This is a genomic window from Kitasatospora sp. NPDC092948 (genome assembly GCF_044754805.1).
Classification (GTDB): domain Bacteria; phylum Actinomycetota; class Actinomycetes; order Streptomycetales; family Streptomycetaceae; genus Kitasatospora.
This window is the reverse complement of sequence record NZ_JBIVPU010000006.1, coordinates 1-220,986: the sequence shown is the minus strand read 5'-3', so window position 1 is coordinate 220,986 and position 220,986 is coordinate 1. Positions and strand designations below refer to the sequence as shown.

Sequence of the window (220,986 nt, the reverse complement as noted above, 5' to 3'; positions counted from 1 at the left end):
GGTCAGTGCCGACGAGCTGATGACGACGCCGAGGAGGAGAAACAGCAGCACGACGGCCACGGCCGGGGACGGCGGCGGTGGGTTGGCGCCTCCGATGACGCCTGTGGCCCGGAGGTGTCCGACCGCGCCGATCATGGCGCCGAGGAAGCAGCTGGACACCCCGCCCATCAGCAGGGAACGCGCGAAATCGGGTGCGGCGAGTATCCGCACCCCGGGCGTGGAGGAGGCCTGGCCTCGCCAGATCCGGACCGCATGCCGGACGAGCACCGCTCCCATTGCCAGGGCGAACAGGGCGAACAGGGCGACCGGCGTTGTGAGGATCATCTTTCGGTACCGCCGGTCGAAGGGATGCCGACCTCGGTTCCGCATCCGCATCCGCACCGGCGGGCGTCGGTCGGCGTCAGTTGATCTTCGTTCGTGAGCATGCCGCCAAGGTAGGGCTTCTTGGACGGGGTGGTGAAGAAGGGTTCTTCCGGGGTCGGATCCAGGGAATTCCGACGTCTCCGGGCGGCTGTTTTGGTGTCGGATACGGCTTGAAGCCGCCCTTGTGACGGTCTGTCATGTGCGGACATGCCAGGGTGCGCGAGGTTTGCGGGACGGGTGGAGCGCGTCCGGTGCGCTCGGCCGTCCGGGTGAGGTCGGGTGGGATGTGCGGCTGTCCGCGTGCTGGGGCGGGTTGACTGCAAGTGCCATGGTGGCGCGCGTCGTTGGACGGCCGGCGAGAGGTGTGGTCCGTGTATCGGTCGGGTGGATGGTGGCGTCGGGCGGGGCGGCCGCGCTGGCGGTGTGCGCGGCGGCCGGGGTGTCGGTGGGCGGTGGTCAGGCCCGGGCGGCGGAGGCGGTGCCGACGGTGTTCATAGGCGATTCGTACACCGGCAATTACGGCATCGCGCCCTCGGCGGACACCGCGCCGCCCGGCCTGTACTGCTTCCGGTCGCAGCAGAACTACCCGGCGGTGGCGGCCCGCCGCCTCGCCGAACGGGGCGTCCCGCTCCAAGTCCGGGCCGACCGCTCCTGCGCGTCCGCCACCGTCGAGAACTTCTGGACGAGCCAGCAGGTGGTGCCGGGCACCGACCTGACGGTGCCGCCGCAGCAGGACGCACTCGGCGCGGACACCCGCCTGGTGGTCGGCAGCACGGGCGGGAACACGCTCGGCTTCGTCCGCATCCTCAAGCAGTGCTCCGAGCGGCTGCGCGGTCCGGAGGGCGCGCTGGTGCCGGCCGTGCCGGTGGACGCGGACTCCCCGGCCGGCGAGTGCCGCCGGTTCTTCGCGTCCGGCCGGGGCAGGGAGTGGCTGGACGACGGGATGGAACGGGTAGATCTCGCGCTGGAGGAGATGTTCGACCGCATCGCGTACGTCACCGAGGAGAAGGCCGCGACGGTCCTGGTCGGCTACCCGCGACTGGTGCCCCGCGACGTGTCGCTGTGCGGCGCCGTCGTCCCCGGCACCGAGGAACTGCCGTTCGCCGACATCCCACCGGACGCGCTCCGCCTCATCGACCAGGTCGAGGCCCGGCTGAACGCCGTGATGGCCCACGCCGCGAGGAAGGCCGGGGCCCAGTTCGTCGACCTGTACGCCGTGACCGGGAACAACACCGCCTGCGACGGCGGTGCCCGGGGCATCGGTGGCCTGCTCGAACCCTCCGAACTCCAGCTCGGCGCCACCACCCTGCCCTGGTACGCCCACCCGAACGCCCTCGGCCGGGACGTCCAGGCCGAGTACGTCGCCGACCGGATCGCCGCAGTGGTGTCCAACTTCGCTTCGCGGTAAGGCAATTGATTTTCGGCGAGAGGCTTTTGAGGGTCGGATCGGGGTGAACGCCCGGCGAATCAGGGGCAGTTCAGTGTTCGGCCCGTGGTCGGGGCAGGGGAGGGCGGCGGAGCGTCGCGGCGGCTGTCAGCGCGGCGGCGAGGAGGAGCGCGGCCGGTACCGAGTGGGTGGCGATCGGGCCGGCCAGGGCGGCGCCGAGGGCGAAGGCGGTGATCTTGAGGCTGGCGCCGGTGGTGAAGACCTGGGCCCGCAGGCGGGCGGGCGCTTCGCGGTGACGGACGGCGAACAGGCCGCTCAGCTGCGGGCCTTCGCCGAGGCCCGCCAGGGCGGCCGCCGCGACCAGGGCGAACGGCCGGCCGGTGGCGGCCAGGGCCAGGGCGGCGGCCTGGAGCAGCGCGCCGAGACAGACCGCGGCATCCGGCGGGAGCAGGTGGGGGCGGCGGGCGAGAGCCGCGTTCGCGGAGAGCGCCGCCACCGCCGTCAGCGCCAGCAGCAGCGGACCGCGGCTCGCGCCGCCCAGTGCGCGTTCGCCGAGCAGCGGCAGGCAGGCCGCCAGCATGCCCTGGCCCGCGCTGGCACCGACCGAGACGGCCGTCGCCCGGGCCAGGGTCGGGCTGGACGTCAACGCGCGCAGTCCGGAGGCGAGTTCGGAGCGCACTGAGCCGGTGGCCCGGCCGGGGGAGGCGTTTTCGGGATCGGTGGGCGGGGGGTGCTGGTCCCGGGGTGGTCGGGTTCGGGTGGGGTGGGGGGTGAACGGCCTTTGGGTGGTGGTGGGTTGGGGCCGGGTGGTTGTGGGGTCCGGGCTGGGTCGGTGTTCGGCCGGCGCTGGTGGTGCGGGGGCGAGTTCGGGGCGGCCGGGATCGGTGGGCAACCCTCTTGGAGAAGTGGTGGGTTGGGGCCGGGTGGTCGTGGGGTCCGGGCTGGGTCGATGTGTGGTCGGTGCTGGTGGTGCGGCGGTGGGTTCGGGGCGGTCGGGATCGAGGGGCAACTCCACAGGGGTGGTGATGAGTTCGGGGCGCGTGGTCGTGGTGTCGCGGTCTGCTGCGGCTGGTGGGGGAAACGAGGGTGTGGCGGTGGGGTGTTCGGGGGCGGGGTTGGGCGGGAGGGTCCAGGCGGCGGGCAGGGCTGCGGTGATCAGGCCGGCGGCGAGCAGAACTGCCGTGGCCGGGCCGAGGGTTGCTGCGGTGGCGGCGGCCAGGGCCGGGCCGGTCAGGGCGGCTGCGTCGTACGTCATGGCGTCGAGGGTGTTGGCCCGGGGGAGGTGGCGGGCGACGCGGGGGAGTTGGGCCGTCCAGCCGCCGGAGAGGGCGGGGCCGAGCAGGCCGGTCGTGGCGGCGAGGAGCAGGACGGTGGGCAGCGGCGCGTGGTCCAGGGTGGTGAGGACGGCGAGCAGGCCCGTCGCGTACAGGGCCAGGGCGACGGCGAGGAGGCGGCCGGGGTGGCGGGCGCGGTCCAGGTGGATGCCGAGGAGCGGGCCGCCGAGCGCGGAGGCGGCCGTCAGGGCGGCGAGGACCGCGGACGCGTCGCCCGTCGGGCCCAGCGCCGCGAAGGCGGCGAGCAGCAGCACGGGTCCGGACATCTCGTCGCCGGTCCGGGCCGTCGTGGCCCCGGCCAGGGGCACCTCGCCAGGGGAGTGCACCTGATCATGCGCCGGACGCTACTTCGGTAACGGAAAACTCGGCAAGGTGCGTTACATTGCCGGCGTGCCCATCGACCAGCCGCCGCTGCGCCCGTCCGTGCCGACCTCGGCCGCCCGCGCCGTCGCGGTGATCAACGCCTACGCCGCAGACCCCGCGCCCGCCCCCGCCGAGCTGGCCGCGATCCTGCGGGCGCACGGCGAACCCGAGCCCGTCGACGTCACCGCGGACGACGTGGACGCGCTGCGCACGGCCGCAGGCCGGTTGCGGGAGGTGTTCGACGCGCCCGACACCGACCGGGCGGCCGCCGCCCTCAACCGGCTGCTGCGCGAACACACCGGCCCGCTCAGGCTCACCACCCACGGCGGCGCGACCGGCTGGCACCCCCACCTGGACCACGACGACGACGCGCCGTGGGACGAGTGGCTGATCGCCGCGTCCTGCCTGGCCCTCGCCGTCCTGCTGTGGGAGCGGGGCCGCCCGCCCGGCGGAAGCTGCGCCGCGCCCCGCTGCCGGAACGTCTACCTCACCACCGGCAGCGGACCCGAGCGCCGCTACTGCTCCCGCCGCTGCGCCACCCGCGAACGGGTGGCCGCCCACCGCCGCGCCCGGATCGCCGCGCCCGGATCGCCGGAACCTCGGACCACCGGGACCTCGGATCGCCGGGGCGAGGATGATCGGCTGAACTGACCGGGGAGCGAGGAGGCGGCGACGGTGCGATGTCTGGTGACCGGGGCGACCGGGTATCTCGGCGGGCGGTTGGTGCCGCAGCTGCTGGCCGACGGGCATCAGGTGCGGTGCCTGGTGCGCGAACCGGCGCGGCTGCGCGACCACCCGTGGCGCGCTGCGGTGGAGGCGGTGGCCGGGGACGTCACGCGGCCGGAGACGCTCGACGGGGCGTTCGACGGGGTCGACGTCGCCTACTACCTGGTGCACTCGCTCGGCAGCGGACCGGACTTCGAGGCCGTGGACCGGGCGGCGGCCCGCGCGTTCGGCCGGGCCGCCGCCCGGGCCGGTGTCCGGCGGATCATCTACCTGGGCGGGCTGGTGCCCCGGGACGTCCCCGAGGGGCAGCTCTCGCCGCACCTGCGCTCCCGGGTCGCCACCGGGCGGGCGCTGCGCGAGGGCGGAGCGGCCGTCACCGAGCTGCGGGCCGCCGTGGTGATCGGCTCCGGGTCCGCCTCGTTCGAAATGCTGCGGCACCTCACCGAACGGCTGCCCGTGATGGTCACCCCGCGCTGGGTGGACACCCGGATCCAGCCCATCGCGGTGCGCGACGTACTGCGGTACCTGGTCGGCGCGGCCGGCCTGCCCGACGGCCCCGACACCGACCGGGTCTTCGACATCGGCGGACCGGAGGTGCTCACCTACCGCGCGATGATGCAGCGCTACGCCCTGCTGGCGGGCCTGCGCCGACGGCTGATCGTGACGGCGCCGGTGCTCAGCCCCGGCCTGTCCTCGCACTGGGTCGGCCTGGTGACGCCCGTCCCCGGCGCGCTGGCCCGGCCGCTGGTCGAGTCGCTGCGGTACGAGGTGGTGTGCGCCGAGCACGACCTGGCCCGGTGGATCCCCGACCCGCCCGGCGGCCCGATCGGCTTCGACCGGGCCGTCACGCTGGCGCTGCGCCGGATCCGGGACGACGAGGTCGACACCCGCTGGTCCTCCGCCGCACTGCCGGGCGCGCCCAGCGACCCGCTGCCCACCGACCCCGACTGGGCCGGCGGCAGCCTCTACCAGGACGTCCGGGAGCGGCACGTGGACGCCGACCCGCAGGCGCTCTGGCAGGTGGTGGAGGGCATCGGCGGCGAGCACGGCTGGTACTCGTTCCCGCTGGCCTGGTGGGTGCGCGGGGCGCTCGACCGGCTGGCCGGCGGCGTCGGGCTGGGCCGCGGCCGGCGCTCGCCCGGGCGGCTTCGGGTCGGCGACTCGCTGGACTTCTGGCGGGTCGAGGAGATCGAACCCGGCCGGCTGCTGCGGCTGCGCGCCGAGATGCGGCTGCCCGGCCTGGCCTGGCTGGAGCTCACCGTCACCCCCGAGGGCGACGGCGCACACTACCGCCAGCGCGCCCTGTTCCACCCGCACGGCCTGGCCGGCCAGGCCTACTGGTGGTCGGTCGCCCCGTTCCACGCCGTCGTCTTCGGCGGAATGGCCCGCAACATCGGGGCCCGGGCGGAGCGGCGGTGAGGGGCGTGCGAGAGGTGCCGGTGAAGCCCGTCGGGGGACCCGTACGGGGGGTTGGTTGCGGAGATGCCCCCGAGTCGAGATATCTTGACGTCAAGACGTTGCAGACGTGGAAGCTGGAGCTACGGTGACTGACTCGACCATCATCTACACCCACACGGACGAGGCCCCCGCCCTCGCCACGTACTCCTTCCTGCCGGTTGTCCAGGCCTACGCCGCCACCGCAGGTGTGAGCGTGGAGACCCGTGACATCTCGCTGGCCGGTCGGATCATCGCCGTCTTCCCGGAGTACCTCCAGGAGGACCAGCGCATCGCGGACGCCCTCGCCGAGCTGGGCGAGCTGGCCAAGACCCCCGGCGCGAACATCATCAAGCTGCCGAACATCTCGGCCTCCATCCCGCAGCTGAAGGCCGCCATCGCCGAGCTGCAGGCCCAGGGCTACGCCCTGCCGGAGTACCCGGACGAGCCGAAGACCGACGAGGAGCGCGACATCCGCGCCCGCTACGACAAGGTCAAGGGCTCCGCCGTCAACCCGGTGCTGCGCGAGGGCAACTCGGACCGCCGCGCCCCGCTGTCGGTGAAGAACTACGCCAAGACCCACCCGCACCGGATGGGCGCCTGGTCGGCCGACTCCAAGACCAACGTCGCCACCATGGGCGTCGACGACTTCCGCTCCACCGAGAAGTCCGCCGTGATCGGCGAGGCCGGTGCGCTGCGCATCGAGCTGGTCACCGAGGACGGCGCCGTCACCGTGCTGCGCGAGAAGGTCCCGGTGCTGGCCGGCGAGGTCGTCGACGCCTCCGTGATGCGCGCCGCCGCGCTGAACGAGTTCCTGGCCGCGCAGGTCGCCCGCGCCAAGGCCGAGGGCGTGCTGTTCTCGGTGCACCTCAAGGCCACCATGATGAAGGTCTCCGACCCGATCCTGTTCGGCCACGTGGTCCGCGCCTTCTTCCCGAAGACCTTCGCCGCGTTCGGCCCCGAGCTGGTCGCCGCCGGTCTGAACCCGAACAACGGCCTCGGCGGCATCCTGGCCGGCCTGGACAAGCTGCCCAACGGCGCCGAGATCAAGGCCTCCTTCGACGCCGAGATCGCCGAGGGCCCGGCCCTCGCCATGGTCGACTCCGACAAGGGCATCACCAACCTGCACGTCCCCAGCGACGTCATCGTCGACGCCTCGATGCCGGCCATGATCCGCACCTCCGGCCACATGTGGGGCCCGGACGGCAAGGAGGCCGACACCCTGGCCGTCCTCCCGGACAGCTCCTACGCGGGCGTCTACCAGGCCGTCCTCGACGACTGCCGCGCCCACGGCGCGCTCGACCCGGCCACCATCGGCTCGGTCCCGAACGTCGGCCTGATGGCCCAGGCCGCCGAGGAGTACGGCAGCCACGACAAGACCTTCGAGATCGGCGCCGCCGGCACCGTCCGCCTGGTCGACCTGAACGGCGAGACCGTCCTGGAGCAGGCCGTCCAGCCGGGCGACATCTTCCGCGCCTGCCAGACCAAGGACCTGCCGATCCAGGACTGGGTCAAGCTGGCCGTCACCCGCGCCCGCGCCACCGGCGACCCGGCCGTGTTCTGGCTGGACGAGGGCCGCGCCCACGACGCCGTGCTGATCGAGAAGGTCAAGACCTACCTCCCCGAGCACGACACCGAGGGCCTGGACATCCAGATCCTCTCCCCGGTCGAGGCCACCAAGCTCTCCCTGGAGCGCATCCGCCGCGGCGAGAACACCATCTCGGTCACCGGCAACGTGCTGCGCGACTACCTGACCGACCTGTTCCCGATCCTGGAGCTGGGCACCAGCGCCAAGATGCTGTCGGTCGTCCCGCTGATGGCGGGCGGCGGCCTGTTCGAGACCGGCGCCGGCGGCTCCGCCCCGAAGCACGTCCAGCAGCTGGTCAAGGAGAACTACCTGCGCTGGGACTCGCTCGGCGAGTTCTTCGCGCTGGCCGCCTCCTTCGAGCACCTGGCCTCCACCACCGGCAACGCCAGCGCCAAGGTCCTGGCCGACACCCTGGACCGCGCCACCGGCACCTTCCTCAACGAGGACAAGTCGCCGTCGCGTCGCCTCGGCGGCATCGACAACCGCGGCAGCCACTTCTTCCTCGCCCTGTACTGGGCCCAGGAGCTGGCCGCCCAGACCGAGGACGCCGCGCTCGCCGCCGCGTTCGCCCCGCTCGCGCAGGCCCTCGGCGAGCAGCAGCAGACCATCGTCGACGAGCTGATCGCCGTCCAGGGCCAGCCCGCCGAGCTCGGCGGCTACTACCAGCCCGACCCGGCCAAGGCCGCCGCCGTGATGCGCCCGTCGAAGACCTTCAACGACGCGATCGCCACGCTGGCCTGACGCGACGTCGGTTCCGCGCCGGTCTCTGACGGCGCTCTTTGACCGCGGTCTCTGACGCCGGTGCGCCGCCGTCGGCCCCTTCGGGGGTCGGCGGCGGCGTTCCGCGTTTCCGGCCCGCTCGCTCTCCCGGGTTCTGCACCGCGTTCCGGCCCGCGCTCTGTCCCGGGTTCCGGTCCGCCTCCCGCCTCGGGTTCCGGTCCGTGGTCCGTCGACACGGGACAGCGGTGGTTGATCGGCCGCGCGGTCACTGCCTAGGGTGCAGGTATGGCCACCCCGAAGTTCATCCTCGACCTGCGCGAGCACATCGGCCACGCCCCGCTGTGGCTGTCCGGGGTCACCGCGGTGCTTGTGGAGGACGGCCGGATCCTGCTCAACCGCCGCTCCGACAGCGGCCGTTGGGCGCTGCTGCACGGCATCATGGAACCCGGCGAGCAGCCCGCCGACGCGGTGGTGCGGGAAGTCCTGGAGGAGACCGGCGTCACCGTCCGCCCCGAGCGGATCACCAGCGTGCACACCCTCCCCGCATCCGTCTGCGCCAACGGCGACCAGGTGCAGTTCCTCAACGTCGCGTTCCGCTGCCGTCTCCTCGCCGGCACCGCCCACGTCAACGACGACGAGTCGCTCGCCGTGGAGTGGTTCCCGCTGGACGCCCTGCCGCCGCTCTCCGTCAACGACACCCTGCTGCTCGGCAAGGCGCTGGAGGACGCCCCGTCCCCCTGGTTCGCCCTCGGCTGAGCCTCCGGAGGAACTCCCTGTCCGCGCAGAGCCGTTGAGCGCACGGAGCCGTTGACCGTGCGGAGGTGGACGATGGGCGGACGGACGCGAGGACCGGGCTGGTACCGGGGAGACTGCCACCTGCACACGGTGCACTCGGACGGGGAGCTCACCCCCGCCGAACTGGCCGCGGCGGCCCGCGCCGCCGGGCTGGACTTCCTGGTCGCCACCGAGCACAACTGCGCTGCCCCGCCCGGTGCTTGGGACGGCCTCGACGGCGACGACCTGCTGATCCTGCTCGGCCAGGAAGTCACCACCCGAACCGGCCACTGGCTGGCGCTCGGCCTGCGCCCGGGCCAACTCGTCGACTGGCAGCACCGGGTGGGCTCGGCGGCATTCGACCGGGCGCTGCGCGAGGTGCGGGCGGCCGGCGGCATGTGCGTCGCCGCGCACCCCCACGCGCCGTACCCCGGTGGGGACTTGATGTTCCCGCTGGAGGCGTTCGACGCGGTCGAGGTGTGGAACGGCGCCTGGGCCTCCGACCGGCCGTGGAACGCCGACAACCATGCCGCGCACGCCGAATGGGGCCGCCGCCTGGCCGCCGGAGTGCGCGCCGGACACTGGCAGCCCGCCCTCGGCAACAGCGACACCCACCTGCGCGGCCAGCTCGGCACCCCGCAGACCGTGGTGTTCGCCGAGGAACTCAGCCCCCCGGCGATCCTCGCCGCGCTGCGCGCCGGACGCAGCTGGATCGCCGAATCTTCCGCCGTCCAACTGGAGTTCACCGCCGAGGCGGACGGCCGCCGGGCCGGCATCGGCGAGCGCCTGGACACCGCAGGCCGCCCCGCCGGGCTGTACCTGCGGCTGTCCGGCGTCCGCGATCCGCAGGTGCGCGTCCACACCGAACGCGGCAAGGCGCCGTGGGAGCCGGGGATGCGGGTCGAGGCCGCCGAGACGTCCTTCGTCCGGGTGGAGGTCCGGCACCCGGACGGGCGGCCGGCGGCGCTGACCAACCCGATCCTGCTCACCTGACCCGGGACAGGCTCCCGCCGCTCGGGCGCGGTCGAGGCGCGGTCGAGACGCGGTCGATCAGCCGGTGGCCGGGGGCACCCAGCTGCATGCCGGTTGCTGCGGACGCCTCCTGGGCCGTGCCGGCGGCAGCCGGTCGGCCGGCGGCGAGCGGGCTGCCGCCATGGCAGGAAATCGGCGCACGTCGGCCCGCGGCCCCGGGCCCGGTGTGCGTGCCCCGGTGACGGTGCGCTTCGCGTCGCCTACTGTACGGGGCATGAGTCCTGCGGGGAGGGCGGTCGGGGACCGCGGTACGGCGGTGGTGATCGGCGGCGGACTGGCCGGGTGCCTGGCCGCATGGGCGCTGCGCGACGTCGCGAGCCGGGTGGTGGTGGTCGAACGCGACCGCTACCCCGACGGCGTGGACTTCCGGCCCGGCGTGCCGCAGGGCCGGCACGGGCACCTGCTGCTGGAGGCCGGGCACCGCACCATCGACGAGCTGATGCCCGGCGCGCTCGCCGAACTGCTCGCCGCCGGAGCCCGGTTGGTGTCCATCCCGACCGGCCTGCCGGTGCTCACGGCGGTGGGACACCTCGCGCCCTACGACAGCGAGGTGACGATCCTCAGCTGTAGCCGGCCACTACTCGACCGCACCGTGCTGGACCGCGTCCGCAACGAGCCGTCGATCGAGATCCTGGAGGGCACCGAGGTGGTCGGCCTGCTCGGCGGCCGGCACGGCGTCAGCGGCGTGCAGCTGCGCGAACGCGGCCACGAGGGCGCTCCCGTCACCGAACTCTCCGCCGAGCTGGTGATCGACGCCTCCGGGCGCGGCACCCGCTCGGGGCGGTGGCTGATCGGCCTCGGTTTCCCCACCACGCCCGTCCAACGGATCGACGCCGGCGTCGCCTACGCCAGCCGGTTCTACCACCGCCCGCCCGGACGCGAGGACCACCTCGCCCTCGACGTGCAGACCCGCGCCCCCGAACACGGCCGGTTCGCCGTCCTGCTGCCCGTCGAGGGCGACCGTTGGCTGGTCAGCCTCGGCGGCATGCGCGGCTTCGAACCGTCCATCCAGCCCCAGGAGTTCGAGAAGCAGCTCGGCGAACTCCGCGACCCCGTCATCGCCGAGGCCATCGCCGGCGCCGAACCCGTCGGCCCCGCCCGGGGGTTCGTGCCCGGCCCGAGCATCTGGCGGCGCCACGAGCGGACCGACCCGCCCGGCTTCCTCGCCCTCGGCGACGCAGCGTGCACCTTCAACCCGGTCTACGGGCAGGGCATCAGCGTCGCCGCGCTCGGCGCCCGCGCGCTGCGCGAAGCCGCCCGCCGGCACGGCGGACTCGGGACCGCCACCGTCCGCGAGGCCCGCCGGGCGATCTGCGGCGTCACCCGGCACCCCTGGGTGATCGCCGGCAACGAGGACGTCCGCTTCGCCGGCACCATCGGCGGCGAGCGCGGCCCCGTCGTCCGCCTCCAGCACCGCTACCTCGACCGCGTCCTCACCCGCGCCACCACCGACGCTACCGTCTCCGCCGCGTTCCACCGCGTCGTGTCGATGGTGGAACCGCCGAGCGCGCTGTTCCGTCCCTCCGTGCTGGGACCCGTCCTGTTCGGCCGCTGACGCACCGTCACCGGGCCGCAGCGCAGACGGGCTCCAGTTCCGGCTCCGCACCCATGTGTGGCAGCCTGTGCGACGAAACTGTGATCAGTGTGGGAGTAGGGCGGCGGACATGAGTGAGATCTACTTCAGCAACAACTACCGCGACCTGAGCGAACAGCACGGCACCGGCGCGGGATTCCAATTCGAGTTCTCCTGCTCGCGCTGCTACGACACGTGGCGCTCGCCGTTCGAACCGTTCCGCAGCGGACAGGCCGCGGGCTGGATCAACAAGGGCGTCAACGCCGCCTGGAGCCTGCTCGGCGGCAGCGCCTCCAGCGGCCTGACCAACGCCGCCGACGGCCTGGCCGGCGCCAACTGGGGCAGCGGCCGCGACGCCGCCTTCGAACGCGCCATAGGCAACGCCCAGCAGCACTTCAACCGCTGCGCCCGCTGCACCCACTACGTCTGCGAACGCTGCTGGAACGCCGCCCAGGGCCTCTGCCTGGACTGCGCCCCCGACACCGCCGCCGAGGCCGTCGCCGCCCAGCAGCGCGGCCTCAACGACGCCGTCACCCAGAACGCGTACGAGCACGGCCAGTCCCAGGCCCGGAACTTCGACGTCACCGCCCCACGCCAACTCGTCTGCCCCCAGTGCAGCACCGAGACCCACGGCACCCCCTTCTGCCCGTCCTGCGGCTTCCGCCTCGCCCAACCCCCGCAGTGCACCTCCTGCCACGCGGACGTCCCCGCCGGCTCCGCGTTCTGCCCCAGCTGCGGCACCCGCCGCTGACCTCCCGACCGTCCCGGGCCCGACCGCGGCTCCTGCGGCCGGGCCCGATCGGGCTGGCCAGGTCGGGTCGGCCGGGTCGGCCGGGACGGGACGAGGGCGCCGTTGTCGGACCCGGATGTCAGCCTGGTGCGATGGAGGAGCGCGACGAACAGCTGTTTCGGGGCCGGGTATACGGTGCGGACCACGACGACCCAGGGCCCCGGGCCGGCCACGTGTACCGCGAGCTGTGCGGCGGCCCGCTCGACGGACTGCTGCTGGACGTCACCGACTGGGACGCCGCCCAACTCGCCGACGGAGCCGCCCTCCTGACGCACCTGGGCCGCTACGGCGACGCGGGCCGCTCCCGCTACCGCCCGCGCCCGGGCGACCCGCGGCACTGGGACCACGCCGGGGACGCCCCCGGAGTCTCGTGACGCGACCGCGCGGGCCGACCGCGAGGGCCGACCGCGAGGCGCCGCAGACCCCTGGCTGCTCAGGGTGGTTGTCGGCGTGTGCTACACAGCGCTGTGACCTATTTCCGTGATCTGAGCAGGTACAGCTACCTCCGCGAGGAAACCGTGGCGGCCGAGACCGTGGCGGCCGAGGGGGCCTACTTCGCGGAGTTCGAGCCCGCCTACCATCGGGTCAACGTGGGTTGGCTGAGCGGAAAGCACGAGTACACGTCCGGGCCGAGTCCCGTGGAGTTCCTCGCGCGGCTGCTCGACATCCTCAGCCGGCAGAAGATCAACCTCACCCGGGGCTTCCACTGCTGCGAGCTGTGCCCGTACCAGGAGAGGCAGGCGGGCCTGCTGGCCGTCGAGCACAAGGGCGCCATGGTCCGGCTGGGCAACGGCGAGATCCGCGTGCCCGGCGCCCCCAAGGAGGTCTTCGCAGCCCCGACGCTCATAGCCCACTACGTGGAGCGCCACCACTACCTGCCGCCCACCTCGTTCGTCGAGGCGGTGCTGCGCTGCCCCGAGGGATGGATGTCCGGCCCGGACGCGCCCGGCGTGCCGAAGAGCGCGACGAGGTGCGACTACCGGAACCGTCGGAGGCGGGCGTGACGGTGTCCGAAGCGGTGCTCGCTGCACCGGGGAGCCGGCGCAGCCGGGTTCGACAGCTCGTCAGATCCCGACCGTGGGCAGCAGCAGGATCCGCTCCGGGTCGTACGGGCACCACGTCGGGTCCGCGCCGATGAGGCGCAGGCGGCACCAGGTCGTTCCGTCCGGGGCGTGCCACCAGGCGTTGATGCGGCCCAGGGTCCAGGATTCGGGGTCCGTTTCGGTGCGGTCGAGGCGGACTTCGACGGGCTGGTAGGCGGGGCGGACTTCGGGTTCCGGCGGGGACCAGGTGGGGTCGGTCTGCAGCTGCGGAGGGAGCACTGCGGGCCTCCTTCGAGTCCGATCGGTCAGGGTCACTCTACAGAGGTGTAGATACTGGCGGCGGGGAATCCGGCGAGCATGGCGCAACGTCGCCCCTGCGGGCAGCGGATTCGCGCCATCGGCCTCTTTCGGGTACGACCGTTGGTCATAGACTCGCCGGATGACTGCTGAGGACGACGACTCGTACGCGGTTCTGGGTGCGCTGGCGGACCCGGTGCGGCGGCGGCTGTACCGGCACGTGGCGGGGGCGCCCGAGGAGGTGGGGCGGGACGCGGCGGCGGAGGCGGCTGGGGTGTCCCGGTCGCTGGCGGCGTTCCACCTGGACAAGTTGGTGGAGGCCGGGCTGCTGGCGGTGTCGTACCGGCGGCTGTCGGGGCGGACCGGGCCGGGCGCGGGACGGCCGGCGAAGCTGTACCGGCGGGCGGAGGGCGAGTTCGCGGTGTCGGTGCCGCCGCGGTCCTACGACACGGCCGGCCGGCTGCTCGCGGAGACGGTGGAACAGGCCGGGCTGGACCTCGAGTTGCAGGCCGCGGCCAGGACCGCGGGCGCGGCGGACCCGGAGGCCGCAGGGTCGGGGGCGGACCTGGAGGAGGTGCTGCGGGCCCGCGGATACGCACCGTTCCGGGACGGCGAGGTGCTGCGACTGAGGAACTGTCCGTTCCACGCGCTGGCGGCGGAGTTCCCGGGCCTGGTGTGCGGAATGAACCTGGCGCTGCTGGACGGCCTGGCGGGGGAGGAGTGGTCGCCGACGATGGACGCATGCGCGGGCGGCTGCTGCGTCTCGCTCTCCCGGAACGCCCGCCCGTAGACAGCGCCGACGAGCCGACGAGCCGACGACCCGAGTACGGGGGCGGGCGACGCGCACGGCCTGTCGCACGCACTCGAACGCGCCGCGCTCCGGCGGGTCGCCGACTGCCGCCTGCGGCCCGGCCGTTCGGAACACTTCCTGAAGGTCCAGCGCACCGTATGGTCACCGGGCATGGCGGCGGCCGGGGGCATGCTGACCGGTGCCGTCACGCGGCCCGAAGAGCGGCGGACGGTAGGCCCGGGCGTGATACGGGGCGGTCGGAGGGTGGTGGCGGTACGTCCGACAAGGCGGGGTCGTTGAACGGAAGGCTCATGGACGGCAGACAGGCTCGGAGGACTGGGGCAGGTACGCCGCCCTCTCCTTTGGGGTGAGGTCGCGCGCGGCGGCCGCGCAGATCGTACGGATCGCATCGCCCGGAGCGGTGTAGTACCAGAGCCGCGCGGTGGCGTCGTCGTTCCCGGCGGCGAGGGTGTGGCCGTCCGGGCTGAACGCCACCGACGTCACGGGACCGCGGCCGGTGAAGGTGGCGAGGTTCGCGCCGGTGTCGGTGTCCCACAGTCGGACGCTGCCGTCGCTGCCGGCGGTGGCGAGGATGAGCCCGTCCGGGCCGCCGAAGACCACCGAATCCACGGCATCCGTGAAGTCGGCGAGCTCGGTGGTCTTGCGGGTGTCGGTGTGCCACAGTCGGACGCTGCCGTCGCTGCCGGCGGTGGCGAGGATGCGCCCGCCCGGGCTCAATGCCACCGACCGCACCGAACTGGTCTGGTCGGTGGGGTCGACGAGGTCGGTGGTCCTATTGGCAGCTGGGTCCCACAGCCGGACGCTGCCGTCGATGCCGGCGATGGTGAGGGTGTGTCCGTCCGGGTTGAACGCCACCGACTTCGCCGAGTCGACGTTGTCGGTGACGGAGGAGAGGGTGGCGAGGTTCGCGCCGGTGTCGGTGTCCCACAGTCGGACGCTGCCGTCGCTGCCGGCGGTGGCGAGGAGGCGCCCGCCCGGGCCGCCGAACACCACCGACCGCACCGAACTGATGTGGCCGGTGGGGTCGATGAGGTCGGTGGTCCTATTGGTGGCTGGGTCCCACAGTCGGACGCTGCCGTCAATGCTGGCGATGGCGAGGATCCGCCCGTCCGGGCTGAACACCGCCGACTCCACCGACTCGATGTTGTCGGTGACGGGGGTGAGGACGAGGGTGGCGGTGGTTTTGCCGGTGGTCGCATCCCACAGTCGGACGCTGCCGTCGCTGCTGGCGGTGGCGAGGGTGTGCCCGCCCGGGCCGAACGCCACCGACCGCACCGAACTGATGTGGCCGGTGAAGGTGGTGACAGCTTTGATGGCGTCGGTGTCCCACAGCCGCGCGCTGCCGTCCTCGCCGCCGGTGGCGAGGGTGTGGTCGTCGTCGCTGAACGCCACCGACCGCACGGCGCCGGTGTGGCTGGCAACGGTGGCCGTGGCCGCGGCGGTCGTGCCGACGGTGGTGTCCCAGAACCGCACGATGCCGTCGTCGCAGCCGATGGCGAGGGTGCGGCCGTCGTGGCTGAACGCCACCGACCGTTCGATACCGGTGTAGCCGGTGAAGGTGGCGAGGCCGGCGCCCGTAGCGGTGTCCCACAACCGCACGAAGCCATTTTCGCCGCTGGTGGCGAGGGTGCGTCCGTCCGGGCTGAACGCCACCGACCACACGCGACCTCTCTGGCCGGTGAAAGTGGTCTTGCCTGTGACCATGTCCCACAACTGCACGGGGCCGCTTTCGCCGCCGGTGGCGAGGGTGTGCCCGTTCGGGCTGAACACCACCGACCACACCACATCAGTGTGGCGAGGGGGAGTGGCGGTGGCCTTGCCGGTGGCCGTGTCCCACAACTGAACCTGGCCGTCCTTGCCGCCGGTGGCGAGGGTGCGTCCGTCCGGGCTGAAGACCACTGCACTCGTGGTACCTGCGTCGTGGGTGAGGGTCTCGGTTCTGCCGGTGGTCGTGTCCCACAACTGGACAGCGCCGTGCGCGCTGGCGGTGCCGACGGTGTGCCCGTCCGGGCTGAATGCCGCCGACGTCGCGCTGCGACTGCCCGGGTCGCCGGGGAGGCTGCCGGTGGCCTTGCCGGTGGTCACGTCCCACAGTTGCACGGTGTTGCCGCTGCTGCCGGTAACGAGGTGCCCGTCCCGGCTGAACTCCACCGAATCCACGCCACCAGTACTGCTGACACTGAGGCGGCGACGCAGGGGAAAGTGCGCGCCGGCACTGAGGGCGGCGGCGGCCTCTGCGGTGGGACTGGTGTTGTAGGCGGCGACCGCGAGGAGGGCCGCGAGTTCGGGCTTGCTGACAGTCAGGGCGGCGGACTGGGCGGCGAGTTGCCGGGACTGTGCGGTCAGCCGTTGCGCGTTCGCGACCTGTTGGGCGGCGACTGCGATCTGTCGGGCGGCGACTGCGGACTGTTGTTGCCAGAACGCCACGCCTGAGGCGATCAGGGCGAGGGCGAGAGCGGTGGCGAGGACCGTGTTGAGGCGTTGGCTGCGTCGGGCGGCGGCCTGTTGGCGGTGGCGTCCGGCTGCCAGGAAGTCGTCCAGGCCGCCGGGAAGTCGGCGGTGGTTCGACCAGTCGGTGCCTTCGGCGAGGAGGGTTCCGGTGGGCAGGTCCTGGGGGTTGCGGTGTTCCTGCCAGCGGGTGTGCTGTTGGCGGGCGCGGTGGAGCCAGTCGTGGAAGCGGAGGTCCTGCTCGACCCATCTGCGCAGGGTGTCCCAGTCGCGGATGAGCGCGTCGTGGACCAGCTCGGCCACCGCCGTCCCCTCCACGCCGTCCGGCCGTCCGCTGTCGTGGACGCGGTCGGTGGTGACGATGCGGTGGCGGGAGAGCACTGCCAGGACCTCGTCCACGGCCCGTAGTGCGTCGGGGGTGGCGTTGTCGGTGGCCAGTTCGCGTAGTTCGCCGAGGGGGAGTTGCTGGCGTGCCGCGGGAATGTTCAGGGACGCGTCGGCGGGTCGGACCAGGGCGGTGAGGATTCTGCGGGCGATCTGCCGTTGTGGGGTGGTGAGTTCGCGCAGGGCGGTGTCGCACCAGTCGGTGAGGGCGCCGGTGACGGCGCCGATGCGGCGGTAGGCGTCGTGGGTGAGGCGGCCGTCGTGGTCGAGGCGGCGTTCCCACAGGCGGGTGAGGGCGACTTCGAGGAGGGGCAGGACGGTGACGGGCGCGTCGGGGGTGCCGGCGGTGCGGGGGTTGAGGGCCAGGACGTCGGCGATGATCTGCTCGGCGAGGCCCGGGTCGAAGGATGTGTCCAGGTCGCGGGCGGGGCCGGTGACGATCGCGTCCAGGTCCGAAGTGCTGAGGGTGGCAGGGACGTTGAGGACGCCTCTTGCCTGGAGTGCGGCCTCCAGCAGGTCCGGGGCGAGCGCGGACAGGCGGGGGTAGAAGTCGTCGCGCATCACCAGGATCACGCTCAGGGTCGCGTTGGAGCGGATCGCGGCGGTGATCCAGGCGAGCGCATGGAGGGCCTGGGGGCCGGCGGAGGGAGCGAGGATTTCCTCGAACTGGTCGACGACCAGCACAACACGGGATTCACGGACCCCATCGGCAGTCCCGCCCGGGGTGTTTGCCCCGGTTCCCCCGGCCTCGGCCGGGGGCCGGCCCGCCCGGGCGAGGGCGGCCGGCAGGTCCGGGCCCGGACGGGTGAGCACCTGGCGCCAGCGGTCGCTGCCCGGCAGTCGCCCCGCGGCCAGCGCGGGCAGCACCCCCGCCTGGACCAGAGAGGACTTCCCCGAACCCGACGGGCCGAGGAGCAGCACCACCCGTCGCCCGCCGGCGAGTCCCGCGAGGACTTGGCGCACCGCGTCCTCGCGGCCGCGGAACCAGTGGGCGTGTTCGGCGGTGAACGGCTCCAGCGCGCGGTAGGGCGACACGTCGCGTGCCTGGAGTGCGGGCCATGCCTCGCGCAGGACGGAGGTCGGGGTGACATAGGCGATGCCCAGGCCCCGGTCGTGGCTGTCGGGGGCGGTGATCGCGGTGAGCATCCCCACCACCAGGCCGGTCGCCTCGTCCAGGACCGGTCCGCCACTGAAGCCCTGTGTCAGGTCGTTGGCGTCGGTCAGCTGCAGCAGTTCGCCCACCGTGTCGGCGGCCGGCAGCAGGCCGCCGGCGGTGGCGAACCCGAAGTGCCCGCCCGGCGGCGCCTGCACGGGGAACCCGAACGAACGCACCCGGTGCCCCCGAGCGCCCGCCGCCGACCCCAGCGACAACGGCGCCACCCCCGCCGTCCGCTCCAACTGCACCAGCGCGACGTCCTGTTCGTGCGGCTCGCGCCACGCGTCCTCCAGCACCCGGCCGGTGACCGTCGGAGCGCCCGGCGCGTGCGGGAAGACCAGCGTCACCGTCGCACCGGGCCCGTAGCCGCCGTCCACCAGGACGTGCGCGCACGTCACCACCAGACCGTCGGCGACCAGGAAGCCCGCCCCCACCACCAGCCCGGCCCCGTCGCAGACTTGCGCGACGGCCGCGGGCAGGCCGTCCACCGCCCCGGCCCGCGCCGTCCCCCGTTCGACCAGCATCCGATCAGGCCGCCGGTTCGCCGCCGGCCCCGGGACCGTCGACCGAAGGAGCGCCGGCCTCGCTCCCTCGCCACACCACACGCACCGTCAGATGACAGTTGGCCGCGGTCTTCGTGATCACCACGCCGGCCTCCGTGGAGAGATCGACCCCGAACTCGACCTCCACCTCGTCCGGTCCTGCGTCCCGCAACCGCCGCAGCACCGTGCGCGCCATGTCGGTCACCGGATCGAGCGCCGATCCCAGACTCGTCGGAAGATCCCGGACCGCGTCACCGATTCGGCCCGCTTTTACCGGTCCGGCCGCACTCTCCACCGCCTCGACGAGAATCGAGCCCCCGTCCTCCAACGGCACCCGCGCCAACTGCTGCCCCACGTCGTCCCTCCCTCGACGGCGCCCCACGGCGCCCGCATCCACACCGTACTGGCACCGCCGCGAAACGAGGCGACGAACTGCCGAACGGGCTTATCCGATCGAAGAGTTCGCCGATCGGCAGCCCGCACAGCTGCACGAACACCACACCGTGGTGCCGTGGGGAACTGAAAGCTCGAAACCCGTCACGGAGCCCAAAGCATCGACTTCGGTCGGTGGGCGCCGCGGCGAGAGGCTCGGGGGGCAGGGCCGTCAATTCGTGGCGACTGGGCCCGGGCGCGTTCCGGGGGTGCCGTGGACTGCGGCTGCGCCGTGCTCGCCGATGGCGGCGACCAGGCTGCGGGCGTGTTTCGCGGCTTGCGCCCGGGAGTGGAAGGAGAGGGTGAGACTGCGCGGTTCCGGTCCGCCGATTTCGACGGTCAGCCGATAGCCCGGCTTCTTGCGGAGCCGGCGCACGAGGGCCGACACCAGGGTCCCGAGGCCGATGAGCACGGCAGCGACGAGCCCGATCAGGATGCCGTCCGGCAGGGCCATGGCGCCCCAGTTCAGGTTCACCCCGTTGGGGCCCCTCAGCCGGACCGCCACCGGGACGCCGTCCGGCCCGACGACCGGGTCTCCGAACAGCTTCCCGTTCTTCTGCTCCGGGTCCCCCGGTACGACGGTCAGGCCGACGGAGTCCTCGCGGGGGAGGGCGGCGCTCCGCAGGGCGAGGAGCCGGCGGCCGACGTCCTCCACGTTCTTCCGGTCACTGCTCGCCGTCGACTGCACGCGCAGTTCCCGGTCGTCGCGCAGCCGCAGCGCGATCAGCCAGAAGTCGGTTCCGTCGCTCGACCGTCCGTCGTGGATCGCGACTTCCTCGACGTCCTGCCAGGGGGTGCGGCGGGGGCGTCCTATCGATCGTTCGGTGATGCCGTTCTGATCGATGACCAGCCCCATTCGGGCTGCCTGGAAGCACCACGCCGCGGACGCCGCCACGAGAACGGCCCCGAACACCTGCGCCCCGACCCCTGGGGTGAACATGCTGCTGACCGCGGTCAGCAGAAACACCAGGCCTGCGGCCACGAGGACCAGCCGCACGGGCTCAAGACTCTTTACCGGCTTCATCGGACCCCCCGTGACCGTGACCGTGACCGTGCCCGGCTGACCGGCTGACCGGCTGACCGGCTGACCGGCTGACCGGCTGACCGGCCGGTGATCTCGGTGCACCGCCTGTCGGCCATTGCACCGAATCTTCACCGGTGACGCTCCGTCATATTAGCGGAGTAGTTGGTTGTTTCGGTGTGGGCGAGCCCAGGCCGGCTCCGTGCACGTGGAGCAGCAGCGATCGGTCAGTGGTTTGAGCAGCAGGCGGGGATCTCCAGTGCTGCGGACGTTCACCGGAAACGGCGTCGAGCGGCGGTGCTGGGCACCGGGATCCGGGCGGACTGTCGATCTCGCTGAGGCCGGCGTCTGGTGCGGCATCCTGGTGCGACGAATGATGTCGAGGCGACATGGCAGTCGTGGTTGTCCTGGCTCACCCCGTCGAAGCGAGCCGCGAGCCGCGGCGCAGTCGCTTCGACGGCAGTTCGAGGCCCTCGGTGCAGGTGACGCGCCGGATTGGGTGCGGTCCGAGATCGACGAGAACCGGCCGCAGCTGGCGCGGTTTGTGCTGCTCCGAGCGTTGTGGCGGGAGGCGATCGACGGCTGGGCCGCCCTGGGGGCGGTGGAACAGGTGCCGGCCGCTCGACGCCTGTTGGATGCGGGGGCAGACCGGGACGACCTGGTGCTGCTGGCTCGGGCCATCGCCTACGAAGCCGTATTCGCCACGGTGGAGGGGTTCGACTACGGCGGGGACGTGAATGTGTCCGGCGTCGAGGCCGGTCAGGCCGCCGGCTCGCCCTGGGCTCCGGGGCCGTCGACCGAAGGAGCGCCGGTCTCGTCCTTGCGCCACACCACACGCACCGTCAGGTGGCAGTTGGCCGCGGTCTTTGTGATCACCACCCCGGCCTCGGTGGAGAGATCGACCCCGAACTCGACCTCCACCTCGTCCGGTCCCGCGTCCCGCAGCCGCCGCAGCACTGTGCGCGCCATGTCGGTCACCGGATCCAGTGCCGATCCCAGACTCGTCGGAAGATCCCGGACCGCGTCACCGACCCGCCCCGCCTTCACCGGCCCCGCCGCACTCTCCGCCGCCTCGACGAGAATCGAGCCCCCGTCCTCCAATGGCACCCGCGCCAACTGCTGCCCCACGTCGTCCCTCCCTCGACGGCGCCCCACGGCGACCACGTCGCTCACCGTACTGGCCACCGCGCGCAGCGAGTCGGGGAACTGTCGAACAGGCTTGACCAATGGGGTAGTTCGTGGATCGGATGCCGGCCCGGCCGCACGAACACCACGTCGCGCGGCGAGTGCGTACGTCGGGCTCTGCGGCTACCGCCGGTGCCGAGGAGCGGAGCCGGTCTCGTCGACGTCGTCCGGCAGCAGCGGCAGGGGCCAGGACGGGTCCGGCGCCCAGGTCTGCCAGCCGGCGGCGAACGGCTCCGCCCGGTTGTCGAGCATCGAGATCGCGCGGCCCTGGGCCTGTTGGACCTGGTGGTGGAGGTGGTCGTCGATCACGTCGAGCTGGCGCAGGCGGTCGTACTCCTGGCGGTCCTTCCAGTGGTGTCCGGTCAGGTCGGGGGTGACGACCAGGTCGAGGGCGAGGTCCATGGTGTCGATTCCGCCGTGGTGGCGGCGGTAAGGGAGTTCGAAGTTGACGTACCAGCTGATCGGCCGGCCGGTGGCGGCGTCCTGGAAGCAGTGGACGGAGAACCATTCTCCCGCCAGGTAGTGGGACAGGACCGCGGTGCGCTCCCAACGGTGAGGGCCGAGTGCCCAGGTGCCGGCGGCGAGGTCGTCCAGGCCCTGTTGGCGGGCGTCGTCGTCGCCGGTGCGCTGGCAGTCGATCCAGGTCGTCGGGGCGAGGCCCTCGATCCCGGGCCAGCAGGCCAGGGTCAGGACGTGCCCGGTGTCGGCGATCACCCGCTGGGGCTTCGCCGTCCACACCCGCCCCGCGTGGACGTCGCGGCGCACCACGGTGGTGCCGGGCTGGAACCGGATGCTCCGGTCGGTGTTCGTCACGTCCGGGATGTTCCCGCCCGGCGGGGACGGGATTCCGCTCGAAGGTGTGACGCAGGGCCGGGTCGCGGTGTTCGCAGGGCCGGGGCCGCACGGTTCTCCCCGGATCCAGGATTCCGGATCGGGAGTCTGGCTCCCGGCTCCCGAGCCCTGGATCTGTCCACCTTCGCGCGCCCAACCGCGGGTCCACTGCTGCCGGAGCGCTCCGACTGCCGGGCGCCCGGGGCGAGGTTCCCCGGCGGGTTTCTAAAAACAAAAGTCGTTGACGTTAGATCTCCGGTCGGGCCATGCTTGGCCCATGACGGGTTTTCATCTCGCACAGATCAACGTCGGCCGCCTCGTCGCGCCGCAGGGCGACCCGCGGGTCGCCGAGTTCGTCGCCCAGCTCGGGGGGATGAACGCGCTGGCCGAGCGCAGCCCCGGGTTCGTGTGGCGGATGGTGGACGATGCGGACGACGAGGCGAAGGCTGCGTTCCCGGAGGTGGTCGATCCGCGGTTCCAGATCAACTGTTCGGTGTGGGAGTCGGTCGAGGCGCTGTGGGAATACGCTTTCCGCAGCGACCACTTGCGGGTGCTGAGCCGTCGTCGGGAGTGGTTCGAGCGCCCGGACGGGCCGCACCAGGCCCTGTGGTGGGTGCCGGCCGGTCACCGTCCGAGCCTGACCGATGCGATGGGGCGGATCGCGCGGATTCGTGACCACGGCTCGGGGCCGGACGCGTTCACCTTCCGCGACCGCCATTCGGTGCCCGCTGTCGTCTGAGCCGCCGGGCGCGGTGGATCGGGGTGGATCGGAGTGGATCGGGGTGGGCCGCCGTCTGGTCAGGTGACTGAGCGCTTGCTTAGACTCGGGGCGGGCCGCCGGCCGTCGGCGGTGTCGCGTCAGTAGTCGTGATCGTCGTCCCGCAGGAGCGTGTTGTGCCGGCCATGAACCGTCAGATCCGTCTCGCCCGCCGCCCCGTGGGTTCCGCCCGGCCCGAGGACTGGGCCTCGGTCGAGGAGCCGGTGCAGTCGCCGCAGGAGGGGTGGTTCCTGGGGCGGACGCGGTTCCTGTCGGTGGATCCGGCGATGCGGGGGTGGCTGGACGACCGGCCGTCCTACCTGCCGCCGGTCGGGATCGGCGAGGTGATGCGGGCCGGGTCGGTGGTGGAGGTCGTGGAGTCGGCCCATCCGGACTTCCGGGTCGGCGAGTTCGTGACGGGGACGTTCGGCGTCCAGGAGTACGCGCTCTCCGACGGGCGTGGCGCGCACCGGGTCGACGCCGGCCTTGCTCCGCTGCCGACGTACCTGGGCGCGCTCGGCATGCCCGGCATGACGGCGTACTTCGGCCTGCTGGAGGTCGGGGCGCTGCGCGAGGGCGAGACGGTGGTGGTCTCCGGGGCGGCCGGCGCGGTCGGGAGCCTGGTCGGCCAGATCGCCAAGGTGAAGGGCTGCCGGGTGGTGGGCATCGCCGGCGGTGCGGACAAGTGCGCCTGGCTGACCGGGGAGTTGGGGTTCGACGCGGCCGTCGACCACCGGGCCGGGGACGTCCGCCGGGCGCTGCGGGACCACACGCCCGACGGCATCGACGTGTACTTCGACAACGTCGGCGGGCCGATCCTGGACGCCGCGCTCGCCCGGCTGGCGCTGAACGCCCGGGTGGTGATCTGCGGCGCGATCAGCCAGTACAACAACGAGAACGCGGTGCAGGGCCCGTCCAACTACCTTGCGCTGCTGGTGCGTCGGGCCAGGATGGAGGGCTTCGTGGTGTTCGACTACGCGGCCCGCTACCGGGAGGCCGCCCGCGAGCTGGCCGGCTGGCTGGCCGACGGCCGGCTCACCGCCCGCGAACACCTGGTCAAGGGCGGCATCGACGATTTCCCGGAGACCCTGCAGATGCTGTTCCGCGGCGCGAACACCGGAAAGCTGATCCTCGAACTGGCGTGAGGGGAAGGCCGGTTCGGCACGCCAGGGCCGCCCCGCCGGGAGGGATCTCCGGACGGGGCGGCGAGGGGTTCAGCCGCGGGTGCCGGCGACCCGGGGGCTCAGTCGGACGATGGTCAGGTCGACCTGGCCGAAGCCGTCCTCCCAGCCCATGACGGGCTCGCAGCCGTGCTCGTCGAGGCCCCGGGCGGGGGCGTCGCCGACCATCGGCATCAGGCCCTCCTCGCCGTCGGTGAGGAAGTAGGCGAGGTGGGCGCGGAGTTCGGGGTGCTCGATGGTGGCGAGGCCGTCCTCCCAGCCCTCCTCGGGCACGGCCTCGAAGGGCGCCAGCTCCTCGGGGGTGCGGCCGGTGTCGAGCGCCGCGCGGAACGCGTCCAGCAGGGTGCCGTCGGAGCGCAGCCGGGCGAAGAACACCACCCAGCTGCCCGGGTGGTCGGCGAGGTCGACGCCGTGCTCGACCAGCAGCGCGGCGAGGTCCGCGCCCCGGATCAGGCCGTCGGCGAAACAGGCGGCGGCGACGGCGGAGGCGAACGGCTCCGGCAGGGCCGGCGAGTCCCGGTCGGCCGGTATCCCGAAGATCGAACCGGCCGCGTCGAACACCGGCGTGCGGTCGCTGCCGTCGAACAACGAGCAGTCCCAGACCACCGGTTCGGCACCGCTCAGCGCCTGCGGCCGCACCCAGGCGGAGTCCCGGTCGAACTCGACCTCGCGGATCAGGTTGCCGCTGACGCCGACGGCGTACACCGCGTCCGGGTCGTACTCGTGCAGCGGCCGGCCGAGCATCACCGCGAAGGCATCGGCGAGTTGACGGTCCCAGTCGATTGCGACCGGGGTGTGGTGAGTGGTCATGGGCGGCACCGTAGCGCCGCCGTCCGACAGTCGGAGATTCGAAAATTGGCGGAGTGTCAAATTGTCGAAGCGCGGCCGGTGTTCTGGCCCTGCGTCATTGCCGACGCTCTCGGGCTGCTCGCCGAGGCAGGGCTCACCACCTGCACTCTGTGGCTGCCCATTGCGGCCGAGCATCCGGAGAGGAACCTTGGGCTCACCTCGCTGGCCAGGGCGAACACCCTTCCCGGAACGGCATGGAGTGGTGCCTCCAAGGCGGTTCCTCCTAATCGGCGAGGCTGGACGGATCGGTGTTGGCTCCGCACAGCACCACGCACACCCGCTCGCCCTCGGCGGGCCGGTATGCGCCGCCGGTGATTGCGGCGAGTGCGGTGGAGGCCGCGTGCTCGACCGCCAGGCGGTGGCCGTCCCAGAGGAGTTGGCGGGCGCGGACGATCTCGGAGTCGGGGACCAGGGCGGTCTGCACGCCGTTCTGGCGGGCGGCCCACAGGGCGGTCGCGGAGGCGCGGCGGGCGCCGAGGGAGTCGGCGGCGACCGAGTCGACGGGAACGTCCACCGGCCGGCCCGCCGCCACGGCGGCGTGCAGGGCCCGGGAGCCATCCGGCTCGACGGCGACGGTGCGGACCCCGTGCTCGCGGGCTGCCGTGGCCACGCCCGCGAACAGGCCGCCGCCGCCGACCGACACCACCATGGTGTCCATGGAAGGGAGTTGGCGCAGGATCTCGTCCAGCAGGGTGCCCGCGCCGGCCGCGATCAGCGGGTGGTCGTAGGCGTGCGAGGCCAGCGCCCCCGAGGCCGCCGCGAACTCCTCGCAGGCCGCCAGCGCCTCCGCGTACTCGCGGCCCGCCAGTCGCACCTCGGCCCCGTACCCGCGCAGCCGGGCCACCTTCACCGCCGGCGCGTTCTCCGGCAGGAACACGGTCGCCCGGACGCCGTGCTGCTGCGCCGCCCAGGCGCACGCCAGGCCCGCGTTGCCGCCGGAGGCGATGGTGATGCCCGCGTCGGGGAGCGTGCCGGCGTCCCGGTGCGCCTGGACGAAGTTCTGCGCGCCCCGGGCTTTGAACGAGCCCGTGTGCTGAAGGAGTTCGAGCGCCGCCCAGATTTCCGCACCGGAAGCGCCGGCACCGGAGAAGCCGTCGGGGACATCGCCGCCGAAGCCGAGCGGGGCAACCGCGACGGGCCGGATCCGTCCGGCGATCCGGTCGCCGGCCGCCTTGATGTCGCCGTACGTGAGCTGGTGCATGCTGTCGCTCCTGCCGCATCGAGGATGTGTGGGCCGGTCGGGGCCCGGGCCGTTCGACCCCGACGGTACTGCGAACGACACCCGGGCCCGCCGGGGGTACGGGCCCGCCGGAGGCTCGGGCGCTCCGGGGGGGGGGGGGCGGGCCGCCGGGGCGTCGAGGTCCGGGCGGGTCCGGCCGTGCGTCGGTGTGCCGAGGCTACGGGTTGCGGCTCGTCGCGGAGGCGAAGCCCAGCCAGGTGTGCCGGTTGCCCGCCCAGCACCAGCCGACTTTCGGGGCGTTGCGGCGCTCGCGGCCGTCGCGCCCGGTACCGTTGCTGATCCAGATCGCCGGGGTGCGGGCGTCGAGTGTGCCGTTGGGCTTGCGCAGGCGGGAGCCGATGGTCATGAAGCAGTGGTTGCGTTCCAGAACCTCGGGCTGTTGTAGCACCCAGTGGATGCCCTCGGTGAGTAGCAGCGGCGTCCGGTCCTCGGCCGCGAGGGCCGGCAGCGCCTCGTCCGGGCTCCAGTTGGCCATCCGGTCGCCGCGGTCGAGGCCGGAGAGCAGGTAGAGCGGGGCGTCGGGCAACTCGACCGTGTCCAGCGGGGCGAAGTCGTCGACGTCCGCCATGTCGACGACGACGAAGCCGGGCAGTCCCTCGCGGCGCAGCAGTGGCGCGAGCGCGGAGGCGGGAACGCGGTCCGGGTGAACGGCGAGCAGGGCGCCGTCGGCAGGTGCAGTGGTCTCGGCGGCTGCGGCGAAGGCGCGAAGCTCGGCCGCGGACAGGCCGACGAGCTCGTGCACCCCCAGCTCGACCAGGCGTTCGGCCTGGGCGCGGAGCGGCGCAAGGCGGGCGGGCGCGGCGGGCGCGGCAGCGGGCACGGCGGGTGCAGCGGGCACGGTGGGTGCGGCGGACACGGTGGACGTGGTTTCGGGCATGGTGCTCCCAGGGCAGCGAGGCGACGGGACCTTCGGAGAACGAGACGGCCCGGCGGGACGTTCCCGGTGCGGGGCGGCACGCGTGGGGCAGTTGGCGTCCGGTGCTCATCCAGCGGCGCGTTCGCACCGATGAACGGAGGGAGAGGGGGACGGGCAACCGTTCCCCGCCCGCCCGCCCGCCCGCTTGTCCGTCCGCTTGTCCGTCCGCCCGACCGACGCCCGCTCGGCGTCGGACCGAAGCCCGTTCAGCACCCGACCGATGCCCGCCCGTTCAGTGCGGCCGTCGGGCCCGACCCTGGAAGCCGCGCACCGAAATGACTCTCGCCGTCGTCCTGTTCACCCAGGACCTGCGCCTGCACGACAACCCCGCCCTGCACGCCGCCTGCGCTGCGGCCGACCAGGTGGTGCCGCTGTTCGTCACCGACCCGGCGATCGCCGCCGCCGGGTTCGATGCGCCCAACCGCCGTGCGTTCCTGGCCGGTTGCCTCGCCGACCTGGACGCCTCGCTGCGCCGCATCGGCGGCCGGCTGCTGGTGCGTGAGGGCGACTCCGCCCAGCGGACCGCCCAACTGGCCGCCGAACTCGGCGCGGTGAGCGTGCACGTCGCCGCCGGGGTCAGCGGCTACGCGCGGCGGCGCGAGGAGCGGCTGCGCGCCGCGCTCGGCGATCGCCTGCGGGTGCACGACGGGTCGCTGACGGCCGTGCCGCCCGGCGCGGTGACACCTGCCGGGCGTGACCACTACGCGGTGTTCACGCCGTACCACCGGGCCTGGCAGCGGGCCGGCCGCCGCTCCCCGCTGCCTGCGCCGCGCGCCGTCAACACACCAACGGGTCTGCTGGGAGCGGAAGTTGTCGCCGTCGAGCCAACTGCCCGCAGTCTGCCCGAGCCCGGTGAGGGCGCTGCCCGCCGGGCCTGGCGGCGCTGGCACAGCGCGCAGTACGCGCAGTTGCACGACGACCTGGCCGCCGACGGCACCTCGCACCTGTCGCCGTACCTGCACTTCGGCTGCCTGTCCGCGAACGAGCTCGTCCACCTCGCCGAACGGCGTGGCGGGCCCGGCGCGGAGGCGTTCGTCCGGCAGCTGGTGTGGCGCGACTTCCACCATCAGGTGCTGTCCGCCCGCCCGGCCGCCGCACACGCCGACTACCGGACCAGGAACGATAGTTGGCGCACCGACGAGGCCGAACTCGCGGCCTGGCAGCAGGGCCGCACCGGGTTCCCGATCATCGACGCCGGGATGCGGCAGCTCGTCGAGACGGGCTGGATGCACAACCGGGCCCGGCTGCTCACCGCGAGCTTCCTGGCCAAGTCGCTGTACCTGGACTGGCGGCTCGGCGCCCGGCACTTCCTCGCCCACCTGGTGGACGGCGACCTGGCGAACAATCAGCTGAACTGGCAGTGGGTGGCCGGCACCGGCACCGACACCCGCCCCAACCGGGTCCTCAACCCGCTTGTCCAGGCCGACCGTTACGACCCGGACGGCGCGTACGTCCGCCGCTGGGTGCCCGAGCTCGCCGCGCTGCCCGGCAGGGAGATCCACCGCCCGTGGCGGTCCCACGACCGTCCGGCCGACTACCCCGACCCGCTGATCGCCCCCGAGAGCACGGGAGTTCGCTTTCGCGCAGCGCGCGGGATCGCAAAGGATGGAAACTGACGGCGCGTCAGGAGGGCCGTTCCGCCGGGGTCATCAGCACGAAGTCCGCGCCCGCGCCGTCCACGCACACCGCCATCCGTCCGATGCCGGGCGCGTCCGACGGGCCCATCAGCACCTCGCCGCCCTTGGCGCGCACCGTCGTGGCGGCGGCGTCGCAGTCGGCGACCGTGAACACCGGGTGCCAGGACGGCTTGCCCAGGGAGAGTGCCAGCTGCTCGGCCGGCACCTCGAGGACGCCGCCGTGCATCCGCTCCTTGGGCTGGCCGGCCGGGGTGACGATGGTGTAGGTCTCGCCGTCGCCGCCCGGCATCGGCATGTCCTCGCGCTGCCAGCCGAACACCGTCTCGTAGAACGCCAGCGAGGCCGACGCGTCCGAGGTGTACAGCTCCGTCCAGCACAGCGCGCCCGGGTCGTCCGTCGCCTCCAGGCCGCGGGCCCGGCCCGGCGTCCACGCCGCGAACTGGCCGCCCAGCGGATCGCTGAACTGGGCGACCGACGCCCAGCCGTCCGCGTCCTGCGGCTCCACCCGCACCGTTCCGCCCGCCCGCAGGACGGACGCGGCTGTCTCGTGGACGTCCGGGGTGAAGAAGTACACCATCCACGCCGACCGGGCGCCCCGCTCGGTGAGCAGGCCGATCCCGGCGGCCGTGCGACCGTTCGAGGTGGCCAGCCCGAACGCGCCGCCGGACTCCTCCATCGGCTTGAACTCCCAGCCCAGCACCGCCCCGTAGAAGTCTCCGGCGGCGGTCACGTCCGGTGCGCCCAGGTCCAGCCAGCACGGTGAACCGGGTACGAAGTCGGTGGTGATCATGGCGCTCTCCCTTCGCCGGACACTCCCCCTTCCCAGCCTGTCACCGGCCCCCGCCCGGCGCGTCCGGGCGCGCCCCCGCCCGGTGCGTCCCGGTCGGAACCGGCCCGGACCGGTGGGGACCCACCCCGATCGGCCCAGGACCGGGGGCGGTGCGCTCCGGTACCGCCAAGCGGACGAAATCCTGTGCAGATCGGAGGGTGGAGCATGGAATTCGACCGTCGAACGGATCCTGGCCATGACATTTCGCGGAAATTACTCCCTCCGACCGCGAAATCATCACCCGCAACAGGGTTCGGGCCGCCGTAATCGGGCAGAGGCCGCATACCCCCAGCGATCCCACGAGAAAGGCATCAGAGTGGCACTGAGCGTGAGCTACGGGGAGCGGTACGGCTGGACGGTCGTCCAGGTCGCCGGAGAGGTGGACATCAGCGGAGTCTCCGCACTTCGCGAGCGCCTCCAGCGACTGGTCACCGAAGGCTGCCTGCGGATGGTGGTGGACATCAGCCGGGTCGACTTCTGCGACTCCACCGGTTTCGCCGTCCTGGTCGCCACCCGCCGCATGCTGGCCTCCCGCGGCGGCCGGCTCCGACTGGTCCTCCCCGGCCCCGAGACCCACACCCGCAAGATCCTCCAACTCTTCGGCATCCAACGGATCTTCGACGTCCACGATTCGATCGACGACGCGCTCGCCGACCTGCGCGAGGCGTTCATGAACGAGGGCAAGGCGAATGCGGACGGCACCGAGGCCGTCCCGCGCCCGCGCGAGGGCAGCCGCGCCGTCGCCGACTGACCTGCACCACCCGCCCGGCGGGCGGACGGCCGTCAACGGCGACGGCCGCACACCCGCAGCGACCCCGCTTCGCAGCGGCAGCCGGCCGCAGCGACCGGACCGGCCGCAGCGACTACATCGGCCGCAGCGACCGCATGGACCGCATGGACCGCGTCAACGGCGACGGCTGCGGCTGTGGCACCTGCGGCCCCGGGCCGATCAGCCCGGAGTGCCGAAATCCTGCGTCCACCAGGGCCCACCCGTGCCCTGGTGCACCCCCACGCCCAGTTCGGTGAAGGCGCAGTTCAGGATGTTCGCCCGGTGACCCGGGCTGTTCATCCAGCTGTTCATCACCGCGGCGGCGTCCTTCTGGCCGCGCGCGATGTTCTCGCCCCAGCCGCTCCACTCGTACCCGGCGGCGTCGATCCGTTGTTCCGGGCCTTCGCCGTCCGGGTTGGTGTGGTCGAAGAACGAGCGTGCCGCCATGTCGTCGGACTGCTCCTGCGCCGCCGTCGCCAGCTGATCGTTCGCCCGCAGCGCCGAACAACCAGCCTGCGCCCGTTGGGTGTTGACCAGGTCCAGCACCTGCTGCCCGAGATCCCCGCCGCGCCTCGCGGCCACCGTCGAGGCGGACCGCCCGGCGACCGTCGAGGACGGCGCGGGCGCGTTGCCGGACGCCGACGGCTTCGCACTCGGCGAGGCGGAGGCAGAAGCGGAGGCAGCGGCGGACGGGGACGGCGACGTGGAGGCGGACGGGGAGGCCGCGGCGGACGGCGCGGTGCCGCCCGCCGGGTCGACCAGCGCCTCCGCCGGCTCCGGACCGGCCGCGACCTGCGCCCGGCGTGCATCGGGCCCGCCCGGCGTCGGGGAGGAGTCCGACAGGCCGACCGCCACCAGCAGCCCCACCGCGACCGTCACCACCCCGCCGCCCACCAGCACCCGGCGCCGACCCCGACGCGGCGCCGCCCGCCGACCGTGCCGGGACCCGGCCCGGTGCGCGCCGCCGTCTCGCGCGCCGCCGTCCCGTGCGCCACTGTCTCGCGAGCCGCGCCGGTGCGAGCCGCCGTCCTGCGACCCGCGCCGGTGGGAGGGCACGCCCTGCGCCGCACCCGTCGGCTCCATCGGCAGCGCGGCGAGGCTGTCCGGCAGCGGCACCATCGCCAGGCCCGCCAGCAGCCCCTCGGCCGGGACCAGGCCGCGCCGGTGCTCGCCGCAGCCCGCGCACTCGCGCACGTGGCGGCCGATCCGCTTGCGCCACAGCGCGCTCGGCACGCCGTCCCAACCCGCCGTCAACTCCGCCAGCCAGCCGCACATCGGCACCGCGGCCAGCGCCCGCACCGCCACCCGGGCCGCCTCCAGCTGACCCTTCATCCGCTGCACCCGCACCGCCGCGTGCTGCGGAGTCACCTCCAGCGCCGCCGCCAGCTCGGTCCGGGACAGCTCGCCCGCCGCCTCCAGCCACCACAGCGCCAGCAGCTCCCGATCTCCGTCGTCCAGCCAGCGGGTAGCCTCCGCGACCTCCCGCCGCTGCTCCGAAAGCCCCAGCCGGACGATGGTCAGACCGACGAAGTCCGCCGCCGGGTCGGCGACGGCCGTCGGGTCCGGCACCGCGAGGCTGTCGCTCTCGTCCCGGAACCGGCGGCGCACCTGGTTCAGCGCGATGGCCACCAGCCAGCTGCGGAACCCGGCCGGATCCCGCAGCCCGGACAGGCCGTCCACCGCCCGCAGCATGGTCTCCTGCACCACGTCGTCGGTGTCCGGATGCCCGGACAGTGCCCGGCCCACCACGTTGTACACCAGCGGCAGGTGACCACCCACCAGCTCCGCCACCGCCTGCCGGTCGCCGTGCTGCGCCTGACCGACCAGCGTCGCCACCTGCCCACTGTCCACAGCCCGGACCGTCCTCGTGTTCTCGCGTCGTGCCCTCACACCCATCGGAGATCCACCGGCGGCCGGCGGATAACGGAAAAGTGCGCGGCAATCTCTCCGACCTGGGGAAATCTCCCCGATCAAGGGCCGGAAGCGACCTTATGGCCTGTCGACGGAGCCGTGCCACGAGGGGCGGGTGGGGCCGGTGGGTTTCATCCGGCCCGCGTGGGTTGTTCGGCTGTTCGGCAGCGTGGCCGTTCGGCCGGTCGGCGGAGCGGTGTCCGGGCCGGGCTGCCTCGACCCGGGGGGTGGTGTTGAACGCGTTCAAATCCATGGAATGATGTCGTCCACGAACCATTGGAGCCGGGGGCGCGATGAAGAGCTGGGCGGAACGGCAGCGGGACCGGGAGCGCAGGCGCCGGGCGGTGGGTCGGTGGGGGTTGGCGATCGGCTGGGTGGCGCTGTGCGGCGTGGCGCCGATCCTCGGGCTGTTCCTGCTCCTCTACCTCGGGCTGCTGGTGGGGCCGATCCTCTTCGGCACGGTTCCGGGCGTCTGCCTGGGCCTCTCGCTCGGACGGGACCGCGCCTGGGCGGCGCTGGCGGCGGCGGCCCTCGCCGGGTGTGCCGTGCTCCCGGCGGTCGCCGCCGGGCTCCGCATCTGGACGTCCGAGCGGGACCTGGAATGGCTGTGGGCCCTGGTGGCGGCCGGTGCGGTGCTGTACACGCTGCCGCTGCTGATCGCCGGCGGCACGGGGGCGTGGCTCACGGCCCGGCAGCGACGCCGCGACGGGTAGCCCGTCGGCGATGCCGGTCGGGCAGTCGGGTCGGGTGGTCGGGCGGCCGGCCCGGTGGGGCGTTCGTGGGTGGGTTCAGCTGCCGAGCAGGCGGAGCGAGAGTCAGAGGGCCAGCACGGCGGTGGCCGGGGTGGTGAGTGTGGCCAGGGTGGGTGAAGGTGCCTGAGCCGGGTGGCCCGGCGGCGACGCACGGCCGGGAGACTCGCCGGCGATGCTGGGCGGAGTGGCCGGGCGGCGATGTCGAACCGGGTAGCCCGTCGGCGATGCGGGTTGGGTTGTCGGGCCGGGTGGTCGGGCGGCCGGCCCGGTGGGGCGTTCGTGGGTGGGTTCAGCTGCCGAGCAGGCGGAGCGAGAGCCAGAGGGCCAGCACGGCGGTGGCGAGGGTGGCCGGGGTGGTGAGTGCGCCGAGGCGGGTGAAGGTGCGAAGACCGCCGTCGTCGATCGCGCGGGTCTGCACGATGCGGCGCCACAGCAGGGTGGCGAGCGACCCGGCGTACGTCAGGTTCGGGCCGATGTTGACGCCCAGCAGGACGGCCAGCACCGCGCCCGGGCCGGACGGTGCGGCGAGCGGCACGAGCAGCAGGGTGGCGGGCAGGTTGTTCACCAGGTTGGCGAGCAGCGCGGCCAGGCCCGCCAGGGCGAACAGCGTCGGCAGCGAGTCGCCGGACGGCACCAGCCCGGCCAGCCACCCGGCCAGGCCGTTGTCCACCACCGCCTTCACCACCACGCCCAGCGCCAGCACGAACGCCAGGAACGGCAGCGCCGCCGCGCCCACGATCCGGCGGGCGTCGGTGCGGCCCGCCGCCAGCGCCCGGACCGCCAGCACCGTCGCGCCGAGCGCCGCCGCCCATGCGGGGGAGACGCCGAACGCCGAGGCGACCACGAAACCGGCCAGCGTGCCGGCCACCGTCAGCAGCGCGAACCGTGGCAGTCGCGGGCGTTCGGCGGGCGCGGGGAGGGCGGCCGGGACGGCAAGGTCGGCGGCGAAGAAACGGCGCAGCAGCAGGTACTCGACGCCGACGGCGGCCAGCCACGGCAGCGCCATCAGTGCGGTGAACCGCCCGAAGGTCAGGCCGCTGGCGGTGAACGCGAGCAGATTGGTCAGGTTCGACACCGGCAGCAGCAGTGACGCGGTGTTGGCCAGATGCCCGCACGCGTACACGTGCGGCCGGGCCCGGACGGCGAGCACACCCGCCGTCGCCGCCACCACCGGCGTCAGCAGCACCACGGTGGCGTCCAGGCTGAGCACCGCCGTCACCACCGCCGCCACCGCGAACACCTGCCCCAGCAGTCGCGTCGGCCGACCGTTCGACGCGCTCGCCATCCATCGGCCGCACGACTCGAACAGCCCCTCGTCGTCGCAGAGTTGGGCCAACACCAGGACGGCGGCGAGGAAGCCCACCACCGGCCCGAGCCGTCCCAGCTCGGCCCAGGCCGCAGCCGGCGACACCGCGCCGACCGCCACCAGCAGGGCCGCCGCCGGAACCGCCACCGCCGCCTCCGGCCACCCGAAGGGCCGCCGCACCGCACTCACCAGCACGACGCCCAGCAACCCCAGCGACAGCACCTCGGCGCCCACCGCGCCCATCCCTGCTCCCTTCCGACCTTCGGCCTGCGAGGTTCCGGCCCGTGACGTTCCGGCCTGCGAAGTTCCGACCTGTGACGTTCCGACCTGCGACGTTCCGTCCACTGCGCCCATCGGGCGAGCGGTGACCCATCCAAGCAGGCGGGGCGGGTGACGCCGACGCCGGATGCCGGTCCTGCGGTCCCGATCGGAGGGGCGGATCAGGTATGACTGGCTGACTGTCGGATATGTGCGGACGGCTCGGAGGAGGCACCGCGATGGACTGTCGGGACGGGTGGCGCAGGGCGCTGGCGGCGGGATTCTCGATCGGCTCGGCGGGGTCGTTCCTGTCGATCGGGTCGGTGGGCTCCGTGCTGTCGATCGGCTCGGTCGGGTCGGCGCTGTCGCTCGGCAGCGTCGGCTCGGCGTTCTCGGTGCTGTCGGTGGGCTCCTGGCGCAGCGCCGCGTCGGTGCTGTCGGCGGACTCGGCGCTCGCCCTGCTGTCCTACCGCTCGGTGCTGGCCGTGCGGGCCGCGCACCGGCGGCGCGGAGGCCGGTGCGCGGCCCGGGAGGCGTCGACGCCCTGAGCGCCGCCTCCGGGTGGTGCCGGGCGTGAAAATGCTTTGCGGGCAGCCGCGTCGGGCCGCCATCGTGGAGCGATGGCGACGGGCGCAGCGGTCGAAGGTGTGGTGGCAGGGCTCGGAGTGGCGGTGCCGCTCGGTGCGATCGGGGTCCTGCTGTTGCAGGAGGGCCGCCGAGGCTGGGCCCCCGCTGCCGGCGGTGCCACGGCGGTCGCGGCGGTGGACGGCGCATACGCGGCGGTCGCCGTCCTGGCCGGCCCCCGGGTCGCCCAGCTGCTCGCCGGGCACGAGAGCGCGGTGCGCGCCGTCTCCGCCCTGCTGCTCGGCGCGATCGCCGTCCACGGCCTGCTGGGCCTGCGCCGCACCGCCGAACCCGCCGACGCCCCGTCACCCGGCAGCGCCGCCCGGGCCTTCGTCCGCTTCGCCCTTCTCACCCTGGTCAACCCGACCACCGCCGTCTACTTCACCGCCCTGATCGCCGCCCGTGGCGCCGGCACCCGCACCGGTGCCACCGCCTTCGTCACCGGCGCTTTCCTCGCCTCCCTCGTCTGGCAGCACATGCTGGCCGCCGCAGGCGCCTTGGCGGGCGCGAAACTCGGCCCCCGACTTCGCCGTTCCACCTACGCGGCCGGCTACGGCCTGGTCGCGGTGCTGGCCCTGCGGCTGGCGTTCAGCGGCTGAACGGACCCAGGCCGCCGGGATCGTGGGCCGGGCGTCACCGGCCCGAGGCGTCGATCCGGCAGGCTGTTGTGGGGCGATCGGGCGCCCGGCCCGGTCCGCCTCGGCCGCCGGCAGCGCCCAGTTCCGGCGGCGGGCGACGAGCCGCGCCCGGGGCAGGCGGCGGTCGATGCCCGGGCCGTGGGCGCGCACCTCCCGTCCGGTCGGCGTCGTGGGCCGGAGGTCATTCCTCGACCAGGCCGGTGGCGAACGGGAACGACGTCAGGAACTCGCGCCGGTGCGGGGAGGGTTCGGCCTCGGTCAGGTCGGCGACGACCTTCAGGAAGCGGTCGCGCTGGTCCTGGGGCAGGCGGGTCAGGGCCCAACTCGTGCTCTCCAGCAACTTCACCGCGTAGTCGGGGTCGACCAGGTCGTCGTCGCTCTCGTCGAGGGACTGGACGAGGTCGAGGAGGAGCCCGGCCAGGACGGGCACCAGCGGGTCGGATTCAGTCATCCCGGCAGAGTATTCGGGCCCTGTGACAGCGCGGAGGGCGCAGGCGTGATCGGGGGCCGGTGGACTTCGCGCGGATCGTCGCGGGTCGTCGCGGACCGGCAGGGCGGACGTGGACGGACGTGGGCGGACGTGGACGGACGTGGGCGGCCGGGCTGCCCGTGCTGGTCGAGGCCCTGGCGGTGCGGTGGGGGTGCCGGCCGGACGGAGCGCTGGGGCACGGGCAGGTCGCAATCGTGCTGCCGGTACGGCGAGTCGGCGCCGGCCGGCGATCTACGCGGAGTCCGCCGACCTTGGCCACGAGCGGGTACACAGACCTCGACCACGAGCGGGTCCGCCGATGGGCCCGGGTCCGCGCCGTGCGGGCCGCCCACTGGGAGGGGCGGGAACACGGCGATCCCGACTGGCTGGTCGAAGTCGCCGACCGGATCGCGGAGTTGCCGGGCCGGGCGGCAACGAGGCGTTCTTGAACCGGGCTGGGCGGTGCGCGATGCTCACTGTGCGGAGAATCGACCTGCGGGGGGAGGAACAGAGTTGGACTGGGCTCACGCGGCCGGCTACGGCGGCGTCGGGGGAGCACTGGTGGAACTGGTCATCGCCAACGGGCGGTTGCTGGCCTGGCAGGCGGCGCGGCACCGGGCACGAGAGACCAGGCATCGGCGGATGCCGCCGCTGCGCCACTACATCGACCTCGGCGCGGACCTGGCGGCCGGGCTGAGCCGGGTCGCGCTCGGGGTGGCCACCGGCTGGCTGCTGCACTCCCAGCTCACCGGGCTGTACGCGGCCGGCGCCTCCGCGCCCGCGCTGCTGCGGCAGATCGGGTCGTTCACCACCGTGCAGGCCCTCGTCCGGGGCGAGGCACCGGAGGCCGTAGCACCGGATTCGGGCGAGCAGACGCTGCGCGCAGGAACGGGGGAGGCCGGGCCGTGAGCTTCGCACGCCGGTACCTGAACTCGCTCACCGCCGAGGCGCGGCCGGCGACGCCCTTCCGCCCCCGGCTGGGGCCCGAAGTGTCGTGGTGGCGACGGTACTTGGCCTCGTTCGTCGGAATCGTGCCCGCCGACGGAACGGAGCGTGCGGCCGTCGCGCCGGCACGGGAGTCCCGGCCTTCGACGGCGCGGCGCCGGCCGGCCCTCGCGACGGGGCTCGACGCGCCGACCGCGACGCGTCGGCGTGTCCGGTGGGCTCCGGGGCTGGTCGTCGCCGCAGTGGCGTCCGTGTTCGCCGGGCTGGTGCTGTCCCGCCCGTCCGTCGACGGCGACCCGAGCGGATCGGCGCCCCCGGATCCGCCTCCCGGGCAGTCCGCTTCGCCGACTCCGTCCCGTGCGCTGCCGGCGGGCTGCGACGAGGCGCTGCGCGCACTGCGCACCTACCGCGCGGCGGCGGGCACAGCAGGCGGGAGCCGGTCCGTCGCGGCCCGGCAGGCGGCGGTCTCCCTGCTGGTCGTGAGCGAGCAGGCGGACCCGGCGATCCGGTCGACGATCACCGAACTGTCCCGGAACTTCGAAGCCTTGAGCCTCCTCCCGGACGATGCGACGGACGCCGGAGCCGAGCAGCTGGAAGCGGCCGTCACGGCCGGCTCCGCGCAGCTAGCCCACCAGTGCGGAGTCGACCCGTCCGCCGCGCCCTGACCGGGTGCCGTTCGGGCCTGACCTGGTTGTCGTGGGCGGGAGTTGACTCGCCTGGCCGTGGTCTGGCCGGGTGCTGTTCGGGCCTGACCTGGTTGTCGTGGGCGGGAGTTGACTCGCCTGGCCATGGTCTGGCCGGGTGTCGTTCGAGCCCGACTTGGCTGTCTTGGGTGGCAGTTGATCCGTTGGCCAAGGCTCGACCGGGTGCCGTTCGAGCCCGACGGCATTGTCGTGGGCGGGGGTTGACTCGTCGGCCGTGTCCTGGCCGGGTGTCGTCCGAGCCCGAAAGGGCTGCCGCAGGGGGGAGTTGACCGGCCGCGGAGGTGTCAGTGCCCGGTGCGAGAGTGCTCGGATGGACCCTCGCCTGCATGCCATCGCCGGATACTGGAACGACGCCGCTCCCGCCTTCGACCAGGAGCCCGATCACGGTCTGGGGGCCGAGGGCACCCGGCGGGCCTGGGAGCGGAGGTTGGCGGTGTGGGTGCCGGGCGGGCCGTTGGACGTGCTGGACGCGGGGTGCGGGACGGGGTCGTTGTCGCGGCTGCTGGCGGAGGCCGGGCACCGGGTGACGGGCGTGGATCTGGCGGCCGGGATGGTCGAGTTGGCCCGGGCGAAGGTGGCCGCTGCGGGGCTCGCGGCGCGGTTCGTGGTGGGGGACGCCGCGCAGCCGCCCGTCGGCGCGGAGCAGTTCGACGCGGTGCTCTGCCGCCACCTGCTGTGGACGCTGCCCGATCCGCAGGCGGCGCTCCGCCGCTGGACGTCCCTGCTGCGTCCGGGCGGCCGGCTGGTGCTGATCGAGGGCCGGTGGGGTGAGGCGGGTGCGGAGTGGGAGCCGTACGTGGACGGTGCGGGCGAGCTGCCCTGGGCGGGCGGGGTCTGTGCGGACGAACTGGTCGCTGCGGTAGGGGCGTTGGTGCGCGAGGTGCGGGTGGAGCCGTTGTCCGCGGACGCCGAGCTGTGGGGTGGCCCGGTGGCGGACGAGCGGTACGCGGTGCTGGCGACGGTCTGAGGTGCTCGGTCAGCCGGCGGCGCGGCGGCCGTCGGCGACCACGCCCAGCCAGACCTGGGCGGCGTCGTCCAGCGGGACGTCGAGCGCCGCGCAGAGGCCGACCACGGTGCCGAAGCCGGGGCTGGGGAGCCGGCCCATCTCGATCTTGCGGAGGGTCTCGGGGGAGATGCCGGCGCTCTGCGCGACGGCGACCGGGTCGCGGCCGGCCCTGGTTTCGCGGAACAGCGCGCCCAGGCGCCGGCCGGCCTCGATCTGTTCGGGGGTGAGGGGGACTCGCACCATGCCGCCACGCTACTGAACGCGGCGGCCCCGCGTCGCCCCGCCCCGAGGAGCTGCCGGTCTCAGCGCACCGGCAGGTCCGGCTCGCCGTCCTGCCGGGGGCCGAGGATGCGGCGGTCGGCGGCGTCGATCCGTACGTCGTCGATGCTGGCCTCGCGCCGCCGCATCAGCCCGTGGGCGTCGAACTCCCACAGCTCGTTGCCGTGGCTGCGCCACCACTGGCCTTCGTCGTCGTGCCACTCGTACTGGAAGCGGACGGCGATCCGGTCGCCGTCGAACGCCCACAGGTTCTTGCGCAGCGCGTACTCGTGCTCGCGGGCCCACTTGGCGGTGAGGAAGTCGACGATTCCGGCGCGGCCGGTGACGAAGGTGTCCCGGTTGCGCCACACCGAGTCGGGTGTGTAGGCGAGGGCGACGCGTTGCGGGTCGCGGCTGTTCCAGGCGTCCTCGGCGGCCTGCACCTTGGCGAGCGCGCTGTCGCGGGTGAAGGGCGGGTAGGGCGGGCGGTCCTCGGCCATGACGGCCTCCTCGGGGATGGCGGCGGAACTGGCGGCACGTGGAGAACGGGCGTTCTCCACGTGCCGGAACGCTAGGCTAGGGAACGACCGTTCTCCACGTCAATCGGAGCCGAACCCCGCGTCGGCGACCCGTCAACTGCCCCGCAGGAGTACCCGGATGCCAGCCCCGCTCAGCGAAGAGCAGACCCGGCAGGACCACGAGAAGCTGCTCGACGCCGCCGAGGCCCTGTTCTACGAGAAGGGCATCCGGGCCGTCGGCATGGACGAGGTGCGGGCCGCCTCCGGGCTGCCGCTCAAGCGGATCTACCGCCTGCACCCCACCAAGGACGACCTGGTGGTGGCCGTGCTGCGCCGCCGGGACGCGCGCTGGCGCGGCCGACTGGTCGCCGCCGTCGAGGCGCACGCCGACCCGCGGGACCGGCTGCTGGCCGCGTTCGACTGGCTGGCCGGGTGGTGCGCCGAGCCGGGCTTCCGGGGCTGCGCCTGGATCAACGCCTTCGGCGAGCTGGGCCCGGCCTCGCCGGGCGTGCTGGCCGAGGTCCGCTCGCACAAGGGCGCCTTCCACCGGCACCTGGCCGACTGGTCCGCCGCCGCCGGCCTGGCCGATCCCGCGCCCGTCCAACTGCTGGCCGAGGGCGCCATCGTCACGGCCGCGATCGCCGACAGCCCCGACCCGGCCCACCGGGCGCGGGCCGCCGTGAAGGCGCTGCTGGCGGGCGAGCCCCCGAGTGGCGGTATTTAAATACCGTCCGGCTGCTAGGGTGTCCCCGTCCGGCCGGTATTCAAATACCGGCAGTCCCATCGAGCGGGCGGCTCGCGCCGCTGTGCAGGGAGTCGTGTCGTGATCGAGTACAAGAGCCCGCAGGCGATCGACAAGATGGCCGTCACCGGCCGGTTCGTCGCCGAGACGCTGGCCGAGCTGTCGGCCCTGGTCGAGCCCGGCCGTGAGGTGATGGACCTGGAGCACCGGGCCCGGAAGCTGATCGAGAAGCGCGGCGCGGAGTCCTGCTACTGGGACTACGCGCCGTCGTTCGGCCGCGGGCCGTTCCGCAACGTGATCTGCCTGTCCGTGAACGACGCCGTGCTGCACGGGCAGCCGCACCCCTATGTGCTGCGCGACGGGGACGTGATCAGCCTGGACTTCGCGGTGTCGATCGACGGCTGGGTCGCCGACTCCGCCGTCACCGTCGTCGCGGGCACCGCCGCCGAGCAGGACGTCCGGCTGATCGACTCCACCCGGGCGGCGCTGGACGCGGCGATCGCCGCCGCGGTGCCCGGCAACCGGATCGGCGACCTCTCGGCCGCCATCGCCGAGGTCGGCCACGGCGCCGGCTACCGGATCAACACCGACTTCGGCGGCCACGGCCTGGGCCGCACCATGCACGAGGACCCGCACGTCGCCAACGTCGGCCGCCCCCGCCGCGGCCTGGAGCTGCGCCCCGGGCTGACGCTGGCGCTGGAGCCGTGGTGGTGCGCGGGGACGGCGGAGCTGCGGGTGGACCCGGACGGCTGGACGCTCCGCTCGGCGGACGGCTCGCGCGGCGCGCACTCCGAGCACACCGTGGCGATCACCGAGGACGGGCCTCGGGTGCTGACCGCCCTCTCCTGAGGCGGCATTTTCGCCACAGCGGGTGACCGCCCGGTGGGCGGGCCGTGAGCGTTGTGGCCCGGCCCATAGCCGGTGGGCCGGGTGGTCGGCGGTCGGTCCCCGCCCGGTCGCGCAGCGTGCGCGGTTCCCCGGCGGAAGGGGGCGAAAGCCGGTGAGGCCGGTCACAGGGCGCGCGGGCCGGGCCCGAGAATTCGCGGGAAATCCTGCCGCAGAACCCCGATATACCGCCGGTAACGCCGCTCTGACCTGCACAGACCTTCGAATGCTTGGACATCGGCCGAAACGCCCGTAGCTTCGTAACCAGTGCAGGGCGCACTACCCGGGATCACCCGACACCAACGCCCCGGAGCGGCCACCGAGCCGCACCGAACGGGCAGGGTGACCGCGACGGAGAGCACGTCGGCAAGCGACGGCACCGTCCGATCCACAAGCGCGAAACAGCAGGCCCGCCAGGGCCCTGGTTCCGCCTTGCCTGCCCGGGGCAGCCGAAAGGAATCGCATGATCTTCCGTAACGAGAACGCCGCCGCCGCCACGACCACCACCACCGCCAAGAAGGGCAGCCGCCGCAACCGTGTCCGCGCCGCCATCGTGGCCGGTTCCGCGGTGGCCGTTCTGCCGGTGGCCGGACTCCTTACGGCGACCTCCGCCCACGCTGCCGACGCGTCCACCTGGGACAAGGTCGCGCAGTGCGAGTCGACCGGCAACTGGTCGATCAACTCCGGCAACGGCTTCTACGGTGGCCTGCAGTTCACCTCCTCCACCTGGGCCGCGTTCGGTGGCACCGCGTTCGCCCCGCAGGCCAACCAGGCCACCAAGGCGCAGCAGATCCAGGTCGCCGAGAAGGTGCTCGCCTCCCAGGGCCCCGGCGCCTGGCCGGTGTGCTCCGTCGTCGCCGGTCTGAGCAAGTAATTCCGCGACACACCGCGTGCGAGGCACACCCCCGCCTCACCGGTCCGCCCCGCCGGACCACCCGCACCCGCCGACGGCCGCTCCCTCCCACCCGGAGGGAGCGGCCGTCGGCGTTCGCGCGTCCGGCCGGGCCCGTCCGGGCCCGGACCCGCGGATCAGTCGAACCAGTCGGGATCGGCGGCGTCGATCAGCTCGCGCAGCGTCGGCCGGTCGGCGAACGCGCCGGACAGCAGCGCGCCGAGCTCGCGCAGCGCCGCCGGGTCCTCGCCGTACGCGATGAACATGCCGGCCTCCGGGTCGTAGCGGAACCGGCCCTCCAACTGCGGCGCCCGGGAACGCACCGCGGAGCGCGCCACCGCCTCCCAGCCGTAGCCGCCGTTCGGCTGGCCGGCCGCCTCGAACACCTCGTCCACTGCGACCATCCGGTCGTCCGTCAGCATCAGGCCGTACGAGCCGGGCCGGTGGTCGTACTCGAAGAACACCAGCGGGGCGTACGTCTCACGATCAGTCATGGCCCGGACGCTACCGGCGGCCACCGACACCCGGCCGGGCCTACCGCGGCCCGCCGGGCTCCCCCTTCGGGCCCTCTTCTGCCGGGCCCTCCTCTGCCGGGCCGGGTTCGTCCGGCTCGGGTTCGGAGGTGTCGAACTCGACGTCCACGCGCTGCTCGGGCCGGCGTTCCTCCTGGCGGGCCAGCAGGGCCAGCACCTCCCGGTCGGGGCCGGTCAGCGGCGGCTGGAGCAGCGAGCGCGGCCAGAGCCTGCGGGCCAGCACCACGTTCGTCTCGGCCGCGTACATGGTGATCTGGGACGCCAGGTACAGCCAGGACAGCAGGCCGATGACGGTGGCGAAGAAGCCGTACACGGCGGTGGCGTGCCGCAGTTGATGCGCCACCAGGGCCGCGCCGAACGCCTGGAGGGCGGTGAAGAGCGGGCCCGCGACCAGGCTGCCCGGCAGCAGGCGGCGGGTCCGGATCTCCTTCGGGGTGAGGATCCGCAGGCAGGCGACGAACAGCGCGGTGTTCAGCACCGCCGACAGGATCAGCCCGCCGACCCGGGCGAGGGTGCCGCCCACCGTGGCGCCGACCAGCGCCGCGGCGGCCGTGGAGATCACCAGGCCGACGCCGAGCGCACCGAACAGCGCCAGGCTGCGGGCCAGCCGCGGCCAGTAGCCGGGCCGGCGCACGCCGGGCACGTTCCACACCTCGGCCATCGCGTGCTGGAGCACCTGCGCGATGCCCAGCGCACCGTACAGCAGGCCGAGGATGCCAATCACCAGCGCCAGCCCGCTGCCCTGCACCGAGTGCACGTTCGCCCGCAACTGGTCGCCGATGATCGGAAAATCGGCCAGTGCGGAGTTGAGCACCGACTGCTGCGCCTCCGGATGGCCGTGCAGGACGAACCCCAGCACGGTGGAGAGCAGGAGCAGCAGCGGGATCAGCGACACGAACCCGTAGTAGGTGATCAGCGCGGCCAGCAGGCCGCCCCGGTCGTCGCCGTACTTCTTGATCACGCCGAACACCGCGGCCAGCGGACGGTGCTGCTGCTGGGTGCGGTCGACGGCGCGCAGTGCGCGTTCGATCGGATTCACGGGCCCGTCCCTCCTCGCTGATCGGCCCCCCGCGTATGCCCGGCGGCGCCGTACACCTCGCCTGCCGCTCCGACTTCGTCGCTCCCCGGGCCCGGCGCCGGCCGACGTGCCGTCAGGAGATGCCCGTCCGGCATCGGCCGACGTGCCGTCAGGAACTGCCCGTCCGGGGGCGGCCGACGTGCCGTCAGAGGTAATCCTCCAGGCGGCCGAGGGCGAAGCCCTCCGCGGTGGCGGTGTCGACGACCCGGCGCAGCATGTCCGCCATGGTGCCGTTCCAGCCGGGGGAGCGGGCGCGGAAGTGGGTGAGGATGATGTCGCCGGCGTGGAGCTTCTCGTCGGAGTAGCGGTACTCGATGCGGTCGGGGAAGGCTTCCTCCGTCCACAGGACGGCGGCGGTGACGCCGCAGGAGCCGGCGGTGCTCAGCGCGGCGGCCGTGTACTCGCCGTAGGGCGGGCGGAACAGCCACGGGCGGGTGCCGATCTTCTGCTCCAGTCGGTCCTGCTGGTCGCAGATCTCGCGGTGCAGCGCGTCGGAGCCGAGGCGGCGCAGGTCGGGGTGGTTGATGGTGTGGTTGTTGATGGACACGCCGCGGTCGTTCATGGCGCGGAAGTAGTCGTAGTCGTCGCGCACCAGGTAGTCGGAGAGGAACACCGACAGCGGAAGGCCCAGGTCGGCGGCCATCGCGGCGAAATCGCGGTCCTTCACGTCGCCGTCGTCGACGGTCAGGAACACCACGTTGTCCTCGGTGGGGATGCGGCGGACCACCGGTGGCTGGCCGTCGGCGAGCAGGATGTTCGGGCCGGCGGTGAGCTCCGGTTTCTCGGCGGGGGCGGCGGGCGCTTTCAGTGGGAGTGCGTCCAGGCCCCAGTGCCGGGCGGCGGCCAGTTCGGCCTGCTGCTTCCTCGTCTCCTGTTCGGCGGCGCCGAGTCGGCCGTTCATCTCCTGCCCGGCCGCGCCCTGCGGGGCGGCGACGGCCGGCCGGGCCGCGGCGGGCGGCGCGGCGAGGCTGGAGGGGTGGGCGGCGGAGTCGACCTCGGCGTGTTGCAGGGAGGAGCAGCCGACGGCGAGCGCGGCGAGGGTGGTGAGGGCGGCGAGGTGACGGCGGCGCGGAGTCACGCGGTCACGGTTCTTCATCGGCATACCGGCCGATGATCCCCTTGTCACACCGGAGGCAATCCGTTGATCACCCGGCCGGACCACCACCGTCCCCCGTCCGGCACGCCACCGCCGCGGGAGCGCCCGCGCGGACGGCGAGGGGCGAGCACGAGAGGCCCGTGCCGGACTCGGGCGGGGGAACGGTGCGAACCCGCCGCCGGGCGACCGCGTCCGTCGGGACGTCCGTTCGGACGGCTAGGGTCGGAGGGTGATACGGACGTGGGTGGACCGGGCGGTCCCGGGGCCTTGGTCGTGGCGGCTGGTGGTCCGCGAGGTGCTGGGCGGGCTCGTGGTGTGCGGGCTCGCGGCGCTGTTCCAACTGGGGGACAGCGGCGGGTGGCCGTCGGCGCTGGTGGTGGGTGCCAGCGGGGTGCTGTTCGTGCTGCGGCGCGGGCTGCCGGGGACGGTGCTGGTGCTGGCGTCGGCGGGTGTCGGCGGGCCCAGCGGGTTCCTGCCGCTGCTGGTCGCGGCGGGGTACTCGGCGGGCCGCCGGATCACCAGGCCGTGGTACGCGCCGGCCGTGTTCGCCGTCGGGTTCGTGCTGAACTTCGCCGCGAGCGTGGTGCAGAACCGCCGCGACCACTTCCCGGTGCCCGCGCTGCTCGGCATCTGCGTGGTCGGGTTCCTGCTGCTGGGCGTGCTGCCCGCGCTGCTCGGCCGGTACCGGGCGCAGCGCAGCGCACTGCTGGACACCCTGCGCGAGCGCAACGCGCAACTGGTCCGCGAGCGGGTGATGATCGCCCGTCAGGCCCGGCTGCGCGAACGCCACCGGATCGCCCAGGACATGCACGACAGCCTCGGCCACCAGCTGGCGCTGATCGCCGTGCACACCGGTGCGCTGGAGGTGGACCGTACGCTCGGCGAGCAGCAGCGCGAGGCGGTCGGGGTGTTGCGGCAGGCGGCGACCGGCGCGATGCGGGAACTGCGCGAGGTGGTCGGCCTGCTGCGGGACGACTCGGTGCCGGCGGCGGGCGGCGTCGACGCGATAGACCGGCTCGCGGAGAGCTCGCAGGCGGCGGGCGCGCTGGTGGAGCTGCGGCACGAGGGCACGCCGCGCGAACTCGCCGCCGCGACCGGCCACGCCGCGTACCGGATCGCCCAGGAGGGCCTGACGAACGTGCACAAGCACGCGCCGGGCGCGCAGATCGTGCTGACGGTGCGGTACGAGCGGGACGCCGTGATGGTGGACGTGCTGAACGGGCCCGGCGGGGACGGCAGCACGGCGGTCTCCGGCGGCCAGGGCCTGACCGGCCTGCGGGAGCGGGCCCGCCTGCTGGGCGGGGTGATACGGGCCGGCGGGCAGCCGGACGGCGGGTTCCGGCTGAGCGGCCGCCTCCCGTACACCTCGGACGGGGCGCTGGACGCCATCCCCGAGGACGAGGAACTGCGGGAACTGGCCGGGCAGTTGATCGGTCCCGAGAAGCGCCGCCGGAGCCCCGCGATGGGCTGCGCGCTGGGCGCGCTCGCCGTGCTGGGCGTGGTCGCCCTGGTCGCCGTGGTCGGCGCGCTGATGTTCATCAGGTCGATGCGGGACGCCACCGTGCCGACCAAGCTGTACGACTCGATCGAGGTCGGCCAGCCCGAGGGGGCGGTGGACCTGCGACTCCCGGTCGGCAGCGACTTCCTGACCGGCGACTTCAAGAAGATCGGCCCGCCGCTGCCGGACGGCGCGCACTGCCGCTGGTTCGCGGGCGACGCCGAGACCGGCTCCGACGGGGGCCAGGACGTGGTGCGGTTCTGCTTCAAGGACGGCGTGCTGGTGGAGAAGCAGCACTTCCAGGGCCGGGTGTAGGCGCAGCCGCCTCCGGCATCCCGTCCGAAGGCACCGGGGTGCGCATCGCCACCGCCGCCAACCGGGCCTCGATCTCGTCGAGTTCGGCGGATGCCCGGGCGCGCAGCGCGGGCAGCAGGGTGAGGGCGGCGCGGGCCGCGTCCGGGTCGGGCTCCGGGTCCCGGTGGACGGCGGCGACGGCGGCGCCCAGCGGCAGCGGGGCGAGCGCGGTCTCCCAGGCGGTGCGGTGCACACCCGTCGCGTAGCGGGACGTCAGGTACTCCAGCGGGCTCAGCGCGAGGGCGTCGGGGCCGGCCGGCCCGCCGAGCCGGCGCTCCGGCAGCAGGCGGGCGATGCCGTCGCGGGCCACCAGGTCGAACGCGCGGGCCAGGTCCGGCGCCGCGTTGCCGTGGGCGCCGGTCGTCGAGGCGTCCGCCAACAGCCGTTCCAGCATGGCCGCTTCGCGCGGATCGGCGGTCCGGTCCGGGTGCTCCTGCTCGGCGAGCAGCTGCTCCAGGTGGTAGCGCTGGCCCCAACTGCCCACCGAGCGGTGCATCGCGCCCGCCCGGGTCTCCCGGATCGCGGCCAGCACCAGCGCCCGGGTGGTCAGGTCGCGCCGCACCACCAGCCGCTGCTCGTCCGGGAACAGCCGCTCCAGCGCGCTGCGCACCGCGGCGACGGTCGGCCCGTCGTACCAGCGCAGCGTCCAGCGGCGCCCGGCCTGGTCGTACTGCGGCTCGATCGGGACGCGGAACTGCACGGACAGCCGGTCGGCGATCCGCCGCACCTGCGGGCCGCGCTGCGGCCGGGAGGAGGGGGCGGCGTCCCGCGCGGCGGCGTCCGGGGTGCGGTCGGGGGTGCGCATGGCCGGACCCTAACCGGCGCGCGGCCGGGCGCCGGGCGACGCGCGGACCGGCTCAGCCGTTCGCCGCAGCGCCCGCCGCCGACCCGGCCGAGGGCCGTCCCGGCGGGCCCGGGCGGGCGGCCGTTCCCGCCGTCCGGACCGCCCTCGCCACCCCGGCCGCCGCACCCGGCTGACGTGCACATGCGGCCGTCGGGGGTCCGTTTCCGGCCGTGATCTGCCCCTTACCTTCCCCTTTGTGACGCTTCCGGCCACCCCGTCGCTCCACCCCCGCCGCCCCGTCTGCGAGAATCGGGCGGCGAGCTGGGCCCACGGACGAGGAGGAACGCAGTGCGCGAGGAGGAGTCGCGGTCGCGGCTGCCCCAGCTTCGGCTGGACGAACTGCTGGCCGAACTGCAGGCCCGGATCGACGTGGCACGCGGCACCCGGGACCGGGTGCACAGCCTGCTGGAGGCGGTGCTCTCGGTCGGCCGGGAGCTGGAGCTGACCCAGGTGCTGCGCCGGATCGTCGAGGCGGCGGCCGTCCTCGCCGACGCCAAGTACGCGGCGCTCGGCATCATCGGCCCCGACGGCGACACCCTCTCGCAGTTCCTCACCGTCGGCCTCGACGACGAGGAGATCGCGCGGATCGGCCCCTACCCGACCGGCAAGGGCCTGCTCGGCGAGCTCATCCGCCACCCGGAGCCGCTGCGCCTGGACGACCTGACGAAGCATCCGGCGTCCACCGGCTGCCCCGCCCACCACCCCGAGATGCGCACCTTCCTGGGCCTGCCGGTGCGGGTCCGGGACGAGGTGTTCGGCAACATCTACCTGACCGACAAGCGCGGCGCCGCCGGGTTCGACGACGACGACGAGTCGGTGATCGCCACCCTCGCCGTGGCGGCCGGCGTGGCCATCGACAACGCCCGCCTGTACGAGGAGGCGCAGCGCCGGCAGCGCTGGCTGACCGCCACCGCCGAGATCAACCGCCGTCTGCTGTCCGGGAGTTCCCGCACCCAGGTGGTCGAGCTGATCGCCCAGCGGGCGTGCGACATCAGCGGCGCCCGGCAGGCCGACGTACTCACCGTGCTGCCCGACGGCGGCCTGCACATGGAGCTCTCGCTCGGCGGCGACCTGACCGGCCGGGTCGGCGCGAACGTCCCGCTGGAGGGCACCATCTCGGGCGCGGCGTGCGCCGAGGGCGCGCCGGTGACCTCGCACGACCTGGCCGAGGACCCGCGCTTCCCGGCCCGGGCGGCCCGGTACGCGGGTCTCGGCCCGGCCGTCGCGGTGCCGCTGGGGCGCGCCGAGGGCCACACCGAGGGCGTGCTGCTGCTGGTGCGCGGCGCGGGCGAGCCGGAGTTCACCGAGCGCGAGATCGATCCGCTGCTGGCCTTCGCCGACCAGGCCGCGCTCGCCCTGGAGCTCGCCGAACGGCGGCGCGACGCCGAGCAGTTGGCCGTCCTGGAGGACCGCGACCGGATCGCCCGCGACCTGCACGACCTGGCCATCCAGCGGCTGTTCGCGACCGGCATGACGCTGCAGAGCGCCTCCCGGTTCATCGACCACCCCGGGGCGTCGGACCGGGTGCTGCGGGCGGTCGGCGACCTGGACGAGACCATCAAGATCATCCGGTCGACGATCTTCGGACTGCGGGTCCGCGAGGCGGGCACCGGACAGGGCCTGCGGGCCCGGGCCGTCCACGTGGTCGAAGAGGCCCACTCCGCGCTCGGCTTCGCCCCGCGCCTGAGCATGGAGGGCCTGCTCGACACCGACGTCCCGCCCGCCGTCGCCGACCACCTGGTCGCCGTCCTCGGCGAAGCCCTCAGCAACGCCGCCCGCCACGCCAAGGCCGGGCGCGTCGAGGTCGTCCTCCAGGCCACCGGCAGCCAGGTCGTCCTCACCGTCCAGGACGACGGCGTCGGCATCCCCGCCCAGGGCCGCCGCAGCGGCCTGCGCAACCTGGAGGAACGCGCCCAGTCCCTCGGCGGCACCTTCACCCTCACCGCCCCGCCCACCGGCGGCACCACCCTCAACTGGACGGCCCCGCTGGGGCACTGACGTCCGCTCGGACACCGGCCGTCATCCGGTCGTCCCGCCCGGCCTTCGCGCGCCGCCGACAACCCGGCGGGGCGCGGGGGCCGGTCGTCGTCTCACGGGCCCTCCGGCGCCTCCTCGTGCAGGTCGAGCGCCGTCAGGACGTGGATCGCGGCGTCGGCCCAGCGGGCGGGGGCCGGGTCGGCGGCGAGCGCGTCCAGGAGGGCCGCGGCGGTGCGCAGGCCGGCGCGGCGCAGGGTCGTCGCGGCGGGGGCGAGCTGGGCCGGGGAGGCCGTGTCGAGGCCGATGCGGGCGAGGTCGGCGAGGGCGGTACGGGCCTCGACCAGGGCGGCGGCCAGCGGGTCCGCCGGGGCCGGCGCGAGCAGGTCGAAGGGGCGCGGCGGGCCGGCGGGCGCCAGGTCGAGCGAGGTGAGGCCGCCGGCGTGACGGACGGTCAGCGGGTCCAGCACCGGCCGGCCCGCGACCTGGCGCAGCAGGCCGCTCACATGGGTGACCGGGCCGCGGGCCAGCGCGTCGGCGAGCGCGTCCAACCGGCCCGGGCAGTGCACGTCGTGCTCGGCGGACAGCAGCACCGCGTTGCCCGCCGGGTCGTACAGCACGACCTCCAGCCGCTGCCGGGCCGGGTCGTAGCCGACCGGGCCGACCTCCGCGACGGCCAGCACGTGCGCGTCCTCCGCCTCGATCCGGGGACGGATCAGCCTCGGCGGACGCCCCCGCAGCGAACGCAGATGGGCCGCCGCGTCGTCCAGCAGCAACGGGGCGGGCAGCGACGTCCAGGCGCCTCCGACGTCGGTGACGGTGGTCGTGCCGACCCGGCCGCGCCCGATGGCAACGGCCCGCCCGGCGCTGCGCGTGATCGACTCGCTGACCAGGTTCGCGGCCGCCAGCGCCCGCACCGGCTGGCCGAGCACCCGCCGCCCCGCCAGGTCCGCGCCCGTCCCCGCCCCACCGTCCGTCAGCCGCCAGTGCTTGCGCAGCACCAGGACGATCCCGGCGTCCGGCTGGGCGAGATAGATCGCCGCCGTGCGCTCCTGCTCGCCGCGGCCGGTGATCCGGCAGCCCAACGAGACCAGCCGGGAGCGGCGCAGCGGAGTCACCGCGCTCTCGCCCACCCCCGTGGCAGTCGCCCGGTCGGCGGCCCGGTCGCGGGCGCACAGCTCCGCCAGCAACTCGGCCACCCGGTCCGGGTCGTAGTGCGCGGCGCGGTCCGCGTACGCCGCCAACCGGTCGCGCAGCTCGCCCAGCGCCGCAGCCGGCCAGTGCGCCGACCGGGCCGCCGACTCGGCCTCCGCCCGGGCGAGTTGCGCCACCAGCACCGGCCCCGCGGCCGCCGTGCCGGCCCGCAGCAGCTCCGCCACCAGGGCCGTCGCCGCCACCGCCGGTTCGGCGGCCTCCCGCGCCGGACCGCCGCCCACCGTGCGCGGCACCCCGGACGGCGTGCCGTCGGCGTCCGCCGCCCGGAACGCCCACACCGCGAGCGCCACCTGCTCGCCGTGCCGGTCCGAAGTCGCGCCGCTCAGCGCGAAGTTCAGACTGTGCGGGACGGGGAACCGGACCGTGGAACCGGCCAGCTCCACCGCCGGCGCCGACTGTCCGCCACCCCCGTCGCCCATCCGGAGCACCGTCGCCCGGAACCCGCGCTCCCACACCCGGCGCGCCGCCGCCACCGCCGACCGGCCCACCGCGGCCAGCACCGCCGCATCGTCGAACTCACCCGGAGACCACGGAAGTTGCACCTCCGGCCCGGCCGCCGACGGGACGTGGTCGGCCTGATACGCCAGCACCAGACCCACCAGGTGCCGACACACCCCGGGCGCGGCACAACTGCACTGGCCCGCCTCCAGCATCGCGCCCGCCGGCAGCCGGGCCGCGACACCGTCCGGGAACGCCCCCGAGACCGCGCCGTCGGCCGCCACCTCCACCACCGGCCCGTCACCGGCGGCGAGTTCACGCGCCGCCCGCTTCACCAGCCCGCGGTTGGCCAGCGTCGCGAGCGTGTCGGCGTCCAGCGCCAACAGGTCGGAACGCACCGCGCCGACGCCCGTCACCGCCCCACCTTCTCCGCCACGAACTCCGCCAGCCGCCCGGGCGTCATCGCCCCCACATGTGCCCCCAACGCCGCCAACCGGCCCGCGAGTTCGCGGTCATACACCGGATCGGCCTCCTCGTCCAACGCGGCCAGCCCGAGGACCGTGCTGCCCTGCTCGACCAACATCCGCACACCGCGCGCCAGTCGGGCCGGATCACCGCCCTCGTAGAAGTCGGTGACCAGCACCACGATGCTGCGCCGCGGGTTGTCCAACAGACCCGCCGCGTAGTCCACCGCCTTCGCGATGTCAGTGCCGCCGCCCAGTTGGACCCGCATCAGCAGCTCCACCGGATCCGCCACGTCCGCCGTCAGATCGACCACCGCCGTGTCGAACGCCACCAGGTGGGTGCGCAGCCCCGGCAGGTTCCACAGACAGGCCGCCGTCACCGCCGAATGGATCACCGACCCGGCCATCGACCCCGACTGGTCGACCAGCAGCACCAGTTGCCACTGCTCCAGGGTGCGGCGCGAACGGGTGTGGAAGTACGGCCGCTCGATCAGCAGCCGCCGCCGCTCAGGCTGGTAGTGCGCCAGATTGGCGCGCACCGTCGAACGGAAGTCGAAGTTCCGGGCCAACGGCACCCGGCTGCGCCCCGGCGCGCGGGCGCCGGTGAACGCCCGGCGCAGCTCCGGCCGCAGGCGAGCCAGCAGGTCACGGACCACCGCTTCCACCAACTTCCGGGCCAGCGACAGCAGTTCCGGGTTCATCAGGTGCTTGGTGCGCAGCACCGCGCGGAGCAGGGCCGGGCTCGGCTCGACCCGCGACAGCACCTCCGGGTCGGTCACGATCTCGTCGATGCCGTACCGCTCCACCGCGTCCCGCTCCAGGCGCTCCACGGTCTCCTTCGGGAACAGCCGGTGGATGTCCTCCAGCCAGTCCACCGCGGTCGGTCGGGACGGCCCGTTCCCGCCCTCGCGCGATGCGGGCACGCCCTGCCGCACCCCGCGCCGACCCGCCTCCGGGTCGCGGCCGTACAGCCACTCCAGCGCGCCGTCCTGCTCGGCGGCCCGCCCGGACAGCGCACCGGCCCACCGCTCGGCGGGCGAGCCGAGGATCAGCCGCCAGCGCTCCAGGCCCTCGTCGGGCAGCGCGGGCGCCGCCACCGGGGCGGCAGCAGAAGCAAGTTCGGCCACCACGACCGCGGCCGCGGCCGGAGTCGAGGACGAGGGGGCGAGGCCGTGCCGTCCGAGCAGGTCGGAGACGGACTGTTCCAGCGCGGCGGCGCGCGCCAGCTGCAACGGCGCGGCGCCGGTACGCAGCAGCGCGCGTGCCGAACCGCCGCGACCGCGACGGGCCAGCAGACGGACGGCGATCCGTTCGCGTTCGCGCGGCGGGAAGAACGCGAACGCCTGCCGCAGGGCGGGCAGTCCGCGCAGGAACTCGTCCGCCGCCAGCCCGGTGACGATCACGTCCAGGGCGTCGAACAGCGACGGCCGGTCGGCGGTGCCCAGCTCCGGGCCGGCCAGCTGCTCCCGCGTCAGCGCGAACAGCCCGGCCAGCCAGTCGCCGAGGCGGGCCGGATCGGACGCCAACGCCGTTGCCCGGCGGGAGATTTCGTCAATGTCGGGCGGTTGGTGGGCGGTTTCGTCGATGTTGCGCGGTTGGTGGGTGATCTCGTCGATGTTGCGCGGTGGGTGGGCGGATTCGTTGACGTCGAGCCGTCGGTCGGTCGACGGGAGTGACCAGCGCAGGCCGAGGGCCGCGCCGCGCAGATCGGGAGGGGCGGCGGGGTCGGCGGCGATTCGGTCGGCGGCGGTGGACACGGCCGACCAGGGGACGGGGAGCATCCGGGCGGCGTGCCGCAGGGCGTCGCGGGCGGCGACCATCGCGCGCAGCCGGCCCGGATCGACGCCCGCTCCGCCGTGCAGCCCCTCCGCCAGCCAGAGCACCCGCCGGAACGCCGCACCCAGCACCGCGCCGAGCCGCTCGTCCGCAGCCACCCCGTACACCCGGTCGTGCCGCCACAGGTCCAGCGACGTCGCCAACACCTCGCCCACCGCGCCGAGTTCGGCCACCACGCCGACCCGTGCGGCGAGCGTGTCCAGCAGCTCGGCCGTGAGCGCACCCGCCCCGCACAGCACCGCGTCGAACAGCAGCCCGGCGAGGGCGTCCGGCCCCGCATCCGCGTCCGCCGCCCGCTCGGCCAGCGCCACCGCCGCCGCATCGGGCAGCCGCGCCCCGTACGCCCCCGCCTCCACCAGCGCGGCATCCCGGCGGTGCGCCCAGCCGCCCGGCGCGGGCTCCCAGCGCTCGACGAACACCGGATCGCCGCCACCCGTCGGACCGCTCTCCCGGACATGGCCCGGAACGCCCAACACCCGCAGCTGGTGCAGGAATCGGCTCCGCGCCAGCTGCGCCGGATCGGTCAGATCGACGTCGACGGCCCGACCGAGGACGATCCCGCAGCTCTCCTGCCGGGCGGCGACATCGTGCACCAGCGGCGGCGCGGGCGTGCCCGGGTGCAGCCGGCCCCGCCGCTCGCCCGTGCCGGCCGCGACCATCGCCCGCACCAGCGGATCGGGCCCCGCGCCCGGGCGCAGCCGCCCCTGCCACGGCAGCGGCTGCTCCAGTGCCTCGCCGATCAGCGTCCCGGCCAGCCCGTCCAGCACGTCAGCCCGGGACCGCACCCGGTGGCCGCGCATCATCGCCAGACCGTCGGCCAGCGTCCGGGCCGCGATCAGGTCCGCCGTCGACACCACCTGCCGTGCCCCGCGCAGCCGCTGCACCACCTGCCCGGTCAGCGCGTCCGCCGCGCCCTCCGCGCCGCGCTCCCAGAGCAGTTGGTAGTAGCCGGGGGACGGCATGCCGGACTGGTAGCCGCCGAACGCGTCCAACTGGGCGAACGAGTACGGCACCAGGTAGCTCCCGCCGACCGCGCCGTCCGGCGGCTGCGGAACCTCCGGCCAGCCGTCTGTGGGCTGCGGAGCCTCCGCTCGGCTGTTCGTGGGCTGCGGAGTCTCCGGTCGGTCGTCCGCCGGCTGCGGGACCTCCGGTCGGTCGTCCGCCGGCTGCCCCTGTGCGACCAGGGCGCGCAGCGCAGGCGTGTGGAAGCCGCCGGTGACCACCAGCACCGGGCGGCCGTCGGAGTGGGCGAGCGCGGCGCGGACCCAGGACGCCATGTACGCCTCGCGGGCCGCGTCGCCCGGATCGGCCGCCGCATCGCCGCGCACCAGCGCGAAGTAGGCGTCCAGGCGGTCGGCCAGGCCGTCCGGGTCCGGCAGCTCCACCAGGCCGTCCCACAGGGTGTCCACGGAATCCGCGTGGAAGGCCCGGCACAGCCGCTCGGTGGCCTCCGCGTACCGGGCCTCCGCGTCGGCGAAACGGTTCGTCAGCGGCAGCTCCCGGGCGGTGAACGCCCGGTGCCAGGCCGGCAGGTCGATGAACCGGACCTGCGCCCCCGCCGCCCGGCCCGCCGTCAGGGCCACCCACTCCGGCGAGTAGTCGCACAGCGGCGCCCAGGACGTGGCGGTGCGCTCCTCGTCCCGGTAGTGCGAGAACACCGCGACCGGCAGCCGGTGGCCGAGCAGCAGCTCGTCCAGCCGGGTGTTGAAGTCCGCCGGGCCCTCGATCAGCACCTGACCGGGCCGCAGCTCCGCGATCGTCCGCTCCACCAGCGCGGCGCACGCGGGGGAGTGGTGCCGCACCCCGAGGAACACCGCCCTGGCGTCCGGCAGTTCCTTCACCGGTCGGCCAACAGGTGCCGGGCGTCGTACAGTTCACGCCATCGGCCACCGCTGCGGCGGCCCGCCTGCTGCTCCAGGAAGCGGCGCAGCCGGGCCAGGTCGTCGGGGCTGTCCTTGGCGGCGGTGCCGGCCAGGCACGTCACCAGGTCCTCCGCGCTGCCGCTCTCACCGCGCAGGAACCAGCCGCGCACCCCGACGGCGTGCGCCACCGACACCGCCTCGGCGGTGCTCAGCACCGCCGAACCACGGCCGCCGCCACCGCTCTCCGCGCCGGACCGCAGTTCGCGGAAGGTCGAGACCAGCACCTCCAGCAGGTCCCGGTCCGGGGGCGGTTCGACGCCGGAGCGGCGCAGCAGCGCGGCCGACTCGGCCTCCACCAGGGCGACTTCGGTGCTCAGGTCGGCGATCGGGAACACCGTCTCGAAGTTGAAACGGCGCTTGAGCGCGGCGCTCATCTCGTTGACGCCCCGGTCGCGGGTGTTCGCGGTGGCGATCACGTTGAACCCGGCGCGGGCGAACACCATCCCGTCCGGCCCGTCCAACTCCGGTATCGCCAACACCCGTTCGGACAGCAGCGAGAGCAGGCAGTCCTGCACCTCCAGCGGACAGCGGGTGATCTCCTCGAACCGGACGACCCGCCCCTCCGCCATCCCCTTCAGCATCGGCGCGGGCACCAGCGACCGCGGCGACGGGCCCTCCGACACCAGCAGGGCGTAGTTCCAGCCGTACTTGATCTGGTCCTCGGTGGTGGCCGCGCCGCCCTGCACCGTCAGGGTGGACGTGCCGCTGACCGCCGCCGCGATCAGCTCCGACAGCAGCGACTTCGCGGTGCCCGGCTCGCCCACCAGCATCAGCCCGCGGTTTGTCGCCAGCGTCACCAGCGCCCGCTCGACCAGCGCGCTGTTCCCCACGAACTTCCGGCTGATGCCCGCCGATTCGTCGCCCACCACGAACCGGCGGGCCGCCCGCAGGCTCAACTCCCAGCCCGGCGGCCGCGGATCGCGGTCCGAGGCCCGCAGCGCCGCCAACTCCTCGGCGTACCGCACCTCGGCGGGCGGTCGCTGAAGCCCCGGCCGCCCGGCCTCGGCCGGACGCTCGCCGACGCCACGACTCTTCCCGACAGCCGCCACTGCTCTGCACCTCTTTCCCGTCGCCGTGATCGAACCGGTGATCGTTTCGACTCGGTCGACGGTACCCGGTCGGGCCGACAGGCCCCGCGAGAGGCGCAAGGGGCGCAAGGGGCGGCGCAACGAGTGCAGGGGTGCAGGGGGTGCTCGACGACCCGGCGGGTCAGGGGCGCTGCGCGCGGCGGGCGGGTCAGCGGGTGGCGCGCAGGCGGGCGAGGCCACTGTCGAGGGCGGCCTCCAGGTGGTCGGAGTCGCCGGTGGTCATCAGGATCAGCACGCCGCCCTGGAGCCCCGCCAGCAGCGCCGCGGCCTCCCGATCGGCGTCCAGGTCCGGTGCGATCGCCCCGTCCGCCTGCATCTGCCGGATGCCGACGGCGAGTTGGCGCTGCCACCGGGTCAGTAGCTCGCGGGCCACCGTCCGGGTGGCGTCCGTGACTCCGCCCAGCTGGGCGAGCGCCGTGTGGAGCGGGCAGTCGCTGCCCTGGGTGCGGTACCGGGTCAGCACCTTGTCGCGCCACCGCTGCCAGGCGTCCCAGGAGGTGAGCGACCCGAGTTCGGGCTGCTGGTCCTCGATCACCCGGTCCGCCTCGTGCCGGGCCACGGCCAGCAGCAGGTCGTCCTTGCCACCGGGGAAGTAGTGGAAGAGCTGACTCTTGCTGGTCGCGGTGCGCGCCATCACGTCCTCCAGGCGCACCGCGAACACCCCGAACTCGCGGATCTGCTCCGCCGCGCCGGCGACGATGCGCTGCCTGGTCGCGACGCCCTTGCGGGTCAACGACATGGATCCCTCCCGGTGCGTCCTCGGGGCAGTCTCTCAGGGAACGAGGATCAACTTGCCGGTGGTACGCCGCGATTCGATGTCGGCGTGCGCCCGGGCGGCCTCGGCGAGCGGGTACCGGCCGGTGATCCGCAGCGTCAACTGCCCACCGCGCACCAGGTCGAACACCTCGCCGGTCCGCCGCACCAGCGCCTCGCGGTTGGCGACGTGGTGGTGCACGACCGGGTACGTCAGCAGGATGCTGTTCGGCAGGTCGGTGGGCCGCAGCATCGGCACACCCATGAACGGGCCGTAGTACGCGTGCACGCCGTGCGGCCGCAGTGCCAGCTGGGAGGAGCGGAAGGTCTCCGTGCCGCCGCCGTCGTAGACCACGTCCGCGCCCCGGCCGCCGGTGAGCTCCCGCACCCGGTCCTCGAACCCGGCCCCGGAGTGCACCAGCACGTGATCGGCGCCGACCTCCTTCGCGATCGCGGCCTTGTCCTCGCGGGAGACCAGTCCGATCACCGAACCGCCGCGCGCCTTTACCAGCTGGGTCAGCAACTGGCCCACCCCGCCGGCCGCCGCGTGGACCACCGCCGTGTCACCCGGGCCGATCGGATACGTCTCGGTGCTCAGGTGGTTCGCTGTCAGGCCCTGCATCAGCAGACCGCCGGCCACCTCGTCCGACACCCCGTCCGGCACCTTCACCAGCGATGCCGCCGGAACGGCCAGCAACTCGGCGTAGCTGCCCGGGTGGTAGAACCACGCCACCCGGTCGCCGACCGCGAACTCCGCGACGCCCGCACCGAGCGCCGTCACGTAACCCATCCCCTCGGCCCCCAGCACCACCGGCGCCGCCCAACCCGGCCCGCCCAGCGCCCGCGCTCCGGTGTCCAGGTAGTTGACGCCGGCCGCACCCAGCCGCACCAGCACTTCGCCGGGGCCCGGCACCGGGTCCGGCAGCTCGGTCCACCGCATGACCTCGGGGCCGCCGTGCTCCTCGATACGGATCGCATGCATGGGGTGACACCTTCCTGTGGGGCCCGCCGTCCGGGCACAACCAGCACGTTAGGGAGACGAAAATGGACCAACAAGTCCAGAAGTCCCCGCGTACTGCGGGCCGTTGCGCGCGGCGGGCCGGCGACGGCCACGCCCGGTGGGTCGGCGACGGCTGCGCCCCGTGGATCGGTGACGGGTGCGCCCCCGTGGGTCGGCGACGGCTACGCCCGGCGGGCCTGCCGCTCGCGCGCCCAGTCCGCCAGCGGTCGGAGCGCGTCGTTGAGCCGCCGGCCGTCCTCGGTCAGCGAGTACTCGACCCGGGGCGGCACCTCCTCGTACGAGACCCGGCGCACCACGCCGTCCGCCTCCAGTTCGCGCAGATGGGAGGCCAGCACCTTCTCGGTGACCCCCGGCAGCAGCCGGCGCAACTCGCCGAAACGGCAGCACGGTTGCTCGTGCAGCGCCCACAGGATCAGCACCTTCCACCGGCCGCCGATCACCTCCATCGCGGAGTCGATCCCGCAGACGTGTCCCTCCGGCGTGCCCGGCCGGTTCAGCGTCGTCATGCCCCACCCCTTCCGACGTGCTCACTCACCCCGGGGTAACCACCCACCTCGAAGTGCGTACTTGATCACCTCCGGGCCCTGGACCAGCCTAAACGGCATGGCACAGAACACCGTTGACACCGTCCCCTCGAACACCCCCGTCACCCTGCTCGGCCTCGGCACCATGGGCACCGCACTGGCCCGCGCCTGGCTCGCCGCCGGCCACCCCGTCACCGTCTGGAACCGCACCCCGGCCCGCGCCGCCGCCCTCGCCCCGGAAGGTGCGACCGTCGCCGGCACCGCCGCCGAGGCGGTCGCCGCGAACACCCTGGTCGTGGTCTGCCTGCTCGACGACACCTCGGTCGGCGACGTCCTGGCCGGGACCGACCTGACCGGCCGCGACGTCGTCAACCTGACCACCAGCACCCCCGCCCAGGCCCGGGCCCGCGCCGAGTGGGTCCGCGCGCGCGGCGCCCGCTACCTGGACGGCGGCATCATGGCCGTCCCCCCGATGGTCGGCATCCCGCAGGCCGGCGGCTACGTCTTCTACAGCGGCCCGCGCGACGTGTTCGACCGTCACCGCACGGCCCTCGCCGTCCCGCTCGCCACCACCTACGTCGGCGAGGACCCGGGCTTCGCCGCCCTGCACGACGTCGCCCTGCTCAGCGCCATGTACGGGATGCTGGCCGGCGCCGCGCACGCCTTCGCCCTGATCCGCAAGGAGAACATCGACCCCGCCACTCTCGCGCCGCTCCTCGCCGACTGGCTCACCGCGATGGCCCCCTCCGTCCACCAGAGCGCCGAACACCTGCGCACCGGCGACTACACCACCGACGTCGTCTCCACCCTCGCCATGCAGGTCGCCGGAACCCCGACCTTCCTCGCCACCGCCGAAGAACAGGGCGTCAGTCCCGAACTGCTCACCCCCTACTTCGACTTGATGCGCCGCCGCCTCGCCGAGGGCAGCGGAGAGGAGGACCTCACGGGCGTGATCGACCTGCTGCTGCGCTGACCGGGCGAGGGCGGGCCGCTCCGCCCGGTCGCGGACCGCTCCGCGTCGGTCAGGTGTTCCGTGGTCCGGAGGTGCGCCCGCGAGGCCGATAATCGGGCGAGCGCATCGACGGAGGGTGAACGCATGAAGAAGGTCGCCGTGAAGCTGTGGCGGATCATCCGGGGGCCGATGCAGTGGCGCGTGCTGTGGCTCTGGCACTCGAAGTTCATGGTCGGGGTCACCGGCATCGTCCGCGACGGCGAAGGCCGAGTGCTGCTGCTGAAGCACCGGATGTGGCCGGAGGGCCGGCAGTGGGGCCTGCCCAGCGGCTACGCGAACAAGGGCGAGAGCTTCGAGGACACGGTCGTGCGGGAGGTCCGGGAGGAGACCGGGCTTGCGGTGAAGGTCGGCGAACTGGCCTACCTGAAGAGCGGGTTCAAGCTGCGCATCGAGGTCGCCTACGAGGCGCTGTTCGTCGGCGGGGAGCTCGAGGTCGAGTCGTTCGAGATCCTGGATGCCCGATGGTTCTCCCCGGACGACCTCCCCGAAGGCCTTCAGGAGCTGCACCGGAAGCTGATCCTCCGCCAACGTCCCTGACCCGGGGCGCGCACACTCCCGTACGAGGGCGTCGGTCGACCCCGGGGCTTCGGCTCGGGAGGCGGAGGTGGTCCGCCTGTGGGCGGAGCGCGGGTCCGCCCGGGAGCGGACGTTTCGGTCCGCTTCGGGGCAGACGTCAAGTGCCTTATCCGCAGCCTAAGTTCAGCGGCATGACCAGTATTCGCCGGGCGGCCCTGACCGCCGCACTCGCCCTCGTTCTGCCGCTGCCGATCGTCGCCGCGGCCCCCGCTTTCGCCTCCGCTCCGACGTCGTCCGCCGCGGCCCCCGCGTCGGTCGGGGCGGCGGTCTCGCTGCCGCGCCCGACCGGACCGTACGCGGTCGGGCGGCAGGTGCTGCACCTCGTCGACCGGAACCGGCAGGACCCGTGGGTGCCGTCCGCGGGAGCCCGGCAGCTGATGGTGTCGATGTACTACCCGGCCCGGGCCGGCAGCGGGACGCCCGCGCCCTACATGACCACCGAGGAGGCCCGGCTGTTCCTGGAGGCGAAGGCCCCGAACGCGGGCCTCTCGCCCGAGGCGCTGGCCTCCGTCGCCACCTGGGCGCGGACGGACGCCCGCCCGGCGGAGGGCCGGTTCCCGCTGGTGCTGCTCTCGCCCGGCTTCACCTTCCCGCGGGCCGTGTTCACCGGCATCGCCGAGGACCTGAGCAGCCGCGGGTACGTCGTGGCGCTGATCGACCACCCCTACGAGTCCTCGGGCGTCACCCTCCCGGACGGCAGGACGCTCCCCTGCGCCATCTGCGACCAGCCGCCGGAGGGCGGCCCGGCGGCCATCGCCGAGAGCCGGGCGAAGGACGCCTCGTTCCTCATCGACCGGCTGACCTCGGACGATTCGCCGTGGAAGTACGCCCGCCTGATCGACCGCCGGCGGATCGGCATGGCCGGACACTCCATCGGGGGCGACGCCGCCGCCACGACCATGGCCGCCGACAGCCGGGTGCGCGCCGGGGTCAACATGGACGGCACGTTCTTCGCGCCGGTCCCGGCCACCGGCCTGGGCGGGCGGCCCTTCCTGCTGCTCGGCGCCGGGTTCGACGAGGCACCGGGCATGGACCCCAGCTGGGACAAGGCCTGGTCCCGCCTGGACGGGTGGAAGCGCCGGCTCACCGTGGCCGGGGCCCAGCACGGCACCTTCAGCGACCTGATGCTGATCGCCCGGGCCGTCGGCCTGCCCGACAAGCCCGGAGCGATCGACCCGGAGCGCGGAGTGGCGATCACCCGGACGTACCTCGGCGCCTTCTTCGACCTCCAGTTGAAGGGTAAGCCGCAGCCGCTGCTGGACGGGCCGTCCCCGGACCAGCCGGAGGTCACCGTCCAACTGCCGTAGCGGAACCGGCCGGTGTCCCCGTTCGGGAGTGTTCATCCGCCCGGGGACACCAGGCCCGCGTCGTACGCGGCGATGACCAGATGGACGCGGTCACGGGCATCCAACTTGGCCAGCAGCCGGGCGACATGGGTCTTCGCGGTGGCGGGGGCGATGAACAGCTCCTCGGCGATCTCGGCATTGGACAGGCCCCGCCCGACCAGCGTCAGGACTTCGAGCTCGCGCCCGGTGATCCCCGGCAGGCTGCGCTTCGGCGCGGCCGGTGCGGGCCGGTCGGTGAGATCGGCGATCAGCCGACGGGTGACGCTCGGCGCGATCAGCGCGTCGCCCGCGGCGACCACCCGGATCGCGGCGAGGATGTCCACCAGCGCCATGTCCTTGACCAGGAAGCCGCTCGCGCCGGCCCGCAGCGCGGCGTAGACGTTCTCGTCGTCGTCGAACGTGGTCAGCATCAGCACCCGCGGCACCGGGTCGGCAGCGCCGGAGGTGAGCAGCCGGGTCGCCTCGATCCCGTCCATACCGGGCATCCGAATGTCCATCACCACCACGTCGGCACGCACCTCCGCCGCCCGCCGGACGGCCTCGGCGCCGGTGGACGCCTCGCCCGCGAGCTCCAGGCCGGGGACGTGGGCGATGGCCATGCCCAGCCCCGCGCGCACCAGTTCCTGGTCGTCGGCGAGCAGCACCCGGATCACCGGCTCGACGCCCTCGACGCCCTCGGTGGAGGTGGTGGAGGTGGAGTCGGTGGAGGTGGAAGAGGCCTTCATACGGGCAACCTGGCGGCGACCCGGAAGCCGCCCTCGGGACGGGAGTTGGCGGTGAACCGGCCGTTCAGCAGGGCGACCCGCTCGCGCATCCCGGGGATCCCGTAGCCGGTTCCGTCGGTGCGGTGACCGGCCGCCCGGTCGGTTGCTCCGCCGGCTGCCCGGTCAGCTGCCCGGTCGGGCGTCTGGCCGGGCGTCTGGTCGGACGTCCGTTCGGGTGTGCGACGGCAGCCGTCGTCGAGTACCTCGATGGTCAACTCCTGCTCCTCGTAGGCGATGTGCACTTCGCAGCGGTCGGCGCCGGCGTGCCGCAGCACGTTGGTGACCGACTCCTGGACGATCCGGAAGGCGGCCAGGTCGATCTCGGGCGGCAGCGGGCGGGGCTGTCCCTGCCACTGCACGTCCACCTCGACACCGGCCTGGGCCATGCTCGCCGTCAGCCGGTCGACGGCCTCAAGTCCGGCGAGCGGCACGGCGATCGACTGGTCGCCGTCGGTTTCGGCGTGCCGCAGCGAGACGAGCATCCGGCGCAGGCCGGACAGCGTCTCCCGGCTGGTGGCTTCGATGGTGTTCAGGGCCCGGCGCGCCCCGGCCGGCTCCGCGTCCAGCACCAGGCTCGCCGCGCCGGCCTGGATCGCGATCACGCCGATGCTGTGCGCCACCACGTCGTGCAACTCCCGGGCGATTCGCAGTCGTTCGACGGTGATCGCCTGGCGGGCGGCGTGGGCCCGCAGCTCCTTGGTGTAACGGCGTTGCTGGCGTATCGAGTTGCCGATCGCCCACGGGATCGCGAGGCCGGCCGCGAACGCCGCGGCGCTGCTCGCGAGGTCGCCGAGATCCGCCGTGCCGAGCCCGAACGCCATCTCCCGGCCGAACCAGAAGGCGAATTCGGCGAGCCCGGCGAGCACCGAGACCCGGCCGGGACGGACCGCCGCGAGGTAGCCGAGCAGGGCGTCCATCGCGATGAACAGCGGCCACGTCCGCTCACCGAGCAGCAGGGCGACCGCCGATTCGGCCAGCAGCACCCCGAAGACCTGGGTCGGCCACCGCCGGGCCCAGCAGACCGGCAGCGCCAGTGCCACTGCCAGGGCCGCCCGCAACCCGAGCTCCAACACGAAGGGCGGGCGCCGGAGCCCGAAGGGCGGGGCCATGTCGAAGGTCGTCGACATGAACAGCAACAGGGCGAACTGCCCGGCGGCGCACCAGGTCAGCACCGTCCAGACGCCCGACGGCAGTCGCCTCAGCCATGGTGCGCGCGGCACGTCCCGATCCATGCGGCGATGGTAGCCAGTCGTCCGCAGCCGGTCGTCCGCCTACGGCATACACCCGCCGTCCGCCTGCGGGTGTATGCCGTAGGCGGACGGCGGACGACTGGCAGGCACCCGTAGACGGACGGCGGGGTTGGCGCGGTCAGCGGCCGAACAGCTTCGCGGCGTTGTGGTGGCAGACCGCGCGCAGCCAGTCGGATCCGAGCTCCAGGCTTTCCAGTGCGCGGAGTTGATGCAGGTACGGGTAGGGGATGTTCGGGAAGTCCGTGCCGAGCAGGATCCGGTCGCCGAGGTCGGCGAGCCGCGGCAGCGAGGCCCGGGGGAACGGCATGAAGCTCTCGGTGAAGTCGGTGAACGCCATGGTGGTGTCCAGGTGCACCTGTGGGTACCGCTCGGCGAGGTCGAGGAACGCGTCGTACTCGGGCATGCCCAAGTGGGCGACGATCAGCCGCAGTTGCGGGTGCCGGGCGAGCACCCGGGCGGCGGACTCCGGTCCGGTGAACCGGCCGGGCGCCGGCCCGGAGCCGCAGTGCATCACCACCGGGACGCCCGCCTCCGCCAACATGCCCCACGCCGCCCGCAGTTGCTCGTCCGCCGGGTCGTAGTCGCCGACTTGGACGTGCGCCTTGAACACCCGGGCCCCGGCGTCCAGGGCCTCACGGACATACGCGCCGGTGTCGGGTTCGGGGTACAGGGTGGCCGTGTGCAGGCAGTCCGGGGTGCGGCGGGCGAAGTCGACGGCCCAGTCGTTCAGCCACCGGGCCATGCCCGGCTTGTGCGGGTAGAGCATCGAGGTGAACGCCAGGACACCGAACTCCCTTAGCATGGCCGTGCGTTCGGTCTCCTCGGTGCGGTAGGTGATCGGCCAGGCCAGTCCGCCGACCAGCGGGCCGTTGGCGTCGAAGTACTCCCACACCTTGCGCAGCACCCGTTCCGGCATGAAGTGGGTGTGCACGTCGATCAGCCCGGGCAGCCCGAGCCCGCCCCAGAACCGGCGCACCTCGGCCGCCTCGGTGCGGAACTCCTCGCCCAGCGGCTCGACACTGTGCGGCTCGTGGCGTGAACTCACCTGAACTGCCCCTCTCGTGAACGTGCGGAACATCCGAAGCACGCGAAACCGGATCAGCGTATGCCGCGCCCGGCTCCGGCCCGCGCCCGCCCTCGGCTCCGGCTCCGTCGACCACCCGCGCCCGCCTTCGGCCCGCGCCCGGTTCCGGCCCGCGTCCGCCCTCGGGCCGCGTTCCGCCGACCACCCGCGGGCCCGGGACGGGTGCTACGGCCGGACGGGGACCCGGGCGTTCCTCCGTCCGGCTGCGCCCTGTGCGGACCAGCCTGCCTGGCCGGCGGCCGCGGGCCCTCCGAGCATGGACTCTGTGCGTCGATCGCGCAGCCACCTCCGCGAGTGCTCGGCCACCCGGAGCGGCTGATGCGACCGCCCGGACGGCTGCACCGCGCAGCCCGTACCGTCACTCCCGTTCGGAGCCCAGCGGAGGAAGCATGGCCACGACCCCAGGAAGCCCGACCACCGATCAAGTCGTCGCAGCGCCCACCTATCTGGCGGACATCCGCTTCTTCTTCCGGCCCGAGGACGTCGACCACATGGCCGCCAAGGGGATCGAGCTCGGAACCTACGACGGGGTGAAGAAGAACGCGCTCGCCATTCTCGCGCAGACCTCGCCGCCGAACGCCCAGATGCCCCCGGACCAGGCCGGGAAGTGGAGCACCGACCGCGTCCAGACGTTCAAGAACTGGATCGTCAACGGCTACCCCCTGGGTACGGCGACCGGCGGCGGGCCCCCGGCGGGCGGACCGGCCCCGACCAGACTGCGCAAGGACGTCACCACGCTGACCGACGCCGAGTTCACGCTGCTGAAGACCGCGTTCAGCGGCCTGATGGCCCGCGACCCCGCGGCGGCGGACAGCTACTTCGCGCTGGCCGGGCAGCACGGGCTCCCGCAGAGCTGGTGCCTGCACCACGAAGACCGGTTCAACCCCTGGCACCGTCAGTACCTGATCGAGTTCGAGGACGCGCTGCGTTCCGTCCCGGGCTGCGAGACGGTGACGCTTCCCTACTGGGACATCACGACCGACCTGCCGGACCGGCTCCAGCACCCGCCGCTCGACCAGTACGTCCTGCCGGCCGATCCCGGCGCCAACGCGACGCCGCAGCCCGTCACCGGGTACTTCCCGTACACGACGCAGCGGTTCTCCGTCGCGACCATCACCCAGAACGTGAAGGACTTCGGGGTGCTGACCGACATCGCCACCTCGTTGACCCAGTCGCTGTGGGGCTCGTACAACGTCAACGGGTACCAGGACTTCTCGATCCAGGCCCACGACGGCGGCCACGGATCCATCGGGCCGACCATGGCCGACCAGAACGTCTCGTCGTTCGACCCGGTGTTCTGGTTCTTCCACTGCAACATCGACCGCCTCTGGCTGAGCTGGCAGACCCGCGCCCAGGCGACCACCCTGACCGGCTTCCGGTCCACCCTGGGCACCGACACCGGCTGGCTCACCGCGCCGTTCAACGCCCTGCCGCCGTTCACCACGACCGCCGACCAGACGATCGGGACGACGGTCTCGTACGACCGGTTGGACGTACCCGGGCCCGCGGAGAGCGCCATGGAGAACCTGACCGGAAGCACCGACGCCGCCAGCCCCTTCGCGTTCCGCAGTGCCGACCCGGTGTCGGTGCGGGTGAAGGGCATCGACCGGCTGAACATCCCGGGGTCGTTCGTCGTGACGCTGCTCGCCGACGGCGAGCCGGTCGCGAAGCGCTACTTCTTCCAGCCGAAGACCCCGCGGAAGTGCCCGACGTGTGTGAAGCACGGCATCATCAACCTCGACTTCCGCTTGCCGCAGGAACAACTCCAGGACCGGACGCTGTCCGTCCGCATCGACGTGCCCGGCCACTCCGAGGAGATCGGCACCGCGTTCCCGCTCGCACAGGCCGGCAACCCCACCGTCAACGCCCGGCTGCTGGTGCAGGACGCGTAGCCGCCGGCGGAGTCGCCTTCGTCCTGCTGCCCCTGCCTGCCTGCCTGCCTGCCTGCATGCCTGCCCGGCCCTGCCTGCCCGGCCCTGACCGGTCGGCCCGGCCCCGTCCGGCACGGCACGGCGCGCGGACCGAATCGGACCGAATCGGACCGAATCGGACCGGGCGGGCGGGCTTGTCGCGGCCCCCGGAGGGGTGCTCAGTCGGCGGTCAGTTCCTCCAGGTCGGCGAGGAGTTCGGAGGCGGTCACGGCGTCCAGGTCGGCGAACCGTTCCAGGTACTGGCCGCTCGGCCGGTAGTCGTACGCCCGGGTGTCCACCCACACTGCGCGGAAGGTCTGCTCGGCGGCTTCGGCCACTGCGCCGACGTAGATGCCCGGTTCCAGGTCGATCACCAGGTGCCGGCCGTTCGGCAGCGGCTTGTGGAACCAGCACTCCACGCCCGCGTCCTGCGGCTCGCCGCGCTGCCAGCCGCGCTTGGTCAGGCCCAGCAGGCGACCCACGGGGACCTTCGCCCCCTCGAAGCGGTGCAGCCGGTGCCCCGCCTCCTCCTCCGCCGTCAGCGCGACCACCGGACGGGCCAGCTGACGGAACGGCTGCAGCAGCTCGTAGTCGGCGAACAGCTCGGACCAGGCAGCCAGGTCGTCGCCCAGGTGCAGCGGGTGGGCGAGCCGGACGTCGGCGTCCTCGGGAAGGGTGAACGCCTCGTCGTGGACGTCGGCGAAGGTGCGGTCCTCGGCGACCCGGAAAGCGGTTTCCGCAGTCGTCCAGACGAACCGCCGGACCAGGTGCCAGAGCAGCGGATGGCCGACCAGCAGGGTGCGGAACTCGGCCGCCGTCCAGCTCCGCCCGGCGAGCATCGCGGCCTCCAGCCGGTGCAGCTGATCGCCCGCCAGCGTCCGGACGTCCTTCTTCAGCGCGGCGAAACGCTTGCGCTCGGCCGGGGCGAGCGCCGGATCGTCCGACGCGCCCGGCGCGGGCAGATCCTTGCGCCGCTTGCCGGCCGCGTCCACCACGAACGGGCGCAGCTGCTCGTCGAAGCCGACCGTGAACGTCCGGGCGCCGTAGTCGATGACCGTCGTGCCGTCCGCGTCCAGCCCCAGGTCCGGCACCAGCCGGTCGCCGAGCTGCTCACCCGACAGGCCCAGCGTCTCCGCGATTTCGGCGATCTTCTCCTGGGCCCGCGACTTCAGCGCCTTGAACTTCACCCGCTGCGCGATGCCGTGCAACTGCATCAGCGCGACGTCGCTGCCGATCGCCGCCAGCACGTCCAGGCCCTCCACCGCCCGGTGGTGCGCGCCCGCGCCCGGCCACTCGCGCAGCACCGGCGCCAGCCGGCGCGCGGCCTCGTCGTCGCCCCACTCGCCCAGCACGTACAGTGCCCAACTGTCCGCCGCGGGCATCCCCGCCTGCCGCCACTGCTCGAACAGCGCCCAGGCGAACGCGGCCGCCGACTCCGGCCGCAGCAGTTCCGTCACCAGCGGCAGGCCCGGGTACGGGTCGCGCAGCTTCGACAGCGCCATCATGGTCACCACCTGACGCACCGCCGACCGCGGCAGCGCCTTGCCCGAGGACAGCACCAGCTGCGGCAGCGCACCGAGCAGCAGCCAGTCCGGGAACTCCGGCATCCGCGCGGGCAGCGCGTTGACCAGCGGGTCCGCGCTCAACGCCTCCGCCACCACGGCCGCCACCGCCTCGCCGTAACGTTCCTGCACCGCCGCGATCAGCACGTCCGCGCCCTGGTCCGCCGCGACCGTCCGCAGCGCGCTCTCCGCCGCCGACCGGGCCCGGCCCGCCTTGCCGACCGCATTCGGCACCACCAGCAGCGCACCCGGGAGACCGTGCCGGACGAACCACGAACGCGCCGTCGCCCGGTGCGACTTGAGCCGGACCAGGGCATCCGCCATCACCCCCGCCACGGTGACGTCGCGGAACGGCAGCAGCAGCGGCACCACGTGCCCCGGCTGGGCCTTCGCCGCGTCGTGCAGCAACGGCAGCGCGGCCAGCCCGAACCGGGCCACCACCGGGCGCAGGCTCTCCGCCGCGTTCCAGTACTCGCCGGGACGCCAGTCGGCCACGTACCGGTCCACCACCTCGGCCGGGCCGTGGGCCAGCAGCTGCGCGCCGTACCAGAGACCACCGGACATGGTCAGGTACGCCTCCGCCTCCTTGGCCCAGTCGAACGCCGCGCCGAAGGTCCACGGGGACGGCCGGCCGACGCTCCACTGCTCCGACTCGCCCGCCTTCCAGAGCAGTTGGGCGGTGTCGTCGGCGGCGACCCCGGTCAGCACCTTCGGCTTGCGGGTGGGGCGCGGACGCGTCCACGGCGGCGAGGTCAGCAGCTCGGGCAGCTCGGCCGTCGCCGCCTCCGGCAATTGCTGCTCCGGGGAGACCAGCGAGGCGGCGAACCCGGCGGTGTCGGCGTCGAGTCGGGCCAGCACCTCGGGCAGCTGCGCACCGAGCGAGCCGAGATGACTGACCAGCAACTGCCGGGCGCTCGCGGCCTCCTGGCCCGTGTGCTGCCGCGCGAACTCCGCCAACAGCCGCACCGCGCGCACCGGGAAACGGCGCATCGCGTGCAGCATGGCCGGCCGGACGTGCCGGTCGGCGATCCGGCCGAGCAGCACCCGGAACACCTCGTCACCCGGGAAGTCGGCCATCTGGAGCGTCAGTTCGCGCACCCGGTCGCCCTCGTACTGGTTCCCCAGCGCGACCTCGAACAGCGGTACGCAGGCGGAGCCCACCGCGTCGGCCAGGGTGGGCAGTTGGCTGGGCGGCCAGTCGACCCACCGGCGGAACGGATACTGCGCGAACCGTGCGACCTGCTCCGGCGTGCCGAACGAATGCAGCAGCAGGGTGTGCGCAACGTTGCCCAGCCGGTCGCGCGTCGACAGCTGGTCCAGGCACTTGTCCACCCAGCCCGGCACCTCCGGTGCCAGGTAGGCGATCACCGTCCGGCGCGGCCAGGTGGTCCGGAGCATCGCCAACTCGGCCAGCACGGAACGGTATTCGGACTCCTCGGCGGCTGCCAGCGCCTGCCGTACCCCCCGGGCCAGCGTGAACGCGAACTCCGACTCCGGCAGGCTTCGGTAGGCCGGTCCGCCTGCGGAAAGCGCGGTCCGGTGGCTGTTCGGGCGGGTGCCGTCCGCGTCGAAATCAAAGGACTCGACTGCGGCGCGGGCCGCGAAACCCAGCCCGAACCGGGCGATCCAGGAGTCCACCACCTCCTGGAAGCCGCCCCGCTGCCAGGTCTCGCGCAGCAGCGCCGCGACCACGGCCGCCCCGGCCGGGTCCGGCAACCCCCGCAGGTGGGCGCGGGCGGCCCGCACCAACTGCCGGTCGGACTTCGGGTCTTCGAGTACCTGCTCGATCCGGGACTCGTTCCTGGCGACCCGCAGCGACTCCCGCTCCTCGGCCGCCGCCGCGTCCACCGGCGGCCGTGCAGGCCCGACCGGCACACCGCCACCGCGGCGCGGAACCACCAGCGGACGCCAGGACTGCGGCAGCACGAACGGGCCGTCCTCGTCCGGCAGTTCGGCGAACTCGGCGTCGTCGAGGCCCGCCAGGTCCTCGGCGTCCCGGGCATCCGCGACGGCGCCCGCGTCCGCGCCCGCGACGGCGTCCGCGCCCGCGAGGGACTGCTCGGCGGTCGGAGCGGTTGCGGTCGCGGGGGCCGGCGGCGGAGCGTCGGCGGCCCCGGTCTCCAGGTAGCCCTTGCGCTCCTTCTCCGCTACCAGCTTCGCCAGGTGCGCCTCGGCGGCGGCCGGGTCCGCAAACTCCTTGACCTGGACGCGTCCCGCGGTGCCGATCCGCCCGTAGCGGACCTGCACGGACGCGCCGTCGGCCGCCGCCTCCCAGAACTTCGCCGAACCGTTCCCGACCAGCTCCCAGCGCCGCACTGTTCCTCCAGACCCGATGGCTTCGGCCGGCCGCCACGGTCGGCCGGCCACCCGGAGGGAACCCTAGCGAGCGCCCCCGACACCACCGCCCGCCGAGCGGGGACGTCCGGGGATCAGGCGCGGTCGGACGCGTGCGCGCCCAGCGTCTGGGTGGCGATCACCGCGGCCTGCACCCGGCGCTCCACGCCGAGCTTGGCCAGCAACCGGGAGATGTGGTTCTTGACGGTCTTCTCGGCGAGGAACACCCGCTCGCCGATCTGCCGGTTGGTCAGTCCCTCCCCGATCAGCGCCAGGATCTCCCGCTCCCGCTCGGTCAGGTTGGGGAAGTCGGGGGCGGGCGCCGGGGCCTCGCCGCGCAGGCGGGCCATCAGTCGGGTCGCCGCGCCCGGGTCGAGCATGGACTGGCCGGAGGCGACCGTGCGGATCGCGGTCACCAGGTCGGTGCCGCTGATCTGCTTGAGCACGTAGCCGGCCGCGCCCGCCATGATCGAGTCGAGCAGCGCCTCCTCGTCGTCGAACGAGGTGAGCATCAGGCAGGCGAGTTGCGGCATCCGTGAACGCAACTCCCGGCAGACCGAGACACCGTCGCCGTCGGGCAGCCGCATGTCGAGCACCGCGACGTCCGGACGCAGCGCCGGCACCCGGGCGAGCGCCTGTTCGACGGTGCCGGCCTCGCCGACCACGTCCAGGTCGGGCTCGGAGTCCAGCAGGTCGTGCACCCCGCGGCGGACCACCTCGTGGTCGTCCAGCAGGAACACCCTGATCGGTGCCGAACCCTCGGACATGGCAGTAACTCTCCTCGCGCAAATCGCGGACGCCCGGACCGGCGTCCGGACGCAGACACCCCGCAGTCTGCCCAACCGTACCCGGCGGCCGACACCGGCAGCCGCCTCCGACCGGCCCCCGTCGAGGGCCGGTCGGCCCTTGACAGGCAACGTCCGGACGTGCTCGAACCGTCCGGGCCGCCGGGGCGTGGAACGGCCGGGAAACCGCGGCGTCCGACCCGGCGCACCCCCGGTGGCCTGGGCAAACGGCTCGCCAAGACCGCCCCAACAGGATGTCAAGCAGCGTGGACCGGTGCCGGGCTGGGCAGATGGGGGACGTTACGCTCCAGCCTGCCCTGGACGGTGGCGGAGGTGACCTACATTGACGTGGGAGTCCGCCCGGTGGGCCGGAGCATCCGGCGGCCCGGGGCTCCCGACCTCGCGACAGGAGCAACACTGTGGTCGATTCCGCCCCCGCGGACGCCGGCTCAGCGCGGCAGCGCCTGCGCGCCTGGCTGCTGGAAGGCCTGTCGGACATGGCCAAGCAGCACCCCGGCCCGCACGCCCAGGCCACCGACCAGCAGCACGGACAGCGCTGGTGGCGGGTGATGTGCCTGACCGGCCTGGACTACTTCTCCACCCTCGGCTACCAGCCCGGCATCGCGGCCCTCGCCGCCGGCCTGCTCTCCCCGATCGCCACCATCGTGCTGGTCGCCGTCACCCTGCTCGGCGCCCTGCCCGTCTACCGGAGGGTCGCCCAGGAGAGCCCGCACGGCGAAGGCTCGATCGCGATGCTGGAACGGCTGCTGTCGTTCTGGAAGGGCAAGCTCTTCGTCCTCGCCCTGCTGGGCTTCGCCGCCACCGACTTCCTGATCACCATCACCCTGTCCGCCGCCGACGCCACCGCCCACCTGGTGGAGAACCCGCACCTGAACAGCGTGCTCAGCGGCCACCAGGTGGTGATCACCCTGCTGCTGGTCGCACTGCTCGGCGGCGTCTTCCTGAAGGGCTTCAGCGAGGCGATCGGCATGGCGGTCGTCCTGGTCGCGGTGTACCTCGCACTGAACGTCGTGGTGGTCGCGGTCGGCCTGTGGCACGTGATCACCGCCCCGTCGGTGATCACCGACTGGACGCACGCCCTCAGCGTCGAGCACGGCAACCCGATCGTGATGATCGGCGTCGCCCTGGTGGTCTTCCCCAAGCTCGCGCTCGGCCTGTCCGGCTTCGAGACCGGCGTCGCCGTGATGCCGCACATCGAGGGCGACCCCGACGACACCGAGGCCCGGCCCACCGGACGCATCCGCGGCGCCCGGAAGCTGCTCACCACCGCCGCCGTGATCATGAGCTGCTTCCTGATCACCACCAGCTTCATCACCACGCTGCTCATCCCCGCCGACGACTTCAAGGCCGGCGGCCCCGCGAACGGCCGCGCCCTTGCGTACCTGGCCCACCACTACCTGGGCAACGCCTTCGGCTCGGTCTACGACCTGTCCACCATCGCCATCCTGTGGTTCGCCGGCGCGTCCGCGATGGCCGGACTGCTCAACCTGATGCCCCGCTACCTGCCGCGCTACGGCATGGCCCCGCACTGGGCCCGCGCGGTGCGCCCGATGGTGCTGGTGCTCACCGCGATCGCCTTCCTGGTCACCTGGCTGTTCGACGCCAACGTCGACAAGCAGGGCGGCGCGTACGCGACCGGCGTGCTGGTGCTGATCACCTCCGCGGCCATCGCCGTCACCATCGCCGCCCGGAAGGCCCGGCAGCATCGGTGGACCGTCGGCTTCGCGATCATCGCCGCGGTGTTCGTCTACACCACCATCGTCAACATCGCCGAACGCCCCGACGGCGTGAAGATCGGCGCCTGCTTCATCGCCGGCATCGTGCTGGTCTCGCTCGCCTCCCGGCTCGCCCGCTCCTTCGAACTGCGCGTCACCGACGTGCAGTTGGACGAGGTCGCGGAACGCTTCGTGCGGGACACCGCACACCGGACGATCCGCCTGATCGCCACCAAGCCGGCCACCCGCAGCCTCGCCGAGTACCGCGACAAGGTGCACCGGATTCGCGCCGACTACGACATCCCGGTCGAGGACGACCTGGTGTTCGTCGAGGTCACGGTGCTCGACCCGTCCGACTTCGAAGTCGAACTGAAGGTCCGCGGCGAGGTGCTGCACGACCGCTACCGGGCGCTGACGCTGGAACACTCCAGCGTGCCGAACGCGCTCGCCGCGATACTGCTGCACGTGCGCGACACCACCGGCGAACTCCCGCACATCTACTTCGAGTGGACCGAGGGCAGCCCGTTCGCCCAGTTCCTGCGGTTCTTCCTGTTCGGTCAGGGCGAGGTCGCCCCCGTCACCCGCGAGGTGCTCCGCGAGGCCGAGCCCGACCGCAGCCGGCGCCCGCGCGTGCACGTCGGCTAGCACGGGCAGGGCGACCGACGCGGGCGGGTCGGGCGGCACACGCAGGTCGGGGGGCACGGACAGGTCGGCCGGCACACGCAGACCGGCCGGCACGGGCAGGTCGGCCGACGTCGGCAGACCGGCCGGCACGCCGACGGCGCCTGTCGGGACGAGGCCGAAGCCCTGTCCCGGCAGGCGCCGTTTGCCGTCCCGGTTACGGCCTGGGCGTACGGTCGCGGCCGGCGCGGCGGGAGCGTCGCAGTGCGGCGGCGGTGATCAGCAGGAGCGCGCCGGCGCCGGACAGCACCGACATCAGCGGCACCAGCGAGCCGGCGGGCGTTCCGGTCTCCGGCAGCTCGGGGCCGGGCGGCCGGGGGCTGTGGGACGGTTTGGGGCTCTCGGTGGGCTGGGTGGGGGAGGGCGACGGCGACGGGCTCGGGGCGACGGTGTAGAGCACCCGGACCACGTCGTCGGCCGGGTCGATCCCGCCCGGCGGGAAGGTGACGACCCCGTCCGAGTAACCGGCGGGCCGGCGGGCGTCGATCCACCCCACGCCCAGGTCCTGGTCCACGACCGCCTCGGTGATGGGGGCGTTGGAGAGGAAGGTGACGCCCTTGACGGGGGTACCGATCTCGTTCCCGGGGGCGATGCTGTCCTTGTAGTACTCGACCGTGTAGGTCTCCGGGACGTAGTCGACGTAGTGGGCGCCGTCGACCGTGTACTGCGGCTGGGCGTAGATGTACGGCGTGTTGACGAATCCCGTGCCGGTGGGCTCGTTCGGGGTCAGGTTGTCCGGCTCGGTGCCCAGGTACTGGTGGACGGCGACCAGGTCGGCGGCGCCGGGCACGATGTCGGTGAAGGTGTTGCCGGTGATGCGGTTGATCTGGGTGTCGTAGACGTAGATCGGATACAGCTTCGAGTGGGAGAACTCGTTGTCCGTGACGACGACGTTGCCCCAGTCGACCGGCCAGCCGCCCTGGTAGAGCAGGATGGAGTAGTCGGAGACGCCGTCGAACCTGTTCCCGGTCACGACCACGTTGCCGTTCTGGCCGGAGAACAGCGAGCCCGCGACGTAGGTGCCGGTGACGGTGTTGTTCTGGACGGTCGTGTTCGCCGTGCCGGCGTTGATGACGAGCGGCCGGGCGGCGCCGGTCCCGGGGTCGAGCGGCTCGATGGTGTTGCCCTCGACCGTGAGGTCGGTGATCAGCGCGGTGGAGAGGTACTGGGTCAGCACCGCGTACCCGTTGTCCGCGGACGCGTCGGCGAAGTAGCCGGGCTGCAGGTCGTTGTTCCGGATGGTGACGTTGCTGATCGGGGCGCCGCCAGGCCCGCTCTGCACGTAGACGCAGACCGCGTCGATCGAGGGCTGGCCGGCCGGCGCGTCGTAGCTCTTGATGGTCAGGCCCTCGATCGTCACGTTCGAGGACTGCACCGCGACCGAGGTGAGGATCTGACTGGCCTGGTTGGTGGTCTGGATGACGGCGTTCTTGCTGGTGCCGATCAGGTCGATCGGCTTGCTGATCAGGAAGCTGCCCGTGTAGACGCCGTCGTCCACGTAGACGGTCCGGCCGCCGACCCCGTCGGCCTCGTTGGCGTGGACCGCGTCGATGACGGTGGTGAAGCACTGCGCGGGCGGAATTCCGGACGGGCAGGTTCCCACGGCGCTGACGTAGAGGGCGTTCGGGTCGACGACCGGGAACGCGGCGAACGCCTGCGGTGGAGGTGCGGCCAGGCCCAGTAGCAGGCCGCACAGTACGCCGATCCAGCGGGACCGGCCCCGCCCTCTGGATACCCCGCTGGTCATTCGCACGTCCTGCTCCCTGTCGGTCTGCCGTCGATTCCGGGCATGCGGACGTGAGCCGGGTCGTGAGGGACGGTCGTGAGGGACGGATCGCCGAGCGGCTGCCTCGTCCCGAGCCGGTTCTCCGACCGGTTCTGCCGGGATGCCTGTCGGATTGATGCGGGTCGATCTTCCAGACGCATCGGCCGGTCCGTGTGCAGACTTGACGGCGAGGCGCGGAACGCCATCCACCCGGCCTACTCCGACGTGGCGACGGCCGCCGAGCGGCCCCCCGCGGACGACCGCCGGTGCGGTTCGTAGGTGTCGGTGGTGCGCGCTCGGCGAGGTCCGGCCGACCGGTGCGGGAAAGCGTTTTCCGGTTGGTCGGCGGGCATGCTCAGGACCGGGGGCCGCCCTCCCGGGCCCACGCGCCGACGCCGATCCGGCCGGTGGTGCCGAGGTCCAGCTCCGGGGTCACCATCACCGGGGCCGCGTCCGGCGTCGCCCGCACCCGCAGGTACGGGGCGTTCACCGGAGCGGCGGCGACGTCGTCGTTGGTGTTGCGCCACACCACCGTGGACCGCACCCCCTCGCCCGTCGCCAGCACGATCTGCTGCGGCGGGGTGTCCGCGCCGGTGTTCGCCGCGATCGCCGCACCGCCCTTCAGCACCTGCAACGCGTCCACCGGCCGGTGCTTCTCGTCCAGCGCCTGCACCTGCGGGTAGCCGTCCACCGTCACCGGCGACGTCCCGCAGTTCACCAGGTGCAGGCCCACCACCCGCAGACCCATCGCCGCATCGCCCTGATCCGCGTACAGCCGCACCCCCGACGCCGGACACGGCCCGTCCTGCGCGGGCGCCTCGGCCGTCGGGACACTGCGCACCTGGCTGATCTTGACGTCCGGGACGAGCGGCGGTCGGGACGCGGCGGAGCGCGCCGGGTCGGGGTGGCCGACCTCGACCCGGCCGCGGACGGTCGCGCCCGGCGGCACCGCCGTCACCGTGCCCGTCGGGTTGGTGTCCAGCCGTTGGCCGGCGCCCGTCCACCCGAACAGCACCGAGAAGTCCGCGGCTTCGCTGCCCCCGTTGGTCACCTCGAACTCCGCGCAGACGTCGTTCACCGCGACGATCCGCACCCCGTCCCGCTTCCACCCCGTCGGCGGTGCCGTCGGCGCCGCCCCGCACGGCCCGGAGACCACCACCGGCGCCGACGACGAGCAGCCCACGAGCAGCGCGGCGGCGGTGACGGCGAGGGCGGTGACGACGAGAGCGGGGCGCACGGCGGAAGCAGACATCCGAGGAGTCGATCACGCCACGGCGGGCCCGGTCCGTGATCCGGCTCACAGCGCAGGCAACAGCCCTGCAACGGTTGCCGGTTCACGGCGCAGGCGACAGCCGGCCACGGTCGCCGACTCGCGGTGCGGTCAACAGCCCGGCAATGGTTGCCGGTTGACGGTCGGTCGCTCACCGCTTGGAGCTGTCGACCTCGCTGCGGCGGGCGAACAGGAGCGCCCCCGGGACGTCCGCATCGGGGTCGGTCAGCAGGTGGGCCTCCACCGTGAACCCGGCGTCGCGCAGCCAGGCCGCCACCTGCTCGGGCCGGCGGCGGTGCACGTGGACCCGCATCGGGTGACCGCCGTAACCCTGCGTCTTCAGCCGCGCCCCGGTGCCGACGTGAAAGCCGATCAGCAGCGGCCCGCCGGGACGCAGCACCCGCCGGAACTCGCCGAAGACCGCGGGGACCACCTCGTCGGGCAGGTGGACCAGTGACCAGAACGCGAGCAGCCCGGCGACCGACCCGCCGGCGAGCCGGAGATCCGTCATCGAACCGACCTCGAACCGCAGGCCCGGATGGTCGCGCCGGGCCACCTCGATCATCGCGGGCGACAGATCGACGCCGAACGCGTCGAGGCCCAACTCGCCCAGGTGGGCGGTGACATGCCCGGGGCCGCAGCCCACGTCCGCCACCGGCCCGCCCCCGGCGGTGCGCACCAGCTCGGCGAACAGGGACAGCGCCGCCCGGAGGTACGGCGCCCCGGTCAGCGCCTCGCGCAGCTGGTCGGCATAGCTGACCGCGACGGTGTCGTAGGAGTCCCGAATGTCCGTCAGCCAGTCGTCCCCAGTCATGCCCGTCACCGTAGACCAGGGGTCAAGTCCCCTGCACTGTCGCCGGGTTGGCCCAGGAGCGTCACATCGGCAGCGAGTGCAGCCGGACCGGGCCGTCGGGCCAGCCGGCCTCGGGCGTCAGCGGCGTCCACATCGCGCCGAGCGGGACGGGGGCCGGGCCGTCGGGCTGATCGGCCACCACAGGCTCGGGGAGGGCGTACCAGCCGAGGTGGGCGTAGAGCGGAGCCCGGTCGGGGAGGCAGAACAGCAGGGCCCGCTCCAGACCCTCGGCGCGGGCCGCGGCCAGCGCGCCGGCGACGACGAGCCGGGCCAGGCCGTGGCCGCGCAGGCTCGCGTCGACGATGACGCCGCCGATGCCTGCCACGTCGAAGCGCTGCCCGCCGACCTCGACCGGCGCCACCACGAACCCGGCGTGCGCGACCACCCGGCCCTCGTGCCACACACCGAAGTGCCGGTCCTTGGGCCGCCACGTTCCGCCGAGCGACGCGGTCTCGAACGGGTCGGCCGAGCCGCCGCCGAGGGCCTGGATATCCGGCCAGCCCCAGTCGGCGAGTTCGGTCGGCTCCGCGAACTGCCGGGTGTCGCTCATCAGTTGCTCTCCTCCGTGCGAGTCGTGCGAGGCGTGTCGGTCGTTCGGGTCGTGTCGGTCGTGTCGGTCGTGCGAGGCGTTCGGGACACGGCGGGCCTACGAGCAGTCGCACGCGCTACAGCAGTCGCAACATTCGCAGCAGTCACAGCAGTCACAACAGTCGGCGCAGTTGGAGTGGCGGTCGCAGAAACTGTCGCGGCGCTCCCGGGTGAACGGGTCGTCGTGCGTGCAGCACAGCAACTGGCACGTGCAGGCCATCGCCAGCCAGACCGCGCACCCGGCGACCGCGCCCCGGGGAGGCTTGGGCTTCGGCGGAATCGGCGGCAGCTCGGGGCCCGACGGGGCGTCAGGGTCCGCCTCGGACGGCGCGGTGCTCGCGCACACGTGGCCCGCCCGGCCGAAGACCCGGTCCACCGCCGCGCCGGTCTCGTGCGCCAGCAGCCGGTGCACCAGCGCCCGGTCGGTGAACTCCACCTCCGCCAGGGCGAGTTTGATGCCGTGCACGGCGTCCCGGCACAGCCGCTGCGCCTCCTGCTGCGAGGTGTCCGACACGGCCAGCGGGTTCCACAGGCCCTGCGCCTCGTCCTGCTGCCGGTCCTCGGCGGCGTCCAGCAGGTGCGCCAGCCGGCCGAACAGCCGGCCGGCCTCGGCGAGCGCCGCCGCGTTGTCCGGACGGCCCGCCAGCACCGCGGTGTGCGCGAACGCCGCCGCGGTCGCCTCCTCGGTCGGCGCGGTCGCCAGCAGCAGCGGACCGCCCGCCGTCACCAGCCGCTCCGCCTCCTCCTGCCGCCCGGCGGCCGCCAGCAGCACCCCGGTGTCGAACCCGACCGCCGCCGCACTGCCCGTGCTCTGCCGCTCCCAGCGTCGGGTTATTCGCCGTGCCCCCGCCGCGACCGGCCGGCGCGCGAACACCCCGTCCCCGTCCAGCACATGGTCACGGACCTTCACCGACGCCAGCGCCAGCGAGACCGCGGCCGCCAGCCGCGCCCCCTCGCCGTGCGCGACCGGCGCCGTCCGCATCCCGCGCAACGGGCACGGGCCCGCCGTCCGGCGGTCGGCGGCGCGCGGCGACTGCGCCTCCACCAGCACCGAGATCACCAGACCGTCGTAGTTGGTCGCCGTCCGCGCCAACTGCCCGTGGTCGTCCCGCAGCGCCAGGCACAACCCGCACAGGTGTGCCAGCCACGACGCGTGCAGCCGCTCCGACAACCGGTGCCGACACGGTCTGATGATTCCGAACAACGCCCCGCCCCCTCCATCCACGCCGAGCCGTCCCGACCGGCCGCCATCCTAGTGACGCACCCTGACCGGCGGGAGTTCCGGCTCCTGCCGGTCCCACCCGGTGGTGCCGCGCCTCAGCCGGCCGCGGCCAGCCGCAGGATCTCGGCGGCGACGGCCTCCGGGTGCGGGGCGACGGTCGTCGTGGCGACGCCGTCGAGGGCGGGGTGGGCGCCGACCCGCACGGCGTGCCGGGCGTGCTGGAGCAGCGTGAGGTCGTTGATGTCGTTGCCGAAGGCGTTGTAGTGGTCGATGCCCTGCGAGAGCAGGGCCTCGCGCTTGTCGGTGGTGCCGGGGGCGAAGTCGACGATCGCCTCCTCGACGTGGTGGTTGACGGACAGTCCGAGGGCGCGACAGGACGCGGCGAAGGCCGGCAGGTCGGCCGCGGAGACCACCAGGAGCTTCACCACGGCGGGGAGTTCGGTGAGATCGACGCGCCGGGCCACCCGGTTCTGGTCGACCCGGTCGAGGATCGGGTGGTCGGCGGGGCCGGTGTAGGCGTAGTCCCACGGGCCGTCGGCGAGGTAGCCGGCCTTGAACCGTTCGATCTCGGCCAGCAGCTTGGCGAGGTTCGCGGTCGAGAACGCGGCCCGCATCCGGACCCGCCCGCCGACCGAGACCAGACTCCCGTTGCCGCCGATCAGCGTCGAGCCGGGGAACGCCCCCTCCAGCACGGGGAGCAGGTCGCGGATCGGCCGGGCGGAGGCGAAGACCAACTCGTGGCCGGCCCGCTCGCAGGCATCGAGGGCGGCGAGAATGCGGGGGTCGATCGTCCTTCCGTCGAAGCAGAGGGTGCCGTCGATGTCGAAGACCGTGGTGCGGGCGGGCGAGATGATCATCGTTGGAGCGTAACGAGTCCGACGCCGGATCCCATCTCCGCCCCCGCGACCTGGCGCGCTCTCACTTCGCCGGCCCGCTCACGCAGCAGGCCCGCCGCCCGGCCCGCCGGTGAACAGGACGCCCGCGGGGGAGGCGAGCTGCCAGGGGTGGACGGGGCCGCCGGGGGCCGGGTCGGGGGCGACGGCGAGCGTGTGGCCGGTGTCGAACGCGAGGTGCAGACCCCCGGCGGGGGTGACGGTGGCCCGGGTGACGGTGGCGTCCGTCAGCGTGCCGAGGGTGCCGGACGCGGTGACGCCGAGCGCCGGGTAGAAGTGGTCGACCGTCGCGCCGCACCGCAGCCGGAAGTCGTTGCGCACCGTCAGCAGCAGCCCGCCGTCGAGGCGCAGCACCAGCCGGTCGCCGCCGCCCAGCGACCGCACCCCGCACCCGTCCAGGCCCAGCTCCGGCCCCGCCGATCGTTCCATCCGTACCTCCGTGCCACTGATCCTTCCGGTGATCCTTCCCGCTGCGAGGCCCCGGCTACCCGTGCGACCCGTCCGGACGGGCGACGTGCGGCGAGCCGGTCGCGGGCGCGCCGTTCAGCAGCTCCGCCGGGCCCGCGCCGGGCGGGAGGTCGCGGACGGCCAGGCACGCGGCCAGGCGCTGCGCGGCGGGCGGCAGCAGCAGGCGCTTCGCCTCTTCGGGGGTGAACAGGCCCCACTCGGCGATCTCCTCCTCCTGGAGGCGGATCGTCGACAGCTGCTCGCCCGTCACCGTCCCGCCGTCGAACACCAGGACGGTGCGCGGGAGTTCACCGCCCGAGCCGGGCACCAGGACGGTGTGCGGGAGTTCACCGCCGACGTCGGGCACCCAGTCGATCGCCAGCAGCCGGCCCGGCTCGCGGTGCCAGCCGAGCTCCTCCAGGGTCTCCCGCCGGGCGGCGTCCCGGGGCAGCTCGCGGTCCGCCTCGATCGAGCCGCCGGGCAGCACCCACGCGGTCTGGCCGTTCCACGGCGTCAACCGCACCAGCAGCACCCGGCCCCGGTCGTCCGTGAACAGCATCCGCGCCTTCGCCCGGATCCGCGGCCGGCTCGCGAAGTACGTCTCCCGGTCCATCGGCGGCGGCGGAGCGGGGCGGTCGCCGGCGGGCGGCAGCAGCGCCGCGATCCCGGCGGGGCCGGTGTACGCGGGAGCGGGCCACGCGCGCAGGTGCAGCGCGGTGTGACCGGCGGGCAGGCCGTCCGCGAGTTCCAGCGGCGCGGCCGAACGCGGCGCCAGCGCGCACGAGCCGACCCGCCGGGAGAGCAGCGGCGGCAGCGCCGACAGCAGCTGTTCCGGCGTCAGGTACACCAGCGAATCCAACTCCTCGGCCTCCAGTCGGATCGTCGCCCGCTGCGCCTCGGTGAGTGGATCGGCCCAGTACAGGAACGCTGCGATCGGCGGCCGGTGGCGGTCCCGGGACCAGTCCAGGCAGGCGAGTTCGCGCAGCACCGGGGTGATGCCCAGCTCCTCCTGGATCTCCCGGACGGCGGTGTACCGGGGCGACGGGTCGGACGCGTCCCAGCCGCCGCCCGGCACCTCGATCGGGTGTTTCGTCCGGTACGACACCCGGGCCACCAGCACCCGGCCCTGCTCGTCCGGGAACAGCACCCCCGATGCCGCCAGCAGTTCACGCCCCGTCATCGCCAACCCCCTCGCCCGGTCCGCTTCACCCTCCTCAGCATGCCGCAGGACCCGGCCGGGGAACCGTCATGACGACGAGCCCGTGACAACCCGTCGGGTCGGTCACAGGCTCGTCATTGCGGGCCCGCGCGGGGGCCCGGTGTGCTGCCGCGCGTGTCGGGCGGCGACGTCTCGTGGTCCGGGTCAGGCGTTCGCGCCGCTCTCCTGGAGCTGCGCGTACGGCGCGAGCTTCCGGATCGACTCGATGCTCTTCAGGCACTGCTCGCGGGAGTCCTCCGGCTCTCCGGTCACCACGATCGCGCCGTTCGGCGCCTTCAGGCGGAAGCGGTGGTTGCCCGTCTCGTCCACATACAGTTCGAACTTGCCAGCCATGCCAGTGCGTACCTCTCGCTCGGGTGGGTCCCCCGCAACGGCACCGTACGGACTGCCCGGGAGGGTCGCCCGTCGGCTCGGCCATCCGGTGCAGCGGGGCGCGGGCGTCAGGCCGGGCGCTCGCGGACCACCTCGGCGGCCGGACGGTCGGTGCGGACGCCCTGGTAGCGGGGTGCGCGGAGGCGGCCGTCGCGGGTCCACTCGGTGAAGCCGACCTGCACCACGAGTTCGGGCCGCACCCAGTGCGAGGTGTGCGGCGGAACGTCGTCGGCGGGGTCGAACGGGCTGACGGGGGAGCCGAGTTGGAGCAGTGTGCGGTGCAGGGCGTGCAGTGTGCGGGTGTCGAAGCCGGTGCCGACCTTGCCCGCGTAGCGCAACCGGCCGTGCGGCAGCTCGGGTTCGTGGTAGCCGATCAGCAGCGCGCCGAACGCCTCCCGGCTGCCCGCCGGGTCGGTCCAGCCGCCGACCACGAACTCCTGCCCGGTCTCGCACTTGAGTTTGAGCCAGTCCCCGGACCGCGCGGCCACGTACCGGCCGGCGGCGCGCTTGGCGATCAGGCCCTCCCAGCCGTGCGCGCACGCCTCGGCGAGCGGCACGGGGACGCCCGGCTCGGCCCCGGTGTGCTCGGACAGCCGCAGCGGTGCGTCGAACTCGACCGCCTCGGACAGGAGTTGCTTGCGGTCGAGGAGCGGGAGGCCGGTGGTGTCGTGCCCCTGCAGGGCCAGCAGGTCGAACAGCACGTAGTCGACGGCGACGCCGCTGGCCAGCGCCCGGACCGGATCGTGCAGCCCCATCCGCTGCTGGAGCCGGGCGAAGCTGGTCCGGCCGCCCTCGAACGCGACGATCTCGCCGTCCACCGCGAACCTGGGCACCGGCTGCGCGGCGAGGGCCGCCACCAGCTCCGGGTAAGCGCTTTCCAGTTGCTGTCCGGTCCGCGACCGCAACGTCACCCGAGCCCCGTCCCGCACCGCCAGCGCCCGGATCCCGTCCCACTTCCGCTCCAGCACCCACCCCTCGTCGAACACCCGCCGGGTGCTCGACACCGCCAGCATCACTCCACCACCACCGCTCACCCCGCCACCCGTTCCCCACGCCCGCCCCCCGCGAACCGCCCCTCACCCACCCGGCGGCCCGCGCTACGCTGACGCACCGACAGCCGCCCCGTCCCCGCGCCGAACAGAGGGAGCGCCCGCCATGGCCCGCTGGATCGTCACCGGCGCGCCCGGTGCCGGAAAGACCACCGTGCTGCGCGAGCTCGCCGCCCGCGGCCACGACGTGGTGCCCGAGGCCGCGACCGACGTCATCGCCCGGGAACAGGCCGCGGGCAACCCGGAGCCGTGGACCGCGGACGCCTTCGTGGACCGGGTACTGGCCCTGCAACAGGCCCGCCAGCAGCCCGACCCGCCACCCGGCCACAACCGGCTCTTCGACCGCTCGCCGGTGTGCACCCACGCCCTGGCCGTCTACCTCGGCCGACCACTGCCGCCTGCGCTCACCGCCGAACTGGAACGGATCGTCGACACCCGCACCTACCGCCGCGAGGTTTTCCTGATCCGCCCGATCGGATTCGTCACCCGCACCGCCGCCCGCCGAATCGACTACCGCGCCTCATTGGACTTCGAACGCGTCCACCGCGACAGCTACCGCCACTTCGGCTTCCACCTGATCGACGTCCCACCCGCACCGGCCCCCACCCGGGCCGATCTGATCGCCGGCGCCCTGGCCCGCGCCGCCCGCTGACGGGATCGCCGCCGTCCGGGTCTCATTCCTTCAGTGCGCGCTCCAGCAGTGGGCGTTGGTCGGACAGCCAGGACTGCAGCCGGTCCCAGCGGGACCAGCCGCCGGAGGAGTCGAAGTAGCTGACGAAGGCCGGTTGCCCGGCGGCGATCCGGCGGGCGACGAAGGCGCGGCAGACGGCGGTGGCCTGTTCCAGGACAGAGGGGAGGGCGGTGCGGTCGGCGGGGGAGAGGCCGTATGCGTCGGCGAACAGGCGGAGGCGGTGCGGGACTTCGAGGTGGGCGCGGTCGGTCTCGGCGGCCGTGGTCGGGTCGAGGGCCGGGGCCCAGTAGCGGGCCGCCATGGCCACGTCCCACACCGGGCGGCCGGGGGCGGCCAGGTCGAAGTCGATCAGCGCGGCTGCCGCGCCGGAGCGGAAGACCACGTTCTCCACGCACACGTCGTTGTGGCAGATCAGCGAACCGCCCTCCGGGTCCGCGAACTCCCGCGACCAGTCGGCGTCCTGGTCGAACGGCGTGCGGGCGGACGCGTCGTGCCAGCGGCGCAGCAGGCGGGCCACCGACACCAGCGCGTCCTCGCCGAGCGCCCACGCCGGGTAAGGCGACACCGCGACCTCGCCCGGCACGAACTCCAACTGCTCACGCCCGCCCACCGGTTCACCCACCGGCAGCGGCGCGTCCGGGAATCCGCCGGCCCGGAGCGCCCGCAGAAACCCGTGCAGGGCAAGGGCGTTCGGCCCGGCGGGGCGTTCCACCAGCGTTCCGCGCCGCAGCACCGCACCGGCGTTGGCCATGCCGCCGGTCAGCAGTTCGTCGTCCATTCCTCGCACCTCTCGTGAGGACCGTGCCGTTCTCGTTCCGTTCTCGTGCCGTGCTCAGCCCGCCGGGTCCGTCCAGCCGTCAGACCAGCCGGGCCGTCACCGTCTTGGGCCGCTGGTATTCGCGCAGGGCGAGGGTGGACAGGTCGGTGCCCGCGCCGCTGGAGCGGCGGCCGCTGTGGGGGAGTTCGGCGGATTGGGCGAGGTGGCAGTTGAGCCAGACTTCGCCGGCGGAGAGGCGGTCGGTGAGGGCGAGTCCGGTGGTGAGGTCGGTGGTCCAGACGGAGGCGGCGAGGGCCTGGGGGACGGATTCGGCGAGGGCGACGGCCTCGTCGAGGGTGGCGGCGCGCTGGACGGTGAGGAGCGGGCCGAACACCTCCTCGACCACGGCCGGGTCGTCGGCGGGCAGGTCGGCGAGGACGGTCGCGGGCCGCCACAGGCCGTCGGTGCGGCCGGGTGCGGTGCGGACGGTCCTGGCGGCGCTGGTGGCGACGATCCGGTCGTAACGGGCCGCCTGGTCGGGGTTGTTGAGCGGGCCGAAGTCGCGTCCGGCGTGGCGTTCGGCCATCGCCGCGGCGAGCGCGGGGACGGCGTCGTCGTACGCCTCGTCCAGCACGATGACCCGGGCGGGGGCGGCGCAGCTCTGGCCGGCGTTGTAGGTGCAGGCGGCGGCGAGCTGCTGCCAGGTGTCGGCGGGCGCGTCGGGCAGCACCAACACGGGGCTGTTGCCGCCGAGTTCGAGGCTGACGGGGGTGAGGCCGGCGCGGGCGGCGATGTCGGCGCCCGCGGCGGGGCTGCCGGTGAAGGCGATCAGGTCGCAGCCGGCCCGGACCAGCAGCCGGCCGGTCTCCCGGTCGCCCGGCAGGGCGGTCAACACGCCGGGCCCGAGCGCCTGTTCGGCGTGCTCGGCGAGCAGCAGGGCGCTGTCGGGGGTGGTCTCGGCCGGCTTGAGGACCACCGTGTTGCCGGCCGCGAGGGCGGGGGCGCAGCGCCAACCGGCCATCAGCAGCGGGTAGTTCCACGGGACGACGGCCGCGACCGTGCCGACCGGCTCCCAGCGGACCCAACTCTGGTGCCCGGCCAGGTAGTCGCCCGCGGCGGGCGAAGTCCCGGCGCGGGCCGCGCCGCCGTAGAACCGGAGCAGGTCGGCGACCTCGGCGATCTCGCCGGCCGCCTCGGCGACGGGCTTTCCGGTGCCGGCGCACTCGGCGTCCGCGTACGCGGAGGCGTGCTGCTCGATCAGGTCGGCGAGCGCGTCGAGCCTGCGGTGCCGCTCGCGCGGGGTGAGCGCCGACCAGCCGGGCCGGGCGGCGCGGGCGACGGCGACGGCGTCGGACACCTCGGCGGCGCGGCCGGGGGCGAGGGTGCGTCGGGCGGTGCCGGTGCGCGGGTCGATCAGGTCCATCAGTGCTACTCCTGTCACAAGTCGTAGGCGCGCAGCCACAGTTCGAGGGTGAGCAGCAGCCACAGCTTGCCGCCCTGGCGGGGCAGCAGCAGCCCGCCGCCGCGCATCCAGGTCTCCACCGTGTCCGCACGGAACAGGCCGCGGGCGCGGGCGCCGGAGCCGAGCAGCAGGTCGCCGGCGAGTTCGCTGAGCGGGCCGCGCAGCCACTGCTGCACCGGTACCCGCATGCCGCTCTTGGGTCGGTAGGTGACGGTGTCGGGCAGCAGGTCGCGGACCGCCTCCTTGAGGATCCACTTCTCCTCGGTGGCGCGGAGCTTGAGCGCCGGCGGGGTGGCGAACGCATGCTCCACCACCTGCCGGTCGAACAGCGGCGAGCGGCCCTGGATGCCCTGCGAGGCGGTCAGCCGCTCCACCTTGGTGAGGATGTGGTGGGCGCCCTTGGTGCGCAGGTTGCAGTGCAGCAACTGGTCGAGCAGCGACGGCATTCGGTGGCCCGTCAGGTACGGCGCGACGTGCCGGCGCGGGTGCGCGGCCGGGCCGAGCGCGTCCAGTTCGGCCAGTGCCTCGCCGGTGAGCAGCACCGGCAGGTCTTCCCAGCACTTGCGGTAGGTGTGCAAGTAGGCGTCGGCGCGGGCCTGTTCGGACGGGTCGTCGCGGAGCAGCTCGAACACCAGCATCGGCAGGTTCTTCGGCCCGCCGAACACCGGGTCGCCGCCCTCGCCGTTCAGCGACACGCTCAGCCCGTCGCCGGCGACCGCCTCGGCGAGCATCAGGTTCGGCACCGTCAACGGGTCGCCGACGGGGCTGTCCAGCAGTGCGACGGTGTCGGCGAGGCGCGCCGCGACCTGCTCGCCCGGCACGGTCAGCACCCGGTGCCGGGTGCCGCAGTGGGCGGCGACCAGGCCCGAATAGCCCAGTTCGTTGGGCAGTTCGTTGCCGAAGCTGATCGAGTAGGTGTGCACCGGCCGGTCGTGCAGCCGGGCGGCCAGCGCCGTCACCAGCGAACTGTCCACCCCGCCGGACAGCAGCACCGCCACGTCCTGCCCGTCCGGCAGCCGCCGGGCCACCGCGCGCTCGAGCAACTCCCGCAGTCCGGGCGCATATTGATCGTCGGGCAGGCCGAGCGCACGCGCCTGTGGTTCCCAGTACTCCTCGACGCGCACCGAGCCGTCCGCACCCAGGCGGGTGACCTTGCCGGGCAGCAGCTCGGACACCCCGCGCAGCAGCGTCTCGGCGCCCGGAAGGTAGGCGAAGGTGAGGAACGATCGGACGGCGGCGAGGTCCAACCCGGTGTCCACGTCCGGGCGTTGGCGCAGGGCGCGGAGTGAACTGGACACCGCCCAGCCGCCGTCCCGGGTCCGGCAGTGGAACGCCGTCCGGGCGCCGGCGTGGTCGCGGATCAGCACCAGGTCCGGGCCGTCCAGCACCGCCAGGGTGAACATGCCGTCGGCCGCCCGCAGCCCGTTCGGGCCGAGCGCCAGCCAGCAGCGCAGCAGCAACTCCCCGTCCGGCGTGCCGGGTTCGGCGGGACGGCCGACGGCGGCCAGGGCGGCGTGCAGCTCGTCCCCGTTGTGCAGGGTGACTTCACCGACGGCGGTCCGGCCGTCCACGGTGAACGGGCCGTCCGCGAAGCCGGGGACACCGGTCAGCAGCGCCGCCGAGACGACCCGGCCGCCGGTCTCGAACGGGCCTGCCACCAGGCCGGGTTCGGGCGTTCGTCGGCCGCCTGTGGGCAGCGACAGCACGGTGTAGCGGGCCGGGCGGTGCGCGGGCCGGACCCCGACAGGCCCGGGCGCGGCCGGGCGGTGCGGCTCAGCCAAAGTCGTCCCCGTCCCAGGCGTCGCCGTTCCCCGGGTGGTCGTCGCCGCCGTCCCCGGCCGTGCCGAAGCCGTCGTCGCTGTCGAACCCGTCGTCGAAGCCGTCGTCGGACCCGTCGCCGTCGCCGTCGCCCCCGTCGTCACCGCCGCCGTCCCCGCCGTCGCCGCGTGCGCGGGCGCGCTCGGCCGCGCGGCGCAGTTCCTCCTCCTCGTCGAATGACAGCAGTTCGGGCGCGTACTGGGCGGCCGCGATGCCCGCGCCCAGGCCGAGTGCGCCCAGCACCACGCCGAGGCGGCCCGGGAAGGAGCTGCGGTTGACCAGGACGTAGCGGCCCTGGCCCCAGACGGTGCGGCCGTAGCCGATGTCGCGCCCGTAGCCGGTCCGGCCGTCGGTGTGGGAGCGCTTGACCAGGTCGCGGCCGAGGCGCTCGTCGGTGCCGGAGTCGCCCCGGTCGTCGCGCCAGTGGATCCGGCCGTCGGGGTTGCGGCTGCGCCATTCGTTGCGGCCGTCGGAGTATCGGCGGTGCACCGTTCCGTCGGCCAACAGCGAGTCGCTGTAGGTGATTTCGGGTGGCTGGGTCATTTTCCGCAGTCCTCGGGGGTCAGGGCGTCGGCCAGGTCAGGAAGCCGGTGTCGCGGGCCCGGGTGGGCGCGGCCGGACGTGCGGGCGGGGCGAAGCCGCCGCCGCGGACGGTGCGCAGCACGGTCCGCAGCAGCCGGGCCGGACGGACGGCCGCGAGCTCGGCGACCCGCCCCCGGGCCAGCCAGGCGCGCTCCGCGGCCGGCAGCTCCGACGGCAACTCGGCCGCGTCGCAGCGGGGTTGCCCGGCTGCTGCGGCCAGGTGCAGTGCGGCGGCGTGGCGCGGCAGCAGGCCCATGGTGCGCACCCGGAGCCGCGGCCCCGCGTGCTCGCGCACCCGCCGGAACAGCTCGAGCCCGGCGGGCGAGGCGTCGTGCAGCACATGCACCACCGCTCCGTCGGCGCGCGCCAGGGCGGCAAGCAACCGGGGGTCCAGCGGCAGCCGTTCCGGGGTGAGGATCGGACAAGCCCCCTCCAGATGCAGGCGGTTGGCGAGCAGCATCGCGGCGATCGCCGGATCCTGACAGACCAGCAGCCGGGGGAACGCGTAGTCGTACAGGTCGCCCTCCGGCCCCGGCCGGTGCGGGCGGGGTGCCACCACATCGGGCAGCACGGGAAGTTGGGGCTGCCGGGCGAGCGCCGCCGCGAAGCGCTCCGCCGACAGCAGCGGCCGGGTGGTGTAGCGCAGGCGGTGCGGGCCGCGGTGCAGCGGCAGCAGCGTCCGGTCCGTCTCGTAGTACAACTGCCGCGCGGTGAAGGCGAGATGGCCCGGGTGCGCGCAGCGCTCGGCGGCCCGCCGGACGGCCCGGTCGAGCAGGCGGTCGGGTATCGGGGCCGGTCCGCGTCCGGTGGTCATCGGGAACCGTCCTCGAAGTCGGCCGACGGGGCGTCGGCGGTCGGAGCCTGGGCCGGGTCGGCGGTGGGGCCCGCCACTGCCTGTGGCCAGGTGAGGAAGCCGATCCGTTCGGCGCGCCGCCGGGTCCGCTCGGGTGTCTCGACCGGAGGGGTGGCGGGAGGGGTGGGAGCGGTGACGGCGCGTTGGACGGCTTTCTCCGCCAGGGCGTACAGCTTCGGCGGCGGCATGGTGAGCAGCGGCGAGTATTGGCCGGCTGCCAGCCAGTCCCGTTCCCGGTCGGTCAGCCGCCGCCAGCCCGTCGAGGCCGCCAGTGCCGCCGGCACCTGCGGCTTTCCCGGGTCGCGCAGGCGCACTGCCTTCGCGGGGGCGAACACCGAGCGGGGCGTGAGCCCGCCGTCCACCACCCGCCGCCCGGGCAGCGCGGCGCGGACCGCCACCGTGCGGGCCAGCGCCGACAGCGACAGGTCGCGCAGCACCACCACCGGCAGATCGGCCGGGATCTGCTTCAACTCCTCGACCAGCAGCACCTGGTGGCGCTCCGCGAAGCCGTTGATGCGCAGGAAGGCCGCCACGGCCGGGAGTTCGCACAGCACCACGGCCCGCGCCTTGACCAGGCCTGGCTTCGCGCCGATCGGCGGGCGCTCCACCAGCCCGGGCGGCAGCTCGTGGTAGACCTCCCGCCAGCGGTTGATCACCTGGAACTCGAACCTGGTCGGCGACAGTCGCGGACGCAGGTGCGCCCCGTCCCGTATCCGCCGCACCGCGAGGAAGTCCTTCAGCGCGCGCCCGGTCGCGAACACCGCACTCCCGGCCAGCGGGAGAACCCAGACGTGCTTGTCGACACTGAGCGCCAGGACACCGAGCGCCAGCGCGACCAGCGCCGCCACGATGCCCGTCGTGAGGTGCGAACGCCGCTCCTTGGAGCCCGGAAACCCGTACAGGCGGCGCTCGTTGATCCAGTACAGCTGATCCACGGTGATCCACAGGCGGCCGCCGGTGCCCTTCTGCACCAGCTCCATGAACTTGAGGTCGTGCAGGCGGCCGGGCTCCGACTTCGGGTCCAGCGCGAACGTCCGGCCGCAGCGCGAGCAGCGGTGTCCGGTGCGTTCGCGCCGGTTCACGCTCTGCCGGCAGTGCGGACAGATCACCGGGCACCGCCCGCGGGCCGGGCCGACGGGGCGTCGGCGGTCGGAGCCTGGGCCGGGTCGGCGGTGGGGTCCGCCACTGCCTGTGGCCAGGTGAGGAAGCCGATCCGTTCGGCGCGCCGTCGGGTCCGCTCGGGTGTCTCGACCGGAGGGATGGCGGGAGGGGTGGGAGCGGTGGGAGCGGTGACGGCGCGTTGGACGGCTTTCTCCGCCAGGGCGTACAGCTTCGGCGGCGGCATGGTGAGCAGCGGCGAGTACCAGCCCGTCGTCAGCCAGTCCCGCTCCTGCTCGGTCAGCCGCCGCCAGCCCGTCGAGGCCGCCAGCGCCGCCGGTACCTGCCGCTGCGGGCCCGCGCTGTCGCGCAGCCGCACTGCCTTCGCGGGGGCGAACACCGCGCGGGGTGTCAGCCCGCCGTCCACCACCCGCCGCCCGGGCAGCGCGGTGCGGACCGTCACCGTGCGGGCCAGCGCCGACAGTGACAGGTCGCGCAGCACCACCACCGGCAGCTCGGCCGGGATCTGCGTCAACTCCTCGACCAGCAGCACCTGGTGGCGCTCCGCGAAGCCGTTGATGCGGAGGAAGGATGCCACGGAAGGGAGTTCGCACAGCACCACGGCCCGCGCCTCGACAGTCATCGGTCCCGAATCGTTCGGCGGATGCTCCACCAGCCCGGCCGGCAGCTCGTGGTAGACCTCCCGCCAGCGGCCGATCACCCGGCGCTCGAAGTCACGGAAGGCCACCTGCGGCCGCAGCGGGACATCGGCCCGGAGTCGCCTCGCACGCACGAACTGCTGCACGGCCAGGAGCGCCGCGATCACCGTGGGCGGGCCGAACAGGAACCAGGCGAACGTGCCGATCCCGACCGCCAGTGAGCAGGTGATCACCGCGACCAGCACCAGCACGGCACCCCCCAGGTCGCTGCCGGCCCGCTCCTCCCGGCTCGGAAACCGGTGCAGGCGGCGCTCGTTGATCCAGTACAGCTGCTTCACGGTGATCCGCAGGCCGTCGGGCGTCGACTTGGCCACCAGCGCACGGAACTTGAGGTCGTGCAGCCGTCCCGGCTCCACCTTCGGGTCCAGCGCGAACGTCCTGCGGCAGCTCCCGCAGGTGTGGCTGGCACGGTTGCGCTGCAGCAGATCGACCTGGCAGTGCGGGCAGATCATCGGGCGTCCTCCCGGGTCATCGGGCGTGCTCGATCGGCGAGGTCGGCGGAATCGGTGGAATCGGCGGGGCAGGCCGTGGAGGCCGGCAGGCTCGGTGGGGCCGATGGAACCGGAACAGGGCGCGAGGTCGGAGAGGCCGGCGAGGTCGACGGCGCCGAAACAGTGTGCGGGGTCGGCAGTGTCGGCAGGTTCGGTGGTGCCGGAGCGGGATGTGAGGTCGACGGGGGAGGCAGCGGCAACGGGACAGGCGCCGGGACAGACAGCGGGACAGGCACCGGGCCCGGCGTCACCGGGAGTCCTCCAGGGCCGCAGCGATCCGGCGCAGTCGGTGCGCCAGGCGCTCCCGTACGGTCACCGTACCTACGTGCTGATGTGCCGTCACCTCTTGCAACGCCGCCGCGAGTTCGTGCTCGCCGCGCTGCTCGGCGACATCCGCGGTGATCGCGTAGTCCTCGTGGTCGATGCCGTAGCCGGTGTTCGCGGCCAGGATCGCCAGCCGGTCGGCGCCGCGGTTGCCGAACGAGTGCGGCATCAGCTCGGGGATCCGGATCAGCGTTCCCGGCGCCAGGTCGACGGCGACCACCCGGCGGCGGTGCGCGTCGTACAGCCCGCAGGACGCCGGGCCGAGTGCCAGCACCAGGTGTTCGCCGCCGTGCGCGTGCGGGGTGAACGCGGTGTGCGGCGCGACCAGGCCCAACTTGTAGGTGGCGTTGGACGGGCGCTCCGGCGAGGTCGCCGCGTCGCCGATGAAGTAGTGCGCGTACTGCTGCTCGTCGATGAAGCGCAGCAGCCCGCTGTCCGGGTCGTGCGGTCCGAGTTCCCTGGCCCCCGCGCGGTCGGCGCGCAGTACGCGCCCGTCCGGGCGCAGCCGGAACAGTTCGGCGCCGTCCGGCAGTGCGGACGCCTGTCGTTCCAGGCTGTGCAGCCCCCCGCGTATCGACACTCGCGAGCCCCTTCGTCCGTGCTTGCGGCGATGGTATCGGGCTGCCGTGGCCACGAACCGGCGGGATACTCGAACAAATGCCGAACTCTGCGGAGGTGAGAGCCATGCCCGCGACTGCTGCCGGAGCCTCGGGTCCCCGTCCGGTGCGGGGCACGTACGCCTGGCTGACCGAGAAGCACAACTCCTCGTTGGTGTTCCTGCTGGCCCTCTCGCTGGGCCTGGCCCTGGTCGCCCCGCAGGTGACCGAACTGTGGCTGCTGATCGTGTTCGCGGTGGTGTGGGGCGTGACCGTGGTGGCCATCGTCTCGCAGTTCTGGGGACGTCACGAACACGCCCACCCGCATCAGCCCCGGCACGCCTGACCAGCGCCGGAGCACCTTTTCGAGACATCTCGGGGCTCGTGCGGAAAACGCTTTCCGAAGACGTTTTCCGCACGGGCCCCGCGATGTGCGACGGCCCGGAGATGCGCGACCCGACCCGGCCCGGGCTGGGCGCCGGCGGGTCGGGTGGTGCGCCGCAGGCACTCAGCTGCTGGACCACACGGTGGTGATGTTGCAGAACTCGCGGATGCCGTGACCGGACAACTCCCGCCCGTAGCCGGAGCGCTTGATCCCGCCGAACGGGAACGCCGGGTGGGAGGCGGTCATCCCGTTGAAGAACACCCCGCCCGCGCGCAGGTCGCGCACGCACCGCTCCCGGTCGTTCCCGTCGCGGGTCCAGACGTTGGAACTCAGGCCGAACGGCGAGTCGTTGGCGATCGCCAACGCTTCGTCCAGGTCGTCGGCCCGGTACACGGTGGCGACCGGTCCGAACGCCTCCTCCAGGTGGATCCGCATCCGCGGCGTCACGTCGGTGAGCACCGTCGGCAGGTAGTACCAGCCGTTCGTCAGCGCCGGGTCGTCCGGCCGCGCGCCGCCGCAGGCCAGGCCCGCACCGAGCCGGACGGCGTCGGTGACCAGCTCCTCGATGTCGGTGCGGCCCTGTTCGGTGGCCAGCGGGCCGACCTCGGTGGACTCCGCCATCGGGTCGCCGACCGTCAACGCCCGCATCCGGTCGGTGAAGCCGGCCAGGAACTCGTCGTACACGTCGGTGTGCACGATGAAACGCTTCGCCGCGATGCAGGACTGGCCGTTGTTCTGCACCCGGGCCGTCACCGCCTTCGCGATCGCGGCCGGCAGGTCCGCCGAGGGCAGCACCAGGAACGGGTCGCTGCCGCCCAGTTCGAGGACGGTCTTCTTCACCTCGTCGCCGGCCACCCGGGCCACCGCGCGGCCCGCGCCCTCGCTGCCGGTCAGCGTCACCGCCGTCACCCGCTCGTCGCGGATCACCGCCTCCACCGCGCGCGAGGGGATCAGCAGCGTCTGGAAGCACCCCTGCGGGAATCCGGCGCGGGCGAACAGGTCCTCCAGCGCGAGCGCGGTCCGCGGCACGTTCGACGCGTGCTTCAGCAGCCCGACGTTGCCCGCCATCAGCGCGGGCGCGGCGAACCGGACCACCTGCCAGAACGGGAAGTTCCACGGCATCACCGCCAGCACCGGGCCCAGCGGGCGGTAGCGGACGAACGCCGACCCGCCGCCGGAGTCCACCACGTCCTCCGCCGCCGGGTGCTCGTCGCCGAGCAGCTCCTCCGCGCGGTCCGCGTACCAGTGCATGGCCTTCGCGCACTTGGCGGCCTCCGCCCGTGCCTGGGCCAGCGGCTTGCCCATCTCCAGGGTCATGGTGCGGGCGACCTGCTCGTTGGTCTGCTCCAGCAACTCGGCTGCCCGGTGCATCAGTTCGGCGCGCTGTGCGAACGTGGTCAGCCGCCAGGACTCGTACGCGGACTGGGCGCGGGCCAGCCGGGCCTCCACGGCGGCCTCGTCCAACGGGTCGAAGACCTCGACGGTACGGCCGTCGGCCGGATTGACGGTGGCGATGGGCATCGGAAAACCACTCCCTCCTCGGACGCCGCCCGGCCTTGTTCCGGGCGGGGGGCGGACCTCGAGGGGAGCGAGGAGGTGGAGACAGGAATCGAACCCATGTACACGGCCCTGCAAGCCGCTGCCTCGCCTCTCGGCCACTCCACCGGGCTCCCTCGCGTGACTCAGAACCTAGCAGCGGACGCCGCGCGATCAACATCACGACGCGCCGGAGTGTCGCCCTGACCACGGGTTTTGACGCCCACTCAGGTCGTGGCGATGTGATCACCGGGTGATCGACAAGGGGTCGGCCGGTGGGTACTAGCCTGGGTGGTGTGCAGATCGACGACCTGAAGCGGCTCCGCAAGGCCCGCGACACCATGGACCGCGACTACGCCGAACCACTGGACGTCGCGGCGCTGGCCAAGGTCGCGCTGATGTCGGTCGGCCACTTCCAGCGCAGCTTCCGCGCCGCGTACGGGGAGACGCCGTACAGCTACCTGATGACCCGCCGGATCGAGCGGGCGAAGGCGCTGCTGCGGCGCGGCGACCTGTCCGTCACCGAGGTCTGCATGGCCGTCGGCTGTACCTCGCTCGGGTCGTTCAGCAGCCGCTTCACCGAACTCGTCGGCGAGAGCCCGAGCGTCTACCGGGCCCGCGACCACAGCGCCGCCGAGCACATCACCGCATGCGTCGCGATGTACCTGACCCGCCCGATCCGCGGCACCGACACCGGACGGCCGAATGCCGCCGCGGCCAAGGAGATCAGGAACGGAGAAGCGGGACCGGACGCCGATCAGTAGCGTCGGGGGCATGGACATCAAGCTTTCGCAGTGCTTCATTGCCGTCGACGACCACGACGCCGCGCTCGGCTTCTACCGGGACGCGCTCGGACTGGAGGTGCGCAACGACGTCGGCTTCGAGGGGATGCGCTGGGTGACCCTCGGCTCGCCCGCCCAGCCCGACGTGGAGGTCGTGCTGGAACCCCCGGTCGCCGACCCGGGCGCCACCGCCGCCGACCGGCAGGCCGCCGCCGAACTGCTCGCCAAGGGCCTGCTGCGCGCCGTCAACTTCCGCACCGCCGACTGCGACGCGACGTTCGAGCAGATCCGGGCCACCGGCGCGGACGTGCTCCAGGAACCGATGGACCAGCCGTACGGGGTGCGCGACTGCGCGTTCCGCGACCCGGCGGGCAACATGGTCCGGTTCGCCCAGCCGCGCCGCTGACCAACTCCGCTGACCCGCGCCGCTGACCCGCGCCGTCGACCCGCCCAGACCGACGGGGTCGCCCGCCTGCCCAGCCGAGGGCCGCCCGGGCGGCCCTCGGCTGGGCAGGCCTCAGCCGGCGATCAGCGGGTAGTGGTCGGACAGGTCGGTGTAGGTGTACGAGGTGCCCCAGCTGCTGACCGTCCACGGCGCGCTGTGGAAGCGGTGCACGGTGTTGGTGTACTGCTGGGGGCGGGCGTGGTCGGCCCGGTAGAGGACGTAGTCGAGGTCCTCCTTGGGGTCGCCGGGGTAGCGGTAGGAGGCGATCGAGTTGTCGACCGTGTCGAAGGAGTTCGCCCAGCCGTCGCGGGTGGTGGCCGGGGCCAGGTTGCCGTTGGCGAGCAGGGCCGGGTACTCGCTGCCGTGCGAGTCGATGTTGAGGTCGCCGGCCAGCACGATCGGCTCGCTCGCCGGGATCTGCTTGGCGTCCAGGAAGGCCTTCATGGCGCGCAGCTGCTTGCCCCGGATGTCGGCGGCCTGGCCGCCGGAGCAGCCCGAGTCGGTGGACTGCAGGTGGGTGCCGACCACGTGGGTGCGCTGGCCGTTCACGTTGATCTGGGCGTAGACGAAGCCCTTGTTGGACCACCAGTCCGAGCCGCAGGCGTCCTTGAAGACGTACTGCTCCTTGCGCAGGATCGGCCACTTGCTGAGCAGCACCACCCCGCCGTCCTCCGGCGTGGCGCCGCTGTAGCTGCCGGAGGTGGCGTCCCAACCGCTGGTGGAGCGGCCGACCACCGGCGTGTGGTACGGGTACGCGGCGGAGGCCTTCGCCACCAGCGCGTCGGAGGTGGTGTTGTCGAACGCCTCCTCCAGCACCACCACGTCGTGGCCCTGGAAGAAGTCCGCGCCCGCGATGGCCTGTGCCCGGTAGGCCTGGCCCCAGTTGGGGTACAGGTTGGTGCTCATCAGGAAGGTGTTGTACGTGAGCACGTCCAGTGGCGCGACGGTGAGCGGGGCGGTCTCGGCGTGCGCGGCGGTGATGACCTGAGGGACCGTCAACAGGGTTCCTGCGGCGGTGAGTACGGCGGCGAGGCGGGCGGCGCGGGACGCGGGCATGGGGGCTCCGAGGGTGTCGGGCGGTCGATGTTGTGCAGTCAACTCGGGCGTTCGTGACGTGGACAAGACGTCGGGCGGCGGGTGGGTGAACTCGACCGAAACACCCCCTACTGACGGGTAGAAATCGGTCGGCGCGGCGAGTGTCAACCGATGGTTGACACCCTTGGACTGTCAACCTAAGGTTGCCTCATGGCTGACACCGCAGGAGTGAAGACCTCGATCCGGCTCGACGACCTGATCGAGGGCATCAAGAAGTCCTACCCCGAGGCGCTCGACCAGCTGTCGAACGCCGTCCTGGTCGCCGACCACCTCGGCGACATCGCCGACCACCTGATCGGCCACTTCGTCGACCAGGCCCGCCGCTCCGGCGCGTCCTGGACCGACATCGGCCGCAGCATGGGCGTCACCCGCCAGGCCGCCCAGAAGCGCTTCGTCCCCAAGGACCCCGGCGAGGTCACCGAGATCGACACCGCCCAGGGCTTCAACCGCTTCACCCCCCGCGCCCGCAACGTCGTGGTCACCTCCCACCAGGCCGCCAAGGACACCGGCAGCCCCGAGATCCGCACCGAACACCTGGTGCTCGGCCTGCTCGCCGAACCCGAGGGCCTCGGCACCGCGTACATCACCGGGCTGGGCATCACCCTGGACGCCGTCCGCGAGGCCGCCCTCGCCGCCCTCCCGCCCGCCGCCGAGGACGTCCCCGCCCTCATCCCCTACGACGCCGGCGCGAAGAAGGTCCTCGAACTCTCCATGCGCGAGGCGCTGCGCCTCGGCCACAACTACGTCGGCACCGAACACCTCCTGCTCGCCCTCCTCGAGCACGAGGCCGGCTCCGGCGTCCTCACCGACCTCGGCCTCGACAAGTCCGCCGCCGAGACCGCCCTCCTCGCCACCCTCGCCCAACTCGCCCCCGACGCCTGACCGTTCACACCCCGGCGGGCCCGCCCGGCACACGGGGCGGGCCCACCGTCGCGTGCCGAAATCCGACTGACGGGGGCGGGAGGACGGGTCCGCCGGCGGGCAGGACGGTGGGTGGGCGGAGGGGGAGCGGGATGGCGTACCGACTCGAAGGACCGGTGCTGAAAGGCGGCTTGATGCGGTGCTCCTCCTCGGGGTCCGGGGGCGGCCCGGCGGTCGTGAGCGTTCGTCAGGAGGTGGCTGCCCACTGGTGGGCGGTGCCCTGGTGGAGGGCGGCGTAGATGCGGTCGCGCAGGGTGTTGGCGTCGGTGTCGGTGAGGGTGTGGTGCAGGTGGCGCAGGACTACCTTGACGAGCAGGTTGTGCTGGTCGGGGCGGGTGCCGAGGCGGGTCAGGGCCTGTGGGGGGAGGTTGCGGCAGGGGGTGCTGGAGAGGATCTCGACGGTCTCCACGCAGTCCGCGTCGGCGCCGAGCGCGTCGCGGACGCGGTCGCCGAGATCCTCCGCCAGTTCGGTGCGGTCCACGGCGATCGACAGGTCACGGCGGACCGCCGGCAGCGCGGAGACCGGGCGGTAGGGGGCGAGGTCGGTGAGCTGGGCGGCCACCGCGGGGTCGGCGGAGCGCAGGAGGCGGATGTCCGGGATGCCCTTGAGCAGCATCAGCACCCGGTCCAGCCCCATCCCGAGCGCCAGCCCGCTCCACTCCGGCCCCAGCCCGGCCCCCGCCAGCACCTCCGGGTGGGCCAGCCCGCACTCGGCGACCTCCACCCACTCCTCGCCGACCCGCACGTCCAGTTGACGGCCCGCCAGGGTGTACGGGTGGACGCGCTCCTCGGTGCGGTACTCCGCGCCGGGCAGCAGGGTGTCGGCCAGGACGGCGATCATCTCCGTCAAGTCGGCGGGGGAGGCGGGGGAGGTCAGCGGTCGGCGGCGGGTCAGGTACCAGAGGTCGAGCTGGTGCGGGGTGCCGGTGTGCAGGCGGTCGATGCTGTCGCGGCGGTACACCAGGCCGGGGCAGACCAACAGGACCGAGTCGGCGGCCGGGTCTGCGGCGAGGGCTCGCAGCGCGCCGGGGACCAGGGCGGAGGAGTGGCTGCGCAGCATCCGTCGGCCGTCCACGTAGCGGGTGTAGCGGGTGTCCCGAGTGACGTCGTCGGCACGGTAGTTGAGGTGGTCGTAGTTGTCGGCGACGGTGACGATCCGCTCGCCGCGATGCACCAGCACCGGGCAGGACCAGTGCCGGGCGAGGGCGTCGGCGGCCCGCTCCACCAGCAGCTGTACGGCGTGCGGGCCGGCGGCGGGATCGGTCAGGTCGCGGACGGCGAGATCGTGGGCGAGCTGCTCGGCGGAGAGCGGACGGGGAGCGGGAACGGACATGGCGGGGCCTTTCGGAGGCTCGGCGGGAAGGGTGGGAACTGCACACCCCCCGGCCCCTGGGCGCGATCCGCCGACCGGGACCGACCCGCTCAGCCGTACTGCGTCACCGGCGTGGCGAAACCCGACCCCTGCGGCACCCATCGGGAGCCGGGGGGCCACTAAATCGGCGAGAGATCGCTACGACGGCCACGGGCAGAGCCTAGACGCCCCACCCCCGGAATCCGCAACCGGATTTTCCCGCTAGGCTCGGCGCTCTCGCGGACGCAGGAGGCAGCGCGGATGACGGACAACCAGTCCGGTGTGGGGCAGGCGTACGACGCGGTGGCGGAGCTGTACGCCACCCTGTTCACTGGCGAACTCGCCAGCCGGGACGACGAGTTGGCGTTGATCGGGGAACTGGTGGCGGCGCCGCCGGTGGTCGGTGGGCGGCCCGTCGGAGACCTCGGGTGCGGCCCGGGCGAGGCGACGGCACTGCTCGGCGGGCTCGGCATCCCGGCCGTCGGGCTGGACCTGTCGGCCGGGATGCTGGCCCAGGCCCGCCGCCACCGCCCCGACGAGAGCTTCGTGCGCGGCTGCCTGCTGGCCCTGCCGTTCGCCGACGCGAGCCTGGGCGCGGTGCTCGCCCGCTACTCGCTGATCCACCTCCAGCCCGCCGAACTCCCGGCCGCGCTGGCCGAGTTGCGCCGCGTCCTGGCCCCCGGCGGCCGGCTGCTGCTGGGCTTCTTCGCCGCCGACCCCGCCCTCGGCGACTCCGACCGCCCCGTCCCGTTCGACCACAAGGTCGCCACCGCCCACCGCTGGCCGGTCGACACCCTCGCCGCCCTGCTGCCCGCCGCCGGGTTCACCGAGACCGCCCGCACCGTCCGGCAGCCCGGCCCGGGCGAGCGCCACCCGCAGGCGACACTGCTGGCCGAAGCCGCATCCTGACGGGCCGTCGGTCACGGATGGTCGCCATGGCGGCGGGTGTGCCGGTCCGGCCGGTGTCCGTTCCCCGGGAGTGAGCGTGCCGTCCGCCCGGCAACCGTTCGCCGGCAGTGGGCGCGCTGTCCGGCCCGGCGGCCGTTCGCCGGGAGCTCCCGCGACCGGTCCGTCCGGGGCGGAGGGTACGCCCGACGGCATGACGTCCCGGGCCCGGACGCATCGTCGGACGTTCCCGGCGGAACCCAGAGGGACACGACCTCCCCATTCGGTGAGGCGAGCCGTTCCCGGGGAGCACGCATGTCGACGGAGCAGGGCGCACCGACCATGTCGCAGGTGGCCATGACGCTGGCCGCGATCGCGGCGACCGCGGCCACCCCGCGTCCATCGGGCGAGACGTCGGCCGAGCAGCGGGACCGGATCTTCCAGGGCGTCAGTGCGCAGCTGGCCGAGCCCTCCCTCGCGACCCGGAACGACTGGTTCCCGGTCTGGCTGGCGCTGAGCCCGGACAACGCGAACATGGCGTACCTGGCCGCGAGCCGTTCCTCCAACGCGTTCGCCGTGGTCCTGCGCGGCACGGTCGGCAACGTCACCGACCTGCTGGAGGACCTCGACGTGGGAACGGTGGTGCCGTTCACCGCCGTCGGCTCGCCGTCCGCCCCGGTGGCCGTCTCCAAGGGGGCGATGGAGGCGTTCACCCAGGTCGTCACCATGAGCGCGGCGGGCACCACCCTGGTGCAGGCACTCGCCGGCGCCCTGGTGGGGACGGCGCCGAACCCCACCGTTCACGTGATCGGCCACAGCCTGGGCGGCTGCCTCGCCACTATGGTCGCGCCCTACCTCCAGGCACAGACCTGGCACGGCGTCACCCCGCGGTTCGCTCTCCGCACGTTCGCCGCTCCCACCGCCGGAGGCCGGGAGTTCGTGAGGTACGTCGACTCCCTGAACTGGGTCGCCCACGAGCGTCACTACAATCGCTGGGACTTGGTGCCGCAGGCCTGGACCGGTCTCGACGACGCGAAGAAGTGGTATCCGGATCCGCCCGGCCCGGCGGCGAACGAGGACGTCAGAGCGGTGATCACGGCGATCGCTTCGCTGCCCGGCCCGCACGTCTACGCCCAGCCGGGCAGGGCCGTGCCGTTGCACCCGGACTACGAGAGCGACTACGACCGGGTCATGGTCAAGAAGACGCTCCAGGACTTCATGGGCCAGGTCGCCTTCCAGCACGCCAACGCCACCTACCTGGGTCTGCTCGGCGCCCGCGACGTGCTGCCCGGCCCGGTGGTGCGGTCCATCACCGGCAACGCCGGCAAGGCCGGCAGCGCGGTGGTCATCGCCGGCAGCGGCTTCGGCGCGGGTGCGGCGGTCGACTTCGGCACGGTCCCGTGCCCGGACCCGGTCGTCAGCAGCGACGGCGACGCGATCAGCGTCTTCGTTCCCCCCGGCGTCGGCGTGGTCGACGTCCGCGTCACCACCGACCTGGGCACGTCGCCGGCCGTCCCGTTCGGCCGGTTCGCCTACGGCGGCCCCGCCCCGGTGATGCTCACGGGCCTTGCCCCGGACAGCGGCCGGACGGGCCACCGCGTCACCATCACCGGCGTCGACTTCGGCTCCGACGCCCAGGTCTACTTCGGCGACAACCCTTCGCCCTCCGTCGAGGTCAAGCGCACCGGCGCCCCCGGCGAGATCGTCGCCACCGTACCCGCCCCGACCAGCGGCGCCGGCAAGCCGCGCACCGTCGACGTCACCGTGCTGTCGAACGGCTACTCGTCCCCGACCGGTCCGGCGGCCGAGTTCACCTACAAGGAACTGTGACGCCGGGCCGCCGGGAGGTCAGTCGACCCAGCCCCGGCGGTGGGCCTGCCAGCCGAGCTGGATGCGGGTGTCGGCGCGGGCCAGGGACATCAGGCGGCTGATGCGGCGCTGGACGGTGCGCAGGCCCAGGCTGAGCTGTTTGGCCACGGCGGGGTCGGTGGCGCCGGACAGCAGCAGGGCGAGGATGCGGCGGTCGGTCTCGTCGGGGTCGCCGGCGGGGGCGGCGCCGACGGTCGGGGCGGTGCCGGTGCGGCCCAGGGGGTGCGCCCACTCCCAGGTCTGTTCGAACAGCACGGTGAAGACGGTGACCAGGGCGGGCGCGCGGACCACCAGGGCGACCGGGTCGGCGGTGGAGTCGGTGAGCGGGACCAGCGCGAGGGCGCGGTCCGCGACGATCAGCTTGGTCGGGACCTGGTCGACCACCCGGATCTGCTGCTGACGGTCCATCGCCTCGAACAGCGGAGCCGCGGCGCCCGGTTCGTCCAGCGAGCGGCGCTCCAGCACCACCCGGTAGCTGACGCCGCGCTCCACGGCCGCCGACTCGGCCCCGGTCTCGTCGGCGGCCACCACCTGGTGACGGCCCGTCACCAGTGCCAGCAGCTCGTGCTCGGCGCCGGCCTGCAACTGCGTGACGCGGTGGCTGATCGCGGCCCGGCCCGCCACCACCTCGATCAGGTCGCGGTGCGCCTGGTCCTGCCGGGCAGTCGCCGAACGGTAGACCTCGGTGAGCGTGGACGCCGTCAACTCGGCCTCCCGCAGGGCGTGTCGCTGGCCGGTGAGCAGCGCCTCCAGGGCGACCGCCGGGGGAGCGGCGGTGTAGCGGCGGCCGGCGCCCGGGGCCACCAGCCCGCTGGCCTGGAGCAGTTCGAGCGCGCCGGTCGCCACCGGGCCGCAGCGGGCGGCCAGTTCGGTGCGGGTCGCCGGGCCGTGGGCCACCAGGTGGGTGTAGACCCGCTCGGCGTGCTCGTCCAGACCTATCGCCGCCAGCATCCGTGCTCCGTTCCGCCGTACTCAGGACCACCGCCCGTGCCCCGCACACCGCCGCACGGGCGGTGGCGGTTTGCCGCCGGGCGGTGACCCGCCAGGGCCCATCATGACCGGTCAGCTCGGTTTTCTGCCAGGCTCACCGGCCATAACCCGACACCTGGAGGCGTTCATGACATGGTCGGCGCGCATACGCGGCGCGATGACACTGGCCGCGGCGGGCATCCTCGCCACCGGCACGCTCACCACGACCGGACAGGCATTCGCGGCAACGCCGACGGGAGACGGCGGCTCGACCCTGACGGGACGTCAGAGCGCCGCCCCGCGCACCGTCACCCTGATCACCGGCGACCGGGTGCAGGTCAGCACCGGCACCGACGGCCGCACCGCCGTCACCGTGCTGCCCGACGAGCACGGCAACGTCCCGCTGACGTTCACCCAGCAGGAGAACGGCGACCAGTACGTCATCCCGCAGCACGCCTCGGCCGCGCTCGCCGCCGGCACCGTCGACCGCGGCCTGTTCAACGTCAGCTCGCTGCTCCGCCAGGGCTACGACGACCAGAGCGTGAAAACGCTTTCCCTGATCGCCACCTACCGCGACGCGCAGGCCGCCGAGGCCAGCCCGCAGGCCCGCTCCCGCGCGGCCGGCACCAAGGAGCTCAAAGCCGTCGACGGCGTGGCGTTCACCCCCGCCAAGGACGACGCCGCCAAGACCTGGAACCAGCTCGTCGGCCCGGACGGCAAGGGCCGCGACGGCCTGACCAAGCTCTGGCTGGACCGCAAGGTCCGCACCACCAACGACGCCGAGACCAAGCAGATCGGCGCCCCCGCCGCCTGGGCCGCCGGGCTCGGCGGACAGGGCGTCAAGGTCGCCGTCCTCGACACCGGCATCGACGACCAGCACCCCGACCTGGCCGGACAGGTCGACGCCCGCCGCAACTTCACCGCGGACACCGTGAACGAGGACGTCCACGACGCGGTCGGCCACGGCACCTTCGTCGCCTCCGAGATCGCCGGCACCGGCAAGGCGTCCGGCGGCGCCGAACGCGGCGTCGCCGACCAGGCCCGCCTGCTGATCGGCAAGGTCCTCGACGACGGCGGCTCCGGCACCGAGGCCCAGATCATCGCCGGCATGCAGTGGGCCGCCGACTCCGGCGCCGACGTGGTCTCGATGTCCCTCGGCAGCCCCGAACCCACCGACTGCACCGACCCCATGTCGGTCGCCGCGCAGCGCATCGCCGAACAGTCCAAGGCGCTGTTCGTGGTCGCCGCCGGCAACCTCGGCCAGTACCAGTCCGTCAGCTCGCCCGGCTGCGCCCCCGCCGTCCTCACCGTCGGCGCCGTCGACGGCAAGGACAACACCGCGAGCTTCTCCTCGCACGGCTCCGTCACCGGCAGCCACACCCTGAAGCCGGAGATCGCCGCGCCCGGCGTCGACGTCAAGGGCGCCGCCACCGGCGGACGCGGCGTCTACGCCTACACCAGGATGTCCGGCACCTCGATGGCCACCCCGCTGGTGGCCGGCAGCGCCGCCCTGGTCAAGCAGGCCCACCCCGAGTGGAGCGCCGCACAGCTCAAGGCCGCCCTGGTCTCCTCCGCGCTGGCCACCGTCCCCGGCGACGTCCAGCAGACCGGCGCCGGCCGGCTTCGGGTCGACGCCGCCGCCCGCCAGAGCGTCCTCGGCGCGCCCTCCGTCGGCTTCGGCGACTTCGCGTACCCGCAGCAGAAGTCCGACACCCGCACCGTCCAACTCCCCTACACCAACACCTCCGACCGGCCCGTCACGCTCAAGCTGAGCGTGCAGCGCACCGACGGCGACGACGAGAGCGCGATCAAGTCGAAGGTCGTCAAGCTCGGCACCGACAAGATCACCGTCGCCGCCGGCGCCACCGTGCAGGTCCCGCTCACCTTCGACGCGAACGCGAAGCTGACGGGCGGTCAGTACGGCGACGTCACCGGCCGGGTGCTCGCCACCGCCGACAACGGGACCACCGTCTCCACCCCGTTCAACGCCTACGTGGAGCCCGAGACCCTCGCCGTCCGGGTCAAGCTGATCGACCGCGACGGCAAGCCCGCCGCGTCCGACGCCGGCAGCAGCATCACCATGGTCGACCTCGGCCAGGCCACCGGCAGCCGGCAGGCCCCGAACGCCAACGGCGAGATCGTCTACCGGCTGCGCCCCGGCAGCTACTCGCTGAGCGGCTACGTGGTCACCCCCGAGCGGGGCGACACCAGCGGCGAGGCCGCCCCGAAGGCCGTCACCGCGCTCGCCATGCCCGAGATCCAGCTGACCAAGGACACCGTCCTCACCCTCGACGCCCGCCAGGCCACCCCGATCGAGGTGCAGGCCGACCGCGACCTCCAGGTGCGCGGCGCCTCGCTCGAACTCGGCCGCTGGTGGGGCGACAAGTGGGTCGACTCCACCGGGGTGCGCACCGGCGTGCTGCCCGTCGAACTCTCCGCCTGGGGCTCCGGCAAGGCCCGCACCGGCGGCTTCGAATTCGGCAGCTACCTGCGGATGGCCGCCCCGGAGGTGGTGCTCAAGGGCGCCGGCCTCACCCTCCAGCCGCACTACGCCCAGTTCGCCGCCGAGGCCCAACTGCCGGCCACTGGAAGCGCGTTGCTCACCACCGCCGCCAGCGCGGACCCGGCCGACCTGGCCGCCGCGAACGTCAAGGGCAAGCTGGTCCTCGTCCCCGACGACGGCACCTCGCAGCGCATCGTCTCCACCAACGCCAAGAACGCCGGCGCCGTCGGCGTGCTGACCTACCGTCAGAGCCCGGGCGTGTTCGGCAAGAACGACGTCAGCCTGGACGCCCCCGTGCTGCCGATCACCGCCGACCAGGCCGCCGCGCTGAAGGCCGCCCTCGGCAAGGGCGCCGTCACCCTGGCCTGGACCTCCGCCGCCGACAGCCCCTACCTCTACAACCTGGCGTTCCACGACGCCGGTTCGATCGCCAACAAGCAGCGCCACACCGTCCGTGACCGCGACCTCGCCGCCGTCACCGAGAACTGGCACTCCGTCGGCACCCCGGTGCGGATGACCGACTACCAGTCGGTCGAACGCCCGTGGAACCCGTACGCGGCCACCGCCGCCGGACAGGGCCTGGTCGCCACCCCGTCCACCCGCACCGCGTACTACACCGCCGACGACACCACCTGGCTGCACGACGGGCAGAGCAGCTGGCCGTTCACCGAGTTCATGCAGGACCTGCCGCGCCGCTACCAGGCCGGGCAGCAGCGCACCGAGGAGTGGTACCAGGGCGTCCTGCGGCCCACCGCCGGACGCGACGCGGACGGCTCCGCGCTGCTCGTCGGCGAGCGCCAGGCCGACCTGGTCGGCGTCGACTTCACCCGCACCCTGTGGGGCGACGGCAACGCCGACCACACCGGCAGCCAGTCCTACTTCGGCGACGCCGCGGCCGTCGAACTCCTCAGCGGCGGCACCTCGCTGGGCCGCTCCTGGTTCGGCCCGCAGTTCGTCTGGGAACTCCCCGCGGCCGCCCAGGACTACACCCTGGTGCTCGACCAGAGCCGGATGTACCACCGCGACCTGTGGCAGCGCTCCACCGCCGTCCGCACCGAGTTCGGCTTCCGCTCGGCCAACGACCCGGCCGCCTACTCGCAGTCGCTGCCGCTGCTGTTCCCCGCCTACCGGATCGACCTCGACGGCAACAACACCGTCGCCGCCGGACCGCTGCGGATAGCGCTTTCCGCCACCGGCCAGAGCGGCTACACCCCCGGCGCGCTGACCACCGCCCAGCTCGCCTACTCCTACGACGGCGGCACCACCTGGACGGACGCCGCGGTCGGCGCCGACAAGGTCGCCCTCCTGGACCACGCGGGCGCCTCCGGCAAGACCGTCAGCCTGCGGATCACCCTGGCCTCGGCGGACGGCGCCAAGGTCACCCAGACCGTGACGGACGCGTACGCCGTGCGCTGACGGATCGTCAAGCGGGCCGATCGCCGGTCCCCCGCCGGTGGGCGGGGCGGCGGTCGGCCCGTGGGCGTACGCGGCCGGCGGGCGGAATCCTGCTTCGACCGGCGCAGCGAGACGGCCTACCTGTGGGTGACGAAGCCGAAGGTCCTGGAAGTCCGAGAATCCGCCCGCCCCGGTGGGCCGGCCCGGCGCGGCCCGGCCCGGCGGGGCGTCAGGCGGCCGGGCCGTGGAGGAACTCCGCGACCAGGCGGTGCAGTTCCGCCGGGTGCTCCAGGTGGACGTCATGACCGGCGCCCGGCAGGCTCGCCGCGTGCACGTCCGGACGGAGCGTCAGCATCCGGTCGGTGTCGGCCGCCGGGACGACGCCGTGCTGGCCGAGCACCAGCAGCGCCGGGCAGTGGGCCGCGGCCGTCCAGTCGTCCCAGTGCTCGCGGACGGCGAGCTCGGCGAGCGAGGCCACCATCACGTCGGTGTCGAACTGCGGCCACCAGCCGTCGGCCCGCCGCTCCAGGCCGTCCGCCCAGACCTCGCCGAGCGGGCCGCCGCCGAAGAACCGCACCGCCGAGGCACGCTCCGGGAACGGCACCGGCCACGCCGCCAGCATCGACCCGATCTCGGCCGGTGCGCCCGGCGACGCCCCCGCCGCGGCCTCCACCAGCACCACCCCGGCGAACCGCCCCGGGTGCGCCGCGGCCGCCAGCAGCGCCGTGTGCCCGCCCAGCGACTGACCCACCAGCAGCGGACGCTCCAGCCCGAGCGCGTCCGCGACCGCGAGCGCGTCCGCCACGTACGCGTCCCGCCCGAGATCCGCCGGGCGGCGGGTCGAACGGCCGTGGCCGCGCTGGTCGACGGCGACCACCCGGTGCGCCGGGGCGAGCGCCGCCGCCAACGCGTCCCACTCGCCCGCATGCCCCGCCAGCCCGTGCAGCAGCAGCACCGGCCGCGCGTCGGCCGCGCCCGCCCAGTCCCGGCAGTGCAGTTCGACTCCGGGACCGGCCACCGTTCGGGCCGTCCACGGGCTGTGCGTGCTCATGCGCTCATCTCCCAACGCTGCGGGGCCGGTCGGCCACGGGGTGTGAGGAGACAATGCCACGTGCCGCGATGTCGATCAATGACACCCGCGAGTAGCAAGTGGCGGCGTCAGCTGCGCGGGTGACGGATCGTCAGCACGGCCTCGACCTCCGACCCGGTGGCCCGGTACGAGTGCGGGACGTCCGCCGCCCAGGTGTGGTGCCCGCCCGGGCCGACCGTCGCGTCGCCCACCCGCGCCGTGCCGGAGAGCACCACCAGGTGCTCGACCGTACCCCGGGTGTGCGCCGCCGAGTGCTGCACCGCACCCGGACGGATGCGAATCCGATACGTCTCCGACACCGCCGCCGCGTCCTCGAATCGGTCCAGCAGGACGGCGTCCAGCGCCAGGCCCGAGACCGCCGCCCCGGGCTCGTGCAGCGCCGGACCCGAGACCGCCGCCCCGGGCTCGTGCAGCGCGGCGCCGAGCGGCAGGCCCAGCGCGGTGGTCAGCGCGTACAGCGTCTCCAGGGTCGGATTGCGCCGGCCCGACTCCAGCTCCGACAGGGTGGCCTTGCCGACGCCCGAGCGGCGCGCCAGCTCCGACAGCGACAGGCCGCGCGCGGTGCGCAGCTCGCGCAGGCGCAGGCCGATCCGGGCCGCGAGGGCGGCGCTGGCGGGTGACGGTCGATCCGGTGCGCGCATGGACGCCATCGTTCCAGACGTGGAACGCGCCGGGCGGGGAACGCCCTATCGCCGGAGGCAGAGGTAGACGAAGTCGTTGCCGGCTCCCTCGTTGAGGTTCGCGTCGTAGCGCTCGAAGCCGGCCGGCGGGGGCGCGTACTTGTCGCCGGAGATCGTCACCGTGAGTTCCTGGATCGGCTTGTTCGCGGCCGTTCGGGAGTAGCACAGGTAGAGGCTCTTTCCGTGCGGGTCGGTGCCCTCGTTGAGGTCGCGGTCGATCTTGGTGAAGCCGGCGGGGGTTTCCTGCTTGTCCTCGATGACGCGGATCTCGGTGATCGGGCCCGCCTTCCCGTCCTTCTCCCACGCCGTGTAGAGGTAGCTCCCGCCGGCTCCCTTGTTGAGGTCGTGCCCGTCCTTGACCCAGCGGTCGTGCTCCTTCCAGTCGCCGTCCACGATGTCGATGTCCGTCACGGTCACGGGATGCCTCCGAGGTGTGCGGTCGGTCCGAAGCGGTGTCAGTACACGGAGTCCGGCTGGTCCGGGACCACCCGGCCCCGGTCGTCCAGGACGGGGGCGGCGGAGCCGTCCGGGCGGGTGTAGGCGGTGGTCGAGCACGGGTACGGGGTCGCGCGGCGGGGCAGGGGCTCGATGAACATCGGGTTCACCAGCCAGTTGCCGTCCTCGTCGTCGTACGCGCGGCACATCAGCTCCTGCCGCTGACGGTTGATCACCAGGCGGAGCCCGGTGGCGTCGGCGACGAAGACGACGTCCGTGGTGGAGTCCCCGGCCGCGAAGGCCTGCCGCAGGCCGGCGGGCGCCGGCTCGAACGCGGCGGGGCCGGTGATGCCGAGGATCTCCTGGTTGATGAAGCAGCGTTTGCCCTCGACGTAGGTGATCACGGCGTCCTCGCCCTCGCCGCCGCACCCCACCAGATGGGGCGTCAGTTCCCCGCCCTCGACCCGGTTGCGGATGCCGATGACGTGCTCGCCCGGGATGCCGAGCGGCTCGGCCCAGACCCGGGCCACCGGTTCGGCGGAGGCCGACACCACCCGGACGTCGAAGCCGGCCCGTCCCAGCGTGCCGATCAGGTCGGCGATCTGCTCGTAGTAGCGCACCCAGGCCGGCACCTTCCAGGCCGTCCGGGTGGAGTCCACGGGCGCCGCCAGGCTCTCCTCCCGTGCCGCCCGGGCGAACGCCAGGACGTCCTCGGGGCCGTGGCCCGCCAGGAGTTGGGCCGCCCAGGCGTAGGCCGGCTCGATCCGCCGGTGGTCGTAGTTCCCGAACGCCGGTTCCCGGTCCGAGGTTTCGGCGTCGAGGTAGACCGAGAGGATCTCGTCGGCGCACCGGGCGTGGTCGGCGGTCGGCAGGGGCTGCCCGGCCGGCGCCGCGTCCGCGCAGGCGGTGTGCAGCGCGTCGGCCGCCGCCGGGGTCAGGTAGCGGCTGGTGGTCGACCAGTCCTTCCGTTCCGGCTGGAGCACCTTGCTGTTGCGCACCATCCACACGAGCGTCGCGGTGCCGGTGTCGTTCCGGACCACCGTGTTGTCCCAGTCGAACACCGCCAGCGGGTGCGCGTCAGGCCGGGTGCAGGCCCCGGCCGAGTCGATGAACGCCTGCAGCGCGTCGCGGTTGTCCCCGTACCAGGGCAGATCGGCGTCCAGCGCCGGGCAGTTCGCCGGGGCCGCGCGCGAAACGGCCGCGGCCCCCCGGCCCGACGCCGGTGCGAGCAGCGCGGCAGTCAGCGCGGCGGCCACCAGGAACGGAGTCTTCACCTGACACCCCAAGGTCGCGCGATCACGAAAAATAGGTCGTGGACAGAGTGTCACAGGTTCTGACGGACAGTCACGGAGCGACACTGGGCCCTGCCCGCTCACCGCCCACGAGGGAAGACACGCCCATGGGTCCGTTCATCACCGACATCGACATCCTGGCCCCGTACGAGAGGCCGCCGAAGAAACCGACGCTGCACGTGCCCACCGGATGGGGCCTGATCGACTTCAATCTGAACAGCGGCGCGGGCGGCGCGTACCTGTACTTCGTCTTCGAGAAGCACGCCCAGGACCGGCCCATCACCGGACTTCTGGTCCTGAAGGACGACGAGAGACCGCCCGCCGGCTACCAGAAGCTGCCGGTCGACCTCAACAAGGACACCGACAAGCACACGACGGCGCTGTTCCTGGCCGTGACCCGCGTGCCGGGGACGCCGATCACCGACCTCGACGTCGTCCACTGGAAGAGCGGGGAGCAGCCCATTCCCCCGAAGGGCGGATACCTCCGCGTCCAGGCGGACGGCGCCGACGCGGACCTCAACCTGGGCGCCGCCGGCGACTACATCTTCCTCGACCACCGACCGGCCACGACGCCCCAGGAGACGGTGTGAACGACGTGCTGCCCCCCGCGCTGCTGAAGGCCATGCAGCGCGCACCCCGCCCCGGCGGCCTGAAGGCCATCCGCCACGTGGTCCTGCTGATGCAGGAGAACCGCGCCTTCGACCACTACTTCGGCAGCGACTTCCGCGGCGTGCGCGGGTACCAGGACCGCAACCTCGTCACCCTCCCCGAGACGGACCTCCCGCGCACGGTCCTCGACCAGCCCGACCAGGACAGCGCGGTGCCCGTGGTCTACCGCCCCTACCGGTTCGACAAGGGCGACGGGAAGACCACGCCGTTCGACCACGGCTGGGGCACCGGCCACGACGCGTGGCACGACGGCCGCCACGACCAGTGGATCAAGTACAAGGGCGGGGCCACGATGGGCTACTTCGACCAGCCGGAGGTCGTCGGGACCTACCGCGCGCTGGCCGAACGCTTCACACTGTGCGACGCCTACCACTGCTCGGTGCTGGGCGAGACGAGCAGCAACCGCAACTACCTGTTCAGCGGCTTCGGCGGCTGGGAGCCGAACGGCGAGCGCGTCACCGGATCCGCCGCACACGACCGGGAGAACGATCCCGCCGGCTACAACTGGCCCAGTTACGCCGAACTCATGGAGGCCAACAACGACCCCTTCGGCGCCGACGGCATCAACTGGCGCGTCTACCAGGGCTGGGACAACTTCTACGACAACAACCTGGAGTTCCACGCCGAGTTCAAACGGGTCTTCCGGACCGCACTGAACAACGCGAAGCTCAAGCCCCGGAGCCTGTTCGACTTCTACAACCGGAGCGACGTGCCGCCGGGGGAGGTGGAGGCACTCGCCAAGGCGGTCGCCGGCCTGCCACCGGCGGATCGCAGCCTCTACGACCGCGGGCTCTTCCGCTGCCCACCCGCACCGGGGTCGGACCGGAACCCGAAGAACTACAAGGACTTCGTGTACGCGTTCGCCCAGGACATCAAGGCGGGAAAGGCCCCCCGGGTGTCCTACCTGGTCCCGGCCGCAGCGGACTCGGAACACCCGGGCAACTCGGCCCCCACGGACGGCGAGAACATCGTCTACCAGGTCCTGGACGCCATCGCCTCGGACGACGACATGTGGGACTCCACCGTGCTGCTCATCAGCTACGACGAGAACGACGGATTCTTCGACCACATGCCGCCGCCGGTCCCGCCGCGTGCCGTCGACGACGAGTACGTTCCAGACAGCGGACGCGGCGACCAGCCCATCGGCCTGGGCATCCGGGTGCCGGTGATCGCCGTCTCCCCGTGGACGGTGGGCGGATACGTCAACTCCCAGGTCTTCGACCACACGTCGCAGGTCCGCTTCCTGGAGCAGTGGCTGGGCGTCCGGCAGCCCGCCATCAGCCGCTGGCGGCGCACCGTGGCCGGTGACCTCACCTCGGTCTTCGACTTCGACCGCACCGGGGCCCCGCCGCCCCAACCGGCCGACCCGGAACGGCGGTTGGCGCGGCCGCTGCCGTACCAGCCGGACGTCCACGGCGCCCTGGACCGGGACGCCGACGCCTTCGCCCTGACGATGTCCAACGCGGGAGCGGCCTCCGCGCACCTGACCGTCTACGCCTACGACGCCCTCCCGAACCCGCTCCACTTCGACGTGCTCGGCACCTCGGAGACGCCCGCCGGCGTACCCCTGAAGAACGGCGCGTACGACTTCTACGTGATCGGCCCCAACGGCTTCCGCCGCGAGTTCGCCGGGACGACCGCAGGGTCCGCCGCCGTCACCGACCTCACCAGCACCGTCGCCGCCACCCCGACCCGCACGCTCACCCTCACGATCACCACCACCGGCGCCCAGCCGCAGACTGTCACCGTGAAGCCGCGCTTCTACAGCACCGCACCGTCGAAGCACGGAACTGCCAGTGCCGGCAAGCCACTTGTCCTCACTTGGGACACCGAGGACGCCGACGGCTGGTACGACCTGGACGTCTCCGTCGCGGAGGACGCGTCCTTCCGACGCCGCCTCATGGGCCACATCGAGAACGGAAAGCCGAGCATCAGCGGCTGACCCGCCGACGAACGGGGGGTGGTCGCCGGAGTCCGGAGACCACCCTCACTGTCGGATCGGTCCTTGGGCCGCAGCGGCGTGCTCGGCCCGCTGTCGGACAGGCTTCTGGCGGGGATGCGGCTTCGGAGGCGCCTCCGGTGTCATGACGGTTCGACGGAGATCGCGCGCAGGGCGTATCCCGCGCTCTTGCCCTCGATCGGCGTGACGGTGACGGCGACCGAGTTCAGCCCCATGGTGAGCAGGTCGCTGTAGTCGACCGAGGCGTAGTTCTGGTTGCGCAGCGCGATGGAGAGGAGGTTGTTCTCCCCGCCCTCGGCTTCCGAGGCGTCCACGTACTTCGTCAGCTGGGTGCTCTTGTCGCCGTTGACGACGATGGTCAGCTTCAGCCCTGTCCGGGTGGTCTTCCAGTGCTTGAGGTGCAGGGCGTAGTCGGCGGTGTCCACCACCTTGAACAGCAGGGTGAAGGTGACGCTTGAGCACTGGTCGGTCAGATCGACCTTCAGCGCGGTCTCGTCGGCCTTGAAGCCGGACCCCGACGTGCAGGACGACCTGTAGTCGGTGGTGTCCCGCACCAGCAGGGTGTTGGCGCCGGCGAAGATGCTGAACGGCTTCGGTGGCGATCCGCCGCTCGCCGGGGCCGGCGGAACGGTGAACTTCGAGGGAACGAAGCCGATGACCGCCGGCGCTTCCGCCCGCCCCACCGGGTCCAGGCCCAGCACTCCGAGGTCGAGGTCGGTGGAGAGGCCGCCGTCGCGTCCCGGGAGCAGTGTGGTCGAAGTCGAGTCCAGGTAGACGGCCACCTGCTTCTTGTCGTCGAGGGTGTGCGAGGCGGTGAAGTACTGGAGCGTGTGCGACAGCTTGAGCGGATCGGTCACGGAATTGTCGACCGTCACGATCCACTGCGCGTGGGAGGAGAAGTTGATCCCGAACATGGACAGGTGGCTCGGCGGGCAGAGTGACACCCCGTCGTAGAGTCGCACCGTCATGGCTGTGGGCAGGACAAGCTGCACCTGATCCTTGTTCTTGGGGTTCGTGTTGTTATTGGTCCTGCGGTACTCGATCACGTCCCAGGGGTACTCCTGCCCGAACGTCCAGGTCGGGCAGGAGTTCGCCGGGTTCACCAGCGCGTAGGCGCCCCAGTTCTCCACGCTCATGCTGGTCGAGGCCGATGCCTCGTGGCTCTGACTCGTCCCGGATTGGCTGGTGGCGGTCCGGGACTGCTCGGTCGTGGTCGTGGTCGAGGTCTCCGCGGAAACGCTGAAACTGAGGGAGTCCCCGGTCAGACCCGCTGACGCGCTGTAGCTGTTCGTCTGGGCCGTGGACGAGCCCACGGTGTGGCTGTTCGAACTCTCCTTGGTCGAGCCAGCCTGGTCTCCGACCGTTCCGGACGTCTGCACCTTGGTGTTCACCGTGTGCGGGGAGTATCCGAGGAGCTGCAACGCCATGCCGTCCGGCAGCTTGGAGGCGAGCTGCATGCTGAGCAGGACAGGGTAGTTCGAGTACTCCGTGACGTCCTTCTCCGGATTGAGCAGCAGGCCCTTCTCGTTGTAGATGGTGATCCGCTGGGTGAGGGACAGGACGTACTTGCGCTCCCCGGGGTTCGCGACACCGGCCGGGACCACCCCGTTTCTGAGCTGGACATCGTCGTTGTAGGTCACCTGGTAGGTGGCCGTGAACAGGCCAACGGGAACTTCGGTCGTCTTTTTGTTTTCGCCTTCTCCCTCCGTGCGGTTCCAGTGCAGGGGGCCGGTGAGGGTGTAGGTGAAGGGGTCGACAGCCTTGAACATTGTCGGTCATCCATTCTCTGCGCGGATCATGTACGTCACCGAGAAGTAGGGCTGAACGTTGTAATGAGGGTTTCCCTGCCCTTCCTGGTCCGTGCCCTCCGTATGGGTTCCGCCATTCCCCTGGGCATCCTTGAAGGGCCAGTCATCGCCGTCCTCGCCGGAAAAGCTCCGATAGTGGCGCCAGAATTTACCGTCATTGATCGTGTGCCAGTGTCTCGGCATCTCGTCGATGCTCAGCTGATGCTGTGCTTCGCCCCCGGTGTTCCCGATCTGCAGGGCGCCGTGGAGTGTCGCGAAGGCCGGATCGCGCCCGTCGGTCTGCTTCGTGCTCCCTTTTGCGGGGTCGCCCGCGCCGATCAGGGTCCGGCCGATGAGGTTCGGCGTCGTCGTGCTGCTGAGCAAGGTGATGAGTTCCTGATATTTTGGCGGAATTTCCGTCCCATCGCACGGAAGCCAGCCGTCGGGCAGGTCTTCGAACTTGTACATGGTTGCGACAATTGTGCCCAGGGGTACGGACATTCATGGACTCCTTGCTCGGTGAATCGGGCGGAGGTCTTTGTTGAATCGGGTCGGCGGTACAGCCAGAGCCATTTGTACCGAAACTTGTTTTCCCCAACGGCGGTGTCGCGTACGGTCGCACGGACGGCTCTCCAGGGCCACACGGATGGAGTGCCGGCCTGCATGCGGCAGGGCATCGGTGGGGAGCATGGACCCGGCGCGCGTCGTGAATTGAATGACACCTGCGGGCGCGGCCGCGAAAGGAAGGGGCTCCTGTGCCACTCAAACCGTCGTCGAAGCTCACCCGGGAGCCGGACCCCGAGGAGTCGATGCTGGCCGCTCAACCGCAGGCCAAGAGGAGGAGGCGAAGCAGCGGGCAGCTCGGCGCAATGGCGTCGGCGCAGGCGGGTCCCTCGTCCGAGGCGGTCGGGGATCCCTTCGAGGCCGGCGCGTACGAAAAGCCTTCCGCCATTGTGGGCCAGAAAAAGGGAATCTCTCGCAAAGGGCGGGCCGACGAGCTCGAAAACATCGTGTGGAAGGACCATTGGGAGCCGATTTCGGAGGTGTGCCGCCGATACAACTACACCATCTGTGTCCGGGAGACCGGTGCGCTCTCCATTGCGCGGATCGCGGAAGGTGCGAAGGCGAAGCCTCACACCATCCTGGAGAAAACCATCAAGAAGAGCTCCCTGGCGGTGAAGTACAAGGACGATCCGGCCGTCATGGAGAAGTTGGAGTCCTTGGAGCTGACCGGATTCGTCGGGCATTGGGATCCGGAAGGCGGCCTGCTGGGAGTGCGGATCGACAATCCTCCCGGCTCCGTGGCGAAGAGCCTGGTTCGATCAGGGAGGGGCGGTGAACCGTACGTTCCGGTCGATGTCCATGCGGAAGGCGGCGGATCGGACCTGCTCAGGCTGAAGGAGGACCCGGAATGGAAGCATCATCTCTATACCGGTGACTACGACCTGCACGAGGTCTACAAGGTCCGAGGGCTCGGCGGCGGAGGGCAGATTCCGGAGGCCACTCCCGAAAAGGTGAACCTGCTCAACCGGCTGAATCGAGCGATTGCGGCGCAGGACGAGAAATCAGGGTCGTCGCCGGTGCGCAGCGGCACCTCCGAGATGGGGGCGGGCGGTACCGGTACCATCCACATGGCCGAAGGATCCTCGCACGCCATGTTCCAGCACGGCGACCAGGCCACCTACCGAATGAATCAGTATTTCGAGCACGGGGCGCGTGTGCCGAGAGATCCGAAGGAAAGTCCGACCCCTCGATCGGCGAAACTGGTGAAGGCGGTGGCCACGGAATCGGACGAGCCGCTGGCGTGGTGCCGCTTCGGGCACTGGTATGTCACCAGGAACAGCAAGGAACACGCAGCCCTGCGGAAGCGCTGGAAGCTGACCACCCCTCACACCTGGGAAGCGGGGGAGGTGAAGCGGACGGCGGAGGGGAAGTACCTGACGGCGGAGTTCCTCGGAGGCAACAGCGCCCGACGCCGCGAGCCCTTTCGCCGACCCGCCGGGCCCGCCGGGCCCGCTCGCCCCGGGGCCCAGGAGTAGCGCCCGTCGAGGCCCGGCCCCTGGGGCCCTGACGCGACGTCCGCCGCCGACCCTGGGCCCGTGCTCGACTGCCGGGCCGGGCTCGGCGGGGGTGGGCGGCAGTTGATTCGCTGCTCGCGTGAGGTCTATCGTTCCGCACACGGGGGCGTTCCGTATGTGGAACGCCTGCTCGAAATGCCGTGCAGCCACGAGGAGTTCAGGTGGAATCGACTGCCCTGCCGACCCGCAGCGCCCAGGTCGCCGAGGCGCTCGCCGCCGCCGGCCTCACCGGTGCCGTGCGGGTGCTCGACGAGTCGGCCCGCACCGCGGCGGAGGCCGCCGCGGCTCTGGGCTGCGAGGTCGGCGCGATCGCCAACAGTCTGGTCTTCCACTCCGACGGCGAACCCGTCCTGGTCCTCACCAGCGGCCGGCACCGTGTCGACACCGCCGCCCTCGCCGCCCGCTGGGGCCGCGGGCCGCTGCGCCGCGCCACCCCCGAACAGGTCCGCGAGGCCACCGGCCAGGCCATCGGCGGCGTCGCGCCCACCGGCCACCCCCGTCCGCTGCCCACCGTGGTCGACCAGGCCCTCACCGACTACCCGCAGGTCTGGGCCGCGGCCGGCACCCCGCACACCGTGTTCCCCACCACCGCCGCGGAACTGCTGCATCTCACGGGCGGCACGCTGCTCCCGGTGGGCCCCTGAGGGTCCGGGTGCGATGCGCAACTCCAGCTGCGGACCGAGGCATTAGAGCACGGCGGTTCGCCACCCGGCCCGGCGAGGAGCGCGAGGAGTGCGGGAGCGAGGGGAGCGAGGGGGACGGTCAGAACGGAACCGACAGTCCGGCCTTGCGCAGCTGGGACAGGGCGATGGACATGCACTGCTCCACCGTTCTCCCGTCAGCGCGCATACCGTGCTCCAGCGGCCCCCCGTTGGCCGCGAACGTCCAGGCCGGCGCATTGTCGGCCGCCCGCTCGGCGTCCACCCTGATCATGGCGTTCACGCCCTGCTCGCCCAGCCACTCCAGGATGAGGAGCGTCACGTCCTCGACGCCGTCGGCCCGGTCGGTCCTCGGGCTGCGGCCCTGATGTCCCGTCATCGCGCAGACTCTACCGAAGGGTTCGCGGCAGCTCGCCGGAGCCACCGGCGGTCGGCACCGCCTCCCGTCGGAGGTGCTGTGCCCGCCGGCCGGTGGCCGCTGCCCGGACCGTTCGACGCCCGCCTCCCCGGCGGGGTCACTGGCGGCTGAGGTAGGTGAGGACGGCCAGGACGCGGTGGTGGCCGGTGTCGGTGGGGGAGAGGCCGAGCTTGGTGAAGATGTTGCCGATGTGCTTGTGGACGGCGTTGTCGGTGATGACCAGGCGGGATGCGATCGTGGTGTTGTCCTTGCCCTCGGCCATCAGGGCGAGGACCTCGCGTTCGCGCGGGGTGAGGGCGGCGATCGGGTCGTGGGCGGGGCGGGTGAGGAGTTGGGCGATCACCTCCGGGTCCATGACCGTTCCGCCGGAGGCCACGCGGTGCAGGGCGTCGACGAACTCGCCGACCCGGCCGATCCGGTCCTTGAGCAGGTAGCCGACGCCGCCGCGCCCGTCGGAGACCAACTCACCCGCGTACTGGCGCTCGACGTACTGGGAGAGCACCAGCACCGGCAGGCCCGGGTGGTCGCGGCGGGCCCGGACGGCCGCGCGGACGCCCTCAGAGGACGTGGCGCGGATCGCCGGGCGGAGAACAGGCTGGTGGACGACGCGCTCTGCGGGAGGGGATGACCGCCCGTCCGGCGCTGTCGGGTTCGCGTGCCGCTCCGGGGGACGCTCACGAATTTACACTCTTGGGGCTTGGTGTTAACTTTGTAAGCATGCCGAAGGTTCCCTCCTCCCAGCTCGTCCTCGACGCCGCCTACCGGTGCTTCTGCCGCAACGGCTACCGCCGCACCACCATCTCCGACATCGTCGAGGAGGCGCAGATGTCGCGCCCCACGGTCTACAAGTACGTGGGGAGCAAGGAGGAGGCGATCGTCAAGGTCGTCGGGTCCCTGCTGGAGCGGGCCGCCGCGGCCTCGGATACGGCGGCCCGGGCCGCGGACACGGCGGAGGAGAAGGTCCTCGCGGTGCTCACGGTGAAGCTGGAGGTCGCCATCCGGCTCTGGCGGGACAGCCCCGCCCACGCCCAGGAACTGCTGTCCGCGGCCACCGCCCAGGCCCCCGACCTGGTCACCGACTACACCGACCACCTGGCCGGACTCCTGGCATCGGCCCTCGCGCAGGCCGCCGGGGACGGCGCGCGGCGGGCCGCCGCCGTCCTGCTCACCTTCACCCGCGGACTGGAGGACGACCTGCGCGACGCCGACGCCGTACGCGAGGAACTCGCCGCTGGCGTGCGGATGATCACCCGCGGGGCCCTCGCCGGCCCCGCGTCCACCCCGGCTGACCCGTGCGGGCCGGCCCGCCCGAAAGGCGCACCCCATGCACACCAACCCCACCTACTACCGTGACCAGCAGGCCTGGCGGGACCTCCAGCAGTTCCTGCCCGAGCGGCTGCGACTGACCGACGCCACCGCCCCGGAGGAGGAGTTCTGGGACTGGCGCGGCCACCGCGTCCACCTCGACCGCTACCCCCGTCCGGACGCGAAGGCCAAGGTCGTGCTCCACCACGGCGTCGGCACCAACGGCCGCCAGATGTCCCTCGTGCTCGGCGCCCCGCTCGCCAGGCGCGGCTTCGAGACCGTCGCCCTGGACAACCTCGGCTACGGCCTCACCCGGGTCAAGCCCGGAACCACGCCCTCCTACGACGACTGGGTCGACCTCGTCGTCGACTTCCTCGCCCACGAGCAGGCCCGCGACGACCGCCCCATCGTCCTCTACGGCCTCAGCGCCGGCGGCATGCTCACCTACCACGTCGCCGCCAAGGCCCCCCGCGGCACCCTCCGCGGCATCGTCGGCATGACCTTCCTCGACCAGCGCGACCAGCGGGTCCGCGACGAGACCTCCCACGACAGGCTCACCGCCCGCGCCGGCGTCCCCCTCATGGGCCTGATCGCCAAGACCCCCGCCGCCGCAGCCAAGTACCCGATGAGCCTGGCCTCCAAGATGTCCGCGCTCGCCAACAACCCGGACGCCATGAAGGTCCTGATGAAGGACCCCACGTCGGCCGCCAACTGGGTCAGCGTCCGCTTCCTCGACAGCTATGCCACCTACACCCCCGCCGTCGAGCCGCCCGACTTCGACGCCTGCCCCGTCCTGCTCACCCAGCCCGCCGAGGACCGCTGGACCCCCCACCACCTCAGCGTTCCCGTCCTGTCCCGGATCACCAAGGTCCCCGTCGACACCGTCATGCTCGACAACGCCGGCCACTACCCCCTCGAGGACCCCGGCCTCCAGCAGATGGAGGACGCCATCGCCGACTTCGTCACCAGGAACACCGCCTGACCGGCGCGGTGCACCCCCGGGGCCGGTCCCGCACCGTCAACGGCGGTGCGGCCGACGCCCGTTGAGGTGTGTCAGAGGCCCGCGTCGGCGAGCAGTCGCTCCAGCGAGGCGTCAAAGGCCCGCGTCGGCGAGCAGTCGCTCCATGTGCTCGACGGGAAGGTGCGGCGAGGCGGCGGCGGCCTCCGCGACGTGCTCCGCGGGGTCGGCGAGCAGCCGGAGCAGGGACGGCAGCGGCAGGTTGCGGTGCGGCGCCACCGCGTGGCGGACGCGTTCGACCGGGTCGGCGGCCAGCCGCGCGGCGAGTTCCGCCGGCAGGTCCGGGTCGCGCGGCGCGAAGGAGCGGAGCCGGGCGTCGGCGTCGGTGGCGAAGCGGCGCAGGTACTCCGGCGGGAAGACCACGACCTGAGCCCGGTCCCACCAGGAGGTGAACTTGTCCCGCCGGGGCTGGTGGCGCCGCTCGATGCGCTCGGCGGTCGCCGGATCCACCAGGTGCGGGGCGGCGTTCGCCATGGCCAGGCGCACCAACTCCTCGTCGTCGTCCAGCAGTCGGGCCACCACGTCGGCCGGGAGGTCCCCGCCGGCGGCGGCCGCCGAGGCGCGGAACGCGACGTAGGGCGAGTCGACGTGCGGCAGCGGATCGGCCGCCACCCAGGGCAGCAGCAGCGTCCGCAGCTCGGTGGGCGCGTTGAGGGCGTCGAGCCACTCCCGGATCGTCTGGTCGTCCGCGTCGGGATCCGGGTCGAGAGCCGAGTCGTCCAGCGACACCGCGTCCCGGTGGACCGAGGCGTGGATCTGCGCCCGCAGCTGCTCCGGAGTGTCGGGACGGGCGAACACCTTCACCCGGACGGCCAGGGCCCGGTCGACGGCCAGGACGTCCCGGACCTGCGGCGGCAGGTCCGGGTGCCGGGCCAGCTCCGCCCGCACCGCGCTGTCCGGATCCGCGGCGAGCCGCCGCAGGATGTCCGCGTCCAGCACCGCGTGCACCGCCGCGCCCGCCCGGGTGAGCGGGTCCGCCAGCAGCGCCGGCACCAGGTCCGCGGGCGGCACCGGATGCGGGAGCCGCGCGTAGTACGTCGAACAGGCCGCGGAGCGGACCTGCTCCTCGGGATCGGTCAGCAGCACCCGGCGGACCTCCTCCGGCGCCTGCGTCCAGTACTTCGCCAGCGCCGCCCGGACCGTGGGATCGGGGTCGACAACGAGGCTCTCCCGCAGGTCGGACGGCGTGTCCGCGCTCTCGGCCAGGCTGGTGCGGACCTCCGGATCGGAATCGTCGACCAGCCGCTCCCACACCTCCCGCGGCGCGCTCGCGGCATGCCGCACGAGCGCGGACCGCACCGACGCGTCCGGGTGGGCGGCCAGCAGGCTGCGGAACCGGCCCGGCAGCCGCTCGTTGAGGGCCAGGCTGTGCAGCAGCCACTCGTCGTCGGTCGCGACGATCTCGGCGACCAGGTCGTCGGTGAGGTCCGGCCGCCGCGCCACCTCCCCGAAGCCTTGCCGGTCCGCGATCAGCCGCCGCACCATCGGCGCGGGCAGGGCGGGGTTCGCGGCCAACCCGTCCAGCAGCGCGCGGAGATGACGTGAAATCAGATCGTCGGCGTCCATGCGGCACAGAATGCCAGCCGGGCGACGGCGGGTGGCGGCCGCCCCGCCCTCCGTTGTCCGTCCCGCCCTCCGTTGTCCGTCCCGCCGTCCCGCCGTCCTGACCGGCCGTGGGCGGGACCCGCCGGCCGACCGCATAGCATCGGGGGCGTCCCGACGCCGCACCGCCCGCAGGAGCGCCCGCCCATGCGCATCGACCTCGCCGCACCCCCGCTGCCCGCCACCGCGCCCGGCCTGGCACGGGCCGCCGAAGAGCGCGGGGCCGGCCGGTTCGTGCTGTCGGAGACCTCGCACAACCCGTTCCTGCAACTGGCCCGGGCCGCCGACCGGACGGACCGGATCGGCCTCGCCACCGGTGTGGCGATCGCGTTCGCCCGCACCCCGATGACGCTCGCCTACGAGGCGTGGGGCCTGCACGAGAGTTCCGCCGGGCGCGCCGCGATCGGGCTCGGGACGCAGATCAAGCCGCACGTGGTGCGCCGCTTCGGCATGCCGTGGGACCGTCCGGCGGCCCGGATGCACGACTACCTGGCGGCGGTCCGCGCGATCTGGCGCAGCTGGCAGACCGGCGAACGCCTCGCCTTCCGCGGCGAGTTCTACCGGCACACCCTGATGACGCCGGTCTTCGCGCCCGCCCCGCTCCCGTACGACCCGCCGCCGCTGCTGCTGGCCGGCGTCGGCCCGCTGATGACGGCCGCCGCCGGGGCCGCCGCCGACGGATTCCTCGCCCACCCGTTCGGCTCGCCGCAGCACCTGGCCACCGCCGTCCTCCCGGCCGTCCGCGCCGCCCGCGCCAAGTCCGAGGCGGACAGGGCCCCGTGGACCGCCCGCCCGTTCGAGGTGGTCGCCAACGTCCTGGTCGCCACCGGCCGCACCGAGGACGAGTACCGCACCAACCTCCGCCTGGTCCGCGAACGCCTCGCCTTCTACGCCTCCACCCCCGCCTACCGCCCCGTCCTGGAGACCCACGGCTGGACGGCCCTCCAGGACGAACTGCACCCCCTGTCGGTCCGCGGCCGCTGGCAGGAGATGGGCCGCCTCGTCGACGACACCGTCCTGAACGCCTTCGCCGTCACCGGCGAACCCACCGCCGTCGCCCGCGAACTCCACCGCCGCTACGGCCCGCTCGCCGACCGCCTCTGCCTCAGCGGCCCGGACGAGACGGACGCCGCCCCGCTGCTCGACGTGGTCTCCGCGGCGGTCGACTCCCAGCCGTAGCGGCACCGCGCACCGGCACGGCACGGCACGACACGACACTGGCACGGCACCGGCCCGCCCTCTGTCGTCGGCCGGGCCGCCGCGGGCACCGTGGAGCCATGCACGTCACCAAGCCCTGCGCCGCCCTGCTGCTCGCCACCGCCCTGCTGACCGGCTGCACCCGGACACCGCCGGCCCCCGCCCCTCGTACCACCGCCTCGACCGCCGGCTCCACCGCCGCCTCGACCACCGGCTCCACCGCCGACTCGACCGCCGGCTCCACGACGGACTCCACGGCCGACGCCTTCCACGAGCTGGAGCAGCGCTTCGGCGCCCGCCTCGGCGTGTACGCACTGGACACCGGCAGCGGCCGGGAGATCGCCCACCGCGCCGACGAGCGCTTCGCGTTCGCCTCCACCTCCAAGGCGCTGGCCGCCGGCGCGCTGCTGCGCCGCGCCTCCGACGCCGACCTGGATCGGGTGGTGACGTACCGTCAGGAGGACGTGCTGTCCTGGGCGCCGGTCACCTCGCAGCACGTCGCCACCGGCATGACGCTGCGCGACCTGCTCGCCGCGTCCCTCGACCACAGCGACAACACCGCCGCCGACCTGGTCACCGCCGAACTCGGGGGCCCCGCCGCCGTGCAGCAGATGCTGCGCGACCTCGGCGACACCACCACGGACGTCAGCCGCACCGAACCGGCCCTGAACGAGGCGACCCCGGGCGACCCCCGGGACACCAGCACGCCCCGCGTCCTCGCCGCGGACCTGCGCCAGTACGTCCTCGGCGACCTGCTCCCCGCCGACCGGCGGCGACTCCTCACCGACTGGCTGCTCGCCAACACCACCGGCGGCCCCTACATCCGGGCCGGCGTCCCCACCGGCTGGAAGGTCGGCGACAAGACCGGCAACGCCGCCCACGGCACCCGCAACGACATCGCCGTCCTCTGGCCCGACGGCGGCCGAAGCCCCCTGATCGTCGCCGTCCTCTCCGACCGCGGCCGCCCGGACGCCCCCTCCGACGACGAGCTGATCGCCCTGGCCACCAGCACCGCACTGAACGCCCTGGCCACCAGCACCGCACTGGACGCCCTCGGCCGACCGCCCGCCGGAGCAGGGCCGACCCCGTGACCCGCGCAGGTGTGGCTGACGGCCGGTCGCCGGGGCCGGGCCTAGCCTGGCGGGATGAGCGAGCAGCAGCACAGCGGGCGGGGCCGGCGGCCGCACTACCGGGCGTTGTCGCCGCTGCGCGAGCACCTGCGGGAGTCGTTCTGGTTCGCGCCGCTGGTGGCGTGCGTCGGGGCGGTGGTGCTGGCCGGGCTGACCGATCTGGTCGACCAGGAGATCTTCGCCGAGGCGACGGCCGAGCAGACCGCGGACACGCTGCTGTCGTTCGCGTCCGGCAGAACCGACTATTCCGTGGAAGGCCGCATGAAGGCTCTCCGCGTGGGTGTGGAGGCGCTGGAACGGGCTGGGCGCGCCTGACGGCGGGCTTCCCCGGGGCCAGGTTCGCCCGTTCAGCGGCGCGAGCCGCCCCGGCCCCTGGGGAACACATGCCCACCATGACCAGCACCAACGACGCGCCCGTGACGCCGTATGACGGTTGCGGGCGTTGTCTGCTCGGCGTCCGCCGACTCTCCCGCGTGCAGGCTGCCACCAGCTCACCCGCGCGGCAGCGTGACCTGATTCTCGACGCTGTGGCCCGCGAGGGAGGGCACATCATCGGATGGGCGGACGACTGGGAGGTATCCGGCGCGTCCGACCCGTTCACCCGGCCGAAGCTGGGGCCCTGGCTCAAGGGCCTACACGGGCTGTACGACGGTCTTGCAGCGTCTGCCGTGGACCGCATCGGCCGAGACGTGTACGAGGGGCTGCGACTGGCTCGGGAGAACGCCGCAGCCGGCCGGACCCTGCTCACCGCCGACCACGCCGGGTACTGGGACCTGAACGACCCGCAGCAGGAGCAAGAGTTCACGCTCAAGCTGTTCATGGCGCAGGGGGAACACCGGAACATCAGGACCCGCAACCGGCAGGAGGCCGAGCGGGCTCGCCGTGACGGGGAGGTTGCCGGGCGTCCCGCGTACGGATTCATGCACGTGCGCCTGCCCTACGGGGGGAAGGTGTCTCACACAGAGCACGAACCCGATTCGGCGACCGTTGCCCGCGAGTTCGCTCGCCGACTGCTGACCGACGAAACCGGCCGAGTGACGGTGGATTCGGAGGCGGCTCGGCTGACCCGTTCCGGGGAGCTCTCGCCGTCCGATTGGTCGCGCGTGATGTACGGCAAGGAACCGAAGGGCCTCCGCTGGATCGGTAACGCCATCAAGCGCATCTGCCTCTCGGACGCTTCCCTGGGCTACCTCACGCACAAGGGGAAGGCGGTGCTGGGGCCGGATGGGCATCCCGTCCGGATCGCTCCGGGCCTCTGGGATCGGCAGACTCAAGCCGCGCTGAGGGAGAAGCTCACCAAGGCTCCAAAGGGGTCCCGGGCCGCCAAAGGCGAGCTGCTGCTGCCCAACGTGGCGATTTGCGGCTGCTGCACTGTGAGGCTCTATTGGACCAGCACGCGTGACAAGAGGGGTGTCCTCCCCGGATGGGGGTGCAGGGCCCGTACGAACGGCCTGTTGGGGTCTGAAGAGTGTCCGCAGCCGGTTGCGCCGATGGTTGACATAGATGAGTTCGCGGAGCGGCAGTTCCTCGCTGAATTCGGTTCTGCCGAGTTCACGGAGCGGGTGTGGGAGCCGGGCAACGGCGTGGCACAGCGCATCGCGGATCTGGAGGCCGACAGGGAGCGGCTGCGGGCTGACCGTGCTGCGGGCTTGTACGACGATCAGGACGATGCCGAGTGGTTCCGGCGGGAGTATGCACGGATGGGGGCTGAGTTGAGGGAAGCGAAGGCAACCCCGGAGAAGTCAGCGGGATGGTACTCGGTGCCGACCGGGCGGACGGTGGCCAGTGAGTGGAAGAAGGCAGATGTTGTGGGGCGACGTGAGCTTCTTGAGGAATTCGGGGTCAAGATTCTGCTGTTTCCGGGCCGAGGGCCCCTGAAGCGCAGTCCACGAATGAAGTTCATCACGACAGATGAAGCTGCCGAGCGGCTGGCGGATGCGCTGGAAGCTGCTTCAGCCAACGCAGCATAGGAAACGCAGAAAAGGCCCCCGGTCAGCACTGTTCGAGCAGTGCCAGCCGGGGGCCTTGGTGTTGGGCGCTGAGGTCACCACCCGACGTTTTCGATGTCGGTGGCGAGGTGGAGTGCGACGTCGTGGGGCAGGGGGACGGTCGTTCGGGTGAGCTGTCCGGGGGTGGTGTGTTCGGTCTCGATGACGATGACGCGTTCGCCTGCGGGGGTGCGGGCTTCGTAGGCGCGGGCGGCCTGGTGGACGACGGCGTGGATGACGGGGAGGGTCACGCCGCGCCCTTCAGCAGGTAGTTCGCCATAGCGATCTTGGAGGCCACCCCGGCGTCGGAGCCGAGCAGTTCGGAGGCGCGGAGGAAGGCGCGTTCACGGTCCGCGGTGGTGTCGTCCTGCGCGGGCGTCGTCTCGGACGGGGTGTCGGGGACTGTCTGCTGCGGGGCGGTAAGCAGGTCGGCCAGGGAAGGCTGCGGGAGGGCGGTGGGCGAGGTGGAGCCGCCGGCCACCAGGTAGGGCTGTCCGTTCTGGCGGGCCTGTTCGGCACGGTGGGCGGCATCCAGCTCGCCGAGGCGGAGGGCGGCTTCGGCCTCGCTGCGGCGGACTCGCTCGATTTCCTGGGCGATGGTGCGGGAGGTGGTGGCGGCTCGGGTGAGGGTGATGCCCAGGTCCTCGGCGACTTCGGGGCTCAGGTAGATGGACGTGGTGGTCTCGCCGCTGTGCACGAGGAGGCCGATGTCTCCTTCGGCGTCCACGTGGGCCTGGGCGTAGTCGCGGGGGCCGTAGTACTTGCAGGGGAAGACCTGGTCGTCCGGGCGGACGATCTGCTGCTGTTCAGGGGCGGTCGTCAAGGGGGGTCTCTCCGGTCGTGGTCAGGTAGTCGGCGATGCGCAGGACGGCGCTCACCCGGGCGTCGAAGGGCTGGTCCTGGTAGCCCCGGGCGTTGGCGGCCATCTCGGCGACGGTCTTCTGCGCGAGGGCGAGCGCCTCGGTGCGGGTCATGGCTTGCGTCTCGCCGTCAGGTGAACAGGCCTATGAATGCCTGGACTTCACGGGCGGAGTGACCGCCGTCGTAGCGGACGGTCTCGCCGTCGCAGACGACTTCCAGGTTGTAGAGGGAGTCGTCGCGGGGGTCGGCGAAGACGTGCAGGGTCGCGCCGCGCAGATCGTAGGTGCCTATCGGGTTCGTCATCGTGGTGCCTTTCGAAGGGGGTTCGCCGGTGTTGAGGCAGGGCGGTCAACAGCCATCCTCACGTGGCGGCCCGGAGCTTCTTCAGGGCGCGCGACCAGGTGGCCTTGACGGTGCCGGGGGTCTTTCCGAGGGCTTCGGCTATGGCGGTGGCGTCGAGCTTTCCGGTGTCGGTGAGCATCGGGGGTTCGCCGTCGAAGCCGAAGGCGAGTCGGGCGATGGCGGCCTCGGTCGGCGACATGCCGGCCAGCAGTTCCGCGGCCTTGACTTCGGCGGCGGCGGTGAAGCGGGCGCTGGACTCGGCGTCGGCGGCGTGGTCGATGATCGCGCCGGTGGCGTGCTTGCCGCGCTTGGCGCCGGTGACCCGAACTCCCTTGCAGCGCACGGCGTCGCGGGAGACGGCGAGGGGGTTGTGGGCCAGGGACGGCTGGAGGTCGGTGCACCAGCCTTCGCGGGTGGCCGCGCCGACGACGGGCCGGCCGTCCTTGACGGCGAGGTGGAGGCGGGCGGCGCGGGGGGTGGTGCCGAGCGGGGTGTACTCCACCAGGTGATCGGGGTCCTGGGCGGGCGAGGCTTCGAGCGTGCTGTCCGCGACGGCGGCGATCGGCACGGGGCGGACGAAGGCGGCGGCGACGAGGTCGGCCCGCTGCGGGGAGAACCGGTGCTTGGCGTCGGGGAGGCCGGTCAGCTCGGCCTTGGCCTTGGCGAAGTCCCCGTCGTTGCGCTGGAGGGCGCCCATGAAGGCGCGGGCGGCGGCCCGGGGTGCTGCGGGGGCTGCCTCCTGGGCGGCTGCCGAGCGGCCGTCGAGCTTGGCCCGCTGGAAGGCGTAGGAGGTGAACTTCGCGGTGTTGTCGGCCTCGGTGTCCCAGGCGTGGATGGCGCGCCAGAAGCTGAGGCGCATCTCCTGGGCGATGTCCTGCGCGGCCTGGTGGCTGTCGCCCTCCATCGTCGCGGCGCGCATGCGGGAGACGGAACGGGCGATGCCCTCAAGCCCGTTGAGGATCTCCTCGGTGGCGACGCGGCCCCGGTCGAGCTTTCCCATACCCGTCAGCGCGGGGAGCGGCTTGGGGGTCTGTGCCTGGCGGATCAGGGCGGGGGTGATGCAGGGCGAAGACATGGAGGTTCCTTGGCATGTTCAGAACAGAAGGCTGGGCGTGCGGTATTGGCGCGCGGCGGACCGCAAAAGGGCATGGCGAAATCGCCGGTCGGCGCTCGGCCCGCGTCAGGACGCGGAGAGGCCGCCGGCCGGTGCTCGGGCCGCGTCAGGGCATGAAAAAGCCCCGGCGGGCGCACGGCCGCGTCGGGGCATGAAGAAGCCCCTGCCGGTTCGGGTCAGCCGAAGGCAGGGGCGTGCGGGTGGGTCTGAGGTTGGATCAGGCGGTGCGTGCTCCCGGGATGCTTCGGCGAGGTGCCGGGGCTCCGGTGAGGGTGAGCCGCCGCGAGGTGAGTGCCATGCTGCGGGCGAGGCGGAGGTGAAGTGCGCGCCCGAAGCGCGACCGGTGGGGTGCGGGCCTGACGGTCCGGTGGGTGTGCAGTGAGGCCAGGGCTCGGAGCTGTTCGAGGCGGTAGCGCCTGAACCAGTCCGACTGGCGACCCGTCGGGCGAGGGTCCACGAGGTCGATGATGTAAAGGAGTTCGGCTTCGAAGGCGGGACATCCGGGGGCCTGGGGCGATTGGCCGGCGCGGGCCAGCTGCGCGAGGAGTTGGCGGGCGCCGACCGGGGCAGTCCACTCCCGCCTTAACATTTCCAGCTCCAGATCTTTACGAAAAACTCACAGTTGAAGATTTGACGGTAGGTGGATGCCTCACCCCCCGCAACCGGAGGGTTCGGGACCTTCAACCCTGTCGAAAGTCCCGAACCACCCAACAGCCTGCAACGTTTACGCAAAGTGAGCGTAAAGTGTGATGGGCGTCACTTGCCGAACTTCCGGAGGTAGTCCGCTCCCTGGTCGAGGCGGGTGGAGGAGTCGCCGAAGTGGCCGAGCGCGCTGTTCTCGCCCCTGCACAGCAGTCTCCTGACGGCCTGTCCGTGGGGCTTGTCGTGGTCGTGATCGACTACGAGGCGGTCGCCGACGGCGGCCTTGTTCCCGCAGATCGCGCACCGCCACCGCTGCCGGCGGCCCATCCGCTCGTAGTCCGCCAGCGTGAGCCCGTAGACGCGGCGCAGCCGGGCGTCGCGGCGCTTGCGGATCACTGCCGGGTCGCGGTTGGCCTTGTGGTTGGCGGCCTTGACGCACCCTCGGCAGACGTTCGCCCGGCCGTTGGGGGCGCGTTTGCGCCGGCCGAACTGCCCGAGGGGCTTTTCGTCGTCGCAGACCTCGCAGAACTGGGTGAACGGGCTTTCCGGTTCACGCCGCACAGGCCCACTCCTTCGGCAGGCCGTAGCCGTCGGCCCAGCTCGGGCCGTAGATCTCGGCGTCGGTGTCCAGCGGGACGCCGAGCAGGGTCATCTTCATGGCATTGGCGCAGGCGCGGGCGACGTCCGCGGCCTCCTTCTTCGGGGCGGTGCCGACCACTTCGTCGTGCACCCACATCGTCAGATACGGGGTGAGGCCCTGGGCGTCCATCGTGATCAGCGCCTGGCCCATGGTGTCGCGCGCGGTGGACTGGCAGGCGTAGGCGACGGACTTGTAGAGCTTGTCGCGGTCCAGGTGCAGCCGCCGGCCGGTCACCGTGGTCATGGTGCACCGTTCTGCGAGCGCGGTCCGTTGCATCGCTCTGGCCCACCGCTTGATGCCGGGGAAGGCCCGGCTGTAGCGCCGGAGGGTGTCGCGCATGACGTCCACCTCCTGGCCTGTCTGCTTCGCCAGCGTCGCCGCGCCGCCCTGGTAGGCGGTGCCGAGTCCGGCGATCTTCGCCAGCGTGCGCTGGCCCTTGTCGTACCCCTTGCCGAACATCATCTCCGCCGCGAAGCCGTGCAGGTCCGCACCGGAGGCGATAGCCCGGATCATCCTGGATTCCCCCGACAGGGCGGCCAGCACCCGGAGTTCAACCGCCTGCTGGTCCACCGAGAAGTACACGCTTCCCGGCTCCGCGACCACGCACCGGCGCACCTCCCAGCCGTGGGAGGGAAGCTGAGCCATCGCCGGGTCGGAGTGAGAGGCGCGGCCGGTCTGGGCACCCAGCGGGTTGATCTTCGGATGGATGCGGTCGCGCTCGTCGCGGCCCGCCAACATCGCCTCGGCGTAGCTGGTGGACCACTTCCCGGCGCGCTTCGCCCGCAGCACGGCGTCCGCGAGGACGTTGGGCTCGCGCATGCCGAGCCGCTTCCAGTCCTGGTCGAGGTCCGCCATCGGCAGCAGCACGTCCTTGGCGACCGACAGCGCGCCGCTGTCGGTCTTCTCCGTCAGTGCTTCGCCCATGCCGAGCAGCGCGCTGGCCACCTGGTCGGGGCTGTTCACCGAGGACACGCCGAACCGGGCGGCCACGGCGGAGAACCGCGCCTTCTCGTCGGCCAGGCGACCGACGAGTCCCTCGGTGTATGCGGGGTCGATCAGCATCCCCGTGCGCTGCAACTTCGCACACACCAAAGCGAGTTGATGCTCATACGGCAGCAGCGCCGAGCGCAGGCCCTCCGCCTTGTAACGGTCCAGCAGCTTGGGCAGCAGCCGGGCGACGAGAAGGGCGTCGAGACCGGCGTACAACTCGTAGACGGGATGCGAGAGGCTGATCCCTGCCCAGCCGGTCTCCTTGGTCAGCCTGAGCCCGTTGAACACCTTCGTCAGGTCGCCCTGGGTGTCGGGCGCGGCCGGATCGACGTACCAGGCCGACAGCGGCTTGAGGGACAGGCCGACGCCGCCCTCGTAGTCGTGGCGGCTGTCGAGGAGGTGCGCGGCCACCCGCGAGTCCTGGGCGCGGGGGTAGAGGTCTTCGAGTCGGATACCCAGCTCGGTGTCCACCTTCAGGGCGTCGAACGCCAGGTTGTGGGCGACCAGGTTGGGCAGCGCGGTCAGGGCCTCGATCGCTGCGGCGCGGAACGGGTCGCCGAGTTCGACGGGGAGGACGTACGCGGTGTGGGTGTCGCCGAACTGGGCGAGCCGTATTCGGTCCGTCCACGCCAGGCCCGTGGTCTCGGTGTCGAAGCCGATCAGCGTGCCCGCGTTCGCGTGGGTGGTCCACCAGGTGCGGAACTCCCGCAGGTCGTCACCGTTCTCGGCGACCTTGATCTCGACCGGCTCTCCGGCCAGTCGGTACGGGTGTACCCGCATGTGCTCTCTTCCTAGTCGTTGGCGGTGTCGAAGACCCCGGGGCCGGCGGGCGGCTGGTCGGCGAAGCGGACGCCGAGCAGGACGCGGCCCTTCGTCATGCGGTGCTGACGGATGCCGCGCTCGTCCAGCGCGGAGACGAATCCGCGGCGGGTCCACGCCTTCTCGCCCTGGGCCTCGCACCAGTCGCGGTACGCGGTGTACGCGTCCTGCGAGGGAACGTGGCTCTTGTCGCTGTCGGTCTTCACCAGGACGTCCGTCAGGAACTCCGCCAAGGCGTCGCTGTTCTCCTTGAAGTTGGACGTGGCGGCCCTGATGCAGTCGGGTTCCTTCAAGCCTTCCGCGTACCACTCGACCGCCCCGGCGACCGCCCACGCGGCGATGCCCTCGGCCTCGGTGCGCAACTCGGCGAAGATGCCGTGGTCGCGCTCCTCCGGCTTGAAGTACCGGTCGAACTTGATGAGCTTGACGCGGCGCCAGAGCCCTTCGTCCTGCGAGCGGAAGGCCGGGGTGTGGTTGGACGCCAGCCACAGCAGGAAGGTGGGCTGGTAGGTGAAGAAGTTCTCCCGCATGAACCTCGCGGTGAGGCGGTCCGAGCCGGTGGCGCGCTTCAGCACGGACTCGCTCATCGGCTTGCCGGCCTCACCCTCTGAGGCCATGACCATGCGGGCGCCGCGCAGGGCGGCGAGGTCGGCGGGGATCGAGCTGCCCCGGTCCTCGAACGTCTCGAAGCGGGTGGTCTCCGACAGGTCGCCGAAGACGTGGCTGAGGGTGTCCAGGAACACGCTCTTGCCGTTCGCACCGATGCCTACCAGCACCGCGAACGCCTGCTCCGCGGTGGAGCCGGTGATGCCGTACCCGCACAGGCGCCGGATGTAGGCCGGCATCAGCGGCTCGGCGGGAAAGACCTCGCCGAGGAAGCGCAGCCAACGCGGGGCCTTCGCCTTGGGGTTGTACTTCCACGGGAGCGCCTTGGTCAGCATGTCGGCCGGGTCGTGCGGCTGAAGTTCGCCGGTGCGCAGGTCCACGGTCCCGTTGGCGAACGACAGCAGGTGCGGCTGGTTGTCGAAGTCGTCCACCGAGCAGTTCACCCCGCGCACCGACGCCAGCTCGCGCATCAGGTCGTCGATCCGGCGGGCCATCGTGAAGCCCTTCGCGGCCTTCGCCAAAGGCAGCGCCGCGACCTGCTTCTCGTACTCTGCTTGGAGCGCGTCACCGGCGAGCTTCAGCGCCAGCGCCTCGCGGATGACCGACTTCTCGCGGGCGAGGGTCTCCACCATCGCCGCGCCGAGGTCGTGGGCGGCCTGGCGCACCAGCACCTCGTTGCGCACCCAGTGCGTTCCCGACCAGACGTGGAAGCCCACGCCGTCGGCGTACTTGATGCCGCCCCGGGTGTACTGCACCAGGGCGTGGGCGTTGACGATGTCCGAGGCTCCGTACCGGGACGCCGCCTCGCGGTAGGCGGCCACCGCGTCGGCCGGCGGCAGCGTCAACGACGGCCGGTCCGGCTCGAACGGGGTGGTCAGACTGTCGATGGCGTACACCGTCACCGTTTCTCTCTCCATACTGCGTAGTCCTTGAAGCCCACGGGCAGCGTCAACTCACCGGCGGGCACGTCTCGTTGGTGGAGGGCGGCGAGGATCGTCCGGGTGAACTCCCGGCCGGAGCGGTCGTTGTCGCCGCACACCCGCACGTCACGCCCCGCCAGTCCGCTGGCTAGGCTGTCCAGCGTCGCGGGGTCGTTGTTGAGCAGTGCGGCCCCGCGCACCCCCACCGCGTTGTAGCCGTCGGCGACGACCGCCAACGGGTCCGACAGACCCTCGGCGATCACCCACGGCGCGGCGGGGTCCGGGCCGGGGAACACCCCGAAGCGCTGCCACTCGAAGCCCTCGGGGTTGGCGAGCGAGATCCACCGCCCGGGGCAGCGGCCCGACAGGTCGCGGCCCTGGGCGCCCCTCGCCACCCCGGCGAAGTCGTGCATCGGCACGACCAGACGGGGATAGCGGATGAACGAGGTCGGAACCCACTTGGGGCACGGCTGCGGGCCCGGCCACCAGCGCAGGCCTAGGCGCTCCTGCTCAGCCTCCGTCAGGCCGAAACGTTTCTGCGCGTAGCCGACGGCCGGGGCCGCGTCGTCACCGGCCGGCAGGCTGTCCAGCCACACCCGCAGCCCTGCCGTCAGGAACGGCGAGACCGGTTCCGGCCGGGCCTCGGCCACCGTGATCAGCCCCTCGGCGTCCACGTTGAACAGCTGCCGGGGCAACAGCCCCATCCCGGCCACGATGTCCTCGAAGGCGCACCCGGCACGGCACGCCAGCCCCACCATGCCGTTGGTCTTCAGGTTGAGCCACAGCGACGGCTTCCCGTCGTCGTGGGCCGGGCAGCGGGCCACCCACTCGCCCGGCTGGTAGTCCCGCCGCTCTTCCAAGCGGTCCAGGATCGCCGACATGCGCACGGCGGCCTCCTTCTTCAGTAACCGGCCTCCCGAAGGGCCTTGACGATCGCCGCGTGCGTGCGGATGGACGTGACGGCGTACCCGTCCTCGGTCTTCGCCCGGGGCCGCTTCACGTACGCGACCCCGAACAACAGACCCGCGTTGATCGCCTCGGCCTCGGCCTGGCGAACATAAGAGGCGAGGTCGTACGACCGCTCGGCCTTGCACTCCCCGGCGAACGGGCGCACCCCGAGGTCGCCGATGTCGTTGACGCCCTCCTGGACCTGGCGGCGGACGTTGTCCGGGTCGCTGGGGTCCCTCCACCGCACCGAGCGGTCGCCGTCCTTCCAGAACTTCCGGTACTGGCCAAGCTGTTCGTTTAGGTAGTCGGCCACCGCGGTCTCCCAGGCGGTGCCTTTCGTTTTGCTGGTGTTGCCCATCAGGGCGTGTCTCCTTGGTTCGCTCGATCGTTGGCGGGTCGTATCCGTCCGGCCAACACTCACCACCGCGAGGCGGGATCGGATCGACTTGCCGGCGCTGGCTGTTGCGGCACGGGCCCGCGTTGGATCGCAGAACCTGGGCCACACTCACCGGCGCACCCGCAAGGCGTTCATGACTTTCCGTACTTGATCCAGTACATTCGGCGACGGTTTTTGGTTGAACCGGCGCCAACTGTCGAATCTCTGGAGGATTCGTGACACGTTTCCGTACCCGCCTGGCACTGCTCGGCTCGGCCGTAGCCCTTACCGCCGTCCAGCTCGCCGGCGTTCACCCCGCCGCTGCGGCCGACGTGCGGCAGTGGGTCGCCCTGGGCGACTCGTACACCGCCGGGGTCATTCCGGCCGCGGGCAACGCCTTCGAAATCCCGCGCGACGGCTGCGAACGCACTGACCGGTCCTACCCCCAGGTCATCGACCGCGATCTCGGCAGTCTGTTCGAGCTGACCAACGTCAGCTGTGGTGCCGCCACCATCGAGAACGTCACCGACACTCCCCAGAACCCGATCGGCCGTCACCTGCCGCCCTTCTCCGATGACCCGGACTATCCCTTCCCCGCGGTTCCCGCTCAGTCCGGAGCAGTCGGCGCGGACACCGACGTCATCACCGTCGGTGTGGGCGGCAACTCCCTCGGCTTCGCCGAATTCCTCACCAAGTGCGCGCAGTTGGGCGGCGAGAACGACGGCAAGGGCACCCCGTGCAAGGACTCCCTGGCCGCCGGCGTCCCGGACCGGCTGAAGAAGGTTCGCCATGAGTACGACCGGATGCTCGCCGTGCTCCACGAGCGCGCCCCGAAGGCGAAGATCCTTGCCGTCGGCTACCCCACGATCATCCCCCGGGACGCTTCCAAGTGCGGTTACGGCGACCTGGCGAAGTTCGGCACGATCACCCCGGGCGATCTGGAGTGGCTGCGCAAGGATGTCCTGGAGCCTCTCAACAAGGCCATCGACGACTCCACCGGCACACAGGATGCCGCCAGCTTCGTCGACCTCTACACCTCTTCGCGGGACCACAGCGTTTGCGACGACACCAAGTGGGTTGAAGGCTTCGTCACCCTTCCCGACCAGCTGTCCTTCGTGCACCCCAACGCCCTCGGTCACCGCAACGCCGCTGACCATGTGGAGGAAGCAATGCTGAACGCCATCGGCTGATTCGCACCTGGATGCCGACTTCTGAGTGAATTGGTGCCTGGCGCCAGCCGGGCACCAATTCCGAGCACCGGAGCCACTAGGCAGTCGCCACCATCAGGGCCGCGCCCCGGAAGACCGCCAGGCCGGCGGCGTCCCAGTAGCGGGAGAAGTCCGGGCGCTGGCGGGCGTCGTGCAGGAACAGCAGCCGGTCACCGGGCCCGGCGCGGCGCAGGTCTCCGAGCGCGGGGGCGATGCCCAGCCCGATGCGGTAGGTCATGTCTCCTCCGGCGGTCGCGGCTCGCGGAAGTCGGCGGTGTGCGCGGCGTCGGAGGCCCGCAGCAGACGGCGCGGTGACGCACCCTCAGCGGCCAGCGCCCGCGCACGGGCGTGGAGGAACGCCCGCCGATGCTCGGGAGGTATCTTCCACAGCGGGGTGAAGTGGTCGTCCAACACTCAGGCCCCCTCCGGCAGGTGGGCCCAGGACGTGCGGTCGGCGATGTGCCGGCAGGCGCGCTCCGAGATGCCGAACGCCACGGCGAGCGCGGCGAGGTTGGCGCCCACGTCGGCCGCGCCACGGATCGCGTGTACCTTGCGCTCGGTGAGCTTGGCCTGCGAGTTGCGGGTGCCGCCCTGCGGACGTGGCGCGGGGTCGCGGAACGCGGCGCGCATGATCTCCTGCGAACGGTCGGCGGAGGGCAGCGGGTTGACGAGTCGGGCCGGGATCGGCTGATCGCCGGTCAGGTACTGCATGGTTCTCTCTCCATGGAAACGGGGGCGGGACCGGCCCCGAAGGGCCGGTCCCGCTGGTGGTGCTGGGGGTCGGGCGCCGGTTAGAACGGCGGCTCCTCCTCGATCGCCGACGCCTTGCTGTCGGCGATGGCGCGCTCGTAGGGCTTGATGACCTTGATCGTGGCCTTCTGGTAGTCCACGTCGCGGCCGGCCTTGCTCGTGTACTGCACGCGCTCGTTGACGAGGTGGGCCAGCGACGGGCCGCCGGAGCGGGCCAATGCGCCCTTCAGCGCGGGCAGTTCGGGGATCAGCGACCAGCCCGAGGACTTGTAGCGGAACCGACCGAGCTCAAGGGCGTGGGGCAGGGTGAAGTCGATCTCGATGCTGGGCTTCGGGCCGCGTTCGGCCTTCGCCCGGTCGCGCAGCTCGGCGAGGGTGCCGGGGCAGCGGCACGGCACGCCGACGTCCTCCGGCGGGCTGAGGAACTGGCGGGTGTCGCAGTGGTGCGCGAGCTTGCCGTTCACCCACTGCTTGAAGTCCATCGACACGGCCTCGGGGCCGTCGATGATCACCTCCACCCGATCGGCGTCGGTCTTCACCGCCATCGCGTCCTCGGCCTCGGTGTCCCGCTCGTACGGGGTTCCGCCCAGCAGCTCGGCGACGGCGTCGGCGACGGCCGGCACGGCGGAGGTGACCATCCACTGGTGCTGGGCGATCGGGAAGCCGCCGTCCGGGGCGGCCTCGTAGTTGCGGAAGACGCCGGCCAGATCCGGGCGGGCGTTGGCTTCGGCGCGCTCCGCGCGCTCGGCCAGCTCGGGGTCCGAGGCGAAGATGTTGTCGAGTGCGTTGCTCAAGGGCGTCCGTTCTCTCGGGAGGGGTTCGTCATGTGTGAGGCGGGGCGGTCAACAGCCGTGCCCACGAGGGTTGAGGCGGGACGGTCAGCAGCCCGCTCCGCGGCTCGTTGTACGTGAGGTGCGGCGGTCAACAGCCGTGCCCGTGGAGGTTGAGGCGGGACGGTCAACAGCGGTGGTCAGGCGGCGCGGCGGGCGGTGCCGGTCTGGCGGCCGGCCTCGTTCTTCCAGGCGACGCGGCCGATGATCCCGGCGTCGGAGGCCCGGTCGTCGGCGAAGCGGCGGCGCAGGTTGAGGAACCGGCCGAAGATGGCGTGGTCGATCTTCACCGGACGGAACTCGGCGCGGGCCGGGGTGATGTGGAGCACCGCCCCGGCGTCGATCTTCGGGAACGCCTGGATCTTGCGGTCCACGGTGATCAGGTCGTCCGCGTAGGCGTAGGCCGCGAGCTGGTAGGCCACCGACAGGTAGACGCTCTTGCTGGTCTTCAGGTCGCCGAGGATGGTCCTGCCGTTGATCTTCACCATGAAGTCGAAGCTCCCGGCGTACTCGTGCCCGCGCGACCACGCCACGTCCTCCGCGTGCAGCAGCTCGGGCTGGTAGCGGTCCAGCCACGCTTCGATGTGCGGGACGTACGGCTCCACGTCGTGGTGCGGATACGGCACCTCTTCGCCTCGCAGGCGCAGTTCGAAGTAGTCGTGGACCAGCGAGCCGACGTCGGCGCGGACCTTGGTGTAGCGCTTGCCCGCGTACTTGAGGAAGTCCACGGCGGCCTGGCGGTCGCGGGCGGCTATGCGCTGGACGACCTCCAGGTCCGTCACCGCGCACTCGGCGGCCATGCCGGCCGACCAGTCCTGGAGGAACGGCTTCGCCTCCATGTTCAGGATGGAGGTCACCGAGGGGGCGAGGTCGCCCGACTCCGGGTGGACGTAGTAGCGGGAGCCTTTCTGGTGGATCGTGCGGACGCCGTCGGACATGCTTGCTCGTTTCTGTGGCGGGGCATGGGAAGGGCCCGCCCCGGGGGTCGGGACGGGCCGAAGGGGTGAGGGGCCGTCAGGCCGCGGCGGCGATCGACGGCAGGGTGTCCGAGAAGCCGGGCACCTCCGCGCCGACGCGGGCGTTCGCGGCCTGCTCGTCGGCCTCGCGCTCCTCGCGGGTGAGTGGGTCCGGCACGGGGGTGTAGATGAACAGGACGTTCTCGATCGCGGTCGCAGTGCGGTCGATCGCGTCGTAGCGGTCGCGCAGGGTCATGCGGTGGCCTCCAGGGCTGCGTGGATCCGGGCGTGGAAGTCGGCGCGGGTGCCGGTGTTGGGGATGACGAGGTCGGCGTGCTCGGGGCCGAGCTGCTCGCTCGGGTGGTCGCCGTCGGGGCTGCCCCGGTCGATGAACCAGACCGTGGCGCCCACGACGCGAAGCGCCTTCACCTCGTTGGCGAACCGCACGTCGGTGACGACGACGGGCCGGTCCGAGGCGGCGACAGCGGCGGTGCACCGGGTGATCCAGAAGTCCTCGGCGACGTGGCGGCGGACGCCTTCCGTGCCGAGGCGCTGCAAGAAGCGGCGGGCCTGCGGGTACTCGTCCTTGACCTCCTCCCAGCCGTGGCGGTCCACGGCGTCGGCGAGGCCGAGTGGGACGGGGGCGTTGACGCCCAGCAGCTCGACGCCGATCACCGGGTCGATGTCGTACGCCATGGCCTTCAGCGGGTCAGCCAGCGCGAGCCGGGCGTATCCGTGCTCGGCGAGCACGCCGGCGGCCGTGTCCTTCCCGGACCGGGCCCGGCCGATCAGCGCGATGTTCTTCATGTCTGCACACTCCTTCGCCACCGTTCAGGCAGGCCGGTTAACAACCCGCCTCGCGGTCCGCGCCGGAACGCGAAAAGGCCCCGACTCGTCCGAGGACGAGCCGGGGCCCGGGTGGTGCTACGGCTTGCGCTTCATGCCGTCGCCCTGCGGCGGGGCGATGGTGCGAGGGTCGGCGTGCGGGCACGCGCAGCACTCGGCGAGTGCTGCGGCGCGGGCGGCGTCGCTGTTCGCGGTGTCGGTCGCGTGGGTGACGACGCGTTTGCCCGCGGAGTGGCCGGCGGCCATCGCAGCGGCGGCGAGCAGCAGGCCGACGACGGCCTCGTTGCTCTGGATTCCGGCGAGGCTCGGCACGACGGTGCCCAGCACGGTGAGCAGCGCGACGACGGCCGAGCGCGCCTTGACCGGGTTGTCGGTGATCCAGGTCTTCAGGTCTTCGATGGTGCTCAGCCCTTCAGGCGTGCGACGACGTCGGTGATCAGTGCGGTGCCTCCGGCGAGTCCGGAGGCGACGACGCCGTAGCGCCAGCGCTCCAAGGCGCGGACGCGGTCTTCGTGGTCGTTCAGGGTCTGGTCCACGGTGGCGCTGCTCTGGGCCAGCGAGCGGACGTCCTCGCGGACGCCCACCAGCTGGTCGTAGATCTCGCGCGGCCCGATGACCACGCCGCCCAGGCGCTCGTCGTCGGGCATCAGTAGCCCCCGCTGTTCCAGGCGATCGACTCGAACGAGCCATACGTCGCGTTGGCGTAGCGGACTCCGGCGATGATCGAGTCCACCGGGTCGAGGATGTCGCGGTGGCCGGGCAGCGAGTACGTGTCGAAGGTCGGGCGGATGGTCTGGAGCAGGCCGTAAGTGCCGCCGTAGGCCGCTTCGTTGCTGTCCCAGTGGTTTTCGGCGAGCGGGTTGCCGCCGGACTCGACCATCGCCCGGTACTCGATCGCGGCGGCGGACGGGACCAGGTCGCCGTTCGCGCGCAGGATGTCCCGGGCCTCTTCGATCCAGCCCGCGAGGTCGTTCGAGTAGCCGCTGCTCGGGGCGGCCGGCGTCTCCGCGACGGGCGCGGCCGGGGCCGGGGCCGGTTCGGGCGCGGCGGGTGCCGACGGTGCGGGCGTCGGGGCGGCCGGGCACGGGACGGGTGCGGAGCCGTCCGGGATCACGATGTCCTGCCCGGGGTAGATCAGGTCCGGGTTCGCGACGGTGGAGGTGTTGGCGGCCACCAGCGCTTCCAGCGTGACGCGGTAGCGGGCGGCGATGTCCCACAGGGTGTCGCCGGGCACCACCGTGTGGACCGGTGCAGCAGTGGGCAGCGGGTCCGGGTCGGTCTGCTCGGCCTCGGCCGGGGTCTCGCTCGGCTCCGGGTCCGGGGTGGCCGGGTCGGCGGTCGGCGAGGCGGCGGGGACGGTGAGCTGCTGCCCGGCGTCGATCCGGTCCGGGTCGGTGATCTGCGGGTTGAGGGTGAGCAGCCCGGCAACGGTGGTGCCGAGCGCCAGCGCGATGCCGCCCAGGGTCATGTCCCGGCGGACGGTGAAGGGCCGGGTGGCCGGCGGCTGTGGCGCGGGAGCGGAGGGCGTGCCGTGCTCAGAGAGGAGGCGGGCGAGCTGCTTCGGGCCGGGGATGCCGTCGGCGTCCGCGCCGCTGTCGCCGATCTTGAGCTGCCAGGCGCGGAAGCTCTCGGTGTCGGCGTTGCCCCACACCGGGCTGGGGCCCTCGGTGTAGCGGGAGCAGCCCGCGCGGACGAGGGCGCGGCCCATGGCGGTGACGTGTTCGCCGTGCGAGCCCGGGCCGTACGCCTTGCCGTTGATGGTGACGGCCTGTCCGGTCGGCGGGACGGTGGTGCCGGTGCTGCTGCCGCCACCGCTGCCGGTGGCGTTGTAGGCGGGGCGGCCGACGCCGAGGATGCTGGAGCGGGGGCGGGTCTTGCGGACGACGCAGCCGCCGGAGCCCTGGCCCGCGCCGGAGGTGCGGGCGGTGTTGCCCTCCACCGTGCTGACCTGCTGGCCGGGGGCGGAGTCCTGAAGGACGATGCCGACGTGATCGGCGGTCGGGCCGCCGTCCCAGGAGAAGAACACGATGTCGCCGCGCTTGAACGCGGCGGAACTGCCGTACCACTGGCCCTTGTTGCGGAAGTACTGGACGTGCGAGGGACAGTACGCGAACTTGCCGACGGTCGCCGCTTCGCCGCCCTTGTCGGCGCACCAGGAGACGAACATGTCGCAGTACGGTTCGTGGTTGAGCCCGTACCAGCGGCCGAACGGGGTGTCGTAGTACTTGCCCGAGGGGCTGAGGCCGCCCCGGTAGTTCTGGTCGGCCCAGGTCAGGGCCTCGGTGATGACTGCTTCGCGGGAAATGCGGGGTCCTTTCGGGCGGTGAAGGTCAGGCGTAGCCGGGCGGGAGCGGCACGGGGGTCCAGGTGCCGGCCTCGGTCGCCTTCGGTGCCTGGTTGAACGGGAGGGCGGTGGCGACGCCGGGATCGACGGTGCCTCCGCCGTCCACGTCGGTGCGGGTCTGGAGCAGGACGCGCTGCCACTCGCCGGGCTGGCCTCCGCCCATCGGCAGCAGCCAGTCCAGGCGGACCCAGCCGTTGTTGAGTGCGCCGCCGGTGTACTTCCACTCGGTGGTGACGGGGCGGGCCTTGTCCACGTCGAACAGGCGCAGCCAGACGTTGGCGCCCTGTTTGGCGGAGACGCGCAGGTCGAGGCGGATGACGGGGTGGGCGATGCCGGCGGTGGGGATGGTGGCGGCGGCCCGCCACGTGGTGGTGGCGTCGAGGCCGGGCCGGTAGGGGGTCATGGGCAGCACCGCGCCGAGCGCGGACGCGGTGCGTTCCATGGAGTCCAGGCGGGTGCCGATCTCCTGGAACTCGTCGGCGAGGGAGGGGCGGCCGTAGACGGTCATGCGGTCAGCTCCAACTGCCCCTGGACCCAGTCGTCCACGCGCTCGAAGACGGTGACGGGCACGAGTGCGAGGGTGGTTTCCTCGCCGGTCCGGCTGACCGTGGTGCTGATCTCCTGGACGACGTATTCGGCGTCGATGCCGGGCCAGGAGGCGGTCTTCGCGCGGACGCGGATCTTGTGGCCGACGCGGAGTTCGGCGGCGGAGTACTCGCCGCCCGGGTGCAGGGTGACCTCGGGGACGACGATCGGGAACGCGCCGACCGCGACCATGCGTTCGGCCTGCGCGGTCAGGGTCTCCGTCCGCACCACCGAGTTGTTGGTGGCGACGGCGGCCAGGCGCGGGATGCGGCGGCCGTCCTCGGTCTCCAACTGGCCGTTGTACCACCAGGATTTGAGCTGTGACCAGCCTTCGCCCGCACCGTTGACGGCGGTCTCGGTGCACATCTGGTCGCCGTCGCTCGTGACGGTGGTGACGGTGCAGTTGGTGCCGTGCTCCAGCACGATGCCGGTGTCCTGGCCGCCGGCCGGGTAGAGCCAGCGCATGCGGTTGCGGATCACCCGGGCGTCGATGTCCCAGTCGTGGTCGATGCGGAAGTCGAAGCCCTTGATCACCGCGCCGAGCTGCTCGACGGCCTCGCCCACCGACTTCCACTCGAACCACGGGTACGTGCGGTCGCGCTTCATGCTGTCGAGGTCGGGGTCGAAGGTGAGCGCGCCGGGGCCGTTGCTGCCCCAGTAGCCCGACTGGCCGGGGGCCGCGGGTGAGGGGTTGTCGGCGAAGGTCTGGATCAACTCGCGGGCGATCGTGGTCTGTTCGCGCGGTGTTGTGCCGGTGGTGTAGCCGAGATTGATGATGTTGCGGCGGTAGTACTCCCACAGGCCCACGCAGTCGAGGGTTATCTCTTCGGCGGTCAGGTCCACGGACCAGGTGAGCAGCGGCCCGCCCCACAGGACGCGGCTGCCGCGCTGGACGTGGGCGGTGATCCGCCACGGCGAGATCAGTGACCAGTCGAGTCCGGCGAGCGGCTCGGCGGCCAGCGGCACGGTGAAGCTCGCGGCCCCGGGAGCGTTGAGGATCGAGGCGAACTTGAGGCCGGAGACGGGGAGTTCCGCGAGCAGCCGCCCGCCCTTGAACTCGCTGAGGATCACGCGGTATTCGGGTATGTCGAGCATCAGGCGGGCATCACCACGGCGTCGGCCTGCGACGTCCAGGCGGCCGTCAGCCTGATGTTGTTGGAGTTGGCGTTGTCCGGCGCGGCGGTGGTGGAGACGTTCAGCGGGGTGTTCGCCGGGACCTTGACAGTGGCGGTCCCGCGACAGTCTCGGGTGTCTCCGGCGCGGGTGTACTGCGCGCGGCCGGCGCGGCGGCGCTCGCCGTGGCCGACCACCAGGGGCGTGATCCAGCCCTCGCCGAAGTCGCCCTTGTACGTGCACTCGAAGGACACGGTGACCAGCCGGGGGTAGTTGACGGCCGGGGCGGTGAACTGCTGCCAGGCGTCCGAGCCCCAGGTGCCGTCGGCGGCCTGGTAGGCGATGTCCAGGCGCACGGCACCGGGCACGAGCGGCGCGGTGGAGCCTGGGCCGGTGACCTTGTGCAGGGTCGTGGAGACCGAGTCGTAGACGAGGCTGCCGGCCGGGGCCCCGGCGGCGACCGTGGCCACTCCCTGGGAGGCAGCGGTGCGCAGGTGCCGCAGCGGCGTCGTGTCCAACTGCCCGGCGACTACGAAGCGGACGTCTTCGATGCCGGTGATGCCGGTCTGTGCGATCGACACGAAGGCGAGGCGGATGCAGTTCGACGGGACCGGCCAGTCCTTCGCGCCGGGAGTGGACTCGGCGAGCACCGCGACGGACCAGCCCTTCGCGCCCTCCTTCGTCACCTGGGCGCCGGAGGCCGCGGTGGCGTACGGGGTGCCGTCGGCGGCGAAGGACACGGCCTGCATGTACTGGTCGGCGGTGGTGCGGATGTCGGCGAGTTGCGGGCCGATGGGCGCGGTGTCGGGGTCGGCGAACGCGACGACCAGATCGGTGCGTGCGGCCTCGCCGGGCTTCGGGGTGGAGCACTGGAGCTGAATGCTCGCGTCCAGGTTGGCGAAGTGCACCGCTCCCTTGTGGGAGGCGGCGACGTCGTCCGGCAGCCACACCGACCCGGCCGCGACGGAGACTCGGGGGGTGGGGTTGTCCACCTTCTCCACCAGCAGGGCGGCGGGACCGGAGACGCCGACGTGGGCGCCCCGGGTCCCACCGATCATCGTTCGCAGGTCCAACGCGTCGTAGCGGCCCTGCTGCACGAACAGCGGGGCGCGGAGTTCTGTTGCCAAGGGGGTCCTTACATCCAGGCGGAGCGCCAGAGCACGTCCGCCGTGACCCCGTCGGGGCCTTCCAGTACGTCGAGTTGAACGGCGCTCGGCCCCGGGGGCAGGGCGAACCAGGTGGAGGTGGGCTCGACCTGACCGAAGCGTGAAGCACCGTTGAGGGTGATGCGGCGGCGGCCCATGTCGATCACCAGGGCATCACCGCGGCCGACCCGCAAGCCCCGGGTGGCGAAGCGGCTGCGCTCGCCGTTGTGGACGAGCGTCAGCGACGGATCGCGGATCTCGCCCGCGCTCGGGGTGAGCCGGACGACGGGCCAGGTGTCCACCGAGCCGGAGTTGGTGATGTCCGGTGCCGCACCGGCGGTGGGATCGTTGCCCATGTCGAGCGGCAGCGTGAGCGGGAACAGCGGCCGACCGCCCCGGGGAGCGGCCACCGCCACCTGCGCCCGCGCCTCGTCGGCCGAGTACAACCGGGGGTCGGTCGCGGCCAGCTCGACCGTCACGCGGCGTCGGCCGGCGTGGAAGTCGCTGTCCACGGTGACGGCGCGCTTGCGCACCCTCGCCATGATCCTGGACCGGCCGCCGGCGACGCCGGGAAAGGCGAACTCGAACGGCCTCTCCGGGCCGCCGGGCGCGAACGCGGCCAGCAGCGCGGGGAGTTCACGGTCCTCCAGGGCGAGCATCGTCAAGGTGACGGTGCGGGCGCCCATGTAGTCGGTGCCGGGGGTGAGGCCGTCGCGCTGGAGCAGCTCGGCGTCCGAGCTGCGGACCTCCGGGGCGTCCAGCAGGCCGGCGACTTCCTCCAGGACGACGGTGGAGTCCTCGCCGAGCAGCAGCCCGCCCCACCACGCCGTCCACGGACGGCCGGTGTAGGGGCCCAGGGCGCTGGGCTGCGGGCCGATGTCGGGCGGCTGCGCGGGGTCGGCGGCGGGCAGGGTCCGGAACGTTACGGTGTCGGACCAGGTGTCGGCGTCAGCTCCGTTGGAGCGGTACCGGACCTCGTAGAGGGTGTCCGGTGCCAGCGTGAGGCCGTAGCCCCACCGGCCCGGATCACCGACCAGCGCCGAACCCGGAGACTCCGAGTCCTCGTAGGCGTAGACCTCGGCCCCGGTCGCCGGGTCGGTGGCGACGACGGCGGCGTACGCACCGTCCGGCTTGTCGAACCAGACGCGGGCGGTGCTGGCGGTGATGTCGGTGACGACGGGTGGGGAAAGAGCCCCCAAGAGCGGTTACCTCCCGGAGGTCTTCAGCTCCCACGCGATGGCCTTGCCGATCTCGTGGGGGTCCGCGTTCGTGCGGGCGTTGACGGTGATGTGGTTGCCGTAGCGCTCCCGGCCGGCGTCCTTGGGCACGGTGTCGGGGGGGCGCAGACTCGCGGCGGCGCGCTGGCCGTAGCCGTAGGAGTCGAGCGAGCGCAGCCCGGTGGCGACCGGGCGCAGGGCCTGTTCCAGCGGGCTCGCGTACGCGGCGGCCGGCATCGCGGCGAGCACCATCGGCGCGGCCATCCGTGCGAGCGGCGCAGAGGCCGGAGCCGCTGGGGCGGATGCCTTGAACGGGTTGAGCGACGAGACGATCCCGGAGACGACGCTGCCGACGCTGATCGACTTCATGCCGTTGACCAGGCCCTGGATCGCCTGCTTGCCCTTGTCGAACAGCAGCGAACCCAAGTCGCCGATGGCGGACAGGATCTGACCGGGCAGGCCGGCGACGTACGAGATCACAGCGGAGATCCCGGAGGCCACGCCGGAGACGATGTTCGACCAGGCCGAGGCCACGGTACGGACGCAGGCGTCCCAGGCCGACGCCGTCCACGACTGGACGGTGCGCCACGCCGCCGCGACAGCCGAGCCCGTGGCGGAGGCCGCCGAGGACACGGTCGAGGTGACGGACTGCCAGGACGACACCGTCCACGACGTCACGGAGCCCCACGCCTCGGCCGTCCAAGCAGAAACGTTTCTCCACGCGGTCGAAGCGGCGGAGGCCGCCGACGACGCCGCCGAGGAGACGGCGGAGGAGACGGAGGACCAGGTGGACGCGGTCCAGGAGGTCACCGCGGACCAGGCCGCGGCGGTGGCGGCCGTCAGGCCGTCCCACGCTGCCTGCACGGCGTGCCAGGCGGCCACGGCTCCCTGGGCCAAGAGGTCCCAGGCTTGCATCGTGACCGAGAAGGCGATCACGAGCGCGCGCAGGCTGAGATCGACCAGCCGCATCATGGCGGCCGTGGCCTGGGCGTTGTCCTGGAAGACCTGGAAGAACTCGCGGAGCGTGCCCGCGAACCAGGAGATCGACGCGGCGGCCTCGGGCGCGAGCGCCACCGCGAGCTGCGCGATGCCTTGCAGGAAGACGTCGAGCAGGCTGTTCAGCGGCGGCAGCAGCGCCTTGAGGCGGTCGCCCCCGTTGGCCAGGGTGAGGAAGAAGTCGCCGAGGCTGGCGCCGATGCCGACGAGCGATTTGGGCAGCTCGTCGGTGAACGCCTTCATCCCCGGCGAGTTCATCGCCGCCGTGAGCTTGGGGACGAGCGTGTCGGTGAAGCTGGTGACCGACTTCACCATGGGGCGGACGTACTGCGCCCCGGCGTCGAAGAACGCCTTGATCTCGGGCTTGGCCTGGCGGAACCAGCCCTTGATGTCCTTGAGCGCGCCCCCGAACTCGGAGCGCATGGCGGCGGTGGCGGGCTTGAGCGCCGCCGACGCCTTCTGCATCGCCTCCTGGGCCTGGTCGCCCAGGTTCTTCATGTCGCCGGCCGCCGCGATGGCGGCGAGGCCGATCGGCAGGACCGGCAGCGCGGCCAGCGCCAGGACGCCGATCAGCCCGGAGGCCACGACCATCACCCAGGAGGCGATGGCCATGACGGCGACCAGCAGCGGCAGCGCCGCAGCGGCCGACTGGGCGAAGCCGGCCGCGATGCCCAGGGTGCCCTGGGCGGCCGAGCTGATGCCCGACCCGATGCCCTCCAGCGCGGACGCTGTCTGGCTGATCGAGAGGGTGAACAGCCGCCCGAAGTTCCGGGCGACCTCGGCGGCCCCCGAACCGATCGACGCCAGACCGGACTTGACCCGGTCGAGTCCGCCCCTCGCGAGGTGGACGTTGACGCCCAGGCGCCACTTGCGGCCGGTGAAGGCCCGGAGCTGGGCCTCGGCGGGCGCGGTGTCCGCGTCCGCCCGGACCCGGGCTCGTCGCTCACGGGTGAGCGCGGCGATCCGGGCTGCGGCCTCGCCGGTGTCGGCGACGACGTTGACCCGGACGTTGCGGTCGTGGGTCAGCTCCCGCAGCCGGGCGTTCACACCCGCCGTGTCCAGGTCGAGCTTGACGGAGAGCTTGGTGTACTTCTCCAGCATCTCCAGGTACCGCTTCAAGCGGTTCCGGAAGCCGTCGGTGTCCGGCAGGACGCGCACGTGCACGCGTCCGGCTTCCTTGCCGCCGGGGCCGGCCACAGGCTCACCTCCTACGTGAGTCGGACCGGCGCGGGCCGCACAGGCGCGGTGGAGCGCGCGAGCACGGCCGCCGGAAGGCGGAACGTTTCTGCAAGGGGGGAAAGAGGCTCGGCGACGGCCGGACCCCCACCCTCACCGACCTCACGGCGGAGCGCGGCGGCGAAGGGATTGTCAGCACCGGTCGGCCGGCGGGACTTCTTGGCGTACGGGCGCGGGTACGGCTTCGGCCGCTCCACGCTGCGCGGGTTCTTCGACGCCTTGGCGACCTGAACGTGGGTCAGCGCCTGCACTGCGTCCACCAGGTCCGCCAGCACATAGGCCTTGGCATCCCAGCCTGCGGCCTCACGGCCACCGCGCATCGCGGCCACCGTCGCCGAGTCGTCGGGCAGTGTCCCGATCAGGGCGAGGACGTAGCGGGCAGAGTGCCGGCCCCGGACGAAGTCCAGGACATCGACGCCACAGAAGCGGCGCAGGTCGGCGGCGATCTCCGCGCCGTGCCGGTCCAGCAGCCTGATCAGGCCAGCGCTTCCCCCGGCGCGGCCTGCTCCATCCACGCCTCGACCACGGCCATGGCCTGCTCCAGCGGCAGCGCGCCCAGGGACTCGCGCATCGCCTTCTTGTCGGAGGCCACCGCAACCAGCAGTCCGGTCATGGCGTCGATACGGCGCTCGTTGGACACCTTCTTCGACTGCACCAGGTCCAGCAGGGCCAGTGCCGCCTTCAGGTCGTCACCGGGCAGGGCCTCGATCCGGCGCAGCCGGACCTTCTTGCCGTTGGCGGCGATGAACTTCAGGCCCTTGCCCGCGTGCTTGCGCTCGGCCTCGGCGGCGAGGGCGGCATAACTGATGGTGGTCAAGGTGTGCAAACTCCAGACGGTTTGACAAGGCTGACGCCCAGTCACGAAACTAAAGCGGGGCAACTGACTGGCCCCTAGGTGTCGACGGGACGCTACGGCAGCGCCCGATTCATCCTGCGTGAAGCGAACCGAGTACCGGTGTGCTCGTCATTCGACAAGGTTCACGTGGGACTCGAACTGCGTTCGAGAAGGGGCCCAAGGGCCCGTGGTCCATCAGCGCCATCTGCTGGACTCTGGAGATCATCTCCAGAGTCCGCCGAGAACCTGCACCGGCGGGTCTCGATTCGTCTACCGCTTGCGGTAGGTCGGGTCGAGCCTGCCCAGAAACAGGTCACTCCCGATCTGCCGTCAGATCAGAGGAGTTGTGGTGCAGGTTCCTGACTGGCTGGCACCCGTTGCCATCGGTGCCGCCGGAGTGGTTACCGTCCTCCGGCTGGCACTCCGGAAGTGGATTCCATGGCTCACCGGGGACTTCATCGTCTCGCTGCGTGCAGTCCGCGAGCTGCGGGCCGAGCTGCGGGACGGACAGGAACCTGCCCGACCGGCACTACCGGACAAGAACGATCAGGCGGCGGCCTGAAGCCCCGCGTCCAGGTCGAAGACCGGGGTGACGGTGCCGAGCGGGGCGGACTGGTTGAGGGCCACGACGGTGGCCTTCACCGGCATCTCGCCGAGTGCGGCGGGGTCCATGGTCACCGAGTCCGCGCCGATGATCGACGTCTTCGGGTAGTGCCACACGACGGCCTTCGTGCCGTCCACGGCGGCGATCATCAGCGCCCGGTTCTGCGCGGCCGGGCTGGTGGGGATCGAGAACAGGCCCTTGCTGTCGAGGCCCTTGTCGGTGCCGTAGTACAGGCGGTACGACTCGGCGGTGAAGTCCGACAGGTTGATCGTCACCGCGTAGGTCTTGCCGGGGTCGGTCGTCTTGAGGGACTTGTTCTGCCAGCTCCCCAGCACCTCGGGCTCGTCGCCGTCCACGGTCATCTCGATGCCGTTGTCCAGCGAGGTATTGCCGATGGACTTCCAAGTCAGCCCTTCGGGGCCCCACTTGGTGTTGTCCTTCGGCTCGAACCCGGCCTTCAGATCGGGGAGCGGGGTGCCCGGCGGGGCGACGTAGATGTATCCGGTGCCCGGTACGAGGACCGGGGCGTCGTCAGCAGCCATCGCTGACTCCTTTCCGGCCCGTCAGCGGGGCCTTGTGGCGATCATGTAGTTGGCCGAGAACCGGTAGAAGTCCGGTTGGGCCTCGGTCATGGTGTCGGTGGTCATGAACGGACCCGTTGCCTCGCGGAAGCGGGACAGGTGCCCGTCGTCGTTGCCGAACTGCTCGAAGGTCAGGCGGACCAGGGCGGCGCGGGCGCGGCGGGCCAGCAGCGAGGCATCCGCCCGCGAGGTGGCGTAGGTCTGGACGGTGAACATGCCCTCGTCGATGAAGCGCTTGTCTTTCATCGTTCCGCCGACCCGGCGGGCGATGACCAGGCCGCCGGACTCCCGCAGGGCGAACTGCCAGTCGGTGGGCAGGTAGACCGCGCAGCGCAGGCCCGGCAGGGCGGTGCGCAGGGCGTCCAGGACGATGCGCTCGGAGTCGGGCATCAGGTAGGGCTCGCGGGTCACCACAGGGCGGCCTCCATCGCGTGGATGCCGTCCACCGGGCGTCCGGCGCGCTCGTTCCAGCCGCCCCAGTTCTTGTGGGCGGCCAGCGGATCGAGGTTGATGATCGCGTAGCCCTTGGAGTGCCGGCGGACCTTCAGCCCGGCGATGAACGCGCCCGTCTCGACGTGCAGCGCGGCCTTGGCGACGACGCGGGCCTTGCGCTCCTCGGCCTCCAGCTTGAGAACGCCCATCACGCCCGGGAGGGCGGCGACGACGGCATCGAGGTCAGGTCGGACTTCCGCCACTCTGGCCACCGCCTTCCACGATCACGGTCACGAACTTCATGCGGTCGGACGCGCCGTGGTGGGCGCGGGGCGGGTCCACCACCGCCCACCGGGTGCCGGGGTCGCCCTGGTCCTCGAAGGACAGGGCGGACCACTTGTCGATCACCGTCTCGGGCGGGAGGACGACCTTGCGGCGGATCGGCGGGGCCCAGCCGACCTGAGCACCGACCGGGGCGCGCCAGCCTGCGGCGTCGCCGACCGGCTGAACCCACGCCATGTAGGTGGCGGACGGGCCGGGTGCCGGCCGAAGATCCCCGTACCCGTCATCGACCATGACGACGGTGTGGACGGTGACGCGAGTACGCCCGCGTTCCAGCAGACTCACGCGGCACCCCGCCAGTCCTCGGGGTCGGGGAACGGGTAGCCGGTGCGCAGCCCGCGTGAGACCGCTTCTCGGCGGCCGGTCACGGACTTGAGGCCGCCGCGGCCTGCCACCCGTTCGATCAGGGCGACTTCGCCCCGGGTGAGGGCGAGGCCGATCGGTGAGCCGTCGGGCATGCGGTAGGAGACCTCTCCGGCCTGCTCCTGCACGTACCCCTCGGGGTTGCGGAAGCGGCGGTCGGCGACGGCCAGCGCCAGGGTGCGGATCACCGGCGGGTGCCGCTGCGGTGTCCACGCGGGGTGGCCGGTGGCGGCGATCACCCAGAACGCGTCCTCCAGCGCGGCGCTGGCCCGCTCCCAGTCCGGCGTGCCGGGTTCGGGAGCGGGCTTGCCCAGGCGCTTGAACAGGTCGGCGACGTCCAGCGCCACCCGGGTCAGGCCGCCAGGGCGAAGTCGGAAGCCTTGAGGGCGGCCGGCTCGCCGGTGAACTTGACCTTGACGCCGCGCACCTTGACCAGGTTCTTCGGGTCCTGCCAGTCGGTGGCACCCTTCTTCAGGTCGGTGACCAGGCTGGCGCCCCAGTACGAGGACAGGAACGAACGCTCCATCGCCGCCGCGCTGTTGTAGTCCTTGATCCACCGCAGGGCGAAGCCCTCCGCCGACTGCCGGCCGCCCTTCGCGGACTCCGGGACCGACGGCGCGCCGGAGACGAGCTGGATCGCCGAGCGGTGGAAGGCGTAGATGCCCATCGGGTCCAGCACATCGCTGGTGGACTCCACCAGGCGGAAGCCGTGGACCCGTCCGAGGGTGCTCTCCTTCAGGGCCGCGCCGCCGTCGGCGTGCTCGGAGGCGTTGAGGATGGAGGAGGAGTTCAGCAGGTAGAACGCGGCCTCCGAGCCGAGCACGGCGGTGCGGCCCTCGGCCGGGATGTTCTCCTTGTTGAGCTGGACGCGCAGGCGGGCAAGTGCCTTGCGGATCATCTGGCCGGCCTGCTCGTCGGTGGTCGCCTTGGAGAGGTCCACGTGGATCTTCGCGGAGGTGGCGACGTCCGGGAACTCGTTCATCGCGGCCGCGACCTTGTTCTCCAGGCGCTCGGTGATGCTGTCCACCTGCGGGACCATCACCTGCTCGCCGAACGAGAAGAGGTCCAGGGAGAGTTCGGCGTCGGAGAGGTCCACCGCGGAGTAGGCGTGGGTGTCCATCTTGACGGTCAGCAGACCCTCGTTCAGGTTCTCCGACTGGATCCAGGTGGAGGCGTCGTTGAACTTGCGCTTGGCGTCGATCGCCTCCTCCGCGCCCTTCAGGCGGGCGGGGCGGCGGATCGAAATGGTCTGGCCGGTCGCGTTGACGAACTCCGCCGCCGAGCGGCGGTCGAACATGTTCGCCAGGACCACGGAGTCCTTCAGGTTGGCGAGAGCCTGAGTGACGAGCTTGTCCGGGTTCTGGAAGGCATTGGCACGTGCGGGGTTGAGAGAGATGGCGCTGTTCCTCGGGGATACGGAAGGCCGCCGACGTGTGGGGGCGGCCTCAGATTCGGATGATCGTTTTAAGTCGATGAATCGGCCAATACCTCGTTGCTGCCTCCTTGCGTAGCGCCCGGGGTGGGAGCATGCGAGAGACCGAAGCATCGGACACGAGAGAAGGAGACGGACATGGCCCAGGGGCAGCAGAGCTTCGAGAACAAGCAGATTCAGGGGCAGGTCATCACGCACACCATCGTCAAGCCGTTCAAGGCAGAACCGATGGTCGACCCGGATCCCGAGGTTGCACCCGCCGCTGCGGAGTCCGAGGAGACGGACGCCACCTCGGAGTGACGACGGGTGAGACCCCGCACGGCCGCTTGATCGGTCAGATACCGTACCGGCGGCGGCGCAGCTTCTCGGCGAGGCCCTTGTACGGGTCGGGCTCGGCGTGCGGGGTCAGGCCCCCGGCGCCCAGCAGCGGCTTCGGCGCGGCAACGGCGGCCAGCTGCTCGGCGTGCGCGCGCACCGCGGCCTCGTCGCCGCCCTGGACCAGGGCGGCGAGGACGGGCGGCAGGGCGTACTCGGCGGCGATCCGGTCGCGCATCGCCTGCTCCTGGAGCTGGGCGACCTGCGCGCGAAGCTCGTCCGCTTCGACGCCGGCCTCGGTGGAGCGCTCGCGGGTCGCGTCCAGGTCGGCCTGCATCTTCTCGTACAGCGCCTTGTAGTCCGGCTCCGCAAGCTTCGGGACCGGGACAGCGCTCTCCTCGCCGTCCTCGGTCGGGGTTTCGGGCTCTTCGGGCGCGGGCGGGGTGTCCGGGTGGGCGACGCCGCCGGGGATCGCCTCGGCCGGGGTCGGGGTCTCGGGTGTGGGGGTCTCGGGCACGTCTCTCCTGAAATTCATCTAATGCGAATAAGTTGCAATGGGTGAATGGTTTTCAGTCACTTTTGAGTGAGTCTGCCGCCACGCTCGTTGAAAGTCGCTAAGGTGAAGCGGGCGCTGCCCTCAATAGTCGAGCTGAAGCCATAGGATCCGCCATGGGATACAAAATCAAGTGCTACGTCAGGTTCAACAACTCCGGCGAGGCTGGAGACCCGGAGCCCTACGGTCGCATCCTGGTCCATCCCGACGGCGAACAAGAGGCCGGGTTCGTGGTGTGGGAGCAGGAGAACAAGTACAACAGCACCCCGACCGTGGCATCCGTCACCAGTATCGTCGAGATCAGCAGCGGCGACCGTCCAGAGGAAATGCACTTCAGCGGTAATGTGATGGAAAGTGACTTCAACAACATGGACGACCTTCTCGCCAGGTCGGACGAGGGGCTTGTATCCGGCCCCGCCGGGAAGGAAATCAAGCTCCCTGGCGGGGAGTCCAGTGGAGACTATGTCGCCATCACGTGGAACTACGAATAGTCGGTCCCGGATTCACGCAGAGCGCGGAATCCGGAAATCGATCCTTTCTCGACGGTCCGCCAGGTCACTCGGCGGGCCGTTTCGGCTTCGACCGGCCGGCTTGCCCCTTGTAGTAGGTGCGCCAGTCCGCCAGCGAACCGCCGCCGAAGTCCCGCCACAACCGGGCGTACTTCCCGTTCTCGGCGGGGAGTTGGTAGCGGCGGGAGAAGATCGGAACGGCCTGGCAGTGGCAGTGGGGGTGGGCGCCGAACGCGGCGGTGCGCTTCGACTTGTAGACCGCGCCCCGACTGGCCATGAGCGCGCAGAAGTAGCAGGGGCTCGCGTCGGTCTTGCGGTAGTAGCCGATCGCCCCGGGGTCGTTCTGCAGGGCGTTGTGGATCATGTCCCGGCCGCCGTCCTGGACGAGCATCCCGCCTGCCCCCGCGCTGCCGGACTTCAGCGACTCCAGGAACTCCTTCTCCCAGGCGACCAGTTCGGCGTCGTCCAGGGCGGCCGAGCCCCGGCCGGCGCGTTCGCGCTCATGCCGGGCCACGCGGTCGGCGACCTCGCGGCGGAACGATTCCTCAGCCCTGCGGGCCTCGCGGGCGAGGTCTTCGGCGGGGAAGGGGTTGCGGGTGTCCACGGGCAGCGGCGTGGACGGGCCGGAGCCGGTCCGCTTGCCCGTCGCCTTGTTGAAGTCGGCCCACAGGGAGCCGAGCGAGGCCCCGGGGCGGTAGCCGGGGCCTCCGATGACGCGGCCGGTCTCCAGCGCGCGCACCAGCCGGTAGAAGGCGATCGACAGGACGCGGGAGGCCGCCGCGGATTCGCGGACCGTTGCCGCGTACTGCGTGCTCAACTCGTCAAGGGAGCTGGCGACTTCGCGGGCTTCGACGGTGGCCAGCACCTCGGCCCAGCGGGCGGCGAAGTCAGCGGCCAGCGCTTCCTGTGCGAGCTGGTACGCGGCCACCGCCCGCAGGATCTCGGCGCTTCGAGGGGTCCATGCCACCGGCGGTCGCCTCCTTCTGCTTCAGGGCTGCGGCCTCGGCGGCCTCCGCCTTGCGGGCGGCTTCCTCGGCGGCCTTCACTGCCTCGTCGATGTCCGCCTGCGAGAAGCCGGGGACCTTGCGCAGCGCGACGGACAACGGCACGCCCTGCTGCATGAGTTTGACCATGGCGTCGGCGGCCTGGGCCAGGCTGCGCGTGGCCTTCTCGGCCCACTCGACCTGGCTCTCGTCCTGCTCGATCTCGCCCCGGCCGGCCGCACGGGCGCACAGCCGGAACACCGACTCCCACGACTCGCCCAGCGAGTCCTGGAGCGTGGACAGGAACCGCTTGAACGAGGTCTCCGCCGCTGCCAGCGCGTCCGCGCTCAGGTTCACCAGGTTCGACCCGGCGAGGTAGTGCGGGGGGACGTCCGCGAGGCCCATCAGCTCCTCGATCGTCTGCCGGCGGGAGGCCAGCAGATCGCCGGTAGGCATCGCCGGGAGCTGCCCGAACTTGGCGTCCGAGTTGGGGGCCATCAGCAGCGTGGACGGGTCCAGCGAGGGCACGTCGTAGACGGGTTCGCCGGTCTCCGGGTCGCGCAGCGGGTCACCGGTCTCCGGGTCCAGGCGCTCGGACGGGGCGAGGCCGGTGCCGAAGCGGATCGCGTGGGCGCCCCAGTGCTCGTTGAGCAGCAGGCTCAGCGTCTGCTGGTTCAGGCGGTCCTGAGAGACGATCAGCGGCTCGATCAGGCCCCGGGTGCGGCCCCGAAGGTCCACCGCCGGGGAGAAGCGCACCACCGGGCACACGTTCATGCCGTGCGGCTCGGCGGCGAGCACCGCGGCCTCCGGCTCGGCGTCCAGGTCGATGGTGTGCTTCGCGACGTCGTCCCACAGGAAGGCGAGCGTGCGGTGCTCGTCGGGCTGCTGCTCGGGCACGTGCAGCGCGTACACGGGGAACTCGTCCCACGCCGGGTCGGTGTAGACGGCCACGGTGCTGATCGCGTCGTAGGCGCGGATCAGCGGCTCGCGGCGGCCCTTGCGCGGGTCCGGACAGACCACGACGTACGCGGCCCCGGAGGTGAGCGCGGCGCGGTGGATGGCGTTCTGCCGCTCGTCCAGCCGGTTGTTCTGCCAGTACCGCCACTCGTACGCGTTCTCGCCGCTGCCCGGCTTGCGGAAGCCCTGCACGCGCAGGGCGTTCAACGGGGCCTCCACCGCCAGGGCGGAGACGTTGACGATCGAGCGCTTCACCAGGTCCTTGAACTCGGCGTTCGCCTTGGCCGGCATCCACGGCGCGCGGTGCAGGCCGCGGGCGTAGCGGTCCATGAGGTTCAGGCGCTCGGCGTCGCGGTCGATCAGGCCCTGCGCGTGCCGGGCACGCTGAAGTACGGCAGGGAGGGACATCAGAACCCTCCTCTGGTCTGTAGCTGTCCGGGCTTCTTGGGGGGCTTGAGCTTGCCGCTCTCGGTCAGGCGCCGGTGGGCGATCCAGGCCAGCACCATCGCGGCGTAGAGGTCGATCTTCAGCTTCGACTCGCGGGACTCCTTGCCGAACGAAATCCCGTACTGGTTGGGGCGCTTGCGGGCGTTGAGGGTGTGCCGGGTCAGCGAGTAGTCCCGCACGTGCGGCAGGGCGGCGTTCTCGATCGCGCCGACCATCGCCATGTGCTCGGTGGTGATCTCGCGCTGGTTGGCGCGCATGTCGAAGCCCACCGTGGACTTCCCCGACGCCTTGATCAGCAGGTGCTTGCCGTACTTCTCCGACCAGTCCGCGACGTAGGACTCCCACCCCGCGACATCGGCGAAGAACCCGACGACGGTGTACCGCTGGAAGACGTGGGCCACCATGTCGTTGACCTCGGTGCCGTCCACTTCCCAGTTCTTGCCGGCCGGGCCGTCGGGCTTCTCCCACAGGGCGAGCTTCTGGACGAGCTTGTCGCGAACGCGCATGGCCAGCAGGCCGGTTGAGTCGTCGGTCTTGCCGCCGTCGAATGACAGGATGATTCTCTCGCCCGGCCGTATTCCGTCGGCGGGCTCGACCGTGGCCAGGTCCCAGGTGTCGCGGTCCACCAGGGCGTCGTCGTGGCTGGACAGCTGGTTGAGGTACTTGCGGCGGGACTCGTCCTCGGTCGTGGACGCCGACCAGATGTCCTTCATCACGCGGTCCGGGTTGATCCACACCGAGTCGCCCCGGGCACACAGGATCGCGGCGCGCAGCTGCTGTTCGTCGGCGAGATCGACCCCGGGCGGAGCCTCCACCGAGTCGTAGTAGATGCCCGCGTCCCGGTTGATCCCGTCGCGTTGCTTCTCGAACGCGTACCACGTGCCCTCGGCGACGGACTCTTCGCCGATCACCGGGGCGTTGGTGATCTCCATCGTCCGGCCGCCAACCTTCGTGGCGTTGGGGCGAATTGTGGCGGCGAGGCGGGGGCCGTGGTTGCCCTCCACCCAGTGCCACGTCTCGTTCAGCAGGGCGAACGACGGGCGCCCGCCCTCGGCGGCGCGGAAGGACGACGCCTTCGCCTCCAGGCGGCACTGGCGGCCGTCGGAGTCGGTCTGCGAGGCGTAGCAGACCTCCTGGCCGAGCTTGATCGCGTACCGGTCGATGGCGGCCTGCGAGAAGATCGTGGACAGCGCCGACATGGTGTTGACGTTCTGGCCGGCCGCGGTGGCGAAGATCTGCACCCACGCCTCCTGCGGCGGGCCGCCGACCGGCGAGCCGTCGGCGCGGAAGCCCACCAGGCGGCAGGGGCCGACGAACTCCATCGCGCAGACCGACGCCATCGCCGGATCCTTGCCCCAGCCCTTGAGACGGCGCAGGGTGCCGGACTCGTGGCGGAAGGCCCGGCCCCACGTCTCGGGGTCGTTCGGGTCCTCGGGCACGGCGTCGTCGCGCAGCTCGTACCAGCGCGCCAGGATGCGGCACTGCTCCGGGGTGTACTTCCAGTCCGGCCGGAAGGCGTGCGCCGACCAGCGCAGCAACTCGCCCGCCAACGTGCGGTGCGGATGCGGGACGGTGTCCGGGATTGTGCGGACCGGCTCGAAGCTAAGCAGTACGGCCCTCCTCGGTCCGAGCACCCGCCTGAGGTACCCGAAGTCACTGACACGGTCGCCCCGACAGGCTTTGTCGCTCAGTCGGGTGATAAGAGCGGCTATGTGACACTGCGTGAACCAGCTGCCTGGTAGGAAGTGCACGATGCGCTGTTCACATGCTTCGAGAGGACTTTGCTGGTGCACCCTGCACGTACTGCTGCTGCGGCGTTGGCCGTCGCTGCCGCACTGCTCGGCACGACGGCCGTTCCCATGGCTGTTGCGGTTCCCCGAGCGAACGCCGCTGTCGGCGTGGCCTCGCTCTCTGCGCCCCGCAACACCACCCGCGTCGAGGAAGGTGTCTACTTCAAGCTGCACCGGACGACTGCGACGTTGAGCTTCAACGGCAGTCTGTCCTGGGGCGGTGACGGAAATCGCACCTACACAGTCGAGGGCTGGCTCACCGCCGGCTGCGACACGACCCGCAGGTACACGGTGTGGCTGCAATATGGCGGCACCAATGAAAAATGGAAGGACTCCGCAGAGATCGAATGCTCGGACCTTTCGAGCACGCACCGTGAGATCACGGTCTCCGGCACCCTCGCGCCGAATGAGAAGCTCGAACTAAGGCTGGGAACTTGGACGTTCTCCTCGTGGGAGTACTCCGAGCGGAAGGTCTACACTCCGCCTGCGTGACGCGTCATCCGAGCCCGGACCGGGCTATGTGACAAGACCCGAGGATTTCCAGACTGCCGCCCGGCCCCGAGAGTGGGGGTCAGGCGGCACGCGCGTTCATGCCGGCGGGCGGTTTACCGACCAGGCGTGCGTTTCAGACACCAGCTGCCTCCCTGTGGGCGCGCTCCTCCAGCAGCCGGGCGACGTCTGCGGAGACGTGCTCACCGGCCGCGAAGGGCAACTTCATGTCGTGGGCCCACAGTTCGCGGGCGACGGCGTGCGGGACCTCGGAGTCCAAGCACGCCTCGTAGTAGACGATCGTCCGGGCGATGCGCAGGGCCTCGTCCGAGGGTCCGGCGGTCTGGGTCTTGCGGCGTGCCACGGCGGGCCCCCTTCTCTCGGAAAGCGTTCGATAGGGGAAGCCCCCAACTGTCCGGCTTTGATCGTGATGGCACGGACCCGGTTTCAAGATCTCGTGGCAGCCGGGTCCGCGTCCGCGATGACGCGGCGAACGGGGGCCGTTCGCTGGCAGGGCGCTTCCGTTCGGATTGACTCTTCCACCGGCGCGGCGTGTCGAGCCCGATCCCGGGAACGAGTGACAACCCGGATTCCACCGGTCACTCCTGAAGGGAACCTCAAATGATCAAGCGTGCCTCGCTGGCCGGCCTCACCTTGATGACCGCAGCACTGACCTCGATGCTGACTCCGACCGCCTCCGCCGCCCCGACAGATGCCCCCGGCTACCTCTGCTCCTACCTGGAGCGCGACACCGGGAACCAGTGGAGCGGCATCGACGACTGCACGCCGATGGGCGGCGCCCCGGAGATCGGCCCCATCCAGGGCACGTTCACCATCACCAGCCGCTCCACCCCCCAGACCGTGACATGTACCCAGCCGAACAACTCGTTCCTGTCCGGCACCGCCGAAACCCCGGACCGCGTCACCGGCCTCCAGTGCGCCCCGGCGTGACCGGGAGGCGACGCCCGACGGGGCGATGTCCGCGAAGACAGCGGCGATCGTGAGCGCGGACGCGCCGGCCCGCCCGTATCAAGGACGGGCGCTCAGAGGGCGTTGAGTAGGGGATTTCCCCAACTGTCCGGCTTTGATCGTGAGGGCACGGGCTCGGTTCCATGATCTCGTGGCGGCCGGGTCCGTGTCCGCGATGTTGATCAACCATGACGGAATGACGCAGTTACTCTCAGACGCGGTTGCCCCAGCGGGCACCGACGGCGTCACGGGCGTTGTGGCCGCGCTTGGGGCCCTCGCCCTCACCTCGGATTTTTCCGAGGTGGCCAGCCGCGCTCGCCCGGTTCGTCTGGGCCTGCGCGATACCGGGGTGCAGGACGAACATCCCGGCGCGGTTGCCGCCGGGGATCATCTGGCCTTCGCGCTTGACCACGGCGTCGAGCTGGGCGGCGCGGGCGAGCATGGCCGCGGCGATGTCGATCGCCACCAAGTCGCCCGGTTCGAGGTCGAGTTCGGTTTCGTACAGCGAGATGAGTGCGGCGCGGACGGCCTGCGGGTCCTTCAGCGTCGGATCGACGATCAACGGACCTCCCCGGGGTGCGGTCGGTGGGTTCGGGCAGGCTGCCAGCGCTTCGCGGCGGCCCTCTTGCGGGCTCGGCCGGCGTCAGCGGCGTCCTTGCGCAGGACGTGCCAGTCGCACAGCGCGCGGAGGTTGGCGGGGTCGTCGCTGCCGCCTTCGGAGGCGGGGACGATGTGGTCGCAGTGGCGGGCGGGCTCGGCGCAGATCTCGCCGGTGTCGTAGCGGACGTGCCGGCAGACCCAGCCGTCGCGGTTCATCACCGCGCGGCGAAGGCGCGGCCAGTGCGGGGGAAGAGGGGTCGTGCGGCGTGAACTCGCGGACACGGCAGCCTCCTTGAAGCGCAGGGCCCTGCCAGGTGCTCGACCACGACCGGGGAGAGAGGGCCGGTGGGGAGCGTTGCCCTGGCAGGGCTGCGAGGGGAGGCCGGCCGGGGTGCCGCGGCAACTACGTGCGCGCACGCGCGCGAACCGCCTCCACAGGTATTAAGGCCGGGCGGTTAACACGCCGGCCGACGCCCGCGGCCTCACTCTCCGCGCACAGTTCGTGGCAACGAGTGCATTCCCGCAGGTCACAATGCGTTTTACCGCCAATAAAAGGGGTCGGCCGATATTCGTATCGAATTTCGGCTGCCATGACGCCCCGGGCAATAAAAGGAAGCGCAGGGGAGTCACCCCCCGGGTATTGCCTGAAATGCATGAGGCGCACATCACATCGCCTCAACTTGCGTCCTGAGCAGTGCATTTGCTTCATTGGAATTGCTCGACCGGAACGACGAAGCGCAGCGAAGCGAAATGCCGCAGCCACGTACGAATTCACCGGTGGGCGTTCGACTGGAAATCCCCCCGACGGCGGCGCGCAGATGGCTGCGCCCCTCGGCCCCCGAAATGAGTCACTGTGCGCAACAACCTCGGTCCCGCAGCCTTCGGGCTGGTCATGTTCCTCGCGGCGTCGCCGTGGCAGACCCACAACTGGGGCGGGACGGCCGCTGCCGCCCTGCTGGCGGCCCTTGCCGCCCACGGGGTGATGCGGGCGGCCGGACTGGTCAAGCGGGCCGTGAGCGGCCCGTCCGTGGCCGTCGCCCCGGTCGGCCCGTACGACCGCGACCGCGCCGCCCGCTAACCCACCCGCCTTACGTCCCCCCGGAGAAACCCGATGCGCCCCCGCCGCACCCTCGCCGTGCTCGCCCTGTCCGCAACCGCCGCCGCTGGATGGCTGGTTGGCCACTCGACCGCCCCGACCCCCGCGCCCGTGTCCGTCACGGCCGATGACGTGTACGCCGTGCTCGGCGAGGCGCAGACCGTCGCAGCGTTCTGCGAACAGGGACACGACGCCTGTGAGTCGGCCCTGAACGGCTCCAAGGGCATGGCGCTGGCCGGACAGGCTGTCGAGTTCTGGGAGGACGGCACGTGGTCGCTGGAGGGCGGCGACCCGGCCAGCGAAGACGCCTACACCGCCGCCTTCAACGACGGATGGGCCGAAGCCATGGCCGACGCCTGCGAGCAGGGCAGCGCGTACGCCTGCAACTGGCTCGCCACCTCCGACTGACCACCGCCCGCACCACCGCAAGGAACACGCCATGAACGCCACTCTCGCCCCCGAACTCTCCGACGCCGTGGACAGGTTCGGCGCACGGTACGACACCGCACAGAACCTGATCAGCGAGTGCGCCGCGCACGACTGGGCCCGCATCGCGCTCGTGATGGACGTGAACGGGTTCCTCGAAGACGGGGACCACTGGTACGCCACCGAGGCCGAGCAGGTTCGCGCGGCGTCCAACTACGCCACCGCCAAGCGCTGGTTCGCCGACGAGTGCGGGCCGATCGGCGGGGCGTGGGACGACACGGGATGGCTCATGTACGACGCCGACCACCCGGCCGCCGCAGCGCTGGCCGAGCGCGTCACGGCGGCACTGCACGGCTATCCGCTGCTGGACGAGACGGACCACGGCGAGCGGGAGCGCGCGGCGATGGTGGAGGAGATCGAAGGCTCGCCCCTCACCCTCCCTGACGGCGTGGACGGGGAGGACGTGCTCCGCGAACTCGACTGCCCGTCCCTGGGCTGGATCACCATGGACATGGTGCAGCAAGCCCTGTCCGGCATGGGGTACGCCGCCTGCTCCGACTGTGACGAATGGCTGACCGTGACCGACGCCCGGCACGGTGAACCCCTGTGCCGCACCTGCGCGTTGGAAGAGTCCCGCCCGGTCGAGACCTCCGTCTGGGTACCGGCGGACGGCGACGTGACCCGGGCCCGCACCGTCTACGACCACGGCAAGCCCCTGGCGGCCGCCCTGACGCCCTACCTCGACGGCTGCGCCACCCGGCAGGGTGCCGCGTACCGGGAGGACGTCCGCGCCATCGTCCGGGGCTCCCGAGAGGGATACCACGCCGTGTACGGCCGCGACGCCTGACACCAGTCCCCACCCCCTCTCAACTCCCTTGACCCAGAACGGAAGCACCATGATGACCCGCGCTGAGATGTTCCGCCTGTCCGGCTACTGGTTCAGCCTTACCCGCCTCGGCATGGACCACCCCGACGACGTGCACGCGATGTTCGACGCGTTCCACGACATGCGCCGCGACCTGGAGTTCGCCCGGGGCCTCGGCATCCTGCTGGACGAGGCGTTCGACGCCCCCGACACCTTCTGACACCCGCCGCGCCAGCCCTCACCCCGCACCGACCCGAGAGAGACCCCCGTGAGCCGCACCGCCGACCACCTCGCCGAACTCGCCGACGACGCCGGTCTGTTGATCGACGACCTCGAAGCCCTCACCGCGTACGCCGCGTACGTCGGCAACGCCGAATACGCCGTCCGCACGTTCCGCGACGCCTACTGCGGCCAGTGGGACGAGTTGGAGGACTTCGCCCATGACTACCTGATGGACACGGACGCCGACTACCGCGCCGTGCGGGAGGAGTGCCGGGGGTGGCGGCCCGAGCTGGACATGGCCGCGTGGGAGTGCGACTACACGCACACCACCGGCGGCCACGTCTTCCGGTCCCTCTGAGCTGTGCGCCCCTGGTGGCGGCCCAGTGCCCGCCTGCCGGGCCCCCGCCAAGGGTGCACAGACACCCCACCCCACCCCACCCCCGGAGGCACAGCCATGACCGAGAACACCCCCGACCCCACCGTCACCGATGCCGCGTTCGCCGCCATCGTCGCCGACCTCCCCGCCGTCGAAGTCGCCGCCAGCACGGAGGAGTTCGGCTGTGAGTTCTGCGGCGGGAAGCTCGAAGCCACAGCCCCTCTGTGGTTCAACGTCTACCGCCGCGCCGACGGCACCCCCGGCGTGGACGTGCGCGGCGTCGGCATCGAAGCCTTCACCGTCAGCTGCCAGTTCTGCGACCAGAACGCCGGAGACCACCTGGCCATGCTGATCGTCGATGCCATGGCCCCGTTCGACGAGGCACTCAAGGGCGCGACGGCCTGAGCCGCCACGGTGGCGGCCGGACACCCCTCCGGCCCCCGCCGTGCCCGCTCAGGCCAGGCCCCACCCCCACCACCCCGAGGAACAGCGCCATGACCACCGCCACCGCCCCGACCAGCCTCCCCGAAGACACCGAACTCGACCTGTACCGCTGCCGCGCCTGCGGCACCCACCTGGAAGCGACCGCCCGCGTGTGGCTGAGCCTCCGCCAGCAGCCCGACGGCACACCGCTGGTGTTCATCGACTCGTTCATCCCCGGCGGCACCCACACTCGCTGCGCGTTCTGCGGCACCGAAGCGCCCGCCCCGCTCCGCGACGCCGTGGCCGCGCTCGTCGCCCGCACCAACGAAGTCGCGGGGGTCGTCCTGTGACCAGCGCCCGCCCCTGGTTCCTCTGCTCGTGCGGCGGACAGCTGCGGCTCACCGCGCCCGTGTCGTTCACCGTCGCCGCCCACCTCGACAACCCAAGCACCCCGGCCGTCACCGTCGGCGGCGTGGACAGCGGCAGCACCCTCGAACTCGACTGCGACGCCTGCGGATCGTGGCACTACTTCGGCCCGCAGTACACCGCCCGCCTGCTGGCCGCCGTGCAAGCCGTCGTCCTGCCCTGACACCAGGCCCCACCCTCCCCACCCCGAAGGAACAGCGCCACCATGAGCACCACCACCGTTGCCCGCCTGCAATCCCTGATCACCCGCGTTCACCGCAACGAGCAGGCGTGGGAGGCAGGGTTCCGGGCGAACGTCCCGACCTATGACCCCGCCGACCCGGAGCAGCCCGCCGAGGACCAGCACATGGGCCAGTTCAACGAGTTGGACACGGAGCGCGCGTTCGACAGCCGGACCCTGCTGCTCGATCTGACCGCCGAACTGGCGGTGCTCGTCTGCGAGATGGAGGGCGACTGGTGATCAGCGCCGAGGACTTCAAGCTGCTGTCGCACTGGGCGTTCTGCGACCGCATCGGGGCGAACGTCGCCGACCCCGACGGCACAGCGGCGCGGCGGCTCGCCGACGCCGGACACCTCGCCCCCGGGGCCGTGACCGGGTACTGGCGCGTCACCCGCGCCGGACAGGCCGCCCGCGCCCAGTACACCAGGGCCCACCCCGTCGGACGGCGCGTCGGAGGCATCCCCCTGTGACCGACGACGAGATCGACGCCGAGACGGTCGAACTCGTCGCCGCCATCGCGGCCGTCAACGCCTCCAACGCCGCACTGCTCGCCGAACTCGCCGAAGCCAGACAGACCCTGTGCCGCCTCCTGCACCAGGCCCCACCCGCACCGCCCGAAAGTGACGCACCACCGATGAGCACCCACCAGTACGGCGACGTCGCCGCTGCCCTCCGCGAACACGCCACCTCGAACGGCGCGAAGGAGTACGCCACAGCGGACGACGCGCCCAGCACCAGTCCCCACGTGCTGGCCCTGCGCCTCGCGCGGCACGCCGTCCACCACGGCGCGGCCCTCACCCCCGGGCCCGGCGGAGCCGTCACCGTCGAATGGCCCCGCCCCGGCCGCACCGTCCGCGTCGTGTGGCTGCCCGTCGTCCAAGCCGCGCGGACCAGCGACCCGCACGACCTGCCCGAGTGGACCGCCGACAGCCGCGCCTACGGCAAGGGGGCCGAGGACGCGAGCCGGATGCGCGGTTGGCGGCTCAGCCGGGCCGGATACAAGGCGTGGGCCGAAGCCGTCGGCCTGAGCGGCGACGACGGCGAGTGGTTCGCCTACGAGACCGGCCAGTCCGACTGGTGGATCTCCTACGAGGGCCGCTGACACCAGGCCCCACCCCCCGGCCGGCCGACGGAACACCCCGACGCCGGCAGGGCCCAGCCCCCACCCCCACCTGGCACCAGGCCCCGCCCCCGCACCGCCGAAGGAACAGCGCCACCATGAGCACCACCGACGTCCTCACCGCCACGCTCCGCCTGCCCTACGAGCACGAGGCGGACGGAGAGGCGACGACGAAGCACCGCGACGTCACCGTCGTCACCAACCCCCGGCAGCGCGGCGCGCAGGCCGAGCACACCCGGGCCGTGCAACTCGCCCTGGACCTGCCCCGCGCCAGCAGCCCCGGCCGCGCGGTGAAGATCGGCCCCGGCCCCCGCCCCGCGACGAAGCCCAGCCGGACCCGATCGGCGGGCAAGGGCTGGCAGCGCTGGACCGAGCCCGACGGGCAGGTGCGGTACGGCGTCGCCAGCGACACCCACCCCAGCGTGCTCGGACTCGCCTGCCCACCGGTGGCCAAGCCCCGCGCCCGGTACCGCGTGGTCGTCCCCGCCGACGGCGGAGAGCCGTTCGCCATCGCCACCGCCCCCGGCTTCCCGTGGATGCGCGACCGCCACACCGAGATGATCCCCGCACTCCTCCAGGACTGCCTGCCCGGACTGATCGTCGGCAACACCGCCCTGGCGGCCTGACCGAACCTCGGTGCGGCCCGGACCATCCTCCGGACCGTGCCGAGGCCCGGCCAGACCCCAGGCCCCACCCCGAGCAGCACAGGAGAGCAAGCAGCATGCCCAAGTACACCGTTGCCGTGGACGTCATCACCGTGCACGTGGTGCCCGTCGAAGCCGACACCCCCGAGGCAGCCCAGGCCGAGGCCGAACGCCTCATCACCGGCGACTGGGAGACCTGGTACCACCACGCCGAACCCGTGTGCGTCGGCGACGCCCTCACCGAGGACGAGTGGGCCGCCCAGAAAGCCGAGTGGGCCCCGCTGAAGGAAGCCGCCGAACGCCAGGCCGACGAGTGGCGCCAGACCCCGCCCCCGGCCCGCCGGCCGAAGCACCACGCGCCCCGCACCGACCACCACACCGACGGCACCGACTGCCCTCCCGCCCACAAGCACACCAGCCGCAACAAGCCACTGACCGAGGGCTGCCCCGGCCGGGCGTACTCCAAGGCCGTGTGCGCCTGCGGCTGGACGATCCAGAGCCCCGGCAAGGGCTACGTGGACGAGGAACGCCGCCGCCACCTCCGCACCCCCCGCTGACACCAGACCCCACCCCCAGGGAACACCATGCACACCACCCCCGAACCGCTGCGGATCATGGACCTGCCCCGGCACCTCACCTTCGGCTACGCCACCCCCAGCACCGCCCCGCACATCACGCCGGTGGACGACCAGGCCCGCCACGCCCTGTGCGACCCGGACGTCCTGCTCGCCCCCGACTGGGCACTCAACGGTGCCCCGTCTGCCCGGCCTGCGCCCGGCAGCTCCGGCCGTGACACCACGCCCCGCCCCCGGGTCGGTGTGTCGAAGTGCCGTATGCCGGAGCCCGATTCGGGTTGGTTCCCACCGTTGTAGTGCTGTTTATAGATTTTTTTGAGATGTCAAAAAAATGACATAACGACATAGACCCTTACGCCGTCCACCCACCCCACCACCCAGCGCAACCACCAGGCCCCACCCCCAGGAGACCCCAGTGCACACCCCCGCCCGCGCCCTCTGGATACCCGGGGGCGGCACCGCCCTGGAATGGGGCCTGCGCGACGCCTGCCCCGTCGGCGTCGGCCCCGCCGGCACCGAACGGGTCCAGTGGTGGGTGGTGTGGTGCCTGTGGTGCGGCGACCGGTACACCGGACGCCCCGCCCAGGTCGGCGACGACCACGGCCACCGCGACGACGCCCACCACGCCGCCCGCCTCCACGCCGACGACCACGAAGCCGACGTCCGCCGCTTCACCGCCGCCGCCCGGCACGCCGAGATCCGCGAGAAGTCCGGGTGGACGAGCAGGGTGTACGACCTCGTCGCGGCGGCCACCCGCGACGACCCCGACGGCGGAGTCTGGTGGGACGGCACCGGATACCGGCTGATCCCCGCCGGAGCCCGCTGGGGCGCGAAGGGCCGCCGTGTGCGCCGCAAGGTGGTGGAACTGGTCATCGCCGCCGGATTCCTCCGCCAGGACGAGCGAGGCGACGTGGTGGCCACCGCCGACGGCCGCGCCATGCTCACCGCCTGGCGTCAGCACCGCGCCGACCTCGCCGAGCCGTGGCCCGCCCGCCACGAGCCCCAGGCCCTGCCCCCGCTCCCTGGCGGCCGGGAAGCCGCGAGACGCCGCGAGAAGGCCCGCCAGAACCTCCTGGAGCTGGAACGCCAGGCCGCCCACTCCCGCGCCGAGTACCTGCGGCTGCGCGAGGACGCCGAACGCCGGCACCGGGCCGAACAGGACGCCGCCCGCCAGCGCCGCGCCGACGAGCAGGCCGAACGCGAACGCGCCGAACGGGCCCGCACTGGCGCGGACATCACCCTCACGTGGTCCGCGGCGGGTGCCGGCCGCTGGACCGTCACAGGCGCCGGACACCACCGCCGCCTCGAAGTCACCCTCAACGAACGCGACTTCGCGCAGGACATGTACGAGATCCGGGAGAACGGCCACTTCCACTCCCGACACCCCTACCGCCACCAGGCCGAGGCCGCCGTCAGGCAGCTGCTCGCCGACGGCGTCGAACTCGGCGTCCGGACACCAGAGCCCACCCCCGCGGCCTCCACCCGCCCGTGCCAGACCAGCCCCGTCGGCCGTGGGCACCAGGCCCCACCCCGATCCACCCGAACGGAAGGCCCAATCCCTGACCATCCACCCCGCCGACCTGCTGCCCGATGGCGGTTGGAACCCCCGGCTCTTCGAACTCGACTACGAAGGCCGCCGAGGCCACTACTGGGTCGTGCGCGGCCTTAGCGAACAGATTGGCACCGTCGAACTGTCCATCACCGTCCCGCTCCCACCCCCGGAAGAGCTTGAGCAGTACCGAGTGACGCCAGGCCCCACCCCCTCGTCGTGACCGAGCGTGAGGCCCAGACGCGGAGCACCCCACCTCCATCGGAAGCGGGGGAGGTGAGCCGTCAGCCGAGGTACACCTTCTGCCACTCCAAGGACGTCATGGTCAGAGCGGCCTCGGCGAGGGTGCGCGCCGACTCGGTCTTGAGGCTGCCGAGGCTGCTGTCGATCCACGGCTGGACGTTCTGATAACCCTGCTCGCGGTACTCCACCGCCTGAATCAGGCACTCCAACTTGTCCGCGTCATGGGCGACGACGACCTCCAGGCTCTCGGCGTTCTCGTACTCCTCCACGATGGCCTGCACTCCGGCAACGACAGCCGGATGAGCGGCGCTGACCTGATCGGCGGTCACGCGTTCGTTCGAGGCCGCGGTGAGGTAGCGCCGGCTGATGTGGGGGATGTCGCTAACCCGGGTCTCCTGGGTGTCGTGGAAGAGGCACAGCAGCGCGACCTTGGCAGGGTCGGCCCCCTCCATCATTGCGAGTACTGCGCCCACGATGCCCGTCCGGAAGGAGTGTTCGGCGATCGTCTCGGGGTCTTTGACCCCAGCGATCCACCAGCCGGAGCGCTTCGCCCGCTTGAGCATGCCCGCCTCGAACAGGTAGCTAGCGGTGCCCTTCGCCTGCTTGTCGTCCGTCATCGCTGTCCTTCGCTGTTGGATCGGTTGTTGCTGTACCCGCCTACCCGCAGACCGTAGTGCACAGACTCAAGCTCCCGACGGGACTGCCCTGAAAGACCGTCACCGTCCAGCAACGTGCACACTCGTGCGGCCAGGTCCTGGGCGGTACGAGGGTCTGCGTCGGCCAGGCCCCGGCGGGTGAGCATGAGTGCCCAGATCGAATGGACGTAGAGATCGGTGTACTCGCCCGCGCGGTCCAGCCGGATGGCGAACTGCCGCAGCAGTGAGGAGGCGTCCCACGCGGGGCGTTCCTGCTCCGCCATGAAGTCATCGCTGGTCTGGGGGCGTGAATCAAGCCCGAGCCAGTGGGCCCAGTAGTTCAGGTTCGCGGCTTCGAAGTCGTCGTTGTCGGTGATCGAACGGGCGATGAAGTCCCGGAGCAGCTCGGGATCTCCCTTCCTTGCCAGTGCTGCCGCGACCGAACGCGCCTCGACCCAGCGGGGTGACCATCCCGAGCCCGCCGAGGGGATCCGCCCTCGACGCTGCATCCCGCCGAACCACTCGGCCACATCGCGGGCCCGGTCGTAGGAGGACAGGTACCAGACCTGCCGCCGGAGTAAGGCGGTCTCCTCGCCTCCGCTCTCAACCAGGTCCGCGGTATACCGGAGGTTGTCGAAGAATCGCGCGCGCAGGTCCTGCCCGAGAAGTGGCGCGGTGGAAACAGGCCCGCGCCGGGCGGCGGGGATGCTCAACTCGGCAGCCACCGCACCGGGCAGAACCCCGCTGACGGCCCAGCCGATCATGTGTGTGGTATCGCGAGTAAGCACCCACCCGGCCAACGGATGGTCCAGAACATCGGCCCTCGCGGGCCTGAACCGCAGTATCTCGCCGAGGACGAAGTCTGCGTCCATGGCAAGGCTGATCAGGTTGACCAACCCACTTGGTGCGCCGAGCAGGATCAGCTTCCGGCGCAGCATCACCAGGTTCCCAGCCCGGGTGGAGGAGAGCGGCCGGCGGCCGGATTCCCAGCCCTGGACGGTGCTCTTGTCGATGCCCAGGTCTACGGCCAACTCGTCCTGAGTCCTCGGGATCTGTTCCCGGATGACCTTGAACAGGAAGCCGGAAATCACCCCCTCGGGGACCCTGACGGACTCGGACGGACTGCCAGTCAGTGTTTCGGTGCGCCTCGGTGGTGTCCGCCCAGCCATTCCTGCCCCCCTTGGCCTTGGTCGTCCAGGTAACTCGTACTGGCAGTCCGTCGAACCCTGGATTCACCGGCCGTAACTTCATGACTACGGCATCGCCGGTGACAGCGGAAGCCTAGTGCCAACTCGGTCTTCTGCGAACGACGGTGCTATCCTGTCGTAGAGCCTCAACCACCGGCCAGGAGGGCCAGCATGTCCACCAGCACCATGCCGTCCGCCGGAGCGCTCGGCGAGCGCTTCCAGTAGATCCGTAGTGATCGCGACACCTGATCCCACAAACCCCCAGGCTGTCGCACGAGTCCCGAGGACCGGCCTCCCCACGGCGGCCTCGGGGACGGAGGGAACACCACCATGGCGACACGCAAGACCCCGAGGGTCTACCGAGACCCCGCGCCCGGCCCGTCGAAGGCCGAGCGGTACACGCTCCCCGAGGGCTGGAACCCGCTGGACGAGTACCGGGCGGCCAACGCGGCCGGCAGGCCCCCGTCCCCGGGCGAGGCCGTGCAGGAGTCGGCCGTGCGGTCCTCGTGTCGCTGCCGCAGCTGCGTCGCCCGCAGGGGTGCCGCGTGAGCACGAGGGACAGCGACAGAGCGGACGTGTCGCTCGCCCGTACCGTGGGTGAGGGGCGCATCGCGGACCGGCCTGATGGCTTCCGTGAGGGAACCTGCTGGGTCTGTCGGCGCGAGACGCTGGTCTGTGCGGGCATCCAGCTCCAGGCCCCCGGCGAAGCCCAGGCCACCTGTCACCCGATCTGCGGCGACTGCATCGTCCGCGCCCGGGCGCCCCACCGTCGCGCAGCGTTGCGGGCCGCGCTCGACCGGCGGCCGGCGTAGCTGTGACGTCCCGAGGAGAGAACGCCGTGGACGATGGCCGGAACGACTGCCGGGACATCGCAGGGCAGGCCTCGGACGAGGCCCTCACACCCTGGCCGCTTGCCGTCGCGTACACGGTCTCCCTGCTCGTGCTCATAGCGGTTGCCACGGCGTTGATCGTCTCCGGCCGCTACTAGCGACCCCCGCGCCCGCTGGGCGCCCATGAGTTCCCGGCCCGCTGGAAAGGGTCCGTCGGGCCGGGTCTGCATCACCCCGCACCACGGCTCGTCCATCTCGGACGAGCGGGGCCAACCCGATTGGAGAGGCATCGTGAGCGACACCACCATCACGCCCGACCCGGAGGTCGCTGCCCTGACGCGGCGGCTGGACCACTCCGTCCCGGACGGCGACTTCGCGCCGGCCACCGGCGTCGCGTCCCTGACGCGGCGGCTGGACCACATGGTCCCGGACGGCGACTTCGCCCCGGCGGGAACCGAGAGCTGACCGCAACTCCGAACTGACGCCGTCCCACTGACGGCACGGCGGGCCGACCCGGCATGCGCAGCCGGGCGGCCTGCCCCCTCCCGACCAGCCACCCGCACGCCTCGACCATGAGGAGAACCATCGTGTCGCCGACGATTGCCACCCGAGTGGAGCCCGGTTCCTTCTTCGACCTCACCCGCAAGGACCCGGCGCTGACCCGGCTCCGCGAGACGGGCGCCGAACCCGTGCTCCCGTTCGTTCTGATGGAGCGCCTGGTGAGGTCGGGCACTCCCTTCGCGGAGCACGCCCGCGCCCTGCGCAGTGACACGGTGACCGTGGCGGGCGTGACCTTCGACTGGTTCGACGCCGGGCTTCCCCGTGAGATCGCCGACGAACTCAGCCTGACGGACTACGAGATCGTTCAGCACACCGACGAGCGCCGCGCGACGCTGATCCAGGCCCTGGACCGCCTGTCGCTGATCCACCTCGAAGGGTTCGCCTGCGTACGGGAGTTCGTCCGAGGCCTGCTGTGGGTCGGCCTCAAGCCCGGTGTCCGGGCGTCCTCGTTGACCAGCTCCAGTGACCCGGCGCTTCCGTACGTCGTCGTGTTCTCCGACAAGGCCCGGCACCACATCCCGCCGAACACCGTCAGCCCCGAATCGTCGTCCCTCTTCCTGGCGGAGAACCTGCTGCACGAGGGGACGCACCAGTCGATCAGCTTCCACATCCTCCAGAACCGGGTGTTCGCCGACGGCTACTCCTCCCGGACCTCGCCCCGGATCACGATCGGCTGGCGTACCGGGCAGGGCGAGGCCCGCAACCAGTCCTGGGAGATCGACCGCGCGTTCCACGCGGCCTGCGTCTACAACCAGCTGCTGCGGTTCCGCCGCACCGAACTGGACCGCGACGACCTGACCGCCAATGAGCGTGCGCACTTCCAGGACGCCTACGACGAGGGCCTGCCGGCCGTCCGCTACCTCACACGCGAACTGGAGCTGCTGGGCGAGCACTTCTCCCCCCACGGGGTCGAGCTGCTGGGCGCCCTGCGCCACCGGACCGACCAGCTGTAATGCGACGCTGAGCGCCACCGAACGAGGGAAGGCCCCGTGCTCCAGCACCTCATCACCCAGGACGACCAGTTGCGGATGGTCCCCGTCGACCGGGACGAGCTGACCATCGTCGTCGGCCAGCTCCGCCAGGAGCTGGACGTCACCACAGACCCCGCCCGGACCCGGTTCCTGGCCCGGGAGATCGGCATCGCCCAGATGACCCTGGGCAACCACGACGAAGCCCGAACCCTTCTGCGGCAGGCACTCGACCTGGCCACCTCCGCCGGCAACACCCGCTCCGTCATCGCCGCCGGAATCAACCTCGCCGACGCCCACCGCTACGCCGGCGATGCCCAGGCCGCGGACGCCCTCTACCGCACCGCGCTGGCCACCGCGCGCAGCCGGCACCCGGAACTCCTCGACTTCGCCCACCAGCACTTCGGCAAGCACCTGATGGAACTCGGCGACCACGCGGGCGCCCTGGCCCACCTGCAAGAGGCACTGCGGCTGCGGATCGCCAAGGGCAACGCGGAACTGGTCGAGTCCACGCAGGCCGCACTCGACCGGGTCGCGCTGCTGCTCGGCCGAGCCAACCCCAGCTCCTCGGCACCGTACGGGTGGAGCGCCGGGTGGACCGCCTGGCTCCAGTCCCGCACCAGCGCCCGGACGCCGGCGCGGTGGGCGGAGGACTTCCCGGGCCTTCGGGACGCGGTGCGGGGACTCACCGCGCACCAGCGTGTGCAGCCGCGCCTCCTCCGCCACCTGCGTGACCAGTCGTTCGCCACCGAGTCGATCGCCGCGATGGCGCATGAGGCCGAGAACGCCCTCGCCGCCAACGGGTACCTCCACAACGGCAAGTGGAACGCGCCCGTGGGAGATGCGGTGACCCGCTTCGCCGACCACGTCGATCTCGCCGCCGTCGTGGCCCGGTCGACGGGGCTGGACGTCGAGCAGCCGCACACCGGCGTCTACATCGCGTACCGGGAGAACGGGCAGTTCCTCGACTTCCACGTCGACGAGTTCGGCTTCGGCGAGGTCAACCTGATCCTGTGCCTCAAGCACGAACACCCCACCAGTACCGGCGCGCGCAGTTCCACCGTCTTCATCACCGCCGACGGCTACCTCGAACACGACCTCTTCGCAGGTGACTGCGTCGTCTTCGACGGCGCGCTCACACCCCACGGCCGCACACCCGTCAGCGCCGACGAGAGCGTCACCCTCATCAGCTTCGGCTTCCGTGCCCGCGACCGAGTCGTGCGTGCGCCCGCGAAACTCCCGCCGCCGCCAAGACCGTGAGGCCTGGAACCTTGACCCACATCCTCCCTGTTCACCACACTCCCGGAGCATCTCGTGGCCCGTGAAGTCCTCCTCACCGCCCTGACCGTCTACCTGCTGACCGGCTTCAGGTACCACTGGGCTTCCCAGGGCGAGAAGGCCCCCGGAAAGCTCATGTACGCGCGGGTCAACGGCCGGCGAACCGTGGAGGTCTGGCGGACGGGCTTGACCTTCGACATCCAGATCTTCGATCACTGACCACCTCGGACCCTGCCGCACCCAACATCCTCAGCGGCAGATCCAGCCCTCCGTCCTGCGCTGCCCCCGAAGCGCAGGGCGGAGGGCCTTCGAACCCTCGGAGAACACCATCTACGCCAGTACTGAGAAAGAGCACGAGCACCTGTGCATGAGGCTCGCGCGGGTGGCTCTGCCAGCCATCGCCGAAAGACTCCGTGCGGGGGTCGAGCTAGACGTTCTCGCGCGGGCGTACGGCTGCGACGGCAAGTGGCTGCATGACCGGCTGGTCGAGTCGCGGCTGCCTATCGAGCGCGACGACATGACACAACTCGGAGCCCCTCGGTCGTGGGAAGCGATCCCGCTCCCGGCCCGCGCTGTGAGGCCGGGGTGCTGAGACTGCCGACCGCTGCCGTACGTGGTGTTTTCGCTGTTGCACCAAGTGCCTGTGGCGTGACCTGCGATTTTGGCTGGCCGGGAACAAGGAAGAGGCAGCGGGCGTTCTCCACTGTGTAAACGAATCTGGCGTCCGCGGCGAAGAGCGTGGTGTCGACCGTCAGCTCCGCGATGCTCACCTTCATCGGCGTGGTGTTCTCGATCTCCCTGGTGTCGCTCCAGATGGCGGCCGGCCAGATGAGCCCCCGGGTGCTGCGCCTGTACGTGCGCAGCCGGCTGACCAAGGCGACGTTCTCCACCTGCCTGGCGACGTTCGTCTTCACGCTGCTGGTGCAGCTCGGCTACGACGACACCACCGACCCGACGCGGGCGATCTCCGTCCCGATCGTGTCGACGGTCGTCGCGCTCCTCCTGGTGATGCTCAGCCTGGGGCTGTTCGTGCTGTACGTGCAGGCGACGCTGCGGCTGCTGCGGGTGCCGCACGTGATCGACCGGGTCACCCGGGAGTCGCTCCAGGTGCTGACCGCCTACCGGTGGCTCAACCCGGAACCCGCGGGCGGCCCCGCCCCGCAGGGGCCGACGCTGCTGCACGAGGGACGGGCCGGCGTGCTGCGGGACGTCAACATCCGCCGCCTGGTGCGGGTCGCCCGGCGGCACGGCGCGGTGCTGCACCTGGTGCCGCGGATCGGCGACTTCATCGCACCCGGCACCCCGACGGTGCTGGTCGCCGGCGGCACCCCGCCCCGGCCGGGCTGGATCACCACCGCGCTGAACGTCGGCGTCGACCGCACCATGCACCAGGACCTCAGCTTCGGCTTCCGTCAGCTCGTCGACATCGCCATCCGCGCCCTGTCGCCGGCCGTCAACGACCCCACCACCGCCGTGCAGGCCGTCGACCGGATCCACCAGCTGCTCGCCGTCCTCGCCCCGCACCACCTCGGCGAGCTGCGCCACCGGGACCGGGACGGCGCGGTGCGACTGGTGCAGCCGGTGCCGGGGTGGGCGGCGACGGTGGACCTGGCGTTCACCGAGATCCGGATCTGCGGGGCCGGCCAGCCCCAGGTCACCCGCCGCCTGGTCGCCGCCCTGGACGACCTGCTGCGGATCACCCCGGAACCGCGGCGCACCCCGCTGCTGGTCCAGCGCCAACTGCTGGAACGGGCCGTCGCCGGGGCGGTCCGCGACCACGACAACCGGCAGTTCGCGCTGACGCCGGACCGCCAGGGCATCGGCTGACCGGCCCCCGAGGACGCGGAATCCGCCCGGAGGAGCTCCGGGCGGATCCAGGAAACGGGGGGAGGAGGACTATCCGGCGGCGCGGTTCAGCGAGGCCAGGTACTTGTTGTACGCCGCCAGCTCGGCGTCGCCGTCACGGTCGGCGGCCCGGTCGCGGCGGCGCGCCTGGCGCTCCTCGGACTTGGCCCACTGGAGGGTCAGCGCGATCAGCACGATCGCGGTGGGGATCTCACCGAACGCCCAGGTGATGCCGCCCGCGAGCTGCTGGTCGGCGTGCAGGTTGGTGCCGACGGGCGCCATCTCCTCGGTGAAGGTGGTGACCAGCTGCCCGGAGGCCATCATCACGGCCACGCCGAAGAACGCGTGGAACGGCATGCCCATGAACAGTTCGAGGATCCGCATCACGAAGCCGGGGCGGTGCGGGCCCGGGTCGACGCCCATGATCGGCCAGAAGAACAGCATGCCGACGGCGAGGAAGTGCAGCATCATCGCCAGATGCCCCAGCTGGTACTGCATCAGGTAGTCGAACAGCGGGGTGAAGTACAGCCCGTACAGGCTGCCGATGAAGACCGGGATGGTGTACGCGGGGTGCGAGACGATCCGGACCAGCCGGCTGTGCAGCAGCGCCACCAGCAGCTCGCGCGGGCCGCGCCCGCTGCCCTTGCGGGCCGGCCGCAGCGAGCGCAGCGTCAGCGTGATCGGCGCGCCGAGCAGCAGCAGGATCGGGGACAGCATCGACAGCACCATGTGCTGCATCATGTGCGCGCTGAACAGAGCCATGCCGTAGTCGTTGAGCTTGGTGTTGGTGACCATGAACACGGTGCCGACACCGAGCGTCCAGGCCACCACCCGGCCGACCGGCCACTTGTCGCCGCGCCGCCACAGCCGGACCGCCCCGAACAGGTACAGGCCGAGGGTGAGCACGCAGAAGGCCAGGTACGGCCAGTCCGGCGACAACCCGATCGCGTTGGAGAAGGAGAACGGCGGCAGAGGGCCACCGCCGTGGTGGTGCATCCCGGTCATGCCGTCCATGCCGTCGCCCATCGGGCGGCCCCGCTTTCGTCCATGCCGTCCGGCGCCGCGTCGCCACGGGTCCGGTTTGGTCGGTTTCGTTCGGACCCAGCCTAGGCGGCGCTTACGGCGGCCCGGGCATCGCCCCCGTCCCCCGGGGCCCGTCGCCGTGCACGGGCGCACCCGTCCGCAGGTGCTCCCCGGCCGCATCGGGGACACCGCGGTCGGCGGGCCCGGTCCTGGGCCGGGCGGTGGCGGGCGGTCGATCCGGCGGGCGGTCAGCCCTTCGGGACGAGGGTGTTCTCGTTGGTGCGGCCCTCGATGAAGTCGTGGACGTTGCGGGCGGTGGCGTCGATGATCTGGCCGACGGCGGTGCGGGTGAAGTACGCCTGGTGGGAGGTGACCAGGACCTGCGGGAAGCTGATCAGGCGGGCCAGGACGTCGTCGGAGATGCCGCTGCCGGAGCGGTCGGTGAAGAAGACGTTGGCCTCCTCCTCGTACACGTCCAGGCCGACGCCGGCCAGGCGTCCGGCGCGCAGGGTCTCCACCAGGGCGACGGCGTCGACGAGGCCGCCGCGGGAGGAGTTGACCAGGATCGCGTCGTGCTTCATCCGGGCCAGTGCGTCGCGGTCGATCAGGTGGTGGGTGGCGTCCAGCAGCGGGACGTGCAGCGAGAGGATGTCGCTGCGGGCGAGCAGTTCGTCCTTCTCGACGTACGTCATGCCGAGCGCCTCGCAGTGCGGGTTGGGCTTGACGTCCCAGCCGAGCAGGGTGGTGCCGAAGCCGGCCGCGATCCGGGCGAAGCACTCGCCGATCTTGCCGGTGCCGAGGACGCCGACCGTCATGCCGTGGATGTCGCGGCCCATCAGGCCGTCGAGGCGGAAGTCGAACTCGCGGGCCCGGTTGACCGAGCGGATCAGCCGGCGGTTGACGGCCAGCGCCAGCGTCCAGGCGTGTTCGGCGACCGCGTAGGGGGAGTAGTAGGAGACCCGGGCGACGGTGAGGCCGAGGGTGGCGGCGGCGTCGAGGTCGATGTTGTTGAAGCCGGTGGCGCGTTGGGCGATCAGGCGGGTGCCGCCGGCGGCGAGCAGGGCCAGTACGTCGGCGTCGAGTTCGTCGTTGACGCTGCTGGAGACCACCGGGTAGCCGGCGGCCAGGGGGGCGGTGTCGGCGGTGAGGAAGACGTTCAGCAGGTGTGGCTGGTGGGCGGCCAGGGCGGCTTCGAGCAGCGGCCGTTCGTCGGACTGGACGCCGTACGCGAGGATCTCCATGCGGCGAAGGCTATCCCCGGGGGCGCGGGCGGTGGACCGCGACGCGCCCCGGGGCCGGTCCGGCCGATCCCGTCGGATCGACCGGACCGGCCCCGGGGTTGACGGTCCGTCAGGTCCGTCGGGTCTGCCGAGTCCGTCAGATGACGGTCTCCGCCTCCAGGTAGCGGTCGGACGGCACGGTCTTCAGTTCGGCGACCGCCTCGCCCAACGGGACCAGCCGGATGTCGGTGCCCTGAAGGGCGGTGATGTGGCCGAACGCGCCCTTGTGGGCGGCCTCCACGGCGTGCCAGCCGAAGCGGGTGGCGAGGACCCGGTCGTAGGCGGTGGGGGTGCCGCCGCGCTGGGTGTGGCCGAGGATGACCGGGCGGGCCTCCTTGCCGAGGCGGTGCTCCAGCTCGCGGGAGAGCTGGGTGGCGATGCCGGTGAACCGCTCGTGGCCGTACATGTCCTTGGTGCCCTCCTCCCAGGCCATGGTGCCGGGCTCGGGCTTGGCGCCCTCGGCGCACACCACGATCGCGAACTTCTTCTGCCGGTCGAAGCGCTCGCGCACCACGTCCGTCAACTTGTCGATGTGGAACGGGCGTTCCGGGACGACGATGGCGTGCGCGCCGGCCGCCATGCCCGCGTTGAGGGCGATCCAGCCGGTGTGGCGGCCCATCACCTCGACCACCATGACGCGCTGGTGCGATTCGGCGGTGGTCTTCAGCCGGTCCAGCGCCTCGGTGGCCACCGACACCGCGGTGTCGAAGCCGAAGGTGACGTCGGTGCAGGCGATGTCGTTGTCGATGGTCTTCGGGACGCCGACCACCGGCAGGCCCGCGTCGCTCATCAGCTTCGCGGCCTTCAGGGTGCCCTCGCCGCCGATCGGGATCACCGCGTCGATGCCGAGGTCCTGGCAGTACTTCTTGGCGCGTTCCACGCCGTCGCGCAGGTGGCTGGGCTGGACCCGGGAGGAACCCAGGATCGTGCCGCCCTGGGCGAGGATGCCGCTCACCGAGTCGAGCGTCAGCGGGCGGTGCACGCCCTCCAGAAGACCGCGCCAACCGTCCTCGAAGCCGATGATCTCGTCGCCGTGGTCGACCACCCCCCGGTGGACCACGGAACGGATGACGGCGTTCAGGCCGGGGCAGTCACCGCCGCTGGTCAGGACACCAATACGCATTGCTTTGCCAACTCCCGAGCAGGATTCGGACGGCCGGACTGGTGGGTGAGAATCGGACATCGCGCCCGAATCGGACATGCTGCACAGCATACGGTTCCTGCGTCCGGCCGAGCCGAAACCGACGCGGGGGCGGCTTCCTCGACGCACCTCACGTAACTGCGACCCGACCGCCGAGGAGGGTGTTGCGCCCGGGCTCTCCTTATTCTCCTATGAAGTTGTTCCACGGTGGACGGCTGCCCACATGGCGGTCAGCCGTCCACCGGGCCAACGGCCGGCGGCTACGCCGGGCGGGACGCCGCGGCGATCCGCTCGGTGCGCAGCGCGTCGTACCAGGTGGTGTCGGCCGGCGGCAGCGCGTTCACGTCCAGCGCCAGCTTGATCAGCAGGTCGGCGACGGCGGGGTTGCGGGCCATCACCGGGCCGTGCAGGTAGGTGCCGAACACGGTGTCGCGCCAGGCGCCCTCGGTGCCGTCGCCGGTGCCGTTGCCCCGGCCGACCTGCACCGTGGCGAACGGCTTGACGCCCTCGCCGAGGTGGGTGACGCCCTGGTGGTTCTCGAAACCGGTCAGCTGCGGCAGACCCAGCTGCGGGTCCACCTCCGCCAGCACGTCGCCGACGCAGCGCGCGCCCTCGCCGCGGGCGGTCCACACGTCCAGCAGGCCCAGGCCCGCCTCGCGCTCGCCGAGGTCGTTGATGAACTCGTGGCCGAGGATCTGGAAACCCGCACAGACCGAGAAGATGATCGCACCGTTCTCCGCGGCCCGGACCAGCCCGCCGTCGTTGCGCAGCCGCTCCGCGGCGAGGCGCTGCGGACGGTCCTCACCGCCGCCGATCAGGTAGATGTCGCCGCTGGTCGGCACCGACTGGTCGGAGCGCACGTCGATCCGCTGCACCCCGAGACCGCGCTGCTGCGCCCGCCGCTCCACCACCAGCGCATTGCCGCGGTCGCCGTACGTGGACAGCAGGTCCGGGTACACCCAGACCACCCGCAGGCTGCTCTCGCTCATCCTCGAAGACCTCCCGTACTGCGGCGCCGCCTCCGGCGCACCGCCCCCGTACTGCTGCTGCGGCTCGTCGAACCCCTGCTGCTGCCCGGCGAACTGCTGCCCGTCGTACGCCTGCTCGCGGTACTGCTGCTGCTCGCCGTACGACTGTTCGTAGTGCTGCTCGTGCGACTGGTCGCCGTAGTGCTGCTGCTCGCCGTAGGGCTGCTGGCCGTACTGCTGCTGGCCGTGCTGCTGGTACTGCTGGTCGTCGAACTGCTGGCCGCCGTACGGCTGCTGACCGTACTGCTGGTACTGGTCGCTCATCAGGCCACCACGGCCTTGCGCAGCTGCTGGAACGCCGTGTAGTTGGCGATCGCCTCGATACGGCCCTCGGGGGCGGCGTCCACCGCCTGCTGGAGCGAGTCGACGACCTGGAACTGCAGGCCGGCGACCTCCAGGCGGACCGCCAGGTCGAGCTTGCGCTGACCCATCACGAAGATCGGGTGACCGGCCAGCCGCTCGTAGTCGACGTCCCACAGCCAGGAGGTGTCGGTGCCGTCGGCGTCCATCGCGTTCACCGACAGGATCACCGGCGCCGGCGGGCCGTCGATCAGCGAGAAGGTCTCCAGCCAGCCGGCCGGGTTCTTCGCCAGCAGCAGCCGGATGTCCCGGCCGCGGTACTGCACCACGTCGTAGCGGCCGGCCACCGCGGCCACCGACTGCATGCGCTGGAGCGCGACCTGCGGGGCCACGCCGAACACCGCGGCGACCGCCGCCGAGCTGGTGGCGTTGGCCAGGTTGGCGCGGCCCGGCAGCTGGAGCTGGATCGGCCAGGCGCCGCGGTGCGGGTCGATCACGTGGGTGCCCTGGAGCGCCCAGTGCGGGTTCGGGCGGCGGAAACCGCACTCGCCGCAGAACCAGTCGTCGCCCGGACGCTGCATCACACCGCCGCACGACGGGCACGACCAGGCGTCCTCCTTCCACGCCTGCCCGGCGGCCACCCAGACCACCTTCTTGCAGGACGAGGCGGCCCAGGTCACCAGCGGGTCGTCCGCGTTGGCGATGATCACGGCCTCGGTGTCCTTCAGGCCCTCGCGCCACTTCTCGGCCATCATCCGGGTCTCGGCGGCCCGGTCGAGCTGGTCACGGGAGAGGTTCAGCAGCGCTATGGCCTTCGGCCGGGTGTCCCGGGCGACCATCGGCAGGTACTTCTCGTCCACCTCGATGACGCCGAACTTGGCGTCCGTGCCGCCCGCCAGGGCCGCCGTGATTCCGGCCGGCATGTTCGCGCCCAGCGCGTTGGAGACCACCGGGCCGGCCGCCCGCAGGGCCTCGGCGATCAGCCGGGTGGTGGTGGTCTTGCCGTTGGTGGCGGAGACCAGAACCACGTCCAGGTGCTCGGCCAGGGTCTTCAGCAGGTCCGGGTCGAGCTTGAGCGCGACCTTGCCGCCGATCACCGACCCACTGCCGCGCCCGGCCTTCTGGGACAGCGCGGCCGCCATCTTGCCGGCCGTCACGGCGATCTTTGCGCGGGCGGGCAGCGAGGCGTCGCGCGCGGCTTCCGAATCGGTGCCTGGCATGCTCAGGGGTTCCTCCTTGCTGCGGCACCGCCCGGGCCGTTCGACGACCTACGGGCGGCAGGGACGGACTCAGCCTACCGACTCCCGCCCGCACACTTGAGCAGGGGCGACCTCCCGGCCCGCGCCGCACCCGGCCGGGCCCGCACCGTTGCGGGACGGGCCCGGCCCGACGGGCCGTCAGCGCGCCGCCCACGGGGCGGGCAGTTTCTCCGCCGCCTCCGCCAGATGCGCGGTGATCACCAGGGTGCCGTCCTCCAGCTGGTAGTCCAGCGGCGCCGACAGCCTGCGCATGGTCGAGATCAGCCCGGTGTTCGCCGCCGTGGTCACCGCGTACACCGTGCCCACGCCCGCCTCCAGCGCCAGCGCCGCCATCCGCAGCACCAGGTCCACGCCGACGCCGCGGCGCTGCCAGGCGTCCTCCACCAGCAGCGCGATCTCCGCGCCCTCGTCGTCCCACATCAGGTGGGCCAGCGCCACCAGCCGGCCCTGCGCGGTCTCCACCGCCAGGGTCTGCCCGTGCCGCGGGTCCAGCAGGTGGTCCAGGTAGCGGTCGGCGTCCTTCACCGGCCCGTGGTAGCGCCGCCGCAGCGACTCCGGCGAGCACCGGGCGTGCATCGCCGCCGCCGCCGGCTTGTCCGCAGGGGTGGCCCGGCGCACCGTCAGGTCGTCCCCCGCCGGGCGGCTGATCCGCGCCGCGACCTGCGGCACCCGCGGGCCCAGCACGGTGTCCAGCTCCACCAGCGCCCGGGCCCGGGCGAACTCCGTCGGCGTGAACGGCAGACTCGGCCGGGACAGCTCCAGCAGGTCCCCGTTCGGCAGCGGCAGCCGCATCAGGTGTCCGTCCACGCCGGGCTGCGCCGCCGCGCCCCGCCCCGGGTACTGGCGGATCGCCGCCCGCCCGAACAGCTGCCGCAGCGCCACCGGCAGCTCCGCCGCGTCCAGCGCCGTGCGGGTCGCCAGCGCCAGGACCTGCCGGGGCACGTCCACCAGTTCGTGGGCGTCCGCCCGGTCGGACCAGATGTCCCGGCCGCCGCCCGCCGCGACCGCCGCCACCAGCTCGGCCCGGGTCAGCGCGGCCGGCGCGCGGACGATGAACTCGTCCACCGTGCAGTCCGGCAGCGGGTGCGCCTGCATCGAGACGATGTTCACCTGCCGCTCCGCCAGCGCCGTGCACACCCGGGCCAGGCTGCCCGGGGCGTCCGCGACGCTGGTCCGCAGCCGCCACAGCGCGGTCGGCTCCCCGGTGTCGCTCACCTCGGCCCCGCCCGGTGGTGCGAGGGCATCCGGGCCGGGCGGGTGCCGGTGCGCGAGCCGGACGCGCAGCAGCGCGGCGGCGAGCAGCGCCCCGGCGGAGGCGAACAGCAGCACCGGCCCGTCGTGGCCGTGCACCACCACGTTCGCGACCAGGTCGGCGGCCGCGACCGCGGTGAACACCGCCGCGAGCTCGACCGCCTCCCGGCGCCAGCGCTGCCGATGCGTTCCGTTTCTGTGGGTGTACGCCGTGTCATCCATGCCTGAATGGTGGCGCTCCGCTGTTTCACGATCACGAACCCCCCGTGACCCGACGGTTAATGTCTGCGCGGCCCCCGTCGGATCGGCGCTGATCCGCTCCCGCGATCACTCTGACGTGCGGCCCCGGTCCAGGAGTTCCGCACCGGCCGATTTCACCTCGGCCAGCAGCAGCCGCAGATCCTCGTCGGTGGTCGCCGCGTTCAGCAGGCACGCCCGCAGCATCTCCTGCCCGCGGTACACCGCGCCGGTCACGAACACCCGGCCGCGCTGCTGGATCGCCGCCGGCAGACGGGAGTTGAGCCACTGCGTGGTCGCCTCGTCCAGGCCGGCGGGGCGGAGGCGGAACGCGACGATCGACGTCTCCACCGGGGCCACCAGCTCCAGCTCCGGGTCCTGCTCCACCCACCCGCCGAGGCGGCGGGCCTGGCCCGTGCAGTGCGCGATGTCCCGGGCCACGCCCGAGCGGCCGCGGTGCGCGATCGACGCCCACACCTTCAGCGAACGGAACGGGCGGGTCTGCTCGGTGCCGTACTCCGAGAACCAGCCCAGCCCGCCCGCGTCCTCGTCCCGCAGGTACGACGGCACCAGGCTGAACGTGCCCCGCAGCTCCTGCGCGTCGCGCACCAGCGCGCAGCCGCAGTCCACCGGCACGCCCAGCCACTTGTGCGGGTCCAGGGCGAGCGAGTCGGCGCGGTCGAGCCCCGCGTAGCGGTGCGCGATCGTCCCGTCGAGGACGCCGAACGCGCCGTACGCGCCGTCGACGTGGAACCAGAGCCCCTCCCGGGCGGCCAGGTCCGCGATCGGCTCGAACGGGTCGACGGCGCCGGTGCCGACCGTTCCGGCCGAGGCCACCACCAGGAACGGCAGCCGGCCCGCGGCCCGGTCCTCGGCGACCGCCGCTTCGAGACTGTCCAGCCGCAGGTGGCCCTCGGCGTCCGCCGCGACCACCCGCAGGTGCTTCGACCCCAGTCCCAGCAGCTCCGCGGCCTTGCGCACACAGCTGTGTGCCTCGCCGGTGACGTACCCCACCAGCGGCGGCATCCCCGCCAGCCCGTCCTCGCGGACGTCCCAACCGGCGTTGCGCGCCGCCCGGTTGCGGGCCGCGGCCAGGCAGACGATGGTCGCCATCGACGTCCCGGACGTCAGCAGGCCGCCGCCCGCCGGGTGCGGGAACCCCACCAGCTCGGCGATCCACCGCACCACGGCGCGCTCCAGGTGCACATCCGCGTGGTCGCCGCCCGCCGAGCTCGGATTCATCGCGGACGCGGCGAGCGCCGCCAGCACACCCGCGGGCTGCGGGGAGGAGTTCACCCACCCGAAGAACCGCGGGTTCCCGTTGCCCATCGGGTGCGGCATGATCCGCTGCTCGACGGTCCTCAGCAGCTCCTCGAAGCCCGCCCCGTCCTCCGGCAGCTCCAGCTCCAGCAGCGCGGAGCGCTCCGCCGGGTCCATCGGCTGCCACACCGGGCGGGAGGGGAGGCCGTCGAGATAGTCCGCCACCAGCTGCGCAGCCGCCTGGGCGGCGGTTCGGAAGTCGTCGTTCATGGGACGGAAGGTTAAGAGGCAGGCGGGTGCGAATCCAGGTGCCCCCCACGCGCCCCTGGTTGCGCGCCCCACTTCGGTGCTTCGATGGACGGACATCGTTCTCGGGGGAGACGTCGTGGTGATCCGGATCGACATGAACGCGGGCATGCTGCTCAACACCCGGTTCGCGATATCGCCGTTGCACACCCTGGTCGACAGCCTGTGGCTGATCCACTGGTCCGGGCAGCCCCGGCCCGGCGGGTGGAGTGCTCTCATGCACGCGTCGGTGCGGGAGCGGCGGCTGACACTGCTGCGGGCGATCTTCACGGGGCAGTGGAAGTACGTCCCGGACTTCATCAGTCCGCAGCCGGAGTCCCACGAGGACTCGCTGGAGCGGCAGTTGCACGCCGTCGCCGCCGTCGATCCGGAGCGGCTGGCGCAGGAACTGGTGCTGATGTTCGACGGGGACGTGGAGCGCGGGGTGCGCGGCGGCACCGCGTCCCGGCCGCTGCTGGATGCCATCGACCGGGGCGAGAGCGAGTTCGCCGGGCAGGTGGCGGCCGAACTGGACCAGCTGTGGCGGACGGCGATCCGGCCGCACTGGCCGGAGTTGCGTGGGCGGATCGAGGCGGACATCGCCCGCCGGGGGCAGCTGATCGCGCGGCACGGACTCGGGAGCGTGATCGGCGGGCTGCACCCGAGAATGATGTGGGGCGACGACCACCTCCGGCTGATCACCGACTTCCATGGCCAGGTGTGCGAAGCGACGTCGCTGACCCTGACGCCGTCGGTGTTCGGCGGCGACCTCCAGATGACGATCGACCCGCTGCCCGGGCCCGGGCAGCGCCAGCCGCTGCTGGTCTACCCGGCCGATCCCGACCCGGGCAACGCCCAGCCGCCCTCGCGTCCGACGTTCGACCTGATCGGCGTGACCCGGGCCCGCATCCTCTCCGACCTCGGGACCCCCCGGACCACCACCGAACTCGCCGAACGCCACTGGATCGCCGCCAGCACCGTCTCCTACCACCTGGGCGTCCTGCACCGCTCCGGCCTGGTGGTCAGGACGCGCGCCCAGCACCGCGTCCTGTACCAGCAGTCCCCGAACGCCGGCCAGCTGCTCTAGTCGAGCGTGCTGGACAGCCCGCCCGCGGAGCGGCAGTAGCCCTGGATCTCCTTGTCGGTGATCTTGGCGCAGAGCCGTCCGGCCGCGCCGCTGTCCGTGTAGTTGACGGTGTAGTAGCTCACCAGCCCCTGCGCGCAGGCCTTGCGCTGCCAGCCGTCCTTCGCGGTGGCGCACTGCTGGGCGGCCCAGTCCTCGCGGTCGAGGTTGTACTTCATGGTGCGCGAGCCCACGCCGCGCGAGCAGTCGTTCTCCCCGCCGCTGGCCTGCGCGTTCAGGCACCACTGGAGGGCCTGGGAGAACACCTCCGGGTGATTGGCGTAGTCGTGCGAGGAGAGGAAGTACGTGGGGGCGTAGAAGAAGCACGCGGACTGGTAGAGCGACGGCTGCTCCGGGCACGGGTAGAGCGGCTCGGCGGCGAGCTTGTCCGCGGGGAGGTTGGCCTTGGCCTTCTCGTCCTCCTCGTCGGGGGCGAAGAGCTGCATGAAGACGCCCTCGGAGCAGGTGATCCGCCGGTTCTGCGACGGGAACTTGTCGCACAGGGCGCGGGCGGAGGGGATGTCCTGCTTGGTGACGAACATGATGCCGTGGCCGACGCCGTGGATGCAGGGGCCGGTGTTGGTGGGCGCGCACAGGGTGAGGATGTCCGCCTGCGGGTTCTGCGAGTTGGCGAGCATCTCCTCGACCGCGCCGTGCAGGTAGCCGGCCGCGCAGGTCTCGTGCGGGAAGGAGATCACCTTCTGGAAGTCCTGGTGGTAGCGCTGCACCGCGGCGTGCCCGAGCTCGTGCGCGATGGGGTGGCAGAACCGCACGGTGTACGGCTTGTCCTTGGTGATCTTGTCGAGGTCGGCCAGGGCGACGCCGGGGTCGGCGGCGTCCATCTCGGCCATCAGCTTGTTGCGCAGCGTGGAGCGGGTCCACACCGCCGGGTCGCCGGTGGGGGAGGGGGACGCCGAGCCGGGAGCCGGCGCGGTGCGCCCGCCCGGGCCGGCGGTCGCGGCGGCGTTGGCGGATCTGGGCGTCCAGTCGGTGACCAGGACCGCCCCGAGGCCGAGAGCGGCCAGCAGGACGGCGGTGACGACGGCGAACACGCGCGGTTGCATGACGGACAGTCCCCCTGTGATCGACACGGACAGTACGCGGCCCATCCTCCGGGGTGACCGCCGGAAACCCCGGATCGGACACCGCCGACGGATGCAAGCACCGGGCCACGATCACCCGATCACCGGCTGCGCACCGTCCTTCAACGACAGCCCCCCATCCGGGGTGTGCCGCTGCTCACCCGTTCGGCCGCCGTGGAATGACTACGCGCCGGGGACGTGATCGGTTGCGCCCGGGTCCGGCGCGGCGTCCGGGTCCGGTCCGGCGGGCGTGGCCGGCCTGCCGGTGCGGCGGGTCGCGCCGAGCACCGTGCGGATCCAGAGCCAGACGATGGCCGCCAGCGCGAACGGGGCGATGTACGCCGTGTCCTTGAGGTCGTCGTCGGCCGCAGCCACGGGGTCCACCCAGCCGGCCGGGTCGACCAGGTAGAGCTCGGGCAGGCCGAGCTCGGGCTGGCCGGGCTCGGCCGGCGGTGTGCAGCCGCGGACCACCGCGTGCGCCAGCGGCTTCCCGTCCGTCCGGCGCAGCACGCAGGCCGGGTCGCCACTGCCGTTCCGGCCGGCCGTCAGGACGAGTTCGGTGTGCTCGCCGCGGAAGTGCCGGATCTGGGTGGCCAGGACGGCCCCGGGAAGGGCGACCAGGGCGAAGCCCATCAGGGCGGCGACGGCGATCGGCCGTCCGCCGGGTCGGAGCAGGAACAGGGCGAGCAGCGCTGCCGCGAGCACCGTCAGGGCGGCGATCCCGCCGGCCGTCGTGTAGTCGGAGTTGGCGGTCGCCACCCCCAGGCCCAGCAGGGCGACCGGGGTGAGCAGCGCGATCGTCGCTCCGGCAGGGGTGGACCGGCTGAAGGTGTCCAATATGCGCACGGGGCGGCCTCTCTGACCTGGCGTCGGAAATCGAACGTGTTGGACGCGCACTGTACGGGAGCGCCGGGCGGGGCCGTGGGAGAGGGGCCGCGTCAGGGGGTCCGCAGGAATCGGGCGAGGTCGGCGGATTCGGCGGCGATGCCTGCGGCGAGACCGGGTGCGGCCGTCGGGTCGAAGAGGGTGGCGTCGGCGTGGTCGCGGCACCAGGCCCAGGTGCCGCGGGCGAGTCCGTCGGCGAGGACGGCGGCGCGGATCAGGCCGCCGCCGGGGCGGATCCGCTTCTCGTGGGCGGCGGGGACGGACAGTGCCGAGGAACGGTGGCCGACCAGGTAGTTGTCGTACCCGGGCAGCAGCCGCACGTCGGGGGCGGGCAGCGGGGCGAGATCGAGCTCGGCGGCCCGGCCGGCGGGCAGTGCGCAGTCCTGCCCCCGGACCTGGACGGTCAGCAGGTCCAGGGCCTGCCAGGCGCGGCGGGCGGCGGAGAGGGGCAGGCCGGACCAGCCCGCGAAGTCCTCGGGGGCGGCCGGGCCGTGGGCGTGCAGGTAGCGGCCGGCCAGGGCGGTGACGGCGTCCTGGCCGGTGGGCCCGTCGTCGGGGGCGTCGGGCAGCCAGTCGGCGAGCAGGACGAAGGTGGCGTCGCCGTCCCGGTCGGGGCCGAAGCAGATCCGGCCGCGCAGCGCGGCCCGGCGGATCAGGTGGAACGGTGCCTGGCCCTCGGCGGGGAGGCCGGCCCCGGCGAGCCGCTGGGTCAACTCGGCGCGGGTGGACGGGCCGTGGGCGGCCAGGGTGTCCGTGATCACGGTCTCGGCGTGGTCGCAGAGGCTCTCGTCGAGGCCGAGTTCGCGGTGCCGGCGGGCGCTCAGGCGCAGGACGTGCGGCCCGAGCAGGTCGAGCAGCCAGTGCAGGTCGGCGGTGGTGACGGTGTGCAGGGTGCCGCGCAGGAGCCAGCTCCGGACCAGGGTGCGGTCCTGCTCCAGTGCCTGCCGCAGGTCGCCCGCGGTGATCCCTGCGGTGCGGGCGCGGATTCCCAGCGCCCCGGCCCGGGCGTCCTGCGTCTGGATGCCGACGACCCGTTCGACCGTATCGGCGGCGGTGCGGAAGCGGACGCCGCCGCCGAGGCCCTGTCCCCGGGTGCGCAGGGCCCGTACCTGATCGTCGTCCAGTGCGTGCATGGGCCCACCGTATCGGCCCCCGGTTCGCCGTCCTGCCCGAAATCGGGCAGGATCTTTGGCAAATGGACACTTCACGCCTAGGCTCACCGACCGTGCCTGCCTCACCACACCCTCATGAGGACCTGCTCGCCCATCTCGCCCGGACCACGGCACTGGCCCCGGGGGAGGCGGCCCGGGTCGTCGCGGAGGTGCTGGCGTACTTCTCCGAGACCACCGAGGAGTTCGTGCGCCGCCGTCACGGTGAGCTCCAGGCCAGGGGCCTGACCAACGATCGGATCTTCGCCCGCCTCGGCGTGGAGCTGGCCGCCCGCCGGGTGGCCGCGCCGGAGCTGTCGGTGCGTCAGCTGCGGCGGATGGTCTACGGCTGATCACGGCCCCGCCCGTCCGAACCCTCGAACATCACTCGAACATCAGGAGTCCACGCCCATGTGCGGAATCGTGGCCTACATCGGCCCCAAGGATGCGTCCCCGTTCCTGCTGGAGGGCCTGCAGCGGCTGGAGTACCGGGGATACGACTCGGCGGGCGTGGCGGTCGTCGCCCCGGCCACCAAGTCCGTCCCGGCGAAGCTGAAGGTGTGCAAGGTCAAGGGCCGGGTTGCGGACCTGGCGGCGGCGCTGCCGGCCCGGTTCAAGGGCGGCGTCGGCATCGGCCACACCCGCTGGGCGACCCACGGCGTGCCGTCGGACGCGAACGCGCACCCGCACACCGACAACGAGGGCCGGATCGCGGTGGTGCACAACGGCATCATCGAGAACGCCGACGAGCTGCGCGCCAAGCTGGCGGCGGACGGCGCGGTGTTCCGCTCGGAGACCGACACCGAGGTGCTGGCCCACCTGATCGCCGCGCACCGCGCGGACGGCGGCGAGCTGGAGGACGCGGTCCGGTCCGCGCTGAAGCTGGTGGTCGGCACGTACGGCATCGCGGTGCTGGACGCCGAGCAGGCCGACCGGATCGTGGTCGCCCGCAACGGCAGCCCGATCGTGCTCGGCATAGGCGAGAAGGAGATGTTCGTGGCCTCCGACGTCTCCGCGCTGGTCCGCTACACCCGGCAGGTGGTGCACCTGGAGGACGGCGAGCTGGCGACGGTCCGCGCCGACAGCTTCCGGACCTTCACCGAGGACGCCCGGACCGTCACCCGGCAGCCGTCCACCGTCGACTGGGAGATCGGCTCGTACGACACCGGCGGCTTCGCGCACTACCTGCTGAAGGAGATCCACGAGCAGCCCGGCGCGGTCGAGCGCACGCTGTCCGGACGGCTCGACGAGCGGTTCTCCACCGCGCACCTGGGCGGGCTGAACCTGGACGCCCGGGAGCTGCGGGAGATCCGCCGGGTGAAGATCCTCGGCTGCGGGTCGGCGTACTACGCGGGCGAGATGGGCGCGCAGCTGATCGAGGAGCTGGCCCGGATCCCCGCGCACTCCGAGCCGGCCTCCGAGTTCCGCTACCGCAACCCGGTGATCGAGGCGGACACCCTGTACGTGGCGGTCAGCCAGTCCGGCGAGACGTACGACACGCTGGCGGCCGTGCAGGAGGTCAAGCGCAAGGGCGGCCGGGTGCTGGGCGTGGTCAACACCGTCGGCTCGGCGATCGCCCGCGAGTGCGACGGCGGCATCTACCTGCACGCCGGCCCGGAGATCTCGGTCGCCTCCACCAAGGCGTTCACCTCCACCGTGGTGGCATTCGCCCTGCTGGCGCTGCACTTCGGGCGGATCCACGACCTGTCGCCCGCCGACGGCCGGCGGATCGTGGGCGCGCTCAAGGCGCTGCCCGAGCAGATCCGGGAGGTGCTCGGACAGCAGGAGCAGATCGAGAAGCTCGCCGCCGAGTACGCCGAGAGCCAGGGCATGATGTTCATCGGCCGGGTGCGCGGCTACCCCGTGGCCCGGGAGGGCGCGCAGAAGCTGAAGGAGATCTCCTACGTGCACGCCGAGGCGTACCCCGCCTCCGAGCTGAAGCACGGCCCGCTGGCGCTGATCAGCCCCGAGCTGCCGACCGTCGCACTGGTCCCGGACGACGAGCTGCTCGACAAGAACCTGACGGCGCTCGGCGAGATCAAGGCCCGCTCCGGTCGGGTGCTGGCCGTCGCGCACCGGCCGATCGGGGCGAAGCTGGCCGACCACTGCGTGGTGGTCCCGAAGAGCGAGCCGGAACTCGACCCGCTGCTGCTCAACATCCCGCTCCAGTTGCTGGCCTACCACGCCGCGGTGGCCCTCGGCCGGGACGTGGACAAGCCGCGAAACCTGGCCAAGAGCGTCACCGTGGAGTGACGTTTCGCCGCGCCGGACAGCGTGATGTTCCGCAGGGCCGGACGGGGTGACGTTCCGTCGGGCCGGGTGGCGTGATGTTTCGTCGGGCCGGACAGGGCGACGTTCCGTGGGGCCGGGCAGCGTGATGTTTCGTCGGGCCGGGCGGCGTTCGGTGAGGCCGGAGAAACGCGACGGCGGCGGGTGCGCCATGCACCCGCCGCCGTTGTGCCGTTCGTCCGTCAGGGGCTGACGGCGAGCACCAGATAGGCGCCGAGGATCGCCAGGTGGACGCCGCCCTGGAGCGGGGTGGCGCGCTTGGGGATGACGGTGAGGGTGCCGACCGCGACGGTCAGCGCCAGCAGGATCATGTGGGACGCGTTGAGGCCGAGTTCGAGTGGGCCGCTCAGCCAGGTGGACGCCACCGCGACCGCCGGGATGGTCAGGCCGATCGACGCCAGCGCCGAGCCGAGCGCCAGGTTGAGGCTGATCTGCACCCGGTTGCGGACCGCCGCCCGGACCGCCGCGATCGACTCCGGCAGCAGCACCAGCAGGGCGATCACCACGCCGACCACCGCGTTCGGCAGCCCCGCCGACGCCACCCCGCGCTCGATCGTCGGCGAGACGCCCTTGGCCAGACCGACCACCGACACCAGGGCGAGCGAGAGCATCCCGACGCTGATCAGCGTCTCCTTGCGGGACGGCGGCTCGGCGTGGTCGTCCGAGGATTCGATCACCTCGCCCGTCGGGGTGACCGGCAGGAAGTAGTCCCGGTGACGGATCGTCAGGGTCGACACGAACAGGCCGTAGATGACGATCGACGCGGTCGCCGCGAACACCAGCTGGGTGGGGGAGAACTGCGGACCCGGCGTGGAGGTGGTGAACGTCGGCAGCACCAGACTCAGCGTCGCCAGCGTCGCGATCGCGCCGAGCGCCGCGCCGGTGCCCTCCGCGTTGAACACCGCCTCCCGGTACTTCACCGCGCCGACCAGGATCGACAGGCCGAGGATGCCGTTGCAGGTGATCATCACGGCGGCGAACACCGTGTCCCTGGCCAGGCCCGCGCTCTTGTCGCCGCCGTCCGCCATCAGCGTCACGATCAGCGCCACCTCGATGATGGTGACCGCGACCGCCAGCACCAGTGAGCCGTACGGCTCGCCGACCCGGTGCGCGATCAGCTCCGCGTGGTGCACGGCCGCCACCACCGACACCGCCAGGAAGCACGCGACCAGCGCCACCACCGGCCACGGAAGTTCTCGATGCCAGGTCGCCAGGAGCAGCAGGAACGCCATCACCGGGGCGATGGTCGTCCACTGCAGATAGTGCGGTCGTGAGGGAGAAGCCATACGGCTGAGCTTCGCAGACGGCACCGGCCCGGCCCGGAAGTGACACTCGTGGCAGTCGTCACGATGGACGTTGACGGACAGTGAGGAGCGGCGCGATGGTCGGACGGCGGACGGTACTGGCGGCGGCCCTCGGCCTCGCGACGGGGTGCGCGCACTCCGGCCCGCCGGCGGACGTCGGAGCGCGGCCGGCGCCCTCGTCCGTCTCCGCCTCCGCCTCCGCCTCCGTCGGGCCGTCGCCGTGGCCGTCGCCGTCCGCGCCCCGGGCCGGGTCTGTGACGTTCGCGCCGCCGGTTCGGGAGGAGGTGCTCGCCCGGTACGGGGGTCAGCGGCCCACCCAGTGGGGGACGGACCTGGCCGGGGTGGTGGCGGAGGTTCCGGACGGGGCGCTGGCGCTGACCTTCGACGCCTGCGGCGGGCCCGGCGGGGACGGCTACGACGCGGCGCTGATCGACACCCTGCGCCGGCACCGGGTGCCCGCCACGCTGTTCCTGAACGCCCGGTGGATCGACGCCAACCCCGGGCCGTTCGGCGAACTGGCCGCCGACCCGCTGTTCGAACTCGGCAACCACGGCACCGCGCACCGCCCGCTGTCCGTCACCGGCCGTTCGGCGTACGGCATCACCGGGACCGCCGACGCCGCGGCGGCCTACCAGGAGGTGGCGGACAACGCGGCGAAGCTGGCCGGGCTGCTCGGAAGGCCGCCGCGCTGGTTCCGCTCCGGGACGGCGCACTACGACGACGTCGCGGTGCGGATCGTCGGCGAACTCGGCGAGCGGGTCGCCGGGTTCGCGGTGAACGGCGACGGCGGCGCGACGTTCACCGCCGAGCAGGTGGCGCGGACGGTGGCCGCGGCCCCACCGGGCTCGGTGGTGATCAGCCACTTCAACCACCCCGACGCGGGCACCGGGCCCGGCTATGCGCAGGCGCTGCCCCGGCTGCTGGACGCGGGCCGGCGATTTGTCCGCCTGTCGGACTGACGGACCGGTGGATTGCGGGGTGGGTGCCCGGGCGGCTCGGCGTGCTGCCGGGTGGGTGCCCGGGCGGTTGGGCGTGCTGCCGGGTGGGTGCCCGGGCGGCTCGGCGGACTGTCGGATCGTCAGACTGTTGCCGGTGTGTCGAGCTCGTCCAGCCGTCGCAGGCCCCGCACCCGCGAGCAGAGCAGTACCACCGGCGCCACCGCCGTCAGCGCGCAGGCCGCCCAGAGCGCGGTGCGGGTGCCGCACAGCGAGGCGGCGGTGCCGGCGGCCAGCGCGCCGATCGGGATCGCGCCCCAGGAGACGAAGCGGACGGTGGCCATCACCCGGGGCAGCAGCTCGGCGGGGACGGTGGACTGGCGGTGCGTCCGGGTGGTGATGCTCAGCACCACCACGCCCGCCGCGAACCCCGCGTTGCCGAGCGCGAACAGCAGCAGCCCGGCCCCGTCGGTGGCCAGCGGCATCAGCATGGCCAGCGCCGCGCCGAAGACCGGGGCCACCAGCAGTGCCCGGGCGCTGCCGAGACGCCCGCTGAGCCGCGGGGTGAGCGCCGCGCCGATCAGGCTGCCCACGCCCTCGGTGGCCATCAGCAGGCCCACCAGCCCGGGCGGCGCGCCCAGCGTGCGGACCAGGAACACCGGGGTCAGCGTCATCAGCGCGCCGCAGACGAAGTTCACCGAGGTGGCCATCGCCACGCACGGGCCGACCACCGGATGCCGGGTGACGTACCGCCAGCCCTCGCCGATCTGCGCCGCCACCGACGGCGCCGCCCCCGGCGCGGGCCGGTCGGGCGCCGCCGCCCGGGGCAGGGTGCGCAGCAGCGCCGCCGACAGCAGGTAGCTGACCGCGTCGGTGACCAGTGCGGTGGCCGCGCCCAGCAGCTGCACCAGCGCGCCGCCGACCGACGGCCCGGCCAGCTGGTTCACCGCATGGGTGCCGGAGGTCAGGCTGTTGCGGGCGGTCAGCTGCTCGCGCGGCACCACGGTCGGCAGGAAGGTCGAGTTCCCGACGTCGAACACCACACTGGCCATGCCCACCAGCAGTGCCACCACGGCCAGTTGGGTCAGGCTCAGGGCGCCGAACGCCGCTGCCAGCGGCACCGAGCCGATCGCGGCGGCGCGCAGCAGGTCCATGGCGATCTGGGTGCCGCGCAGCGGCAGACGTTGCACCAGCACGCCGGCGGGCAGGCCGATCAGCAGCCAGGCGGCGAAGCCCGCGGCCGTCACCAGGCCGACCTGGAAGCCGCTCGCGTGCAGCACGGAGACGGCGGTGAGCGGCAGTGCGACGGAGGTGACGGCGTCGCCGAGGCCGCTGATCGCGGACGCCGACCAGTACCGCCAGAACGCGGACGCGGACGGGGTGGCGGCCACCGGTGGTCGGGTCGGCGTCCCCGGTGGGGCCGTACTCGTGCTGGACATGGCTTCCCCCGATGTCTGGGATGAGTGAGTTCCCTTGGGGAACTCACTATGGAGCAGCGACGACGCAAGTGGCAAGGTGGATCCATGCGCTACACCGACGTCGGCGACACCGACTGCTCCATCGCCCAGGCGCTGTCCGTGGTCGGCGACTGGTGGACCCTGCTGCTGATCCGCGACCTCGCCGGCGGCACCCACCAGTTCGACGCCCTGCACGAATCCCTCGGCATCAGCCGCAAGGTGCTCACCGCCCGGCTGCGCTCACTCGTCGAGGACGGCGTCGTGGAGAAGCGCCTCTACCACGCCCACCCGCCGCGCTACGCCTACCACTTGACCGAGAAGGGCTGGGGCCTGCTGCCCGTGCTGGTCGCCCTCCAGGACTGGGGCGGACGCCACCTGCTCGGCGACGGTACCCTCACCGCCACCACCGGACCCGACTCCGCCGAAGCGCACCGCGTGCACGGCCTGGTCGGCGCCCGCGTCCCCGAACTGGCCCTGCCCGTCGCCTCCGCCGACCTGCGCCCCCGCTCCGCCGACCCCGTCGGCGACACCCCGTGGACCGTCCTGTACTGCTTCCCCGGCGCCTACGCCCCCGGCGTCCAGGGCCACCCGCCCGGCTGGGACGAGATCCCCGGCGCCGCCGGCTGCACGCTGGAGTCCTGCACCTACCGCGACCGGCTCGCCGACTTCACCGCCCGCGGCGCCACCGTCCACGGCGTCTCCACCCAACGTCCCGACCAGCAGGCCGCGTTCGCCGCCCACCAGGCCATCCCGTTCCCGCTGCTGTCCGACGCCGCGCTGCGCCTCACCGGCGCCCTGCGGCTGCCCACCTTCCGGGCCGGCGGCGCCGAACGGCTCAAGCGCCTCACCCTGCTGATCGACGCCACCCGCACGGTGCGCGGCGTGCTCTACCCCGTCCCCGACCCGGGCGGCTCGGTACAGGACGCGCTGGCGCTCATCGACGCTGCCGGGAACGGGAGTTGACGTCGGGCTCGGCGGCCCAGTCGTACAGCAGGACGGAGGCGACGGCGGCCAGCGCGCACCAGGTGGAGACGAACGCCAGCCGCCACAGCAGGCCGCAGACCAGTGCGCCCGCGCCGAGCACCGCGCCGAGGCGGCGCAGCCGGCGGTCGCCCGAGCAGAGCAGCGCGCCCACGGTCGCGGCCAGGTAGCCCGCCAGCAGCAGGCCGGCGGCCGGGACGCCGATCGCGTAGTCGAGGGTGTGGCCGTGCGGGTGCGCCGTCGCCGGATGCCGGGCGAGTGCGACGGCGAGCGGCACGGCGACGGCCGCGCCCAGCACGGAGAACCAGGCCGCCGAGCGGCGGCCGGTCGCGCACCGCACCGCCGCCGGCACGTACACCGGCAGCAGTGGCAGCGCGATCACCAGCCACACCGTGCGGGCCCACGCCCAACCCGACCAGACGCCCGCCTCCACCACCTGGTGCACGCCCAGCAGCACCGGCAGTGCCGCCAACGGCAGTCGACGGGTCGGCCCGGCGCGCAGCACCGCGGCGACCCCGACCGCCGTGACGGCGCTGCCGACCAGCAGATCGGCCCCGGCGCTCCAGCACACCCCGCCAGCGTACTGACCGCCCCCGGCGATCAGTACGACTGAAGCTCGATCAGCGTGCCCTGCGGGTCGCGCAGATGGGCGCTGCGCAGCGTCGGCCCCCACTCCGGCCGGTCGGCCGGCGGCAGTACCGGCGTCGCGCCGCCGGCCAGGCAGAGCGCGTACCCGGCGTCCACGTCCGCGACCCGGCAGACGAACATGCCGGTGTCGGCCGGGGGCGCGTCCGCCGGTGTCGGCGCGGCGCCGAGGGTGGCCGCCATCGCGGCCCGGTCGAACAGCACCAGCACCGCCTGGTCGCCCACGTCCCAGTGGGCGTACGGCCCGGCGGCGGCGCCCCTGACCAGGTGCGCGCCGAGCAGCGCGGGCAGGACGGCGTCGTAGAAGGCGAAGCAGGCGGCGAAATCGGCGACCAGCAGGCGGGGGTGGAGCGCGTCCACGAGCAGATCCTTCCGTCGTGAAATCGTGGGTGTCGACCCACTATAGGCCTGCACCTACCATGTTCGACATGGCCGATCCGAACGAAACCCCGCCCTTGCTCGCCGAGTTGACGACCTATCTGCTCTCCCGGGTCGGCAAGGACGCCCGCAACCGCCTCGCCGAACTCCTCGCCGCCGACGGCCTGCGCCTCCACCACCACGCGGCCCTCGCCGCCCTCGCCGACCTCGGCCCGCACACCCAGCGCGACCTCGCCACCCGCCTGCGCCTCGACCCCAGCGACCTCGCCAAGGCCGCCGACCACCTCGCCGCCGCAGGCTGGCTCGACCGCACCCGCGACCCCGCCGACCGCCGCCGCCTCACCCTCAGCCTCACCCCCGCCGGCGCCACCCGCCTCGCCGAACTCGACACCCTGGCCCGCGGCGTCCAGGACACCGTCCTGGCCCCGCTGACCGCTGCCGAACGCGCCACCCTGCACCGCCTGTTGCTGCGCCTGCACGGGTGACTTCCCTGCGGCGGCGGCCCGTTGTGCGGGCGGGCTGCGAATTCGGCGCGCTCCCATGGCGGTTGACTCCGTGTGCGGCGCTGGGTGTGCTCGGCGTGTTGCTCAGCGGCTGTGACCGCGTGATCGTCGCGGCCGGCGCACCACGACGCGGCCGAACTGCTTCTCGCCGACCAGTTCCACCCGCAGCGCGGTCGGGCCGGGGGCGTCCGGAGGCCGGTTCTTGACCCGGCTGTGCTGGAGCATCAGGCCGTCGGTGTCGACCACCGTGTCCGGGCCGACGATCAGCGTCAGGGTCTTGCCGCGCATGTCGACGTCGATCTGCACGGTGTCCCGGGTGATCACCGCCTGCGTGAAGTCGAGCGTCACCGCGCACCATTCGACGGACAGCTCCAGTCGGCGCGGCACCACCCAGCGCCCGGTCCGCTCGACCGGGCTCCACTTCTGGTCGATCCGCAGGACGTCCTTCGCCTCCGCCGCCACCCCGCCGCCACCGAACGGGACGGTCGGCAAGTCGGCGGTGAGATCGGCCAGTTCGCGGACCGTGCGGGCGGAGAGGGCGAGCTCCAGGCGCTGGTCCAGCTCCTCGGCGGTCAGCCGCCCGTCGCCCGCCGCGATGCGCAGGACGTCGGCCGCCCGGTCCCGGTCCGCGTGGGAGGCGCGCAGTTCGGGCTGCGCGCCGAGGCCGGAGGGCTTCCCGGCGGGCGAGATCTCTCCTGGCATGCGTTCCGTCCTGGGCTCGGCTCGGGTGTCGCCGCGGCGGGGCCGGCGGCGGTGACTCACGATATATCGCGATAGGTGTTCCCGCCAAGGGGGATCGGAGGCGTGCGGCCCGCTCTGTCGAATCGCCGTGTGGGACCCGGTGGTTGTGTGCAACGCTCCTGCCCATGGCTGACGCAGACGACAACAAGCGGTACATATTCCTGGACCCCGACAGCATCGGGTCGGATCAGGGCTGGATGTTCGTCATCGTGGCCGCGCCGACCGGCGTGATCTACCAGAACCAGGGCGGCGGGTTCGGGTGCATCCAGTACCAGCAGGAGGGCTACCTGATCCCGCTGTTCGGGCCGGACCTGGACCGCGACCTGAAGGACATCTTCGTCGGCGAGCTGAAGGGCCAGGGATCGCGGCGCTTCGACTGGCCCGCCGACCTGCTCGACCGGCTGAGGGCCGCGGTCGGCTACTACGTCTACGGCTCGGCGAACCGCGAAGCCCTGTTCCCGGTGCCGCTGGTGCTCGACGAGTCCCGCCTGGCGGAGGTCGACGAGGCGTGGGTGCCGGTGGTGACGCCCGACGGCCCGGGGATCCTGGTCTGGGAGAACTCCGACTGACCGGCGCCTCGCCCGGACCTCGCCCGGCGCCTCGCCCGGACCTCGCCCGGCGCCTCGCCCGGACCTCGTGGTGCACGGGAAGCCGGGCGGGCCGGCCTCCCGTGCGGGTCCTGCGGGTCTGCCGCTCCGGGCAGTGCGGTGCTGTCGGTGGCGGCGTCGGCCGTATCGGTGCTGTCAGTTGTGCAGGAAGCCCTCCAGGGATGCCGCGAGGGCGACCGGGGTCTCGTACATCGGGTAGTGGCCGCTGCCGCCCAGCTCCTCGAGTTCCGCGTTGGGGTAGTGGGCGAGGAAGGTGCCGCGCATGACGTCGGCGGTGAGGGCGAGATCGTGCTGGCCGACGATCACCTTGACCGGCACCGGGTTGCCGTTGATCCGCTGCTCCAGGTCGGCCGTCGCCCAGTCGCGGACGTAGCCGCCGAAGGCCTCGGGGGTGGACAGCCGGAGAGACTGGTCGACCATGTGGTCCAGCCAGACCCGGCCCGCCCGCTGGCCGGTGACCAGGTCGAGGATCGCGCGGCGCTTCTCCCGGTCCTCGAAGGCGCCGTAGAACAGCGCCTCGCCCGCCTCGTCCAGCGGGTACGCCCCCGCCGGCACCGGAGCCAGGCCGACCAGCTTGCGCACCCGCAGCGGCGCCTCGGCGAGGACCTGCTGGGCCGCCTTCCCGCCCATCGAGTGGCCGACCAACGAGAAGCGCTCCCAGCCGAGTTGGTCGGCCAGGGCGAGCGCATCGGCGGCGATCTCGGCGAGCGTGTACGTGCCGGCGACCTCCTTGCGCTGCCCGTAGCCGCGGTAGTCGAGGAAGGCGTAGCTGAACGCGTCGCCGTCGAGGTAGTCGAGGAACGGACCCCAGCCGGCGCTGGTGCCGAACCAGTCGTGGAGGACCAGCACGTGGTGGTCGCCGGTCCCGGTCAAGCGGTGAGCAATCGTCATGCCCTCCGTCGTTCCCCACGAACTGTCCGCTTGAACGGGACGGTCACGCGGCCTCTTCGCCGCCCGGGTCGAGGCCGGGCGTGGCGAGAACCCGGTCGACGTCCGAGCCGGCCATCAGGACCGCGTGCGGCTCTCCGCAGAGCGGGACGAGAGCTTCGGGGCCGTCCGGGTGCGGGCAGCGGCCGCTGACGCGGAGGCGAGGACGAGGAAGCTGCTGAGCCCGTTGAACAGGAGCGGGGCGGCGCTGAAGATCCGGAGTTGGCCCTTCAGCGCCTCGTGGTACTCGGGCTCGGTGAGCTCCACCCTGACGCTGTGCTGCGGGTCTGCGGTCTTGTCCCAGTAGGTGTAGTAGTAGCCCGACGCGTCTGCCTGTGCATCCTTGGCCGCGCCGGCGCCGGTGGCAAAGCCAAGCACGGCCAGGAGGACGATGAACACGTAGGTGAGCTTGATGGCAAGCGGCAGCGCCAGGACGTACTTGATGAACCGGTCGCCATGGTTTCGGTTTATCAGGTGAGTTGTGGCTCCGCTGGTGTAGGTGCGGATGAACGAGACGATGGCGACGGGGAACATCGCGACGGACAAGCCGACTACGAGCCACTTCGGCACGGTGTACTCGTCGGGCAGCCAGGTCGAGGCCATGCACAACAGACCGGCCCCGCAGAGCGCCAACGCCAGTCCGAAGTGCACCCGGTAGCTGCCTCGCAGCTCTCCCATGCCGATCCCCCCGTAAGCGAATGATCGGTGCACCCTAGCCTGCAACGCCTCCGCTGTCACGAAAAGTCTTGGGACGCGGGACTCGCACAACTCGGCGGCGGCGGCGGCCCGTCAAGGCGACTCGAAATCACGGATCTTGTCGGCCGCCGAGGAGATTTCCCGGCCGCTCGCGTCGTAGGCGGTGAGATCGGATGCCGCACCGGGGGCGGTGGCGTAGGCGAAGAAGGACTTGCCGTCGTACGGGGCGGTGAGGGGGACGGGGCGTGAGGGAGTGGCGGTGAGGTGGGTGACGGTGGGGTCGGCGGCCCCGTAGACGAGCAGGACGCGGGGGTCGACCGCGTCCAGGGCGATGTTCAGCGGGGACTGCGGGGAGACCGGCGGGTCGCAGCCCTGGCCGGCGGGGCGGTCGTCGACGGTGGCGCGGGTGCAGAGCCGGCCCGCCACGGACACCAGGTCGACCTGCCAGGGCACCCCGTTCAGTGTCCCAGCGGCGATCAGTGCGACCGGAATGACGGCGGCGGAGACGTCGACGGCCGGCGGCGCCGGGTGGCGGGTCGGGGTGCAGGCGGCGAGCAGGGCCGTCAGCAGGGTGAGGGCGGCGAGGGCGCGCCGTGGCGTCACGGGTTCCTCCGGGACTGGGCGGCGGGCAGCCGGCCCCGGCGCAAGGGAGCCGCCGGGGCCGGCCGTCGGGGGCTACGCGGTGTACGCCGACGCGCAGGGGGCGGACGCGTCGTTGCCGCCGTTGTCCTTGCCGTACCAGCGCAGGTAGTACGAGGTGCCGGTGCTGACGCCGATACCGCGCGGGTCGGTGTGGCGCCGGCCGTCGGTGCCGTAGCTGTAGCTGGAGAACACCTTGGAGCTGTCGCGGGTGCGGACGAGTTGGACGTAGAAGCTGCGGGCGGCACCGCCGGTGCAGCCCTTTCCGCCGATCCTGATGGTGCCCGAGGAGGGGACGAAGTCCTTACTGGCGTGGTAGGAGCCGCTGCCCCAGGACTGGGAGAACACGGCGGCCGGGGCCGCCGACAGGGCGAGGACGCCGGTGGCCGCCGCCGTCACTGCGGCGGCGCGGGTGACAGAACGCCAACGTATTGCCATGGATCGACGGTAGGAGCAGGGCAATCGGTCGACAACGAATCGAACCGCGATTCACCGGAACAGGGGATGCGGCGACAGTTTGTTCGTGCCGCAACTCCGCGCGCACAGCGCGGAGTTGCGGCGTCGGCACGGCGCCTGGAGAGGCGTCGGATCAGCCGGTGACCACCTGCAGCACCGGCGGGTACGCGGCGTTCTCCCGGCTGTTGAGATTCACCGCCAGACCCACCCGCCCGGCCGGCTGACCGACCGTCAGGGTGAGCGCCGGATCGGCGGTGACGGCCGCGGTGACGTCCAGGGCGATCCAGTCGGCGGCGGTGGAGATCCGGCCCGTGCCGAGCGCGGCGGTCGGGGCCGGGCAGCGGTTCCAGGTGGCGGCGGTCTCCTGCCAGGCGCCGGGCGCGGTCGCGAACGCCTGGAGGTCCGTCTCGGTGCCGCCCGAGTCCGCGACCACGCCGCGCACCCAGAGCACCGCACGCCGCACCGTCCCCGTCAACTGCGAGGTGTCGAAGGCCAGCAGCGCCCGCCGCGAGAAACCGGAGCCCGTGGTCTCGGTGTTCTTCACCGTCAGCACGTTCGCCGTCCCGTAGTTGGCGTCCGCGTACGAGCCGTCCCGGACGTACGTGTCCTGCACCGGGGCGAGCAGCACGGCGGTGGCGGACGACCCGGCGCCCGAGGTGCGCAGCGTCACCGTGCGGCTCGCGCCCTGGCTGCCGCCCAGCTCCGCCAGCAGCTGCACCGACGACCCCGTGGACAGCACCGTGACACCCGTGGCCGGGTCCGCCGCCACGTAGCCCGGCCGGGCCACCGTCACCTGCACCGTGGCGACCGTCCGGGACGGGTCGGCCACCGAGACGCTCAGCGTGCCGCCCGACTCGCGGACCAGCACCGAGCACGGCGCCGAGACACTGATCGGACCGGCACTGCCCGCCGCGAAGAAGTTCGCCGCCGTCACGCCCGACGCCGAGTCCGAAATCGCCTGCACAGAAGCCGAGTTGGCGAGGACCGTCACCGTGGGGGAAGCGGCCCGGGCCGCCGTGGCAGCCGCGTCCGCGCCCGGCAGCAGCAGATACGCGTACCCGGCGTTCGACGGGTCGGTGCCGTGGTCGAACCAGAGCGTCAGATAGCGGCGGGTCAACGCCTCCGACGTACCACCGGAGTTGATGTCGTGCCAACTGCCGCTCCGCGCCTCCCGCTTGGCCTTCACCGTCGCACCGCCCGGGAACACGTACCCGCCGAAACCGGCGATCGCCATCGACTTCGCGCCCGTGAACTGCTGCGACCAGCCGAGCGTCACCGGCTGCGCCACCCCGTCCACCGTGAACGCATGGGTGCCGGACGCGCCCAGGTTGCGGTTCTCCACCACCGTCTCCACCGGGACACCGTCCGCGCAGCCGATGCCCGCACCCAGGCAGACCACCGAATCGTCCAGCAGGAACCAGGACTTCCAACCCGACAGCGACGACGACAGCCCGCGCACCGCCTGCCCCACCGCCGCGTACGCGCCGTCGCTCGCCCCGCCCGCCCACACCCCGTCCGGCCGGGCCGCCCCCCACGCGCCGCCCGCCGCATCCGCCAGCTTCTTCGTGGACACCGTCGTCCCCGGCAGCCGGTACGGGTCGACCGTCGGCCAGAACGCGTCCGCGTACTGGCCGTTGCCCGTGGTCGCGTTCCACCACGCCAGCAGACCGTTGTTGGTGTGCCAGCCGCGCACGTTCTCGCCGTTGCCGGTCTCGTAGAACGTGGTGCGCGCCGAACACATCGACAGCGACACCGCCCAGCCCGGACGGCGCACCACCGCCCGGTCCATCGCGAACACCCGCGCCCCCACCGGCTCCGCCGACGCCGCCACCGCACCGTCGCCCATCAGCGACTGCGCCCGCGCCAACTCCGGTACGTCCACCGCCGCGTCCGACAGGTACGGACGGTAGTAGTCCCGGCCGATCCAGCCCTTCACCGCCGCCCGCCACCGCGCCGACTGCACCGCCGGCGCGGCCCCCGAATCCGCCAGCCGCAGAATGTGCCCGATGATGGTGTGCCCGCGACCGTGGTCGTCCTGCTGGAGGTGCAACAGGTCCGAGGACTGCAGACCCCGACTGCTGGCCCGGCCCACCACCGAGTCCATCACCAGACCGTTGAACAGGAACGGCGCGTACGCCGAATCCACCGCGTCGAACACGTTCTGCCGCTGCGGGTCGGTGATCTCCCACGACGACCCGGCCAGCAGCGCGAACAGCCGGGACAGCCCGCTCAGCAGCACCTCGCCGTACGAACCCGTGTACGGCACCCAGGTGTGCTGCACGAACGACCCGTCCGGGTACAGCCCGTCGCCCGTCAGCACATACGGGAACACCGGCGACAGCGCCGCCGACGCCGTCGCCAGCTTCGCCGCGCTGCGCCCGACGACCCCGCGCAGCGCGAGCACCCGACACAGGTCCACCCGGTTCGCGCCCGTGCTCGTCCCCGAGTACGCGGCCACCTTGGAATCCGGGACCGCGTGGTCCACCGCCGCACAGTACGCTGCGGTTTGCGTGCCCGTCAGCTGAGGAGCGATCAGCACACAGGTGTCCAGCAGCGCCTGCGGCGCACCGATCTGCCAGTCCCACCAGTTGTCGTACGCCGTCGCCGTCGCGGTGTACGCGGACGCACACAGCTGGTCCAGGCCCGCCGTGACCGCCGCCGCCAGCGCCGCGTCACCCGTCAGCCCCGTGCCCGGCTGCGCCCACGCCAACGCCATGGTGCGCAGCCGGACGAAGCTGCCGGTGATGTTCGCCGAGACCGAGCCCAGCGGCAGGTCCGGCCAGAGCGACCCCGCCGTCGGGGCCATCGCCTGCAGCTGCGCCCGGGCCCGATCGCCGAGCGCCCGCAGCGCGGAGCCGAACGGCTCGGCGGCCGGGTCGAACCCCGTGCCGGTCATCAGCGCCGACCAGCGCAGTCGGAGCGTCTCGTAGGGATCGGACGCGGAGGCCGCGGAGGCCGCGGAGGCGGCCGAGGCGGCGGGGGTGGGGGTGGTGCCGGTGACGGCCAGCGCGACAGCGCCGGCGGTGCCGGCCTGGAGCAGGGTGCGGCGGGACAGGGCAGGAAGGGACACGACGCCTCCGTGAGGGGGGTGGGAAAGCGCTTTCCGGCAGCCGACGGTAAGCGCTTTCCAGTCGGGTCGTCAACGGTTTGGAGCGGTGCTCGGTAAGCGCTTTCCGCGCTTTCCACCCCTACCCGGTAAGCGCTTTCCGGCTCCCCGGTGTGGCAGGTTCGCCGAAGCAGCCGTGTGGCTCGGCGCGGGCGGCGCAGGTGGCGTTCGGGCGGCAGGGGTCGCATGGTGGTGGGCGGGGGGACGGGGGCGAGTGCGCCGGGCGGGTACGTCGGGAGGGGCGAGTCGGGAAACCTGACTGTGCGTCAGCAGCCGCTCGGGTAAGGTGCGTTCGGATTTTCTGGACCGCTCCGAAGCCGGATTCTCGGGATCGGTCCGAAGCGTTCGAAGCGGGCGGGACGAACGGGGACGGAGTAGCAAATGCGGATCGGAATCATCGGCACCGGAACGGTCGGGCAGACCCTCGGCAGCAAGCTGGTGGCACTGGGCCACGACGTCACCCTCGGGTCGCGCAGCAAGGGCAACGCCGCCGCCACCGACTGGGCCGAACGCAACGGCCCGCGCGGGCACGCCGGCACGTTCGCGGAGGCGGCCGAGTTCGGCGAACTGGTGATCGTCGCCACCGGCGGCACCGTCGCACCCGCCGCCGTCGCGCTCGCCGGCCCGGCGAACCTGGCCGGAAAGACCGTGCTGGACGTCTCGAACCCGCTGGTGTTCTCGCCGACCGGGGAGATGACACTCGACCCGGTCAACACCGACAGCGTCGGCGAGCAGCTCCAGCGCGCACTGCCCGAGAGCCGGGTGGTGAAGGCGCTCAACACCGTCACCGTGAGCGTGATGGTGGCGCCCGACCGGGTGCCCGGCGAGCACCAGCTGTTCGTGGCGGGGGAGGACGCCGAGGCGAAGTCACAGGTCACGGCGCTGCTCGGCGAGTTCGGGTGGCCCGCGGAGCGGGTGCTCGACCTCGGGGGCATCGACGCGGCCCGGGGGATGGAGATGCTGATGCCGTTCTGGATGCGGCTGATGCGGCACTACGGCCACGCCGACTTCAACTACTCGATCCGCACGGCGGACTGAGTGCAACCGGCTCCCGCCCAGCCCAGGACCGAACGCGGGGGGCCGAAGCCGGTTCCGCACGGAGGACCGAGTGGAACCGGACCCCCGGGGCCGAAGCCCGAATCCGGGGGCGGAAGTCGAAGCCCGGGGGCGGGCGCCGAAGCCCGGGGGCGGGGGCCGGAGGCCGGAGCCCGAACCCGGGGCCGACGCCGACGCCGAGGTTGGAGCCCGAACGCGGCGCCGAAACCGAGGCCAGAGCCGAGGCCGGAAGCCGGGGTGGAAGCCGAAGTCCGGGGGCTGGGGCCGGAGCCCAACCCGGGGTCGACGCCGAAGCCGAAGCCGAGGCGGAGCCCGGGCCCGAACCCGGGGTCCGAAGCCGAAGCCCGACGCCGAGGCCAACGCCCGAACCCCGGGGCCGGGGCCGAAGCCCGGGGCCGGAGCCCAACCCGGGGCCGACTCCGACGCCGACGCCGGGGCCGAGGCGGAGCCCGAACCCTGAGCCGAAGCCGAAGCCGAAGCCGAAGCCGAAGCCGAAGCCGACGCCGAAGCCGAAGCCCGGGGCCGGGGGCCGGAGCCCAACCCGGGGCCGACTCCGACGCCGAGGCGGAGCCCGAACGCTGGGCCGAAGCCCGACGCCGAGGCCAACGCTCGAACCCGGGGTCCGAAGCCGAAGCCCGACGCCGAGGCCAACGCCCGAACCCCGGGGCCGGGGCCGAAGCCCGGGGCCGGGGCCGAATTCGGGGTCGGAACCCCGGGGCGGAACAAGGAAAGGTGCCACCATGAGCAACCCCACCGAGCAACCCCCGTACCTCCCGCTGGACGAGGACTGGACCACCGCCCTCGCGATCGTCGCGCATCCCGACGACATGGAGTACGGCGCTGCCGCCGCCGTCGCCCGTTGGACCGCGCAGGGAAAGCGCATCAGCTACTTGATGGTCACCAGCGGTGAGGCCGGCATCGACGGCATGGAGCCTGAGCAGTGTCGGCCGATCCGCGAACGCGAACAGGTCGAGTCGGCGGCGGTGGTGGGCGTCGACACCGTCGAGTTCCTCGGCTATCCGGACGGCATGGTGGAGTACGGGTTGCCGCTGCGCCGCGACCTGTCGCGGGCGATCCGGCGGCACCGGCCGGAGATCGTGATCACCACCAACTTCCGGGACACGTACGGCGGGAGGTTCCCCAACCAGGCCGACCACATCGCCGTCGGCCGGGCCGCGCTGGACGCGGTGCCGGATGCCGGAAACCGCTGGGTGTTCCGCGAGCTCACCGCCGAAGGCCACCGGCCGTGGAACGGCGTCCGGCAGGTGTGGGCGGCCGGCTCGTCCGACAGCCGGCACGCCGTGGACATCACGGACACCTTCGCGGCCGGCGTCGCCTCACTGGAGGCCCACCGCGCCTACCTGGCGGGCCTCAGCGGGGACATGGCCAATGCCGCCGAGTTCCTGGAGGCGATGGGCCGGATCGCCGGTACCCGCCTCGGCACCACGTTCGCCTCGGCGTTCGAGGTGATCAACTTCCGCTGAGCCCCGGGGTCGTCCCCTCGGGCCGGTCACCGGAGTCGCTCCCGGTGGCGGTGTGGCCGCTGGCGGTGTCCTCACTGCCGGTGTCTTCGCTGAGGACGAGCGCGAGGTCGCCGAGGTCGAGGCGCCCGAGTTCGCCGAAGTGGCGGACGCCCGGGGCGAGCAGGGCGACCGCGGAGGCCAGCAGGAACGGGTCGACCCGGCACAGGCTGGTGTCGCGGCGGACCTGGGTGGCCGTCCGGTAGATCTCGACGAACTCCGGATCGTCTATCCGGGTCAGGAGTTGGTTGAACATGATCATGGCCGGGTGGTCCGCAGGAGCCCGGAACGGGCTGGCCCCGGGGGCGGTGCGTCGGAAGACCACCAGCTCGGTCCTCCAGTGGTCGCTGCGGTGCAGGGCCACGGCCAGGACGTCGGACCAGGGGATGGTCTCGGCGCGGCGGGGCAGCCAGAAGTGGTGGAGCGTGACCCCCCGTTCATCGAACTCCACGCTCTTGCGGCGGCTGGAGCAGACGACCAGGAAGAGCAGCACGATCGGGCTGAGCAGGAGTTCGACGTGGTGCTCCAGCCCGAAGCCGGGGATGAAGCACACCGCGATGGCCACGGACATGCTCAAGGTGCAGAAGGTGGGGAGCCGCGTCCACCCGTGCCGGATCACGTACGAACCGCTGAAATCGTATCTGTGCACCATGATCCACATGATGGCGCACGGCAGAGTTGGCGTACAGAGAGATCACCGCTCGTTATTGACGGAGAGTCAGCGTCGACCGTCGGCCGGAACGTCCTCACCGCCGTCCTGGTGCGGGATCCGGTCACCGGCGTCCTGCGGCGCGCGGCGCCGGTGGCGGAGCCAGGCACGGCAGACGAGTAGGCCGAGCACGGCCAGGACGGTGACCAGCAGCAGGACCTGGTAGCGGACGGCCTGCCGGTACAGGGCGGTGATGTTGCTGCCCGCGTAGGAGCCGACCGCCGCCCAGACGCCCGACCACAGCACGGCGCCCGCCGCGTTGGCGGGCAGGAAGCGCCGCAGCGGCATCCCGGTGGTCCCGGCGACCAGGCCGTTGGTCTGCCGCAGGCCGTCCACGAAGCGGGCGCCGGTGACCACCAGGGTGCCGCGGCGGCGGAAGAAGTCCTCGGCGCGGGCCATCCGTTCCGGGGTGAGCCGCAGGTAGCGGCCCCAGCGGTGGACGAACGCCAGGCCGCCGGTGCGCCCGATCAGGTACGCCGCGCTGTTGCCGGCGAACGCGGCGAGCACCGCGACGGTCAGCACCACGGGCAGCGACAGCTGCCCCGCGCCCGCGTACACCGCGGCCAGCACCAGGATGGTCTGGCCGGGCGCCGGGATCGCGCAGTTGTCGAAGAAGACCAGGACGCCGACCGCCAGGTAGCCGTAGTCGTCCAGCAGCGGCGCGAGCTGGGCCAGTGGGCCCGGCAGAGGTGGTGGCAAGTGGGACCGCTCCTCCCACCGGGCCGTGGCCCGGGATCAGCGCTGCTCTTCGGCGAGCCGGTGCTCGACGAGGCAGTCGGGGCCGGGGTAGACGAGGCCCTCGTGGCCGTCCTCGAAGCGGACAACGTACGGCGGCTCGCCGTCGGCGCCGCGCACCTCGACGATCTCACCCTTGCGATCGGTCATGCCGACCGACCTGCTGAACATGTGGACGTGGTCTCCCACTGTGGCTTGCATCGCTGCTCCTGCGGTTCGGCGGGACCGGTGGGCCGGTGGCCGGGACCGGTGGGACGGGGGCGAACCCCTGTTTCCACTGTGCGGCGGTGCTCCGGGCGGTGCAATGGCGGAACCGGTCAGCCCACGGTGCGCGGCGGTCCGGTCACCCGGCGGGTGTCAGTCGGCGGTCGGCGGGGCGGCGAGGTAGCTGCGGACCAGGCGCTTGCACTCCGCGATCAGCTGCGGGTCGCCGTCCGGGTCGGCGCGGAAGGCGAGCTTGAGGACGGCGTCCGCGCACTCCATGGCGACCCGCAGGGCGAGCGCGTAGCCGGGGGCGGCGAACAGGTCGCCGCTGATGGTGCGCAGGCGCAGCGCCACGGCCGCGTTGTTGTCGAGCTCGGCGTCCAGCAGGTGCAGGTCGTCGATCTCGGCGGGGACGGCGTCGACCAGGCCGAAGTCGAGGTGGCCGAAGCCGGGGAGGGCGCGCTTCATCGCCACGAACTCCTCGACCGCGAGGTCGGTGAACTCGGCGACGCCCGGGCGCCCCGCGGCGTCCACCCGGCGGGCCAGGCCGTCCAGGAAGGACGCCAGGTTGCGTTCGGCGAGGGCGGCGAGCAGGCCCTCCTTGCCGGAGAAGAACTGGTACAGGGTGCCGATCGGCACCTCGGCGCGGAGCGCGACCTCCTTGGTGGTCAGCCCCGTCGAGCCGACCTCGTCGAGCAGGCCGGCGCAGGCGTCCAACAGCCGCTCGTACCGCTCCTGGCTGCGTTGCTGGACCGGGCGGCGGCGGGCGCCGGCCACCGGGGCGCGGGAGGCGGAGGCGGGTGCGGAGGGCTGCGCGGTCATGGCGGACACTCTGCCGCATCGGGTCGCGTCGCGGCCAATCCCGGTGCCGGGCAGGCGGGTCGGTGTGATTGGGTGGCCGTTCGACGACGGACGGGAACGTTCCGGCAGCCGCGGCGGCGGTGCTGGATCGGGTGGTGGAGCGGGAGGCGGAGGTGGCGGGCGTGGACGGGTGGCGGCCGGTGACGGTGCAGCGGGCCGGACGGCTGGAGGACGGCGGGTGCCGGCACCTGCTGGTGTGGCGGGCCGGACCGGGTTGGCGGATGGTCAGCTCCGGGGTGCTCGGCGGCGGCCTCGGCGAGCGTCACTGGGTGCTCAACGCGCAGGTCCGGGCCGGCTACGGCCGAATGGACCCGGACCTGCACCTGGCCGAACTCGCCGCCGCACAGGGCCTGGTGGGCCCCGGAGTGGGCCTGATGACGGCCGCCGAGGTGGACGCCTGCACCTGGGCGGAGGACGGCGGCGTGACGGCCGTGGTCACCACCGGGATCGGCGTGCCGACCTGGGCCGCTGCAGCTGACGCATCGTCAAATTCCACTCCGGGGGAGGAGTTGTACATCCCCGGGACGATCAATGTGCTGGCGGTGGTCCCGGCGGCGGTGGCGGACGCCGGGCTGGTGAACCTGCTGGCGACGGCCACCGAGGCGAAGGTGCAGGCCCTGCTGGAGGCCGGTCGCGACTGCTCCGGCACCCCGTCGGACGCGGTGTGCATCGCCGTGCGGACGCCGGTCGCGGGCGAGCCGGCCGAGCCGTTCGGCGGCCCGCGCTCGCACTGGGGCTCCCGACTGGCGCGGGCGGTGCGGGCGGCGGTGTTCGAGGGTGCGGTGCTGGACCGCGAGCGCCGCGCCGAGTGGGACGGGCCGCCGGTGCACCCGGCGACGGTGCCCGGCTGCGAGCTCGCGGACGTCCTGACGTCCTGACGCCTTGACGCGCTGACGCGCTGGCGTTCTGACGTGCTGGGGTCCTGACCTGCTGGCGTCCTGACCGGGCGTGGGTTTCAGCGGGGCGGGGGAGGCCGGGGTCGGTCAGGGGTGGTCAGGTGCCGGGCAGCTGATCCTGGTCGATGACGTACACCCGGGTGCGCTCGGGCTCATCGGCGCAGTGCTTGCCGAGTTTCTCCCACCGGGACTCGGGGGAGCGCAGCGGCCGGTGGCACCGACGGCACCGGACGACCGGGGCGGGGCGGCGCTCGACAGCTGTCCCCGGCAGCGGTGGTTCGACGGTTTTCAGGACGGTGCTCATCCCTCCAGTTCATCATTGCGCCCCGGCGGCCGTGCGACGGGGGCTGCCTCTGAGGCACGGCGGGCTGTTGATGCCCGGTCGGCGACCGGGCGGCGGGCCCGGACCGCGGCGTGGTGGGGGAGTCGTTCGGACGTGCTGGTGACGCTGTCCTGGCGTGGGGTCAGGCCGGTGCGGGCCAGCGTGGTCCGGTGTCCGGGTCGCCGAACCACACCCACTGCTCGTGGGGTGTGACGGTCATGCCGTAATGGGCAGGCTGCCGCCCGTGGCCGCGGCGGCTTCGCTACGGTGCTGCCATGCCGAAGACGAGCGTCGACAACGACACCGAGAACTTGCTCTGCCTGTGGCTGGAGCCCTGGGGCACCGATCACTGGATGCGTCCCGGAGAGCAGTTCACGGTCGTCACCGAGGGCGAGCCCGAAGAGTCGCCCTTCGACGTGGTCGTTCATGATCAAGGCATCAGCGTCTGGGTGAACACCGCCGACGCCGCCGAGGTCTTCGACAGGGACGGCAACGAGGTGCTGTGCGGCCATCAGCGCCCGATCGAGGCGGTCAGGCAGTTCCTCGCCGGCGCGGAGACGCTGCTGCACCACGTCGAGGGCGGGTCGGTCGGCGGGTCGGCCACGCACCAGGAGATGGCCCGCAGCCACTACGAGCGGCTGCGGCAGGAGCTGGCCGAGGCCGAAGCGGCGCGAGAGGGCGAGTCGCACGAGACGGACGGCGTCGGCAGCGTCCTGTGAACGGGCTTGCCGAGGCCGACGTGAGCCGCCGTCGTTCAGGTGTGTGCGGGGACGGCGACGCGGAGATCGAGGAGCTGTTGCGTGTGCACGGGCACGTGGTTCTCGGCGAGGCCGTCGATGAGGCTTGCCAGCGGAATCGGCTGGTCCAGGATGAGTGCGCCATTGGACAGGAGGAGCGACGGCACCGGAACCGCGGCGGCTTCCTCGCCGAGCCGATCGGCGATGTCGCACAGGACCGTGGCCTGGCTCCGGACGTGATCAATCAGGTCCGCCCGGCCCGAGTGCCCGGTGATGATCCGGTCGAGGTTCCAGGTGTCGAGGGAGATCCGGTTGTCGAAGGTGGGCCGCGAGCCGGCGACGACGGCCAGGGCAACCGCGGCGATCGAGGCGTCGACGCTGAGGAGATGGGCCAATATCTGGTCGGCGTTCCATCCTCCGTCGTCCGCGTCGCCGAGGTCGGGGACGGCCGCCGCATCGAGCAACCGCTCGTAGGCGCTGCGAAGTGCTGTCGTGTCCATAGCGTGCTTCCCTTCAGTCGGGGTGTGTCGAATGCGCATCCCGCTCCGCTGCCTCGGCGACGCGCTTGATGTTCGCCAACCGGCGGTCCCAGTCGGCCGCGAGCGAGGCCATCCACTGTGCCGTCGCGTCCAGCGCCGCGGGCCGTACCGCGTACCGCACCTCGCGCCCGATGCGGCTGCCGGACACCAGTCCGGCGGCGTCCAGGACGGCGAGGTGCTTGACCACCGCCTGCCGCGAGACGGGAAGGTGTTCGGCCAGTGCCGTCGCGGTGGCCTCGCCCTGTGCGGCGAGCAGGTCGAGCAGTTGACGTCGCGTCGGGTCGGCCAGCGCACCGAGGACACTGCCGGCGACCTCGCCGGCGCCGGGACGTTCTTCCGTCACGGGCAGGGCTGTTCGGCGCGCGTCTTGAGAGCGTCGAGCTCCAGGGGCCAGCCGGCGCTGTGGTCCTTCAGGTTCTGACTGCGCAGTTCCTCGGACCCGGCCAGCGTCGCGAACCCGCTCTCGACGACGAGAAGCCGCGTCTGGTCGCCTTCCGGGGTCAACGTGAACTCCACGAGGGTGCTGTTGTCCTCGCGCAGCGCTTCTCCGGGGAACGCGCTGGTCCAGCGGTACGCCAGGTACGTGGGCGGCTCAACCTTCTCCACGCGCACCGGGAAGTCGCCGTGCTCGGCGTTCCTCGCCGTCATCGACTCCCCTTCCCTGGCCACGGTGCCGGGCAGGCTCGCCTTGTCGGCCACCCAGAACCCCGGCTGGGCCACCAGCGACCAGACCCGCTCCAGGGGTGCTGCGATCAGGATTTCGCGTTCGATCCGGTCCTCGCCCATGAGGGACTCACTCCTCTGTCATCGCCGTTGAGTGCAACTGTAGAGTTGCACATCGACCCCTGAGGTGCAACCTGTGGGTTGCACCTCAGGGGTCGTCGCACGCTGTCAGCGGTTTGAAGTGCCGGTCGGCGCCGGGGTGTTGCGCAGCACGCGCAGGCCCTGGACCTGCCAGGAGATCCGGCGGACGTCGGGGCGGGGGCGCAGGTGGCCCCACTGGCCGGCCGAGACGGAGAGGTTGACGATGATCCAGGCCCGCCAGTCGGCGCCGACGCCCAGGCCGTCCGCGTGCACCTGGTGGCCGTCCACCGACCAGACCACCGAGTCGGTGCCGAAGCGGCAGTCGACGGTGAACCAGGTGCCGGGGGTGACCAGGCCGTCCAGGTAGGCGGGGCTTCCCGGGTTGACGTGGTTGCTCAGCTCCAGCATCTGCGGGTGGTCGGGGTGGTACTCGAGGATGTCCACCTCGCCGTGGCCGGGCTGCGAGCGGCCCGCGGCGACGTCCCGGCCCCACGTCCAGATCGCCGGCCAGGCGCCCTGGGTGGCCGACAGCAGGCAGTGCGCCTCCAGGACGTCGTTCGGTCGGAGCTCGAAGCCGCCCTGGGTGTTCTCGGTGGTCACCAGCGGCGTCCGCCAGCTGAACGGGTTCTCCCGCACCGCCGTGAAAGTGTCGCCGTCCGGGCCGTAGCCCGGCACCAGGTGGTCCAGCTTGTTGTCACCGCTGTTGCGGCCGGTGGACGGGTACGCGGAGGTGGCGCCGGCGGCCCACTGCGAGCCGTCCGAGAACGGGGCGTCGAACACGACGGTGGGGGTGCCCGGGTCGGTGGGGGCGACCGGATCGGTGGGGGCGACCGGATCGGTCGGGTCGCCGTTCGGGGGGATCACTTCGGTCACCGGACACTCTCCCGGGTCGTGCGATTGGTTCATCCGAGGGCATTCCCGGCAAACCGTCCCGCGACCGTCCGAACCACCGGCGCATTGAGGTGCGAGCGCCGGAGCAGGGGCGTGCGAGGGCGCGCGGCGGACCGGGCGGGCCGGTCCGGGCGGGGCTGGGCGGCGGGCCCGGTGTGGCAGAGTGGCGCGATGAAGACGATCGGCCTGCTCGGCGGCATGAGTTGGGAATCCACGGCGGAGTACTACCGGCTGCTCAACCAGCTGACCCGGGAACGACTCGGCGGGCTGCACTCCGCCAAGTGCGTGCTGCACTCGGTGGACTTCGCGGAGATCGAGCAACTCCAGGCCACCGGCCAGTGGCAGGCGGCCGGCGAACTGCTCGCCGACGCCGCCCGGTCCGTCGAGGCCGCCGGCGCGGACCTGCTGCTGATCTGCACCAATACCATGCACAAGGTCGCCGACCAGGTGGCCGCCGCAGTCGGCATCCCGCTGCTCCACCTCGGCGACGCCACCGCAGAAGCCGTGCTGGCCACGGGAGTTCGCCGGGTCGGACTGCTCGGCACCGCGTTCACCATGGAGCAGGACTTCTACCGCGACCGCCTCGCCGGCCACGGCCTGGAGGTCCTCGTCCCGGACGCGGCCGGACGCGAACTCGTGCACCGGGTGATCTACCAGGAGCTGTGCGTGGGAGTCGTCCGGGACGAGTCCCGCGAGGCCTACCGGAAGGTGATCGCCGAGCTGGTGGCCGCCGGCGCGCAGGGCGTGATCCTCGGCTGCACGGAGATCGAACTGCTCATCGGCGCGCAGGACAGCCCGGTGCCGGTGTTCCCGACCACGCGGATCCACGCGGCGGCGGCGGTGGCGGCAGCGCTGTGAGTTGAGAACGTGCGGGGCAGTCGGGCGATCACTCGTTATACGGTCCCGGTTCGTTCATGTTCATGTTCGAGGTCGAGGCCCGAGGTCGAGGTCGTGGCCGAGGTCGAGGCCCGAGGTCGAGGTCGTGCACCGGACGCCGATCAGTCGAGTTGTTTGAGGGTGTGCTGGAGCTCACCGGTCTCCAGCAGCCTGACGATCGCCTCCACCATTCCCGCGATGCCCGGGGAGCGGACGATCAGGCCGTCGGAGCACGAGAAGTGCCTGCTGCCCAGGACCTCTCCGGTGCCGTCCCACCGGTTCATCAGCCGGTCGACTTCGTCGATGGTCAGGAATGTCGTGCTCCACCGTGATCCGTCAGGGAGGAGGACTTCGGCGTCGATGTTGTAGACGTAGTCGGGGTGCTCGTACGGATCCGGAAGGAAGCGGATCTCGAATGCGTCGTTGCGGACTCGGTAGAAGGGGCCGTCCCATTCTGCCTCGACATCGGTCAGGTCAGGAGCGTCGGCCGTCTCATGGGCGCCGGCGTAGTTGTCGGGGGCCTGTGGGTGCAGGTCCAGCTCGATGTCCAGGCCGAAGTCCGCCACCTCTCGCAGGAGTGCGGCGGGGAAAGCGCAGCCGCCCTGGCCGTTCTTACTGCCGTAGCCGAGGTACAACTCCATCGTGCAGTCGGCGGCCAGGCTCGCCAATTCGTCGCGCTTGCCGGCCAGATGACGGAGGAGGACGGCGACGTGCTCCTCCGGCCACCGGTCGTTCTCCAGGCCGCTCCGGAGAATCCAGATGGCGGCCTCACGCCGACGGCTGCGCGGATTCCGTGGATTTGTGAGGCTTCCCTGCTCGTACTCGCGATCAGGGGTGATGCCCAGCCGCACCGATATCTCACTCGCGCGGAGAGTCTGGCTCACGATCCGCAGGGACCCGGCCGACCACTTCGATTCCGGCATCGCCGGCAGCTCTGTCGATTCGTCAGACACGGCGACACTATGGCAGCTCGCCTTATGCCGGGCCAGCAGGTTTCTCGGGGGCTGCTGCGCCTCACGTGCCTCAGTCTGTCGTCCCGGTTCCTTGCGCGTCGTTGTGCCGGTGGGCGGGCTTCGGGTCGCCGTTGTGCCGGTCGGCATGCTTCGGGTCGCGGTGGTTCGGGTCGGCTTCGCTCTTCCGAATCAGCTCGCGTACCTTGGCGGCCTTCGGGCTGCCGATCTCGGAGAGGACGGCGTGTGCGGTCCGCCAGTAGGAGACGGCCTCGGCCGTCCGGCCCATGGCGTCGAGGGTGTCGCCGAGGCCGGAGAGGCTGGTCCCGTAGTTGTCGCGGTCGCCGGACTCGTCGGAGATCTTCTGTGCCTGGAAGTAGAAGTCATGGGCGCGTTCGGCCTGGTCGAGGCGCAGGTGGACCTCACCGAGATTGTTCAGGATGACGCATTCACCGCGGCGCTCACCGCACGATCGGGCCGCGGTGAGGGCGTGCCGGAAGTAGGTGTTCGCGGAGTCGAGATCACCGAGCAGGTAGTACGAGACGCCCAGGTTCACCTGGCAGATCATCACGCGCCGCCGGTCGCCGTGTTCTTCGTTGAGCGCCATGCTGCGGGTGAGGATGGCGATCGCCTCGGCGGGTCGGCCGGTGGAGTTGTAGAGGTTCCCCAGATCGCCCAGGGCCTGACCCTCACCCCGACTGTCGTGCAACTCCCGGTAGATGCCGAGTGCTTCGGAGATCACCGCCTCCGCCTCCTCGAACCGGGACAGTTGGTGGAGCGAGGCGTGGGCACCCATCAGATTCCAGGCGGCCACCGGCCGGTCGTCGCGGGCCCGGGCGGACTCCACCGCGACACGGTGCGCCTCCAGACTGTGCGTCCGGTGGAACCGGAGATTGCGGAAATGGTCGAGAACGATCGGCAGTTTCCAGGTGGTTTCGTACTGGTCCTGCTCGGCCGCCGCGCGATGGGTGGCGACCAGGTTGGCGTGCTCCGTGTCGAACCAGGCCAGGGCGGCCTCGCGCGAGTCGAACCGTAGGGGCGCGAGGTCGCCGGCGGCGGCCGGTTCGGGAAGTCCGGGGGCGTTCATGGCAGTTGCCGCACTGTGCGCGGAGCACAGGAACCATCGGGCGAGCCGGTCCAGTGCCGCCGAGGCCTCGACGGCCGTACTGCTCGCGGCCGTGTCGACGGCGTAGGCCCGCAACAGGTCGTGGAGTTCGTAACGGCCGGGCCTGCCCTGGCGGACCAGGTTCTCGTCCTGGAGCAGTTCGAGCGCCTCCTCGGCCTCGTCGGCGGGGACACCGGCGAGCGCGGCCACGATGGCGGGGGTGAAGTCGGGGCCCGGGTGGTGGCCGAGCAGGCGGAAGATCCGCTGCAACGGCTCGGTCAGTCCGCGGTAGGACAGGTCGAAGACCGGGCGCAGCGCGCGGCCGCCGGCCCGGATCGCCGCCAGGCGGCCCTCCTCCAGTCGGTCGGCCAGGTCCGTCAGGCTCCAGGCCGGTCGGGACCGCAGGCGGGCGGCGGCCAGCGCGAGGGCGAGGGGCAGGCGGTCGCAGTACCGCACGATCCGGGCGGCCGCCTCGGGGTCGGCGGCCACCCGGTCGCGGCCGGCGATGCGGACCAGCAGCTCCACGGATTCGGCGTCGGAGAAGGTGTCGATCAGGTGCGGGGTGACGCCGTCGAGCCCGGCGAGGCTGCGGCGGCTGGTGACGAGGACCAGGCAGTCGGGGCCGGCCGGGACGAGATCGCGGACCTGGTCCTCGTCCGCGGCGTTGTCGAGCAGGACCAGCGCGCTGCGGTTCCGCAGCCGGTCTCGGTACATCGCCGCCCGTTCGCTGCGACCGGCGGGGATCTGCGGTGCAGGAACCCCCAGCTGGCGCAGGAACGCCTCCAGCACCGCCGACGGGTCGGCGGGCGGCAGGTCGGGGTCGAACCCCCGCAGATTGATGTGCAGTTGGACATCGGTGAAGTGCCCGTCGCGGACGAGCCGGTGCGCGGCGTGGACGGCGAGCTGGGTCTTGCCCACCCCGGCCATGCCCTCGATCGAGGAGATGACGACCGTGTTCGCGGCCAGGCCTTCGCGGCGGTCCGTCGCCGCCCTGATCAGCCGGTCGAGTTCCGCGCCGCGCCCGGTGAAGGTGGCGAGATCCGTGGGCAACTGGCCGAACACGCCGACCGGGCCGTCGGACCTGGCCGGTGAGTGGACCTTGATGCAGGCCTGGCGCCAACTGCCGACCTCGGCCTCGTCCACGCCGAGCGCCCGGACGACCGCGATCACGAGGTCCAGGTCCAGGCGGCGCCGACCGGCCTTGAACGTGTCCGCCACCGTGGTCGTCGGCAGGACGCGCGGCGGCCGCATGAGCGACCCGACCCGCTTCGCCAGCACCCGGTACGAGGGCATCCCCGCCCACGCCCGCAATTCCCCCAGCAGACCGACGAACTCGGCCAGATCACCTGCCCGGCCCGGATCCGGCAGCGCCCCCCGCTGTTCGGTCACCATGCCCCCCGCGTCGTGAACCCGCCTTCCCGGCAAGCGGATTCTAGGGGTGGGTGTACGGACTTGTACGGAGAACGGGACGGTGCCCTCCGGCCGAACAGGACGGCGTCCTCCGGCCGAACGGAACGGCGCCGTCCGGCCGAGCCGCCCGGTGCCTTCCGGCCGAGCCGCCCGGTGCCTCCGGTCGAGCCGGCCGGCGCCGTCCCTGCGGACGTCAGGCCAGGACGGACACGCAGAACGGATGCCCGGCCGGGTCCAGCAGCACCCGCCAGCGCTCGGGGTCCGGCTGGAACTCGGGCAGGACGGCGCCCAGCGCGACCAGCCGGGCCTGCGCGGCGTCCAGATCGTCGACGCCCAGGTCGAGGTGGGCCTGCTTCGCCCCGGACTCGTCCGGCCAGCTCGGAGGCCGGTGGTCGGCCACCCGGTTGAAGCCCAGGCCGGCCGCGTCGTCCCGGCCGAGCAGCACGAAGCCGTCGGAGGCGTACCTGACGGGCAGGCCGGTGGCCGCGCCGTAGAAGCGGGCGAGTTCGGCGGGGTCCGGGCAGTCGAAGGTGACGGCCGACCAGCGGAAAGTGGTGTTCCCAGTGCTCATGCCGCAGACGCTACGGCCCGACCAGGACAGGTTCTGTCCTGGTCGTACGGCACACTTCCGGGACGTGATCACCACCTCCGCCCGGCTGCTGCGGCTGGTCTCGCTGCTGTCCACCCGGCCGTCGTGGACCTGCGGCGAACTGGCCGACCGGCTCACCGTCACCGAGCGCACCGTCCGGCGCGACATCGCCAGGCTCCGGGAACTCGGCTACGGCGTCGAGTCCGACCCCGGCCCCTGGGGCGGCTACCGGCTCCGCCCCGGGAACCGCGTGCCGCCGCTGGTCCTCGACGAGGAGGAGGCGCTCGCGGTCGCCGTGGGACTGCGCGAGGCCGCGCTCAGCGGCGTCCTCGGCGGCGACCAGGCCGCACTGTCGGCCCTGCTGAAACTCCGTCAGGTCCTGCCGCCCCGGATCGCCGACCGGCTCGGCGAACTGGACGCCGCCCTCGCCCACACCCCCAGGACCGGCGAACCGCCGCTCGTCCCCGGCCTGTTGCTCGACCTGGCCGCCGCGTGTCGACGCGGCGAGCGCAGCCGGCTCTCCTACCGCGACCGGGAAGGGAAGGCCACCGTCCGGGAGGTCGACCCCTACCGCCTGGTCAGCACCGGCCGCCACTGGTACTTCGTGGCCCGGGACGTGGCACGCGACGAGTGGCGGACCTTCCGCGCCGACCGGGTCGCCCGCATCCACCCCACCGGCCGCCCCGTCGAACTCGCCGACCCGCCCGACCCCGCCCTGCTGGTCTCCCACTCCCTCGCGCGCGCCGCCTACCCCCTCTACGTGACGATCCGCCTCCCCCTGCCGCTCGACCGGGCACTGCGCCTGATCCCGCCCACCGTCGGCACCCACCGCCCCGACGGCCCGGACGCCACCATCGCCGAAATCGGCGGCCCCGACGCGGACGGCCTCGCCCGCTACCTGCTCGGCCTCGCCACCCCCCTGTGCGTCCTGGCACCCGACGAGGTACGGCACGCACTACTGCACCGCACCCGGGACCTGCTGGAGCACAACGTCCAGTAGGGCAACGGGCGTTGGCGGTGACGGCGACCGGGCCCGCTCGCTGCCGGAGGAGGCCGGTTCGGGAACCGCGCCGGACGACCGTATGCGGGGCACTCCGGGGGGCGGCCGGTTGCGGTGCGGTTGCGGTGTCTCGCCTCGGTGGCGGTGGGTGCCTGAAACATCCCAGATCTGTGGGATGTCCCGCGCTCGCCGGCGCTGCCAGGATGCCGCTTACGGAGCCGAACACTCCGGCCGGGCCCGGGAGTTCGGGTCCCCGCGCAGCGTCCGCGTGGGGGCGCGCCGGAGTGGCCGGCCGTCCTGAAGGAGGAACCCCCACCCATGAAGATCCGCCGCCTCGCCGCCACCGTCGCCGCCGCAGCCGTACTGACCCCGTTGCTCGTCCTCGCCACCGGCGCCCAGGCGAACGCCCTGCCGGCCCCGATGACCAAGTCGGAGCAGTGCAGGGCGGCGCTCAACGTCAACATGGTGTACCTCCCCGCGGCTGTGGCCCAACGGCAGTACCTCCTCTGCATGGGGGAATGACCACGCTCGCGGCCCCCGGCGCCGGCCGGGGAAGCCGGTAGGAGCAGGCGGCGGATCGTCCGGGAGGTGCAGGTCTTGTCGGCCACGGCCCGATCGGGCTTGGTCCTAGGCCGCCCGCCCTCGACGTGCGGAACGCGGATGGCGTCGAGGGTGGCGGGCAGCACCGTGCAGTCGGCGGTGCTGCCCGCGCTCGGCGCGATCGACAGCGGCAGGCCCCGTCCGTCGACCGGCCAGGTGGACCTTGGTGCTCGGCCCGCGCCAGGACCGGCCGAGTGCCTCGCAACCGGTGCCGGATCATCCGATTCGTCCTCGGACCGGGCCCCTTTTTTGCGGGTACAGGCCGCGTGCTGGCGGACCTTGGCGGCGGTGGAGGAAGCCTCGGCGTCCCCGGGTGGCGGACGCCACTTGCAAATAGCCCGCGTCAGCAACTATTGTCGACGCAAGTAAGGGGCGATTGCATTGAACCTTCGAGGCTGTGATCGCTCCGGGCGGTGAATGCACCGTCCCCCGGCTCCTCCGTTCGAAAAGGCACCACCATGACCCTCAAGAACCTTCTCCCCGGCAAGCTCGGCTTCGGCACCGCCCCGCTCGGCAACATGTTCCGTGCG

The 220,986-nt window shown here is 72.5% G+C and carries 228 protein-coding genes and 1 tRNA gene (1 of these 229 only partly in view); 92 read left to right on the top strand and 137 right to left on the bottom strand.

Annotation, left to right across the window (positions count from 1 at the left end; all coding sequences use genetic code 11):
* Window positions 1-135: the 5' end (the start) of a hypothetical protein gene (locus ACIQF6_RS20415; RefSeq protein ID WP_400896865.1), read on the bottom strand. It extends 576 nt beyond the left edge of the window; only the first 135 of its 711 coding nucleotides appear in the window; it begins with the start codon at window positions 133-135; its stop codon lies beyond the left edge, outside the window.
* A gap of 616 nt (window positions 136-751) precedes the next feature.
* On the opposite strand from ACIQF6_RS20415, the gene ACIQF6_RS20410 reads away from it, so the two are divergent.
* Complete coding sequence (locus tag ACIQF6_RS20410; RefSeq protein WP_400896863.1) at window positions 752-1,771, top strand: SGNH/GDSL hydrolase family protein; 1,020 nt, start codon at window positions 752-754, stop codon at window positions 1,769-1,771.
* Between the two features lie 70 nt (window positions 1,772-1,841).
* On the opposite strand, the gene ACIQF6_RS20405 is transcribed toward ACIQF6_RS20410, so the two are convergent.
* The gene (locus tag ACIQF6_RS20405) at window positions 1,842-3,392 is read right to left on the bottom strand and encodes an MFS transporter (RefSeq protein ID WP_400896861.1); all 1,551 of its coding nucleotides are present in this window, start codon (window positions 3,390-3,392) and stop codon (window positions 1,842-1,844) included.
* An 88-nt stretch (window positions 3,393-3,480) separates the two neighbouring features.
* Between ACIQF6_RS20405 and ACIQF6_RS20400 the strand changes: the two genes are divergently transcribed.
* The 9 genes from ACIQF6_RS20400 to ACIQF6_RS20360 all read left to right on the top strand — a co-directional run bounded on the left by ACIQF6_RS20400 (window position 3,481) and on the right by ACIQF6_RS20360 (window position 13,088).
* The gene (locus ACIQF6_RS20400; protein ID WP_400897277.1) at window positions 3,481-4,098 is read left to right on the top strand and encodes a CGNR zinc finger domain-containing protein; all 618 of its coding nucleotides are present in this window, start codon (window positions 3,481-3,483) and stop codon (window positions 4,096-4,098) included.
* Between the two features lie 24 nt (window positions 4,099-4,122).
* Window positions 4,123-5,592, top strand: coding sequence for an SDR family oxidoreductase (locus ACIQF6_RS20395; protein ID WP_400896859.1), 1,470 nt, complete (start codon window positions 4,123-4,125; stop codon window positions 5,590-5,592).
* A 124-nt stretch (window positions 5,593-5,716) separates the two neighbouring features.
* Window positions 5,717-7,936, top strand: coding sequence for an NADP-dependent isocitrate dehydrogenase (locus ACIQF6_RS20390; RefSeq protein ID WP_400896857.1), 2,220 nt, complete (start codon window positions 5,717-5,719; stop codon window positions 7,934-7,936).
* 264 nt (window positions 7,937-8,200) lie between these two features.
* On the top strand, window positions 8,201-8,671 hold the full coding sequence (locus ACIQF6_RS20385; RefSeq protein WP_400896855.1) for an NUDIX hydrolase: 471 nt from the start codon (window positions 8,201-8,203) through the stop codon (window positions 8,669-8,671).
* A 72-nt stretch (window positions 8,672-8,743) separates the two neighbouring features.
* Window positions 8,744-9,682, top strand: coding sequence for a CehA/McbA family metallohydrolase (locus ACIQF6_RS20380; RefSeq protein ID WP_400896853.1), 939 nt, complete (start codon window positions 8,744-8,746; stop codon window positions 9,680-9,682).
* A 253-nt stretch (window positions 9,683-9,935) separates the two neighbouring features.
* Window positions 9,936-11,276 (top strand): NAD(P)/FAD-dependent oxidoreductase, encoded by a 1,341-nt coding sequence (locus tag ACIQF6_RS20375; protein WP_400896851.1) that lies wholly within the window; start codon window positions 9,936-9,938, stop codon window positions 11,274-11,276.
* A 109-nt stretch (window positions 11,277-11,385) separates the two neighbouring features.
* A complete protein-coding gene (locus ACIQF6_RS20370) occupies window positions 11,386-12,045 on the top strand; it encodes a zinc ribbon domain-containing protein (RefSeq protein WP_400896849.1) in 660 nt (219 codons plus the stop codon).
* Window positions 12,046-12,176: 131 nt separating this feature from the next.
* The gene (locus ACIQF6_RS20365; protein WP_400896847.1) at window positions 12,177-12,458 is read left to right on the top strand and encodes a hypothetical protein; all 282 of its coding nucleotides are present in this window, start codon (window positions 12,177-12,179) and stop codon (window positions 12,456-12,458) included.
* Window positions 12,459-12,551: 93 nt separating this feature from the next.
* A complete protein-coding gene (locus ACIQF6_RS20360) occupies window positions 12,552-13,088 on the top strand; it encodes a hypothetical protein (RefSeq protein WP_400896845.1) in 537 nt (178 codons plus the stop codon).
* 60 nt (window positions 13,089-13,148) lie between these two features.
* Here the strand turns inward: ACIQF6_RS20360 and ACIQF6_RS20355 are convergent, their stop codons facing one another.
* Window positions 13,149-13,406: a hypothetical protein gene (locus tag ACIQF6_RS20355; RefSeq protein ID WP_400896843.1), complete on the bottom strand. Its 258-nt coding sequence runs from the start codon at window positions 13,404-13,406 to the stop codon at window positions 13,149-13,151.
* A gap of 160 nt (window positions 13,407-13,566) precedes the next feature.
* Here ACIQF6_RS20355 and ACIQF6_RS20350 point away from each other — a divergent pair, with 160 nt between their 5' ends.
* On the top strand, window positions 13,567-14,214 hold the full coding sequence (locus tag ACIQF6_RS20350; protein ID WP_400896841.1) for a helix-turn-helix transcriptional regulator: 648 nt from the start codon (window positions 13,567-13,569) through the stop codon (window positions 14,212-14,214).
* Window positions 14,215-14,523: 309 nt separating this feature from the next.
* Here the strand turns inward: ACIQF6_RS20350 and ACIQF6_RS20345 are convergent, their stop codons facing one another.
* The 5 genes from ACIQF6_RS20345 to ACIQF6_RS20325 all read right to left on the bottom strand — a co-directional run bounded on the left by ACIQF6_RS20345 (window position 14,524) and on the right by ACIQF6_RS20325 (window position 22,216).
* Complete coding sequence (locus tag ACIQF6_RS20345) at window positions 14,524-18,747, bottom strand: trypsin-like peptidase domain-containing protein (RefSeq protein WP_400896839.1); 4,224 nt, start codon at window positions 18,745-18,747, stop codon at window positions 14,524-14,526.
* A 4-nt stretch (window positions 18,748-18,751) separates the two neighbouring features.
* A complete protein-coding gene (locus ACIQF6_RS20340) occupies window positions 18,752-19,120 on the bottom strand; it encodes a CU044_2847 family protein (protein WP_400896837.1) in 369 nt (122 codons plus the stop codon).
* Between the two features lie 249 nt (window positions 19,121-19,369).
* Window positions 19,370-20,353 (bottom strand): PH domain-containing protein, encoded by a 984-nt coding sequence (locus ACIQF6_RS20335; RefSeq protein ID WP_400896835.1) that lies wholly within the window; start codon window positions 20,351-20,353, stop codon window positions 19,370-19,372.
* Between the two features lie 624 nt (window positions 20,354-20,977).
* Entirely contained in the window at window positions 20,978-21,346 is a 369-nt protein-coding gene (locus ACIQF6_RS20330; RefSeq protein ID WP_400896833.1) for a CU044_2847 family protein, read from the bottom strand.
* A gap of 180 nt (window positions 21,347-21,526) precedes the next feature.
* Window positions 21,527-22,216, bottom strand: a complete 690-nt coding sequence (locus ACIQF6_RS20325) for a DUF402 domain-containing protein (protein WP_400896831.1) — start codon at window positions 22,214-22,216, stop codon at window positions 21,527-21,529.
* A 295-nt stretch (window positions 22,217-22,511) separates the two neighbouring features.
* Here ACIQF6_RS20325 and ACIQF6_RS20320 point away from each other — a divergent pair, with 295 nt between their 5' ends.
* Together ACIQF6_RS20320 and ACIQF6_RS20315 are read left to right on the top strand one after the other, a co-directional pair.
* Window positions 22,512-22,973 (top strand): DUF3291 domain-containing protein, encoded by a 462-nt coding sequence (locus tag ACIQF6_RS20320; protein WP_400896829.1) that lies wholly within the window; start codon window positions 22,512-22,514, stop codon window positions 22,971-22,973.
* A gap of 164 nt (window positions 22,974-23,137) precedes the next feature.
* Window positions 23,138-24,136 (top strand): NADP-dependent oxidoreductase, encoded by a 999-nt coding sequence (locus ACIQF6_RS20315; RefSeq protein WP_400896827.1) that lies wholly within the window; start codon window positions 23,138-23,140, stop codon window positions 24,134-24,136.
* 69 nt (window positions 24,137-24,205) lie between these two features.
* Here ACIQF6_RS20315 and ACIQF6_RS20310 read toward each other — a convergent pair whose 3' ends face one another.
* The 3 genes from ACIQF6_RS20310 to ACIQF6_RS20300 form a co-directional block, all read right to left on the bottom strand.
* A complete protein-coding gene (locus ACIQF6_RS20310; protein WP_400896825.1) occupies window positions 24,206-24,982 on the bottom strand; it encodes a hypothetical protein in 777 nt (258 codons plus the stop codon).
* 262 nt (window positions 24,983-25,244) lie between these two features.
* Window positions 25,245-26,222 carry a threonine/serine dehydratase gene (locus ACIQF6_RS20305; protein WP_400896823.1) on the bottom strand — a complete coding sequence of 326 codons (978 nt, stop codon included), beginning with the start codon at window positions 26,220-26,222 and terminating at the stop codon, window positions 25,245-25,247.
* A gap of 196 nt (window positions 26,223-26,418) precedes the next feature.
* Window positions 26,419-27,138 carry a DUF5701 family protein gene (locus ACIQF6_RS20300; RefSeq protein ID WP_400896821.1) on the bottom strand — a complete coding sequence of 240 codons (720 nt, stop codon included), beginning with the start codon at window positions 27,136-27,138 and terminating at the stop codon, window positions 26,419-26,421.
* Between the two features lie 314 nt (window positions 27,139-27,452).
* On the opposite strand from ACIQF6_RS20300, the gene ACIQF6_RS20295 reads away from it, so the two are divergent.
* Entirely contained in the window at window positions 27,453-28,793 is a 1,341-nt protein-coding gene (locus tag ACIQF6_RS20295; RefSeq protein WP_400896819.1) for a cryptochrome/photolyase family protein, read from the top strand.
* A 7-nt stretch (window positions 28,794-28,800) separates the two neighbouring features.
* Here the strand turns inward: ACIQF6_RS20295 and ACIQF6_RS20290 are convergent, their stop codons facing one another.
* Window positions 28,801-29,604, bottom strand: coding sequence for a VOC family protein (locus ACIQF6_RS20290; protein WP_400896817.1), 804 nt, complete (start codon window positions 29,602-29,604; stop codon window positions 28,801-28,803).
* A 355-nt stretch (window positions 29,605-29,959) separates the two neighbouring features.
* On the opposite strand from ACIQF6_RS20290, the gene ACIQF6_RS20285 reads away from it, so the two are divergent.
* A complete protein-coding gene (locus ACIQF6_RS20285) occupies window positions 29,960-30,394 on the top strand; it encodes an STAS domain-containing protein (RefSeq protein ID WP_400896815.1) in 435 nt (144 codons plus the stop codon).
* A gap of 198 nt (window positions 30,395-30,592) precedes the next feature.
* On the opposite strand, the gene ACIQF6_RS20280 is transcribed toward ACIQF6_RS20285, so the two are convergent.
* Window positions 30,593-32,263, bottom strand: coding sequence for a sigma-70 family RNA polymerase sigma factor (locus ACIQF6_RS20280; RefSeq protein WP_400896813.1), 1,671 nt, complete (start codon window positions 32,261-32,263; stop codon window positions 30,593-30,595).
* A gap of 353 nt (window positions 32,264-32,616) precedes the next feature.
* Between ACIQF6_RS20280 and ACIQF6_RS20275 the strand changes: the two genes are divergently transcribed.
* The gene (locus ACIQF6_RS20275) at window positions 32,617-33,036 is read left to right on the top strand and encodes a hypothetical protein (protein WP_400896811.1); all 420 of its coding nucleotides are present in this window, start codon (window positions 32,617-32,619) and stop codon (window positions 33,034-33,036) included.
* A 328-nt stretch (window positions 33,037-33,364) separates the two neighbouring features.
* Here ACIQF6_RS20275 and ACIQF6_RS20270 read toward each other — a convergent pair whose 3' ends face one another.
* Entirely contained in the window at window positions 33,365-34,624 is a 1,260-nt protein-coding gene (locus ACIQF6_RS20270) for an SLC13 family permease (protein WP_400896809.1), read from the bottom strand.
* 254 nt (window positions 34,625-34,878) lie between these two features.
* Here ACIQF6_RS20270 and ACIQF6_RS20265 point away from each other — a divergent pair, with 254 nt between their 5' ends.
* Entirely contained in the window at window positions 34,879-35,187 is a 309-nt protein-coding gene (locus tag ACIQF6_RS20265) for a hypothetical protein (protein WP_400896807.1), read from the top strand.
* A 72-nt stretch (window positions 35,188-35,259) separates the two neighbouring features.
* The gene (locus tag ACIQF6_RS20260; RefSeq protein WP_400896805.1) at window positions 35,260-35,862 is read left to right on the top strand and encodes a LysE family transporter; all 603 of its coding nucleotides are present in this window, start codon (window positions 35,260-35,262) and stop codon (window positions 35,860-35,862) included.
* 220 nt (window positions 35,863-36,082) lie between these two features.
* Here the strand turns inward: ACIQF6_RS20260 and ACIQF6_RS20255 are convergent, their stop codons facing one another.
* Complete coding sequence (locus ACIQF6_RS20255) at window positions 36,083-36,352, bottom strand: hypothetical protein (protein ID WP_400896803.1); 270 nt, start codon at window positions 36,350-36,352, stop codon at window positions 36,083-36,085.
* A 290-nt stretch (window positions 36,353-36,642) separates the two neighbouring features.
* Between ACIQF6_RS20255 and ACIQF6_RS20250 the strand changes: the two genes are divergently transcribed.
* From ACIQF6_RS20250 to ACIQF6_RS20235, 4 genes are all read left to right on the top strand, one after another.
* Entirely contained in the window at window positions 36,643-36,819 is a 177-nt protein-coding gene (locus ACIQF6_RS20250; RefSeq protein WP_400896801.1) for a hypothetical protein, read from the top strand.
* A 64-nt stretch (window positions 36,820-36,883) separates the two neighbouring features.
* A complete protein-coding gene (locus ACIQF6_RS20245) occupies window positions 36,884-37,279 on the top strand; it encodes a hypothetical protein (RefSeq protein ID WP_400896799.1) in 396 nt (131 codons plus the stop codon).
* A complete protein-coding gene (locus ACIQF6_RS20240) occupies window positions 37,276-37,980 on the top strand; it encodes a hypothetical protein (protein ID WP_400896797.1) in 705 nt (234 codons plus the stop codon). Before ACIQF6_RS20245 ends, ACIQF6_RS20240 begins: the two co-directional genes overlap by 4 nt.
* A 349-nt stretch (window positions 37,981-38,329) precedes the next feature.
* Window positions 38,330-38,986: a class I SAM-dependent methyltransferase gene (locus tag ACIQF6_RS20235; RefSeq protein ID WP_400896795.1), complete on the top strand. Its 657-nt coding sequence runs from the start codon at window positions 38,330-38,332 to the stop codon at window positions 38,984-38,986.
* A gap of 9 nt (window positions 38,987-38,995) precedes the next feature.
* Here ACIQF6_RS20235 and ACIQF6_RS20230 read toward each other — a convergent pair whose 3' ends face one another.
* Both ACIQF6_RS20230 and ACIQF6_RS20225 read right to left on the bottom strand, forming a co-directional pair.
* Window positions 38,996-39,268, bottom strand: coding sequence for a helix-turn-helix domain-containing protein (locus ACIQF6_RS20230; RefSeq protein ID WP_400896793.1), 273 nt, complete (start codon window positions 39,266-39,268; stop codon window positions 38,996-38,998).
* Between the two features lie 59 nt (window positions 39,269-39,327).
* Window positions 39,328-39,783 carry a nuclear transport factor 2 family protein gene (locus ACIQF6_RS20225; protein WP_400897275.1) on the bottom strand — a complete coding sequence of 152 codons (456 nt, stop codon included), beginning with the start codon at window positions 39,781-39,783 and terminating at the stop codon, window positions 39,328-39,330.
* A 157-nt stretch (window positions 39,784-39,940) separates the two neighbouring features.
* Between ACIQF6_RS20225 and ACIQF6_RS20220 the strand changes: the two genes are divergently transcribed.
* From ACIQF6_RS20220 to ACIQF6_RS20210, 3 genes are all read left to right on the top strand, one after another.
* Window positions 39,941-40,525, top strand: a complete 585-nt coding sequence (locus ACIQF6_RS20220) for a TetR family transcriptional regulator (RefSeq protein WP_400896791.1) — start codon at window positions 39,941-39,943, stop codon at window positions 40,523-40,525.
* A gap of 99 nt (window positions 40,526-40,624) precedes the next feature.
* Window positions 40,625-41,392 carry a type I methionyl aminopeptidase gene (gene map / locus ACIQF6_RS20215; RefSeq protein WP_400896789.1) on the top strand — a complete coding sequence of 256 codons (768 nt, stop codon included), beginning with the start codon at window positions 40,625-40,627 and terminating at the stop codon, window positions 41,390-41,392.
* A 499-nt stretch (window positions 41,393-41,891) separates the two neighbouring features.
* Window positions 41,892-42,302: a transglycosylase family protein gene (locus ACIQF6_RS20210; protein ID WP_400896787.1), complete on the top strand. Its 411-nt coding sequence runs from the start codon at window positions 41,892-41,894 to the stop codon at window positions 42,300-42,302.
* A gap of 155 nt (window positions 42,303-42,457) precedes the next feature.
* Here the strand turns inward: ACIQF6_RS20210 and ACIQF6_RS20205 are convergent, their stop codons facing one another.
* The 3 genes from ACIQF6_RS20205 to ACIQF6_RS20195 form a co-directional block, all read right to left on the bottom strand.
* Window positions 42,458-42,814: an immunity 51 family protein gene (locus ACIQF6_RS20205; protein ID WP_400896785.1), complete on the bottom strand. Its 357-nt coding sequence runs from the start codon at window positions 42,812-42,814 to the stop codon at window positions 42,458-42,460.
* Between the two features lie 40 nt (window positions 42,815-42,854).
* Window positions 42,855-43,892 carry a YihY/virulence factor BrkB family protein gene (locus ACIQF6_RS20200; protein WP_400896783.1) on the bottom strand — a complete coding sequence of 346 codons (1,038 nt, stop codon included), beginning with the start codon at window positions 43,890-43,892 and terminating at the stop codon, window positions 42,855-42,857.
* Between the two features lie 184 nt (window positions 43,893-44,076).
* Window positions 44,077-45,009: a polysaccharide deacetylase family protein gene (locus ACIQF6_RS20195; RefSeq protein ID WP_400896781.1), complete on the bottom strand. Its 933-nt coding sequence runs from the start codon at window positions 45,007-45,009 to the stop codon at window positions 44,077-44,079.
* 247 nt (window positions 45,010-45,256) lie between these two features.
* Between ACIQF6_RS20195 and ACIQF6_RS20190 the strand changes: the two genes are divergently transcribed.
* Window positions 45,257-46,840, top strand: coding sequence for a sensor histidine kinase (locus tag ACIQF6_RS20190; protein ID WP_400896779.1), 1,584 nt, complete (start codon window positions 45,257-45,259; stop codon window positions 46,838-46,840).
* On the opposite strand, the gene ACIQF6_RS20185 is transcribed toward ACIQF6_RS20190, so the two are convergent.
* Complete coding sequence (locus ACIQF6_RS20185) at window positions 46,791-47,684, bottom strand: hypothetical protein (RefSeq protein WP_400896777.1); 894 nt, start codon at window positions 47,682-47,684, stop codon at window positions 46,791-46,793. The two genes, ACIQF6_RS20190 and ACIQF6_RS20185, sit on opposite strands and share 50 nt — an antisense overlap.
* 327 nt (window positions 47,685-48,011) lie before the next feature.
* Between ACIQF6_RS20185 and ACIQF6_RS20180 the strand changes: the two genes are divergently transcribed.
* Window positions 48,012-49,721, top strand: coding sequence for a GAF domain-containing protein (locus ACIQF6_RS20180; RefSeq protein ID WP_400896775.1), 1,710 nt, complete (start codon window positions 48,012-48,014; stop codon window positions 49,719-49,721).
* 92 nt (window positions 49,722-49,813) lie between these two features.
* Here ACIQF6_RS20180 and ACIQF6_RS20175 read toward each other — a convergent pair whose 3' ends face one another.
* From ACIQF6_RS20175 to ACIQF6_RS20150, 6 genes are all read right to left on the bottom strand, one after another.
* On the bottom strand, window positions 49,814-51,766 hold the full coding sequence (locus ACIQF6_RS20175; protein WP_400896773.1) for a hypothetical protein: 1,953 nt from the start codon (window positions 51,764-51,766) through the stop codon (window positions 49,814-49,816).
* Complete coding sequence (locus ACIQF6_RS20170; RefSeq protein ID WP_400896771.1) at window positions 51,763-55,491, bottom strand: DUF5682 family protein; 3,729 nt, start codon at window positions 55,489-55,491, stop codon at window positions 51,763-51,765. Before ACIQF6_RS20170 ends, ACIQF6_RS20175 begins: the two co-directional genes overlap by 4 nt.
* Entirely contained in the window at window positions 55,488-56,621 is a 1,134-nt protein-coding gene (locus ACIQF6_RS20165; RefSeq protein ID WP_400896769.1) for an AAA family ATPase, read from the bottom strand. Before ACIQF6_RS20165 ends, ACIQF6_RS20170 begins: the two co-directional genes overlap by 4 nt.
* 187 nt (window positions 56,622-56,808) lie before the next feature.
* Window positions 56,809-57,399 carry a TetR/AcrR family transcriptional regulator gene (locus ACIQF6_RS20160; RefSeq protein ID WP_400896767.1) on the bottom strand — a complete coding sequence of 197 codons (591 nt, stop codon included), beginning with the start codon at window positions 57,397-57,399 and terminating at the stop codon, window positions 56,809-56,811.
* Window positions 57,400-57,432: 33 nt separating this feature from the next.
* A complete protein-coding gene (locus ACIQF6_RS20155) occupies window positions 57,433-58,395 on the bottom strand; it encodes a quinone oxidoreductase family protein (protein WP_400896765.1) in 963 nt (320 codons plus the stop codon).
* 200 nt (window positions 58,396-58,595) lie between these two features.
* A complete protein-coding gene (locus tag ACIQF6_RS20150) occupies window positions 58,596-58,940 on the bottom strand; it encodes a winged helix-turn-helix transcriptional regulator (RefSeq protein WP_400896763.1) in 345 nt (114 codons plus the stop codon).
* Between the two features lie 97 nt (window positions 58,941-59,037).
* Between ACIQF6_RS20150 and ACIQF6_RS20145 the strand changes: the two genes are divergently transcribed.
* The 3 genes from ACIQF6_RS20145 to ACIQF6_RS20135 all read left to right on the top strand — a co-directional run bounded on the left by ACIQF6_RS20145 (window position 59,038) and on the right by ACIQF6_RS20135 (window position 61,853).
* A complete protein-coding gene (locus ACIQF6_RS20145) occupies window positions 59,038-59,931 on the top strand; it encodes an NAD(P)-dependent oxidoreductase (protein ID WP_400896761.1) in 894 nt (297 codons plus the stop codon).
* Between the two features lie 123 nt (window positions 59,932-60,054).
* Window positions 60,055-60,507, top strand: a complete 453-nt coding sequence (locus ACIQF6_RS20140; protein WP_400896759.1) for an NUDIX domain-containing protein — start codon at window positions 60,055-60,057, stop codon at window positions 60,505-60,507.
* 170 nt (window positions 60,508-60,677) lie between these two features.
* Window positions 60,678-61,853 carry an alpha/beta hydrolase family protein gene (locus ACIQF6_RS20135; RefSeq protein WP_400896757.1) on the top strand — a complete coding sequence of 392 codons (1,176 nt, stop codon included), beginning with the start codon at window positions 60,678-60,680 and terminating at the stop codon, window positions 61,851-61,853.
* A gap of 32 nt (window positions 61,854-61,885) precedes the next feature.
* Here the strand turns inward: ACIQF6_RS20135 and ACIQF6_RS20130 are convergent, their stop codons facing one another.
* The 3 genes from ACIQF6_RS20130 to ACIQF6_RS20120 form a co-directional block, all read right to left on the bottom strand.
* Window positions 61,886-62,617: a response regulator gene (locus tag ACIQF6_RS20130; RefSeq protein WP_400896755.1), complete on the bottom strand. Its 732-nt coding sequence runs from the start codon at window positions 62,615-62,617 to the stop codon at window positions 61,886-61,888.
* Complete coding sequence (locus tag ACIQF6_RS20125) at window positions 62,614-63,888, bottom strand: sensor histidine kinase (RefSeq protein ID WP_400896753.1); 1,275 nt, start codon at window positions 63,886-63,888, stop codon at window positions 62,614-62,616. Before ACIQF6_RS20125 ends, ACIQF6_RS20130 begins: the two co-directional genes overlap by 4 nt.
* A gap of 136 nt (window positions 63,889-64,024) precedes the next feature.
* Window positions 64,025-64,951, bottom strand: a complete 927-nt coding sequence (locus ACIQF6_RS20120; protein WP_400896751.1) for an amidohydrolase family protein — start codon at window positions 64,949-64,951, stop codon at window positions 64,025-64,027.
* A gap of 428 nt (window positions 64,952-65,379) precedes the next feature.
* Here ACIQF6_RS20120 and ACIQF6_RS20115 point away from each other — a divergent pair, with 428 nt between their 5' ends.
* The gene (locus tag ACIQF6_RS20115) at window positions 65,380-66,882 is read left to right on the top strand and encodes a tyrosinase family protein (RefSeq protein WP_400896749.1); all 1,503 of its coding nucleotides are present in this window, start codon (window positions 65,380-65,382) and stop codon (window positions 66,880-66,882) included.
* Window positions 66,883-67,079: 197 nt separating this feature from the next.
* On the opposite strand, the gene ACIQF6_RS20110 is transcribed toward ACIQF6_RS20115, so the two are convergent.
* Window positions 67,080-70,778, bottom strand: coding sequence for a DUF4132 domain-containing protein (locus ACIQF6_RS20110; protein WP_400896747.1), 3,699 nt, complete (start codon window positions 70,776-70,778; stop codon window positions 67,080-67,082).
* Between the two features lie 113 nt (window positions 70,779-70,891).
* Window positions 70,892-71,563 carry a response regulator gene (locus ACIQF6_RS20105; protein ID WP_400896745.1) on the bottom strand — a complete coding sequence of 224 codons (672 nt, stop codon included), beginning with the start codon at window positions 71,561-71,563 and terminating at the stop codon, window positions 70,892-70,894.
* Window positions 71,564-72,000: 437 nt separating this feature from the next.
* Between ACIQF6_RS20105 and ACIQF6_RS20100 the strand changes: the two genes are divergently transcribed.
* Entirely contained in the window at window positions 72,001-73,962 is a 1,962-nt protein-coding gene (locus ACIQF6_RS20100) for an amino acid transporter (RefSeq protein ID WP_400896743.1), read from the top strand.
* 193 nt (window positions 73,963-74,155) lie between these two features.
* On the opposite strand, the gene ACIQF6_RS20095 is transcribed toward ACIQF6_RS20100, so the two are convergent.
* The 10 genes from ACIQF6_RS20095 to ligD form a co-directional block, all read right to left on the bottom strand.
* The gene (locus ACIQF6_RS20095) at window positions 74,156-75,745 is read right to left on the bottom strand and encodes a nitrous oxide reductase family maturation protein NosD (protein WP_400896741.1); all 1,590 of its coding nucleotides are present in this window, start codon (window positions 75,743-75,745) and stop codon (window positions 74,156-74,158) included.
* A gap of 373 nt (window positions 75,746-76,118) precedes the next feature.
* On the bottom strand, window positions 76,119-77,015 hold the full coding sequence (locus tag ACIQF6_RS20090; protein ID WP_400896739.1) for a DUF4232 domain-containing protein: 897 nt from the start codon (window positions 77,013-77,015) through the stop codon (window positions 76,119-76,121).
* 169 nt (window positions 77,016-77,184) lie between these two features.
* The gene (locus tag ACIQF6_RS20085; RefSeq protein WP_400896737.1) at window positions 77,185-77,847 is read right to left on the bottom strand and encodes a class I SAM-dependent DNA methyltransferase; all 663 of its coding nucleotides are present in this window, start codon (window positions 77,845-77,847) and stop codon (window positions 77,185-77,187) included.
* 61 nt (window positions 77,848-77,908) lie between these two features.
* Window positions 77,909-78,436 (bottom strand): GNAT family N-acetyltransferase, encoded by a 528-nt coding sequence (locus tag ACIQF6_RS20080; RefSeq protein ID WP_400896735.1) that lies wholly within the window; start codon window positions 78,434-78,436, stop codon window positions 77,909-77,911.
* Window positions 78,437-78,532: 96 nt separating this feature from the next.
* The gene (locus ACIQF6_RS20075; protein WP_400896733.1) at window positions 78,533-79,678 is read right to left on the bottom strand and encodes a DUF5685 family protein; all 1,146 of its coding nucleotides are present in this window, start codon (window positions 79,676-79,678) and stop codon (window positions 78,533-78,535) included.
* Window positions 79,679-79,791: 113 nt separating this feature from the next.
* Window positions 79,792-80,553 (bottom strand): HAD hydrolase family protein, encoded by a 762-nt coding sequence (locus ACIQF6_RS20070; protein WP_400896731.1) that lies wholly within the window; start codon window positions 80,551-80,553, stop codon window positions 79,792-79,794.
* 78 nt (window positions 80,554-80,631) lie between these two features.
* Window positions 80,632-81,018, bottom strand: a complete 387-nt coding sequence (locus ACIQF6_RS20065; RefSeq protein ID WP_400896729.1) for a DUF6188 family protein — start codon at window positions 81,016-81,018, stop codon at window positions 80,632-80,634.
* Window positions 81,019-81,073: 55 nt separating this feature from the next.
* Window positions 81,074-82,216, bottom strand: coding sequence for an NUDIX hydrolase (locus tag ACIQF6_RS20060; protein WP_400896727.1), 1,143 nt, complete (start codon window positions 82,214-82,216; stop codon window positions 81,074-81,076).
* Between the two features lie 183 nt (window positions 82,217-82,399).
* On the bottom strand, window positions 82,400-82,588 hold the full coding sequence (locus tag ACIQF6_RS20055; protein ID WP_400896725.1) for a YegP family protein: 189 nt from the start codon (window positions 82,586-82,588) through the stop codon (window positions 82,400-82,402).
* Between the two features lie 107 nt (window positions 82,589-82,695).
* On the bottom strand, window positions 82,696-83,640 hold the full coding sequence (ligD, locus tag ACIQF6_RS20050) for a non-homologous end-joining DNA ligase (RefSeq protein ID WP_400896723.1): 945 nt from the start codon (window positions 83,638-83,640) through the stop codon (window positions 82,696-82,698).
* 142 nt (window positions 83,641-83,782) lie between these two features.
* Here ligD and ACIQF6_RS20045 point away from each other — a divergent pair, with 142 nt between their 5' ends.
* Complete coding sequence (locus ACIQF6_RS20045; protein WP_400896721.1) at window positions 83,783-84,328, top strand: AAA family ATPase; 546 nt, start codon at window positions 83,783-83,785, stop codon at window positions 84,326-84,328.
* Window positions 84,329-84,350: 22 nt separating this feature from the next.
* On the opposite strand, the gene ACIQF6_RS20040 is transcribed toward ACIQF6_RS20045, so the two are convergent.
* The 8 genes from ACIQF6_RS20040 to ACIQF6_RS20005 all read right to left on the bottom strand — a co-directional run bounded on the left by ACIQF6_RS20040 (window position 84,351) and on the right by ACIQF6_RS20005 (window position 93,051).
* Window positions 84,351-85,145, bottom strand: coding sequence for a phosphotransferase (locus ACIQF6_RS20040; protein ID WP_400896719.1), 795 nt, complete (start codon window positions 85,143-85,145; stop codon window positions 84,351-84,353).
* 79 nt (window positions 85,146-85,224) lie between these two features.
* Entirely contained in the window at window positions 85,225-86,547 is a 1,323-nt protein-coding gene (locus ACIQF6_RS20035) for an aldehyde dehydrogenase family protein (RefSeq protein WP_400896717.1), read from the bottom strand.
* A 14-nt stretch (window positions 86,548-86,561) separates the two neighbouring features.
* Complete coding sequence (locus ACIQF6_RS20030) at window positions 86,562-88,367, bottom strand: asparagine synthetase B family protein (protein WP_400896715.1); 1,806 nt, start codon at window positions 88,365-88,367, stop codon at window positions 86,562-86,564.
* A complete protein-coding gene (locus tag ACIQF6_RS20025) occupies window positions 88,360-88,947 on the bottom strand; it encodes a hypothetical protein (protein WP_400896713.1) in 588 nt (195 codons plus the stop codon). Before ACIQF6_RS20025 ends, ACIQF6_RS20030 begins: the two co-directional genes overlap by 8 nt.
* A gap of 19 nt (window positions 88,948-88,966) precedes the next feature.
* On the bottom strand, window positions 88,967-89,800 hold the full coding sequence (locus ACIQF6_RS20020; protein ID WP_400896711.1) for a hypothetical protein: 834 nt from the start codon (window positions 89,798-89,800) through the stop codon (window positions 88,967-88,969).
* The gene (locus ACIQF6_RS20015; RefSeq protein WP_400896709.1) at window positions 89,797-90,921 is read right to left on the bottom strand and encodes a hypothetical protein; all 1,125 of its coding nucleotides are present in this window, start codon (window positions 90,919-90,921) and stop codon (window positions 89,797-89,799) included. The genes ACIQF6_RS20020 and ACIQF6_RS20015 overlap by 4 nt, the downstream gene beginning before the upstream one ends.
* Before the next feature lie 23 nt (window positions 90,922-90,944).
* Window positions 90,945-92,108, bottom strand: coding sequence for a hypothetical protein (locus ACIQF6_RS20010; RefSeq protein WP_400896707.1), 1,164 nt, complete (start codon window positions 92,106-92,108; stop codon window positions 90,945-90,947).
* Window positions 92,109-92,394: 286 nt separating this feature from the next.
* The gene (locus ACIQF6_RS20005) at window positions 92,395-93,051 is read right to left on the bottom strand and encodes a cupin domain-containing protein (protein ID WP_400896705.1); all 657 of its coding nucleotides are present in this window, start codon (window positions 93,049-93,051) and stop codon (window positions 92,395-92,397) included.
* A 104-nt stretch (window positions 93,052-93,155) separates the two neighbouring features.
* On the opposite strand from ACIQF6_RS20005, the gene ACIQF6_RS20000 reads away from it, so the two are divergent.
* Window positions 93,156-93,413, top strand: a complete 258-nt coding sequence (locus ACIQF6_RS20000) for a hypothetical protein (RefSeq protein WP_400896703.1) — start codon at window positions 93,156-93,158, stop codon at window positions 93,411-93,413.
* 162 nt (window positions 93,414-93,575) lie between these two features.
* Here the strand turns inward: ACIQF6_RS20000 and ACIQF6_RS19995 are convergent, their stop codons facing one another.
* Together ACIQF6_RS19995 and ACIQF6_RS19990 are read right to left on the bottom strand one after the other, a co-directional pair.
* Entirely contained in the window at window positions 93,576-94,973 is a 1,398-nt protein-coding gene (locus ACIQF6_RS19995) for an NADP-dependent succinic semialdehyde dehydrogenase (protein ID WP_400896701.1), read from the bottom strand.
* Between the two features lie 73 nt (window positions 94,974-95,046).
* Window positions 95,047-95,117, bottom strand: a tRNA-Cys gene (locus ACIQF6_RS19990).
* Between the two features lie 212 nt (window positions 95,118-95,329).
* Here ACIQF6_RS19990 and ACIQF6_RS19985 point away from each other — a divergent pair.
* Window positions 95,330-95,752 carry a helix-turn-helix transcriptional regulator gene (locus tag ACIQF6_RS19985; protein WP_400897273.1) on the top strand — a complete coding sequence of 141 codons (423 nt, stop codon included), beginning with the start codon at window positions 95,330-95,332 and terminating at the stop codon, window positions 95,750-95,752.
* 10 nt (window positions 95,753-95,762) lie between these two features.
* A complete protein-coding gene (locus ACIQF6_RS19980; protein ID WP_400896699.1) occupies window positions 95,763-96,176 on the top strand; it encodes a VOC family protein in 414 nt (137 codons plus the stop codon).
* A gap of 111 nt (window positions 96,177-96,287) precedes the next feature.
* Here ACIQF6_RS19980 and sph read toward each other — a convergent pair whose 3' ends face one another.
* The gene (gene sph, locus ACIQF6_RS19975; RefSeq protein ID WP_400896697.1) at window positions 96,288-97,271 is read right to left on the bottom strand and encodes a sphingomyelin phosphodiesterase; all 984 of its coding nucleotides are present in this window, start codon (window positions 97,269-97,271) and stop codon (window positions 96,288-96,290) included.
* Between the two features lie 189 nt (window positions 97,272-97,460).
* Between sph and ACIQF6_RS19970 the strand changes: the two genes are divergently transcribed.
* On the top strand, window positions 97,461-98,192 hold the full coding sequence (locus ACIQF6_RS19970) for a Clp protease N-terminal domain-containing protein (RefSeq protein WP_400896695.1): 732 nt from the start codon (window positions 97,461-97,463) through the stop codon (window positions 98,190-98,192).
* Window positions 98,193-98,418: 226 nt separating this feature from the next.
* On the opposite strand, the gene ACIQF6_RS19965 is transcribed toward ACIQF6_RS19970, so the two are convergent.
* On the bottom strand, window positions 98,419-99,564 hold the full coding sequence (locus ACIQF6_RS19965) for a hypothetical protein (protein ID WP_400896693.1): 1,146 nt from the start codon (window positions 99,562-99,564) through the stop codon (window positions 98,419-98,421).
* A 279-nt stretch (window positions 99,565-99,843) separates the two neighbouring features.
* On the opposite strand from ACIQF6_RS19965, the gene ACIQF6_RS19960 reads away from it, so the two are divergent.
* Together ACIQF6_RS19960 and ACIQF6_RS19955 are read left to right on the top strand one after the other, a co-directional pair.
* On the top strand, window positions 99,844-100,491 hold the full coding sequence (locus ACIQF6_RS19960; RefSeq protein WP_400896691.1) for a class I SAM-dependent methyltransferase: 648 nt from the start codon (window positions 99,844-99,846) through the stop codon (window positions 100,489-100,491).
* A 291-nt stretch (window positions 100,492-100,782) separates the two neighbouring features.
* On the top strand, window positions 100,783-102,297 hold the full coding sequence (locus tag ACIQF6_RS19955) for an IPT/TIG domain-containing protein (RefSeq protein WP_400896689.1): 1,515 nt from the start codon (window positions 100,783-100,785) through the stop codon (window positions 102,295-102,297).
* Between the two features lie 18 nt (window positions 102,298-102,315).
* Here the strand turns inward: ACIQF6_RS19955 and ACIQF6_RS19950 are convergent, their stop codons facing one another.
* The gene (locus tag ACIQF6_RS19950; RefSeq protein ID WP_400896687.1) at window positions 102,316-103,287 is read right to left on the bottom strand and encodes a helix-turn-helix transcriptional regulator; all 972 of its coding nucleotides are present in this window, start codon (window positions 103,285-103,287) and stop codon (window positions 102,316-102,318) included.
* A gap of 166 nt (window positions 103,288-103,453) precedes the next feature.
* Here ACIQF6_RS19950 and ACIQF6_RS19945 point away from each other — a divergent pair, with 166 nt between their 5' ends.
* Window positions 103,454-107,224 (top strand): S8 family serine peptidase, encoded by a 3,771-nt coding sequence (locus ACIQF6_RS19945; RefSeq protein ID WP_400896685.1) that lies wholly within the window; start codon window positions 103,454-103,456, stop codon window positions 107,222-107,224.
* Between the two features lie 208 nt (window positions 107,225-107,432).
* Here the strand turns inward: ACIQF6_RS19945 and ACIQF6_RS19940 are convergent, their stop codons facing one another.
* From ACIQF6_RS19940 to ACIQF6_RS19925, 4 genes are all read right to left on the bottom strand, one after another.
* Window positions 107,433-108,254 carry an alpha/beta fold hydrolase gene (locus ACIQF6_RS19940; RefSeq protein ID WP_400896683.1) on the bottom strand — a complete coding sequence of 274 codons (822 nt, stop codon included), beginning with the start codon at window positions 108,252-108,254 and terminating at the stop codon, window positions 107,433-107,435.
* A gap of 107 nt (window positions 108,255-108,361) precedes the next feature.
* On the bottom strand, window positions 108,362-108,934 hold the full coding sequence (locus ACIQF6_RS19935; RefSeq protein WP_400896681.1) for a helix-turn-helix domain-containing protein: 573 nt from the start codon (window positions 108,932-108,934) through the stop codon (window positions 108,362-108,364).
* 45 nt (window positions 108,935-108,979) lie between these two features.
* Complete coding sequence (locus tag ACIQF6_RS19930) at window positions 108,980-109,390, bottom strand: hypothetical protein (protein WP_400896679.1); 411 nt, start codon at window positions 109,388-109,390, stop codon at window positions 108,980-108,982.
* A gap of 38 nt (window positions 109,391-109,428) precedes the next feature.
* On the bottom strand, window positions 109,429-110,682 hold the full coding sequence (locus ACIQF6_RS19925; RefSeq protein WP_400896677.1) for a haloacid dehalogenase-like hydrolase: 1,254 nt from the start codon (window positions 110,680-110,682) through the stop codon (window positions 109,429-109,431).
* A gap of 125 nt (window positions 110,683-110,807) precedes the next feature.
* Between ACIQF6_RS19925 and ACIQF6_RS19920 the strand changes: the two genes are divergently transcribed.
* Window positions 110,808-111,290 carry a hypothetical protein gene (locus ACIQF6_RS19920; RefSeq protein ID WP_400896675.1) on the top strand — a complete coding sequence of 161 codons (483 nt, stop codon included), beginning with the start codon at window positions 110,808-110,810 and terminating at the stop codon, window positions 111,288-111,290.
* The gene (locus ACIQF6_RS19915) at window positions 111,287-113,311 is read left to right on the top strand and encodes an alkaline phosphatase family protein (protein ID WP_400896673.1); all 2,025 of its coding nucleotides are present in this window, start codon (window positions 111,287-111,289) and stop codon (window positions 113,309-113,311) included. Before ACIQF6_RS19920 ends, ACIQF6_RS19915 begins: the two co-directional genes overlap by 4 nt.
* A gap of 140 nt (window positions 113,312-113,451) precedes the next feature.
* Here the strand turns inward: ACIQF6_RS19915 and ACIQF6_RS19910 are convergent, their stop codons facing one another.
* Both ACIQF6_RS19910 and ACIQF6_RS19905 read right to left on the bottom strand, forming a co-directional pair.
* Window positions 113,452-115,098 carry a hypothetical protein gene (locus ACIQF6_RS19910; protein ID WP_400896671.1) on the bottom strand — a complete coding sequence of 549 codons (1,647 nt, stop codon included), beginning with the start codon at window positions 115,096-115,098 and terminating at the stop codon, window positions 113,452-113,454.
* A gap of 6 nt (window positions 115,099-115,104) precedes the next feature.
* Window positions 115,105-115,617 (bottom strand): hypothetical protein, encoded by a 513-nt coding sequence (locus ACIQF6_RS19905; protein WP_400896669.1) that lies wholly within the window; start codon window positions 115,615-115,617, stop codon window positions 115,105-115,107.
* Window positions 115,618-115,871: 254 nt separating this feature from the next.
* Here ACIQF6_RS19905 and ACIQF6_RS19900 point away from each other — a divergent pair, with 254 nt between their 5' ends.
* Together ACIQF6_RS19900 and ACIQF6_RS19895 are read left to right on the top strand one after the other, a co-directional pair.
* Window positions 115,872-117,155, top strand: coding sequence for a hypothetical protein (locus ACIQF6_RS19900; protein WP_400896667.1), 1,284 nt, complete (start codon window positions 115,872-115,874; stop codon window positions 117,153-117,155).
* A 200-nt stretch (window positions 117,156-117,355) separates the two neighbouring features.
* Window positions 117,356-117,838: a YbaK/EbsC family protein gene (locus ACIQF6_RS19895; RefSeq protein ID WP_400896665.1), complete on the top strand. Its 483-nt coding sequence runs from the start codon at window positions 117,356-117,358 to the stop codon at window positions 117,836-117,838.
* 118 nt (window positions 117,839-117,956) lie between these two features.
* Here the strand turns inward: ACIQF6_RS19895 and ACIQF6_RS19890 are convergent, their stop codons facing one another.
* Both ACIQF6_RS19890 and ACIQF6_RS19885 read right to left on the bottom strand, forming a co-directional pair.
* Window positions 117,957-118,232 (bottom strand): hypothetical protein, encoded by a 276-nt coding sequence (locus ACIQF6_RS19890; RefSeq protein WP_400896663.1) that lies wholly within the window; start codon window positions 118,230-118,232, stop codon window positions 117,957-117,959.
* A 136-nt stretch (window positions 118,233-118,368) separates the two neighbouring features.
* Window positions 118,369-118,779, bottom strand: coding sequence for a LuxR C-terminal-related transcriptional regulator (locus tag ACIQF6_RS19885; protein WP_400896661.1), 411 nt, complete (start codon window positions 118,777-118,779; stop codon window positions 118,369-118,371).
* Window positions 118,780-118,988: 209 nt separating this feature from the next.
* Between ACIQF6_RS19885 and ACIQF6_RS19880 the strand changes: the two genes are divergently transcribed.
* Both ACIQF6_RS19880 and ACIQF6_RS19875 read left to right on the top strand, forming a co-directional pair.
* Entirely contained in the window at window positions 118,989-119,624 is a 636-nt protein-coding gene (locus ACIQF6_RS19880; RefSeq protein WP_400896659.1) for a TetR/AcrR family transcriptional regulator, read from the top strand.
* Window positions 119,596-120,558 (top strand): alpha/beta hydrolase, encoded by a 963-nt coding sequence (locus ACIQF6_RS19875; RefSeq protein ID WP_400896657.1) that lies wholly within the window; start codon window positions 119,596-119,598, stop codon window positions 120,556-120,558. Before ACIQF6_RS19880 ends, ACIQF6_RS19875 begins: the two co-directional genes overlap by 29 nt.
* Window positions 120,559-120,669: 111 nt before the next feature.
* On the opposite strand, the gene ACIQF6_RS19870 is transcribed toward ACIQF6_RS19875, so the two are convergent.
* On the bottom strand, window positions 120,670-122,160 hold the full coding sequence (locus ACIQF6_RS19870; protein ID WP_400896655.1) for a hypothetical protein: 1,491 nt from the start codon (window positions 122,158-122,160) through the stop codon (window positions 120,670-120,672).
* A gap of 183 nt (window positions 122,161-122,343) precedes the next feature.
* Between ACIQF6_RS19870 and ACIQF6_RS19865 the strand changes: the two genes are divergently transcribed.
* The 4 genes from ACIQF6_RS19865 to ACIQF6_RS19850 all read left to right on the top strand — a co-directional run bounded on the left by ACIQF6_RS19865 (window position 122,344) and on the right by ACIQF6_RS19850 (window position 126,493).
* Window positions 122,344-123,375 carry a TIGR03617 family F420-dependent LLM class oxidoreductase gene (locus tag ACIQF6_RS19865; RefSeq protein ID WP_400896653.1) on the top strand — a complete coding sequence of 344 codons (1,032 nt, stop codon included), beginning with the start codon at window positions 122,344-122,346 and terminating at the stop codon, window positions 123,373-123,375.
* A gap of 98 nt (window positions 123,376-123,473) precedes the next feature.
* On the top strand, window positions 123,474-124,484 hold the full coding sequence (bla, locus tag ACIQF6_RS19860; RefSeq protein WP_400896651.1) for a class A beta-lactamase: 1,011 nt from the start codon (window positions 123,474-123,476) through the stop codon (window positions 124,482-124,484).
* 54 nt (window positions 124,485-124,538) lie between these two features.
* On the top strand, window positions 124,539-124,838 hold the full coding sequence (locus ACIQF6_RS19855; RefSeq protein ID WP_400896649.1) for a hypothetical protein: 300 nt from the start codon (window positions 124,539-124,541) through the stop codon (window positions 124,836-124,838).
* 77 nt (window positions 124,839-124,915) lie between these two features.
* Window positions 124,916-126,493, top strand: coding sequence for a recombinase family protein (locus tag ACIQF6_RS19850; protein ID WP_400896647.1), 1,578 nt, complete (start codon window positions 124,916-124,918; stop codon window positions 126,491-126,493).
* A gap of 74 nt (window positions 126,494-126,567) precedes the next feature.
* Here ACIQF6_RS19850 and ACIQF6_RS19845 read toward each other — a convergent pair whose 3' ends face one another.
* The 10 genes from ACIQF6_RS19845 to ACIQF6_RS19800 all read right to left on the bottom strand — a co-directional run bounded on the left by ACIQF6_RS19845 (window position 126,568) and on the right by ACIQF6_RS19800 (window position 134,751).
* Window positions 126,568-126,762: a hypothetical protein gene (locus ACIQF6_RS19845; protein WP_400896645.1), complete on the bottom strand. Its 195-nt coding sequence runs from the start codon at window positions 126,760-126,762 to the stop codon at window positions 126,568-126,570.
* Entirely contained in the window at window positions 126,759-127,334 is a 576-nt protein-coding gene (locus ACIQF6_RS19840) for a hypothetical protein (RefSeq protein WP_400896643.1), read from the bottom strand. The genes ACIQF6_RS19845 and ACIQF6_RS19840 overlap by 4 nt, the downstream gene beginning before the upstream one ends.
* A complete protein-coding gene (locus ACIQF6_RS19835) occupies window positions 127,318-127,485 on the bottom strand; it encodes a hypothetical protein (RefSeq protein WP_400896641.1) in 168 nt (55 codons plus the stop codon). The genes ACIQF6_RS19840 and ACIQF6_RS19835 overlap by 17 nt, the downstream gene beginning before the upstream one ends.
* Before the next feature lie 16 nt (window positions 127,486-127,501).
* On the bottom strand, window positions 127,502-127,675 hold the full coding sequence (locus ACIQF6_RS19830) for a hypothetical protein (RefSeq protein ID WP_400896639.1): 174 nt from the start codon (window positions 127,673-127,675) through the stop codon (window positions 127,502-127,504).
* Window positions 127,676-127,733: 58 nt separating this feature from the next.
* Window positions 127,734-128,789: a hypothetical protein gene (locus tag ACIQF6_RS19825; protein ID WP_400896637.1), complete on the bottom strand. Its 1,056-nt coding sequence runs from the start codon at window positions 128,787-128,789 to the stop codon at window positions 127,734-127,736.
* A gap of 795 nt (window positions 128,790-129,584) precedes the next feature.
* A complete protein-coding gene (locus tag ACIQF6_RS19820) occupies window positions 129,585-130,031 on the bottom strand; it encodes an endonuclease domain-containing protein (protein WP_400896635.1) in 447 nt (148 codons plus the stop codon).
* Window positions 130,021-131,880, bottom strand: a complete 1,860-nt coding sequence (locus ACIQF6_RS19815; RefSeq protein WP_400896633.1) for a DNA polymerase — start codon at window positions 131,878-131,880, stop codon at window positions 130,021-130,023. The genes ACIQF6_RS19820 and ACIQF6_RS19815 overlap by 11 nt, the downstream gene beginning before the upstream one ends.
* A gap of 11 nt (window positions 131,881-131,891) precedes the next feature.
* The gene (locus ACIQF6_RS19810) at window positions 131,892-133,442 is read right to left on the bottom strand and encodes a phage/plasmid primase, P4 family (RefSeq protein WP_400896631.1); all 1,551 of its coding nucleotides are present in this window, start codon (window positions 133,440-133,442) and stop codon (window positions 131,892-131,894) included.
* Entirely contained in the window at window positions 133,424-134,332 is a 909-nt protein-coding gene (locus tag ACIQF6_RS19805) for a hypothetical protein (protein ID WP_400896629.1), read from the bottom strand. Before ACIQF6_RS19805 ends, ACIQF6_RS19810 begins: the two co-directional genes overlap by 19 nt.
* A 14-nt stretch (window positions 134,333-134,346) precedes the next feature.
* Window positions 134,347-134,751, bottom strand: a complete 405-nt coding sequence (locus ACIQF6_RS19800; protein WP_400896627.1) for a hypothetical protein — start codon at window positions 134,749-134,751, stop codon at window positions 134,347-134,349.
* A 350-nt stretch (window positions 134,752-135,101) separates the two neighbouring features.
* Here ACIQF6_RS19800 and ACIQF6_RS19795 point away from each other — a divergent pair, with 350 nt between their 5' ends.
* The gene (locus ACIQF6_RS19795) at window positions 135,102-135,959 is read left to right on the top strand and encodes an SGNH/GDSL hydrolase family protein (protein WP_400896625.1); all 858 of its coding nucleotides are present in this window, start codon (window positions 135,102-135,104) and stop codon (window positions 135,957-135,959) included.
* A gap of 76 nt (window positions 135,960-136,035) precedes the next feature.
* Here ACIQF6_RS19795 and ACIQF6_RS19790 read toward each other — a convergent pair whose 3' ends face one another.
* From ACIQF6_RS19790 to ACIQF6_RS19715, 16 genes are all read right to left on the bottom strand, one after another.
* Window positions 136,036-136,215, bottom strand: coding sequence for a hypothetical protein (locus ACIQF6_RS19790; RefSeq protein ID WP_400896623.1), 180 nt, complete (start codon window positions 136,213-136,215; stop codon window positions 136,036-136,038).
* 176 nt (window positions 136,216-136,391) lie between these two features.
* Complete coding sequence (locus ACIQF6_RS19785; protein WP_400896621.1) at window positions 136,392-136,688, bottom strand: hypothetical protein; 297 nt, start codon at window positions 136,686-136,688, stop codon at window positions 136,392-136,394.
* An 80-nt stretch (window positions 136,689-136,768) separates the two neighbouring features.
* Entirely contained in the window at window positions 136,769-137,521 is a 753-nt protein-coding gene (locus ACIQF6_RS19780) for a hypothetical protein (RefSeq protein WP_400896619.1), read from the bottom strand.
* A gap of 176 nt (window positions 137,522-137,697) precedes the next feature.
* Window positions 137,698-138,495 carry a hypothetical protein gene (locus ACIQF6_RS19775; RefSeq protein ID WP_400896617.1) on the bottom strand — a complete coding sequence of 266 codons (798 nt, stop codon included), beginning with the start codon at window positions 138,493-138,495 and terminating at the stop codon, window positions 137,698-137,700.
* Between the two features lie 76 nt (window positions 138,496-138,571).
* Window positions 138,572-138,769: a hypothetical protein gene (locus ACIQF6_RS19770; RefSeq protein ID WP_400896615.1), complete on the bottom strand. Its 198-nt coding sequence runs from the start codon at window positions 138,767-138,769 to the stop codon at window positions 138,572-138,574.
* On the bottom strand, window positions 138,766-139,320 hold the full coding sequence (locus ACIQF6_RS19765; protein WP_400896613.1) for a hypothetical protein: 555 nt from the start codon (window positions 139,318-139,320) through the stop codon (window positions 138,766-138,768). The genes ACIQF6_RS19770 and ACIQF6_RS19765 overlap by 4 nt, the downstream gene beginning before the upstream one ends.
* Window positions 139,321-139,437: 117 nt before the next feature.
* Window positions 139,438-139,686, bottom strand: a complete 249-nt coding sequence (locus tag ACIQF6_RS19760) for a hypothetical protein (RefSeq protein WP_400896611.1) — start codon at window positions 139,684-139,686, stop codon at window positions 139,438-139,440.
* Between the two features lie 77 nt (window positions 139,687-139,763).
* Window positions 139,764-140,006 (bottom strand): hypothetical protein, encoded by a 243-nt coding sequence (locus ACIQF6_RS19755; RefSeq protein WP_400896609.1) that lies wholly within the window; start codon window positions 140,004-140,006, stop codon window positions 139,764-139,766.
* Window positions 140,006-141,634, bottom strand: coding sequence for a LysM peptidoglycan-binding domain-containing protein (locus tag ACIQF6_RS19750; RefSeq protein ID WP_400897271.1), 1,629 nt, complete (start codon window positions 141,632-141,634; stop codon window positions 140,006-140,008). The genes ACIQF6_RS19755 and ACIQF6_RS19750 overlap by 1 nt, the downstream gene beginning before the upstream one ends.
* 55 nt (window positions 141,635-141,689) lie before the next feature.
* Complete coding sequence (locus ACIQF6_RS19745) at window positions 141,690-142,211, bottom strand: hypothetical protein (RefSeq protein WP_400896607.1); 522 nt, start codon at window positions 142,209-142,211, stop codon at window positions 141,690-141,692.
* Window positions 142,208-143,383 (bottom strand): hypothetical protein, encoded by a 1,176-nt coding sequence (locus ACIQF6_RS19740; RefSeq protein WP_400896605.1) that lies wholly within the window; start codon window positions 143,381-143,383, stop codon window positions 142,208-142,210. Before ACIQF6_RS19740 ends, ACIQF6_RS19745 begins: the two co-directional genes overlap by 4 nt.
* On the bottom strand, window positions 143,383-144,528 hold the full coding sequence (locus ACIQF6_RS19735; protein WP_400896603.1) for a hypothetical protein: 1,146 nt from the start codon (window positions 144,526-144,528) through the stop codon (window positions 143,383-143,385). The genes ACIQF6_RS19740 and ACIQF6_RS19735 overlap by 1 nt, the downstream gene beginning before the upstream one ends.
* 8 nt (window positions 144,529-144,536) lie before the next feature.
* On the bottom strand, window positions 144,537-145,745 hold the full coding sequence (locus tag ACIQF6_RS19730) for a phage distal tail protein (RefSeq protein WP_400896601.1): 1,209 nt from the start codon (window positions 145,743-145,745) through the stop codon (window positions 144,537-144,539).
* A gap of 6 nt (window positions 145,746-145,751) precedes the next feature.
* Entirely contained in the window at window positions 145,752-147,923 is a 2,172-nt protein-coding gene (locus ACIQF6_RS19725) for a hypothetical protein (protein ID WP_400896599.1), read from the bottom strand.
* 44 nt (window positions 147,924-147,967) lie between these two features.
* A complete protein-coding gene (locus ACIQF6_RS19720; RefSeq protein WP_400896597.1) occupies window positions 147,968-148,510 on the bottom strand; it encodes a hypothetical protein in 543 nt (180 codons plus the stop codon).
* A complete protein-coding gene (locus tag ACIQF6_RS19715) occupies window positions 148,471-148,812 on the bottom strand; it encodes a hypothetical protein (RefSeq protein WP_400896595.1) in 342 nt (113 codons plus the stop codon). Before ACIQF6_RS19715 ends, ACIQF6_RS19720 begins: the two co-directional genes overlap by 40 nt.
* 367 nt (window positions 148,813-149,179) lie before the next feature.
* Between ACIQF6_RS19715 and ACIQF6_RS19710 the strand changes: the two genes are divergently transcribed.
* A complete protein-coding gene (locus ACIQF6_RS19710) occupies window positions 149,180-149,392 on the top strand; it encodes a hypothetical protein (RefSeq protein ID WP_400896593.1) in 213 nt (70 codons plus the stop codon).
* Here the strand turns inward: ACIQF6_RS19710 and ACIQF6_RS19705 are convergent.
* The 6 genes from ACIQF6_RS19705 to ACIQF6_RS19680 are packed head-to-tail and all read right to left on the bottom strand — an operon-like array spanning window position 149,377 to window position 152,698.
* Window positions 149,377-149,976 carry a hypothetical protein gene (locus ACIQF6_RS19705; RefSeq protein ID WP_400896591.1) on the bottom strand — a complete coding sequence of 200 codons (600 nt, stop codon included), beginning with the start codon at window positions 149,974-149,976 and terminating at the stop codon, window positions 149,377-149,379. The two genes, ACIQF6_RS19710 and ACIQF6_RS19705, sit on opposite strands and share 16 nt — an antisense overlap.
* A 21-nt stretch (window positions 149,977-149,997) precedes the next feature.
* On the bottom strand, window positions 149,998-150,426 hold the full coding sequence (locus ACIQF6_RS19700) for a hypothetical protein (protein ID WP_400896589.1): 429 nt from the start codon (window positions 150,424-150,426) through the stop codon (window positions 149,998-150,000).
* On the bottom strand, window positions 150,423-150,710 hold the full coding sequence (locus ACIQF6_RS19695; RefSeq protein WP_400896587.1) for a DUF5403 family protein: 288 nt from the start codon (window positions 150,708-150,710) through the stop codon (window positions 150,423-150,425). Before ACIQF6_RS19695 ends, ACIQF6_RS19700 begins: the two co-directional genes overlap by 4 nt.
* Entirely contained in the window at window positions 150,691-151,074 is a 384-nt protein-coding gene (locus tag ACIQF6_RS19690) for a hypothetical protein (RefSeq protein WP_400896585.1), read from the bottom strand. The genes ACIQF6_RS19695 and ACIQF6_RS19690 overlap by 20 nt, the downstream gene beginning before the upstream one ends.
* Window positions 151,071-151,499, bottom strand: a complete 429-nt coding sequence (locus ACIQF6_RS19685; protein ID WP_400896583.1) for a hypothetical protein — start codon at window positions 151,497-151,499, stop codon at window positions 151,071-151,073. Before ACIQF6_RS19685 ends, ACIQF6_RS19690 begins: the two co-directional genes overlap by 4 nt.
* Window positions 151,500-151,504: 5 nt before the next feature.
* Window positions 151,505-152,698 (bottom strand): P22 phage major capsid protein family protein, encoded by a 1,194-nt coding sequence (locus ACIQF6_RS19680; protein WP_400896581.1) that lies wholly within the window; start codon window positions 152,696-152,698, stop codon window positions 151,505-151,507.
* A 24-nt stretch (window positions 152,699-152,722) separates the two neighbouring features.
* Between ACIQF6_RS19680 and ACIQF6_RS19675 the strand changes: the two genes are divergently transcribed.
* A complete protein-coding gene (locus ACIQF6_RS19675; protein ID WP_400896579.1) occupies window positions 152,723-152,884 on the top strand; it encodes a hypothetical protein in 162 nt (53 codons plus the stop codon).
* A gap of 34 nt (window positions 152,885-152,918) precedes the next feature.
* On the opposite strand, the gene ACIQF6_RS19670 is transcribed toward ACIQF6_RS19675, so the two are convergent.
* Window positions 152,919-153,416 (bottom strand): hypothetical protein, encoded by a 498-nt coding sequence (locus tag ACIQF6_RS19670; protein WP_400896577.1) that lies wholly within the window; start codon window positions 153,414-153,416, stop codon window positions 152,919-152,921.
* Window positions 153,417-153,568: 152 nt separating this feature from the next.
* On the opposite strand from ACIQF6_RS19670, the gene ACIQF6_RS19665 reads away from it, so the two are divergent.
* On the top strand, window positions 153,569-153,943 hold the full coding sequence (locus tag ACIQF6_RS19665; RefSeq protein WP_400896575.1) for a hypothetical protein: 375 nt from the start codon (window positions 153,569-153,571) through the stop codon (window positions 153,941-153,943).
* Window positions 153,944-154,007: 64 nt separating this feature from the next.
* On the opposite strand, the gene ACIQF6_RS19660 is transcribed toward ACIQF6_RS19665, so the two are convergent.
* From ACIQF6_RS19660 to ACIQF6_RS19650, 3 genes are read right to left on the bottom strand one after another with little or no spacing between them, the layout of a single operon-like run.
* Window positions 154,008-154,928 carry a hypothetical protein gene (locus ACIQF6_RS19660; protein ID WP_400896573.1) on the bottom strand — a complete coding sequence of 307 codons (921 nt, stop codon included), beginning with the start codon at window positions 154,926-154,928 and terminating at the stop codon, window positions 154,008-154,010.
* Window positions 154,849-156,309, bottom strand: a complete 1,461-nt coding sequence (locus ACIQF6_RS19655) for a phage portal protein (protein ID WP_400896571.1) — start codon at window positions 156,307-156,309, stop codon at window positions 154,849-154,851. Before ACIQF6_RS19655 ends, ACIQF6_RS19660 begins: the two co-directional genes overlap by 80 nt.
* A complete protein-coding gene (locus tag ACIQF6_RS19650; protein WP_400896569.1) occupies window positions 156,309-157,898 on the bottom strand; it encodes a terminase in 1,590 nt (529 codons plus the stop codon). The genes ACIQF6_RS19655 and ACIQF6_RS19650 overlap by 1 nt, the downstream gene beginning before the upstream one ends.
* Before the next feature lie 237 nt (window positions 157,899-158,135).
* Between ACIQF6_RS19650 and ACIQF6_RS19645 the strand changes: the two genes are divergently transcribed.
* Window positions 158,136-158,630: a hypothetical protein gene (locus ACIQF6_RS19645; RefSeq protein ID WP_400896567.1), complete on the top strand. Its 495-nt coding sequence runs from the start codon at window positions 158,136-158,138 to the stop codon at window positions 158,628-158,630.
* A gap of 133 nt (window positions 158,631-158,763) precedes the next feature.
* Here the strand turns inward: ACIQF6_RS19645 and ACIQF6_RS19640 are convergent, their stop codons facing one another.
* Window positions 158,764-158,991 carry a hypothetical protein gene (locus ACIQF6_RS19640; RefSeq protein ID WP_400896565.1) on the bottom strand — a complete coding sequence of 76 codons (228 nt, stop codon included), beginning with the start codon at window positions 158,989-158,991 and terminating at the stop codon, window positions 158,764-158,766.
* A gap of 257 nt (window positions 158,992-159,248) precedes the next feature.
* Between ACIQF6_RS19640 and ACIQF6_RS19635 the strand changes: the two genes are divergently transcribed.
* Entirely contained in the window at window positions 159,249-159,578 is a 330-nt protein-coding gene (locus ACIQF6_RS19635; RefSeq protein WP_400896563.1) for a hypothetical protein, read from the top strand.
* Window positions 159,579-159,807: 229 nt separating this feature from the next.
* Here ACIQF6_RS19635 and ACIQF6_RS19630 read toward each other — a convergent pair whose 3' ends face one another.
* Window positions 159,808-160,158 (bottom strand): hypothetical protein, encoded by a 351-nt coding sequence (locus tag ACIQF6_RS19630; protein ID WP_400896561.1) that lies wholly within the window; start codon window positions 160,156-160,158, stop codon window positions 159,808-159,810.
* Entirely contained in the window at window positions 160,155-160,478 is a 324-nt protein-coding gene (locus ACIQF6_RS19625) for an HNH endonuclease (protein ID WP_400896559.1), read from the bottom strand. The genes ACIQF6_RS19630 and ACIQF6_RS19625 overlap by 4 nt, the downstream gene beginning before the upstream one ends.
* Before the next feature lie 571 nt (window positions 160,479-161,049).
* On the opposite strand from ACIQF6_RS19625, the gene ACIQF6_RS19620 reads away from it, so the two are divergent.
* The 15 genes from ACIQF6_RS19620 (at window position 161,050) to ACIQF6_RS19550 (ending at window position 168,258) form a co-directional block, all read left to right on the top strand.
* A complete protein-coding gene (locus tag ACIQF6_RS19620; protein WP_400896557.1) occupies window positions 161,050-161,274 on the top strand; it encodes a hypothetical protein in 225 nt (74 codons plus the stop codon).
* 33 nt (window positions 161,275-161,307) lie between these two features.
* A complete protein-coding gene (locus ACIQF6_RS19615; protein WP_400896555.1) occupies window positions 161,308-161,700 on the top strand; it encodes a hypothetical protein in 393 nt (130 codons plus the stop codon).
* A 31-nt stretch (window positions 161,701-161,731) separates the two neighbouring features.
* Entirely contained in the window at window positions 161,732-162,565 is an 834-nt protein-coding gene (locus ACIQF6_RS19610) for a hypothetical protein (protein ID WP_400896553.1), read from the top strand.
* A 49-nt stretch (window positions 162,566-162,614) separates the two neighbouring features.
* Window positions 162,615-162,803 (top strand): hypothetical protein, encoded by a 189-nt coding sequence (locus tag ACIQF6_RS19605; RefSeq protein ID WP_400896551.1) that lies wholly within the window; start codon window positions 162,615-162,617, stop codon window positions 162,801-162,803.
* 48 nt (window positions 162,804-162,851) lie between these two features.
* A complete protein-coding gene (locus ACIQF6_RS19600; protein ID WP_400896550.1) occupies window positions 162,852-163,163 on the top strand; it encodes an antirestriction protein ArdA in 312 nt (103 codons plus the stop codon).
* 96 nt (window positions 163,164-163,259) lie between these two features.
* The gene (locus ACIQF6_RS19595) at window positions 163,260-163,586 is read left to right on the top strand and encodes a hypothetical protein (protein WP_400896548.1); all 327 of its coding nucleotides are present in this window, start codon (window positions 163,260-163,262) and stop codon (window positions 163,584-163,586) included.
* Window positions 163,587-163,675: 89 nt separating this feature from the next.
* On the top strand, window positions 163,676-163,954 hold the full coding sequence (locus ACIQF6_RS19590; protein WP_400896546.1) for a hypothetical protein: 279 nt from the start codon (window positions 163,676-163,678) through the stop codon (window positions 163,952-163,954).
* On the top strand, window positions 163,951-164,193 hold the full coding sequence (locus ACIQF6_RS19585; RefSeq protein ID WP_400896544.1) for a hypothetical protein: 243 nt from the start codon (window positions 163,951-163,953) through the stop codon (window positions 164,191-164,193). The genes ACIQF6_RS19590 and ACIQF6_RS19585 overlap by 4 nt, the downstream gene beginning before the upstream one ends.
* 42 nt (window positions 164,194-164,235) lie before the next feature.
* Entirely contained in the window at window positions 164,236-164,490 is a 255-nt protein-coding gene (locus ACIQF6_RS19580) for a hypothetical protein (protein ID WP_400896542.1), read from the top strand.
* On the top strand, window positions 164,487-164,720 hold the full coding sequence (locus ACIQF6_RS19575) for a hypothetical protein (RefSeq protein WP_400896540.1): 234 nt from the start codon (window positions 164,487-164,489) through the stop codon (window positions 164,718-164,720). The genes ACIQF6_RS19580 and ACIQF6_RS19575 overlap by 4 nt, the downstream gene beginning before the upstream one ends.
* The gene (locus ACIQF6_RS19570; protein WP_400896538.1) at window positions 164,717-165,352 is read left to right on the top strand and encodes a hypothetical protein; all 636 of its coding nucleotides are present in this window, start codon (window positions 164,717-164,719) and stop codon (window positions 165,350-165,352) included. The genes ACIQF6_RS19575 and ACIQF6_RS19570 overlap by 4 nt, the downstream gene beginning before the upstream one ends.
* 116 nt (window positions 165,353-165,468) lie before the next feature.
* The gene (locus ACIQF6_RS19565; protein WP_400896536.1) at window positions 165,469-165,996 is read left to right on the top strand and encodes a hypothetical protein; all 528 of its coding nucleotides are present in this window, start codon (window positions 165,469-165,471) and stop codon (window positions 165,994-165,996) included.
* 95 nt (window positions 165,997-166,091) lie between these two features.
* A complete protein-coding gene (locus tag ACIQF6_RS19560) occupies window positions 166,092-166,571 on the top strand; it encodes a hypothetical protein (RefSeq protein WP_400896534.1) in 480 nt (159 codons plus the stop codon).
* A 27-nt stretch (window positions 166,572-166,598) separates the two neighbouring features.
* A complete protein-coding gene (locus ACIQF6_RS19555; protein WP_400896532.1) occupies window positions 166,599-166,886 on the top strand; it encodes a hypothetical protein in 288 nt (95 codons plus the stop codon).
* 118 nt (window positions 166,887-167,004) lie between these two features.
* A complete protein-coding gene (locus ACIQF6_RS19550; protein WP_400896530.1) occupies window positions 167,005-168,258 on the top strand; it encodes a hypothetical protein in 1,254 nt (417 codons plus the stop codon).
* A 164-nt stretch (window positions 168,259-168,422) separates the two neighbouring features.
* Here the strand turns inward: ACIQF6_RS19550 and ACIQF6_RS19545 are convergent, their stop codons facing one another.
* Both ACIQF6_RS19545 and ACIQF6_RS19540 read right to left on the bottom strand, forming a co-directional pair.
* A complete protein-coding gene (locus ACIQF6_RS19545; protein ID WP_380332111.1) occupies window positions 168,423-168,998 on the bottom strand; it encodes an HD family hydrolase in 576 nt (191 codons plus the stop codon).
* Window positions 168,995-170,107: a helix-turn-helix domain-containing protein gene (locus tag ACIQF6_RS19540; RefSeq protein WP_400896528.1), complete on the bottom strand. Its 1,113-nt coding sequence runs from the start codon at window positions 170,105-170,107 to the stop codon at window positions 168,995-168,997. The genes ACIQF6_RS19545 and ACIQF6_RS19540 overlap by 4 nt, the downstream gene beginning before the upstream one ends.
* 426 nt (window positions 170,108-170,533) lie before the next feature.
* Between ACIQF6_RS19540 and ACIQF6_RS19535 the strand changes: the two genes are divergently transcribed.
* The 7 genes from ACIQF6_RS19535 to ACIQF6_RS19505 all read left to right on the top strand — a co-directional run bounded on the left by ACIQF6_RS19535 (window position 170,534) and on the right by ACIQF6_RS19505 (window position 175,667).
* Window positions 170,534-170,752 carry a hypothetical protein gene (locus ACIQF6_RS19535; RefSeq protein ID WP_400896526.1) on the top strand — a complete coding sequence of 73 codons (219 nt, stop codon included), beginning with the start codon at window positions 170,534-170,536 and terminating at the stop codon, window positions 170,750-170,752.
* Window positions 170,753-171,041: 289 nt separating this feature from the next.
* Window positions 171,042-171,191, top strand: coding sequence for a hypothetical protein (locus ACIQF6_RS19530; protein ID WP_400896524.1), 150 nt, complete (start codon window positions 171,042-171,044; stop codon window positions 171,189-171,191).
* 133 nt (window positions 171,192-171,324) lie between these two features.
* On the top strand, window positions 171,325-171,498 hold the full coding sequence (locus ACIQF6_RS19525; RefSeq protein WP_400896522.1) for a hypothetical protein: 174 nt from the start codon (window positions 171,325-171,327) through the stop codon (window positions 171,496-171,498).
* Between the two features lie 122 nt (window positions 171,499-171,620).
* A complete protein-coding gene (locus ACIQF6_RS19520) occupies window positions 171,621-172,547 on the top strand; it encodes a hypothetical protein (RefSeq protein WP_400896520.1) in 927 nt (308 codons plus the stop codon).
* A gap of 36 nt (window positions 172,548-172,583) precedes the next feature.
* A complete protein-coding gene (locus ACIQF6_RS19515; protein ID WP_400896518.1) occupies window positions 172,584-173,822 on the top strand; it encodes a tetratricopeptide repeat protein in 1,239 nt (412 codons plus the stop codon).
* 54 nt (window positions 173,823-173,876) lie between these two features.
* Window positions 173,877-174,059 (top strand): hypothetical protein, encoded by a 183-nt coding sequence (locus tag ACIQF6_RS19510; RefSeq protein WP_400896516.1) that lies wholly within the window; start codon window positions 173,877-173,879, stop codon window positions 174,057-174,059.
* Between the two features lie 498 nt (window positions 174,060-174,557).
* On the top strand, window positions 174,558-175,667 hold the full coding sequence (locus ACIQF6_RS19505; protein WP_400897269.1) for a DUF2254 domain-containing protein: 1,110 nt from the start codon (window positions 174,558-174,560) through the stop codon (window positions 175,665-175,667).
* Between the two features lie 69 nt (window positions 175,668-175,736).
* On the opposite strand, the gene ACIQF6_RS19500 is transcribed toward ACIQF6_RS19505, so the two are convergent.
* The 7 genes from ACIQF6_RS19500 to ACIQF6_RS19470 form a co-directional block, all read right to left on the bottom strand.
* Window positions 175,737-176,681, bottom strand: a complete 945-nt coding sequence (locus ACIQF6_RS19500; RefSeq protein WP_400897267.1) for a cytochrome c oxidase assembly protein — start codon at window positions 176,679-176,681, stop codon at window positions 175,737-175,739.
* A gap of 275 nt (window positions 176,682-176,956) precedes the next feature.
* Complete coding sequence (locus ACIQF6_RS19495) at window positions 176,957-177,949, bottom strand: 2-hydroxyacid dehydrogenase (protein ID WP_400896514.1); 993 nt, start codon at window positions 177,947-177,949, stop codon at window positions 176,957-176,959.
* A 136-nt stretch (window positions 177,950-178,085) separates the two neighbouring features.
* Complete coding sequence (locus ACIQF6_RS19490) at window positions 178,086-179,111, bottom strand: 6-phosphofructokinase (protein ID WP_400896512.1); 1,026 nt, start codon at window positions 179,109-179,111, stop codon at window positions 178,086-178,088.
* A 278-nt stretch (window positions 179,112-179,389) separates the two neighbouring features.
* Complete coding sequence (locus ACIQF6_RS19485) at window positions 179,390-180,118, bottom strand: type 1 glutamine amidotransferase (protein WP_400897265.1); 729 nt, start codon at window positions 180,116-180,118, stop codon at window positions 179,390-179,392.
* Window positions 180,119-180,420: 302 nt separating this feature from the next.
* On the bottom strand, window positions 180,421-181,677 hold the full coding sequence (locus tag ACIQF6_RS19480; RefSeq protein ID WP_400896510.1) for a MurT ligase domain-containing protein: 1,257 nt from the start codon (window positions 181,675-181,677) through the stop codon (window positions 180,421-180,423).
* Window positions 181,678-181,854: 177 nt separating this feature from the next.
* On the bottom strand, window positions 181,855-183,189 hold the full coding sequence (locus ACIQF6_RS19475) for a GNAT family N-acetyltransferase (RefSeq protein WP_400896508.1): 1,335 nt from the start codon (window positions 183,187-183,189) through the stop codon (window positions 181,855-181,857).
* Between the two features lie 105 nt (window positions 183,190-183,294).
* Entirely contained in the window at window positions 183,295-184,734 is a 1,440-nt protein-coding gene (locus ACIQF6_RS19470) for a pyridoxal phosphate-dependent decarboxylase family protein (RefSeq protein ID WP_400896506.1), read from the bottom strand.
* A gap of 115 nt (window positions 184,735-184,849) precedes the next feature.
* Between ACIQF6_RS19470 and ACIQF6_RS19465 the strand changes: the two genes are divergently transcribed.
* Window positions 184,850-185,836: an ArsR/SmtB family transcription factor gene (locus ACIQF6_RS19465; RefSeq protein ID WP_400896504.1), complete on the top strand. Its 987-nt coding sequence runs from the start codon at window positions 184,850-184,852 to the stop codon at window positions 185,834-185,836.
* Here the strand turns inward: ACIQF6_RS19465 and ACIQF6_RS19460 are convergent.
* The 3 genes from ACIQF6_RS19460 to ACIQF6_RS19450 all read right to left on the bottom strand — a co-directional run bounded on the left by ACIQF6_RS19460 (window position 185,833) and on the right by ACIQF6_RS19450 (window position 188,972).
* Window positions 185,833-186,936 (bottom strand): hypothetical protein, encoded by a 1,104-nt coding sequence (locus ACIQF6_RS19460; RefSeq protein ID WP_400896502.1) that lies wholly within the window; start codon window positions 186,934-186,936, stop codon window positions 185,833-185,835. The two genes, ACIQF6_RS19465 and ACIQF6_RS19460, sit on opposite strands and share 4 nt — an antisense overlap.
* Before the next feature lie 201 nt (window positions 186,937-187,137).
* On the bottom strand, window positions 187,138-187,800 hold the full coding sequence (locus tag ACIQF6_RS19455; RefSeq protein ID WP_400896500.1) for a hypothetical protein: 663 nt from the start codon (window positions 187,798-187,800) through the stop codon (window positions 187,138-187,140).
* Window positions 187,801-187,892: 92 nt separating this feature from the next.
* Window positions 187,893-188,972, bottom strand: a complete 1,080-nt coding sequence (locus tag ACIQF6_RS19450) for a winged helix DNA-binding domain-containing protein (protein ID WP_400896498.1) — start codon at window positions 188,970-188,972, stop codon at window positions 187,893-187,895.
* 92 nt (window positions 188,973-189,064) lie between these two features.
* Here ACIQF6_RS19450 and ACIQF6_RS19445 point away from each other — a divergent pair, with 92 nt between their 5' ends.
* Window positions 189,065-189,340 carry a hypothetical protein gene (locus ACIQF6_RS19445; protein ID WP_400896496.1) on the top strand — a complete coding sequence of 92 codons (276 nt, stop codon included), beginning with the start codon at window positions 189,065-189,067 and terminating at the stop codon, window positions 189,338-189,340.
* Window positions 189,341-189,398: 58 nt separating this feature from the next.
* On the top strand, window positions 189,399-191,240 hold the full coding sequence (glmS, locus tag ACIQF6_RS19440) for a glutamine--fructose-6-phosphate transaminase (isomerizing) (protein ID WP_400896494.1): 1,842 nt from the start codon (window positions 189,399-189,401) through the stop codon (window positions 191,238-191,240).
* Window positions 191,241-191,458: 218 nt separating this feature from the next.
* Here the strand turns inward: glmS and ACIQF6_RS19435 are convergent, their stop codons facing one another.
* Window positions 191,459-192,562 (bottom strand): calcium:proton antiporter, encoded by a 1,104-nt coding sequence (locus ACIQF6_RS19435; protein ID WP_400896492.1) that lies wholly within the window; start codon window positions 192,560-192,562, stop codon window positions 191,459-191,461.
* Between the two features lie 95 nt (window positions 192,563-192,657).
* Between ACIQF6_RS19435 and ACIQF6_RS19430 the strand changes: the two genes are divergently transcribed.
* Window positions 192,658-193,539, top strand: coding sequence for a polysaccharide deacetylase family protein (locus ACIQF6_RS19430; RefSeq protein WP_400896490.1), 882 nt, complete (start codon window positions 192,658-192,660; stop codon window positions 193,537-193,539).
* A gap of 119 nt (window positions 193,540-193,658) precedes the next feature.
* Here ACIQF6_RS19430 and ACIQF6_RS19425 read toward each other — a convergent pair whose 3' ends face one another.
* Window positions 193,659-194,954, bottom strand: coding sequence for an MFS transporter (locus tag ACIQF6_RS19425; RefSeq protein WP_400896488.1), 1,296 nt, complete (start codon window positions 194,952-194,954; stop codon window positions 193,659-193,661).
* A gap of 84 nt (window positions 194,955-195,038) precedes the next feature.
* Here ACIQF6_RS19425 and ACIQF6_RS19420 point away from each other — a divergent pair, with 84 nt between their 5' ends.
* Window positions 195,039-195,935 carry a winged helix-turn-helix transcriptional regulator gene (locus tag ACIQF6_RS19420; protein ID WP_400896486.1) on the top strand — a complete coding sequence of 299 codons (897 nt, stop codon included), beginning with the start codon at window positions 195,039-195,041 and terminating at the stop codon, window positions 195,933-195,935.
* On the opposite strand, the gene ACIQF6_RS19415 is transcribed toward ACIQF6_RS19420, so the two are convergent.
* Together ACIQF6_RS19415 and ACIQF6_RS19410 are read right to left on the bottom strand one after the other, a co-directional pair.
* Window positions 195,907-196,524, bottom strand: a complete 618-nt coding sequence (locus tag ACIQF6_RS19415) for a DUF6629 family protein (protein ID WP_400896484.1) — start codon at window positions 196,522-196,524, stop codon at window positions 195,907-195,909. The genes ACIQF6_RS19420 and ACIQF6_RS19415 overlap by 29 nt on opposite strands.
* Before the next feature lie 29 nt (window positions 196,525-196,553).
* The gene (locus tag ACIQF6_RS19410) at window positions 196,554-196,958 is read right to left on the bottom strand and encodes a VOC family protein (protein WP_400896482.1); all 405 of its coding nucleotides are present in this window, start codon (window positions 196,956-196,958) and stop codon (window positions 196,554-196,556) included.
* A gap of 68 nt (window positions 196,959-197,026) precedes the next feature.
* Here ACIQF6_RS19410 and ACIQF6_RS19405 point away from each other — a divergent pair, with 68 nt between their 5' ends.
* On the top strand, window positions 197,027-197,461 hold the full coding sequence (locus ACIQF6_RS19405; RefSeq protein WP_400896480.1) for a MarR family winged helix-turn-helix transcriptional regulator: 435 nt from the start codon (window positions 197,027-197,029) through the stop codon (window positions 197,459-197,461).
* Window positions 197,462-197,563: 102 nt separating this feature from the next.
* Here the strand turns inward: ACIQF6_RS19405 and ACIQF6_RS19400 are convergent, their stop codons facing one another.
* Window positions 197,564-198,181 carry a DUF1707 domain-containing protein gene (locus ACIQF6_RS19400; protein WP_400896478.1) on the bottom strand — a complete coding sequence of 206 codons (618 nt, stop codon included), beginning with the start codon at window positions 198,179-198,181 and terminating at the stop codon, window positions 197,564-197,566.
* Window positions 198,182-198,345: 164 nt separating this feature from the next.
* On the opposite strand from ACIQF6_RS19400, the gene ACIQF6_RS19395 reads away from it, so the two are divergent.
* On the top strand, window positions 198,346-198,789 hold the full coding sequence (locus ACIQF6_RS19395) for a DUF6210 family protein (protein ID WP_400896476.1): 444 nt from the start codon (window positions 198,346-198,348) through the stop codon (window positions 198,787-198,789).
* A gap of 174 nt (window positions 198,790-198,963) precedes the next feature.
* Here the strand turns inward: ACIQF6_RS19395 and ACIQF6_RS19390 are convergent, their stop codons facing one another.
* From ACIQF6_RS19390 to ACIQF6_RS19370, 5 genes are all read right to left on the bottom strand, one after another.
* Window positions 198,964-199,719 (bottom strand): alpha/beta fold hydrolase, encoded by a 756-nt coding sequence (locus ACIQF6_RS19390; protein WP_400896474.1) that lies wholly within the window; start codon window positions 199,717-199,719, stop codon window positions 198,964-198,966.
* A gap of 114 nt (window positions 199,720-199,833) precedes the next feature.
* Window positions 199,834-200,433 (bottom strand): hypothetical protein, encoded by a 600-nt coding sequence (locus ACIQF6_RS19385; RefSeq protein WP_400896472.1) that lies wholly within the window; start codon window positions 200,431-200,433, stop codon window positions 199,834-199,836.
* Window positions 200,434-200,544: 111 nt separating this feature from the next.
* A complete protein-coding gene (locus ACIQF6_RS19380; protein WP_400896470.1) occupies window positions 200,545-201,054 on the bottom strand; it encodes a hypothetical protein in 510 nt (169 codons plus the stop codon).
* A gap of 72 nt (window positions 201,055-201,126) precedes the next feature.
* Window positions 201,127-201,528, bottom strand: coding sequence for a hypothetical protein (locus ACIQF6_RS19375; RefSeq protein WP_400896468.1), 402 nt, complete (start codon window positions 201,526-201,528; stop codon window positions 201,127-201,129).
* Between the two features lie 151 nt (window positions 201,529-201,679).
* The gene (locus tag ACIQF6_RS19370) at window positions 201,680-204,616 is read right to left on the bottom strand and encodes a polysaccharide lyase family 8 super-sandwich domain-containing protein (RefSeq protein ID WP_400896466.1); all 2,937 of its coding nucleotides are present in this window, start codon (window positions 204,614-204,616) and stop codon (window positions 201,680-201,682) included.
* 417 nt (window positions 204,617-205,033) lie between these two features.
* On the opposite strand from ACIQF6_RS19370, the gene ACIQF6_RS19365 reads away from it, so the two are divergent.
* Window positions 205,034-205,690: an NADPH-dependent F420 reductase gene (locus ACIQF6_RS19365; protein WP_400896464.1), complete on the top strand. Its 657-nt coding sequence runs from the start codon at window positions 205,034-205,036 to the stop codon at window positions 205,688-205,690.
* Between the two features lie 758 nt (window positions 205,691-206,448).
* Window positions 206,449-207,192, top strand: a complete 744-nt coding sequence (locus ACIQF6_RS19360; RefSeq protein ID WP_400896462.1) for a PIG-L deacetylase family protein — start codon at window positions 206,449-206,451, stop codon at window positions 207,190-207,192.
* Here ACIQF6_RS19360 and ACIQF6_RS19355 read toward each other — a convergent pair.
* The 4 genes from ACIQF6_RS19355 to ACIQF6_RS19340 form a co-directional block, all read right to left on the bottom strand.
* Window positions 207,179-207,880 carry a hypothetical protein gene (locus ACIQF6_RS19355; protein WP_400896460.1) on the bottom strand — a complete coding sequence of 234 codons (702 nt, stop codon included), beginning with the start codon at window positions 207,878-207,880 and terminating at the stop codon, window positions 207,179-207,181. The genes ACIQF6_RS19360 and ACIQF6_RS19355 overlap by 14 nt on opposite strands.
* A 66-nt stretch (window positions 207,881-207,946) precedes the next feature.
* On the bottom strand, window positions 207,947-208,636 hold the full coding sequence (locus tag ACIQF6_RS19350) for a DedA family protein (protein ID WP_400896458.1): 690 nt from the start codon (window positions 208,634-208,636) through the stop codon (window positions 207,947-207,949).
* A gap of 36 nt (window positions 208,637-208,672) precedes the next feature.
* Complete coding sequence (locus ACIQF6_RS19345; protein WP_400896456.1) at window positions 208,673-208,873, bottom strand: DUF1918 domain-containing protein; 201 nt, start codon at window positions 208,871-208,873, stop codon at window positions 208,673-208,675.
* 156 nt (window positions 208,874-209,029) lie between these two features.
* Window positions 209,030-209,698: a TetR family transcriptional regulator gene (locus ACIQF6_RS19340; protein WP_400896454.1), complete on the bottom strand. Its 669-nt coding sequence runs from the start codon at window positions 209,696-209,698 to the stop codon at window positions 209,030-209,032.
* 152 nt (window positions 209,699-209,850) lie between these two features.
* Between ACIQF6_RS19340 and ACIQF6_RS19335 the strand changes: the two genes are divergently transcribed.
* Window positions 209,851-210,615, top strand: a complete 765-nt coding sequence (locus tag ACIQF6_RS19335; protein WP_400897263.1) for an adenosylcobinamide amidohydrolase — start codon at window positions 209,851-209,853, stop codon at window positions 210,613-210,615.
* A 115-nt stretch (window positions 210,616-210,730) separates the two neighbouring features.
* Here the strand turns inward: ACIQF6_RS19335 and ACIQF6_RS19330 are convergent, their stop codons facing one another.
* A complete protein-coding gene (locus tag ACIQF6_RS19330; protein WP_400896452.1) occupies window positions 210,731-210,937 on the bottom strand; it encodes a DUF6011 domain-containing protein in 207 nt (68 codons plus the stop codon).
* Window positions 210,938-211,230: 293 nt separating this feature from the next.
* Between ACIQF6_RS19330 and ACIQF6_RS19325 the strand changes: the two genes are divergently transcribed.
* Window positions 211,231-211,674, top strand: coding sequence for a hypothetical protein (locus ACIQF6_RS19325; protein WP_400896450.1), 444 nt, complete (start codon window positions 211,231-211,233; stop codon window positions 211,672-211,674).
* A gap of 35 nt (window positions 211,675-211,709) precedes the next feature.
* Here the strand turns inward: ACIQF6_RS19325 and ACIQF6_RS19320 are convergent, their stop codons facing one another.
* The 4 genes from ACIQF6_RS19320 to ACIQF6_RS19305 all read right to left on the bottom strand — a co-directional run bounded on the left by ACIQF6_RS19320 (window position 211,710) and on the right by ACIQF6_RS19305 (window position 213,908).
* Window positions 211,710-212,192, bottom strand: coding sequence for a hypothetical protein (locus ACIQF6_RS19320; RefSeq protein ID WP_400896448.1), 483 nt, complete (start codon window positions 212,190-212,192; stop codon window positions 211,710-211,712).
* Window positions 212,193-212,205: 13 nt separating this feature from the next.
* Window positions 212,206-212,574: an ArsR/SmtB family transcription factor gene (locus tag ACIQF6_RS19315; RefSeq protein WP_400896446.1), complete on the bottom strand. Its 369-nt coding sequence runs from the start codon at window positions 212,572-212,574 to the stop codon at window positions 212,206-212,208.
* A complete protein-coding gene (locus ACIQF6_RS19310) occupies window positions 212,571-213,017 on the bottom strand; it encodes an SRPBCC domain-containing protein (RefSeq protein ID WP_400896444.1) in 447 nt (148 codons plus the stop codon). The genes ACIQF6_RS19315 and ACIQF6_RS19310 overlap by 4 nt, the downstream gene beginning before the upstream one ends.
* Window positions 213,018-213,122: 105 nt before the next feature.
* Window positions 213,123-213,908 (bottom strand): beta-glucanase, encoded by a 786-nt coding sequence (locus tag ACIQF6_RS19305; RefSeq protein ID WP_400896442.1) that lies wholly within the window; start codon window positions 213,906-213,908, stop codon window positions 213,123-213,125.
* Window positions 213,909-214,097: 189 nt separating this feature from the next.
* On the opposite strand from ACIQF6_RS19305, the gene ACIQF6_RS19300 reads away from it, so the two are divergent.
* A complete protein-coding gene (locus tag ACIQF6_RS19300) occupies window positions 214,098-214,784 on the top strand; it encodes an aspartate/glutamate racemase family protein (protein WP_400896440.1) in 687 nt (228 codons plus the stop codon).
* Window positions 214,785-214,924: 140 nt separating this feature from the next.
* On the opposite strand, the gene ACIQF6_RS19295 is transcribed toward ACIQF6_RS19300, so the two are convergent.
* The 3 genes from ACIQF6_RS19295 to ACIQF6_RS19285 form a co-directional block, all read right to left on the bottom strand.
* Complete coding sequence (locus ACIQF6_RS19295; protein ID WP_400896438.1) at window positions 214,925-215,686, bottom strand: DUF4279 domain-containing protein; 762 nt, start codon at window positions 215,684-215,686, stop codon at window positions 214,925-214,927.
* 139 nt (window positions 215,687-215,825) lie between these two features.
* Entirely contained in the window at window positions 215,826-218,249 is a 2,424-nt protein-coding gene (locus ACIQF6_RS19290) for an ATP-binding protein (protein WP_400896436.1), read from the bottom strand.
* 211 nt (window positions 218,250-218,460) lie between these two features.
* Entirely contained in the window at window positions 218,461-218,838 is a 378-nt protein-coding gene (locus tag ACIQF6_RS19285) for a VOC family protein (protein ID WP_400896434.1), read from the bottom strand.
* 64 nt (window positions 218,839-218,902) lie between these two features.
* Here ACIQF6_RS19285 and ACIQF6_RS19280 point away from each other — a divergent pair, with 64 nt between their 5' ends.
* Entirely contained in the window at window positions 218,903-219,856 is a 954-nt protein-coding gene (locus ACIQF6_RS19280; RefSeq protein ID WP_400896432.1) for a helix-turn-helix transcriptional regulator, read from the top strand.
* Between the two features lie 318 nt (window positions 219,857-220,174).
* Window positions 220,175-220,378, top strand: coding sequence for a hypothetical protein (locus tag ACIQF6_RS19275; protein WP_400896430.1), 204 nt, complete (start codon window positions 220,175-220,177; stop codon window positions 220,376-220,378).
* The last annotated feature ends 608 nt before the right edge of the window (window positions 220,379-220,986 follow it).

Excerpts from the sequence above, each read along its gene's own strand:
- ACIQF6_RS19355 (WP_400896460.1), bottom strand. The coding sequence starts at position 207,880 with ATGGTGCACAGATACGATTTCAGCGGTTCGTACGTGATCCGGCACGGG.
- ACIQF6_RS19635 (WP_400896563.1), top strand. The coding sequence starts at position 159,249 with ATGATCAAGCGTGCCTCGCTGGCCGGCCTCACCTTGATGACCGCAGCA.
- ACIQF6_RS20305 (WP_400896823.1), bottom strand. The coding sequence starts at position 26,222 with ATGCACCAGCTCACGTACGGCGACATCAAGGCGGCCGGCGACCGGATC.
- ACIQF6_RS19300 (WP_400896440.1), top strand. The coding sequence starts at position 214,098 with ATGAAGACGATCGGCCTGCTCGGCGGCATGAGTTGGGAATCCACGGCG.
- ACIQF6_RS19965 (WP_400896693.1), bottom strand. The coding sequence starts at position 99,564 with ATGTCCGTTCCCGCTCCCCGTCCGCTCTCCGCCGAGCAGCTCGCCCAC.
- ACIQF6_RS20230 (WP_400896793.1), bottom strand. The coding sequence starts at position 39,268 with ATGGTGCGAGTCCCCCTCACCCCCGAACAGATCGAGGCCGGCCGGCGC.
- ACIQF6_RS20090 (WP_400896739.1), bottom strand. The coding sequence starts at position 77,015 with ATGTCTGCTTCCGCCGTGCGCCCCGCTCTCGTCGTCACCGCCCTCGCC.
- ACIQF6_RS19405 (WP_400896480.1), top strand. The coding sequence starts at position 197,027 with ATGGCCGATCCGAACGAAACCCCGCCCTTGCTCGCCGAGTTGACGACC.
- ACIQF6_RS19285 (WP_400896434.1), bottom strand. The coding sequence starts at position 218,838 with ATGAGCACTGGGAACACCACTTTCCGCTGGTCGGCCGTCACCTTCGAC.
- ACIQF6_RS20235 (WP_400896795.1), top strand. The coding sequence starts at position 38,330 with ATGGACCCTCGCCTGCATGCCATCGCCGGATACTGGAACGACGCCGCT.
- ACIQF6_RS19880 (WP_400896659.1), top strand. The coding sequence starts at position 118,989 with ATGCCGAAGGTTCCCTCCTCCCAGCTCGTCCTCGACGCCGCCTACCGG.
- ACIQF6_RS20160 (WP_400896767.1), bottom strand. The coding sequence starts at position 57,399 with ATGTCGTTGACCCGCAAGGGCGTCGCGACCAGGCAGCGCATCGTCGCC.
- ACIQF6_RS20345 (WP_400896839.1), bottom strand. The coding sequence starts at position 18,747 with ATGCTGGTCGAACGGGGGACGGCGCGGGCCGGGGCGGTGGACGGCCTG.
- ACIQF6_RS19495 (WP_400896514.1), bottom strand. The coding sequence starts at position 177,949 with ATGGAGATCCTCGCGTACGGCGTCCAGTCCGACGAACGGCCGCTGCTC.
- ACIQF6_RS20135 (WP_400896757.1), top strand. The coding sequence starts at position 60,678 with ATGACCAGTATTCGCCGGGCGGCCCTGACCGCCGCACTCGCCCTCGTT.
- ACIQF6_RS19980 (WP_400896699.1), top strand. The coding sequence starts at position 95,763 with ATGGACATCAAGCTTTCGCAGTGCTTCATTGCCGTCGACGACCACGAC.
- ACIQF6_RS19830 (WP_400896639.1), bottom strand. The coding sequence starts at position 127,675 with ATGACGAACCCGATAGGCACCTACGATCTGCGCGGCGCGACCCTGCAC.
- ACIQF6_RS19920 (WP_400896675.1), top strand. The coding sequence starts at position 110,808 with ATGGGTCCGTTCATCACCGACATCGACATCCTGGCCCCGTACGAGAGG.
- ACIQF6_RS20130 (WP_400896755.1), bottom strand. The coding sequence starts at position 62,617 with ATGAAGGCCTCTTCCACCTCCACCGACTCCACCTCCACCACCTCCACC.
- glmS (WP_400896494.1), top strand. The coding sequence starts at position 189,399 with ATGTGCGGAATCGTGGCCTACATCGGCCCCAAGGATGCGTCCCCGTTC.
- ACIQF6_RS20210 (WP_400896787.1), top strand. The coding sequence starts at position 41,892 with ATGATCTTCCGTAACGAGAACGCCGCCGCCGCCACGACCACCACCACC.
- ACIQF6_RS20105 (WP_400896745.1), bottom strand. The coding sequence starts at position 71,563 with ATGTCCGAGGGTTCGGCACCGATCAGGGTGTTCCTGCTGGACGACCAC.
- ACIQF6_RS19755 (WP_400896609.1), bottom strand. The coding sequence starts at position 140,006 with ATGCCCGACGACGAGCGCCTGGGCGGCGTGGTCATCGGGCCGCGCGAG.
- ACIQF6_RS19330 (WP_400896452.1), bottom strand. The coding sequence starts at position 210,937 with ATGAGCACCGTCCTGAAAACCGTCGAACCACCGCTGCCGGGGACAGCT.
- ACIQF6_RS19425 (WP_400896488.1), bottom strand. The coding sequence starts at position 194,954 with ATGTCCAGCACGAGTACGGCCCCACCGGGGACGCCGACCCGACCACCG.
- ACIQF6_RS19790 (WP_400896623.1), bottom strand. The coding sequence starts at position 136,215 with ATGACCTACCGCATCGGGCTGGGCATCGCCCCCGCGCTCGGAGACCTG.
- ACIQF6_RS19275 (WP_400896430.1), top strand. The coding sequence starts at position 220,175 with ATGAAGATCCGCCGCCTCGCCGCCACCGTCGCCGCCGCAGCCGTACTG.
- ACIQF6_RS19940 (WP_400896683.1), bottom strand. The coding sequence starts at position 108,254 with ATGAGCACGCACAGCCCGTGGACGGCCCGAACGGTGGCCGGTCCCGGA.
- ACIQF6_RS19375 (WP_400896468.1), bottom strand. The coding sequence starts at position 201,528 with ATGGCAATACGTTGGCGTTCTGTCACCCGCGCCGCCGCAGTGACGGCG.
- ACIQF6_RS20020 (WP_400896711.1), bottom strand. The coding sequence starts at position 89,800 with ATGACCACCGGACGCGGACCGGCCCCGATACCCGACCGCCTGCTCGAC.
- ACIQF6_RS19475 (WP_400896508.1), bottom strand. The coding sequence starts at position 183,189 with ATGGATGACACGGCGTACACCCACAGAAACGGAACGCATCGGCAGCGC.
- ACIQF6_RS19825 (WP_400896637.1), bottom strand. The coding sequence starts at position 128,789 with ATGTCTTCGCCCTGCATCACCCCCGCCCTGATCCGCCAGGCACAGACC.
- ACIQF6_RS19605 (WP_400896551.1), top strand. The coding sequence starts at position 162,615 with ATGATGACCCGCGCTGAGATGTTCCGCCTGTCCGGCTACTGGTTCAGC.
- ACIQF6_RS19680 (WP_400896581.1), bottom strand. The coding sequence starts at position 152,698 with ATGCTTCGGTCTCTCGCATGCTCCCACCCCGGGCGCTACGCAAGGAGG.
- ACIQF6_RS19995 (WP_400896701.1), bottom strand. The coding sequence starts at position 94,973 with ATGCCCATCGCCACCGTCAATCCGGCCGACGGCCGTACCGTCGAGGTC.
- ACIQF6_RS19480 (WP_400896510.1), bottom strand. The coding sequence starts at position 181,677 with ATGCCAGGCACCGATTCGGAAGCCGCGCGCGACGCCTCGCTGCCCGCC.
- ACIQF6_RS20300 (WP_400896821.1), bottom strand. The coding sequence starts at position 27,138 with ATGCCCGAAACCACGTCCACCGTGTCCGCCGCACCCACCGTGCCCGCT.
- ACIQF6_RS19870 (WP_400896655.1), bottom strand. The coding sequence starts at position 122,160 with ATGGACGCCGACGATCTGATTTCACGTCATCTCCGCGCGCTGCTGGAC.
- ACIQF6_RS20365 (WP_400896847.1), top strand. The coding sequence starts at position 12,177 with ATGGAGGAGCGCGACGAACAGCTGTTTCGGGGCCGGGTATACGGTGCG.
- ACIQF6_RS19470 (WP_400896506.1), bottom strand. The coding sequence starts at position 184,734 with ATGAACGACGACTTCCGAACCGCCGCCCAGGCGGCTGCGCAGCTGGTG.
- sph (WP_400896697.1), bottom strand. The coding sequence starts at position 97,271 with ATGCCCGCGTCCCGCGCCGCCCGCCTCGCCGCCGTACTCACCGCCGCA.
- ACIQF6_RS19450 (WP_400896498.1), bottom strand. The coding sequence starts at position 188,972 with ATGCACGCACTGGACGACGATCAGGTACGGGCCCTGCGCACCCGGGGA.
- ACIQF6_RS19555 (WP_400896532.1), top strand. The coding sequence starts at position 166,599 with ATGCACACCACCCCCGAACCGCTGCGGATCATGGACCTGCCCCGGCAC.
- ACIQF6_RS19855 (WP_400896649.1), top strand. The coding sequence starts at position 124,539 with ATGAGCGAGCAGCAGCACAGCGGGCGGGGCCGGCGGCCGCACTACCGG.
- ACIQF6_RS20295 (WP_400896819.1), top strand. The coding sequence starts at position 27,453 with ATGACTCTCGCCGTCGTCCTGTTCACCCAGGACCTGCGCCTGCACGAC.
- ACIQF6_RS20410 (WP_400896863.1), top strand. The coding sequence starts at position 752 with ATGGTGGCGTCGGGCGGGGCGGCCGCGCTGGCGGTGTGCGCGGCGGCC.
- ACIQF6_RS20000 (WP_400896703.1), top strand. The coding sequence starts at position 93,156 with ATGCCCGCGACTGCTGCCGGAGCCTCGGGTCCCCGTCCGGTGCGGGGC.
- ACIQF6_RS19565 (WP_400896536.1), top strand. The coding sequence starts at position 165,469 with ATGAGCACCACCGACGTCCTCACCGCCACGCTCCGCCTGCCCTACGAG.
- ACIQF6_RS19390 (WP_400896474.1), bottom strand. The coding sequence starts at position 199,719 with ATGACGATTGCTCACCGCTTGACCGGGACCGGCGACCACCACGTGCTG.
- ACIQF6_RS20145 (WP_400896761.1), top strand. The coding sequence starts at position 59,038 with ATGGCACAGAACACCGTTGACACCGTCCCCTCGAACACCCCCGTCACC.
- ACIQF6_RS19890 (WP_400896663.1), bottom strand. The coding sequence starts at position 118,232 with ATGACGGGACATCAGGGCCGCAGCCCGAGGACCGACCGGGCCGACGGC.
- ACIQF6_RS19500 (WP_400897267.1), bottom strand. The coding sequence starts at position 176,681 with ATGCACCACCACGGCGGTGGCCCTCTGCCGCCGTTCTCCTTCTCCAAC.
- ACIQF6_RS20260 (WP_400896805.1), top strand. The coding sequence starts at position 35,260 with ATGGCGACGGGCGCAGCGGTCGAAGGTGTGGTGGCAGGGCTCGGAGTG.
- ACIQF6_RS19360 (WP_400896462.1), top strand. The coding sequence starts at position 206,449 with ATGAGCAACCCCACCGAGCAACCCCCGTACCTCCCGCTGGACGAGGAC.
- ACIQF6_RS19905 (WP_400896669.1), bottom strand. The coding sequence starts at position 115,617 with ATGTCCGTACCCCTGGGCACAATTGTCGCAACCATGTACAAGTTCGAA.
- ACIQF6_RS19320 (WP_400896448.1), bottom strand. The coding sequence starts at position 212,192 with ATGGACACGACAGCACTTCGCAGCGCCTACGAGCGGTTGCTCGATGCG.
- ACIQF6_RS19815 (WP_400896633.1), bottom strand. The coding sequence starts at position 131,880 with ATGCGGGTACACCCGTACCGACTGGCCGGAGAGCCGGTCGAGATCAAG.
- ACIQF6_RS19325 (WP_400896450.1), top strand. The coding sequence starts at position 211,231 with ATGCCGAAGACGAGCGTCGACAACGACACCGAGAACTTGCTCTGCCTG.
- ACIQF6_RS19970 (WP_400896695.1), top strand. The coding sequence starts at position 97,461 with ATGGCTGACACCGCAGGAGTGAAGACCTCGATCCGGCTCGACGACCTG.
- bla (WP_400896651.1), top strand. The coding sequence starts at position 123,474 with ATGCACGTCACCAAGCCCTGCGCCGCCCTGCTGCTCGCCACCGCCCTG.
- ACIQF6_RS19960 (WP_400896691.1), top strand. The coding sequence starts at position 99,844 with ATGACGGACAACCAGTCCGGTGTGGGGCAGGCGTACGACGCGGTGGCG.
- ACIQF6_RS19345 (WP_400896456.1), bottom strand. The coding sequence starts at position 208,873 with ATGCAAGCCACAGTGGGAGACCACGTCCACATGTTCAGCAGGTCGGTC.
- ACIQF6_RS19785 (WP_400896621.1), bottom strand. The coding sequence starts at position 136,688 with ATGCAGTACCTGACCGGCGATCAGCCGATCCCGGCCCGACTCGTCAAC.
- ACIQF6_RS19560 (WP_400896534.1), top strand. The coding sequence starts at position 166,092 with ATGCCCAAGTACACCGTTGCCGTGGACGTCATCACCGTGCACGTGGTG.
- ACIQF6_RS20315 (WP_400896827.1), top strand. The coding sequence starts at position 23,138 with ATGAACCGTCAGATCCGTCTCGCCCGCCGCCCCGTGGGTTCCGCCCGG.
- ACIQF6_RS19435 (WP_400896492.1), bottom strand. The coding sequence starts at position 192,562 with ATGGCTTCTCCCTCACGACCGCACTATCTGCAGTGGACGACCATCGCC.
- ACIQF6_RS19800 (WP_400896627.1), bottom strand. The coding sequence starts at position 134,751 with ATGGGCAACACCAGCAAAACGAAAGGCACCGCCTGGGAGACCGCGGTG.
- ACIQF6_RS19835 (WP_400896641.1), bottom strand. The coding sequence starts at position 127,485 with ATGACCCGCACCGAGGCGCTCGCCCTCGCGCAGAAGACCGTCGCCGAG.
- ACIQF6_RS19290 (WP_400896436.1), bottom strand. The coding sequence starts at position 218,249 with ATGGTGACCGAACAGCGGGGGGCGCTGCCGGATCCGGGCCGGGCAGGT.
- ACIQF6_RS19740 (WP_400896605.1), bottom strand. The coding sequence starts at position 143,383 with ATGCTCGACATACCCGAATACCGCGTGATCCTCAGCGAGTTCAAGGGC.
- ACIQF6_RS19395 (WP_400896476.1), top strand. The coding sequence starts at position 198,346 with ATGGCTGACGCAGACGACAACAAGCGGTACATATTCCTGGACCCCGAC.
- ACIQF6_RS19770 (WP_400896615.1), bottom strand. The coding sequence starts at position 138,769 with ATGACCCTGCGCGACCGCTACGACGCGATCGACCGCACTGCGACCGCG.
- ACIQF6_RS19935 (WP_400896681.1), bottom strand. The coding sequence starts at position 108,934 with ATGCGCGCACCGGATCGACCGTCACCCGCCAGCGCCGCCCTCGCGGCC.
- ACIQF6_RS19590 (WP_400896546.1), top strand. The coding sequence starts at position 163,676 with ATGACCACCGCCACCGCCCCGACCAGCCTCCCCGAAGACACCGAACTC.
- ACIQF6_RS19950 (WP_400896687.1), bottom strand. The coding sequence starts at position 103,287 with ATGCTGGCGGCGATAGGTCTGGACGAGCACGCCGAGCGGGTCTACACC.
- ACIQF6_RS19310 (WP_400896444.1), bottom strand. The coding sequence starts at position 213,017 with ATGGGCGAGGACCGGATCGAACGCGAAATCCTGATCGCAGCACCCCTG.
- ACIQF6_RS20080 (WP_400896735.1), bottom strand. The coding sequence starts at position 78,436 with ATGAGCGACACCCGGCAGTTCGCGGAGCCGACCGAACTCGCCGACTGG.
- ACIQF6_RS19910 (WP_400896671.1), bottom strand. The coding sequence starts at position 115,098 with ATGTTCAAGGCTGTCGACCCCTTCACCTACACCCTCACCGGCCCCCTG.
- ACIQF6_RS20055 (WP_400896725.1), bottom strand. The coding sequence starts at position 82,588 with ATGGCTGGCAAGTTCGAACTGTATGTGGACGAGACGGGCAACCACCGC.
- ACIQF6_RS20060 (WP_400896727.1), bottom strand. The coding sequence starts at position 82,216 with ATGACGGGGCGTGAACTGCTGGCGGCATCGGGGGTGCTGTTCCCGGAC.
- ACIQF6_RS19705 (WP_400896591.1), bottom strand. The coding sequence starts at position 149,976 with ATGGCTGCTGACGACGCCCCGGTCCTCGTACCGGGCACCGGATACATC.
- ACIQF6_RS20150 (WP_400896763.1), bottom strand. The coding sequence starts at position 58,940 with ATGACGACGCTGAACCGGCCGGGCACGCCGGAGGGACACGTCTGCGGG.
- ACIQF6_RS19535 (WP_400896526.1), top strand. The coding sequence starts at position 170,534 with ATGGCGACACGCAAGACCCCGAGGGTCTACCGAGACCCCGCGCCCGGC.
- ACIQF6_RS20350 (WP_400896841.1), top strand. The coding sequence starts at position 13,567 with ATGACTGCTGAGGACGACGACTCGTACGCGGTTCTGGGTGCGCTGGCG.
- ACIQF6_RS20185 (WP_400896777.1), bottom strand. The coding sequence starts at position 47,684 with ATGCGCACCCCCGACCGCACCCCGGACGCCGCCGCGCGGGACGCCGCC.
- ACIQF6_RS19545 (WP_380332111.1), bottom strand. The coding sequence starts at position 168,998 with ATGACGGACGACAAGCAGGCGAAGGGCACCGCTAGCTACCTGTTCGAG.
- ACIQF6_RS20115 (WP_400896749.1), top strand. The coding sequence starts at position 65,380 with ATGGCCACGACCCCAGGAAGCCCGACCACCGATCAAGTCGTCGCAGCG.
- ACIQF6_RS19985 (WP_400897273.1), top strand. The coding sequence starts at position 95,330 with ATGGACCGCGACTACGCCGAACCACTGGACGTCGCGGCGCTGGCCAAG.
- ACIQF6_RS20070 (WP_400896731.1), bottom strand. The coding sequence starts at position 80,553 with ATGATCATCTCGCCCGCCCGCACCACGGTCTTCGACATCGACGGCACC.
- ACIQF6_RS20275 (WP_400896811.1), top strand. The coding sequence starts at position 32,617 with ATGAAGAGCTGGGCGGAACGGCAGCGGGACCGGGAGCGCAGGCGCCGG.
- ACIQF6_RS19875 (WP_400896657.1), top strand. The coding sequence starts at position 119,596 with ATGCACACCAACCCCACCTACTACCGTGACCAGCAGGCCTGGCGGGAC.
- ACIQF6_RS19865 (WP_400896653.1), top strand. The coding sequence starts at position 122,344 with ATGCGCATCGACCTCGCCGCACCCCCGCTGCCCGCCACCGCGCCCGGC.
- ACIQF6_RS19430 (WP_400896490.1), top strand. The coding sequence starts at position 192,658 with ATGGTCGGACGGCGGACGGTACTGGCGGCGGCCCTCGGCCTCGCGACG.
- ACIQF6_RS20065 (WP_400896729.1), bottom strand. The coding sequence starts at position 81,018 with ATGGAACGATCGGCGGGGCCGGAGCTGGGCCTGGACGGGTGCGGGGTG.
- ACIQF6_RS20320 (WP_400896829.1), top strand. The coding sequence starts at position 22,512 with ATGACGGGTTTTCATCTCGCACAGATCAACGTCGGCCGCCTCGTCGCG.
- ACIQF6_RS19485 (WP_400897265.1), bottom strand. The coding sequence starts at position 180,118 with ATGAGCGAGAGCAGCCTGCGGGTGGTCTGGGTGTACCCGGACCTGCTG.
- ACIQF6_RS20140 (WP_400896759.1), top strand. The coding sequence starts at position 60,055 with ATGAAGAAGGTCGCCGTGAAGCTGTGGCGGATCATCCGGGGGCCGATG.
- ACIQF6_RS19460 (WP_400896502.1), bottom strand. The coding sequence starts at position 186,936 with ATGCAACCGCGCGTGTTCGCCGTCGTCACCGCCGTCCTGCTGGCCGCT.
- ligD (WP_400896723.1), bottom strand. The coding sequence starts at position 83,640 with ATGCTGGCGGTGTCGAGCACCCGGCGGGTGTTCGACGAGGGGTGGGTG.
- ACIQF6_RS19745 (WP_400896607.1), bottom strand. The coding sequence starts at position 142,211 with ATGACCGTCTACGGCCGCCCCTCCCTCGCCGACGAGTTCCAGGAGATC.
- ACIQF6_RS19775 (WP_400896617.1), bottom strand. The coding sequence starts at position 138,495 with ATGTCCGACGGCGTCCGCACGATCCACCAGAAAGGCTCCCGCTACTAC.
- ACIQF6_RS20025 (WP_400896713.1), bottom strand. The coding sequence starts at position 88,947 with ATGACCCAGCCACCCGAAATCACCTACAGCGACTCGCTGTTGGCCGAC.
- ACIQF6_RS19365 (WP_400896464.1), top strand. The coding sequence starts at position 205,034 with ATGCGGATCGGAATCATCGGCACCGGAACGGTCGGGCAGACCCTCGGC.
- ACIQF6_RS20265 (WP_400896807.1), top strand. The coding sequence starts at position 34,879 with ATGGACTGTCGGGACGGGTGGCGCAGGGCGCTGGCGGCGGGATTCTCG.
- ACIQF6_RS20375 (WP_400896851.1), top strand. The coding sequence starts at position 9,936 with ATGAGTCCTGCGGGGAGGGCGGTCGGGGACCGCGGTACGGCGGTGGTG.
- ACIQF6_RS19945 (WP_400896685.1), top strand. The coding sequence starts at position 103,454 with ATGACATGGTCGGCGCGCATACGCGGCGCGATGACACTGGCCGCGGCG.
- ACIQF6_RS20290 (WP_400896817.1), bottom strand. The coding sequence starts at position 29,604 with ATGATCACCACCGACTTCGTACCCGGTTCACCGTGCTGGCTGGACCTG.
- ACIQF6_RS19675 (WP_400896579.1), top strand. The coding sequence starts at position 152,723 with ATGGCCCAGGGGCAGCAGAGCTTCGAGAACAAGCAGATTCAGGGGCAG.
- ACIQF6_RS20125 (WP_400896753.1), bottom strand. The coding sequence starts at position 63,888 with ATGGATCGGGACGTGCCGCGCGCACCATGGCTGAGGCGACTGCCGTCG.
- ACIQF6_RS19810 (WP_400896631.1), bottom strand. The coding sequence starts at position 133,442 with ATGGAGAGAGAAACGGTGACGGTGTACGCCATCGACAGTCTGACCACC.
- ACIQF6_RS20085 (WP_400896737.1), bottom strand. The coding sequence starts at position 77,847 with ATGACTGGGGACGACTGGCTGACGGACATTCGGGACTCCTACGACACC.
- ACIQF6_RS20155 (WP_400896765.1), bottom strand. The coding sequence starts at position 58,395 with ATGCATGCGATCCGTATCGAGGAGCACGGCGGCCCCGAGGTCATGCGG.
- ACIQF6_RS19400 (WP_400896478.1), bottom strand. The coding sequence starts at position 198,181 with ATGCCAGGAGAGATCTCGCCCGCCGGGAAGCCCTCCGGCCTCGGCGCG.
- ACIQF6_RS20040 (WP_400896719.1), bottom strand. The coding sequence starts at position 85,145 with ATGGACGACGAACTGCTGACCGGCGGCATGGCCAACGCCGGTGCGGTG.
- ACIQF6_RS19955 (WP_400896689.1), top strand. The coding sequence starts at position 100,783 with ATGTCGACGGAGCAGGGCGCACCGACCATGTCGCAGGTGGCCATGACG.
- ACIQF6_RS19580 (WP_400896542.1), top strand. The coding sequence starts at position 164,236 with ATGAGCACCACCACCGTTGCCCGCCTGCAATCCCTGATCACCCGCGTT.
- ACIQF6_RS20095 (WP_400896741.1), bottom strand. The coding sequence starts at position 75,745 with ATGACCAGCGGGGTATCCAGAGGGCGGGGCCGGTCCCGCTGGATCGGC.
- ACIQF6_RS19615 (WP_400896555.1), top strand. The coding sequence starts at position 161,308 with ATGCGCCCCCGCCGCACCCTCGCCGTGCTCGCCCTGTCCGCAACCGCC.
- ACIQF6_RS20270 (WP_400896809.1), bottom strand. The coding sequence starts at position 34,624 with ATGGGCGCGGTGGGCGCCGAGGTGCTGTCGCTGGGGTTGCTGGGCGTC.
- ACIQF6_RS20380 (WP_400896853.1), top strand. The coding sequence starts at position 8,744 with ATGGGCGGACGGACGCGAGGACCGGGCTGGTACCGGGGAGACTGCCAC.
- ACIQF6_RS19765 (WP_400896613.1), bottom strand. The coding sequence starts at position 139,320 with ATGAAGAACATCGCGCTGATCGGCCGGGCCCGGTCCGGGAAGGACACG.
- ACIQF6_RS19610 (WP_400896553.1), top strand. The coding sequence starts at position 161,732 with ATGAACGCCACTCTCGCCCCCGAACTCTCCGACGCCGTGGACAGGTTC.
- ACIQF6_RS20220 (WP_400896791.1), top strand. The coding sequence starts at position 39,941 with ATGCCAGCCCCGCTCAGCGAAGAGCAGACCCGGCAGGACCACGAGAAG.
- ACIQF6_RS19340 (WP_400896454.1), bottom strand. The coding sequence starts at position 209,698 with ATGACCGCGCAGCCCTCCGCACCCGCCTCCGCCTCCCGCGCCCCGGTG.
- ACIQF6_RS20205 (WP_400896785.1), bottom strand. The coding sequence starts at position 42,814 with ATGACTGATCGTGAGACGTACGCCCCGCTGGTGTTCTTCGAGTACGAC.
- ACIQF6_RS20370 (WP_400896849.1), top strand. The coding sequence starts at position 11,386 with ATGAGTGAGATCTACTTCAGCAACAACTACCGCGACCTGAGCGAACAG.
- ACIQF6_RS20010 (WP_400896707.1), bottom strand. The coding sequence starts at position 92,108 with ATGATCTGCCCGCACTGCCAGGTCGATCTGCTGCAGCGCAACCGTGCC.
- ACIQF6_RS19420 (WP_400896486.1), top strand. The coding sequence starts at position 195,039 with ATGCGCTACACCGACGTCGGCGACACCGACTGCTCCATCGCCCAGGCG.
- ACIQF6_RS19490 (WP_400896512.1), bottom strand. The coding sequence starts at position 179,111 with ATGCGTATTGGTGTCCTGACCAGCGGCGGTGACTGCCCCGGCCTGAAC.
- ACIQF6_RS20255 (WP_400896803.1), bottom strand. The coding sequence starts at position 36,352 with ATGACTGAATCCGACCCGCTGGTGCCCGTCCTGGCCGGGCTCCTCCTC.
- ACIQF6_RS19850 (WP_400896647.1), top strand. The coding sequence starts at position 124,916 with ATGACCAGCACCAACGACGCGCCCGTGACGCCGTATGACGGTTGCGGG.
- ACIQF6_RS20310 (WP_400896825.1), bottom strand. The coding sequence starts at position 24,982 with ATGACCACTCACCACACCCCGGTCGCAATCGACTGGGACCGTCAACTC.
- ACIQF6_RS19655 (WP_400896571.1), bottom strand. The coding sequence starts at position 156,309 with ATGTCCCTCCCTGCCGTACTTCAGCGTGCCCGGCACGCGCAGGGCCTG.
- ACIQF6_RS20385 (WP_400896855.1), top strand. The coding sequence starts at position 8,201 with ATGGCCACCCCGAAGTTCATCCTCGACCTGCGCGAGCACATCGGCCAC.
- ACIQF6_RS19385 (WP_400896472.1), bottom strand. The coding sequence starts at position 200,433 with ATGGGAGAGCTGCGAGGCAGCTACCGGGTGCACTTCGGACTGGCGTTG.
- ACIQF6_RS20225 (WP_400897275.1), bottom strand. The coding sequence starts at position 39,783 with ATGGCCGAGGACCGCCCGCCCTACCCGCCCTTCACCCGCGACAGCGCG.
- ACIQF6_RS20045 (WP_400896721.1), top strand. The coding sequence starts at position 83,783 with ATGGCCCGCTGGATCGTCACCGGCGCGCCCGGTGCCGGAAAGACCACC.
- ACIQF6_RS19665 (WP_400896575.1), top strand. The coding sequence starts at position 153,569 with ATGGGATACAAAATCAAGTGCTACGTCAGGTTCAACAACTCCGGCGAG.
- ACIQF6_RS20035 (WP_400896717.1), bottom strand. The coding sequence starts at position 86,547 with ATGGACCTGATCGACCCGCGCACCGGCACCGCCCGACGCACCCTCGCC.
- ACIQF6_RS19595 (WP_400896548.1), top strand. The coding sequence starts at position 163,260 with ATGACCGAGAACACCCCCGACCCCACCGTCACCGATGCCGCGTTCGCC.